The organism is Kinneretia sp. DJ1R-11 (assembly GCF_025717595.1).
Lineage (GTDB): Bacteria > Pseudomonadota > Gammaproteobacteria > Burkholderiales > Burkholderiaceae_C > Paucibacter_A.
Map to the genome: position 1 here is coordinate 739,201 of NZ_JAJIRR010000001.1, position 229,911 is coordinate 969,111.

Annotated in this window: 182 protein-coding genes, 2 pseudogenes and 1 riboswitch (1 of these 185 only partly in view); of the genes and pseudogenes, 97 read left to right on the plus strand and 87 right to left on the minus strand. The window is 66.0% G+C overall.

The window, feature by feature from the left end; genetic code table 11:
* From LNV23_RS03105 to LNV23_RS03115, 3 genes are all read right to left on the minus strand, one after another.
* Window positions 1–554: the 5' portion of a hypothetical protein gene (locus LNV23_RS03105; protein ID WP_263561602.1), read on the minus strand. 163 nt of this gene lie to the left of the window's left edge; only the first 554 of its 717 coding nucleotides appear in the window; the start codon lies at window positions 552–554; its stop codon lies beyond the left edge, outside the window.
* A gap of 23 nt (window positions 555–577) precedes the next feature.
* Entirely contained in the window at window positions 578–1,273 is a 696-nt protein-coding gene (gene pyrE, locus LNV23_RS03110; RefSeq protein ID WP_263561603.1) for an orotate phosphoribosyltransferase, read from the minus strand.
* Between the two features lie 117 nt (window positions 1,274–1,390).
* Entirely contained in the window at window positions 1,391–3,664 is a 2,274-nt protein-coding gene (locus tag LNV23_RS03115; RefSeq protein WP_263561604.1) for a TonB-dependent receptor, read from the minus strand.
* Window positions 3,665–3,970: 306 nt separating this feature from the next.
* Here LNV23_RS03115 and LNV23_RS03120 point away from each other — a divergent pair, with 306 nt between their 5' ends.
* The 5 genes from LNV23_RS03120 to LNV23_RS03140 all read left to right on the plus strand — a co-directional run bounded on the left by LNV23_RS03120 (window position 3,971) and on the right by LNV23_RS03140 (window position 10,543).
* Window positions 3,971–4,771, plus strand: coding sequence for an exodeoxyribonuclease III (locus tag LNV23_RS03120; protein WP_263561605.1), 801 nt, complete (start codon window positions 3,971–3,973; stop codon window positions 4,769–4,771).
* 84 nt (window positions 4,772–4,855) lie between these two features.
* A complete protein-coding gene (gene ampC, locus LNV23_RS03125) occupies window positions 4,856–5,998 on the plus strand; it encodes a class C beta-lactamase (RefSeq protein WP_263561606.1) in 1,143 nt (380 codons plus the stop codon).
* A 105-nt stretch (window positions 5,999–6,103) separates the two neighbouring features.
* Window positions 6,104–7,201 carry a serine hydrolase domain-containing protein gene (locus tag LNV23_RS03130; protein WP_263561607.1) on the plus strand — a complete coding sequence of 366 codons (1,098 nt, stop codon included), beginning with the start codon at window positions 6,104–6,106 and terminating at the stop codon, window positions 7,199–7,201.
* A gap of 198 nt (window positions 7,202–7,399) precedes the next feature.
* Entirely contained in the window at window positions 7,400–8,449 is a 1,050-nt protein-coding gene (locus LNV23_RS03135) for a ligand-binding sensor domain-containing protein (RefSeq protein WP_263561608.1), read from the plus strand.
* Window positions 8,450–10,543: a ligand-binding sensor domain-containing diguanylate cyclase gene (locus tag LNV23_RS03140; protein WP_263561609.1), complete on the plus strand. Its 2,094-nt coding sequence runs from the start codon at window positions 8,450–8,452 to the stop codon at window positions 10,541–10,543. It begins immediately after the preceding gene.
* Window positions 10,544–10,576: 33 nt separating this feature from the next.
* On the opposite strand, the gene LNV23_RS03145 is transcribed toward LNV23_RS03140, so the two are convergent.
* From LNV23_RS03145 to LNV23_RS03180, 8 genes are all read right to left on the minus strand, one after another.
* The gene (locus tag LNV23_RS03145) at window positions 10,577–10,978 is read right to left on the minus strand and encodes a hypothetical protein (RefSeq protein ID WP_263561610.1); all 402 of its coding nucleotides are present in this window, start codon (window positions 10,976–10,978) and stop codon (window positions 10,577–10,579) included.
* A gap of 76 nt (window positions 10,979–11,054) precedes the next feature.
* On the minus strand, window positions 11,055–12,446 hold the full coding sequence (locus LNV23_RS03150) for a TolC family protein (protein ID WP_263561611.1): 1,392 nt from the start codon (window positions 12,444–12,446) through the stop codon (window positions 11,055–11,057).
* 11 nt (window positions 12,447–12,457) lie between these two features.
* Entirely contained in the window at window positions 12,458–14,482 is a 2,025-nt protein-coding gene (locus LNV23_RS03155; protein ID WP_263561612.1) for an ATP-binding cassette domain-containing protein, read from the minus strand.
* 12 nt (window positions 14,483–14,494) lie between these two features.
* A complete protein-coding gene (locus LNV23_RS03160; protein WP_263561613.1) occupies window positions 14,495–15,661 on the minus strand; it encodes an efflux RND transporter periplasmic adaptor subunit in 1,167 nt (388 codons plus the stop codon).
* A 158-nt stretch (window positions 15,662–15,819) separates the two neighbouring features.
* A complete protein-coding gene (locus LNV23_RS03165; protein WP_263561614.1) occupies window positions 15,820–16,473 on the minus strand; it encodes a hypothetical protein in 654 nt (217 codons plus the stop codon).
* An 11-nt stretch (window positions 16,474–16,484) separates the two neighbouring features.
* Window positions 16,485–17,450 carry a 5'/3'-nucleotidase SurE gene (locus LNV23_RS03170; protein WP_263516199.1) on the minus strand — a complete coding sequence of 322 codons (966 nt, stop codon included), beginning with the start codon at window positions 17,448–17,450 and terminating at the stop codon, window positions 16,485–16,487.
* A 179-nt stretch (window positions 17,451–17,629) separates the two neighbouring features.
* A complete protein-coding gene (locus tag LNV23_RS03175) occupies window positions 17,630–18,301 on the minus strand; it encodes a PEP-CTERM sorting domain-containing protein (protein WP_263561615.1) in 672 nt (223 codons plus the stop codon).
* A 169-nt stretch (window positions 18,302–18,470) separates the two neighbouring features.
* Window positions 18,471–18,929 carry an Lrp/AsnC family transcriptional regulator gene (locus LNV23_RS03180; protein WP_263516197.1) on the minus strand — a complete coding sequence of 153 codons (459 nt, stop codon included), beginning with the start codon at window positions 18,927–18,929 and terminating at the stop codon, window positions 18,471–18,473.
* A gap of 138 nt (window positions 18,930–19,067) precedes the next feature.
* Here LNV23_RS03180 and LNV23_RS03185 point away from each other — a divergent pair, with 138 nt between their 5' ends.
* The 6 genes from LNV23_RS03185 to LNV23_RS03210 all read left to right on the plus strand — a co-directional run bounded on the left by LNV23_RS03185 (window position 19,068) and on the right by LNV23_RS03210 (window position 30,343).
* Window positions 19,068–20,021, plus strand: a complete 954-nt coding sequence (locus LNV23_RS03185) for a DMT family transporter (protein ID WP_263561616.1) — start codon at window positions 19,068–19,070, stop codon at window positions 20,019–20,021.
* Window positions 20,022–20,151: 130 nt separating this feature from the next.
* On the plus strand, window positions 20,152–22,311 hold the full coding sequence (locus LNV23_RS03190; RefSeq protein ID WP_263561617.1) for a prolyl oligopeptidase family serine peptidase: 2,160 nt from the start codon (window positions 20,152–20,154) through the stop codon (window positions 22,309–22,311).
* Window positions 22,312–22,359: 48 nt separating this feature from the next.
* Window positions 22,360–23,751 carry a M16 family metallopeptidase gene (locus LNV23_RS03195; protein ID WP_263561618.1) on the plus strand — a complete coding sequence of 464 codons (1,392 nt, stop codon included), beginning with the start codon at window positions 22,360–22,362 and terminating at the stop codon, window positions 23,749–23,751.
* A 23-nt stretch (window positions 23,752–23,774) separates the two neighbouring features.
* On the plus strand, window positions 23,775–25,193 hold the full coding sequence (locus LNV23_RS03200; protein WP_263561619.1) for a M16 family metallopeptidase: 1,419 nt from the start codon (window positions 23,775–23,777) through the stop codon (window positions 25,191–25,193).
* A gap of 192 nt (window positions 25,194–25,385) precedes the next feature.
* A complete protein-coding gene (locus tag LNV23_RS03205) occupies window positions 25,386–28,208 on the plus strand; it encodes a TonB-dependent receptor plug domain-containing protein (RefSeq protein WP_263561620.1) in 2,823 nt (940 codons plus the stop codon).
* Entirely contained in the window at window positions 28,208–30,343 is a 2,136-nt protein-coding gene (locus LNV23_RS03210) for a prolyl oligopeptidase family serine peptidase (protein ID WP_263561621.1), read from the plus strand. Before LNV23_RS03205 ends, LNV23_RS03210 begins: the two co-directional genes overlap by 1 nt.
* A 23-nt stretch (window positions 30,344–30,366) precedes the next feature.
* Here LNV23_RS03210 and LNV23_RS03215 read toward each other — a convergent pair whose 3' ends face one another.
* The 3 genes from LNV23_RS03215 to LNV23_RS03225 form a co-directional block, all read right to left on the minus strand.
* Window positions 30,367–31,146 carry an AraC family transcriptional regulator gene (locus LNV23_RS03215; protein ID WP_263561622.1) on the minus strand — a complete coding sequence of 260 codons (780 nt, stop codon included), beginning with the start codon at window positions 31,144–31,146 and terminating at the stop codon, window positions 30,367–30,369.
* A gap of 322 nt (window positions 31,147–31,468) precedes the next feature.
* The gene (locus tag LNV23_RS03220; protein ID WP_263561623.1) at window positions 31,469–32,026 is read right to left on the minus strand and encodes a hypothetical protein; all 558 of its coding nucleotides are present in this window, start codon (window positions 32,024–32,026) and stop codon (window positions 31,469–31,471) included.
* Window positions 32,023–32,481: a Cd(II)/Pb(II)-responsive transcriptional regulator gene (locus tag LNV23_RS03225; RefSeq protein WP_263561624.1), complete on the minus strand. Its 459-nt coding sequence runs from the start codon at window positions 32,479–32,481 to the stop codon at window positions 32,023–32,025. The genes LNV23_RS03220 and LNV23_RS03225 overlap by 4 nt, the downstream gene beginning before the upstream one ends.
* A 260-nt stretch (window positions 32,482–32,741) precedes the next feature.
* Between LNV23_RS03225 and LNV23_RS03230 the strand changes: the two genes are divergently transcribed.
* The 3 genes from LNV23_RS03230 to LNV23_RS03240 all read left to right on the plus strand — a co-directional run bounded on the left by LNV23_RS03230 (window position 32,742) and on the right by LNV23_RS03240 (window position 35,927).
* Window positions 32,742–34,277 (plus strand): peptide MFS transporter, encoded by a 1,536-nt coding sequence (locus LNV23_RS03230; RefSeq protein ID WP_263561625.1) that lies wholly within the window; start codon window positions 32,742–32,744, stop codon window positions 34,275–34,277.
* A gap of 197 nt (window positions 34,278–34,474) precedes the next feature.
* Complete coding sequence (locus tag LNV23_RS03235; protein ID WP_263561626.1) at window positions 34,475–35,158, plus strand: helix-turn-helix transcriptional regulator; 684 nt, start codon at window positions 34,475–34,477, stop codon at window positions 35,156–35,158.
* 127 nt (window positions 35,159–35,285) lie between these two features.
* Window positions 35,286–35,927 (plus strand): Crp/Fnr family transcriptional regulator, encoded by a 642-nt coding sequence (locus LNV23_RS03240; protein WP_263561627.1) that lies wholly within the window; start codon window positions 35,286–35,288, stop codon window positions 35,925–35,927.
* A 19-nt stretch (window positions 35,928–35,946) separates the two neighbouring features.
* On the opposite strand, the gene LNV23_RS03245 is transcribed toward LNV23_RS03240, so the two are convergent.
* Entirely contained in the window at window positions 35,947–36,927 is a 981-nt protein-coding gene (locus LNV23_RS03245; RefSeq protein ID WP_263561628.1) for a M48 family metallopeptidase, read from the minus strand.
* Window positions 36,928–37,046: 119 nt separating this feature from the next.
* Between LNV23_RS03245 and LNV23_RS03250 the strand changes: the two genes are divergently transcribed.
* Window positions 37,047–37,568: a flavin reductase family protein gene (locus LNV23_RS03250; protein WP_263516183.1), complete on the plus strand. Its 522-nt coding sequence runs from the start codon at window positions 37,047–37,049 to the stop codon at window positions 37,566–37,568.
* Here the strand turns inward: LNV23_RS03250 and LNV23_RS03255 are convergent.
* The gene (locus LNV23_RS03255) at window positions 37,547–39,028 is read right to left on the minus strand and encodes an aminotransferase-like domain-containing protein (protein WP_263561629.1); all 1,482 of its coding nucleotides are present in this window, start codon (window positions 39,026–39,028) and stop codon (window positions 37,547–37,549) included. The genes LNV23_RS03250 and LNV23_RS03255 overlap by 22 nt on opposite strands.
* 9 nt (window positions 39,029–39,037) lie before the next feature.
* Entirely contained in the window at window positions 39,038–39,637 is a 600-nt protein-coding gene (locus tag LNV23_RS03260; protein ID WP_263561630.1) for a LysE family translocator, read from the minus strand.
* 183 nt (window positions 39,638–39,820) lie between these two features.
* Here LNV23_RS03260 and trxC point away from each other — a divergent pair, with 183 nt between their 5' ends.
* Window positions 39,821–40,240, plus strand: coding sequence for a thioredoxin TrxC (gene trxC, locus LNV23_RS03265; protein ID WP_263561631.1), 420 nt, complete (start codon window positions 39,821–39,823; stop codon window positions 40,238–40,240).
* A 21-nt stretch (window positions 40,241–40,261) separates the two neighbouring features.
* Here the strand turns inward: trxC and LNV23_RS03270 are convergent, their stop codons facing one another.
* The 8 genes from LNV23_RS03270 to LNV23_RS03305 all read right to left on the minus strand — a co-directional run bounded on the left by LNV23_RS03270 (window position 40,262) and on the right by LNV23_RS03305 (window position 49,569).
* Window positions 40,262–41,734, minus strand: a complete 1,473-nt coding sequence (locus tag LNV23_RS03270; protein WP_263561632.1) for a hypothetical protein — start codon at window positions 41,732–41,734, stop codon at window positions 40,262–40,264.
* Between the two features lie 2 nt (window positions 41,735–41,736).
* Window positions 41,737–42,660 (minus strand): ABC transporter ATP-binding protein, encoded by a 924-nt coding sequence (locus LNV23_RS03275; protein WP_263561633.1) that lies wholly within the window; start codon window positions 42,658–42,660, stop codon window positions 41,737–41,739.
* On the minus strand, window positions 42,657–43,070 hold the full coding sequence (locus LNV23_RS03280) for a GntR family transcriptional regulator (protein ID WP_263516175.1): 414 nt from the start codon (window positions 43,068–43,070) through the stop codon (window positions 42,657–42,659). The genes LNV23_RS03275 and LNV23_RS03280 overlap by 4 nt, the downstream gene beginning before the upstream one ends.
* A 262-nt stretch (window positions 43,071–43,332) precedes the next feature.
* Window positions 43,333–43,977, minus strand: coding sequence for a DUF2971 domain-containing protein (locus tag LNV23_RS03285; protein WP_263561634.1), 645 nt, complete (start codon window positions 43,975–43,977; stop codon window positions 43,333–43,335).
* Window positions 43,978–44,351: 374 nt separating this feature from the next.
* Window positions 44,352–46,184 (minus strand): cupin-like domain-containing protein, encoded by a 1,833-nt coding sequence (locus LNV23_RS03290; RefSeq protein ID WP_263561635.1) that lies wholly within the window; start codon window positions 46,182–46,184, stop codon window positions 44,352–44,354.
* 754 nt (window positions 46,185–46,938) lie between these two features.
* Entirely contained in the window at window positions 46,939–47,526 is a 588-nt protein-coding gene (locus LNV23_RS03295) for a GNAT family N-acetyltransferase (protein WP_263561636.1), read from the minus strand.
* Between the two features lie 64 nt (window positions 47,527–47,590).
* Window positions 47,591–48,433, minus strand: a complete 843-nt coding sequence (locus tag LNV23_RS03300) for a DUF817 domain-containing protein (protein WP_411910525.1) — start codon at window positions 48,431–48,433, stop codon at window positions 47,591–47,593.
* Window positions 48,430–49,569 carry a threonine aldolase family protein gene (locus LNV23_RS03305; RefSeq protein ID WP_263561637.1) on the minus strand — a complete coding sequence of 380 codons (1,140 nt, stop codon included), beginning with the start codon at window positions 49,567–49,569 and terminating at the stop codon, window positions 48,430–48,432. Before LNV23_RS03305 ends, LNV23_RS03300 begins: the two co-directional genes overlap by 4 nt.
* 176 nt (window positions 49,570–49,745) lie before the next feature.
* Here LNV23_RS03305 and LNV23_RS24145 point away from each other — a divergent pair.
* The 3 genes and pseudogenes from LNV23_RS24145 to LNV23_RS03315 all read left to right on the plus strand — a co-directional run.
* Window positions 49,746–50,141 (plus strand): annotated as a pseudogene (locus LNV23_RS24145) (hypothetical protein); the annotation flags it as partial.
* A complete protein-coding gene (locus tag LNV23_RS03310) occupies window positions 50,057–50,680 on the plus strand; it encodes a DUF3885 domain-containing protein (RefSeq protein ID WP_263561638.1) in 624 nt (207 codons plus the stop codon). The pseudogene LNV23_RS24145 and the gene LNV23_RS03310, both read left to right, overlap by 85 nt.
* Before the next feature lie 58 nt (window positions 50,681–50,738).
* On the plus strand, window positions 50,739–51,032 hold the full coding sequence (locus LNV23_RS03315) for a hypothetical protein (RefSeq protein WP_263561639.1): 294 nt from the start codon (window positions 50,739–50,741) through the stop codon (window positions 51,030–51,032).
* A gap of 69 nt (window positions 51,033–51,101) precedes the next feature.
* Here LNV23_RS03315 and LNV23_RS03320 read toward each other — a convergent pair whose 3' ends face one another.
* The 3 genes from LNV23_RS03320 to LNV23_RS03330 all read right to left on the minus strand — a co-directional run bounded on the left by LNV23_RS03320 (window position 51,102) and on the right by LNV23_RS03330 (window position 53,354).
* A complete protein-coding gene (locus LNV23_RS03320) occupies window positions 51,102–52,193 on the minus strand; it encodes a rhodanese-like domain-containing protein (protein WP_263561640.1) in 1,092 nt (363 codons plus the stop codon).
* A gap of 230 nt (window positions 52,194–52,423) precedes the next feature.
* The gene (locus LNV23_RS03325; RefSeq protein WP_263561641.1) at window positions 52,424–52,855 is read right to left on the minus strand and encodes a DUF6691 family protein; all 432 of its coding nucleotides are present in this window, start codon (window positions 52,853–52,855) and stop codon (window positions 52,424–52,426) included.
* Window positions 52,856–52,895: 40 nt separating this feature from the next.
* Window positions 52,896–53,354, minus strand: coding sequence for a YeeE/YedE family protein (locus tag LNV23_RS03330; protein WP_263561642.1), 459 nt, complete (start codon window positions 53,352–53,354; stop codon window positions 52,896–52,898).
* Between the two features lie 100 nt (window positions 53,355–53,454).
* On the opposite strand from LNV23_RS03330, the gene LNV23_RS03335 reads away from it, so the two are divergent.
* Window positions 53,455–55,245 carry a PglL family O-oligosaccharyltransferase gene (locus tag LNV23_RS03335; RefSeq protein ID WP_263561643.1) on the plus strand — a complete coding sequence of 597 codons (1,791 nt, stop codon included), beginning with the start codon at window positions 53,455–53,457 and terminating at the stop codon, window positions 55,243–55,245.
* 15 nt (window positions 55,246–55,260) lie between these two features.
* Here the strand turns inward: LNV23_RS03335 and LNV23_RS03340 are convergent, their stop codons facing one another.
* Both LNV23_RS03340 and LNV23_RS03345 read right to left on the minus strand, forming a co-directional pair.
* Window positions 55,261–55,683, minus strand: coding sequence for a DUF4844 domain-containing protein (locus LNV23_RS03340; RefSeq protein ID WP_263561644.1), 423 nt, complete (start codon window positions 55,681–55,683; stop codon window positions 55,261–55,263).
* Window positions 55,684–55,797: 114 nt separating this feature from the next.
* Window positions 55,798–55,935: pseudogene (locus LNV23_RS03345) on the minus strand (cyclic pyranopterin monophosphate synthase MoaC); the annotation flags it as partial.
* 513 nt (window positions 55,936–56,448) lie between these two features.
* On the opposite strand from LNV23_RS03345, the gene LNV23_RS24040 reads away from it, so the two are divergent.
* The 7 genes from LNV23_RS24040 to LNV23_RS03375 all read left to right on the plus strand — a co-directional run bounded on the left by LNV23_RS24040 (window position 56,449) and on the right by LNV23_RS03375 (window position 66,534).
* The gene (locus tag LNV23_RS24040) at window positions 56,449–56,664 is read left to right on the plus strand and encodes a helix-turn-helix transcriptional regulator (RefSeq protein WP_411910526.1); all 216 of its coding nucleotides are present in this window, start codon (window positions 56,449–56,451) and stop codon (window positions 56,662–56,664) included.
* Complete coding sequence (locus tag LNV23_RS03350; RefSeq protein WP_263561645.1) at window positions 56,661–57,503, plus strand: phage antirepressor KilAC domain-containing protein; 843 nt, start codon at window positions 56,661–56,663, stop codon at window positions 57,501–57,503. The genes LNV23_RS24040 and LNV23_RS03350 overlap by 4 nt, the downstream gene beginning before the upstream one ends.
* A gap of 262 nt (window positions 57,504–57,765) precedes the next feature.
* Complete coding sequence (locus LNV23_RS03355; RefSeq protein WP_263561646.1) at window positions 57,766–58,641, plus strand: helix-turn-helix domain-containing protein; 876 nt, start codon at window positions 57,766–57,768, stop codon at window positions 58,639–58,641.
* A gap of 402 nt (window positions 58,642–59,043) precedes the next feature.
* Window positions 59,044–60,978, plus strand: coding sequence for a type I restriction-modification system subunit M (locus LNV23_RS03360; RefSeq protein WP_263561647.1), 1,935 nt, complete (start codon window positions 59,044–59,046; stop codon window positions 60,976–60,978).
* Window positions 60,975–62,273: a restriction endonuclease subunit S gene (locus LNV23_RS03365; RefSeq protein WP_263561648.1), complete on the plus strand. Its 1,299-nt coding sequence runs from the start codon at window positions 60,975–60,977 to the stop codon at window positions 62,271–62,273. Before LNV23_RS03360 ends, LNV23_RS03365 begins: the two co-directional genes overlap by 4 nt.
* A gap of 37 nt (window positions 62,274–62,310) precedes the next feature.
* On the plus strand, window positions 62,311–63,318 hold the full coding sequence (locus LNV23_RS03370; RefSeq protein ID WP_263561649.1) for a GIY-YIG nuclease family protein: 1,008 nt from the start codon (window positions 62,311–62,313) through the stop codon (window positions 63,316–63,318).
* 6 nt (window positions 63,319–63,324) lie between these two features.
* On the plus strand, window positions 63,325–66,534 hold the full coding sequence (locus LNV23_RS03375; protein WP_263561650.1) for a type I restriction endonuclease subunit R: 3,210 nt from the start codon (window positions 63,325–63,327) through the stop codon (window positions 66,532–66,534).
* A 70-nt stretch (window positions 66,535–66,604) separates the two neighbouring features.
* On the opposite strand, the gene LNV23_RS03380 is transcribed toward LNV23_RS03375, so the two are convergent.
* Both LNV23_RS03380 and moaC read right to left on the minus strand, forming a co-directional pair.
* Window positions 66,605–67,588 (minus strand): tyrosine-type recombinase/integrase, encoded by a 984-nt coding sequence (locus LNV23_RS03380; protein WP_263561651.1) that lies wholly within the window; start codon window positions 67,586–67,588, stop codon window positions 66,605–66,607.
* Between the two features lie 121 nt (window positions 67,589–67,709).
* On the minus strand, window positions 67,710–68,189 hold the full coding sequence (gene moaC / locus LNV23_RS03385) for a cyclic pyranopterin monophosphate synthase MoaC (protein ID WP_263561652.1): 480 nt from the start codon (window positions 68,187–68,189) through the stop codon (window positions 67,710–67,712).
* A 146-nt stretch (window positions 68,190–68,335) separates the two neighbouring features.
* On the opposite strand from moaC, the gene LNV23_RS03390 reads away from it, so the two are divergent.
* Window positions 68,336–69,949 (plus strand): M48 family metalloprotease, encoded by a 1,614-nt coding sequence (locus LNV23_RS03390; protein ID WP_263561782.1) that lies wholly within the window; start codon window positions 68,336–68,338, stop codon window positions 69,947–69,949.
* Window positions 69,950–70,092: 143 nt separating this feature from the next.
* Here the strand turns inward: LNV23_RS03390 and LNV23_RS03395 are convergent, their stop codons facing one another.
* Window positions 70,093–70,452, minus strand: coding sequence for a phage holin family protein (locus tag LNV23_RS03395; RefSeq protein ID WP_263516160.1), 360 nt, complete (start codon window positions 70,450–70,452; stop codon window positions 70,093–70,095).
* Window positions 70,453–70,842: 390 nt separating this feature from the next.
* Between LNV23_RS03395 and LNV23_RS03400 the strand changes: the two genes are divergently transcribed.
* The 6 genes from LNV23_RS03400 (at window position 70,843) to LNV23_RS03425 (ending at window position 77,809) form a co-directional block, all read left to right on the plus strand.
* Window positions 70,843–71,808 carry a TerC family protein gene (locus LNV23_RS03400; protein WP_263516159.1) on the plus strand — a complete coding sequence of 322 codons (966 nt, stop codon included), beginning with the start codon at window positions 70,843–70,845 and terminating at the stop codon, window positions 71,806–71,808.
* A 332-nt stretch (window positions 71,809–72,140) separates the two neighbouring features.
* Window positions 72,141–72,833 carry an energy transducer TonB gene (locus LNV23_RS03405; RefSeq protein WP_263561653.1) on the plus strand — a complete coding sequence of 231 codons (693 nt, stop codon included), beginning with the start codon at window positions 72,141–72,143 and terminating at the stop codon, window positions 72,831–72,833.
* Window positions 72,834–73,032: 199 nt separating this feature from the next.
* Complete coding sequence (locus LNV23_RS03410) at window positions 73,033–75,255, plus strand: TonB-dependent receptor (protein WP_263561654.1); 2,223 nt, start codon at window positions 73,033–73,035, stop codon at window positions 75,253–75,255.
* Window positions 75,256–75,324: 69 nt separating this feature from the next.
* Entirely contained in the window at window positions 75,325–76,008 is a 684-nt protein-coding gene (locus tag LNV23_RS03415) for a Fe2+-dependent dioxygenase (RefSeq protein ID WP_263561655.1), read from the plus strand.
* On the plus strand, window positions 76,005–77,165 hold the full coding sequence (locus LNV23_RS03420) for an alpha-hydroxy acid oxidase (protein ID WP_263561656.1): 1,161 nt from the start codon (window positions 76,005–76,007) through the stop codon (window positions 77,163–77,165). The genes LNV23_RS03415 and LNV23_RS03420 overlap by 4 nt, the downstream gene beginning before the upstream one ends.
* Before the next feature lie 197 nt (window positions 77,166–77,362).
* Window positions 77,363–77,809: an SWIB/MDM2 domain-containing protein gene (locus tag LNV23_RS03425; protein ID WP_263516154.1), complete on the plus strand. Its 447-nt coding sequence runs from the start codon at window positions 77,363–77,365 to the stop codon at window positions 77,807–77,809.
* Window positions 77,810–77,917: 108 nt separating this feature from the next.
* On the opposite strand, the gene LNV23_RS03430 is transcribed toward LNV23_RS03425, so the two are convergent.
* Entirely contained in the window at window positions 77,918–78,322 is a 405-nt protein-coding gene (locus LNV23_RS03430; RefSeq protein ID WP_263561657.1) for a response regulator, read from the minus strand.
* A 311-nt stretch (window positions 78,323–78,633) separates the two neighbouring features.
* Here LNV23_RS03430 and LNV23_RS03435 point away from each other — a divergent pair, with 311 nt between their 5' ends.
* The gene (locus LNV23_RS03435; protein WP_263561658.1) at window positions 78,634–79,440 is read left to right on the plus strand and encodes an MHFG family PEP-CTERM protein; all 807 of its coding nucleotides are present in this window, start codon (window positions 78,634–78,636) and stop codon (window positions 79,438–79,440) included.
* A gap of 59 nt (window positions 79,441–79,499) precedes the next feature.
* Here LNV23_RS03435 and uvrA read toward each other — a convergent pair whose 3' ends face one another.
* A complete protein-coding gene (gene uvrA, locus LNV23_RS03440) occupies window positions 79,500–82,508 on the minus strand; it encodes an excinuclease ABC subunit UvrA (protein WP_505191012.1) in 3,009 nt (1,002 codons plus the stop codon).
* A gap of 240 nt (window positions 82,509–82,748) precedes the next feature.
* On the opposite strand from uvrA, the gene LNV23_RS03445 reads away from it, so the two are divergent.
* The 3 genes from LNV23_RS03445 to LNV23_RS03455 all read left to right on the plus strand — a co-directional run bounded on the left by LNV23_RS03445 (window position 82,749) and on the right by LNV23_RS03455 (window position 87,573).
* Window positions 82,749–83,018, plus strand: coding sequence for a hypothetical protein (locus LNV23_RS03445; protein ID WP_263561660.1), 270 nt, complete (start codon window positions 82,749–82,751; stop codon window positions 83,016–83,018).
* Window positions 83,019–83,227: 209 nt separating this feature from the next.
* On the plus strand, window positions 83,228–84,451 hold the full coding sequence (locus LNV23_RS03450; protein ID WP_263561661.1) for a hypothetical protein: 1,224 nt from the start codon (window positions 83,228–83,230) through the stop codon (window positions 84,449–84,451).
* Window positions 84,452–84,513: 62 nt separating this feature from the next.
* Entirely contained in the window at window positions 84,514–87,573 is a 3,060-nt protein-coding gene (locus LNV23_RS03455; RefSeq protein WP_263561662.1) for an ATP-binding protein, read from the plus strand.
* A gap of 56 nt (window positions 87,574–87,629) precedes the next feature.
* Here LNV23_RS03455 and LNV23_RS03460 read toward each other — a convergent pair whose 3' ends face one another.
* Complete coding sequence (locus LNV23_RS03460; RefSeq protein ID WP_263561663.1) at window positions 87,630–91,223, minus strand: Dyp-type peroxidase; 3,594 nt, start codon at window positions 91,221–91,223, stop codon at window positions 87,630–87,632.
* A gap of 264 nt (window positions 91,224–91,487) precedes the next feature.
* Between LNV23_RS03460 and LNV23_RS03465 the strand changes: the two genes are divergently transcribed.
* Entirely contained in the window at window positions 91,488–91,691 is a 204-nt protein-coding gene (locus tag LNV23_RS03465; protein ID WP_263561664.1) for a hypothetical protein, read from the plus strand.
* A gap of 2 nt (window positions 91,692–91,693) precedes the next feature.
* Here LNV23_RS03465 and LNV23_RS03470 read toward each other — a convergent pair whose 3' ends face one another.
* Window positions 91,694–92,968, minus strand: coding sequence for an MFS transporter (locus LNV23_RS03470; RefSeq protein ID WP_263561665.1), 1,275 nt, complete (start codon window positions 92,966–92,968; stop codon window positions 91,694–91,696).
* A gap of 90 nt (window positions 92,969–93,058) precedes the next feature.
* Here LNV23_RS03470 and LNV23_RS03475 point away from each other — a divergent pair, with 90 nt between their 5' ends.
* Window positions 93,059–95,053, plus strand: coding sequence for a hypothetical protein (locus LNV23_RS03475; RefSeq protein WP_263561666.1), 1,995 nt, complete (start codon window positions 93,059–93,061; stop codon window positions 95,051–95,053).
* A 9-nt stretch (window positions 95,054–95,062) separates the two neighbouring features.
* Here the strand turns inward: LNV23_RS03475 and LNV23_RS03480 are convergent, their stop codons facing one another.
* Window positions 95,063–95,887, minus strand: a complete 825-nt coding sequence (locus LNV23_RS03480; protein ID WP_263561667.1) for a MipA/OmpV family protein — start codon at window positions 95,885–95,887, stop codon at window positions 95,063–95,065.
* 309 nt (window positions 95,888–96,196) lie between these two features.
* Between LNV23_RS03480 and LNV23_RS03485 the strand changes: the two genes are divergently transcribed.
* From LNV23_RS03485 to LNV23_RS03515, 7 genes are all read left to right on the plus strand, one after another.
* Window positions 96,197–96,937 carry a TetR/AcrR family transcriptional regulator gene (locus LNV23_RS03485; RefSeq protein ID WP_263561668.1) on the plus strand — a complete coding sequence of 247 codons (741 nt, stop codon included), beginning with the start codon at window positions 96,197–96,199 and terminating at the stop codon, window positions 96,935–96,937.
* On the plus strand, window positions 96,934–97,380 hold the full coding sequence (locus tag LNV23_RS03490; protein ID WP_263561669.1) for a hypothetical protein: 447 nt from the start codon (window positions 96,934–96,936) through the stop codon (window positions 97,378–97,380). Before LNV23_RS03485 ends, LNV23_RS03490 begins: the two co-directional genes overlap by 4 nt.
* On the plus strand, window positions 97,377–97,886 hold the full coding sequence (locus LNV23_RS03495; protein WP_263561670.1) for a DUF2867 domain-containing protein: 510 nt from the start codon (window positions 97,377–97,379) through the stop codon (window positions 97,884–97,886). The genes LNV23_RS03490 and LNV23_RS03495 overlap by 4 nt, the downstream gene beginning before the upstream one ends.
* Window positions 97,883–99,217 carry an ABC1 kinase family protein gene (locus LNV23_RS03500; RefSeq protein WP_263561671.1) on the plus strand — a complete coding sequence of 445 codons (1,335 nt, stop codon included), beginning with the start codon at window positions 97,883–97,885 and terminating at the stop codon, window positions 99,215–99,217. The genes LNV23_RS03495 and LNV23_RS03500 overlap by 4 nt, the downstream gene beginning before the upstream one ends.
* 32 nt (window positions 99,218–99,249) lie before the next feature.
* Entirely contained in the window at window positions 99,250–99,654 is a 405-nt protein-coding gene (locus LNV23_RS03505) for a DUF6463 family protein (RefSeq protein WP_263561672.1), read from the plus strand.
* 84 nt (window positions 99,655–99,738) lie between these two features.
* Window positions 99,739–100,587 carry an alpha/beta hydrolase family protein gene (locus LNV23_RS03510; protein WP_263561673.1) on the plus strand — a complete coding sequence of 283 codons (849 nt, stop codon included), beginning with the start codon at window positions 99,739–99,741 and terminating at the stop codon, window positions 100,585–100,587.
* Between the two features lie 7 nt (window positions 100,588–100,594).
* Window positions 100,595–101,785: an SMP-30/gluconolactonase/LRE family protein gene (locus tag LNV23_RS03515; protein ID WP_263561674.1), complete on the plus strand. Its 1,191-nt coding sequence runs from the start codon at window positions 100,595–100,597 to the stop codon at window positions 101,783–101,785.
* Between the two features lie 89 nt (window positions 101,786–101,874).
* On the opposite strand, the gene LNV23_RS03520 is transcribed toward LNV23_RS03515, so the two are convergent.
* From LNV23_RS03520 to LNV23_RS03535, 4 genes are all read right to left on the minus strand, one after another.
* Window positions 101,875–102,765 carry a DUF3667 domain-containing protein gene (locus LNV23_RS03520; protein WP_263561675.1) on the minus strand — a complete coding sequence of 297 codons (891 nt, stop codon included), beginning with the start codon at window positions 102,763–102,765 and terminating at the stop codon, window positions 101,875–101,877.
* Window positions 102,766–102,842: 77 nt separating this feature from the next.
* Entirely contained in the window at window positions 102,843–104,561 is a 1,719-nt protein-coding gene (locus LNV23_RS03525) for an ABC transporter ATP-binding protein (protein ID WP_263561676.1), read from the minus strand.
* Between the two features lie 102 nt (window positions 104,562–104,663).
* On the minus strand, window positions 104,664–105,713 hold the full coding sequence (locus tag LNV23_RS03530; protein WP_263561677.1) for an ABC transporter permease: 1,050 nt from the start codon (window positions 105,711–105,713) through the stop codon (window positions 104,664–104,666).
* Window positions 105,714–105,768: 55 nt separating this feature from the next.
* Complete coding sequence (locus LNV23_RS03535; RefSeq protein ID WP_263561678.1) at window positions 105,769–106,707, minus strand: ABC transporter permease; 939 nt, start codon at window positions 106,705–106,707, stop codon at window positions 105,769–105,771.
* A 360-nt stretch (window positions 106,708–107,067) separates the two neighbouring features.
* Here LNV23_RS03535 and LNV23_RS03540 point away from each other — a divergent pair, with 360 nt between their 5' ends.
* From LNV23_RS03540 to LNV23_RS03565, 6 genes are all read left to right on the plus strand, one after another.
* Entirely contained in the window at window positions 107,068–108,948 is a 1,881-nt protein-coding gene (locus tag LNV23_RS03540; RefSeq protein WP_263561679.1) for an ABC transporter substrate-binding protein, read from the plus strand.
* A gap of 183 nt (window positions 108,949–109,131) precedes the next feature.
* Complete coding sequence (locus LNV23_RS03545) at window positions 109,132–110,997, plus strand: ABC transporter substrate-binding protein (protein WP_263561680.1); 1,866 nt, start codon at window positions 109,132–109,134, stop codon at window positions 110,995–110,997.
* 30 nt (window positions 110,998–111,027) lie between these two features.
* Entirely contained in the window at window positions 111,028–112,866 is a 1,839-nt protein-coding gene (locus LNV23_RS03550) for an ABC transporter substrate-binding protein (protein WP_263561681.1), read from the plus strand.
* A 14-nt stretch (window positions 112,867–112,880) separates the two neighbouring features.
* On the plus strand, window positions 112,881–114,752 hold the full coding sequence (locus LNV23_RS03555) for an ABC transporter substrate-binding protein (protein ID WP_263561682.1): 1,872 nt from the start codon (window positions 112,881–112,883) through the stop codon (window positions 114,750–114,752).
* Complete coding sequence (locus LNV23_RS03560) at window positions 114,752–116,599, plus strand: ABC transporter substrate-binding protein (protein ID WP_263561683.1); 1,848 nt, start codon at window positions 114,752–114,754, stop codon at window positions 116,597–116,599. The genes LNV23_RS03555 and LNV23_RS03560 overlap by 1 nt, the downstream gene beginning before the upstream one ends.
* 236 nt (window positions 116,600–116,835) lie before the next feature.
* Window positions 116,836–118,632: an ABC transporter substrate-binding protein gene (locus LNV23_RS03565; protein ID WP_263561684.1), complete on the plus strand. Its 1,797-nt coding sequence runs from the start codon at window positions 116,836–116,838 to the stop codon at window positions 118,630–118,632.
* 21 nt (window positions 118,633–118,653) lie between these two features.
* On the opposite strand, the gene LNV23_RS03570 is transcribed toward LNV23_RS03565, so the two are convergent.
* The 3 genes from LNV23_RS03570 to LNV23_RS03580 form a co-directional block, all read right to left on the minus strand.
* A complete protein-coding gene (locus LNV23_RS03570; protein WP_263561685.1) occupies window positions 118,654–120,180 on the minus strand; it encodes a PglL family O-oligosaccharyltransferase in 1,527 nt (508 codons plus the stop codon).
* 350 nt (window positions 120,181–120,530) lie between these two features.
* Window positions 120,531–120,959: a pilin gene (locus LNV23_RS23945; protein ID WP_318023203.1), complete on the minus strand. Its 429-nt coding sequence runs from the start codon at window positions 120,957–120,959 to the stop codon at window positions 120,531–120,533.
* A gap of 314 nt (window positions 120,960–121,273) precedes the next feature.
* On the minus strand, window positions 121,274–122,065 hold the full coding sequence (locus tag LNV23_RS03580; protein WP_263561686.1) for an MBL fold metallo-hydrolase: 792 nt from the start codon (window positions 122,063–122,065) through the stop codon (window positions 121,274–121,276).
* Window positions 122,066–122,466: 401 nt separating this feature from the next.
* Between LNV23_RS03580 and LNV23_RS03585 the strand changes: the two genes are divergently transcribed.
* Window positions 122,467–126,792 carry a DEAD/DEAH box helicase gene (locus LNV23_RS03585; RefSeq protein ID WP_263561687.1) on the plus strand — a complete coding sequence of 1,442 codons (4,326 nt, stop codon included), beginning with the start codon at window positions 122,467–122,469 and terminating at the stop codon, window positions 126,790–126,792.
* A gap of 21 nt (window positions 126,793–126,813) precedes the next feature.
* Here LNV23_RS03585 and LNV23_RS03590 read toward each other — a convergent pair whose 3' ends face one another.
* A complete protein-coding gene (locus LNV23_RS03590) occupies window positions 126,814–128,814 on the minus strand; it encodes a monovalent cation:proton antiporter family protein (RefSeq protein WP_263561688.1) in 2,001 nt (666 codons plus the stop codon).
* Between the two features lie 68 nt (window positions 128,815–128,882).
* On the opposite strand from LNV23_RS03590, the gene LNV23_RS03595 reads away from it, so the two are divergent.
* A complete protein-coding gene (locus LNV23_RS03595; RefSeq protein WP_263561689.1) occupies window positions 128,883–129,623 on the plus strand; it encodes a hypothetical protein in 741 nt (246 codons plus the stop codon).
* A 9-nt stretch (window positions 129,624–129,632) separates the two neighbouring features.
* On the opposite strand, the gene LNV23_RS03600 is transcribed toward LNV23_RS03595, so the two are convergent.
* From LNV23_RS03600 to LNV23_RS03630, 7 genes are all read right to left on the minus strand, one after another.
* A complete protein-coding gene (locus LNV23_RS03600; protein WP_263561690.1) occupies window positions 129,633–130,562 on the minus strand; it encodes a pseudouridine synthase in 930 nt (309 codons plus the stop codon).
* Between the two features lie 24 nt (window positions 130,563–130,586).
* Window positions 130,587–131,492: a hypothetical protein gene (locus LNV23_RS03605; protein ID WP_263561691.1), complete on the minus strand. Its 906-nt coding sequence runs from the start codon at window positions 131,490–131,492 to the stop codon at window positions 130,587–130,589.
* 56 nt (window positions 131,493–131,548) lie between these two features.
* The gene (locus LNV23_RS03610; protein ID WP_263561692.1) at window positions 131,549–132,850 is read right to left on the minus strand and encodes a UDP-N-acetylglucosamine 1-carboxyvinyltransferase; all 1,302 of its coding nucleotides are present in this window, start codon (window positions 132,848–132,850) and stop codon (window positions 131,549–131,551) included.
* A gap of 77 nt (window positions 132,851–132,927) precedes the next feature.
* Window positions 132,928–133,770, minus strand: coding sequence for an SPFH domain-containing protein (locus tag LNV23_RS03615; RefSeq protein ID WP_263561693.1), 843 nt, complete (start codon window positions 133,768–133,770; stop codon window positions 132,928–132,930).
* Between the two features lie 9 nt (window positions 133,771–133,779).
* The gene (locus LNV23_RS03620) at window positions 133,780–133,971 is read right to left on the minus strand and encodes a hypothetical protein (RefSeq protein ID WP_263561694.1); all 192 of its coding nucleotides are present in this window, start codon (window positions 133,969–133,971) and stop codon (window positions 133,780–133,782) included.
* An 18-nt stretch (window positions 133,972–133,989) separates the two neighbouring features.
* The gene (gene trhO / locus LNV23_RS03625; protein ID WP_263561695.1) at window positions 133,990–134,832 is read right to left on the minus strand and encodes an oxygen-dependent tRNA uridine(34) hydroxylase TrhO; all 843 of its coding nucleotides are present in this window, start codon (window positions 134,830–134,832) and stop codon (window positions 133,990–133,992) included.
* Window positions 134,833–134,844: 12 nt separating this feature from the next.
* Entirely contained in the window at window positions 134,845–136,923 is a 2,079-nt protein-coding gene (locus tag LNV23_RS03630) for an aminotransferase class V-fold PLP-dependent enzyme (RefSeq protein WP_263561696.1), read from the minus strand.
* Window positions 136,924–137,252: 329 nt separating this feature from the next.
* Here LNV23_RS03630 and LNV23_RS03635 point away from each other — a divergent pair, with 329 nt between their 5' ends.
* On the plus strand, window positions 137,253–137,900 hold the full coding sequence (locus LNV23_RS03635; protein ID WP_263561697.1) for a DUF2087 domain-containing protein: 648 nt from the start codon (window positions 137,253–137,255) through the stop codon (window positions 137,898–137,900).
* On the opposite strand, the gene map is transcribed toward LNV23_RS03635, so the two are convergent.
* Both map and LNV23_RS03645 read right to left on the minus strand, forming a co-directional pair.
* Window positions 137,882–138,676 (minus strand): type I methionyl aminopeptidase, encoded by a 795-nt coding sequence (gene map / locus LNV23_RS03640; RefSeq protein WP_263561698.1) that lies wholly within the window; start codon window positions 138,674–138,676, stop codon window positions 137,882–137,884. The genes LNV23_RS03635 and map overlap by 19 nt on opposite strands.
* Window positions 138,673–138,960, minus strand: a complete 288-nt coding sequence (locus tag LNV23_RS03645) for a ParD-like family protein (protein WP_263561699.1) — start codon at window positions 138,958–138,960, stop codon at window positions 138,673–138,675. Before LNV23_RS03645 ends, map begins: the two co-directional genes overlap by 4 nt.
* Before the next feature lie 125 nt (window positions 138,961–139,085).
* Here LNV23_RS03645 and asd point away from each other — a divergent pair, with 125 nt between their 5' ends.
* Both asd and LNV23_RS03655 read left to right on the plus strand, forming a co-directional pair.
* A complete protein-coding gene (gene asd, locus LNV23_RS03650; RefSeq protein WP_263561783.1) occupies window positions 139,086–139,946 on the plus strand; it encodes an archaetidylserine decarboxylase in 861 nt (286 codons plus the stop codon).
* Between the two features lie 178 nt (window positions 139,947–140,124).
* The gene (locus LNV23_RS03655) at window positions 140,125–141,318 is read left to right on the plus strand and encodes a hypothetical protein (protein ID WP_263561700.1); all 1,194 of its coding nucleotides are present in this window, start codon (window positions 140,125–140,127) and stop codon (window positions 141,316–141,318) included.
* Here LNV23_RS03655 and LNV23_RS03660 read toward each other — a convergent pair.
* Entirely contained in the window at window positions 141,299–142,279 is a 981-nt protein-coding gene (locus LNV23_RS03660) for a LysR family transcriptional regulator (RefSeq protein ID WP_263561701.1), read from the minus strand. The genes LNV23_RS03655 and LNV23_RS03660 overlap by 20 nt on opposite strands.
* Before the next feature lie 272 nt (window positions 142,280–142,551).
* Between LNV23_RS03660 and LNV23_RS03665 the strand changes: the two genes are divergently transcribed.
* Complete coding sequence (locus LNV23_RS03665; protein ID WP_263561702.1) at window positions 142,552–143,574, plus strand: aldo/keto reductase; 1,023 nt, start codon at window positions 142,552–142,554, stop codon at window positions 143,572–143,574.
* 30 nt (window positions 143,575–143,604) lie between these two features.
* Here LNV23_RS03665 and LNV23_RS03670 read toward each other — a convergent pair whose 3' ends face one another.
* Window positions 143,605–144,129: a 6,7-dimethyl-8-ribityllumazine synthase gene (locus tag LNV23_RS03670; RefSeq protein ID WP_263561703.1), complete on the minus strand. Its 525-nt coding sequence runs from the start codon at window positions 144,127–144,129 to the stop codon at window positions 143,605–143,607.
* 137 nt (window positions 144,130–144,266) lie between these two features.
* Window positions 144,267–144,443: riboswitch (FMN riboswitch) on the minus strand.
* Window positions 144,444–144,522: 79 nt separating this feature from the next.
* Window positions 144,523–146,802 (minus strand): putative bifunctional diguanylate cyclase/phosphodiesterase, encoded by a 2,280-nt coding sequence (locus LNV23_RS03675; RefSeq protein ID WP_263561704.1) that lies wholly within the window; start codon window positions 146,800–146,802, stop codon window positions 144,523–144,525.
* A gap of 159 nt (window positions 146,803–146,961) precedes the next feature.
* On the opposite strand from LNV23_RS03675, the gene LNV23_RS03680 reads away from it, so the two are divergent.
* From LNV23_RS03680 to LNV23_RS03705, 6 genes are all read left to right on the plus strand, one after another.
* A complete protein-coding gene (locus LNV23_RS03680; protein WP_263561705.1) occupies window positions 146,962–148,272 on the plus strand; it encodes a tryptophan--tRNA ligase in 1,311 nt (436 codons plus the stop codon).
* Between the two features lie 160 nt (window positions 148,273–148,432).
* Window positions 148,433–150,133, plus strand: a complete 1,701-nt coding sequence (locus tag LNV23_RS03685; protein WP_263561706.1) for an AMP-binding protein — start codon at window positions 148,433–148,435, stop codon at window positions 150,131–150,133.
* Between the two features lie 3 nt (window positions 150,134–150,136).
* Complete coding sequence (locus LNV23_RS03690; protein ID WP_263561707.1) at window positions 150,137–151,237, plus strand: patatin-like phospholipase family protein; 1,101 nt, start codon at window positions 150,137–150,139, stop codon at window positions 151,235–151,237.
* A 172-nt stretch (window positions 151,238–151,409) separates the two neighbouring features.
* Window positions 151,410–152,360, plus strand: coding sequence for a fatty acid desaturase family protein (locus tag LNV23_RS03695; protein WP_263561708.1), 951 nt, complete (start codon window positions 151,410–151,412; stop codon window positions 152,358–152,360).
* A gap of 400 nt (window positions 152,361–152,760) precedes the next feature.
* Window positions 152,761–154,158: a bifunctional enoyl-CoA hydratase/phosphate acetyltransferase gene (locus LNV23_RS03700; RefSeq protein ID WP_263561709.1), complete on the plus strand. Its 1,398-nt coding sequence runs from the start codon at window positions 152,761–152,763 to the stop codon at window positions 154,156–154,158.
* A 166-nt stretch (window positions 154,159–154,324) separates the two neighbouring features.
* Window positions 154,325–154,771 (plus strand): VOC family protein, encoded by a 447-nt coding sequence (locus tag LNV23_RS03705; protein ID WP_263561784.1) that lies wholly within the window; start codon window positions 154,325–154,327, stop codon window positions 154,769–154,771.
* Window positions 154,772–154,868: 97 nt separating this feature from the next.
* Here the strand turns inward: LNV23_RS03705 and LNV23_RS03710 are convergent, their stop codons facing one another.
* The 3 genes from LNV23_RS03710 to LNV23_RS03720 all read right to left on the minus strand — a co-directional run bounded on the left by LNV23_RS03710 (window position 154,869) and on the right by LNV23_RS03720 (window position 156,314).
* Window positions 154,869–155,279: a hypothetical protein gene (locus LNV23_RS03710; protein ID WP_263561710.1), complete on the minus strand. Its 411-nt coding sequence runs from the start codon at window positions 155,277–155,279 to the stop codon at window positions 154,869–154,871.
* 89 nt (window positions 155,280–155,368) lie between these two features.
* Window positions 155,369–155,914: an SLOG cluster 4 domain-containing protein gene (locus tag LNV23_RS03715; RefSeq protein WP_263561711.1), complete on the minus strand. Its 546-nt coding sequence runs from the start codon at window positions 155,912–155,914 to the stop codon at window positions 155,369–155,371.
* Window positions 155,915–156,044: 130 nt separating this feature from the next.
* Window positions 156,045–156,314 carry a hypothetical protein gene (locus LNV23_RS03720; protein WP_263561712.1) on the minus strand — a complete coding sequence of 90 codons (270 nt, stop codon included), beginning with the start codon at window positions 156,312–156,314 and terminating at the stop codon, window positions 156,045–156,047.
* Window positions 156,315–156,517: 203 nt separating this feature from the next.
* Between LNV23_RS03720 and LNV23_RS03725 the strand changes: the two genes are divergently transcribed.
* The gene (locus LNV23_RS03725; RefSeq protein ID WP_263561713.1) at window positions 156,518–157,030 is read left to right on the plus strand and encodes a hypothetical protein; all 513 of its coding nucleotides are present in this window, start codon (window positions 156,518–156,520) and stop codon (window positions 157,028–157,030) included.
* Window positions 157,031–157,069: 39 nt separating this feature from the next.
* Window positions 157,070–158,581 (plus strand): S8 family serine peptidase, encoded by a 1,512-nt coding sequence (locus LNV23_RS03730; protein ID WP_263561714.1) that lies wholly within the window; start codon window positions 157,070–157,072, stop codon window positions 158,579–158,581.
* Between the two features lie 105 nt (window positions 158,582–158,686).
* Here the strand turns inward: LNV23_RS03730 and fabI are convergent, their stop codons facing one another.
* The 5 genes from fabI to LNV23_RS03755 form a co-directional block, all read right to left on the minus strand.
* Window positions 158,687–159,445, minus strand: coding sequence for an enoyl-ACP reductase FabI (gene fabI / locus LNV23_RS03735; protein ID WP_263561785.1), 759 nt, complete (start codon window positions 159,443–159,445; stop codon window positions 158,687–158,689).
* Window positions 159,446–159,518: 73 nt separating this feature from the next.
* On the minus strand, window positions 159,519–161,867 hold the full coding sequence (locus LNV23_RS03740) for an alpha/beta fold hydrolase (RefSeq protein ID WP_263561715.1): 2,349 nt from the start codon (window positions 161,865–161,867) through the stop codon (window positions 159,519–159,521).
* Between the two features lie 36 nt (window positions 161,868–161,903).
* The gene (locus tag LNV23_RS03745) at window positions 161,904–163,088 is read right to left on the minus strand and encodes an acetate/propionate family kinase (RefSeq protein WP_263561716.1); all 1,185 of its coding nucleotides are present in this window, start codon (window positions 163,086–163,088) and stop codon (window positions 161,904–161,906) included.
* A gap of 129 nt (window positions 163,089–163,217) precedes the next feature.
* The gene (locus tag LNV23_RS03750; RefSeq protein WP_263561717.1) at window positions 163,218–163,538 is read right to left on the minus strand and encodes a 2TM domain-containing protein; all 321 of its coding nucleotides are present in this window, start codon (window positions 163,536–163,538) and stop codon (window positions 163,218–163,220) included.
* 134 nt (window positions 163,539–163,672) lie between these two features.
* On the minus strand, window positions 163,673–164,629 hold the full coding sequence (locus LNV23_RS03755) for a LysR family transcriptional regulator (protein WP_263561718.1): 957 nt from the start codon (window positions 164,627–164,629) through the stop codon (window positions 163,673–163,675).
* A gap of 102 nt (window positions 164,630–164,731) precedes the next feature.
* Between LNV23_RS03755 and LNV23_RS03760 the strand changes: the two genes are divergently transcribed.
* From LNV23_RS03760 to LNV23_RS03770, 3 genes are all read left to right on the plus strand, one after another.
* Entirely contained in the window at window positions 164,732–165,769 is a 1,038-nt protein-coding gene (locus LNV23_RS03760) for a zinc-binding alcohol dehydrogenase family protein (RefSeq protein ID WP_263561719.1), read from the plus strand.
* Between the two features lie 78 nt (window positions 165,770–165,847).
* Window positions 165,848–166,999: a helix-turn-helix domain-containing protein gene (locus tag LNV23_RS03765; protein WP_263561720.1), complete on the plus strand. Its 1,152-nt coding sequence runs from the start codon at window positions 165,848–165,850 to the stop codon at window positions 166,997–166,999.
* Between the two features lie 126 nt (window positions 167,000–167,125).
* Complete coding sequence (locus tag LNV23_RS03770; RefSeq protein WP_411910536.1) at window positions 167,126–168,187, plus strand: alpha/beta hydrolase family protein; 1,062 nt, start codon at window positions 167,126–167,128, stop codon at window positions 168,185–168,187.
* Window positions 168,188–168,287: 100 nt separating this feature from the next.
* Here the strand turns inward: LNV23_RS03770 and LNV23_RS03775 are convergent, their stop codons facing one another.
* On the minus strand, window positions 168,288–170,903 hold the full coding sequence (locus LNV23_RS03775; protein ID WP_263561722.1) for a zinc-dependent metalloprotease: 2,616 nt from the start codon (window positions 170,901–170,903) through the stop codon (window positions 168,288–168,290).
* Window positions 170,904–171,167: 264 nt separating this feature from the next.
* Between LNV23_RS03775 and LNV23_RS03780 the strand changes: the two genes are divergently transcribed.
* Genes LNV23_RS03780 through LNV23_RS03790 form a run of 3 tightly spaced genes read left to right on the plus strand, consistent with a single transcriptional unit; the run spans window position 171,168 to window position 174,345 of the window.
* Window positions 171,168–172,418, plus strand: coding sequence for an efflux RND transporter periplasmic adaptor subunit (locus LNV23_RS03780; protein WP_263561723.1), 1,251 nt, complete (start codon window positions 171,168–171,170; stop codon window positions 172,416–172,418).
* A complete protein-coding gene (locus LNV23_RS03785; RefSeq protein ID WP_102768698.1) occupies window positions 172,415–173,131 on the plus strand; it encodes an ABC transporter ATP-binding protein in 717 nt (238 codons plus the stop codon). Before LNV23_RS03780 ends, LNV23_RS03785 begins: the two co-directional genes overlap by 4 nt.
* The gene (locus tag LNV23_RS03790; protein ID WP_263561724.1) at window positions 173,128–174,345 is read left to right on the plus strand and encodes an ABC transporter permease; all 1,218 of its coding nucleotides are present in this window, start codon (window positions 173,128–173,130) and stop codon (window positions 174,343–174,345) included. The genes LNV23_RS03785 and LNV23_RS03790 overlap by 4 nt, the downstream gene beginning before the upstream one ends.
* A 19-nt stretch (window positions 174,346–174,364) precedes the next feature.
* On the opposite strand, the gene LNV23_RS03795 is transcribed toward LNV23_RS03790, so the two are convergent.
* The 3 genes from LNV23_RS03795 to LNV23_RS03805 all read right to left on the minus strand — a co-directional run bounded on the left by LNV23_RS03795 (window position 174,365) and on the right by LNV23_RS03805 (window position 179,994).
* Window positions 174,365–175,273, minus strand: a complete 909-nt coding sequence (locus LNV23_RS03795) for a hypothetical protein (RefSeq protein WP_263561725.1) — start codon at window positions 175,271–175,273, stop codon at window positions 174,365–174,367.
* A 54-nt stretch (window positions 175,274–175,327) separates the two neighbouring features.
* Complete coding sequence (locus LNV23_RS03800; RefSeq protein WP_263561726.1) at window positions 175,328–179,098, minus strand: hydantoinase B/oxoprolinase family protein; 3,771 nt, start codon at window positions 179,096–179,098, stop codon at window positions 175,328–175,330.
* A gap of 182 nt (window positions 179,099–179,280) precedes the next feature.
* On the minus strand, window positions 179,281–179,994 hold the full coding sequence (locus LNV23_RS03805; RefSeq protein ID WP_263561727.1) for an autoinducer binding domain-containing protein: 714 nt from the start codon (window positions 179,992–179,994) through the stop codon (window positions 179,281–179,283).
* 361 nt (window positions 179,995–180,355) lie between these two features.
* On the opposite strand from LNV23_RS03805, the gene LNV23_RS03810 reads away from it, so the two are divergent.
* Entirely contained in the window at window positions 180,356–181,183 is an 828-nt protein-coding gene (locus LNV23_RS03810) for a hypothetical protein (RefSeq protein WP_263561728.1), read from the plus strand.
* 222 nt (window positions 181,184–181,405) lie between these two features.
* Here LNV23_RS03810 and LNV23_RS03815 read toward each other — a convergent pair whose 3' ends face one another.
* Window positions 181,406–181,978: a single-stranded DNA-binding protein gene (locus LNV23_RS03815; protein ID WP_263561729.1), complete on the minus strand. Its 573-nt coding sequence runs from the start codon at window positions 181,976–181,978 to the stop codon at window positions 181,406–181,408.
* A 126-nt stretch (window positions 181,979–182,104) separates the two neighbouring features.
* On the opposite strand from LNV23_RS03815, the gene LNV23_RS03820 reads away from it, so the two are divergent.
* The 5 genes from LNV23_RS03820 to dgt all read left to right on the plus strand — a co-directional run bounded on the left by LNV23_RS03820 (window position 182,105) and on the right by dgt (window position 187,276).
* Entirely contained in the window at window positions 182,105–182,821 is a 717-nt protein-coding gene (locus LNV23_RS03820; RefSeq protein WP_263561730.1) for a transglutaminase-like domain-containing protein, read from the plus strand.
* A 104-nt stretch (window positions 182,822–182,925) separates the two neighbouring features.
* The gene (locus LNV23_RS03825; RefSeq protein WP_263516069.1) at window positions 182,926–184,101 is read left to right on the plus strand and encodes a sensor histidine kinase; all 1,176 of its coding nucleotides are present in this window, start codon (window positions 182,926–182,928) and stop codon (window positions 184,099–184,101) included.
* 5 nt (window positions 184,102–184,106) lie between these two features.
* Entirely contained in the window at window positions 184,107–184,886 is a 780-nt protein-coding gene (locus tag LNV23_RS03830) for a LytR/AlgR family response regulator transcription factor (RefSeq protein ID WP_263561731.1), read from the plus strand.
* Complete coding sequence (locus LNV23_RS03835) at window positions 184,883–185,755, plus strand: head GIN domain-containing protein (RefSeq protein WP_263561732.1); 873 nt, start codon at window positions 184,883–184,885, stop codon at window positions 185,753–185,755. The genes LNV23_RS03830 and LNV23_RS03835 overlap by 4 nt, the downstream gene beginning before the upstream one ends.
* A gap of 159 nt (window positions 185,756–185,914) precedes the next feature.
* Entirely contained in the window at window positions 185,915–187,276 is a 1,362-nt protein-coding gene (dgt, locus tag LNV23_RS03840) for a dGTP triphosphohydrolase (RefSeq protein ID WP_263561733.1), read from the plus strand.
* Between the two features lie 36 nt (window positions 187,277–187,312).
* Here dgt and LNV23_RS03845 read toward each other — a convergent pair whose 3' ends face one another.
* A complete protein-coding gene (locus LNV23_RS03845) occupies window positions 187,313–187,813 on the minus strand; it encodes a cupin domain-containing protein (protein ID WP_263516065.1) in 501 nt (166 codons plus the stop codon).
* A gap of 29 nt (window positions 187,814–187,842) precedes the next feature.
* On the opposite strand from LNV23_RS03845, the gene LNV23_RS03850 reads away from it, so the two are divergent.
* The 4 genes from LNV23_RS03850 (at window position 187,843) to LNV23_RS03865 (ending at window position 193,856) form a co-directional block, all read left to right on the plus strand.
* Complete coding sequence (locus LNV23_RS03850; protein WP_263561734.1) at window positions 187,843–189,792, plus strand: RecQ family ATP-dependent DNA helicase; 1,950 nt, start codon at window positions 187,843–187,845, stop codon at window positions 189,790–189,792.
* Window positions 189,793–189,843: 51 nt separating this feature from the next.
* A complete protein-coding gene (locus LNV23_RS03855) occupies window positions 189,844–190,938 on the plus strand; it encodes an ABC transporter substrate-binding protein (RefSeq protein ID WP_263561735.1) in 1,095 nt (364 codons plus the stop codon).
* 77 nt (window positions 190,939–191,015) lie between these two features.
* Window positions 191,016–193,133, plus strand: coding sequence for a M13 family metallopeptidase (locus LNV23_RS03860; protein ID WP_263561736.1), 2,118 nt, complete (start codon window positions 191,016–191,018; stop codon window positions 193,131–193,133).
* 183 nt (window positions 193,134–193,316) lie between these two features.
* Window positions 193,317–193,856 carry a hypothetical protein gene (locus LNV23_RS03865; RefSeq protein ID WP_263561737.1) on the plus strand — a complete coding sequence of 180 codons (540 nt, stop codon included), beginning with the start codon at window positions 193,317–193,319 and terminating at the stop codon, window positions 193,854–193,856.
* 304 nt (window positions 193,857–194,160) lie between these two features.
* Here the strand turns inward: LNV23_RS03865 and LNV23_RS03870 are convergent, their stop codons facing one another.
* Window positions 194,161–195,048, minus strand: a complete 888-nt coding sequence (locus LNV23_RS03870) for a LysR family transcriptional regulator (protein ID WP_263561738.1) — start codon at window positions 195,046–195,048, stop codon at window positions 194,161–194,163.
* Window positions 195,049–195,176: 128 nt separating this feature from the next.
* Between LNV23_RS03870 and hppD the strand changes: the two genes are divergently transcribed.
* Together hppD and LNV23_RS03880 are read left to right on the plus strand one after the other, a co-directional pair.
* Window positions 195,177–196,220 (plus strand): 4-hydroxyphenylpyruvate dioxygenase, encoded by a 1,044-nt coding sequence (gene hppD, locus LNV23_RS03875; RefSeq protein ID WP_263561739.1) that lies wholly within the window; start codon window positions 195,177–195,179, stop codon window positions 196,218–196,220.
* A 253-nt stretch (window positions 196,221–196,473) separates the two neighbouring features.
* Window positions 196,474–197,013, plus strand: a complete 540-nt coding sequence (locus LNV23_RS03880) for a VOC family protein (RefSeq protein ID WP_263561740.1) — start codon at window positions 196,474–196,476, stop codon at window positions 197,011–197,013.
* Between the two features lie 39 nt (window positions 197,014–197,052).
* On the opposite strand, the gene LNV23_RS03885 is transcribed toward LNV23_RS03880, so the two are convergent.
* Window positions 197,053–198,255 (minus strand): MFS transporter, encoded by a 1,203-nt coding sequence (locus LNV23_RS03885; RefSeq protein ID WP_263561741.1) that lies wholly within the window; start codon window positions 198,253–198,255, stop codon window positions 197,053–197,055.
* Between the two features lie 182 nt (window positions 198,256–198,437).
* Between LNV23_RS03885 and LNV23_RS03890 the strand changes: the two genes are divergently transcribed.
* Window positions 198,438–199,247 carry an AraC family transcriptional regulator gene (locus LNV23_RS03890; protein WP_263561742.1) on the plus strand — a complete coding sequence of 270 codons (810 nt, stop codon included), beginning with the start codon at window positions 198,438–198,440 and terminating at the stop codon, window positions 199,245–199,247.
* Window positions 199,248–199,254: 7 nt separating this feature from the next.
* On the opposite strand, the gene LNV23_RS03895 is transcribed toward LNV23_RS03890, so the two are convergent.
* The gene (locus tag LNV23_RS03895) at window positions 199,255–200,937 is read right to left on the minus strand and encodes a M64 family metallopeptidase (protein WP_263561743.1); all 1,683 of its coding nucleotides are present in this window, start codon (window positions 200,935–200,937) and stop codon (window positions 199,255–199,257) included.
* Between the two features lie 198 nt (window positions 200,938–201,135).
* Here LNV23_RS03895 and LNV23_RS03900 point away from each other — a divergent pair, with 198 nt between their 5' ends.
* Window positions 201,136–202,287, plus strand: coding sequence for an ABC transporter substrate-binding protein (locus LNV23_RS03900; protein WP_263561786.1), 1,152 nt, complete (start codon window positions 201,136–201,138; stop codon window positions 202,285–202,287).
* A gap of 10 nt (window positions 202,288–202,297) precedes the next feature.
* Here the strand turns inward: LNV23_RS03900 and LNV23_RS03905 are convergent, their stop codons facing one another.
* Complete coding sequence (locus LNV23_RS03905) at window positions 202,298–203,158, minus strand: S1/P1 nuclease (RefSeq protein WP_263561744.1); 861 nt, start codon at window positions 203,156–203,158, stop codon at window positions 202,298–202,300.
* Window positions 203,159–203,613: 455 nt separating this feature from the next.
* Between LNV23_RS03905 and LNV23_RS03910 the strand changes: the two genes are divergently transcribed.
* Entirely contained in the window at window positions 203,614–204,090 is a 477-nt protein-coding gene (locus LNV23_RS03910) for an Lrp/AsnC family transcriptional regulator (protein WP_263516053.1), read from the plus strand.
* Window positions 204,091–204,100: 10 nt separating this feature from the next.
* On the opposite strand, the gene LNV23_RS03915 is transcribed toward LNV23_RS03910, so the two are convergent.
* Window positions 204,101–204,682, minus strand: a complete 582-nt coding sequence (locus tag LNV23_RS03915) for a 4'-phosphopantetheinyl transferase family protein (RefSeq protein WP_263561745.1) — start codon at window positions 204,680–204,682, stop codon at window positions 204,101–204,103.
* Window positions 204,679–208,785 carry a Pls/PosA family non-ribosomal peptide synthetase gene (locus LNV23_RS03920; RefSeq protein WP_411910527.1) on the minus strand — a complete coding sequence of 1,369 codons (4,107 nt, stop codon included), beginning with the start codon at window positions 208,783–208,785 and terminating at the stop codon, window positions 204,679–204,681. The genes LNV23_RS03915 and LNV23_RS03920 overlap by 4 nt, the downstream gene beginning before the upstream one ends.
* Before the next feature lie 406 nt (window positions 208,786–209,191).
* On the opposite strand from LNV23_RS03920, the gene LNV23_RS03925 reads away from it, so the two are divergent.
* Window positions 209,192–209,383, plus strand: coding sequence for a hypothetical protein (locus LNV23_RS03925; protein WP_263516051.1), 192 nt, complete (start codon window positions 209,192–209,194; stop codon window positions 209,381–209,383).
* A gap of 108 nt (window positions 209,384–209,491) precedes the next feature.
* Here LNV23_RS03925 and LNV23_RS03930 read toward each other — a convergent pair whose 3' ends face one another.
* The 4 genes from LNV23_RS03930 to LNV23_RS03945 form a co-directional block, all read right to left on the minus strand.
* Window positions 209,492–209,758: a hypothetical protein gene (locus LNV23_RS03930; RefSeq protein ID WP_263561746.1), complete on the minus strand. Its 267-nt coding sequence runs from the start codon at window positions 209,756–209,758 to the stop codon at window positions 209,492–209,494.
* A 54-nt stretch (window positions 209,759–209,812) separates the two neighbouring features.
* The gene (locus LNV23_RS03935; protein WP_263561747.1) at window positions 209,813–210,175 is read right to left on the minus strand and encodes a hypothetical protein; all 363 of its coding nucleotides are present in this window, start codon (window positions 210,173–210,175) and stop codon (window positions 209,813–209,815) included.
* A gap of 103 nt (window positions 210,176–210,278) precedes the next feature.
* Window positions 210,279–210,521, minus strand: coding sequence for a hypothetical protein (locus tag LNV23_RS03940; RefSeq protein WP_263561748.1), 243 nt, complete (start codon window positions 210,519–210,521; stop codon window positions 210,279–210,281).
* Window positions 210,522–210,544: 23 nt separating this feature from the next.
* Window positions 210,545–210,802: a hypothetical protein gene (locus LNV23_RS03945; protein WP_263561749.1), complete on the minus strand. Its 258-nt coding sequence runs from the start codon at window positions 210,800–210,802 to the stop codon at window positions 210,545–210,547.
* A 141-nt stretch (window positions 210,803–210,943) separates the two neighbouring features.
* Here LNV23_RS03945 and LNV23_RS03950 point away from each other — a divergent pair, with 141 nt between their 5' ends.
* The 6 genes from LNV23_RS03950 (at window position 210,944) to LNV23_RS03975 (ending at window position 218,924) form a co-directional block, all read left to right on the plus strand.
* Window positions 210,944–211,312, plus strand: a complete 369-nt coding sequence (locus LNV23_RS03950) for a hypothetical protein (RefSeq protein WP_263561750.1) — start codon at window positions 210,944–210,946, stop codon at window positions 211,310–211,312.
* A gap of 13 nt (window positions 211,313–211,325) precedes the next feature.
* Entirely contained in the window at window positions 211,326–213,041 is a 1,716-nt protein-coding gene (locus LNV23_RS03955; RefSeq protein ID WP_263561751.1) for a DNA phosphorothioation-associated putative methyltransferase, read from the plus strand.
* A 1,179-nt stretch (window positions 213,042–214,220) separates the two neighbouring features.
* The gene (locus LNV23_RS03960; RefSeq protein WP_263561752.1) at window positions 214,221–215,783 is read left to right on the plus strand and encodes a recombinase family protein; all 1,563 of its coding nucleotides are present in this window, start codon (window positions 214,221–214,223) and stop codon (window positions 215,781–215,783) included.
* Complete coding sequence (locus LNV23_RS03965; RefSeq protein WP_263561753.1) at window positions 215,780–216,679, plus strand: plasmid partitioning protein RepB C-terminal domain-containing protein; 900 nt, start codon at window positions 215,780–215,782, stop codon at window positions 216,677–216,679. Before LNV23_RS03960 ends, LNV23_RS03965 begins: the two co-directional genes overlap by 4 nt.
* Entirely contained in the window at window positions 216,676–217,557 is an 882-nt protein-coding gene (locus LNV23_RS03970) for a plasmid partitioning protein RepB C-terminal domain-containing protein (protein ID WP_263516039.1), read from the plus strand. Before LNV23_RS03965 ends, LNV23_RS03970 begins: the two co-directional genes overlap by 4 nt.
* A complete protein-coding gene (locus LNV23_RS03975; RefSeq protein WP_263561754.1) occupies window positions 217,557–218,924 on the plus strand; it encodes a YfjI family protein in 1,368 nt (455 codons plus the stop codon). Before LNV23_RS03970 ends, LNV23_RS03975 begins: the two co-directional genes overlap by 1 nt.
* Before the next feature lie 528 nt (window positions 218,925–219,452).
* Here LNV23_RS03975 and LNV23_RS03980 read toward each other — a convergent pair.
* Complete coding sequence (locus LNV23_RS03980) at window positions 219,453–219,929, minus strand: hypothetical protein (protein WP_263561755.1); 477 nt, start codon at window positions 219,927–219,929, stop codon at window positions 219,453–219,455.
* A gap of 21 nt (window positions 219,930–219,950) precedes the next feature.
* Window positions 219,951–220,376 carry a hypothetical protein gene (locus LNV23_RS03985; RefSeq protein ID WP_263561756.1) on the minus strand — a complete coding sequence of 142 codons (426 nt, stop codon included), beginning with the start codon at window positions 220,374–220,376 and terminating at the stop codon, window positions 219,951–219,953.
* A gap of 989 nt (window positions 220,377–221,365) precedes the next feature.
* On the opposite strand from LNV23_RS03985, the gene LNV23_RS03990 reads away from it, so the two are divergent.
* Together LNV23_RS03990 and LNV23_RS03995 are read left to right on the plus strand one after the other, a co-directional pair.
* A complete protein-coding gene (locus LNV23_RS03990; RefSeq protein ID WP_263561757.1) occupies window positions 221,366–224,188 on the plus strand; it encodes a caspase family protein in 2,823 nt (940 codons plus the stop codon).
* Window positions 224,185–226,092 carry a gluzincin family metallopeptidase gene (locus LNV23_RS03995; RefSeq protein WP_263561758.1) on the plus strand — a complete coding sequence of 636 codons (1,908 nt, stop codon included), beginning with the start codon at window positions 224,185–224,187 and terminating at the stop codon, window positions 226,090–226,092. The genes LNV23_RS03990 and LNV23_RS03995 overlap by 4 nt, the downstream gene beginning before the upstream one ends.
* 236 nt (window positions 226,093–226,328) lie before the next feature.
* Here LNV23_RS03995 and LNV23_RS04000 read toward each other — a convergent pair whose 3' ends face one another.
* The 3 genes from LNV23_RS04000 to LNV23_RS04010 form a co-directional block, all read right to left on the minus strand.
* The gene (locus LNV23_RS04000; protein ID WP_263561759.1) at window positions 226,329–227,561 is read right to left on the minus strand and encodes a hypothetical protein; all 1,233 of its coding nucleotides are present in this window, start codon (window positions 227,559–227,561) and stop codon (window positions 226,329–226,331) included.
* A 12-nt stretch (window positions 227,562–227,573) separates the two neighbouring features.
* Window positions 227,574–229,256: a hypothetical protein gene (locus LNV23_RS04005; protein ID WP_263561760.1), complete on the minus strand. Its 1,683-nt coding sequence runs from the start codon at window positions 229,254–229,256 to the stop codon at window positions 227,574–227,576.
* Window positions 229,257–229,674: 418 nt separating this feature from the next.
* The coding region (locus tag LNV23_RS04010; protein WP_263561761.1) for an RtcB family protein at window positions 229,675–229,911 on the minus strand (237 nt) is incomplete at its 5' end.

The following is a 229,911-nucleotide window of genomic DNA, read 5'->3' on the forward strand; positions in this document are numbered from 1 at the left end:
GCCAGGGCCGCCGCGTCATTGCGGTCGAGCTGCTGCTTGAGCTTGGGCGGCAAGGGCTTGCCCTTGTAGAACTCGGTCTCGTCGAGCAGGGGCTTGCGCTCTTCGGCCAGTTCCTTGATGCGGCGCTCCGAGATCTCGATGCCTTTCTTGACGTCGTCCAAAGCCAGCGTGCGCGCTTGCTGATGAACCTGGGCGTTCGGGAATCGCAGCATCAGATTGCGGTCTCGACGCACGGCATCGTTCCGGGCAGCCTGCTCCGAAGCCAGGCGGCGCTCTTTGGCTTCCTGCGCGGCACGCTCCTCCGGCGAAAGGAAGGGCGGCAAGACGGCCCGCTGCGAACCGTCGGCATTCAAGATGCGCTGCTCACGCGCGGTGCATTCGGCAATCGGCCGGTCCGAGGTCAGGCGGCGGCCGTCCGGCAAAGCACAGCTGTAGATGCCACTCGTTCCCGTGCTGGGTGCTTGCGCCACGGCCTGTGCCGTGGCGGCGCAAGCCAGCGCCAGCACAGTGGCCGTGCCCACGGTCCAGTTCATGCGAATGAAGCAATGGGCCATAGCAGTGGCGGGAGCAGCAATCATCAGACTCCGTAACGATCCCGATAGGCCTGGACAGCGGCGGCGTGGGCCGTGACTTCGCTGTCGCTGGTGGTGCGCAAGTATTCCAGCAAGTCGGCCAGACCGGCAATCGCTATCACCGGCAGTTGCAATTCTTCACTGACGTACTGCACCGCGGACTTGGGACTCTCGACGCCGTTCTCGACCGCCTTCTCCTGGCGGTCCAGGGCGATGGTGACGCCGCAAGGCGTGGCGCCTGCCGCGGCGATCATGGCGATGGATTCGCGCACCGAGGTGCCGGCGGAGATCACATCGTCAATGATCAAGACCCGACCCCGCACCGGCGCACCGACCAAGCTGCCGCCTTCACCGTGATCCTTGGCTTCCTTGCGGTTGTAGGCGTAGGGCTTGTTGTGGCCCAGACGCGCCAGTTCCACGGACAGAGCGGCGGCCAGGGTGATGCCCTTGTAGGCGGGGCCGAAGATCATGTCGAACTGCAGGCCCGAGGCGATCAGGCGCTGAGCATAGAACTGCACCAAACGGCCAAGCTTGGCGCCGTCATCGAACAAGCCGGCATTGAAAAAGTAGGGGCTCAGCCGCCCTGCTTTCGTTTTGAACTCCCCGAAACGCAAGACACCAGCCTGCACGGCGAAGGCGACGAATTCCTGGGCAAGCAGGTCGGGTGCGGCGGGCGTGGAAGTCGTGGACGAGGCGTTCATGGCGGGTTCATGCGAGAAGTTGCAACACATTGTAGGGGCGCAAAAAAGCCCGTCCCCCCAAAGAGGGACGGGCTTCGGGCCGTGAGAAATACCGGCGCGGGCCGCCGGAAACAGGGCTTAGAACAAGGCCTTGAACTGCAGACCGTAGGTGCGCGGGTCGTTGATGAAACCGGTCAGGTTGTTGAAGGCGATCGCGCCGTTGACCACCACCTTGTTGGTGATGTTGCGGCCAAAACCGGCGACTTCGTACTTGCCGTTGTCCCAGGTGTAGCCGACGCGAATGCCGCCTTCCAGCAGCGACTTGCCGGTGAACTCCACCGAAGGCAGCAAGAAGAAGTTGATCTTCGAACGGTAGGCCCAGTCGGTGTAGACAAACACTTCGCTGCCATCAGCCAGCGGGATGCCGTAGCGTGCGGTCACGTTGGCAATCCACTTCGGTGCGTTGGGCAGGGGGTTGTTGTACAGGCTGTAGCGACCCTTGCCATCGGGCGTACCGATGGGGATGGCACCGCTGCCGGGGCGCACGTCGAACAGGCTCGAGTCCTTGATCTTGGTGTCGTTGTAGCTGGCACCCAAAGTCAGCATCAGGTTCTCGGTGGGCAGCAGATCAAGGTTGATCTCGAAGCCCTGGCCGGTGGCTTTGCTGGCATTGAGCAAGGTGTTGGTGTTGCTGGTCGAGCCCACGGCGGTCAGCTGCTGGTCCTTGACCTTGTAGGAGAAGACATTGGCCGACAAGCGGGCGCGACGCTCCCAGAAGTCGCTCTTGATGCCCAACTCGTAGGAGGTGACGTTCTCCGGGCGGGCCTTGCTCTGCGCACCGAAACCATCGGCCGGATAGATCGAGGCAGCACGGAAGCCGGTCGCGACCCGCGCGTAGAGGTTGGTCTCGCGGCTCAGGCTGTAGGTGCCGGACAGGTCCCAGTTGACCTTGTTGTTGTCGGTCTCGGCGCTGGTGCCCGCGGTGTCGATGACCTTGCCGGTGGTGGCCAGGGTCTTCTTGTCGTTGGTGTAGCGCAGGCCGGCACGCAACTTCAGCTCGGGCGAGACTTCATAGTTGATTGAACCGAACAGGGCCCAAGCCTTGTTGGTCTGACGGGTGCTGATCAGCGGCGGCACGGCAGCCGTGTAGTCGTACGACTCCATGGTGTAGCGCTCGTCGAAGAAGTAAGCGCCACCCTGCCAGCGCAGCGGGCCGGCCGCGTTCGACTCCAGGCGCAGTTCCTGGCTCAGCTGGCGGTGGTCACGCAAAGCGTCCGAAGTTTCGACCGGGAAGAACACCTCGCCTTCCTTGTCGTATGGCGGCAGCTTGAAGTTGCTGGGGATGACTCGCAGGATGTAGCCGCCGTCCACATCGGCGCGGCTGAAGGGCTGCACGGTTTCGATGGCCGTGATCGAGTGCAGGGTCATGCCATCCAGCGCCCACTTGAGCTTGGCGCTGCCGCCGGTGGCGTGCAGGCGCTGCTCATTCTTGCCGTCGATGTACATCTTGGCCGGGTCGAAACCCGCCACCAGTTCGTTCGTGCCCGGCTTGATGATGCTAGAGCGGAACATGCGCGGCGAGCCGTCCAACTCGCGGTTGTGCACATTGAACAGGGCGCTGAAGGCCTTGCTCGGCTCATAGAGCGCCTGAATGCGCACGGCGCGGTCGTCATAGCCTTCGGTGGCCGGCGTCTGCGCATTGGGCACCTGGTTCTTGACCCAATCGTCGCGGTGCTGGACCTGGGCCGAGATGCGCGCCGCCCACTCGCCGCTCAAGGGCAGGTTGAAGGCGCCTTCGAGGTTGCTGGTGCCATAGGTGCCGTAGGAGAAGCTCGCATAGCCCTCCTGCTTCTTGCCCGGCTTGACCGAATCGAACTTGACCACGCCGGCCGGCGTGTTGCGGCCGAACAGCGTGCCTTGCGGGCCGGCGATCACTTCCACGTTCTTGACGTCGAAGACCGGGAAGCCCTTCAAGATGGGGTTTTCCTGCACCACGTCGTCATAGATCAAGGAGACGGGCTGCGAGGCATTGAGGCGGAAATCGGTGTTGCCGTAACCGCGGATGTAGAAGCGGGGGAAGGCGCGGCCGAAGGAGGATTCGATGTTCAGGCTGGGCACGCGGCCGGACAGGAAGCGCACGTCCTGGCCGCTGGAGTTCAGCACATCGAGCTTCTCGCCGCTGATGGCGGAGACGGCATTGGGCACGTCCTTGATGTTCTCGGTGCGGCGCTCGGCGGTGATGACCACCGTCTCCAGCTTGCTCTTGTCGGCCTTGGCGGCCGAGGCTTCGTCCGAAGTCTGCGCCAGCGCGGAGCTCAGCGGCCAGGCGGCCAGCACCAGGCTGAGCGCCAGAGTCAGGGGGCGAGGCGAAGTCAGGGGGGCGGGGGAATGATCGGGGTACTGCGCTTTCATGCGGGGAACTCCATGGATGAACTGATGAGGGCTGCCAAAGGCTGAATCAACCAGGCGGCCCGGGCGGCCGCACCGTTCTGGCGCGACCAATTCAATAAACGTTGCAATCTAGCAAGCGGCGTGCCCGAAACCGACTTCAGGGCCCGAAGAAGCGCGATGTGTCGCCAAAACCCAGCAGACCAATCAAGATACCAATTTCTCTCAATCCGGCAGCAGCCTGCTGACACGAGCCGGCAAGCCATTTGCGATACTGCCGCGCGCGCACCACCCCACCCCATCCGCACCCAGCCAGCGAGACTCTGTCCCATGCGTTTCATCACCGCCAATCTGAACGGCATCCGCTCCGCCGCCACCAAAGGCTTCTTCGACTGGCTGCTGGCACAAGGCGCCGATGCCCTGGGCGTGCAGGAGGTGAAGGCCCAGGACGAACATGTGGCCGGCGTGTTCTGCAGCTCGGGCGAACTTCAGGGCCATTTCCACTACGCTGAGAAGAAAGGTTACTCAGGCGTCGGCCTCTACACCCGCGAGGAACCGAGCGAGGTCTTGATCGGTTTCGGCATCCCGGAGTTCGACGCCGAAGGCCGCTACATCGAAAAGCGTTTCGACAAGCCCGGCCGCAAGCTCAGCCTGATCAGCTGCTACTTCCCCAGCGGCAGCAGCGGCCCCGAGCGGCAAGAAGCCAAGTACCGCTTCCTCGACGCCATGCGCCCGCATCTGGCCGCGCTGAAGGCCGAGCGCGAATTCATCCTGGTCGCCGATGTCAACATCGCACACAAGGAGGCCGACCTGAAGAACTGGAAGGGCAACCTGAAGAATTCCGGCTTCCTGCCCGAGGAACGCGCCTGGCTGGACCAGCTCTTCGGCAGCGGCAAGGGCCAGGGCGGCCTGGTCGACGTCTACCGCCAGCTGCACCCTGACACCACCGACGAGTGCTACACATGGTGGAGCAACCGGGGCCAGGCCTACGCCAAGAACGTGGGCTGGCGCCTGGACTATCACTTCGCCACGCCGAAGCTGGCGGCCTTGGCCAAGCGCGCCGCCATCTACAAAGACCAGAAGTTCAGCGACCATGCGCCGCTGACGGTGGATTACGACTTCAGCCTTTGAAGTGCAGCGATAGCCTCGGCTCTAGAAGCCGCTCCATCACCATCACGCTGAATGACGCCCGTGCTTTCTCTCCACTCCCGCCTCATGCTGCGACTCTGCGGCGCAGCGCTTGCCGCAGGGCTCCTTCCACGCGCCCATGCTGACGATGCTGCGCGTATTCGCCCAGCCGTCGAAGCCGCGATTGCCCCACTGATGAGCCAATATGCCGTGCCCGGCATGGCGCTTGGGGTGTCGCTGAACGGCCGTGCATATCTCTTCAATTTCGGAGTGGCCTCCAAAGCCTCAGGCCAGGCCGTGACCGACGCCACCCTGTTCGAAATCGGCTCCATCAGCAAGGTCCTGACTGCGACGCTGGGCGCCTATGCCGAAGCGAGCGGGAAGCTCTCGCTGGCCGATCACCCTGGAAAGTACATTCCCGAGCTGCGCGGCAAGGCCATCGACCGAGCGACCCTGCTGCATTTCGGCACCTACACGGCGGGTGGTCTGCCCTTGCAGTTTCCTGAAACAGTTCATGGCCAAAAAGCCATGTTGTCCTACTACGCAGGCTGGAAGCCTGCGGCGCCGCCGGCCCGCATTCGCGAGTACTCCAACCCCAGCCTGGGTCTGTTCGGGCTGGCGGCCAGCAATGCCTTGGGCATGAGCTTTGCCAGCGCGATGGAGACGACGCTGTTCCCGGCATTTGGCATGACGAGCACCTACATCCAGGTGCCTGAACGGGCAGCGATCAACTACGCCTGGGGATATCGAGGCGAGCAGGCAGTTCGTGTCAACCCAGGCCCCATGGATGAGCAAACCTATGGGGTGAAGACCACGGCCGCAGATTTGCTGCGCTTTGTCCAGGCCAATTTGGACCCCTCCACCCTCAGTGGGCCGATGAAGCGCGCCGTGCTGGCCACCCAGATCGGACGGTTCCGGGCCGGCCCCATGGTGCAAGGCTTGGGCTGGGAGCAATACGGCTATCCCATCAGCCGTGAGTGGCTCTTGGGCGGCAACGCTGAAGAAGTCATCTTCGACCCTCTGCCAGTGCAAAAAGTCTTGGCGGGCCAGGACCCGGGGCCGCGCTTGTTCAACAAGACCGGATCGACCGGGGGTTTTGGCGCCTATGCGCTGTTTGTCCCCAAGGAACAGTTCGGCCTGGTGATCCTGGCGAACAAGAACTACCCGATCCCAGCGCGTGTCCAGGCCGCCTATGCCATCTTGACGGCACTGGTCGGGGATCGTCCCTGATCGAGAGCTTCGCAGACATGGCGAGCGTAGATCGCCAACCGGCCCATCAACACATCGCTGCGCCCAAGCTCGTGGCCCCGCCTCGGCAAGCCTGCACGTGGCGAGGTGGGCGGAGTGGCGGAGTGGCCAGGCCCGTATGCTGCCGCCATGAGTCTTGATATCCCTCTTCTCCTGGGTCGCTTCGACACCGCCATCGCCACGCTGCGAGAAACGTACGATCCCTTTGGCCCGGGCTTTTGTATCGGCCTTGCCATCGAAGGCCGGACCGTCCGCACCGCGCATCATGGCTTGGCGCATCTGGAATGGCCGCAGCCGCTCGCGGGTGACACCCGCTTCTACCTTGCATCGGAGTCCAAGTTTTGGGTCGGGGCACTGGTGATGCAGGCCGTTGCGGCCGGCCGGATCGCGCTGGACGCCGATATGCGTGCGCTCTTGCCTGCGCTCGCAAGCTACGAGCATCCTGTGCTCCTGGGCCACTTGCTGCGCCACACCAGCGGTGTCGATGACTATCTGTACCTGTGGCAGATGCAACTCGGGCGGGACGAAAGTGATCTCGTCACTCAGGCGCAAGCGCTGGAGTTGATCCGCAAGACCGAAGACGGAGATTTCGAGCCCGGCAGCCGCTTTGATTACAGCAACAGCAACTACGTGCTCTTGGCCGACTGCTTGGAGCGCGATGCCGGCTTGCCGCTGGACGAGATTGCTCGACAGCGCCTCTTCGCGCCTTGGCAACTGCACAACACCGGTTTCGAGAACGACCCGCATCGCGTATTGCCGCGCCGTGCTCGCAGCTACCAAGCCCTTGCGGCCGGTGGCTGGCGCGAATTGCCGGTGAACCTGGGCAGCTGGGGCGATGGTGGCATGTGGTCGACGCTGGACGATTTGCTGCGCGCCGAGGCCTGCTTGCTGGACGATTGGCGTCGCCATGGCAGCCAGTCGCTGCTCGCTCGGTGCAGCGCTGACGACCTGCGCTTCGCCTCAGCCGGTCAGCCCTATCGCTTCGGCACCGAGATCCTTCGCAAAGATCAGCGGCAGATCTTGTTTCACGGCGGCAGCTTCGCCGCCTTCTCTTCGCTGGCGCTGCGTAGCCTCGAAGAGGGATGCGCGCTGGTCGTGCTGGCCAATGCCGAGGGATTCGATGCAACCGCCGAAACATGGGCGAACCACCTGTGGCCGGGGGCCGAACTGGATTTGGCACCGTGAGCGATCTTGGAGCACCGGCAGAGTGACAGGACTTCTGATGCGCGTGAGCGCTTCGGCTGTCCTGCCAGTTGGCACTGAGCACGGCAGCGCGGGCAGTGCCCCAGGTCACGGCGCGCCGAGGCAGCGTGCAGAGGCGCCCAGGCGCCTTGCCGTAGACTGGCCCTCAAGATGCCCGCCCACCCTGCATCCCCACGCCTCATGTCGCACGCCTGGCGGGCGGCCGGCCTGTTCTTGCTTTCTTGGGCTGTTCTGCTGCTGCAGCCGAGCTGGATTGGCTCGGCACAGGCGGCCGCACCGCCGACGCGCTGGGCCGAGCTGGCTGACGCGACCTTTCACAACCGCGCGCAAGACGCCGGCCTGCCCAACTCGCTGACCACAGCCATCGCCGAAGATGGCGACGGCTTTCTCTGGGTCGGCACGCAAAGTGGTCTGGCGCGCTGGGACGGCCATCGCTTTCGCCACTACAAGCCGCAACAAGGCGATGCGCGCAGCCTGCCCGACCACTGGGTCACCAGCCTGCACCGGGACCGCCAAGGGCGGCTCTGGGTCGGCACCAGCGCCGGGGGACTGGCGCGTTATGAGCGCCAGAGCGACGACTTCCAACGCTTTGCGCCCGGGCCTGGCGGCCTGCGAAGCGCGGCCATCCACGCCCTGGCCGAGGACGGCCGGGGCGGCCTGCTGATCGGCGGCGCGACGGGCCTGGACCGGCTGGATCTGGCGAACGACACCATCCAGGCTCAAGCCGCGGTATTTGACCGCCCTGGGAAGGACCAGCCACCGGCCGAGCAAATCCAGGCCCTGTTGCTGGACCGCAGCGGCGGCCTGTGGGTCGGCGGCACGCTCGGCCTGCGCCTGCGTCCAGCCGGCGCCACGGCCTTCCAAAGCGTGGACTTGCCGACCGGCAAGGCAGAAGCTGTGCAGGTCTGGAGCCTGTACCAGGACGAGCAAGCGCAGGTCTGGGTGGGCAGCCGCACCCACGGCGCCTTCCGCGTGCCGGCCAGTGGCCAGGGCGCCGAGCGCATCGGCGGCGAGGCCCGAGGGCTTGCAGCTCTGCAGCAAAGCTGGGTCCATGCCATCGGTGGCGGCGCGCCGGGCGAGGTCTGGCTCGGCTGCTACGGCCAGGGCCTGGTGGCCGTGGAAAGCGCCAGCGGCCGACTCAGCCGCATCCGCCACGACCCCGGCCTCAGCAACAGCTTGGCCGGCGACATCATCTTCGCCATCTACCGCGACGGCCGCGGCAACAGCTAGGTGGGCAGCCAGCGCGGCCTGAGCCGCAGCACGACCCGGCCCGGCGTGCAGACCCTGTTCGGTGGCAGCCATCGCCCGGTCCTGCGCGGCAGCGATGTGTTCGCCCTGCTGGCCACGCGCGACGGCCGCATCTGGCTGGGCCTGCAAGGTGAAGGGGTGGACATCATCGACCCCGTGCGTGCCCGGACGCAGGCTTTGCGCGCTGACCCGGAGCGGCCCGAGCAGGCCCTGCCGAGCGACCACATCTTCGGCCTGGCGCAGGGCGAGGATGGCAGTGTCTACCTGGCCACCGGGCGCGGGCTATACCAAGCCAGCGAAGACGGTCAACAGCTGCGCCGCCTGGAGCTGCCCGGCCGCGCACACAGCCTCAGCAGCTACCGCCTGTTGGCCCAGCCCGGCCGGCTCTGGCTGGGCGGGCGCGATGATGGCCTCTGGCTGCTGCCCCTGCCGGTCAAGCCGGGCCAGGCCGCCGAGCAAATCCCACCGGCGGCGCTGAGCGACGGCCGCATCACCGTGCTGCGCCAGGGCCGCGACGGCGAGGTCTGGGTCGGCACTCGCAACGGCCTCAACCGCATCAGCTCCGACCGCAAGATCACCCGCATCAGCGCCGACCCGTCCGACCCGCAGGCCCTGGGCGCGGGCCTGATCGCCAGCCTGCTGCTGGACCGACAGCAGCGCCTCTGGGTGGCCACCCTGGGCGGCGGCCTGCATCTGCTGACCCATTGGGAAGGCGAGCGCCCGCGCTTTCGCCGCCTCGGCACGGCGCAAGGGCTGCCCAGCGCCAACGTCGACGGCTTGCTGGAGGACGCAGGCGGTCAGATCTGGGCCAGCACCGCCGATGGCATCGCCAAGATCGACCCCGAGCGCCTGAGCGTGCAGACCCTGCGCGCAGCCGAGGGCGTGTTCATCCGTGGCTACTGGATCGACGCCGCTGCCGTGGCGGCCGACGGCAGCCTGCTGTTCGGCGGCGAGGGTGGTCTGACCGTGCTGCAGCCCGGGCGCATCCAAAGTTCGGTCAACAAGCAGGAGCTGGTCCTGACCGAGGGCTGGGTCGGCGACCGAGCGGTGCCGCTGGGCCGCTTCAACGGTGCGTCCTCGGCCAACACCGAGCCCCTGCGCCTGGCGCCCAACACGCGCGGCCTCAGCATCGAGTTCTCGGCCCTGGACTTTGTTGCGCCCGAGCGCCGCCGCTACCGATACCAACTCGACGGCTTTGACAAAGACTGGATCGAGACCGACGCCAGCCGCCGCCTGGCCGCCTACACCCATCTGCCGCCCGGCAGCTACCGCCTGCGCCTGGCCAGCAGCGACGGCCAAGGCGACTGGGCCGAAAGCAGCCTGAGCGTACCGATCGAGATCCAGGCCGCCTGGTACCAGACCCGCGGCTTCCAGCTCCTGCTTGGCCTGCTGCTGCTGGGCGGTGTGCTGGCCCTGGTTCAGATGCGCACGGCCTGGTTGAAGCGGCGCCAGCGCCGGTTAGAGGGCCAGGTGGCCGAACGCACCGCCCAGCTGGAGCAAAGCACGGAAGAGTTGCGCCTAGCCAACGAGCGCCTGTTCCTGCTCGCCACCAGCGACGCCCTGACCGGCTGCAGCAACCGCCGCTATTTCATGGAACAAGCCCAACGCCAGCTGGCCGCCGCCCGACGCAGCGGCCAGGCCCTGTGCCTGCTGATGCTGGACCTCGACAACTTCAAGCGCGTCAACGACCAGCATGGCCACCCGGCCGGCGACGAGGTGCTGCGCCAGACCGCCGAGCTGGCCCGTGCCCAGGTGCGCAGCGCCGACCTGCTGGGCCGCCTCGGCGGCGAGGAGTTCGCGCTGCTGCTCCCCGACACCGACCGCGCCGGCGCCCGCCTGCTGGGCGAGCGCCTGTTGCAGGCGATCCGCGAGCGCGAGTTCGCCTACGAACAGCACCGGCTGCATGTCAGCGCCAGCCTGGGCCTGGCCCAACTGCGCCCGCACGAATCCCTGGATTCGCTGTATGCCCGCGCCGACCTGGCGCTCTATGCGGCCAAGGCGGCGGGGCGCGACCGGATCAGCGATGACGAGGATGACGTGGATGGCGCCGAGACTGACAGTCATTCAGCAACGTGAACGTCGGCCCTAGGCCGCAGCGTCACATGGCGGCTAGCGTTGAGCGCGGCGCTTCTTCTCGCGCAAAGCAAACCACAAGAAGCCCCAGTTCACCAAGCCGAGAATGAAGGTGATGACCGTGATCACCGTCATCGCCACGCCACCGCCGCTCGACCCCATGAGACCCGGGATCAAGCCGACAAAGCCCATCAGCAAACTCGGCGCAATCAAAGCCACCACCGCCGCAAACAGCCAGTCCGCCCGGTTCCATTTCCAGAACAGATAGCAGGCATAGAGCATGCCCAGGATGCCCAGGCGCAAGATGCCGCCGGCGCCAACCAACAGGCCGAACACCGGGGCCATATCGCCATGAATCGAGGCCTGCGCCGAAGCGGGAATTCCTGCGGCCAGCAGGCCTAGAACGCGAATTGAACGGGGCAATGACTGGATCAGCATGTGCAAAAGAGGCGCCAGTTCTGGCGACGGTTTGAAGAAAGAAAAGAGTAACGAGGGCGGGTTTCAGCCCTCCCCTTCAGGCGCTCGCCAAGGCCTTCTGCAAGGCTGCCTGATTCAACCACTGGCGCAGGCGCAGCTGAATGGCCTCCTGCTCCGCGGCCAGGCGGGCATTGCGGGCCTGCAGCCAGTCGGCGCGAGCGATCACGCCGACCTCATAACGCAGCGCCGCCAGTTTTTCCGTCTGCTGGGCCTCGCCCAAACGGGCGGCGTTGGCCAGGGCCTGCTGGCGCAGCTCGCGGCGTTCGGCCGCCAGCTGCTCCACCTCGACCAGGGCCTTGTGCACCGTGTCGCGCAGGCTCAGGGCCGCGCTTTCCACATCGTTGACCGACTGACCGCGCTGCAGGTCCAGGCGGCGCCAGTCGACCAGAGGCACGATCAGGCTGGAGGACAAAGTGGCCAGGGGCCGCTCCAGCCAGTCGCGCCACTGAGCGCCGCCCGTGCCGACACCCAGGCTCAGGCTCAGGCTGGGATAACGCGCTGCCTCGGTGGCACGCCACTGCGCCAGGGCGCTGTCCACCTGAGCGCGGGCGCGCTGCACATCGGGGCGGCGCTCCAGGGCCTCGGCCGGCGCACCGACTTGCCAGTCACCGGGCTGGCCCTGCGGCAAGCTCGGGCTTGCGGGCAAGGCGGGGGCGCTCTCGTCCAAGAGCAAGCCCAGGCTCAGTCCTTGTTGCACGCGCTCGCGCTGCAGCTGCGCCAGACGCGAGCGCAAGCCCTGCAGGCTGCTGGCCGCCTTGTCCACCTCGATGGGCAGCAGCTTGCCTTCGCGCACGCGCAGCCGGGTCAGGGCCAGCACCGCCTCGGCGCCGTGCAGCTGCTCGGCGATCAAGGGCTCTTCCAGCGCCAGCGCGGCCAGGCTCCAGTAGCTCTCGGCCACACGGTTGCGGATCAGCAGCCGGGCCGCGGCCCAATCGGCGCGCTGGCCGGCGACCTGGGCGGCCTGAGCAGACTCGCCATGGGCCAGGCGCTGCCAGAGGTCCACCTCGTAGCTGACGCTGGCATTGAGCGAGTAGCTGCGCGACAGCGGCCCTTGCTCCAGCGCGCGGCTGCCGGAAGCGCCGCCGCTCAAGCTGGGCTTGAGGCCACGCTCCAGCTCGCTCTGGCCAAGCTGCAGCCGGGCCCGCTCCCAGCGCTTGAGCGCCAGCGCGATGTCGCGGTTGGCACGCAGCGCCTGCTCTTGCAGGGCGGCCAGCTGTGCATCGGTTTGCATGGCGCCTTCGCCAGACGCAGCAACGCTCAGCTGCTGCCACTGTGCCGGCAGACTCGGAGTCACGGCCAAATTTGCCGGCACGCCAGCGACCGGGCCACTGGCACAGCCGGCCAGCAGCAGGCTCAGAGCGGCCGCGGCAGCGGCGAGCGCCGAGACACCCCGGATCCGCTCATTTTTGGAGTTTGTTTTCTTGTTCATGACTCTCACCTTCATTCGCGGGCCAGGGCATCGACCGGGCTCAGGGCCGCCGCGCGGCGCGCCGGCAGGGTTCCGAAGACCAGGCCGACAAAGCTGGACACGGCAAACGCCACCCCCAGGGCCGCCCAGCTGACCTCGACCTTCAGCGACTGCTGCGCGGCATTGATGCCCTGCGCACCGAGCCAACTCAGGAACACCCCAACCAGGCCGCCCAGGCAGCACAGCACCACCGCCTCGACCAGGAACTGCAGGCGCACATCGCCTTGGCGCGCACCAACCGCCATGCGGATGCCGATCTCACGCGTCCGCTCGCTGACCGAGACCAGCATGATGTTCATCACCCCCACGCCGCCGACCAGCAAGGAGATCGCCCCCACGCCGGCGAACAGCAAGGCCATGGCGCCGGTGATCTGCTGGAACTTGCGGAACTCCTCGTCGGCATTCCAGGAGTCGAAGTCCTCGATGCCGTGCAAGGCCTTGAGCCGGTAGGTCAGCTGCTTGCGCACCTCTTCGGGTGGCACGGTGAAATCGAGCAGCACATTGAACTGGTCGGAGTCCGCGCGCACATCGAGCTTGCGCCCGAAGGTGGTGTGCGGCATCAGGACCTGGCCCAACCAAGACCCGAAGTTGACCGCGCCCCCGGTGTCGGGTGCGACCACGCCGACGATGGTCAAGGGCAGGGCCACGCCGATCGGCACGGCGGCGGCTCCGGCGCCAGCACCCGCGCCATCGGCCGGCATGCCTTGCGGCGCCACCAGCAGGGTACGACCGAGCGGCGATTCACCCGGCTTGAACAGCGATTTGCGCGCCTTCTCATCGATCACCGCCACCTGCGTGGAACCGGCGTAGTCCATGGCATTGAGGTAGCGGCCCTCGACCAGCTTGAGCTTGCGCGCAGCCAGGGTCTGCTTCTCGGCGCCGAGCACGCTGACCATGGCGTCGCGCGCACCGTAGCGTGCGGTCAGCTGAGTCTCTCGGTCAACGGTCACCGCCTTGACGCCGGGCAGGGCGCGGATGGCCTCGATCTCGCTGGGCCGAAAGGCCTGGGCCTGGGTTCCCGGCGGCAGATTGGGGTTGCCGCGGAACACCGGGATGCGGCCGGACAGGAAACTGCCCACATCTTTCTCGATGCTGCCGCGCGCCGCGCTGGTCAAGGCCAGGATGGACACGACCGCGGCAATGCCGATGCTGATGCCCAGCATGGACAGCGCCGTGCGCAGGCGATTGCCCTGCAGCGACTGCACCGCCGATTGCAAGGCCTCACGCCACTGCATCTGCTGCCGGCCCCACCAACTGCCCCGCGCCAGGCCAGCGGTCTCGCCAGCCAGAGGGCCGGGCAGGCGGTGGTCGGCCGGCGTGCCGCTGTCCTTCAGGACCTTGCCGTCTTTGAGCTCGATGATGCGGCGCGCGTGGCCGGCGACATGGGCGTCGTGGGTGACCAGGATGATGGTGTGGCCGCGCTCGTTGAGCTCGCGCAGCAGGGCCAGCATTTCGGTGCCGCTCTGCGAATCGAGCGCACCGGTTGGCTCGTCGGCAAGGATGATCTGGCCGCCGTTCATCAGCGAGCGAGCGATGGATACGCGCTGCTGCTGGCCGCCCGACAACTCATTGGGCTTGTGGTGCATGCGCTCGCCCAAGCCCAGGCGAGTCAACAAAGCCTCGGCGCGCTCGCGCCGGGCGCTGCCGCTGGCGCCGGCATACACAGCCGGCAGGGCGGCGTTGCCACGCGCATCCATATGCGGCAACAGGTGGTAGCGCTGGAAGATGAAGCCGAAGCGCTCGCGGCGCAGGCCGGCCAGCTCGTCGGGGCCCAGCTGGCTGGCGTCCTGGCCGTCGATCAGGAACTGGCCGACGGTCGGGTTGTCCAGGCAACCCAGCACATTCATCAGCGTGCTCTTGCCCGAACCCGACTGGCCAATCACGGCGACAAACTCGCCGGCCTGGATGTTCAGGCTGACATCATCGAGCGCCGGCACATCGATGGCGCCCAGGCGGTAGTGGCGGCCGACGCCGCGCAGTTCGATCAGGGGATGCATGGCGGTGCCGGCTTACTTCGATGCAGCCGACGCAGCCTGCTCGGCCGCCGAAGGCGGCGCCAGCAAGACCTTCTCGCCGGCCTTCAGGCCATCGAGCACCTGCACGCGGGCGCCGTCCTGCAGGCCGGTGCGCACCTGGCGCGGGTGCTGCTTGTTCTGCGCATCGAGCACCTGCACGGCAAAGCGGCCGTCCTCGCCCCGCTCGCCGAGCGCGACCATGGGCAGAGTCAGGGTCTTCTTGGCCGAACCGGTCTCGACATTGACCTGCACCGTCATCTCGGGCAGCAGCTTGCGTGCCTTGTTGTCCACCTCGAACAGCACGTTGTAGAAGACCGCATTGCCGGCCCGCTCGGGCACCGGCTGGATCACGCGGACCTTGCCTTCATAACGCTGAGCCTCGCCGGCCAGGGTCACGAAGCGGGCGTTCTGACCCATCTTGATCTGGGCGATGTCGGCCTCGGGAACCCGGGCACGCACGGTGATCTCGTCGAGGTTGGCCAGGGTCACCATGACCGGGGTGATCTGCGCGGCGATCACGGTCTGGCCTTCCTGCACCGGCAGGTTGACCACGGTGCCGTCCATGGGCGCGGTGATCGAGGCATAGCCCAGGGACAGCTTGCGCTTGTCCAGCTCGGCCTGCAGGCGTTTCAGATTGGCGCTCTGGCCGCGCAGATCGGCTTCCAGCTTGGCCAGCTCGGTGTCCGCACGCTCGGCCTCGGTGGCCGCGGTGGCATCGCCGGCGAGCAGGCGACGCTGGCGCTCGACCTCGCGGCGGGCCGTCTTCAGGTCGGCCTGGCGCACTTCGATCAAGGCCACTTGCTGGGCTGCGGCCGCCTCGGCCTGGGCCACTTCGCTGCGTGCCAACTCGGGATCCAGACTGACCAGCAGTTCGCCCTTCTTGACCTGCTGGCCCAGCTGCACATGGAGCTGGCGCACCTGGCCGCTGACCTGGGCACCGACATCGACCTTGAGCCGCGGTTGCAGCACACCTGCCGCCTGTACCGTCTGCGTGATGTCGGCCAGATTCACCTCGCCGGTCGGCGGCGGGGGCGGTGGCGGCGTCGGGCTCAGATAGCGATAGGCGCCATACGCAGCGCCGATCACGAGCAGCACGGCCAGGCGCACGCGCCAGGATTTCAACCAGCGCCCACGGGCACCTTGAGTCTTGTTTTTCTGCACAGCGTCTCCCCGCGTCGGCGTATGTCTTGAGCGGGGGCCAATGTAGCAGCGGCCTCCGGAGAGGCCAGCGGCGCTGCGACAGACTGCCGAAAGGCGCGACTGAGGCGCACCAGGAGAGGACCGGTCCAGCCAGCCGGCCTCAGACCGGCTGGTTCAGCTCATTCGCTGAAGGCGCGCAGGTCCAGCATCGTGCGGCCGTCGTCGGCCAGCAAGCGCATGCGTGCCGGCAGCTCATCGACATCGGCCAGCGCAAAACCACTGCTGGAGGCCGGTACCGCGTTGCCGCAGCCGCTGGCCATCAGGCTCAGGGCCAGGCCACCGGCGCCACCTTGGCTGTCCAGACGCCCGCTGAGCTTGCAGCTGCTGGCCGCGCCGGCGCTGATGCTGCCATCGGCCGCCACAGTGAACTGCGCCCAGACACCCGGGCCGAGCTGGGTGACATAGCGACCGACCAGCTGGCCGACCGTCAGCGCGGACAGTGCCGCTTGCTTGTGGCTCGCTTGCAGGCTGATGTTGACATCGGCTGTGGCGGCGGGCACCGCCACCCACTCAGCACTGCTGGACGCGCGGCGGTAGATGCGCTCGGCTTGCTCGGCCGCATTGTTCAAGACCAGCACGCGGCTGCCGTCGCTGCCGGAAAAATAGCGGCCCGGCACCGGCGCGTCGGCCGTGCCCGCGTTGACGACATAGCTGCCCGGCGCCAGATCCGGCACGCTGACGGACGGGCCGGCATCGCCGCCGTTGCAGGCGACCAAGGCCAGCGAGGCCATCAGAGGCAGGAGACGGGCGCGAAACAAAGGTGAGGCTCTCATGGTGACCGCCCTCACTGGCTCAGCAGATCACGCAGGCGCAGACGCAGCCATTGCTGGCCGGCGCTGCGGTGGTCGTAAGCGACTTGCATGGCCGTGACCGCGATGTCTTTCTTGTAGACGATGGACTCGTCCTCGGCCTGCGCCTCGGTGGCCGGGGCGCTGTTCATCTCCAGCGTGATGCCGGGCAGGTGCACCTGGCCCAGGCCATAGCCCGCGGCCACCGGGTCGGCGCCCAGATCTTTGACGAACTTGACCTTGTAGGCGTTGTAGCTGCCGATGCGGGCGAACTTCCACTTGGCACCGTCCAGCACCTGCGGGAAGTTGACGTTCAGCGCCAGGCCGGCCGGCAAGAGCGGGCCGGTGCCGGCCTTGGCCTGCAGGGCGGCGATCAGGTCCACGCTGAGCTTGGCCACGGTGGCCGACTTCGGTGCGGCCAGATTGACGTTGTCGGTGGTGTCGGCGTCGGCGCTCAGGGCGATCGAGGGGATGCCGCGCGAGGCCGAGTTCTGGGCATTGCCGATGGTGCCCGAGCTGTTGACGATGTGGCCGACGTTCTGGCCTTCGTTGGGGCCGGAGAGCACCAGATCCGGGGCCTTGCCCCAGCGGGCTTGCGCCTGCACATCGAGGCCGTAGAGCAGGGCCATGATGGGCGTGCCGTTGACGTAGTGGTAGTCGCCGTTGGTAAAGCCGGCCTTGCTCATGGGGCCGGCGCCCGGCGCGCCCACCGCGGCGGCGCCGTTCAGGCAGGCGGCCGTCAGCGGCGTCAACGGGCTCAGGAACTTGACCGCGCCGCCCATGCCGCTCTGGCCGGTGCAAGGCACCGAGACGATCACATCATGGCCCTTGGCTTTGAGCGCCTCGTACAGCGCTTTGACATTGCTGGTCAGGCCGTCGTCATTGCTCAGGACGATATTGAGGGCCAGTGCTGGCTGGGCCAAGGCAGCCAGGGCCAGCAGGGGAAGCAGACGTACGCGCATGAATGAAGACTCTCCGAGACCGTTGGGGGCGCAAGCGCACTCGGCCTCTCGGGATGCCTCGAAGGCATCGGCGCAGACCGGGCGGGTGCCAGGGCTGGCCAGTGTCGGCAGTCTTGATGGCGGGGGCATGGCGGCGCTGTGACAGCGCCGTGGCAGGCCCGGCACGCAACAGCGGCCGCTCAGGCGCGCCGGCGCTGCAGGCCCAGGCCCAGCAGGGCGAGCAGGGCCAGGGCAGCGCTGCCGGGCTCGGGCACGCCTTGCACCGGACCGCCGGGGCTGCCCTCGAAGACCACCTCGCCGAGCGCCAACCAGCGCTGTTCGGGGCCGTTGTGCAGGCGCAGCTCGACATAGCGGCCGGCCGCCTGACTGCCGTTCAGCAGCTCGAACACACCGTCGCTGTTGTCGGCGCCGGGCAGGCGCTCGGCCGCGCTCAGGGTGCGCAGCTGACTGCTGCCGAAATGCAGGCCATCGCTCGAGAAGCGCAGGCTCATGGCGCCGGGCATGTAGACGGCCGCCTGGGCGTAGTACTTGAAGTAGCTGGTGATGCGGCTCAGGCGGTAGCTCTCGCCCAGGTCGAACAGGATCACGGGCGACTGAGCGTCCCACATCACATAGGGTGCCCAAGCGCCATAGCCGGCCGCCACCGAGGCGCTGGTCACGCCGTCGGTGAGGTCGCCGGTGCCGCCCGACAACCAGCCATCAGGCCCGTGGTTGCCGTTGTAGAGGTTGTCGTAATAGGCCCCATGCAGGGGCGCGCCGTCCATCATGCTGTAAGAGCTGACGACGATGCCGGCCGCAGCCGTTTGGGCCAGGGTGAGGGCACTGAGACCGGTGAACAGGCTGCGCAACATGGGTGAACCTCGGCGTTGACCTTGAATCAAACAAGAAGGCCCCGTGCCTTCCGAAGCCTGGACTGTCGGCCCTTGTCGGCCCCCTGTCATCCTCCAGCCCGGGGGAGTGCGGCTGAGCTGTTTCGAGCGCTTTTCCTGCGTCACGCGGGCGCGCCCGCAAGCCCTCGCTTCAAGCCGATTTCAAGGGCAGCGGCGCGCCGCTCTTGACGCAGCGGATGGCGAAATTGCTGGTGATGTCCTGCACCATGGCCAGGGCCTGCAGGCGCCGCACGATTTGCTCGTAAGCACTCAGCTCGCCGACCACCACCTCGAGCAGGTAGTCATGCGCACCGCTGACCACATGGCAGGCCACCACCTCGGCCATGGCCTCCATGGCGGCCTCGAACTGCTGCACCGCGTCCTCGCGGTGGTGCATCAAGCGCACATTGACGAAGACCGTGGTGGCCAGCTGCACCGCCTTGCGGTCCAGCACCGCGCGATAGCCCGAGATGAATCCCTCGTCCTCCAAGCGCTTGAGTCGGCGCGCACAGGGGCTGGCCGACAAGGCCACCCGCTCGGCCAACTCGGCAATGCTGAGGCGGCCGTCACGCTGCAGCAGCTCGAGCAACTGGAGGTCGATTCTGTCCATGGCTTGTTTCCATCAAAGTTTCAATGATTATTGGCGAAAGCCCCCTCAAGCAGACCAGTTTTCACGCCAGATTGCGGGGTTTCACTCAGGGAAGCGCTTGAAAATTCCTCTCGTTGTAGCCCTTGCCTTGCCCGCCCCATGCACCCCAATTCCCGCCCTTCCCTGGCCGCCGCCGGCCTGCCCTCGCAATCTTTTGGCGGGCGCCGCCCGCAGCAGGCCTGGCACCAAAGCGAGGCCCTGGGCTGGGCCGCGCTGGCATTGACCCTGGCGATCTGGGCCGCTTTCTTCATCTCCTTGCGTGCCGGCGCGCGTGTCGCCCTGCCGCCGGTGGAGTTGGCCCTGCTGCGCTTCGGCCCGGCCGGCCTGCTGTTCGCGCCCCTGCTCTGGAAGCGCCGCACCCGCTTTGCCGCCGTACCGGCGCGCTTGTGGCTGCTGATCGTCGCCGGTGCCGGCCTGCCCTACTTCCTGATCGCAGGCTGGGGCATGCGCCATGCGCCGGTGGCCGACGGCGCCACCCTGATCCCCGGCACCCTGCCCCTGTTCACCGCCTTGCTGGCCGCAGCCCTGCACGGCCGCGCGGCATTGGCGCGCTGGCCGGCCCTGCTGTGCATCGCCAGCGGCGTGGCGACGATGCTGGCGCTCAAGGCCGGCCAGGCCGATCTGGCCCAGGGCTATGCCTTCTTCCTGCTGGGCAGCCTGATGTGGTCGGCCTACACCCTGGCCCTGCGCGAGGCGAAGCTGGCGCCGCTGGAGGCCGCGGCCCTGATCTCCACCGTCTCCCTGGGCCTGCTCCTGCCCCTGCTGGCCTGGCAGGCCGGCACGCAAGGCCTGGCGCTGCCCAGCTTGAGCGGCTCGCAACTCTTGCTGCAACTGGCCATCCAGAGCGTGGGCGTGGGCCTGATCTCGACCCTGAGCTACAGCTATGCCGTCGCCCGCCTGGGCGCCCAGCGCAGCGCCACCGCGGGCGCCCTGACCCCGGTGCTGGCCACGCTGCTGGCCATCCCGCTGTTCGGCGAGCAGCCCGACGGCGCCACCTTGATCGGCATGAGCCTGATCGCCGCCGGCGTGCTCTGGAGCCAGAAAGCGCGCTAGGGCCTGTTCCCACCCCCGGGTTTCCCCGCAGGCCAAATCGGGGAATGCCTTTCGTCATGGTTTTCAATCCTTGCCAGAATGCCGCAGCCTCGCGCCACCCGCGCCGAGCCCTGAGTTCTGGAAAGAGACGATGACCGCCATGACGAACAAGATCCGGCCAGCCCACAAGGCATTGGTGATGGCCTGCCTGGCCCTGCTGAGCAGCAGCGCCAGCTTCGCGCAAACGAGCACACCGAGCTACCCCGCGACCGCCAAGGTCGAGCAGACCGACAACTACCACGGCACGGCCGTGGCCGACCCCTACCGCTGGCTGGAGGACGACAACAGCCCGCAGACCAAGGACTGGGTCAAAGCCCAGAACCTGGTCACCGACGCCTTCCTCGCGGCCATGCCGCAGCGCCTGCCGGTGCGCAAGCTCTACACCGAGCTCTACAACTTCGAGAAGTTCGGCGTGCCCTTCAAGGAAGGCGGCCGCTACTTCTGGACCCGCAACAACGGCCTGCAGCAGCAATCGGTGCTCTACACCGCCAAGTCGCTGAAGGAACAGCCCAGCATCGCCCTGGACCCGAACACCCTGAGCCAGGATGGCACCGTGGCGATCAGCGGTTATGCACCTTCGCCCAATGGCAAGCTGCTGGCCTACGGCAGCTCCAAAGCCGGCTCCGACTGGCAGACCTGGAAGGTGCGCGATCTCGCCACCGGCCACGACCTGCCCGATGCCATCGAATGGGTGAAGTTCTCCAGCGCCACCTGGACGCCGGACGGCAAGGGCTTCTTCTACTCGCGCTACGACGCCCCAGCCGAGGGCGCGGCCCTGACCGGCGCGAACTATTTCCAGAAACACTTCTACCACCGCCTGGGCACGCCGCAGTCGGCCGATGTGCTGGTAGCCGCCAACCCTCAGGAAAAGGAATGGGGCTTCGGCAGCAGCGTTTCCGATGACGGCAAACTGCTGATCATCAATGTTTGGAAGGGCGGCTCCAAGAACGGCCTGATGGTGCTGCCCTTGGTCAAAGGTGGTTTTGCCGGCGGCGAGCCCAAGGCCATCAGCCTGGCTTTCGATGCGCAATACCAGGCCGTGGGCTTGAACGGCAACAGCCTGATCGTCAAGACCGACAAGGACGCGCCGCGCGGCCGCCTGATCGCCGTCGACCTCAAGGCTTCGGGCAAGGAAGCCTGGAAGACCCTGGTGGCCGAGGGCCCCGACGCCATGACCGGCGCCTCTGCCGTGAGCGGCCGCCTGCTGCTGAGCTATCTGCGCGACGCCTCCACCCTGGTGCGCCGCCACGGCCTGGACGGCAAGCTGCAGGGCGAGGTGCAGCTGCCCGGCGTGGGCACCGCCAGCGGCTTCGGCGGCCGCGTGCAGGACCGCGAGACCTTCTTCAACTACACCAGCCTGACGACGCCCAGCGCCGTCTACCGCTATGACGTGGCCGCCAACAAGGTCAGCCTGTTCAAGCGCCCGCAGACTGCCTTCGATGCCGATCAGTTCGAGACCCACCGCGAATTCGTCACCAGCAAGGACGGCACCCGCTTCCCCATTTTCCTGGCCCACAAAAAGGGCCTGAAGCTGGACGGCACGAACCCGACCCTGCTCTACGGCTACGGCGGCTTCAACGCCTCGATGACGCCCAGCTATGGCATCACATCGGCGGCCTGGATGAAGATGGGCGGCGTCTACGTGTTGGCCTCCATCCGTGGCGGTGGCGAGTACGGCTCGGCCTGGCACGAAGCCGGCACCAAGCTGAAGAAGCAGAACGTGTTCGACGACTTCATCGCCGCCGGCGAATGGCTGGTGGCGCAGAAGTACACGCAGCCGGCCAAGCTGGCCATCAACGGCGGCTCCAACGGCGGCCTGCTGGTCGGCGCGGTGCTCAACCAGCGGCCCGAGCTGTTCGGCGCGGCCGTGCCCCAGGTCGGCGTGATGGACATGCTGCGCTTCCACAAATTCACCATCGGCTGGGCCTGGGTGCCGGACTACGGTTCGTCCGAGAACGCCGAGGAGTTCAAGGCCCTGGCTGCCTACTCGCCCCTGCACACCATCAAGTCGGGCGTGAAGTACCCGGCCATCATGGTCACCACCGGCGACCACGACGACCGCGTCGTGCCGGCGCACAGCTTCAAGTACACCGCCGCCCTGCAGGCCGCCGACACCGGCCCGGCGCCCAAGCTGATCCGCATCGAGACGCAGGCCGGCCATGGCGCCGGCAAGCCGACCTCCAAGATCATCGAGGAGCGTGCCGACATGCTGGCCTTCTTCGCCCACACCTTCCAGATGAGCGCGCCCTGAGCGACCCCTGCGAACTTTGACCTAACCCCTGATTTCAACGAGGTGCATATGCGCAAGCATTCCCTGATCGCCCTGTTCGCAGGGCTGGCCCTGTCGGTGGCGGCGCAAGCCGCTGACCGCTGGCAGGTGCCTGTCGCCAGCAAGAAGCTGGCCAATGGCCTGACCGTGCTGGTCAGCGAAGACCACAGCTCCCCCACGGTCGGCGTCAGCGTCGTCTATCACGTGGGCATGCGGCTGGAGCCCAAGAACCGCACCGGCTTCGCTCACCTGTTCGAACACCTGATGTTCCAGGGCACGCCCAACGCGCCCAAGGGCGTGTTCGACAAGGTGATCACCGGCGGCGGCGGCAACAACAACGGCTCCACCCGCCCCGACTTCACCAACTACATCGAAACCGCCCCGGTCTCGGCCCTGGAGTCCATCCTCTGGCTGGAAGCCGACCGGATGAAGACACTGGACTTCAATGCCGCGACGCTGAAGAACCAGCAGGATGTGGTCAAGGAAGAGATTCGCGTCAATGTGCAGAACCAGCCTTACGGCGGTTTCATGTGGATCGATATCGGCGGCCTGGCCTTCGACAAGTGGGAAAACAAGCACGACGGCTACGGCAGTTTCAAGGACCTGGAAAACGCCAGCCTCGACGATGTGCGCGCCTTCCACCGCGATTACTACGGTCCGAACAACGCCGTGCTGTCCATCGCCGGCGACATCACCCCGGCCAAGGCCTTCGCCCTGGCGGAAAAGTATTTCGCCGCCATCCCCAAGCGCCCGACGCCCGCCCCAAGCGATTTCAGCGAAGGCCTGAACACCGCCGAGCGCCGCCTGGTGCAGAGCGACAAGCTGGCCCAGGTGCCGGCCGTGGCCGTGGCCTGGAAGCTGCCCCAGCGTGGCAGCAAGGACCAGCCGGCCTTCGCCGTGCTGGGCGAGCTGCTGGCCGGCGGCGACGCATCGCGCTTCTACCAAAGCCTGGTCAAGGGCCGCGAGCTGGCGCTCAACCTCGACTCGCTCTACGGCCTGACCAGCGTCTGGGAATACGACGGCCCGAGCATCTACACCGTGTTCGCGCTCTACAAGCCCAACAGCAGCGCCGATGCCCTGCTGGCGGCCATGGATGAAGAGATCGCCAAGGTCGTCAAGGACGGCGTCGACGAGGCCACGCTCAAGCGCCTCAAGACCCGCCTGCTGGCCGACTGGTACACCGGCCTGGAAAGCTTCCTGAGCCGCGCCGACAAGCTGGCCAAGCTGCAGACCCTGTGGGGCGATGCCAAGGTGGTGAACCAGGTGCCGGGCTGGATCGAAGGCGTGAGCTCCGCCGATGTGCAGCGCGTCGCCAAGACCTACCTGACCGTGGCCAACCGCTCGGTGATCGACCGCAAGCCAGCCGCCATGCTGGCCGCCCCGGCCGCTGCCGCTGCTGGCGCCAGCGCTGCCCAACCTTGATCGCGAGACCGGAGTCCAAGCCCATGAAAGCCCTCAAGCTCAACACCGTCCTGCTCGCCGCCCTGCTGGCCCTGCCCGTGGCCGCCAGCGCCGCCGAAGCCGTCAAGATGCCGGCCGACCTGCCCAAGTACGGCCAGGACAAGCCCATCCCCGTGCCCCACATCAGCAAGAAGACCCTGGCCAATGGCCTGGAGGTCTGGGTGCTGCCGCGCCAAGGCTTGCCGCGCGTCGACTATGTGCTGGCCCTGCGCGGCGCCGGCTACAGCGCCGATGCCGCCACCAGCCCCGGCCAGGCCAAGCTGCTGGCCGGCCTGCTCAGCGAAGGCACGGCCAAACGCGATTCGCGCGCGATTGCCGAAGCGGCCCAAGGCATGGGCGGCGAGATCGGCGCCGCCGCCTCAAACGACGGCATCACGCTGAACGCCAACGCCCTGACCTCGCATGCCGACGGCATGCTCAAGCTGCTGGCCGAGGTGGCCCGCCAGCCCGCCTTCCCCGAGGGCGAGGTGGCCCTGGCCAAGGCCAATGCCTTGCAGGCCCTGAAGGTGGCCAGCGCCCAGCCCGGCTTCCGCGCCGAGAAGGCGTTGAGCCAGGCCATCTACGGCGAGCACCCCTACGGCCGCAGCCAGCAGACCGCCGAATCCATCGAAGCCACCACGGCTGCCGCCCTGCGCGCCGCCCATGACCAGCGCTTCCGCCCCGACCGCGCCCTGCTGGTGATCACCGGCCGCATCGCGCCGGCCCAGGCCCTGAAGCAGGCCGAGGCTGCGTTCGGTGACTGGAAGGCCCGGGGACCGGCCCCGGCCGAGGTGGCCGCACCGGCCGCCACAGCCACGCCGCAGCGCCTGCTGCTGGAGCGCCCCGGCAGCGTGCAGAGCACGGTGCGCCTGGGTCGTCCTGGCATCGCCGCCAGCAGCGCCGAGCAGGTGCCGCTGCGCCTGACCAGCACCATCCTGGGCAGCGGTTTTTCCAGCCGCGTGAACCAGAACCTGCGTGAAGAAAAGGGCTACACCTACGGCGCCAGCGCCGGCGGCCGCTCCTTCCGCGTCGGCGGAGCCATCACCGGCGGCGCCGATGTGCGCAACGAGGTGACCGGCGCCTCCCTGCAGGAGTTCATCAAGGAGTACCGCCGCATCGGCACCGATCTGGTGCCCGCGGACGAGATGGAAATGAGCAAGCGCTATGTGGCCGGTACCTACCTGCTGACCACCCAGCTGCAAGCCGCCGTGGCCCAGACCCTGGCCAACAACTGGCTGGTCGGCCTGCCGGCCGAGTACCTGGGCCAGTATGTGCCGCTGATCCAGAAGGTCACGGCCGAGCAGGTGCGCGAGATCGGCAAGAAGTACTTCTCGTCCGAGACGCAAAGCCTGATCGTGGTCGGTGACCCAAGCGCGGTGACCGAGCAGCTGAAGGAATTCGGCGAGTTCAAAGTGAGCCGCTGATCGCCACAGCGCCCCATTGGCGTTGGACATGTGGGCAGGGCCGCAAGGCCTTGCCCTTTTTTTTCTTCTTCTGCCCCGTGGGCCGGCGCACTTTGTGCCGATTTCGGTCGGCCCGCTGCCGTTTGGCATCAAGACGATGGAGGGCGGTTTTTCTATTCTGAGCGGATCCCCAAAGAGCCCACGAGGAGACGCATGAACACGAAAAAACCCAGCCCCAAGCTCAGCACCATCGCGCTGGCCACCGCAACGGCCTGCATGGCATTGAGCAGCAGCCCTGCTGTCTACGCCCAAAGCAAGAACGCTGCAAGCGAAACGCAAACCCTGAACCGCGTGACGGTCACCGGGTCCAACATCAAGCGCACGGATCTGGAAACTTCGCAGCCCCTGCTGGTCTTGAACAAGGACGAGATCAAGGCCTCCGGCGCGCTGACGGTGGGCGATGTGCTGGCCAATCTGAGCAGCAATGACCGCAGCGCCATCAGCGACCTGGGCGGCGCCAACTCCTGGGCCAGCGGTGCCTCGGGCGTGTCCTTGCGCAATCTGGGCACTGGCGGCACCTTGACGCTCTTGAACGGACGCCGCTTGGCCAGCTATGGCTTTGCCGATGGCTTGCAGCTGAACTTCACCAATATCGACGCCATTCCCGCCAACATCATCGAACGCGTCGAAGTGCTGAAGGACGGTGCCTCGGCCATCTACGGCTCGGACGCCATCGGTGGCGTCATCAACGTCATCACCGTCAAGGACTTCACCGGCGTCGGCCTGCAGCTGAGCGCGCAGCGCAATTTGAAGAAGAGCTTTCTGGACGCCGACCAGCAAGCCTCGGTCACGGTGGGCCATGGCAATCTGGCAAGCGATGGCTACAACGCCTATGCGCACTTGGAGGTCTACAAGCGCGGCAGCTACAAGGACAGCGCGGTGCGCGACTTGCTGCCCGACTGGTATCTGGAGCAGAACCCCTCGCGCGGTCAGCGTTCGGCCGGATCCTTCCCCGGCAACTACACCGGCAGCTACCCGGCAGACTACAAAGACCCGGCCCTGGCCGGCACGCGCATCAACACGCCGGCTCCAGGCTGCGCGCCCGAGAACCTGATCGGCGGCGTCTGCCAGTACGACTACTGGAAGGACAGCGATGCCCGCCCGGCCACCAAACGGGTGACCTTGCTGGCCGGCGCCCGCATGACCATCAACAAAGACCTGAGCGCCTTTGCTGAGTTTCAAGGCGCTGACATCCAGGCGGATTACTACACCAACATCCCGCGCAGCAACCCCGGCAGCGTCTCGACCTGGTACGACAGCCTGAAGGGCGAGCTGCAAAGCTTCACCGACCCCCGGCTGCCGGCCAATCACCCGAACAACCCCTATGGCTTCCCCATCGGTTTGAACTACCGTTTTGTGGACCACCCGGACATGTTCAAGAACATCGGCGCCTCGCGCGACTTCCGCCTGCTGGCCGGTATTGAGGGCTCGGCCTGGGGCTGGGACTTTGATGGCGCGGTGGGCCTGATGCGTTCGCACGCGTCCCAGCGTCAGCACCTCTACAAAGACCGCTTCGGCTATGAAGAAGCCATCACCAGCGGTGCCTACAAATTCGGCCAGACCAACCCGCGCGAACTGCTGGAAAAGATGTTCCCCGAGATGGGCTCCTCAGGCACCTACACCCAGCAGTTCGCCGATGCCAAGGGCTCGCGCGAGATCGGCCGTCTCACCGGCGGCCCCATCATGCTGGCGCTCGGAAGCGAACTGCGCCACGAGACCTTCGAGCACCGCAGCATGGACAACATCTTGCAGGCGCGCATCGTCGGCTTCTCGGGTGTGGACATCTCCGGCAAGCGCGATGTGGCTGCGCTGTTTGGCGAAGTGAACCTGCCCTTCACCAAGCAGATCGAAGCCACGCTCGCCCTGCGCGGCGACAAGGTCTTCGATGGCTTCGGCGCGGTCACGCCCAAGATGCAGCTGGCCTGGCGGCCGATGCGCGAGCTGATGCTGCGCGGCACGGTCACCCAAGGCTTCCGAGCCCCCAGCCTGCCGGAGACCGGCAATGGCGGCGCCTCCTGGTTCAACAATGGCTATGTGGACCCGAAGCGCTGCGACACCGCCAAGTCCATGCAGGCCGTGCTCAAGACCGGCAATGCCAGCGACAAGCTCGACGCCACCGAGGTCTACAACTCGGGTTGCTCGGTCAGCTTCCCGTCCGCCATCACACCGAACTCGAACTTGAAGCCCGAGTCGTCCAACAACTTCTCCTTCGGTATCGTGACCCAGCCGATGGACAACGTCAGTTTCACGCTGGACTACTACAGCATCAAGCGCCGCGACGAGATCGGCACGCGTGACGTCAACGAGGTGCTGGCCAATGAAGACGCCAACCCCAGCTTGCTGCCGCGTGATGCCGTCTCGGCTCGCGACAAAGACCTGGCCAAGCGGGTCAAGGAGCTGTCGGGCAAGGACATAGCCTTTGCTGTCGGCTCGGTGCGTTCGCTGGGCCTGCAGTACCAGAACATGAACAAGACCAAGGTCTCGGGCCTGGACCTGGACCTGCGCAGCCGCTGGAAGCTGGGCGCTTGGGGCCAGCTGGACGCCGGCATCGAAGCCAACTACCAGATCGAAGCGCGTTACTGGGACACCACCGCGCAGGACTACACCGAGAACCGCGTCGGCTACCGCGGCACGCCGCGCCTGCATGCAATCTACAAGATCAACTGGAGCATGGCCGATTGGAAGCTGGGCGCGCGCCTCAACCAATACTCCGGCACCCGCTTGAGTGCTGCGGACTGGGACAGCAACAACAGCATCGAAGGCTGCGCCGAGCGCGATGTGGCCGAGGCCGACTGCCGCATCAAGCCCTGGCTGAGCACCGATCTGTGGCTGCAGTACAGCGGCTTCAAGAACTTCATCCTGTCCGCCAATCTGCTGAACGCTTTTGACCAGAAGCCTCTGGTGGAGCTGCGCCCGGGTTCCTCGCTGCCGCTGGGCGGCCGGGTCCTGAAGCTGAATTTGGAGGCGCGCTTCTGATGCGCGGCGCCAAGCCGGTGCTGCGTGCGCTTGCTGCGGCTTTGTTGCTGCTGCAGTCAGGCCTGGGCTTGGCGCAGCCGGACGCCGAGGACCCCTACCTTTGGTTGGAAGAGGTGCAGGGCGAGCGCGCGCTGCGCTGGGTGCAGGGCCAGAACGAGGCAAGCCTGGCGGCGTTGCAGAGCGGCCCTCAGTCTGCTGCATGGGTCCAGAGCTTTGCCGAGGTCTTGGCCTCGCCCAAGCGCCTGACCCATGCGCAGCAGATGGGCGGCTATCTCTACAACTTCTGGCGCGATGCGGAGCACCCGCGCGGCCTGTGGCGGCGCACGAGCTTGGCCTCCTACCGCAGCGACACACCGCACTGGGAGACGGTGCTGGATGTGGACCAGTTGAGTCGGGAGGAGGGTGCACCCTGGGTCTGGGGTGGGGCAACTTGCCTCGTACCCCAGACCCAGCGCTGCTTGCTGACCCTGAGCCGTGGCGGCGGTGACGCCCATGTGCTGCGTGAGTTCGACCTCGGCACGCGCCGCTTTGTGGCGGCGGCGGCGGGCGGCTTCAGCCTGCCCGAGGCCAAGGGCAATGCCGCCTGGGTGGATCGCGACACGCTCAGCGTGGCCACCGACTTCGGCCCCAGCAGCATGACGGAGTCGGGCTACCCGCGCCAGGTCAAACTCTGGAAGCGCGGCCAGCCCCTGGTGCAGGCGCGGCTGGTGTTCGAGGCGGCGCCGCAGGACGTCAGCGTTTGGACCTGGGCCGAGCAGATTGGCAGAGAACGTGTGCATGTGATCGAGCGTCGCACCAGCTTCTTTGCCGGCGAGCAGCATGTTCTGCAGAATGATGGCCGCCTGCTGACTCTGAGCAAGCCGGCCGATGCCAGCATGAACGCCTTCGCCGATCAGTGGCTCATCGAGTTGCGCTCGGATTGGACGCTAGGCGGCAAGACCCATGCGGCCGGTTCGCTCTTGGCGATCTCGCGCACCGACTGGGCGGCCGGCAAGCGCCAGTTCCACACCTTGTTCAGGCCCACGCCACGCAGCTCGCTGCAAAGCCATGTGGCGACGCGCAGCGCGGTGCTGGGCGTGCGCATGGATGAAGCGCGCCAGCAGTTGGTGCAGTGGCGCTATCAAAAAGGCCTGTGGCAAGAGACGCTGTTGCCGGCCGGTGACTTGGGCAGCTTGAGCGTCAGCGCCCTGGCCGGCCAGGACTCCGATCGTTACCAGCTGACCCGCAGCGACTTCCTGACCCCGGCGCGGCTGGAGCTGGGCGAAGTGGGCCGGGCCGAGCGCCAGCTTTTGCAGGCCATGCCCGAGTTCTTTGATGCCAGCAGGCATGAGGTGCAGCAGCTGCAGGCGCGCTCCAAGGACGGCACGGCTGTGCCTTACTTCATCGTCAAGCCGCGCGGCGACTTGCCAAAAGACGGCGCGCCCACGCTGCTCTACGGCTACGGCGGCTTCGAGATCTCGATGAAGCCCAGCTACAGCGGCATCTTGGGGCGCGGCTGGCTGTCGCAGGGCGGGGTGTATGTGCTGGCCAATCTGCGCGGCGGCGGCGAGTTCGGCCCGCGCTGGCATCAGTCCGCCCAGCGCGAGCATCGCCAGCGCAGCTTTGATGACTTCATCGCAGTGGCCGAAGACCTGATCCAGCGTGGCATCACCCGTCCGGCGCGTCTGGGCATCATGGGTGGCAGCCTGGGCGGCTTGCTGACCTCGGTGGCCATGGTGCAGCGGCCCGAGCTGTTTGGCGCGGTGGTCAGCCAGGTGCCGCTGACCGATATGCGGCGCTATCACCGCATGCTGGCCGGGGCATCTTGGATCGAGGAATACGGCAACCCCGACATTCCCGAGCAATGGGACTACATCTCGCGCTACTCACCGTACCAGAACGCCCGCGCGGGCCAGCCCTACCCCAAGGTGCTCTACACCAGCTCCACCCTGGACGACCGGGTGCACCCGGGCCACGCCCGCAAGATGGTGGCGCGGCTGCAGGAGTTGGGCCAGCCGGCGCTGTACTGGGAGAACCGCGAAGGCGGCCATGCGGGGGCTTCCACGCCAGCGCAGCAGGCGCAACTCTGGGCGCTCAGCTATGGCTTTTTGCGTGAGCAGCTGATGGGCCCCAAGCCCGCCATGACATCACCGTAAATGCAAGGTTATGGCGTCTGGCATCAGGCCGCGGCGCGCCAGGGCTCGCCGCTGGGTTGATGCCCTTGCTGGAGCCGCCGATATTGCGAGGGCGTCAGGCTGGTGGTGGCCTTGAACTGGCGGGTGAAAGCGCTTTGGTCGCTGTAGCCGCACTGCATGGCAATGGCCGCCACGCTCAAGTCGGGTGACTCGACCAAGAAGCGGCGCGCCGCGTCCAGGCGTGCTTGCAGCAGCATCTCGCGTGGGCTGAGGTGGAAGATGCGTTGGAACAGGTGCTCGACCCGGTCCAGCGTCAATCCGACCGCGCGTGCCCAGTCGCCCAGATGCAGGGGCTGGTCGTAGTGGCTGCGTATCTGCTGGGCCAGCTCGGCGATCTGGCCATAGACCGGGTGGCTCTGGTCGGGTCGCCCCAAGTCGCGCGAAATGCCGGCCACGCCGAGCACCGCGCCGGGCCGCTCGCCTTGGGGCTCGTCGCGCAGCGGCAGCTTGTGGGTCAGGCACCAGCCGGCGCCGCCGTCGGCATAGAGGTGCAGTTCCAGATGGCGCTGCATGGCCGCGCCACTGCTGATGACGCTGCGGTCTTGCACCCAGAAGGCCTCGCCCATGGCGCCGGGAAAAATCTCTTTGGAGGTGCGCCCCAGCAAGGCTTGCTTGGAGCGCTGCGCGCTGCGCCGTACCAGGGTCTGGTTGACGCGCAAGTAGCGGCCGTCGCGGTCTTTGACGAAGAACACCACGTCGGGCAGCGGGTCGAACAAAGCCTCGACCACGCTCAGCTCGCACAGGCGCAGGGCATCGGTTTGCATGGCGACTTCACCTTTGGGGCTGGGGACAGGACGGCACCTCATCAGCGGCAGTGACTGATGAGCTGGGGTCCGTTGCAGAGGCTGGGGTCGCCGACTCTGCAATTCCGACACGACCTCATGAGGCGGCTCAGACTGGCACCCAAATGAAGTATATGTTTAATATATCAACACAGAATTCGGGTATTCCAGAGTTCTGGGCGGGCTCAGGCCGAGCGGCTGAAAGCGTAGGGCGAGGTCAGCAGCTGCAAAGAAACAGGCAAAGCAGCGATACCGGCATGGCCGCAAGCTCATGCCCTTTGTGTTCGCGGCCTGGCGATGAGGCTCAGCGGCTTGAAACCGCCGGGGATGATGCCCCTGCAGCCAGCGGCTCCGGGCTCGTCTGCGCGGCGCGCGCTGCCGCCGCCTTGTGCATGGCCTCGGCGCGCTGCCGGGCTTCGACCTCGACACCCGGGCGGAACTGATCAGCCTGGGCCTGACGGCTGAGCGCCCAATCGGACGCCGAGTAGCGGACCCGGCCCTGGCGGCATTGACGGGCGCGGGCGATCTCCCCTTTGAAGAATCGCTGCTCGGCGGGACCCAGGCTGCTGGCTGTGGCCCGGCTTTCCATGGCAGCGATTTCGACCTCCTCCGGGCAGACATTGCCGGCCAGTCGAGTGCCTGGGCTCGCCGCGTCCGAGACGCCCCGCTCGGCGGCCACCACATTGGGCTGCAGGGCGCGGGCCGGCAAGGTGTCGCCCTGGGCCGGGCAAGGCTGGTCGGAGTAGCGGACCTGACTGCCCTGCTGGCATTTCCAGATCTCGCCGGCCTGCGCCGCGGTCAACGCCAAAGTCAGCCCCAGGCAGACCAGGCGGCGTGGCATCGATCGTGCACGGCACTTCATGGCTTCAAGGCCTCATGACAGGCACAAGCCTCGCCATGAGCCGCTGCGACCAGCTCCTGCAGCACGCCACAAGCCTGGCTGCCGGCTGCATGCGGATGCAGATGGTGGCGCCCGTCGCAGCGCGCCTTCAGCGCCAGCAGTTGCTGCTCCAGCGCCTGCATGGAAGCCAGGCGGGCGCGCACGCGGGCGAGTTGCGCATCGACCAGATGGTCGACCCGCGCCAGCTGAGCGCCGTCCTGGGTGTCCAAGCTGGCCAGCAGCTGAGCCACATCGGCCAGGGACATGTCCAGCGCCCGGCAATGGCGAATGAAGGCCAGGCGCTCCAGGTGCGCGTGGGCGTAGTCGCGATAGCCGTTGTCGCTACGCGCCGGGCCGGGCAGCAAGCCGCTCTTCTCGTAGAAGCGGATGGTTTCGATGTCCACGCCGGTGGCTTTGCTGAGTTCGCCGATGCGCATAGTGCTGAGAGGCCAGGCTGAAAACAGCCAGCATAAGGCAAATGCCTGGAGTTACTACAGACAATCCATGCCAAATGGCACCCCCCGGTTCACCGACCCCTGGTGGGAACCCGGACAAGAGGCCAGCGCAGCCGCGGCGACAATACGCGCCGCAGCCGCCGTGAGCACCCTCCCGGCGGTTTGTCCTTTGTAGCGCCGCTCAAGAGGGATCGGGGCCGGCCAAGGATTTCTCATCCATCAGACCAAGAACGGAGAGTCGTTTGAACACCAAAATTCAAACCGCGGGGCCCAACACCATCCTCGGCCACCCCAACAGCCTGTTTGTCTTGTTCTTCACAGAAATGTGGGAACGCTTCTCCTACTACGGCATGCGCGCCCTGCTGGTGCTGTTTCTGATCTCGGAAACCACCAAGGGAGGCTGGGGCTGGAGCCGCGCTGAAGCCACATCGCTGTATGGCTGGTACACCATGCTGGTGTACTTCACCCCCATCCTGGGCGGCTACCTGGCCGACCGTTACCTGGGCACACGCCGCGCCGTGGTGCTGGGCGGCTTCATCATCGCCGCCGGCCACGTCTCGCTGTTCTTTGAAACCATTCCGTCCTTCTACCTGGGCCTGGGCCTGGTGATTGCGGGCACGGGCCTGTTCAAACCGAACATCTCGGCCATCGTCGGCCAGCTCTACAACAAGGACAACGAAGGCAGCCGTGACGGCGGCTACACCTTGTTCTATATGGGCGTGAACGCCGGTGCCTTCTTCGGCATCTCGCTGTGCGGCTATATCGGTGAGAAGGTGTCCTGGAACCTGGGCTTCGGTCTGGCCGGTGTCTTCATGATCCTGGGCGCCCTGCAGTTCTTCTTCAGCCAGAAGGTATTCGGCGACATCGGCACCGCGCCGAGCAAGGAAAAGACTGCCGCCGCCCAAGCCGTCGACGACACGCCCGCCCATGTGGTGGCTGATCGCCTGAAGGCTGTCTTTGTGTTCGCCTTCTTCACCATCTTCTTCTGGTTTGCTTTCGAGCAAGCTGGCGGCTCCATGACCATCTTCGCGGCCGACTACACCGACCGCACCCTGGTCGGCACCAGCGGCCTGATCTTCAAGATCGTCAACACGCTGATGACGGTGATCCCGGCGGCCGTCCTGACCTGGCTGCTGTTGCAGTTGCATCTGGCCACCGGCAAGAGCCAATGGTTGGGCAATCTGCTGCTGGTCGCGGCCTTCGCCATGATCTGGGGCTTGGTGATCTGGATGCTGGGCCGCGAGTTCGCCATGGACCAAAGCGAAGTGCCGGCCACCTGGTTCGGCGTGCTGAACTCCTTCTTCATCGTGATCCTGGCGCCTGCGTTCTCCAAGCTGTGGGAGAAGCACTGGAACCCGAGTGGTCCGGTCAAGTTCGGCGTCGGCCTCGTGCTGTTGGGCCTGGGCTTTGCCGCCCTGGCCTATGGCGCTTCGGGCATCCCCTCGGGCGCCAAGACCGCGCAAATCAGCATGCTCTTCCTGTGCCTGGCCTATCTGCTGCACACCATGGGTGAGCTGTGCGTGTCGCCGGTGGGCCTGTCCTACATCTCCAAGCTGGCCCCCGCGCGCCTGCTGGGCCTGATGTTCGGCGTCTGGTTCCTGAACTCGGCCATCGCCAACTTCATCGCCGGCAAGACCGGTGCCTACATCGACTACATCTCCTCAACCTACTCGATGTCCACCTTCTTCCTGATCTTCACCGTGATCCCGGCCGCCGCCGGCCTGGTGCTGATGGCCCTGGCGCCCTGGATGAAGAAGAAGATGCACGGCGTGCACTGAGCCCCTGCGGCTGTATTGCCCCCTGCCCAAGGCCCTGCTCTGCAGGGCCTTTTTTCATGGCCCATGACAAGCGGCCGTGAATCTTTCACAAACGCACCGACCACGATTCACAGCCCGCTCTCCTGCAATCTGCCTACCCTCTGTCTTCAGCGTGTCGGCGCCTCAGCCATGGGCACGCAGCCCACCAGGAGAATGGCATGTGGACCCTCAACACGCTCCCCGCCTTGGCCGTGACCGCGCCGCTAGAAGCCGCGCCACGCAGTCAGGCCACCGAACGCCGCCAGGCCGAATCCTTGAGCAGCCATTGGCTGAGCCTGGTACTTGAAGAGTTGGACTACGGTGTGGTGCTGCTGAACGCCGCCGGCCGGGTGCTCCATTGCAACCTCGCTGCCAAGCGCAGCCTGGACGACGCCCACCCCTTGCAGATCTGCGGCAACCAGCTGCGCTGCCGCGAAATCAAAGACAGCGGCCCGCTCAGCGACGCCCTCGCCGCCGCCGAACAGGAAGGCCGGCGCTGCCTGCTGCGCCTGGGCTCGGAGGAGCAGAGCAGCAATGTCGTGGTGGTGCCGCTGAACCGCAACGTCAGCCAGGCGGCCGTGCTGCTGGTGCTGGAGCGGCGCCAGCTCTGTGGTGAGCTGGCCACCCAGTGGTTCGCCCTGCGCTATGGCCTCACGCCGACCGAGACCGAGGTGCTCAAGGCCCTGAGCGCCGGCGCGCGCCCGGGCTCGGTGGCCGAACAGCAAGGTGTGGCCATCTCGACAGTGCGCACACAGATCCAGAGCATCCGCGCCAAGTCAGGCGCCGACAGCATCAGCGAACTGCTGCGCCAGCTGGCCGTGCTGCCGCCCCTGATTTCGGCGCTGCGCATGGACATCAATTGACGGCGCCAGACTGAACCAGGAAAAATCTCACCGGCGCAATCCCCTAGCGGGGGGTCATGCTCAAAGACCAGCGGCTCTCGTAACATCCGGCCCTGCTGGCGGCACCTTTGCCGCTCGACGAGCCCGCATGGACAGCATCGAAGCGCCCACCACCGAATCCTCGACCGCCGACCTTCCCCCGAGCCTGCGCCTCTTGGCCGCACGCGGCACGGCGCGCAGCTACCGGCGCGGCACCGTGCTGATCGAGGAAGGCTCGCATGGCGACAGCCTCTACCTCATCCTCAGCGGCAGCCTGCGCGCCTATGGTTGCGATGCACGCGGCCGTGAAGTGACTTACGGCGTCTACGGCCCGGGCGAGTATGTCGGCGAGATGAGCCTGGACGGCGGCCAGCGTTCGGCCAGCGTCATCACCGAGCAGGCCTCACGCTGCGTCTTGCTGACCCGCGCCAGCCTGCATGCCCATATCGCCGAACACCCCGAATTCGCCTTCGAGCTGCTGACCAAGGTGATTCGCCGCGCCCGCGCGGCCACGCTGTCGACCAAGCAGCTGGCGCTCAACGATGTCTATGGCCGACTCAAGGCCTTGCTGGAGCACACCACCGCCAGCTCGGACGAGATCCTGCTGACCCACCAGGCCATGGCGCAGCGCCTGGGCTGCTCGCGCGAGATGGTGTCCAAGCTGGTCAAGGACCTGGAGCTGGGCGGTTATCTCGAGCGCATCGCCAACGGCCGCTACCGGCAGCTCAAGTCGCTGCCGGCCCGCTGGTAAGCCGGACTGCGGCGCCGCTTCAGGACGCCGGACGCGTCTGCAGCGGCGGCGCCACCTCGAAGCGCTGCGCCGGCTTGTCGGCCCGGGCGTAGAGGCCCTCGACCTTGGGCAGATTGGCCTGAATGTCGCGGATGCGTGTCGGCCCGGCCGGGTGGGTGGACAACCACTGCGGCGGCGCGCCTTTGGACACCTGGCCCATTTTTTCCCACAGGCTGACGCCGGCGCTGGGCTTGTAGCCGGCACGCGCGGCCAGCTCCATGCCGACCAGATCGGCCTCGCTCTCGTCTTCGCGGCTGAAGGTCAGGGTCAGCAACTGGCTGCCCATATTGAGCAAGGTGTCACCGACATTGCCCAGGCCCAGCAGGCTGGACAGCACATTGGCGCCCAGCCGGGTGGCGGCCGTCTTGGCCATGCGCTCGCGCGCATGCTCACGCAGGGCGTGCGCCACCTCATGGCCCATGATGGAGGCGACCTCGTCATCGTCGAGCTTGAGCTTTTCCAGAATGCCGTAATAGAAGGCAATCTTGCCGCCCGGCATGCAGAAGGCATTGAGCTGCGGGCTGACAAGCACATTGACCTCCCATCGCCACTGCTTGGCGCGCGCGTTCCAGGGCTCGGATTGCGGAATGATGCGCTTGGCGATCTCGCGCAAACGGATCAGCTGGGGGTGGTTGTTGGGCAGCAGGGCGCGCTGGTTGGCGGCCTCGCGCATCATCTGCTGGTATTGCTGGGCGCCGGCCTGCTCAACCTGCTCGGCCGGCACCAGCTTGCTGATCTTGCTCGGGCCGCCGACCTCCACGCCCTCGCGCGCCCAGGTCGGCGTCAGCGCGGGCGACAGCGCCGCCGCACCGAGCAAGCCGGTGAACAAACGGCGCGAACCCTGGCTGGGCCGGCAGCGGCCGGCCGCGCAGTCAGGGCAACGGCCGAAACCATAGCGGGGCGCACTGGGCAGATGGGGGTCAGCGGCGGGGTCGAAACCGAGGTCGTGGGCGTGAGACATGGTGATCAAGTAGGTGCAGCAGTCGAATTTGCAAGCGGCGCAGACGGCTATTCTGAGGCCGGGCGACGAGGAATGACCCCGCAAGCGCTGCCAAGTGGCCGCTTGGCAGACAATGCGCCATGCCCGTGACGCCCATCCCTCCCCAGGCCCCCAGCGGCCCCGGCTTTGACAGCCCGCAGTTCCGCTCCGCCCTGGGCATGTTCGCCACCGGCGTGACCATCGTCACCGCCCGCGCGCCCGACGGCAGCTTGGTCGGCCTGACCGCCAATTCCTTCAATTCCGTCTCGCTCAGCCCGCCCCTGGTGCTGTGGAGTCTGGGCCAGAAGGCGGGCTCCATGCCCGTGTTCAGCCGCGGCTCGCACTACGCCATCAACATCCTGGCGGCCGAGCAAAAAGACCTGGCCCAACGTTTTGCCACCCGCGATATCGACCGTTTCGCCGGCGTGGCCTGGCGCGAAGGTGCCGGTGGCGCGCCGGTGCTGGACGGTGTGGCCGCCGTGTTTGAGTGCGCCAACCGCAGCCAGTACGAGGAAGGCGACCATGTCATCTTCGTCGGCGAGGTGGAAAGCTGCAGCTGGCGCGAAGGCGCCCAGCCCCTGATCTTCCACGGCGGCCGCTACTACACCGAACTGCCGCTCTGAAGCGGCTTTGCTGAGCCGCCTGGCAGGCGCCGCAAGAGCGCGCTGCTGTCGGCCACGGCCTGCAGGCGTTCGCGCAGATAGTCGGCCAACCTCGGCTGCTGGCTGAACACCACATTGAAACGCAAATGGCGCGGCGCCTGGCCGGTGCTGGAGAAGGTGGGGCCGCCGACCAGCAGGATCTTGTTGCGGTAGGCGTCCTGCAGCAGCAGGGTCATGTCCACGCCCTCGGGCACCTGGCCCCAAAGAAAGAGGCCACCCTCGCCGGGGTGGTCCATGGCGATGCCGGCCTCGCCAAGCTGGCGCGCGCTCAGCGTGCGGGCCTGGAGCAGGCGGCCCTGCAAACGCTCCAGATGCTTGCGCAGGCGGCCGGCCAGCAGGATCTCCAGCATCACCCATTCATTGAGCGCCGCCCCGGTCAGCACCGCATAAATCTTCTCGCGCAGCAAGGCCTTCAGCAGGACCGGGTCGGCCGCCACATAACCGGTTCGCAGAGCGGGGCTCAGGGCCTTGCAGAAGCTGGAGTAGTAGATGACGCCGTCCAGGCCCGAGAGGGCGGCCAGGCGGGTGGCATGGCCGGGGTGGAAATGGCCTTGCACATCGTCCTCAGCGATCAACACACCATGCTCGCGCGCCAGCACCAGCACCTGGTGCAGATTGGCGGCGCTGCTGCTCCAGCCTGTCGGGTTGTGCAGCACCGTCTGGATGAAGAGCAGACGCGGCCGGTGCAGGCGGCAGGCGGTTTCCAACTCGGCCAGGTCCAGCCCGTCAGGCCGGCGGGCGATGGGCACGACCCGCAAGCCCTCCTGGCGCAGGCGCTCGAACATCAGGAAGTAGCCGGGGTCCTCGACCAACACCGTGTCGCCCGGCCGCAAGAAAGCGCGGCAAATCAGGTCGATGGCATGCGTGCCGCCGTAGGTGGTGAGGATGCGGCCGGCATCCACAACCAGGCCCTGGCCGCGCATCAAGAGCGCGATCTGCTCGCGCAGCTCCGGCAGGCCTTGCGGCGGGCAGCGCGAGGCCAGGCCAGCCGTACTGCGGGCCAAGGCGCGTTGCACCACCGAGGCCGGCAAGGCATCGGCCAGCCAGCTCGGCGGCAAGGCGCCACTGCTGGCCAGCAGCACGCCGCTGCGCTGGTCATTGGCTTGCTGAGCCAGCCAGACGCCCTCCTGCTCATCTCCGGCCTCCAGCGCCGCCGCATCGGGCAGATGGCTCATGCCGGCGCGCGGCTCGCTGACGTAGTAGCCGGACGTGCCGCGCGCATCGATCAGGCCCGAGGCCACCAGACGGTCGTAGGCAGCGACCACGGTATTGGGGCTGACGGCCAGGCTGCTGGCCAGCTGGCGGATCGACAAGAGCCGAGCGCCCGGCGGCAGCTGGCGCGCGGCGATCAACTCGCGCAGGCGCAGCTCGATCTGGTCACCCAGGGCGATGGGGGAGTTCCGATCCAGAGGAATCAACATCACCTGAGCTTAGCGCAGCAGGCTCAAGGCCAGCACCACCAAAGAGCCCGCCATGAAGAGGTTGAACACGCGGCGCTTGACCGGGTCCTGCAGGAGCTGACGGATCGCCAAGCCGAACAAGGCCCACATCGTCGAGCTGGGCAGGCCGACCAGCACGCCCACCACCGCCACCAGGCTGGCGCCGACCCAGGTCTCCACGCCGCTGGGCATGAAAACCGTGGCCAGGGTGATGGCCTTGACCCAGCTCTTCGGATTGATGGCCTGGAACAGCGCCGCCTGGGCAAAGCTCAAGGGCCGCGCATCCTGCTGCGCCGCGCCGATGCGCAGGCCGCTGAGCTGCCAGGCCAGATAGACCAGGTAGAGCGTGCCCAGCACGCGCAGCACCTGGTGCAGCACCGGGTAGGCCAGGAAGAGGCTGCCCAGGCCCAGACAGGTCAGCCAGGTCTGCACCCCGACGCCGGTATTGCTGCCCAGCATCTGCGGCAGGGTGCGGCGGTAGCCGGCATTGGCCGCCGCAGTGGCCAGCATCAGATTGTTGGGCCCGGGCGTGCTGGACATGAGGAAGCAGTAGCTGGCCAGGGGCAGCAGCTCGGTGGGGGACAACAACATGGCGGGGGCTTCGCTTTCTTACGTTTCGGGCCAGGCTCAAAGGCCTGGCGCCAGCGTAGGGGGCGAGCCGTGCGCGGCCAAGACACAGCGCCGCCACGGCGGCATGCGCTGTATCAGTGCCGGCAAAGGTACAGCTGCCCCAGGGCTTGAAAGCCTCACCCTCGTCCTCAGCTTGAAAGCATCATGCTGATCACCTGCCCCCACTGCCTGAGCAAGAACCGTGTGCCCGACGAGCGCGCGGCCCAAGACCCGGTCTGCGGACGCTGCGGCCAAGCCCTGCTCAGCGGCGAAGTGCTGGCGCTGACCGAGGCGAACTTCGACCGCGTCGTCAGCGGCAGCGAGCTGCCGGTGCTGGTCGACTTCTGGGCGCCTTGGTGCGGGCCTTGCCGGCAGATGGCGCCGCAGTTCGCCGAAGCAGCCCGCCAGCTCAAAGGCCGCGCCTTGTTTGTGAAAGTCAACAGCGACGAGGCGCCGCAGCTCTCGCAGCGTTACGCGATCCGCAGCATTCCGACCCTGATCCAGCTGCAAGGCGGGCGTGAAGTGCAGCGCATCAGCGGGGCGCTGTCGGCCGCGCAGATCCTGGGCTGGATCCAGCGCGGCTGAAGCGACTGAGGCCTCGCCGCATCAAGCCCAGCGTCCCACCGGCATGGCCGTTGGCGCCTGCAAGACCAGGCGCTGCCAGCGCCAGGCCACCAGGCCGACAAAGAGCAAGGCCATGAGCAGGAACTGAGCCAGGATGGGCAGGCCCAGCCACTGCAGGCCCTGCAGGCTTCCCACCAAGACCAGCGCCAGCAAAAGGGGCAGCACACTGCCATTGCTATTGGGCATGCTCTGGCGCGACCAGTCGCGCAGCAACACAAAGGCGCCGAGGATCAGATAGGCCAGACACAGGTGCACGCCCAGCCAGTTCAAGGCGCGCGGCCCCGGCAGGAGCTGCAGGCCCAGGCACAGCAGCGTGGCCACACCGACGCCGCAAAGCAACTGGCTCAGCAGACGGCGACCCAGCAGCTGGTTCAGCGGCCGGCCGCGCGGCGCACCGGGCAGCAGCATCAGCAAGGCCTGCTCACGCCGGCTGCGGTAGAGATTGGCAGGCACCGTCAGCAAAACGCCCAGGCAGATGCTGGCCAGCCCGAAGGACAGGCCCATGGAGCCATGCTTGAGAAATTCCCCCCAGAATTCGCCGCGGTTCCAGCCGAGCGCCAGGAACACCAGAAACAGCAGGGGCAGCACCACCGAGACCGAGCTGAGCTGGCAGCTCCAATGCGCCTGGCCCAGAGTCACCAGATCCAGACGGGCCATCACGCTGGCCGGCGTCGGCTGGGCCTGGCGCAGCACATGGCGCATCCAGCGCGGCTGCATCCAGCGGAACAGATGGGCCACGCGCTCGGCCGGGCCGCTCAGCTCGACAAAGGCCGCGTGCCCTTGCGACTGCGCCTTGAGCAGCCGACGCAGCTTCTGTTGCGCCTGGTAGTGGGCCAGATGCTCGCTGCCGCCGGTCTGGATCAAACGCGTCAAGCCCCAAGGCAGCAGCAGGAACAACACCAGGCTCAGGCTCCAGGGCTGGCTGTTCTGCCAGCTGAGCAAGGCGCTCCAAACGAACAGCACGGGCATGAACTGACTCCACCAGGGGATCGAAAACAGGACCAGGCTGGCCACGACCCAAAGTCGGTACCAGCGCGCCAGCAAGGCCATGCCGAAGAGCAGCAGGGCCACGCCATGCAGCCAGGCCAGGCCGCCACCGAACTGGCTCGCCAACACCGCAGCGGCCAGCACCGTAGTCAGGCCATAACTGAGCAACGCCGCGTGCCGCAAACGCGCCACATGGCCGGGCACGAGGCGGGCGGCATGGGGATGGTTCTGGGCCAGCAGGCCGGCAAAGCTGGTGATCCAGGGCAACACGAAGGCTGAGGACAGCAAAACGGCGGCCAGCTTGGCGGCGCTGGCGGCATCGGCAAACCAGGCCGTCAGGACCAGGGCGACGCTGTAGCCGAGCAGGCAGAAGCCCCAGCCGAGATAGAAGCCCCAGGGCGAGGCATTGCGCTGCATCTGCCAGGGGGCGGCCAGCAAAGGCCGATAGAGCAACCAGAGCGAGGCCATGATCAGGTCAACTCCACGAACAGGTCTTCGAGATTGAGCTCGGCCACGCTGAGCTCGCCATGGAGCAGCGGCACCTGGCCGGGAGCAAAGCGCAGCACGCAGCGCTCACGCCCGGCGGCCTCGGGCTGGCGGCGCAGCAGCTCGGCGCCGCTACCGGCCAGCAAGGCCTGGATCGCCGCGCTGGGGCCGCTGACCAGGCGCACCTCTTCGATCAAGCTGTCCAGCGGCGCCTGCACGGCGATGCGGCCGTTCTGCAGAAAGGCCAGGTTGAAGGCGACCCGCTCCAGATCGGACAGGATGTGGGTGGAGAAGACCACGGTCGTGCCGCGGTCCAGCACCTGGTCCACCAGCTCGCGCAGAAAGTCGCGCCGACCGACCGGGTCGAGGCTGGCGACCGGCTCGTCCAGCACCAGCAGATCGGGTTCGTGCGCCAGCGCGCGGATGATGGACAGGCGCTGCTGCTGGCCGCCCGACAGGCGCGAGATCATCTGATCGCGTGGGATGTCCCAGCGTGACAGCAGGCCCTCGACCTTGGCCTCGTTCCAGCGCGGGTAGAAGCTCTTGAAATAGGCGAGCAACTGGCGCGCCGTGAAGCCCTCGAACAGATCGCTGTGCTGCGGCACATAGCCGATGCGGGCGCGGGCGGCGTCGTCGAGCGCCGTGGCCGCCTGGCCGAACAGCTGCACCTGGCCGGCCTGCGGCTCGCGCAGGCCCAGCAAGGCTTCCAGCAGCGTGGTCTTGCCCGCGCCGTTGCGGCCCAGCAGACCGACCACCTGGCCCGGCAGCAGCTGCCAGCTCAGCGCTTGCAGCACCGGCTTGCTGCCGTAGCTCAGAGACACATCGTCGAGTCGGGCCGTGGCGCTAGGCAGGTCCGCGGCCAGGCTGGTGGCGCCGGGCAGGGCCTGGGAAGAAAGGACTGCGCTCATTGGGACTCTCCCTCTTTGAGAATGGTTTCAAACAAATGCAAGGCGGCGCTGGCGGGCAGCTCCAGCTGACGCGCCTGATCGGCCGCCTGGCCCAGCACGGGGCGCAGGAGTTCGATGCGCTCGGCCCGCGGCTGGGCCCGCTGGTGCTGGGCCGCCACCCGCATGGCCAGGCCGCGGCGGCGCTCCAGCAAGCCCTCGGCCTCAAGCAGGCTGTAGGCCTTGGAGACCGTCATCGGATGGACGGCCAGCTGCAAGGCCACCTCGCGCACCGAGGGGATCTCCTGGCCGGCCACGAGCTGCCCGCTGGCCACGCAGCGACGCAGCTGCTCGACCATCTGGCGATAGATGGGTTCGGTCGATCCGGTGTTGATGCGGAACGCGAACGGGCCGTGATTCTGGGACTGCGACAAGTGACCTCCGCTGCTGGTGCTGCTGCAAGCACGCCGGCAGGCCCTGCCTGTCAACGTGTACTAGTATCGTAGTACACATAGACGGAGGGGCGCAAGCGGATTTGTTGCGGGCGGCATGGCGCGCTCATTGCCGCGAGGTCTGGGGCCAGACAGAAAATGGGTTCAGCGTGCAGTTTCAATGTCACTCTGACCTCAGTTTCTCCAGACTTGTGCGCGGACAGGAGGCGCAAGACGAGGAGGCGCCGTGCGCTGCGCTCCGGGACTAGGAAAAGTCCGGATTTTTGTACTTAGCCGCGAACTCTCGCCATCCTTTCGCGTCGATGAGCGCTGAGCGGGAGACCTTGAAGTTCGCATCGCCTCGGAGAAGTTGGATGGTTTCGCGTACTGAATCCGCGACCGGCTTCGGCATCCATGGATTGAGACGCACGACCTCGATGAGGTCTAAACTGATTCCCACACGCTTCAACCCCTTCTCGAGAGCCTTCTTGCCATAGACGGCACGAACCTCACCCTCATCCTGGAACGCAGCCCGCTTCAGGAACGGCAGCTGTAGGACGGGATATTTGTCGATATCGAGCTCGTCCAGCTTCAGATAGTTCATGGTGTTGACCTCCACGCCGGCTTCGGTCATCACACGCGTGAATGCTTCGCGGCGAAATACCACACAGACGCCGTTGCTGCGATCGGTGAAGACGCGCCAGTGGTGATAGGTTTCCTCGCGGCTGGTCAGGCACAGGGCCAGCAGCGTGTTTAGCCCTCGACATTCCTTGTAGGTCGACATCATCAAACGGTCGTTCCCGTCGTCCCACGTGCTGGGCGGCAGGAGCGTGATGGCTCGTCGCTGCAGCAGGTCGAGTAGCGATGCAAGGTCCGTGTATCGGCGGAGAACCGAAGTTGATTCAGTCATGCTCCCCTCCCGAAAGCTAGAAGAGGATAGGCTGGCCGCGCGGCCGCTTCAGGCGCTGGAGTCCACAACACAAGGTGACACACGCAAAGCGTGTCTCCTACAGAACGGAAGTTAGCCACGCGTGCCTTGACGAACTTCATAGGTCCCTCCTTGGAACGCTTGTTTTGAACGCGTCTACGGGTGTTGTTGACGCATGGCCGGCTGTCGATACTGGACAGGCAAGCAGAAACTGGGGTCAGCAGAAACTGGGGTCAGAGTGCATTTTTAATGGCACCCTGACCCCGACTTCCCCCACCTAGACGGAGGGGCGCAAGCGGAATCTTTGCGGGCAGCTTGGCGCGCTCAGCGAGCCGGGTAACTTGGATCAGCAATCTTCATCGACGCCCTGAGCCGCTGATGGGCATTGAGTAAGTGAACTCGTTCTCGAAATCGAATGCCGTCAGCGACAGCGACATACATGTGTCGAGCGTCAAAACGTCGTGCCACCACCCGAGCGGAATGAACAAGGCGTCACCCGGCTCCACGACGGTTTCCAGCACCTTAACGCCTGACCTCAGCGGGTAGAGCGGATGTTCCGGCACATCGAGGTCAATGCGGCTGTAGACCCCTTCTGCGTTGTAGAGCCATGGCGTGTACATCGGCGATATGAAGCGCCAGCGCTTGCGGCCGACTGCGTGCATATGCATGAGCATTCGGGTGTCATGATGCAGCGGCGTCACGGTACCGGCTGGCCCATACCAGAACTTCGATGCGTCAGGCAGGCCTTCGCGGCGGCAGTACGGTGGCAAGGAACCGACGTCAGCCAGCAAGGCATCTAGAGGCGCGCGGCGCAAGTCTCCGTTGCTGGTTGTGATGTAGTGGTCCTTGCAAGATCCCGCCTCTACAAAGTCGACGTAGTTGCTCAGCGTCATCTCGCAAGGGTAGGCCTCAGCATTCTGTTCACAGCGCGGATTGCTAACGCGCCCCCGCTGAACCTGAACTTCGGCCCCGGCGAAGCGATGCTTCAGGTACTGTGGTGACCACAGTCGCAAGGCAGGCCAGTCTTCCATTGCCCGGGTCAGCACCAAGGGGCGGCTGGCAGAAACGTAACGTTCAAGGAACTCGTCGCGGCCGACGTGGCTTCGGCGTTCGATACCTCGTTCAGCATCAGCGATCTCCCGAGCACGCTGATGGTTGAACATCACCGACTCGTACTTTCTAGTCACCGAGACAAAGGCATGCGCTGCTCGAAAGGCAGGATCACGCTCAAGTTCAGCGATTGCCGAGCGCGCCGTGATGGGCGCAATGCCCCCTTTGATCATCGCCTCCACCATCTGCTCTGGACTACTGCCTAGCAGGCGATTCTCAACAATCCACTGAGCCCAGCCCTCGTCGACCGCCGGCGATGCAGGTCGGTGAATGATGGCCGGATCCACGTCGAACAGATCCTGTAGAAGTACCGCGTCGATTTCGCGCGCGACCCGCAAGTGTTCGACCACCGCATGGCCGGATTTGGGGTGCAAATCCACGCGCGTACTAGGCAGTGCCGCAAAGCGCCGAGCATGAAAAAGATCGAGGTTCTCCGAGCCCTCTTCGTCGATGTCCGGGCGCATGCCGTAGTGCATCCTCATTTCGAGGCCCGGCTGGCGCGACAAGGACAGGGCGAGGTCACTCTGCTCGCTGAGCAGGCCGTCGTCGGCAGGGGCCTGCATCGTGCTAAGCCAGCGCTTGTCCCCGAGCTTCCTTGCCGAAATGGGGCTCATCGTCGACAACGCACCAAACGCCACTGCCCGTTCAGCTCCAAGCAAATGACCGTACAGCACGGCCGCATAGCCGCCCATTGACTGACCTAGGGTGATGACGCGCGAAGGTTTGAGCGCTGCAATCACCTGCGTCAGGGCCGCAACGGTGGTCGCCACGTCAACGCCTAGGCCGGGAACTCCACGCAGGTACCAAGACAACTGTGGGTCGCGCAAATACAGGCGGTGGAATCGCTGGCCAAGAATACCCTCCAGCTTGCGCAATCGCCCGACAAAGTCAAAATCTACCGGATGCTGCCATTGTGCAAAGCCGAAGGTGATGACCAGTGCATCACCAGGCTCTCCGATATCGATGAAAACATGCTCCGACATCGCGCGCAAAGCAGCTGAATCAGCGGGCGCGGGAGGGGGGAGCACCCCAAGGGGTGTCGAACGAGGCGCAGGTAGTATTGCAACTGAATCGATCATGGTGTGCTGTCAACGATGATCCCGAGCCCGAGTCTTGCTAGCATGCGCACGACGGCTAAAGCGGCGGCCCCCTTGACGGCCTGTATCACGGCACTCCAGCCACGGCCGACAACAACACTTGCGCGACTCGAATGCGTCGTGACGTGTGCGGCGAAGAGCTAGGCCGAAGCACTGGCATCTCGGGTATGACCCAACAAAAGCTCGCACCCGAACTGCGGTGGTACTTCAGGGATAAGGCGGCAAGAGCAGTACGTTCACCATCTTGGCGCTGCTCAAGCTGCTCTCGCATCACAACCCTCCATTGAGCGGGCTGCAACCTGACCGGCGCAAACGGCGCAAGCGTTGTCGGTACTTCCCGCGTTGTAGAAACTGAGTTTGTGGGGACGATATCGACCGTGCGTGACGCTGCGGAGTCAGGTGTTGGCGCGCCGCTGATCCGAAGTGCTCAGCCCGTCCTGCGATAACCGAAGGCGCTCAATTGCGGACAGCCGCTTGGCGGCCTTCGAAAAAGACTGTTAGTCCCCACCGCACATTCAGGCATTCATCAGTCGGCCAGCCATGAGCGGCGCCTGGCCGTTTGCACCGATAGAAGCACTTTCGTTGGCAGATGCGCCATTCGAATCAAGCAAAAGCAGCTGGCCCCATGCCTGAGGTGGGCAAGGCTAGGGTAGCGAGAGGGACCTGAGCTCAAACTGAATGTTCAATGACACTCTCACCCCAAAAGCTCTGCGCCACTTCGGCTGAAAGCCGCCCTTCAGCGCCAATGCTCCAGATACGCCGCTTGAGGCCCATAACTGGCCAGCTTGACGCGCAGCGCCGGGGTCTGCGGCGCGGACTGAAAGCCCCAGCGGCCCCAGAACTCGGCCGAGTTCTGCACCGCAATCAAGCAGGCCCGGTCCAGGCCGCTGGCGGCCAGCCCATCCAGAAAGCGCTGCACCAGGGCTTGCGCCAGGCCACGGCCGCGCGCTTGCGGGTCGACCGACAGATCATGCAGGTAGAGGCAATCCGGCTGCTCGGGCAGCACGCAATCGGCAGCGTCCAAGGCAGGCGGTGACTCGGCGCGCCAAGGCAGGGCGAAGAGGTAGGCGGCGAGCGTGAGGCCGGGCTCAGCCGTGGCTGCCGCCACCCAGCAGTGCGAGGGCGCTGCCTGCAGCTTGGCCGCCAGGGAGGCCTCGGACTCCGGCAGCAGCTCGGTGAAACAGGCCGCCTGGATGCGCAGCACCTCGGCCAGGTCGGCGGGCTGCATGGGGCGGATCAGGTACTTGGGCGCGGACAACATCGAACAGGGCAAGGCATCGAAAGCGCCGCTGGGAATGCGCAGGCGCCGGGCAGGGGCCAGCATTGTCGATGACTGCGAAGGCAGCGAGCTGACCAGCGGCAGCGCCACCCGCCCATCTATCATTCAATCAATCCGGCACCTGCACCCGCTCGCGAATGTGCTTGAGCTGCACCACCAGGGTGAAGCTGATCAGCACCAGCAGGCTCCAGGAGCTCCACTTGCTCATGTGCACACGAGCCCAGGCGCCCAGCTGGTGCGGGTAGGACCACAGCCCGAAGAAGGTGCCCAGGTTCTCGGCCAGCCAGATGAAGAAGGCCACCAGCACCAGGCCCAGCCACAGCGGCATGCTCAACTCACGCTGCTGCGGCCGAAACAAGATCTGGCTGCGGGCATACAGCCCCATGGCGCCCGCGGCCAGGTACCAGCGCACATCGCCCCAGACATGCTGGGTGAAGAAGTTCAGGTAGATCGCCAGGGCCATCAAGCCGGCCATCCAATACGGCGGGTGGTGGATGACACGCAGCTGTAGCAAGCGCCAGGCCTGGATGATGTAGCTGCCCACCGCCGCGTACATGAAGCCGGCGAACAGCGGCACGCCGAACAGCTTGGTGTAGGCGAAGTCGGGGTAAGACCAGGACTGCACCGCGGCCGAGGTCTTGAACACCTCGAGGGCAAAGCCGAGCAGGTGGAACAGGCCGATGGCTTTGAGCTCGTCGCGGGACTCGCGCCCGCTGAGCACCATGCCGGCCTGGATCAGCAAGGCAATCAGCAAAAGCACGTCATAGCGCGGCAGGCCCCACCAGCCGGCGCGCGGCACGCAGAACACCGCCGCGAAAAACAGGCCCGCGAACAGACAGGCCTGCGCCTCCTTGCTGACAAAGCCCCAGAACTCCCAGGCCCACAGGCCCCAGGGTCGGCCTGGCGCCGCCCGCGATGAGCCACCCGCCGCCGCGGGAGCCGGGCGATTCAAGGCTGGCGCCCTTGGGCATCTGCCAACACCGCCTCGAACCCGGCGCGCACCCGCGCGTTGTCCAAGGCCAGCAGATGCTCGCCCACGGTCAGCTCGGCATAGCTCCAGCCGGGCACCTCGCTGGGCCGGGCGTTGCCGAACAGCCAAATTCCCTCGGCCTGGGCCAGCGCGTCGCGCGCGTCGTTGATGGCTTCGGCCGGAGCGTCGAAATGAAGGTGCAGCATATTGGTGTGCGGGCGTGCCGGGTTCAGGCGCAGGCCACGGACGCCAGCCAAACCGGCCTGCCCTTCCGCCAACAGCAGGGTGCGCTGATAGCAGGCATCCTGCACGGCCAGGCGCTGCTCAAAGCGCATCCAGGCCGAGGCTGCCGGCGCCGTCTGCTGCACCAGATTGCCTCCCATGCGGCGCAGCCAGAGTCGGGCCTGGGCGATGAAATCGGCCTCACCCGCTAGCATTGCGCCCGAGAGGCCACCAATGTCCTTGTAGAAGGAGACATACACCGAGGCAAAGCCGGCCACGATCTCGGCAAAGCTGCGCTGCTCGTAAAAGCTGCGGCATTGCCAGAGCCGGGCACCGTCCAGATGCAAAGGCAGGCCACGCTCGGCCGCCAGGGCCTGCAGCTGGCTCAGCTCGTCCCAGCTGGGCAGCTGGCCACCGATCTCGCGCATGGGCAGCTCCACGAGCAGGCAAGCCAGAGGCTGGGCCACAGCCTGCAGATCCGCTGCCACGATGGGGCGCAGGCGCGAGCCCACCGGCACACCGTGCAAACCCCACAAGCTCTCGAAGGCCTGCTCTTCATGCAAGGCCAGATGGGAATTGGGCGAAAGGCCGAAGCGGCCCAGGCGCGCGCGCTCGGTGTGCAGGCGCACGGCGATGAGCTGGGCCATCACGCCGCTGGGCATGAAGCAGGCGGCCGGCTTGCCCAGCAGGGTGGCGATCTGCTGCTCAAACTCGGCCAGCAAGCCGCCCTGGCCATAGCTGTCGCCCTGCACCTCGCGGGCGCGGCACCAGTCGGCCAGGGCGGCAAATTCCTCGGCGGCATTCAGGCTTGGATAGCCCGGCACCACGGTCGTGCAGCGGCGGCGCAGTTCGGCTCTTTGCAAGGCGGTGAGGCTCATGGGCGGCGGGGCTTTCATGGTGGTGAGTCCGCAGCTTAGCTGCCTCGGCGGTATCAGAGGCAAGACCGGATACATGGAGAAGGCACAAAGAGGCTCTGAACGGAACCGAGGTCTGAGTTGGTCTCCACTCGGAGGAATTGCCCCCGACCTCAGATCCCTACTGCTGGCGTATCGGGAAGTAGGAACGGTTCTTCGCCAATCCGCGGCACAGCAGGCGGCTGACTCGCTTGAACCATCGTGGCCAAGCCAAGGGCAGAATGCAGTGGGGCCTGTACTGCATGGTGCGCAACATCGAGAAGCTCTCGATAGCGGGATTCGGACAATCGGAGTGCAGTGGGTACCGGGGGCCGCAGGAGACACAATCGCGATCTGACGCCGAGAATGCGGCTTCCAGACACCAGTTCACCGATGAACCCAGGTATTCTTCATTGCAGACTGTCACACGCCCTGAGTGCTGCGGGTGGTTGTGGATTTCAGGTTACTGGACCGCTTCGTTTGAGGGCTCATGCGACTTCGCGTTGAAATCGAAAGATTGTTTGGCGGCCACGCGTTTTCCAGACCGCTCTTCTATGCCTATCCGGGTGGCTTGAGATTTGAGCTATCCGAAGGCGGAACTTCCATCGACCAGTTCCTACTTGCAATCGTGAAAGCTCGCGAGATTTGCGATGCCATCTTTGAGATGGAGCAGCCTTACGTTGCATGCTTGCGTATGCGAGCTCGGGCCTCTGTCCCTTCTCATCGCGACGTGATTCGCGAACTCCGATCTGCTGGTGTCACAGTTTCGCGTGATAGGTGCATTTGGTTAGAGCCGGTGCCTCTCGACGATCGGTTCGACGAAGAACTTGAAGAATTCTGGGTCAATGTTGCATTCGAAACTTCTGTTGCGGCACTTCAAGGCCTCCTATGGTGCGCCTTCGCAGCCGACTTCGGTTCAATACGACCGCGACCCGCTTGCGACATCTATCTATTTGAGCTGACCAAAGGCCTCATGGTTTGGCCCTACGACGATCGTGGAATGGATGTTGTCGGCCCGAATCATGATTTCCTGGCGACGCTGTACAAACGCTTCAATCACTATTTGCTTGAGTACGATCTAACTTCAATGAAAGACACATTTGAAGCCCTCTAACCCAACGCTGAATCGGACAGACCCGCCACCCGCTGAACTCGAGCGTTAAGCATCACAGATGCTTTTCACCGTCACGGGCACATTTTCAGATTTCGCGGCCGCGTACGAGCAATACGATTGCGTGGCACCGTCCGACGCATTGGCCGCGTTTCTATTGGGCGCTGAGTCACTCAATGCCTACGATCAAGCTGCGCGTGCTGCCGCAGCCGAGGCTGATGGCCACAGGATCATCTACGTAGAAGGCGGCATGCAAGGCCTATGGGTCTGGCATTTGTTGGTTCGGATTGAACATGACGAGGTCGCACTTTATGGAGGATGCATTGTTCAAACTGATTCGGCCGGTCCTGCATGAGATCAGGGTCGGTTTCTCTATTGAGAAATCGTTTGTGAACGCAATTCCTTAGCGAGGCACCCGATCGACTCAATCCACCCCACCCTCCACCGGCAAGCGCTCCGCCCGCCACCGCAGCATCCCACCCGCCAGATTCGCCACACGCTTGCAGCCCGATTTCTGCAGCAGCACCGTGGCCTGAGCAGAGCGGGTGCCGGAGCGGCAGACAGCGACGACGGGGCGCGTGGGGTCGATCGCGGCGGCCATGCGGGCGCTCAGCTCGGACAGGGGCAGCAGGCGGGCGCCGGGGATGTGGCCGAGGGCATCGGTGAATTCCGGCGCTTCGCGCACATCGATCAGCTGCAGCTCGCCGCTGCGGGCCTCTGCCAGGCGCTCGGCCAGGCTGGCGGCCTGGATTTCCCAGATGCCGCTGAAACTGAAGGTCAGTGGTGCCCAGCTGCTGTCCTGGCCTTCGGCGCCATGCGCGCCGGGCTGGCCGCAGCGCAGATTGGCGGGCACGGCGATGTCCATCTGCTTGGGGTGGGGCAGACCCAGGTGGTTCATATAGCCGGCGAAGTCGCCCTCGTTGGCATCGCCGCCCAGGCGCGGGTTGTAGCGCAGCTCTTCGGCCACGCTGGTGACCGTGAGGCCGCGGTAGTCATGGCCAGGGTAGAGCAGGCAGGTCTGGGGCAGGCTCAGGATCTGCTCGCGCACCGAGTGAAAAAGCTGGCCGGGGCTGCCTTGCTGGAAATCCGTGCGGCCGCAGCCGCGGATCAAGAGGCTGTCGCCGGTGAAGGCCATGCTCAAGTCATCCAGCACATAGCTCAGGCAACCGTTGGTGTGACCGGGCGTGGCGCGCACCTCCAGGTGGCGGCGGCCAAAGGAAACGCGGTCGCCATGGCGCAGCGGACGGTCCACCGGGCTGGCGCCGGCATGCTCGGACAACAGGATCTGGCTGCCGCAGCTTTGCTTCATCAACCAAGCGCCGGTGACATGGTCGGCATGGACATGCGTGTCCAGCGTGGCCAACAGGCGCAGGCCCAGCTCGCGCAGCAAGGCACTGTCGCGGCGGTGGTGCTCGAACACCGGGTCGATCAAGACCGCCTCGCCGGCCTCGGCATCGCCGAGCAGGTAGGTGTAGGTCGACGAGACAGGGTCAAAGAGCTGACGGAAGACAAGCATGGAAACACCCCCGGGTGTGGGTTGGTGGAAAGCGCGATTTGAAACTGGATGGATCGGATCAAGCGACGACTGTGCGCTTGTGAGTTTTCGTAGCGAGCGGCTGCCAGGCTAGACTGAGTCCGGACTGCTCCAGTCCTGAGGACTGGATCTGCCTGACGAAGGACTCGGCCTCTGGCCGAGGCGGACGGAGCACCGGACCAAGGACTGCTGGCAGTCGCGCAGTAGAAAACTCACAAGCTCTCTGGCGTGAGAAAACGGTCATGAAACCACATGCCGGCAAGCATGGAGGCGACAAAGATCAAGGCGGATTCACTGCCGGCCCCCAGGGCGACCAGGGCCGGCCCCGGGCAAAAGCCCGCGATACCCCAGCCCACGCCGAAGAGCAATCCGCCCAGCAGCAGCTGGCCATCGATACGGCCGGGCGGCGGCAGCTCCATGGCCTCGCCGGTCCAAGCGCGCTCGCGCCGCGCGGCGCGGGCAAAGGCGATCAGGCCCACGGCCACAGCGCCGCCCATGACCAGGGCCAGGCTGGGGTCCCAGGCGCCGAAGAGGTCGAGAAAGCCTTTGACCTTGGCCGGGTCGCTCATGCCGCCGACGATCAGACCCAGGCCGAAGAGCAAGCCGCTGGCCAAAGCCAGGAGGTGGCGAATCAATGCAGACATACGCGTCGCTCCGAGAACAGCCGATCCATCAATCAGTCAATCACGCCAAGCCATGGCGCATCAGCCACACGGTGGCGAAACCCGCGGCCATGAAGACCAGGACATTGGCCAGCGAGCGCAGCGACAGCCGGCTCAGCCCGCAGACTCCATGCCCGCTGGTGCAGCCATTGCCCATGCGCACGCCCACACCCACCAGCAAGCCGGCCAGCACCAGGCCCAGCGGGCCCACATCGACCGTCTGGCCCGGCCAAGGCGCGAACAAACGCCAGGCCCAGGGCGCCAGCAGCAGGCCGGCCAGAAACATCAGGCGCGAGCGCTCGGCCGCGCCGCTGAAGCCCGCCCAGCCGCGCTGCCGCAGCGCCCGCCAGGGGCTGGCCAGAATGCCGGCAATGCCAGCGATGCGGCCATTGCCCAGCAAGAACAAGGCCGCGGCCAGGCCGATCAGCAGGCCGCCGAGCAGGGCATGGAAGGGAGTGAAGGAGGGCCAGTCGATGTGCATGAGGGCTTGCAGTACGAGGAACAGGCGCCGAAACGAGGCACCCGCCGAAAGCGCCATCTTAGCCAGGGCACTGCAGCGACTCATGTGATGATTCGGCCCCATGTCGTCCGCCCACTCAACTCCACAAGCCGCCGCGCTGGCGGCGCCAATCGGCCCGCTCTGCGTGATCGCCCTGCTGCTGGCCAATGCCGTGCCGCCCTTGGTGGCCTTCAGCCTGACGCCGTCCGCCACCTTGTTCAACCAGCTGGCCGCACTCGGCGCCTGGGGCCTTGTGTTGCTGGCCCTGCGCAGCGAACTCGGGGCTGGCGCGCTGCAGCGCCAGCACGGGCCGGCCGTCTGGGCCTTGCTGCTGCTGCTGGCAGCGCCCTGGCAGGCTTGGGCCTGGGCCGGCCTGCCGCTGTCCCTTGCCCTGGCCAACAGCGGCATGATCGCCGCGGCCCTGGCCCTGCTCTGGGTCGGCCAGGGCTTCCGCGAGCGCCAGCGCGCGGTCTGGTTCGAGGCCTTGTGCTGGGGCCTTTTGATGGCCGGCCTGCTGAGCCTGCTGGTCAGCGTGGTGCAGGTGTTCGCGCCCAGCCTGGCCGATGGCACGCTGATCGCCCGCTCGGGTGTGCCCGGCCGCGCCGTCGGCAATATGCGCCAGCCCAACCACCTCGCCAGCCTCTTGATGTGGGCCAGCGTGGCGGCGGTGTTCCTCGGCAACCAGCGGCGCTTCGCCTTTGCTGGCGGCCGCCTGGCCTTGCCTCTACTGCTCTTCGGTTTCGTCTTTGCGGTGGTGCTGACGGCGTCTCGCACCGGCATGATCGGCGTGCTGATCCTGGCGCTCTGGGGCATCCTGGACCGCAAGCTGGAGCGCGACGCCCGCCTCAGCCTGCTGGCCACGCCGCTGATGCTGGTGCTGAGCTGGTGGCTGATGTCGATCTGGGCCAGCCACGGCGCCCATGCTTTCGGCGCCGAGTCTCGCCTCAGCGAGGGCGCGGGCTCGCCCTCGCGCATCGCCATCCTGCTCAATGCCTGGGAGCTGCTCAAGCTCAACCCCTTGAGCGGCGTGGGCTGGGGTGAATTCAACCTGGCCTGGAGCATGAGCGAGTTCCCCAAACGCCCGGTGGCCTTTTTCGACCACACCCACAACATCGCCATGCAGCTGGCCGTCGAGCTGGGCTTGCCGCTGGCCGGCCTGATCCTGGCGCTGCTGGGCTGGTCGCTGTGGCAGGCTCTGCGTCTGAGCCGCGCGGCCAGTGGCGAGGACGGCGTGGCGCGCCGCTGCGCCTTCATGCTGGTGCTGATGATCGGCCTGCACAGCCTGCTCGAGTACCCGCTCTGGTACGCCTACTTTCTGCTGCCCACCGCCTTCATGCTCGGCCTGGCCCTGGGCCGCGCACCGGCGCCGGCAACAACGCAATCAACAACGCCAGACGGTGCCGGCCCAGGCAAAGCCCTGCCGGCGGTCGGCTTGGTCGGTGCCTTGCTGCTGGGCGGCAGCCTGCTGGCGGGCTGGGACTATCTGCGTGTGGTTGCCATCTACCTGCCGGGCGCCGACGCGCGGCCGCTGAGCACGCGCATCGAAGAAGGCCGGCGCTCGATCTTCTTTGCCACCCAGGCCGACTACGCCGCCGCCACCAGCGGCCCTCCGGGCGCAGCGGCCCTGGCCGCCACACGCAGCACCGCGCACAACCTGATCGATGTGCGCCTGATGATGGCCTGGGCCAAGTCCCTGCACGCGGTCGGAGACGACGAGCGCGCGCGCCATGTGGTGCAGCGCCTGCGCGAGTTCCACTACGCGGTATCCGAGGAGTGGCTGGCTGAATGCCAGCAGGCCGGGCTCAGCGAAGCCGAACAGCCCTTCCAGTGCCAGGCGCCGAGCCGGGTGGTGGATTGGCGGGAGATGCGCTGAAGAGCCCTGCCGCCTTCACCAGAAGATCAGAAATTTACGAAACGCGCCGCGATCATCGGGAATGGCGAAAATCTTGAACACTGCCTCGATATAGCCCAGGCAACGTTCACGGGCCTCGGTGTCCTCGAGGTGAAAGGCTTCAACCGTCGGCTCCATCTGCTTGATCACCCAGGCATCGCTGGGGTTCGCTTGCAGGCCAGCGATCAGGCGGTCCAGCAACTCATTGATCAAGGGTTCGAGCCGGCGCCGCTCCTCGGCCGCAGGCGCCCCTGGCAGATCGAGGAATTTCGGCTTGGCCCGCAACGCCTTGAGCTGGCCAAGCCGACCTTCATCCACCTGCAAGCGCAACTCGGGGCGCAAGTGGGGGCCGAGAACGGCATAACTGATTCCTGCGGCGGCAAGAAGAATGGTGGAAAGAAAGAAGCGGCGACGGCTCATGGGGAAGGCGGAGACAAGTTCCGATTCACTCAAACCCGGCCGGCGTCGGCAGGCCCGGCATGAACATGTGGCGCGACTGGTCGGGCACCCAGTTGAACATTCACCCGTGCTCCGTCAAGCCTTTTGCTCACCTGCCACCCAATCCCCACTCTTCCCCCCCTGCTTCTCCAGCACCCGGATCTGCCCCATGACCATGCCGCGGTCGGCGGCTTTGCACATGTCGTAGATGGTCAGCAGGCCGATCTGGACGGCCATTCAAATCAACAACTTACAGAGCCGCGGAAGAGCCCTTGTCTTCGTCCTGCGGGGTTGTAGTTGGACAGCGATTGGACCGTGAAAGGCCTTTGCCTGCAAGCATTCAGAGCCGAGTCGGTTGGCTCACTTGGACACAGCCGCCCAAATCTCCTTCGCTCCATTCGGCTGGCGCATCTCTTTCGTCATGCATCCGGCTATGGCCATGGAGCGGGAACAGCTTGCATGTGAGGGTGATGGAATGGCATTACATGCCGAGCCAGCGCCATACGCACCCCGGGGGGGGTGGTGTGCAACCCGCCGCTGACTTCACCTGAGCAGGTCACTTAGGCCCTCGGAAAAATTCGGCAGTGGGTGAAACGCTTGAGCGGTTCCCTCGTTGCCCTATCGCGGCCACGCTTCCGCAATTGGAGAGCCCACGAATCTGCGTTCCTTCGCATACGGGTTGCGGATCTGCGTTGTGATGAGACTGTCCGGGCCTTCTTTCGCCTGGGCCGCTCAAAGAAGGACAGCATGCCAAACCAACGCAAAGCCACCGACGCGCCTGCCGCAGACCGGTTTCTCCGCCTGCCTGATGTACTCAGCAGAGTTCCCGTAGCCCGCTCCAGCCTGTACCGACTGATTGCTGCCGGCAAGTTCCCAGGGCCGACCAAGCTCGGCCCCAAGACCTCCGCATGGCGCGAGAGCCAGGTGATTGCATGGATGAACGAACAAGGAGCCCAAGCATGAACCCGTCCACCATGCAAGGCGACCTCAGCGCCTATGCCAAAGTGTTGCCAACCAACAGATACGGCGAGCGATGCGCTGCCGCCGGGCACCTCGTCATTGCGGACCATGTCATCCGTCAAGACGCTGCCGGCCGCTACTGCCTGAACGATCTGCACCATGCGGCCGGCGGGCTCCAACACCACCAACCTGGCAAGTTTTTCGCCAACAAGGCAGCGCGGGCGCTGGTCGCTGAGGTGAAGAGGGCCTCTCCAAATTCGGAGAGCCCCGTCCTGACGGTCAACGACGGCAGGAACAACGGCACCTACGTCGCCAAAGAGCTTGTCTACGCCTATGCCATGTGGATCAGCGCAACCTTCCACCTGCAGGTGATCCGCGCCTATGACTCCTTGGTCAGCGGTGCGGCCAAACCGGTGGAGCTGTCGCGCATTGAACTGCTGCGTTTGGCCACGCAAGCAGAAGAAGAGCGACTGGCCTTGGCGAACGAAGTCAAGCAACTGGCACCCAAAGCCGCCGCGCTCGACCGCTTAGCCACAGCAACCGAAGGAAGCTACAGCCTCCGTGATGCTGCAAAGTCTCTACAAATTCCGGAGCGCAAGCTGACTCAATGGCTGCATCAGAAGCATGTGATCTACCCACAGGCCGGCTCCGGCTGGCGCGCCTACGCCGAGGGCATTAAGCGCGGCTTTGTAGAGGTCAAGATAAGGACGGGCACGCATGTCAACGGCTCGACCTGGACAAATGCCCAGGTTCGCGTAACTCCGCTTGGCATGGCCCGGATCTCCAAGGCCCTCACCGAAGAAGGCCTCGCCAGCTGTGATGTGGCGGCTGAGCACGCCTGAGTCGCTGCGGCCACTGCCGTCTTTGGGGCTGCGTCGCAGCGCTGCATCTGACCTCCTGACTGCAGTTGCTGAGGGGTAGAACTCTCGCATTCACAAAAAGAACAAGGCCGCGTGCGAGGCGGCCTTGATTCCTGTTGGCAGTGAGCGGTCTGGGTCGTCTCGGTCGCTGCCTTTTTTATTCATGACGAGATACGAAAGTTTCGAGTATGGACGCCATTGCGTACCGGCTTGCGCGGTTCTGCCTCACAAATGAGGGAAGCACATGAACGAGCAGAACCTGAAGCCCATGGAATGGGCACGGAGGCAGCCATTGCGGGCGCCCGAGAAGGGCGTTTTGAGGGCATTGGCATGGCGAGGCGGACTGACCGGTGTCTTTCCGAGCGTCAAACAGATAGCGGCCGACGAGGGTCTGAGTGAGCGCAGCGTTAGCGATTGCCTCACTCGGCTTGAGGCAGCTGGCTTGGTCGATATCACACGAAGGATATTGCCTACAGGCAAGCGCGGCTTGAACAACTACCGACTTCGCTTCGACAGGATGGCGACGGCAGAAGATGCCAAGCGGGTCCATTTGCTGAAGAGCGGCAGTGGAGCAAAGGCGCCCTCGGTTGCGCGCCAGGCGCCACCATATGCGAGCGGTGCATCTGGTGAAGGTGCTTCCGTTGGACCCCGCCAGCTGCACACAGCGCTGGAGCCAGGTGCACCAGGTGCAGGCACCACATGCGCCACGTTCCAAAATCCAGATGCACTGGGTGCAGATAAAAGAAAGGAAAAAAGAAACGGCAAAGACCAATGCAAAGACGGCGCAAAGCTTTCGCCTGCGCCTAAGTTCGGCCGGGAAGGCTCAGAGCTTGGCGAGGCAGGTTTGAGCGAACAGCGCCGAGCCAAAAGCATGGCCGCTAGTGAAGCCGAACAAGCTGAAATTGCGCGACAGTACGTGGACATGATCAATGCCGTATTCGGCACGCAAAACACCCGGGTAGGCGCGCAAGCCGATGAGCCTCCTTGGAAAACTTGGACCGAGCAGCAGTGGCGTGACTGCCAGCAGTGGCCCGTTGATGAAGCAGGCCAACTTGTGGTTCCTCCCTCCGGCTGTTCCGACCATGTGTTTGAGCGCTACTCATGGGTCGCCAGCCTATGAGGTGCCTTATCTGTGGCAACTGCGTCGCAGGCAGCGCGTCTTTCCAGGGCAATGCCTCATTGGGCAGCAGTCCGAGTGCAGCAAGCTGGCGCGATCCATATGTTGGCCGTTTTGGCGCGACCTTGGCCGAATGCCGCAGGCCAGGGCGCCTACCGATCTCCAGCTTGTGGCGCTAAGGGCAAACGCGCCCGAGGTCCAGCTGCATGACCCTTATGATTCGGCGCATCTCTCAATAGAACAAATCAAAATCACCCGAGAGGCCGCATGTGGGAGCGTCGGCAGCCCGTTTGAGCTCAGCACAGCCTGACGCTCACCCAACGGCATGCTTGAAGTGCTGAACCTTGGTCTGATGAGCTGCTCGTCACCCCTTGCTCAGCCCCATGCGCCTGGCGGGCCACACGCATGAACCAACAAAACCTCGCCGATTTCATCTGGAACGTGGCCGACACCCTGCGGGGCCCGTTCAAGCCCTCGCTCTACGGCCGCATCATCCTGCCCTTCACCGTGCTCCGGCGCTTGGAGTGCGTGCTGGAACCCACCCGCGATGCGGTGCAAAAGCAGCATGCCGCGCTGCAGGGCTCGGCTGTCAATCTGGATCTGGTGCTGCCGGAGATCGCTGGCACCTCGTTCTATAACACCTCCAAGTTCGAACTCAAGTCACTGGGCTCCACCAGCACGCGAGCCAACTTAGAAGACTACATTGGCCACTTCTCAGCCAATGCGCGGCAGATCTTCGAGCACTTCGGCTTTGGTGGGTGGCTGGTCAAGCTGGAGGAGGCCAACCTGCTGTACGAGGTGAGCAAGAAGTTCGCTGCCATAGACCTGCACCCCAATGTGATCTCGAACCATGAGATGGGCCTGGTCTTCGAGCACCTGATCCGCAAGTTCGCCGAAGCAGCCAACGACGATGCCGGGGAGTACTTCACGCCCAGGGACGTGGTGCGCCTGGTCACCACCCTGGTGTTTGCGCCAGACCACGAGCTGCTCGCCGGCAAAGGCGTCGTCCGCACCGTGTACGACTGCGCGGCGGGCACGGGTGGTTTCCTCAGCTCAGCCATCGAGCAGGTCAAGGAGTGGAACGCCGACGCCAGCCTGATCCCCTATGCGCAGGAGCTGAACCCCGAAACCTATGCCATCTGCGTGGCCGACAAGCTGATCCAGGGCTACGACGTGGCCAACCTCAAGCTTGGCAACACGCTCTCCAACGACCTGCTCCCGCGCGAGCGCTTTGACTACTGCCTGGCCAACCCGCCTTTTGGCGTGAAGTGGGAGACCGTGCAAAAGGCCGTGGCCGCCGAGCACAATGAGTACCGCCTGGCCGGTCGCTTCGGCCCCGGCCTGCCGCGCGTGGGCGATGGTTCCTTGCTTTTCTTGATGCACTTGCTCAGCAAACGCAAGCCGGTGGAGCTGGGAGGCAGCCGCATCGGTATCGTGCTCTCCGGCTCGCCGCTGTTCAACGGCGGCGCGGGCTCCGGCGAATCAGAGATCCGCCGTTGGTTGCTGGAGCGAGACTGGGTGGAGTCCATCGTCTCCCTGCCCGGCGATTTGTTCTACAACACCGGCATCGGCACCTACGTCTGGGTGCTCTCCAACAAGAAGGCGCCCGAGCGCGCTGGCAAGGTACAGCTGATCGACGCCAGCGGCATGCACAGCGCCATGCGCAAGAGCCTGGGCTCCAAGCGCAAGCTGCTGTCGCAAGACCAGATCGACGAAATCGCCCGCCTGGCTGAGGCCTTTGAGGACGGCCCGCACAGCAAGATTTTTGATACCACTGACTTCGGCTACCGCCGAATCACAGTGGAGCGTCCGCTGCGCATGCGCTTTGCGGTGACGCAGGAACGCTTGACGACATTTGCCAATGCCAAAAGCTCGGACCAGGTGGACCGCTTTGTGGCGCTGAAGGACGACCGCGAAGGCAAGTGCTTTGACTCGCTCGATGCTTTCCTGAAAGCAGCCGGCATCAAAAAGCTCGGCAAGGCCACCCGCAAGGCGGTGCTCGATGCCTTTGGTGAGCGCGACGCCGCGGCGCAGCCGGTGATGCAGGACGACGGCAAGCCGCAGGCTGACCCCGATCTGCGCGAGTTCGAGAACGTGCCACTCAAGGAAAAGATCGAGGCCTACTTCGCCCGGGAAGTGCTGCCCCATGTGCCGGACGCCTGGATCGACCTCAGCAAGGCCGATGAGAAGGACGGCAAGACCGGCATCGTGGGCTACGAAATCAATTTCAACCGCTACTTCTATGTGTACCAGCCGCCCCGACCGCTGGCGGACATTGACGCAGAGTTGAAGGCGGTCGAGGCGGAGATTGCGGCATTGTTGGGCGAGGTGACGTCATGACCATGCGACCGCATCGTGGGGATTGGCCCCATGTTCGACTGCGACACCATGCGGCCTTGAATCCAGCGCCGCCGAGGGATCTTGACGACACGGATGCGGTGTCATTCTTGCCAATGGAGGCCATCGGTGAGGACGGGTCACTGGAGCACAGCAGACTCAAACCTGTCGCTGAAGTTCAGTCTGGCTACTCGTTCTTCGCCGATGGAGATGTCGCCTTTGCCAAAGTCACCCCATGCTTTGAAAACGGCAAAGGCGCGTTGATGCGAGGCTTAGCCGGTGGTGTCGGTTTCGGCACTACTGAGCTGACGGTGCTTCGTCCGATGCCGACGCTGGACGCGCGGTTCCTGCATTACATCGTCAGCAGCGAGGCGTTTCGTAGGCCAGGGGCTGGGGCGATGACCGGTGCAGGAGGGCTCAAGCGAGTTCCAGATGAGTTCACGCGCAACTTCCGCATCCCATTGCCGCCCAAGGCAGAACAGGCGGAGGTGGCGCAATTCCTCGACCGCGAAACCGCCAGCATCGACTCGCTGATCGAGAAGAAGACCCGCTTCATCGAACTGCTGCGTGAAAAACGCCAGGCGCTGATCACGCAGGCCGTTACACAGGGCCTGGACCAGTCGGTGCCGATGAAGGACTCCGGCGTGGAGTGGTTGGGGCGGGTGCCAGCGCATTGGACTATCCGGCGGCTGGTCCATATCGCGCGAATCGTTCGTGGAGCCTCGCCTCGGCCAGCGGGGGATCCAAGGTACTTCTCCAAGGAAAATGAGCTTGGGACAAACATACCCTGGGTGACAGTTGCTGAGATAACTAAGGACGCCAGCCCATTTCTCACCTCGACTGCAAGCTACCTGACGCCAGAAGGAGCGCTGAACAGCCAGGGCTTTGTCAGTGGAACACTTCTGTTTTCTAACAGTGGAGCCACGCTAGGTGTACCGAAGATTTTGGAACTCGATTGCTGTGCAAACGACGGCGTACTCGCGTTTCGTGGGCTAAGCCGTAGCGTCAACATCTACTTTGTCTATCTGTACTTGTGCACTACGACTGAACGACTACGAGAAGAAATGCAAAAGGGCGGTCAGCCGAACCTCAATACCGACACTGTGAAATCGATCCCAATCCCAATACCGGACATTGAAGAGCAGGCGAGCCTGGTCGCATATGTGAAGGAGGCTTGTGAACGCATAGGTGCCTTGAGTACTGCGACCGAATCGAGTATTTGCCTCCTCCGTGAGCGCCGTTCCGCCCTCATCACCGCCGCCGTCACCGGCCAGATAGACCTCCGCGAAACCGCCTGAGAGCGGCCGCTGCTAGTCAAACAGGGAGAACCACCACATGAGCGCCAGCAAAGGCCGAACCCTCAAGCTTTTCCTCGTCGATGGCGCGCCCAATGGGCTGCTGACGGCCGAGATCATGAACTGGACCGGGCACCTCATCACCGGGCCGCGCAGCCGCCTGGGGGAGTTGATCCAGCGGCCGGAGGCCAAACGCACGGGTGTGTACTTCCTGGTGGGTGCAGAGTCAGAGGCCGGGCTGGGCACGCAGATCTACATCGGTGAGACCGACGACGTGGCCCAGCGCCTGACCGCACACAACCGGCCCGAGGACAAGGGCGGCAAGGATTTCTGGGAGCAGGTCTGCGTGGTCACCAGCAAGGACGCCAACCTGACCAAGGGCCATGTGAAGTACCTGGAGAGCCGGCTGATTCAGATCGCCGCGCAGGCCAAGCGCTGCACCTTGGTCAACAGCACCGACCCCGGTTACTGCAACCTGCCGGAGGCCGACTGTTCCGACATGGAGTACTTCCTTGACCAGATCCAGACCTTGCTGCCGGTGCTGGGCATGGAGTTCCTGCGCGAGCAGCCTCGCAGCGCGCAGCGAACGGGGAGCCCGGCAACGGCAGCATTGCCCGCTGTGGAGCAGGCTCTGCGCGCAAACGAGGAGTCGCCTGTCTTTGTGTGTGAGATCAAGCGGCACGGCTTCTTTGCCCGTGCGCAAGAATTGGACGGAGAGTTCGTAGTTCTGGAGGGATCGACCACGCGGCCTGAATGGGAAGGCACGGAAGTGGGTGGATACAAGGCCTTGTTCTATGAACTGGTGCAACAAGGCCTTTTGGCACCGAGCCCAGATGGCAAGCTGCGGTACTTCACCCGCAGCCAGCCCTTCCGCAGCCCCAGCGCCGCCGCCGCCGTGGTCACGGGGCGCAGTGCCAACGGGCGGATTGAATGGGTGACTGAGGATGGCAGGCTGACCTACGGGGCCTGGGCCGAACAGCGTGTCAATCAAGCTGCAGAGCGCCTGCTGGCCCAGTTGGACAACAGCCCTTCCGGCAACACACGGTAAGCCGCCATGAGCAGCAAGATTCATCACGAATGCGAGTTGGAACGCCACATCGTCGAACAGCTTGAAGCTGCCGGCTGGCTGATTGGCAACTCTGCAAGCTACGACCGTGCCCGCGCGCTCTACCCGGAAGATGTGCTCGTCTGGGTGCAAGAAAGCCAACCGGAAGCCTGGGGCAAGCTGCTGCGCCTGCATGGCGCTGCGGCGGAGCCTGCAGGAGCCGCGCTGCTGGATCGTTTGGTCAAGACGCTGGAGTCAGCGGAGGGCGGCACGGTCGGTGTGCTCCGGCGTGGCTTTGCGCTGGCAGGTGCCGGGCAGTTGGCGATGAGCCAGGCGCTGCCAGAGGACGGGCGCAATGAGACCGTCATCAAGCGCTACGCGGCCAACCGCCTGCGTGTGGTGCCGCAGTTGGTCTACTCACTCGACACCGCAGATCGGATCGACCTGACGCTGTTCATCAACGGCCTGCCGGTGGCAACCATCGAGTTGAAAACCGACTTCACCCAGTCGGTGGAGGCCGCGATGGAACAGTACCGCGCCGACCGCCCGCCGCGCAGCAAAGCGAGCGGCAAGCCGGAGCCACTGCTGACCTTCAAGCGCGGTGCGGTGGTGCACTTTGCGATGAGTGACAGTGACATCCGCATGGCGACCCGGCTGGCAGGCCCAAGCACGTTCTTCTTGCCGTTCAATCGCGGCAACGATGGCGCCGCAGGCAACCCGCCCGGCGACAAGGGAAGCTACCCCGTGGCCTATCTGTGGCAGCAGGTGCTGCAACGCGAGGCCTGGCTGCGCGTGTTCCATCGCTTCGTGCTGCTGGAGCGCAAGGAGGTGCAGGACGCCTCCGGCAAGAGTTCGTTCAAGGAGGCGCTGATCTTCCCGCGCTTCCACCAATGGGAGGGTGTGACGGCCCTGGTGGAGGCGGTGCGTGCGGAAGGGCCTGGCCAGCCCTATCTGATCCAGCACAGCGCGGGCTCGGGCAAGACCAACACCATCTCCTGGACGGCGCACGAATTGATCCGCATCCGCCAGGCCAATGGCGAGCCCTACTTCCACAGCGTCATCGTTGTGACCGACCGCACCGTGCTGGACAAGCAGCTGCAGGACGCCATCTCGCAGATCGAACATCAGACCGGCGTGGTGAAGGCGGTGGACCGCGAGACCTCGGCCTTGCCCAAGAGCCAACAACTGGCTGCCGCCATGCTCGACGGCACACCCATCATCGTGTGCACGCTGCAAACCTTTCCGTTTGCGCAGAAGGCCATCCTCTCGGAGCAGAGCCTGCGTGAGCGCCGCTTTGCTGTGATCATTGACGAAGCGCACTCCAGCACCAGCGGCAGCACTGCTGACGATCTGCGCTATGTGCTGACCGGCCAGAGTGAGGAGGAATGGGAGAAGCTCTCCGCAGCGGAGAGGCTCTCCGTGTGGCAGGCCTCGCGGCAGCGGCCCGGCAATGCGAGCTACTTCGCGTTCACGGCCACGCCCAAGCACAGCACCTTGTCGCTGTTCGGCCGGCCGCGCGACCGCAGCCAGCCGGTGAGCAAGGACAACCCGCCGGCACCCTTCCACACGTACACGATGCAACAGGCCATCGAGGAGGGCTTCATCCTTGACGTGCTGCGCAACTACACCAACTACAAGGTGGCGTTCCGCATCGGCTCCGAGTTCACCGAGGGCGCGGACAAGCGGGTGGACAGCAAGGCCGCCCGGCGCAAGCTGGCCAAGTGGCTGGCCTTGCACCCAACCAGCATTGCGCAGAAGGTGTCACTGATCGTCGAGCATTTCCGCGCCAATGTGGCCCACCTCCTCGGCGGCCAAGCCAAGGCCATGGTGGTGACTGGCTCGCGCGCTGCGGCGGTGAAGTACCAGCTGGCTCTGCAAGCCTACTGCGCCAAGCTTGGTTATGACGATGTGCACGCGATGGTGGCCTTCTCGGGGGAGGTGCCGAACAAGGATGTCGCAGATACGGGCTATGCGCTCGAGCACCAATTCAACGAAACCAATCTGAACCCGGAGCTGAAGGGCCGCGAGATGCGCAAGGCCTTCGATACCCGGGAGTACCAGGTGATGATCGTCGCCAACAAGTTCCAGACGGGCTTTGATCAGCCCAAGCTGGTGGCGATGTACCTGGACAAGAAGATCTCGGGGGTGGAGGCGGTGCAGACGCTTTCGCGCCTGAACCGGACCTTTCCAGGCAAGAGCAAGACCTACGTCCTCGATTTCGCCAATGAGCCGAAGGAGATCGAGGCCGCATTCAGAACCTTCTACCGGGATGCCCAGGTCTCGGGCATTCAAGACGCGAATGTGGTGTACGACCTCAAGGCCAGGCTCGACGCAAGCCTGCTGTACGAAACGGCGGAAGTCCAGCGTTTCGCGGAGGCGATTGTTGACTCGGGCGTCACGCACCAAAAGCTCTACAGCCTGACGCAAGCACCAACCGACCGATTCAACACGCAGCTCAAATCTCTCACGGAAGCCATTGGCCAGTGGGAGGCTGCATGGCGTGCAGCCAACGAAGCCGGTGACCAGGCAGCGATGACGCGCGCCGATGCTCAGCGGGCGGAACTGAGCACAGAGCGTGACAAGCTGATCGTCTTCAGGGAGGGCCTGAACAAGTTCGTGCGGACCTACGAGTACGTGGCACAGTTGGTGGACTTCGGTGATCCGGTGCTGGAGGGCTATGCCAGCTTCGTGCGCCTGCTCGGCAAGCGGCTCGATGGTGTGCCCACGGAGCATGTGGACCTGGGCGATCTGACCTTGACCCACTACCGGATCACGAAGGACGGAGAACTGAACGGAGTCAGCAAGGCCGGCGCCACGCCCTACCTTGACCCCATCACGGACAACGGCCTGCGCGAAGCGCGGGACCGAGACAAAGCCTACCTTTCTGAGTTGATTGAGCGGCTCAACCAGGCCTTCGGCAAGGACGTGAGCGATGCCGACCAAGTCGCGCTGGCGGTGCACGTGTCGGAGAAGCTCCGAGCAAACGCATCGGTCATGGACCAGGTCCACAACAACCCGCGCGACCAAGCCATGAAAGCCAAGTTACCAAGCGCGGCGGTGCAGGCCATCGTGGGGGCGATGAACTCGCACAGCACGTTGGCGACGCGCTTGCTCTCGGACGAAGAGGGGCGCAAGGCTTTCCTGGACGTGGTCTACGAGTTGTTGGTCAGCGAGCGGGCAAGTAGCTTGACCCAGGCAGCGAGGCCGCCACGGCCTTGATGAAACAGGCGGCCGCCTGGGGCGGCGTACCGTTCAGAGAGACACCAAGAATGCCTACACACCGGGTCGCTCACCCCAGCTTCTTGGCAAGCTCCGCTGCGCTCACGTGGTAATACCTCTTGAGCATCGCCAGGCTCTTGTGCCCGGAGACGGCGGACAACTCGATGATGTTGGGCAGCCTCTCGGCCATGTTGGAGATGGCCGTGTGTCGGAGATCATGGAATCGCAGGTCAGTGAGGCCGGCCCGGGCAACTGCGCGTTTGAACGCGGCGTCAGCGCTGAAGTACTTCAGCGGGAATACCTGACCCGTGATGCTTCGAGGCAGTGCGCGGAGGGTCGCTATGGCGTTGGAGGACAGCGGCACTGTGCGAGCCGTGCCGTTCTTGGTGTCCGGCAGAAAGGCCGTGCGTTGCTCCAGGTTGATGTGCTCCCATCGCAGTGCCAAGAGTTCTCCGCGCCGCATCGCAGTTTCCAGCGCGAGCACGACCAAGGGCTTGGTCCACGAACTCCGCCGACCGATGGGCTCCAGCGCAGCCAGCAGCTTTTGGCGCTCCTCGGCTGTCAGCACCCGATTGCGACCGGGCGGAGTAGCCGGCTTGCGGACCAGTTGCACCGGGTTCGGCAAGCCAATGCCCCACTCCCGCCTTGCATGATTGAAGATGGAAGAGAGGTATGCAAGCTCTCGAATGACCGTGCCAGCGCTGACCTCCTTCAGTCGCTCATCGCGGAAGGCGGCGATGCGGGATGACGTTAGGTTTGCGAGGCTCCAGGATGCGATGCGTTTGCGGGCCAAGGCATTGAGGCGAAGGGTGTCCTCGGGCGCCGACTTCATCGTTGGCGTCACCTCTCGGACATAGCGCTTGATGATGTCAGCGAGCGTGGTCCGCTGCACCTCCGCCAGGCTGACGAAGTGCCCCTTGTCCATCTCCGCCTCGACAGCCCGAGCCCAGCGTTCAGCCTCCGACTTGGAGCCAAAGGTCTTGACCTGATCCGGGTGACCTTCTCTCGTGATGCGAGCTTGCCAGCGGCCCTGACGTTGTCTGATGGAAGCCATTTCCTGTCCTCAGTTGGACAGAACTTGGACAAGGGCGGCCTTCGCAGCTCTACATGGTTGTCGATTTGATGGCCGCGTCGGCTCGATAAGCTAGAAACGCAGAGGCGAAATTCCAAGTGAATCAGGTACTTACCCAATCCCCACTCTTCCCCCCTTGCTTCTCCAGCACCCGGATCTGCCCCATGACCATGCCGCGGTCGGCGGCCTTGCACATGTCGTAAATGGTTAGCAGGCCGATCTGGACGGCGGTCAGGGCTTCCATTTCGACGCCGGTGCGGCCCAGGGTTTCGACCTGGGCGCTGCAGTGCACGGCGTTCTCTGCCGTGTCGATTTCAAATTCGACAGCCACGCGAGTCAGGGGCAGGGGGTGGCACAAGGGGATCAGGTCGGCGGTGCGCTTGGCGGCCTGGATGGCGGCGATACGGGCAATACCGAGCACATCACCTTTCTTGGCCGTGCCGCCCGTGATCAGGGCCAGGGTGGCGGCCTGCATGACGATGCGGCCGCTGGCGCGGGCGATGCGGTGGGTCACGTCCTTGGCCGCGACATCGACCATATGGGCTTGGCCTTGGGCGTCGAAATGGGTCAGTGGAGAGCTCATGGCAGCGGATTCGGTAGAGGCGAGGGAAAGACCAGATGGGCGCAGGCCGCAGCACCGGCAACAATGCGGCAACGTGGTGCGGCGATAAAGCGGCATCATAGTGAGCCGCTTCCTGCAACGCGGCCCGGAGACTTCTGTTGTTGAACATGCGCATCCGCACCGACTTTCGCTCGCCCCGTGGCTCCGGCCTGCGGCGCAGCCTGCTTGCCATCGCCACCAGCTGCCTGCTGTGCAGCAGCCCTGCCGGCCAAGCCCAGGTGGCGCTGCCTTCGCTGGGCGACTCGGTGTCGCAAGACCTTGATGTCGGCAGCGAACGCCATCTGGGTGACCAGGTGATGCGGCAGATCCGGCCGGACCCCGATTTCCTCGATGACCCGCTGTTGCAGGAATACCTGCTCGGCATCTGGGACCCCTTGGTCGTCTCGGCCAAGCTGCTCGGCAATATCAGCGACGAAACCATCGACCGTTTCGCCTGGGAAATTTTTCTGGTGCGCGACCGTTCGGTCAATGCCTTCGCCCTGCCCGGCGGCTTTGTTGGCGTGCACCTGGGGCTGATCGCCATGACCAGCTCGCGCGATGAGCTGGCCTCGGTGCTGGCCCATGAGCTCTCGCATGTGACCCAGCGCCACATCGCCCGCCGGATTGCCGGCGACTCGCGCAACAGCATGCTGGCCATGGCGGCCATGCTGGCCGGCCTGATCGCGGCCTCGCGCAGCGGCAGCATCGATGCGGCCAATGCCGCCATCGTCGGCCCGCAAGCCCTGGCTGCCCAGGCCTCGCTCAACTTCTCGCGCGATATGGAACGCGAGGCAGACCGCGTCGGCTTCCAGGTGCTCAGCTCGGCCGGATACACACCCTCGGGCATGTTCAGCATGTTCGAGAAGATGGAGCAGGCCCACCACCTGATGGATTCGGGCAGCTACCCCTATCTGCGCACCCACCCTCTGACCAGCGAACGCATCGGCGATGCGCGCACCCGCTTGGGGGCGGGCGATTTTCAACGCCCGATCAACCTGGCCGAGCATGCGCTGATGGCCGCGCGCTCTCGCGTACTGATGGATCCACGCGCCGAGGTGTGGGCGCAGCTGCAAAACCTCGACGCTGGTGCGCGCGAGCAGCGCGGCCCGACCGTGGGCCGTGGCTTCGAGCAGCTCAGCGCGCGCTACACCAGCTGCCTGGCCTCGATCAAGATGCGTGATTTCCCGCGCGCCGCGCGCGCCCTGGAGAGCGCCGAACAACAGCTACAGCTGCTGGGCAATGACCCGAAAGCGCTGCGCCTGCTGCGCTATCTGCGGGCCGAACTGGCCCAAGCCCAGGCGCGCACGGGCGAAGGCTTTGCGGCGCTGGACACGCTGCCCCGGGAAAAAAGCCGGCCGCTGCTGATGGAGCGCAGCCGCCTGGCCCTGGTGGACCCGCGCGGGCCCGATTCAGCCCGCGAAGTGGCCGATGCGCTGCAAACCTGGGTCAGCCTCAACCCCAAGGATGTGCTGGCCTGGAGCCAGCTGGGCCTCTTGTGGGAAAAGCTGGAGCAGCCCCTGCGCGCCGTGCGAGCTCAGGGCGAAGCACGCTATGCCATGGGCGACTTGGGCGGCGCCATCGACCGCATGCGCTCGGGTTTGCGCCAATCACGCGGCCGCGACGCCGACCCGGTGGAGGCCTCCGTCATCGATGCGCGCCTGCGCACCATGTTGTACGAACGGCGGCAAATACTCAGCGATATGTACCCGCGCGGCATCCCGCCCGGCGCCGAACTGCCCTGACAGAGGGTGAGAACTTTTGTAGCGAGCGGCAGTCAGACTAGGCGGGCGGAGCGCAGGAACCGGAACGTACTCTGTGTACGTGAGGATTCCGAGCATTCGGCCAACGACGTATGGCGGCCGCGCAGCAAAAAGTTCTCTCCCTCTCAATCTTGGGGCGGGAAGATGCGCTCCATCAGAACATCAATACCCATGCCGCAGAGGCTGTAGATCAAGGAGCCGACCAGGGCGGCGAAGAAGCTCTCAACCGCCAGCCCTTCCAGCAGATGCGCGGCCGCCCAGAACATCAGGGCATTGATGACGAAGAGGAACAGCCCCAGGCTGATGACCGTGACCGGCAAGGTCAGCAGCACCAGAATCGGCCGCAACAAGGTGTTGAGCAAGCCCAACACCAAAGCCGCGATCAGGGCGGAGCTGAAGCTCTTGACCACAACACCTGGGTAGAGATGCGCGACCAGCAAGAGGGCAGCAGCGAGCAGGAGCCAGCGAATCAGGGTTTTGAACATGGTCTGGGTGCGAGGGTGAGGCCGGGGCAGGCAAGCTGCGATGCCCGCGAGATTAAACCCATTGCCACGCAAGAATCATGACTTTGTACAGTCATTGACCACATGACGGGGTCAGACCTTGCCCAACCCTGGCACAATGCATCCATCCGCAAGGGGAGTAGCTACACGGCACCGCGCCGTGGCGACGGTCCGTCAGTACGGTGCTTCTGCCAAGAACACCCGGGCCCCGCAGCTGGAAGGTGAGACCGCCCTGGTCCAACATACACCTCCCGTCCCGCAAGACCTTTCGGTGCAACACGCGCTGTTCCCGCCTTGGTTTGGCTCTATTCTTGGGCCCCACCGAAGCGGTGAGCAGTTGAGTTCAACATTTCTTGCGGGAGTCTCTTCTTCATGAGCACGATTGCGCCCCTGTGGCTATGGTTTTTCTTTGGCGGCTCCGTCCTGGTCGCCCTCTTTGTCGACTTCGTGGTGCTGCGCAAGCAGGGCGCGCATGAGGTGTCGGTCAAGGAGGCCATCAACTGGTCTCTGGTCTGGGTGGCCTTGAGCATGGCCTTCAACGGCCTGTTCTGGTGGGCCGTCAAAGACACCTCCGGTGATGTCGCCCTGGCCAATACCAAGGCGCTGGAGTTCCTGACCGGCTATCTGATCGAGAAGTCGCTGGCGGTGGACAACATCTTTGTCTTCCTGATGATCTTCACCTACTTCTCGGTGCCGCCGGCGTATCAGAAGCGGGTGCTGATGTACGGCATCATCGGCGCCATCGTGCTGCGCACGGTCATGATTCTGGTGGGCGGCTGGCTGATTGCCGAGTTCCACTGGGTGCTCTATCTGTTCGGCGCCTTCTTGCTGATCACTGGCATCAAGATGTGGTGGGCCGCCGGCCAAGAACCGGATCTGGAAGCCAACCCGGCACTGAAGCTGCTGCGCCGCACCATGCCGGTCAGCGACCGCTTTGACGGCGAGCGCTTCTTCACCGTGCAGAACGGCAAGCGCATGGCCACGCCGCTGCTGCTGGTGATCGCCCTGGTCGGTATGACGGATGTGATCTTCGCGGTCGACTCGATCCCGGCCATCTTCGCCATCACCAACGACCCCTTCATCGTCCTGACCTCCAACATCTTCGCCATCCTGGGCCTGCGCGCCATGTACTTCCTGCTGGCGGCCATGGCAACGAAGTTCCACCTGCTGAGCTACGGCCTGGCGGTGGTGCTGGCCTTCATCGGCACCAAGATGATGCTGATCGACGTGATCAAGATCCCGGTGCTGCTGTCGCTCGGCGTGGTGGTGGCCATCCTGGCCGTGACCATGGTCTGGAGCCTGCGCACCGCGCCACGCATCAGCCCCAAGGCCGAGTAATCCCCGGCCCGAGCGCCCGCGCCACCCCTGCGGTGGCCGGCCTCAAAAAAACCCCGGCCGCCGCCCGCGCCCGGGGTTTTTTCATGTCCACCCAATCCATTCAATCAATAAAATCAAATAAGAATTGTTCTCATTAGTGTTAAGATCTTCATCAGTTTGATTGATCTGCCGCAGCCTCGCGCGGCCTCCACCTTGTGACCTCCGCACTCCTCAGCCCCATCTCCCTCGGCGTCCCGGCGTCGGCCGGTCAGGCCGGCTTTGTGGCGGGTCACAAGTCGAGCAATTCAGCCAGCAAGCCCACAAAGCCGGCCGGCCCACCCATGCTGCAGTCCATGGGTTTGCCCGTCGACCCGCAAGCCGCTCGCCGCAAGCGCGGCTTTCTGCTGGCGGTGCTGGGCCTGCATCTGCTGTTCGGCGCCGGGCTGATGGTGCGCCGGGCCCTGCCCGCGCCGGAAAAACCGGCGCCGATTCAGGTCAGCTTGATCGCCAACACCTCCAAGCCCGCGGCCCCGGCACCGCTGCCCACGCCGCCGGCCCCCCATCTGCCCAAGCTGGCGCCCATGCCGGCCCCGGTGATTCCGCCCCTGGTGACGACGCCCGTCACCGCCCCGGCACCGCTGGCGGCCCAGGTCATCAGCAGCGAGCCGCCGGCCGCCCGCGCCCCGGCGCAAACGGCCGCTGCCGCGCCGAACCCCGCACCGATGTTGGCCGTGGTGACGCCGCCGGCGCCACCCGCCGTGCACCAGATTCCAGCCCATGCCGTGCGCTATCTTGCTGAACCTCGGCTGAACATGCCCCTGCTCTCACGCCGCTCCGGCGAGCAAGGCCTGGTGCAACTGCGCATCCTGGTCGACGCCCAAGGGCGCCTCAAGGAAGCCTCGGTCAAGAAGAGTTCCGGCTACGAACGTCTGGACAAGGCGGCACTAGAAGACATCAAGAGCGCACGCTTCTCGCCCTATCTGCTGCAAGGCCAGCCCGTCGAGTGGGAGACCACCGCCCAGCTGTCCTACGAGTTGGAGCGTTAGCCCTCAGCAGCTCAGCTCGACCGGCCCGCAGCCTGCGGCGCCCCCCCCTTTGCTTTCTTTTCTGCAGCCAGCCAGCTCGCGCCTGCGAGCCAGCCCGCCACATCTCACGGATTCGCAGCTCGCCCGAGGCCGCCAAGCCTCGGGTCCGGGCTGCGCCATGTTCCACATTGATTGATTGAATGTTTCAGGAGTACCTCCCATGACCCGCCTCAAGTCCCGTCAAGCGCTGCTGCCCCTGGGTGCCCTGGCCGCCGGCTTCGGCCTGGCCAGCGCCAGCCTGGCCCAGACCGTCACGCCGCCGGCCGAGCCGGCCAAGGCCGAGAACGCCCTGCCCATCGTGCGCACCAAGGCCAGCGCCGAACCCACGGGCAAGGACGCCTACCAAGCCACCGAAACCCGCATCGGCAAGGGCAAGCAAGAACTGCGTGACATCCCCCAGTCCATCACCGTCGTGACCGAAAAGCTGATGGATGACCGCAAGTTGGACAACGTCAAGGAAGTGCTGAAGAACACCTCGGGCATCACCTTCCAGGCGGCCGAGGGCGGCGAAGAAGACATCAAGCTGCGCGGCATCTCGCTGCAAAGCACGGGCGACATCTTCATCGACGGCATGCGCGACCCGGCCTTCTACGAGCGCGACACCTTCTTCCTGGATCGCATCGAAGTGCTGCGCGGTTCGGCGTCCATGCTGTTCGGCCGTGGCTCGACAGGCGGCGCCGTGAACCAGGTGACCAAACAAGCGCGTCTGCTGAATGAAAACCAGATCGACGTGTCGATGGGCAGCCATGGCGCCCTGCGCACTCTGGGTGACTTCAATCTGCGCACCGGCGACTCCTCGGCCCTGCGCATGGACGCCATGGTCACGCGCGCCGACAGCAACGGCGCTGGCTCGGCCATCAACAAGGCCGGCCTGGCCGGCAACTACCGCTGGGGCATTGGCGAGCAGGACGAGTTCAGCGTCACCGTCTCTGCCCTGGACAACCAGAACGGCGTCAATTACGGCCTGCCCTGGGTGCGCCCGACACTGACTTCGCCCACCAGCGCCAGCACCCTGGTGCCGGTGGACCCGGACAGCTACTACGGCATGAGCAGCGACCAGAACAAGGGTTCGGCCAAGTTCGCCATGGTTTCGCACACCCACCGCTTCAGTAGCACCGTGGAACTGCTGACCAAGCTGCGCTACGCCAACTACACCCGCGACATGCGCGCCAGCCTGATCCGCTTCGGCGGCGCCGCCGTACAGCCGGACCGCACGGCCATGTCTCTGGCCACGCTCAGCCCCAGCACCGTGCTGACGCGCAGCCTGATGCTCAAGAAGCAGGACATGCAAACCGTCACCGCTCAGACCGATCTGAGCGCCAAGCTCATCACCTTGGGCTTCAAGCATTACTTGCAGGCCGGCGTTGACTACGCCGACGAGAAGAAGCAGGTCTTCGCCGCACTGGGCACACAGCCGAGCAAGCCGAGCACCAGCTTCGGCACACCCACGGACGGCGCCTCCTACGACGAGTCGCAGCGCAACTTCCGCACCGGCAGCGACTATGTCTCCAAGGGCTATGGCGGCTATGTGCAAGACATGGTCACGCTGGCGCCGACCTGGAAGCTGCTGGCGGGCCTGCGCTACGACCATCTGAAGGGCGACTACAACAGCTACTCGGCCACTGCCCCGATCGTCACCACCAACTATGTGATGAAGGTGTCGGAGTGGAGCCAGCGCGCCGCCGTGCTGTTCCAGCCGAACGCACAGCTGTCTTTCCACCTGATGGGTGCCACCTCCTTCAACACCTCGGGTGACGCCTACTCGCTGGGCGCGCAGAACAAAGACGTGCCGCCCGAAAAGTCGGTCAACGTCGAGCTGGGCGCCAACTACGACAGCGCCGACGGCAAGCTGAGCACCCGCGTGGGCATCTTCCGCGCCACCAAGCTGCACGAGCGCAACACCGACCCGCTGAACAACAATGTGATCATCCTCTCGGGCAAGCGCCATGCCGCCGGCATCGACGTGGATGTGGCCGGCCGCATCACGCCGGAATGGGAGGTCTTCGGCAACTTCACCTGGATGCCGGTGGCCAAGATCGACATCGGCGCACAAGGCGCGGAAGGCCAGGGCACCCGCCCCTCGCTGACCCCGCGCTACTCGGGCAGCCTGTGGACGACCTACCAACTGACGCCGCAGCTGCGCGTCGGTGGTGGCCTGAACGGCCGCAGCGGCCAACAGCCCAACCGCAACCCGGGCTTCTACGCGCCCAAGTTCGTCACCGCCGACCTGATGGCCGAGTACGCCGTGATTCGCGACACCCTGCTGTTCAAGCTCAACGTCAGCAATGTGAGCAACAAGCACTATGCTGACCAGCTGTACACGGCCTTCTACGTGCCTGGCACCGGCCGGGTCGCGAACCTGACGGGCACCTACAAGTTCTGAGCCAGGGTCGGCGTCGGTTCTGACAGGCCCGGCTGCGCTCGGGCCTTTTTCTTTTTGACCCCGATCACCATGCTGTTGAAAATCTCCGAGCTCCTCAGCCCCGCTGAATTGAATCAGGCCCGCGATCTGCTGGGCCAGGCCGACTGGCAGGACGGCCGCCTCACGGCCGGCGCGCAGGCCGCCCAGGTCAAGAACAATCAGCAGCTGCCGCTCGGCAGCGAGCCGGCGCGCGCGCTGCAAGCCCTGCTGCTGAAGGCGCTGGAGGGCCACGCGACCTTCTTCTCCGCGGCCCTGCCCAAGCGCCTGCTGCCGCCCATGTTCAACCGCTATGCCGGCGAGGCCAACACCTACGGCAACCACATCGACCAGGCGATCCGCTATGTGCCCGGCACGGGCCAGCGGGTGCGCACCGACATCTCCTGCACCGTCTTCCTCAGCGAGCCCGAGGACTACGAGGGCGGCGAGCTGGTGATCGCCGACACCTACGGCGAGCAGCGCATCAAGCTGGCCGCCGGCGACGCTGTGCTTTACCCCGGCACCAGTGTGCACCGGGTCGAGCCGGTCACGCGCGGTGCGCGACTGGCCAGCTTCTTCTGGATCGAGAGCATGGTGCGCAGCGACGAACAGCGCCGCCTGTTGTTCGAGATGGACCAGGCCTTGATGCAGCTGCGCAGCGAACATGGCGATGGTGACGCCGCCGTCCAGCTGACCGGCACGTACCACAACCTCTTGCGCATGTGGGCCGACACATGAGCGACGCCAAGCCGAACCTCTCGCCGCTGCAGGACATTCCCGCAGGCATCGCCAACCTCGCGGATTTCGAAGCCCATGGCCAGGCCGCCGTCGCGCCCGAGCACTGGGCTTATCTGAACGGCGGCGCCGGCGACGAGATCACGCTGCGCGCCAACCGCAGCGCCTGGGATGCCATCCAGCTGCAGCCGCGCGTGCTGCGCGATCTGGCCGGCGGCCACACGCGCAGTGAGTTGCTGGGCCGGACCCTGGCCCACCCCATCCTGCTGGCCCCCATCGCCTACCAGCGCCTGGCCCATGCCGATGGCGAGCTGGCCAGCGCCTACGCCGCCGCCGCTCAACAAGCGGGCATGGTGCTGAGCGCTCAGTCCAGCATACCGATGGAGGCGATGGCCCAGGCCTTTCACGACGAGCCCAGCAGCGGCCCGCTGTGGTTCCAGCTCTACTGGCGCGATGACCGCGACTTCATGCTGCAGCTGCTGCGCCGTGTCGAGGCGGCCGGTTTCCAAGCCTTGGTGCTGACCGTCGATGCGCCTGTGCATGGTGCGCGCGACCGCGAGCGCCGCGCCGGCTTTCAGCTGCCGGCCGGGATCCGAGCGGTCAACCTCGGCGGCATCAAGAAGCCCCTGAACTTGCAGCCGGGCCAGAGCGAATTGTTCGATGGCCTGATGCCGCGCGCCGCCACCTGGGCCGAGATCGACTGGCTGCGCACGCACAGCGCCCTGCCCCTGCTGCTCAAGGGCGCCAACCACCCCGAGGACGCACGTGAAGCGGTGGCTCGCGGCGTGGCCGGCCTGATCGTCTCCAACCACGGCGGCCGCACGCTGGACACCTTGCCGCCCACCGCCGCGCTGCTGCCGCGCGTGCGCGCTGCGGTCGGGCCCGAGCTGCCGCTGCTGGTCGACGGTGGCATCCGCCGAGGCAGCGATGTGCTGAAAGCCCTGGCCCTGGGGGCCGATGCGGTGCTGCTGGGCCGGCCCTACATCCATGCCTTGGCCACCGCCGGCGCGCTTGGCGTGGCCCGCGCGCTGCGTCTGCTGCGCGACGAATTCGAGATCGCCATGGCCTTGTGCGGTTGCAAAACCCTCGCAGACATCGGCCCTGCGCAGCTCTGGAGCGACGAGTCCGACGCCGGGTTTACACGCAGTGGCGGGCCCTGAATGACGCAAGCCCGCGACACCAAGGGTAAACAAGCGTCATTTCCGCGTGAGAACCGAGTGCCAGCCCCTGGCAAAGCCTTCTCAATGCCATAGGTGCGCAGTACCATCATCCCTGCTCGGTGCTAGAGAGAATTGAAGGCTTATGCGGCCTTCACCCGGACCCGGCACATCAACAACTTTTGATGGAGAGAATTGAAATGGCAACTGCGAAGAAGGCCGCACCCGCAAAGAAGGCGGCTCCGGCAACCAAGGCCGCTCCGGCAAAGAAAGTAGCCGCGGCGCCTGCCGCCAAGAAGGCTGCTGCGCCGGCCAAGAAGGCAGCTCCTGCAAAGAAGACTGCACCGGCGGCCAAGAAGGCACCTGCGGCCAAGAAGGCTGCAGCCCCCGCCAAGAAGCGCACGCCCAATGCGGCCTTCATGAAAGCCCTGACCCCCAGCGCGGCCCTGGCCGCCATCGTCGGCGCAGCACCGCTGCCGCGCACCGATGTGACCAAGAAGGTCTGGGAATACATCAAGGCCAACAAGCTGCAGGACGAAGTGCAAAAACGCATCATCGTCGCCGATGCCAAGCTGAAGGAAATCTTCGGCAAGGCCAAGGCCGATATGTTCGAGATGACCAAGCTGATCAACAGCCACCTGAAGTGATGCGGCTTCGGTGGCGGCCGGCCAGCTCGGCCTCCGCCGCTGCACTGCAGACAATGACAAAGCCCGGCATGCCGGGCTTTTTTTCGTCCCTCCGACGGAGGCCGCGTTTCAGCGCGCCATGCGCGCGGCCGTGGCCTGCAAGGCCTCGCTCAGACGCAGCACATCGATGGGCTTGACCCAGTAATCGCTGAAACCAGCGGCACGTGCGGCCTCGACCTGGCTGGCATGGTCATCGGCTGACAAGGCCACACAGGGCAGGAGCGCCAGCCGCGGGTCGGCGCGCAAGGCCTCGATCAGGCTCAGGCCGCTCATATCGGGCAGATTCATGTCGATCAACAGCAGGTCGGGCAAGCCTGCCTCAGCTCGCTCGGCCAGCAGGGTCAGGGCTTGCTCGCCATCCTCGGCGCAGTGCAGCTGCCAGCCGGGCAGGCGCCGAAACACCTCTTCCATCAAGACGATGTTGATGCGGTCGTCTTCGACGTAGAGCACCTGGAGGGCGGGGGCTGGAGACATGGGAAAGGCTGGGAAGGCAAGAAACTGCGTTGCTGTCGCGAACGATAGCAGCGAAACCGGCCACCACCGGCAGCGGGCCTGCGCCGCTGCAAAAAATCCAGGCCGGCGCCGGGCGGCCGTGGAAGCGAGCCCACAAGCCGGCACGGTTCGTGAAATCCGCATCAGCCGTCCCCAGCACATGAGGGGGCCGCAGGGCCGCTATGGGTTCCTAGGGTTACTACACTCTTGACATGGAGATCAGCTCTCACTCCAGAGAGCAGATTCCCGGGCGACGACCGAACGCCCGCAGCCCTTCAGACGGACCACGTTTCATGCCCCTTCTTGCTGCTCTCGCTCTTGCTGCCTCCGGCGCAACGCTGCCCCATTGCTCATGGGACCGGCCGGGCGTGAACCCCTTCATGGGTGATGTGGTCGCAGCGGTGGACCGCTACCAGGACATCCCGGCGGCGGTGCGTGCCACGCTCAAGGCGCGCATGCAAAAGCGTGACTACGACGAAATCGTCACCATCCAGCGCGACGAGATCAAGGGCAGCAAGGCCATGTATGGCAGCACGATCAGCGAGATGCATTTCGGCGCCAACAATGTCTGCAAGACGGTCAGCCGCGCCAAATGGACGCAGAAATACGAAGAACGCGGTCTGGTCTATTGCGAAGAGGGCCAGTGCATTCTGGTGCCCACGGTCTGCCGCAACGTCAGCCGCATCCAGCGCCTGACACCGCGCGCCTCGGCACCGGCCGCGGCGGTCAACGTCGCTTCGGCAGCCCAGGAAATTGACGACCCGCAAAGCCAGCTCGAGATGGACCCGCCTTCGGCCGGTGCGCTCGGCGGCGGTGGGCCCGACAGCGGCCGCAACAGCTTCTCCCAGCTGGCCAGCGGCGCCAACAGCGGCCTCGACGGCGGCAGCGGCGCCACCCCGGGCAGCGTGATGCCGAGCAACCCACCCACCTTCAGCGGCAACAATCCCGGCCCCTCGCCGAGCGGCTTCAGCGTGCCCTCGCTGCCGCCCAGCGTGGTGATCAACAACCCGCCGGCCATTCCCGAGCCCAGCAGCTGGGCCATGTTCGGCGCTGGACTGCTGGCCCTGATGTTCGTCGCCGCGCGCCGCCGCCGCCGCTGATCACGAAAGCCGAATCCAGGAAGGCCGGCCCAGCGATGGACCGGCTTTTTTGTTTCAGCTCAGCCGCGCTTGGGCAGCAAATGCTTCAGATAGCGCCCAGTGTGGCTGCCCTCGTGTGCAGCCAGCTGCTCGGGCGTGCCCGCCAGCAGCAGCTGCCCACCGCCTGAGCCGCCCTCGGGGCCCATGTCCACCAGCCAGTCGGCCGTCTTGATGACGTCGAGGTTGTGCTCGATGACGACGATGGTGTTGCCCGCGTCGCGCAGCTGATGCAGCACCTTGAGCAAGAGCGCGATGTCAGCGAAATGCAGACCGGTGGTCGGCTCGTCGAGGATGTAGAGCGTGCGGCCGGTGTCGCGCTTGGACAGCTCCAGCGCCAGCTTGACCCGCTGTGCCTCGCCGCCCGAGAGCGTGGTCGCACTCTGACCCAGCTTGACATAGCCCAGGCCCACATCGAGCAGGGTCTGCAGCTTGCGCGACAGCGAGGGCACGGCGCTGAAGAAGGGGTGGGCGTCCTCCACCGTCATGGCCAGCACTTCGGTGATGTTCTTGCCCTTGTAGAGCACATCCAGGGTTTCGCGGTTGTAACGCTTGCCGTGGCAGGTGTCACAGGGCACGTAAACGTCGGGCAGAAAGTGCATCTCGACCTTGAGCACGCCGTCGCCCTGGCAGGCCTCGCAGCGGCCGCCGGCCACATTGAAGCTGAAGCGGCCCGGACCGTAACCACGTTCCTTGGCGGTGTTCATCTCAGCGAAGAGCTCGCGGATGGGCGTGAACAGGCCGGTGTAGGTGGCCGGGTTGGAGCGCGGCGTACGGCCGATGGGCGACTGGTCGACGTTGATGACCTTGTCGAAGGCATCGAGGCCTTCGATCTCGTCATGCGGCGCCGGGTCGGCATGGCTTTGGTAGAGCTTCTTGGCCACGGCCGTGTAGAGCGTGTCATTGACCAAGGTGCTCTTGCCCGAGCCGGAGACACCGGTCACGCAGGTCAGCAGTCCGACCGGAATCTCCACCGTCACGCCCTTGAGGTTGTTGCCCCGCGCATTGACGATCTTGAGACTCTTATGAACTGCCGTCGCCGGCACACGGTGGCGCTCGCGCGGCACCTCGATGCAGGCGGTGCCCGAGAGATAGCGCCCCGTCAGCGAGGCCGGATCGGCCGCCACCTGGTCGGGCGTGCCCTGGGACATGATGCGGCCGCCATGCACGCCGGCGCCAGGGCCGAGGTCCAGCACGTAGTCGGCGGCACGGATGGCGTCTTCGTCGTGTTCGACCACGATCACCGTGTTGCCCAGGTCGCGCAGACGGCGCAGGGTGGCGATCAGGCGGTCGTTGTCGCGTTGGTGCAGGCCGATGCTGGGCTCGTCCAGCACATACATCACACCGGTCAGGCCGGAGCCGATCTGGCTGGCCAGGCGGATGCGCTGGGCCTCGCCGCCCGAGAGCGTATCGGCGCTGCGGTCCAGGCTCAGGTAGTTGAGGCCCACATCATTGAGAAAGCGCAGACGCGAGCTGATCTCGCGAATCACCTTGTCGCCGATCTCGGCCTTGGCGCCCTTGAGCTTCAGGCCTTCGAAATAGTCCAAGCAGTCGCGCAGGGTGGAATGCTCCACCTCGTAAATGGGGCGGCCCTTGGCGCCGGGCGCGGCGTCATGCGGCTGCAGCACCACATGGCGGGCCTCACGGCGCAGGCGTGAACCCTCGCAATGCGGGCAGGAGCGCGGCGCCATATAGCGGGCCAAGTCCTCACGCACCGCGCTCGAGTCGGTCTCCTTAAAGCGGCGCTGCAGATTGGGCAGGATGCCTTCGAACGGATGCGAGCGTTTGACCGAACGCTTCTTGGTGCCGCCGGCCGCCGCGGCGCTTTCGGCCTGGTAGACAAACTGGATCTCGTCCGCGCCCGAGCCATGGAGCAGCACCTGGCGGGCGGTCTCGGGCAGCTCTTCAAAAGGCAGGTCGATGTCGAATTTGTAATGCGCGGCCACCGCCTCCAGCATGGAGAAGGTGTAGGCATTGCGCCGGTCCCAGCCCTTGACGGCACCGCTGGCCAGGCTCAGCGTCGGGAAGGTGACCACGCGCTCGGGGTCGAACACCGTCATCTGTCCCAGGCCTTCGCAAGACGGGCAGGCACCCACCGGCGAGTTGAAGGAGAACAGGCGCGGCTCCAACTCGGGCAGCGAGTAGCTGCAGATCGGGCAGGCGAACTTGCTGGAGAAGATCTGCTCAACACCGCTGTCCATATTGACGACCAGGGCGCGGCCCTCAGCCAGGCGCAGGGCGGCCTCGAAGCTCTCGGCCAGGCGCTGGCGCAGCTGGTCGGCGTTGTCGGCGCGGATCTTGATGCGGTCGATCACGACATCGATGTCGTGCTTCTCGGCCTTCTTGAGCGCCGGGAAGTCGGGCGCGTCGATGGTCGCGCCATCGACCCGGAAGCGGATATAGCCCTGGGCCTGCATGGCCTCGAAGAGATCCAGGAACTCTCCCTTGCGGTCGCGCACCACCGGCGCCAGCAGCATCAGCTTGCTGTCTTCCGGCATGGCCAGCACCGCGTCCACCATCTGGCCGATGCTTTGCGCTTCCAGCGGCAGGTCGTGGTCGGGGCAAAACGGCGTGCCGGCACGGGCGTAGAGCAGGCGCAGGTAATCGTGGATCTCGGTCACCGTGCCCACGGTCGAGCGCGGGTTGTGGCTGGTCGCCTTCTGTTCGATGGAAATCGCCGGCGACAGACCTTCGATGACATCGACATCGGGCTTGTCCATCAGTTGCAGAAACTGCCGGGCATAGGCCGACAGGCTTTCCACATAGCGGCGCTGGCCTTCCGCATACAAGGTGTCAAAAGCCAGGCTGGACTTGCCCGAGCCGCTCAAGCCGGTGATGACCACCAGCTTGTTGCGCGGCAGGTCGACATCGATGTTCTTCAGATTGTGGGTGCGGGCGCCGCGCACGCGGATCAGCGGCCCGTCCAGCACGCCGCCGGCCTCGGCCGGGGCTTCGGCAGCCAGGCGTTGCGTCTCGGCGGGGTCGTGTGCGTGGGTCATGGTGGGCGGCAGCTGTACGGGAAAACCCACCATCATAGGTCGGGCGGGTCAAAACAGCCCCTTTGCGCTCTGGGCGGGCGACTCCAGGCCGGAAATTGCCCGATTGCGTTCGCCTTTCACGCCTAGGGTTAACCCCTTGTCGGCGCCGGCGGCGATTCAATCGCTCGCGCCCGCAGTTCGTCGCACTGCCATGGCCGATGGCCCCCGGGTTTTCGATACTGAGTCCAACGAAGCAGCAATGGGCCGCTTCGCAAACCGCAAGGAAGCCACATCATGAAGACCACCACCACCCTGATTCGCATCGCTGGCGCCGCCCTGGCCACCAGCCTGCTGTTCGCCGCCACGGCCGCCTCCGCTGCCGACAGCGCCGTCAAGACCGAACTGCCGCGCGTCGTCGTAACCGGTAAGTCCGCCGGCCCCGCCCCGGTCGTGCAGCAACTGCCGCGCGTCGTCGTCTCGGGCCTGAGCATCAACACCCAGATGCAACAGCTGATGCTGGCCGCCGCCAAGAGCGATGGCAAGGCCGCACGCCGCAACAGCTGAGACGGTAGCTCGTGATGCAGAAGCGATGCCCCGCCAGAGGCAGCTGCCCCACCGCCCGCTCTGAAACCAGCCGAGCCGAGCCATAGACGCATGGAACGCCGCCGTCCCCCCTGAATGGACGTCCGCGAACCGTGTTTCTCTGCCTCGGCTTGGCGTTTTGCCGAGCCACTTCTCCGACAATGCCGCCAACAATCGTTGGAGGTGATGGAGTGAGCGAAGAATCCCGCAAGCGCAGATCATGGCTTGACGGCTTCATGGCCTATGCCCTGCCCACAGGGCTGGCCGAAGCCCAGGTGCGCGACAACATCGTCGTGCTCGACCAGCTGCTCTACGCCCTGTGGAATCTGGGCGAAAACTTGGTGTTCGCCTGGACCCCACAGCCACAAGGCCTGAGCCTGCTGGTCGCACCTCACCCCCTGCTGACCGAATTCACGCAGGCCGCCGGCACGGCCGCCGCCGAGGTGCAGCGCCGGGCCCAGCTGCTGGACGAGTTGCTGGCCCACCAAAACCACCTCAGTGCCGAGCAGTTCGCGCAGACCGCGACCGAGCTGGGCATCACGCCCCAGCACATCAGCCTGCCGTTCGCTCCCGACGCTGGCCTGGGCCTGGATTTGGTGGCGGCCATCATTGCCCGCTACGGCATTCGCCTGGTGGAAGACCGGGCGGTGATCCTGTTCGATGCGGTCGGCTTTTCCCTGCTCAGCCCGCTGCAGCAGGTGGTGCAGCTGAACAGCCTGTCCTGCTCGGTCAATGCGGCCTATGCCAAGCTGCTGGACCGCGAGATCAACATCAACTTCGCCCGCACTACCACCGGCGACGGCTTCTACATCTGGAACCGCATGCGCGGCATCGAGGCCAATGTCGAGCTCTACCAGCTGCTGCAGTTCATCCTCGCCGACAACGCCCTGGCCCGCGAGCGCGCCAGCCGGCCCGACTCGGTGCCCCTGCTGCGCGCGGCCTTCCATGTCGGCTCGCACTATGAGTTCTACCAATCCGAGGGCCTGAACCCGACTTCCTTCAGCTATTTGGTCGGCCAGGTCACGATCGAACTGGCGCGCATGATCGACCGCGCCCTGCCGGGCCAGATCCTGCTCGGCAAGTTCAGCACCTTGATGCGCGACGAGCACAGCGGCGAAGAACAGCGCATCGCCAGCATCGACTTCGTCGAACGCACCCGCCGCCCGCTCAAGGCCTTGAACGGCCTGAGCCTGGCCGGCGCCGAGATCGACGAAATCGCCTGCTACCTGACCGGCCGCCGCAACGCCCAAGGCGAGTTCGGCATCAGCGAGTTCGAGATCCTCGACAAGCATGGCCGGGCCCATCGCGTCTACAACGCCAAGATCAACATCCACCGGCGCGCCGGGGAGCCGATTTACCTGGGCCTGCGCGAGGAAGACCTGCCCGCATTCCCTGCACCTGTTACTGTTTGTTAACTACGGATCATCCTCAAGCGGTAGGATGGCCTGAACCCGCGACGTCGAAGAGCGCCCAGGCCATGACCGACACCCTCGATCGCGCGCCCGCGCCACCAGCGCTGGGCCTGCGACGCCATCTCACCATCTTGTTTTCGGACCTGTCGGAATCCACCCGGCTGTCCGATGCCATGGAGGCAGAGCATTACGCCGCCATGCTGGCCGAGGTGCGCGGCCTCTACCAGAACTTGATCGCCAAACATGGCGGCACGGTGGTGCGCATCCAGGGTGACGGTGTGCTGGCCATCTTCGGCCACCCGCAGGCACGCGAAGACGATGGCCGGCGCGCCACTGAGGCTGCCCTGGAACTGCACAAGGCGGTTCGCCTGATGCAACCCCAGTCGGCCGCGGCCGCCTGGCCTGGCGCGCAGAGCCTGAGCCTGCATTCCGGCATCCATGCCGGCATGGTGCTCATCGAAGAGGGTGACGCCATGCGCGGCCGCTTCGAGCTGCTCGGCAACACGCCCAATGTCGCCGCCCGACTGGCCGACGAGGCCTGCGCCGACGAGATCCTGGTCAGCGCCGAAACCCTGGGCCCACTGCACCCCTTTTTCCAGACCAGCGAGCGCCGCCTGGTGCCGCTCAAAGGCCGCGCCACGCCGCTGGCGGTCTACAGCATCCTGGGCCAGGTCAGCATCGGGCGGCGCTTCGAGGCCAGCAAGCGCCGCGGCCTGGCACCCTTTGTCGGCCGCGCCGCCGAGCTGGCCTTGATGGAGCAGCGCCTCGATCAGGCTTGCGCCGGCCAGCCGCAATGGCTGAGCTTGCGCGCCAACGCGGGCGTCGGCAAGACCCGGCTGACCGAAGAGTTCCTGCGCCGCGCCGCCGACCGCGACTGCCGCGTGCTGCGCGGCTACTGCGAAAGCTACCTCAGCGCCGAGCCCTTGCAGCCCTATCTGCAAATGCTGCGCACCCTGCAAAGCCAGGGCTCGGCCGAGGCCGACGCGGTGCTGCGCGGCCCGGCCAAGGATCGCCAGGAGGCCGTGCTGCAACTGCTGCTCCAGCTGGCCAGCAAGGGGCCGCTGCTCTTGCTGATCGACGACCTGCAATGGGCCGACGACGCCAGCCTGGCCCTGCTGCACCGCCTGCGTGCCGAGGCCGAGCGCCGCAGCCTGCCTCTGATGCTGCTGAGCGCCACCCGGCCCGCGGTGGTCACGGAAACCCCGGCCCTGCTGCTGCCCATCCACCACGGCCACGAGGCCGCCGAGGCCCTGCACCACCACGAGCTGCTGCCCCTCAGCGAGGAGGAAGCCGGTCTGGCCATCGCCCAGCTGCTGCCCGGCACCGACCCTTTCATCAGTGCCGAGGTGCAGCGCCATGCCGGCGGCAACCCGCTGTTCATCGAAGAGCTCTGCCACGCCCTGGCCCACCAGCGCGGCCATGCCGGCCTGCGTGCCGCCGAGGAACAAGCGCCGTCGACCCTGAGTCCGGCCAGTGGCGGCCATGCCTGGCTGGCCGCGCTGATCGAATCGCGGGTGGCACGCCTGCCTCCGGCCCAGGCTCAGCTGCTGCGCGTGGCGGCGGTGATCGGCTCGGTCATTCCAACCTGGCTGTTCGAGCGCATCAGCGGCTGCTGCGAGAAAGACCCGGTGGTGCTGGAGCTGGCCGAGCTGGACTTCATATTCCCGGCCGAGCAACCGGGCCTGCTGCGCTTCAAGCACGGCATCACCCGGGACGTCATCTACGACAGCACCGGCCTGCACGAGCGCCAGGCTCTGCACCGCCACATCACCGCCGAGCTGCGCGCCCAGCTGGTCCTGGGCGGCCAGGAGCCCGCGCACGAGCTGCTGGCCTACCACGGCGGCGCTGCCGGCCAGTGGCAAGAGGCCGCCCACCATGCCGAGCAAGCGGGCGACCAGGCCCTGGCCAGCTCGGCCCTGGACCGAGCCAAAAAGCAATACCGCGCCGCACTGGCCGCCCTGGAGCACCTGCCACCCAGCGAGGAGGTGCACCAGCGCTGGATTGCCATCGCCCAGCGCTTCGGCATGGCCTGCGTGTTCGACGCTTCAAGAGCCGACCTGCGCGTGCTGCAGCACGCCACCGGCCTGGCCGCCCTCAGTGGCGACCCCGCGGCCATGGCACGCGCCCAGTACTGGCTCGGCTATGTGCGCTACGCCCTGGGCGAGGCCAGGGCCGGTCTGCAGCTCTGCATTCGCAGCGTCGATGTGGCGCTGAGCGCCCGCGACCAGAGCTTGCTGGCCCAGATGCCAGGAACCTTGGGCCAGATCCGCGCCGCCACGGCCGAGTACGGGCCGGCCCTTCAATTGCTCGACCAGGCCATCGCGCAGCTGCGCCCGCGCCCAAGCGGCCACGTCTCGCGCCGCCCGCCCGTCGGCCTGGCCTACTCCCTGGCCTGCCGCGCCTATGTGTTGGGCGACCAGGGCCATTTCCGCGCCGCCGAAGCGGCCTTCGACGAAGCGCTGAGTCTGATGCAAGGCAGCAACCATGCCGTCGAGGCTTCCATCCAGGGCTGGCGCGCCGCCGTGCTGCTCTGGCAGGGCCGCTGGGCCGAGGCTCAAGTCTGCGCGGCCGAGACCCACCGCATCGGCGCCCAGGTGCGCAGCCTCTTCACCTTTGCCATGGGCCACGCCGCCGGGGCCTACGGCGCCTGGATGGGCGGCGGCTGCCCCCTGGCGCGCCAGGCCCTGGAGGAAGCCGTAGCCTGGCTGGCCCCGCGCGGCGGCGGCCTGTTCAGCTCACTCAATCACGGCTGGCTGACCGAAATTATGGTGCAGCAAGGCGAGTCGGGCCTGGCCCGACAACACATGGCCCTGGCCCTACGCCGTGGCCGGCAAAGCGACTGGATCGGCGTGGCCATGGCCTACCGCGCCGCCGCACGCCTGGCGCAAGGCCATGGGCAACCTGAGCGAGTGACGCATTACCTCGCCGCCGCCCAAGCCGTGGCACAACGTCGAGGCTCCATGCACGAACGCGCCGTCACCGAACTCTGCGCTGCCGAGCTGGCCATGCAGCGCGGGGAATCTGGGCAGGCCCGAGGCCTGCTGGACGAGGCGGAAGCAGCCTTCTTCACCATGGGCATGGATTGGCATTTGGCAAAGGCGCGGGGCTTGCGGCAGCAGCTTTGAAGGGCTGGACGCTGAGGGAGTGAGCTCAGAGTTTGCTGCACCCCATCCGCGCGATCTCACCCCAGCTGCACCGCCAACACCGTCGGCGACGGCGTCGCCCGCAGCACGCCCGCTTCCAGCAGGCCGGCAGCGACACCCAGCATCACGCCCACGGCCATGGCGTAGCCGGGGCAGGCGTGCAGGGGCGCAGGGTCGACAGCGTCATAGCGGTCGCCGCCAAACATGATGGTGTGGTCACCCGGGTTCTGGGCGGCGCAAGAGACGATGCCGACGATGATCTTGTCGCCCTCCTGCACCTCGACACCGCGTAGACGGTGCGTCACGCGGGCGCGGCGCCAGACGGCGGCCGGCACCGGCTGGCGCATCATGGTGGCAAGCAGGGTGGGCCGCAGGGTGGCCACGGCGCGCGCGTACACCTGATCGGCGGCCACGGGCGCACCGCCCAGCCAATCCTGCTGCAGATCCCAGAGTTTCTTGCTCACCACCCAGGCAGCCAGGCTGGAGACCTGATTGCCATGCACGGTGGGCGGGAAGCCGAGCATGATGCCGGCCAGGGTGCGCGGGATGATGTCGGGGTCGAGCTTGGCGGCTTCGCTCAGCGAGTCCTTGATGGCCTGGCTGATGGCCGGCAGGGCGGGGTTGGTCTCCAACCACTCGCGCACGGCGCGCTGCAGGCCCTGGCCCTTGGCGCTGGCCACCTGCTCGACCACCGGGCCGGGCTGCGGGCCAAAAACATAGCGCGACACGGCGAAGAAATCGCGCGGGCAGCGCGGCGCGCTGTGGGCGGCGCCGGGCACATAGGCGGTGCCCAGCATCTGCTGATCGTTGGGCAGGCCGAACCAGACGGTGCAGAGCTTGTCCAGCACGACTTCGGAGAGCTTCTCGATGTCCAGCAAGGCTTCGCGCTGGCCCAGCTTCTGGTTGCCTTCTTTCAGGGCCGCCAGGTAGGCGCGCGCCTCACGGTAGCTGGCGGCAAAGGCCTCGGGCTCGCTGATGCTCTCAATCGCCGTGTTGATGGCTGGCGCCTGTTCGCGGTGGCCGCCGTCCTCGTCCATGCCAAGGTAGCCCAGGCCGATGGAGCGCTGCATGCGCTCGCCGTAGCCGCGCACCGAGTAGCGCTGCTGGGTGTCGCGGAAGACCTCGAGCACGGCCGCGGCCTCGCCGACCAACACGCCGTAGGCGGTGCGCAGCACGCCGCCCGGTTGAGCCCGCACATAAGCCCAGGCGGCGTCGCGGCTGCTGGAATCTTCCAGCCATTGCTGCCAGGCGCTCGCGATGTCCAGGGCCGGCGCACGCTGCGGCGCCGGCGTGGCGGCCGGCAGGGGCTGCTCGACCAGGGCCGGCAAATGGCGCAGGGCGGGCAGGGAGGGCACGAAGAAGTAAGCGCCCCATTGCAGCTCGACAAAGGGCTGGTCGCCCAGATCCAGATGGACGCTGCGCGGGCCGGCTTCGGTCTGCTCCTCAAAGCGGTAGACCCGGGGCTTGCCCTGGGTGGCCACGGCCAGGAAGGGGTCGGCCTGCTCGGCCAGGCCGCCGCTGGCATTGCCGCCGGCGATCCAGCGCTGCAGGGTCTCGAACTGCTCGGCCAGATGGGCGTTGTAGGCCATGAAGATCAGACCGCGGTCCTGGTCCTTCTCATCTTCCTCGCGGGCGGGCTGCGCCAGGCTGCCGGTATAGGCCGGGCCGGAAGACATGCCCCTGCGCAGCACGCGCGGAACCACGCCCTCACGCGGATTGACGCGGCGAATGTGGGCATGGAAAGGGCAGGCGCTGCCCGCTGAATCCTGCTGGTAGGTGAAGGCATTGCTGGGGCCGCTGCCGGGCGCTGCCAGGGGCTCGCCGTCCAGGCTGCGGCCCATCATTTTGGCCAGTACGCGCTGCGGGTCCAGGCCGTGGATCTGGGCCTGCTCCTGCACGCGGCGCTGCAGGCGGCCGACATGCTGGCGCAGCTTGCGCACGACCAAAAAGCTGCCCAGGTCGAGCAGGGCATCGGCCTTCTCGGGCACGGCGTGGCGGTCGCGCGAGGTCGGGAAGCCCAGCACCACCTCGCCGCGCGGCACCGCGTCGGACCAGGGCTTGCCCGGGGCCGTGGGCGGGTTGGCCGGCGGGCCGCCGGCGCGCTGCGGGTCGACATGGGGTTGGCTGATGCCGTCGACGAAACCGAAGTTCTCGCGCGTGGCGCCGCTGCTCGGGTCGAAATTGCGGCGCATGTCCTGCACGGCCAGCACCTGCAGGCCGCTGTCGCGCTCCAGGCTGGCAATTTCGGCATCCACCGTGGCTGCATTCACACCGACACCGAAGCGCAGCTGGATGATCAGGTGCACCGCGTTGAGGTCCACACGCGCCGACGGTGTGGCGTGCTCGGCCGCGCCGCGCGGCCAGTTGCGTTCGGGCAGCTTCCAGTAGCGCGGGTGGTTGTGCCGCAAGTCACCGAGCAGGCCGGCGCGCGCCTCCATGCCCTCCTGAAAGGCCTGGGGGAAACGCGCCAGGCGCGAGGCCGGCACGCCCAAGGCGCGCAGGCCGGCCAGGCTCAGGGCCAGATTGCGGTAGAAGCCTCCCGCCGGAGCCTGGCCCAGCAAGGTGTCAGCCTCGCTGCTGGGCTTGAACTGCTGGCTGAGCCAGGCCACCGCCTGGCTGCGATTGGCCACGCGCAGCAGCACCAGGGCACCGCCGACCTGATCGGGGTAGGCGCTGAGCATGCCGCCCTGGATGTCGGCATCACGGTAAGCCAGGGCGCGCGGTTGGACCTCGGGCTGGGGCGGCACGGTCTCGAACCAGGCCAGCATCTTGTAATGCGTGGCACGCAGGGCATAGCCGGCGGCCAGCAGAGGGTTGGCCTGGGCCTGCTCAGGCGTGGGCGGCAGCAGGGGGAAGCGCTTGAGGGTGTCCAGGCCGCGCAGCTCGAACAGCACATCGCGGCTGGCGCGCAGCAGGCAATACCCATCCGGCGCGCTGGGCAGGAAGTAGCGCTCCAGCGAATACAGCGCCGCCAGCGCCGGCAGGCCGCGCACCGCCATGTCGAAGGCCGCACGCGGGTCGCTGGGAAGGGGCTTGCTCTCGCCCGGCAGGGGGCGGCGCAGCCGGGTCAACGCCAGGTCGCCGCCCTCGGTATGCAGGCGGCTTTGGCGCTCCAGCTCGGCCAGGTAGTCGTGGTCGCCGCAGCTGCGGCCCGATTCCAGGTAGAGGAAGTCGGCCGAGAACTCGTTGGCGCGCACCCACTCGATGTAGCGCTCAAACGAAGTTTCGCGCGAGAGACGGTAGCCCTCGCAGTGGCAGAGCATCAGATCCAGCATGCTGCCCAGGTCATCCCAGATGACGCGCATATAGGGTTCCCAGCCGCCGTCGAAACAGACATTGAGCAGGAATTTGTGCGGCGTGCCTTCGGCGTCGATGCCCGGGCGCGGCTCGACGATGGCCCAGCGGAAGGAATGGACGATGCGGAAACGGCTGACCACATCGGTGAACAGCTCGGGCGTCTCGCTCGACTCGCGCGCCGACTGGCGCAGGGCGTTCAGTGTCTTGAGCACGCGGCGCAGGCGCTCGAGGTGGGTGATGGTCTCGAAGGCGTTGACGAAACCGGGCTTGATCGGCGTGAGCAGGCACAGATCGGTGATGCCCTGCAACTGGGTGTCCTGGCGACTGGTTGGCATGCGCGCTCCCTGAAAAATCTGCGAGGTTGGTGGCTGCGCACGACAGGCCGATGACAAGCCCCGGGCGCGCCGCAGACCATAGGGTCTGGCCGCGCTTCTGTCCTCGGGATTTCTAAGGAGGAGGCCACCTTTCGTCGCGGCCGCCGGCGATTCGCGCGGCCAATGCCGCAACTCATCGCCTGACGCTGGCGAGCCCGGGTCGCAATGCCGACACTTCAATCATCGAAACAGAGGAGCCCCCTCACACCCAAGGAGTTATGCATCATGGACACCCGCAACATCAGCCTTCTGACCACCTTGTTGACCGCCCTGGGCGCCGTCGCCGCTTCCGCCGTGCTGGCCTTGAGCCAGGCCGAACCGGCCGCGCTGCAGCAGCCTCATCAACAACAGGATCAGCAGTTGCTGCGTGTCAGCGATAACAGCAGCAGCGAGCTCATCCTGAGCATGCTGCCGGCGTCCAAGAGCTGACCTCAGCGGAAAAGCTGAGGGTGCTGCCGGGCATACAAGCCCTCGGCCTGCTCATGGGGCAGGTTGAGGAAGGTCCGGTAGCCCGGCACGCGCAAATAGCCCAGACCGACCAGAAACAGGCCCAGGCCAAAAACGGCGTAAATCCAGTCGACGCCGATCTGCAGCAGGGCCACACCGGCAAGACCTGGCCCCAGAACGCCGGAAACCTGCATCACCATCATGTTCACCGCCGTCATGCGTGAGCGGTAGGCCTGCGGGATGGCCAGCATGCGATGGGTGTGCCCGACCATCTGCACAGTGGCTATGCAGGCGCCGAACACGGCAAAGCCGAACACGATCAGCAGCGGCTGATGCGTCAGGCCGATACCGAGCATGCTGATGCCTTCGATCAAGATGGCCCAGAGGCTGGCATTGAAGCGCCCGATGCGCTGCGCCACCCAGACCGAGCCACCCAACGAGCCCAGCAACATGCCGGCCGACAGCCCCGCTTCACACGCACCCAGCCAGGCACCGGACAAGCCCAGGGACTGAACTTTCAAAGGCACCAGCATGCCGATGCCCGGGCTGAAGAAAATCATCACCAGGAAAGAGACGAAGGTCCAGCCGCGCTCCAGCGGCATCTTCCATTTGGCCGCCAGGCCGGCACGCAGGTCCTGCAGCCAATGGCGCTCGCTGGCACCTGGCGCAGGCGTGGCTGCCTTGATGCGCAAGGCCAGGGCCGCCGCCAGCGCCAGCAAGACCGCATGCAGCCAGAGCGCCGCTGCCGTGCCGGCCAGAGCCAGCACCGCGCCACCCAGAGCCGGCCCCATCAAGCGGCCGATGGCCTGCGCGCTTTTCTGCAAGCCCAGGCCTTCGGTCAGCTGGCTGGCGGGCAAAAGCTCGGCGACGATGCTGAAGGAGGCCGGCATGATGGCCGCCATGGCCACCACCGCGCACAGCTCCAGCGCCATGATCCAGCCCAGGTGATAGATGCCGGCCTGGGCCAGCCCAGCCAGCACCAAGCCTTCAATCGCCATCAAGGCCAGGCCGCCCGAGATCAAAAGTTTCTTGTCCACCCGGTCGCCCAAGGGCGAGAGCAGGGGCAAGGCAATGAAGGAGGCCCCGGCCATGCTGGCGGCGAACAAGGCCAGATGGGCGGCGCCGCCCTCGCTGGCCACCCACCAGGGCACGGCGACATGGCCGACCATCAGCGACAGCAGCATCAGGGAATCACTGATCAGCAAGAGGCGGAAGGGCCCGCTGAAGGCGCCCAGGCGGCGGGCAGTCGCTTGTAACATCGCGCCAGTTTGACATGGGGGGCCGGCCAAGCGGCGCGAGCAGCGCACGGCCGCGACTTCCCAGCATTTCCAACAGGGAGCCACTACGCCATGAACACCTTCAAGATCCGCCGTCGCCTTGTTTGCAGCGCCGTTTGGTCCAGTCTCGTCTTGCTCAGCGCCTGCGGTGGCGGGGGGGGTGGCAGCGACAGCCCGGTGACGCCGCCCCCGCCCTCGGCCGAGGTGCCGGCGTTGAGCAGCCAGTGCCAGAGCAATTCGGTGGCGCGTCTGGTGCAACCGGCCGCGCTGCAGGCGGGCCGCAACCAGGAACTCAGCCTGCTCGCCTGCGCCGGCCACCGCCTGAGCCAGCTGCGCTGGGAACAAAAGGAAGGCACGGCCTTGAGCGCCCTGTCGGCGCGCTCCCAGTCCATCACTCTGGAACCGGCCGCGGCCGGCAGCCATCGCTTTGAGCTGAGCTACCAGGATGAGCTGGGCCGCAGCTACAGCGCCAGCCTGCCGCTGACGGTCGCCGCCGACACCAACCCCGCGGCCCTGCGTGCGGTCCTACGCGGTGAACCCAGCGTGCATGCGGGCGGCAAGTTCTCGCTGCGCGCCTGGCTGCCAGGCCTGAACGAGACGGACCTGGCCAAGGCCACATGGCGCTGGGAACAGCTGGAAGGGCCGAGTCTGGACTTGGCTGGCGCCAGCGGCGCTCGCTTGCTGGCCACCGCGCCGGCCAGCAGCAGCGACAGCCTGCTGCGCCTGCGCGCCAGCGCTGACCTTGGCGACGGCCGCAGCGCCAGCGGCGAATTCAGCCTGCTGGTGCAAGCCCTGCCGCCCCTGCCTGCCAATCCGCTGTTTGGCAGCGACGAGACGCCTAGCCGCGTCTACCCCTATAAGGCCAGCAGCACCCGGGCCGCGGCCTTGAGCGAGTGCATCTACCACCCGGGCCTGAGCTCCAGCAACCCCAACAACCTCTGCACCCTGGGCAAGCTGCCCTTGCTGGGCAGCGCCAGCAGCATCGGCACGCCGACGGTGGATGAGATCATGGACCGCGTGCTGGTGTCCAACGACTGGATGGGCGCGAACTTCGAGCGCTTTCTGCGCGAGCAGGATGTTCACGGCGACTTCCGCCGCATGCTGGCCTCGGTGACAGCGGTGGTGATCGGCGGTCGGGTGCGGCCGGCTTTCTACTGGAGCGCCACCGGTGCCATCTACCTGGACGCCGCCAACCTCTGGCTGACGCCCGAGCAGCGCGACACGGTCAGCGAAACCCCAGACCCGCGCAGCGACAACGGCAGCGCACTCAACTTCGCCAGCCCCTGGCGTTATGTGAAGGACAACCGCCACGCCATCACCAGCCTGGCCGTGGCCAAGCGCGCCTCGCGCAGCCTGGAAGATGTGCAGAACGCGCTGGGCTCCCTGCTCTACCACGAGCTCAGCCACGCGGCCGACTTCTTGCCCCCGCGCGTCCACGCCAGCTTGCTGGGCAGCAGCAGCCGGGTCTATGAGGCCGTGCCGGCCCAGACCGCCTCGGAGCAGTTGAACCAGCGCTACCCCTTCTTCTCACTGGAGATGCGCGGTCTGGCGCGGGTGCTGTCCTATGGCGACACGCCCACGGCCACCCAGATCGCCTACCAGCCCGAGGACGTGGTGCGCTTCTTCAGCCAGGACCGCGTCAACGACGACTACAGCTACTCCATCGCCAGCGGCAACAGCTTCTCGCGTGAGGACACGGCCATGCTGATCGAGGAGGCCCTGATACAGCTTCGCCTGGGCGTCTGGCGGGATTACGCCATCACCAACAAGCTGAGCTCCGGCGGCAACAGCGCCGACCTGTTGGTCAGCTGGGGCCAGCGCGGCCGCATCGGCGAGGCGGCCATCCGGCCGCGGCTCGATCTGGTGCTGAAAGAACTCATGCCCTGGCTGCCCGCCAACTTCAGCGCCGGCCTGGCCGCACCGCAGGCGCTGCGCGCTGGCGCCAGCTGGGGTGCCAACCTTGACCAGGCTGCCTTGCAAGCGGGCAAGATCAAGCCGCTGAGCGCGCAGCAGCGCTACAACGAGCAGGAGCAGACCACCCGCGCCCTGCTGCGTGGCAGCCGCTGATCCTCAGGCTTAGAAGGTGTAGCCCAGGCCCAGCAGCAGGGTGGGCGCGCCCTTGCGCTCGACCAGCGGGCTCTTGGCCGCATCGCCGAGCACGCGGTGGTAGCCGGCATGAGCCATCAGGCTCAGGGAATCGCTGAGCTTGTAGCGCCCGGTGAGACCCAGGTCGGCACCGTAGAGACCGGCCTTGGGGTGGAACTCCTTGAACGAGGTGGCTGCGGCCTGAGCCGCGGTGACGCCGTAGTAAGACTGCAGGTAGCGCTTGTCGCCAAAGCCCAGCGAGGCCTCGGCGCCCAGTTCCAGCGGGCCGCTGGCCAGCAGAGGCAGGCTGCTGCCCAAGCTGGCCAGAGTGCCCCCATGGCCCTGCTTGCCCAGCGCCGTCTTCAACTCGAAGTTCAGAGGCAGGCCCAGGCCGCTCCAGCTTCCGGCCACGCCGACTTCGGCGCTGCCTTTGAGCTTGCCCATGCCGCGCAGGCGATCGCTGCCGCTCTGGCCTAGAAAGCCCTTGACCTTGTGGTCCTCGCGGCCGGCATCTCCGCTCAGGGTCAGTGCGAATTGAAAGTCAGGCCGCTCGACCGCCCAGTAGCGCAGCCCGCCCATGGTCGAGGCCTCGAAAGCGCCCTTGCGGTAGCGAAGATCGGGCAGCAAGACGGCATGGCTGCGGCTCTCCTTGGCGCCGACGTAGGTCGGGCTGTAGACGGCGCCGAAGCCGATCAAACCATGCAAACCCTCGCTAGGTGAAGGCTCGGCGGCCTGAGCCCCGAAGCCGGCCGCAGCCAGCATGGCGAAGACCCAGGCAGTCTTGGGTTTGAGGAGATGCGTGCGTGCGAATTTCATAGCGGGATTCAGCTTGGATGAGGTTGAACAGATGCCTGTCGGCCTGGCGGGTTAGGGCGTGCCGTGTGGCTGGCCGCACTGTGCGCATTCGCAGCGAGAGGCGCCAGGGAACTCCGCGAAGCGCCGCCGCACGCACCGCGACGGCGCGAGCCTCAGGCTGGCGCGCCAAAACACCCATGACCAGCGGCACATGGCGGGGCGGGCGCCGCAGTGACAGAGACACCCAAGGTGCCGCTCAGCCGAAATTTGTTGCACTACACAATAAATAGCGATAAATTTCCAACAAACGATAGTTGGTATTCATTAAACATGCGCATCAGCAAAACCCAGCAAGACAAAACCCGGCGCCTGCTCTTGCGCGTGGCCGTAGACCTGATGAGTCGCCAGGGCTTTGAAGGCACGACCATGAAAGAGATCGCCCGGGCCGCTGAGCTCGGCGACGCGACCATCTACAAATACTTCCCCAGCAAAGAAAAGCTGGTGCTGGCCTATTTCGAGCAGCAGGCCGGTGACGCGATCGCCCTGATGCAGAAGACCCGGGGCCAGCAAGATTTCGGCCTGCATGAACGCCTGCAGCTGCTGCTGGACAGCCTGCTGGAGCTGCTTCTGGCCGACCGCGAGTTCGTGGCCATCGCCCACCGCCTGATCCAGGGCGCGCCCATGCTGCTGCTCAGCCAGACCTTGCCGGGCAAGGAGCTGCTGCGCCAGGCTTTCATCGCCATGCTGGAGCAGGCCGAGGCGGCCGGCGAGATCGCACCCTGTGCCTTCAAACCCAGTCTGGGCGGCCTGCTGGCCGATGCCGTCTACGGCCTCGTCGCCTACTGGCTGCGCGACGATTCGGAAGAGTTCGGCAACACCAGCCAGCTGATCGACCTGAGCCTGGGCGTGCTGGTCCTTGCCCTGCAGAGCGGCGTGATCAACAAGCTGCTCGATCTGGGCGGCTTCATGCTGCGCAGCCAGCTGGCGCGCCTGCTGCAGCCGCAGGGCGGCGGCCTGCTGGAGTTGTTGGCACTGGCGAAACGCGGCCTGAGCGCAGGAGCCGGGCGATGAGAAGCATGCTCGGCGATCTCAATGTCTGGCTGCTGCTGGCCGCTAGCCTCAGCGGTGTCGCGGCCCTGCTCCATGTGCTGATCGTGTTCGGCGGCGCACCTTGGTACCGCTTCTTCGGTGCCGGCGAACACATGGCGCGCCTGAGCGAAGCGAGGCATTGGTGGCCGCCGCTCTTGACCAGCGGCATCGCCATGGTGCTGGGCCTGTGGGCGCTCTACGCGCTCGCGGCCAGTGGCGCGCTGAGCCTGCAGCTGCCCTGGCCCAAGCTGGCACTGTGCCTGATCACGGCCATCTACTGCCTGCGCGGCCTCGCCATCCTGCCTCTGCAGGCCCTCGCGCCGGAGCGCGTGACGCCGTTTCTGCTCTGGAGTTCTGTGGTCTGCCTCGGCTACGGCATCGTCCATCTGATCGGCCTGAAGCAAGTCTGGGAGCATCTGCAATGAGACCGCGCATACAGGCCACGGCGCTGCCGGCCGCAAGCCGGATCGCCCAAACACTGGCAGGCGCCGACTTTGCCGACAGCTACTGCCTGGTCGACCCCCACCCCGAGCTCAGCCCCATGCAAAGCTATTTGGCCCTGGTGGCGCACACGCCGGGCTGGATGCACGGCTTGATGGCGCTGCGCAACCGCGCGGTCCGCCTGGTGGGCCTGAAGGACCTGGGCAGCCTCAACCCGCATGAGCTGAGCAAGCCGGCCGAGGCCTACCGGGTGGGCGACCGGGTCGGCATCTTCCGTCTGAACGAATTGCACGCCAAGGAGTTGATCCTTGGCGACGACGACCGCCACCTGCGCGTCCAGGTCTCGCTGTACAAGGCCGAGGCCCGGCTCTGGCTCAGCACCGTGGTCCATGAGAAGCTGGCACTGGGGCGGCTGTACATGAGCGTGGTAGGGCCGGTGCATCGGCTGATCGTGCCGCGCCTGCTGGCTCAGGCGCCGCGCCGCGCATGAACAACAAAGCACCGCGCACCGGCCGGCTGGCGCGCACGGCAATTGCCGGCAAGGCGGTGGCGCGCGCCGGCATGGCGCAGCTGAGCCGCCGACTGCAGTCCCGGGGGCAAGACCTGGCCCCCGGCAGTGAATCTGCCCAGCTGGCCCAGCACGCACATGAGGCCCAGCTGGGGCGCATCCTGTTCGGCGCCCTGAATCAGCTCAAAGGCACGGCGCTGAAAGCCGCCCAGCTGCTGAGCATGGAGCTGGACCTGCTGCCCGAGGGCTTGCGCCTGGAGCTGGCCAAGGCGCAGTACCAGGTCACGCCGCTGAACCGGGCCCTGGTGATCAAGCTCTTGCGCCAGGAGTTTGGCGCCGGGCCCGAGACCTTGTTCGCCAGCTTTGAAACACAGGCTTTCGCGGCCGCCAGCCTGGGTCAGGTGCATGGGGCGACGCTGGCCGACGGCCGCGAGCTGGCCGTCAAGCTCCAGTACCCGGGCATGGCCGCATCCATCCACAGCGATATGCAGCTCTTGCGCCTGCTGCTGAGCACGCTAGGGCCGAGCCAGGCCTTGCCGCGAGCGGCGGTGCTGGACAGCTTGCTGAAGGACATCGAGGCCACGCTCGCCGAGGAGCTGGACTATCTGCACGAGGCCGAGCAGCTACGCTGGTTTGGCGAGCAGCTGGCAGGGCAGCCGGCGCTGCGCCTGCCTCAGCCGGTGGCGGCGCTGAGCAGCCGACGCGTGCTGACCATGGAGCGTTTGCCGGGCCTGCATCTGAAGGAGTGGCTGGCCACCGGGCCCAGCCAGGCCGAGCGTGACCGCTACGGGCAGCTGCTATTCGATCTTTTCCTGCGCAGCGTCTTTGAACTGCAGCGCCTGCAGGCCGACCCGCATCCGGGCAATAGCCTCTTCATGCCGAACGGGCAGCTGGGCTTGCTGGACTTCGGCTGCACCCGCCGCCTGAGCCCTGCCTTCTGCCAGCACTTGCGTGCGGCCTGGTGCGCCCTGCTGCGCCGGCCCTGCGACACGGCGGCTCTGCATCAAGCCTATCTGGGCCTGGGCCTGCTCCAGCCCGAGCTCAGCCACGCGGCCTTTTGCCAGGAGCTGCTGCCGGCGCTGCAAGGGATTCTCGACTGGCAGCTGCGGCCCTTCACACAAGAGCTGTTCGACTTCGGCCTTCACCCGCCGCCGCCTCGAACCGGTGCCGAGCACCAACGCACGGCGGTCGGTCACTTGCACACCATGGCCGCCGAGCTGCCGTATTTCGACCGGGCCTATCTCGGCCTGCTGCAAATGCTGCGCGACCTGGGCGCGCGCGTGCGCACGCAGAACGCCTGGATTCAAGCCTGAGCGGTCCCCCTGCTTCTTGAAAGGAAACCCCCATGAATCCCGCGTCTTCTGCTTCTGCACTTACCGCAGCCACCAAGCGCGCCTGGGTCGGCCATTGGCTGATGGCCGTGGCCGCGCTGCACACCGGCGTCGCTTTCCTGCTGCTGCACAAACCCTTGTTCGCCTTGGTGGAGCGCGGCGTCTTCAACAGCGTGGGCCAGGACCCGGTGGCAGCAGCCACGGCATGGTTCCTGCTGTTCGGCCTGCTGCTGGCGCTGCTGGCCCTGGCCATCACGCCCTTGGAGCGCCTGGGCGACGCGGCAGCTTTGACTCGCCTGGGCTGGGGCGTGCTGCTGCTCAGCGTCTTGGGCGTTCTGCTGATGCCGGCCTCAGGTTTCTGGCTGGCCCTACCCGCCGGCTGGACCCTGATTCGACGCGGCCACGGTCCTCAACGCTGAACTCCTCAATTGGGGTCAGAGTCATTTTCTCAAGGGCTCGCTGGCCCCGCTCCCCATGCTCACTTCAAGCTCCAAGCCACCGCCATGCTGACTCGTCTGCTCCTCATCCTCGCCGCCTGCATCGCCTTCTGCAGCCCCAGCCGGGCCCAGCCCTTCGACTATGAAGTCAGGCCGGTTCAGTACAAGAACCTCGCCGCCCGCCTGTATCTGCCCAAGACCAGCGGCAAAGTGCCGGTGGTGATCGGCTTCGGCGGCTCCGATCCCAGCTGGGGCTTTGCCGATGCCAATGGCGCGATGATGGCCACGCGGGGCATTGCCGTCATCGGGCTCGTGTATTTCAAGACCGAACCGGGCTTGCCACCCAGCCTGGACCAGATTCCCATGGAGTACTTCATCTCAGCGCTGGACTATGCCGAGACCGTGCCCGAGCTCGACGCCAGTCGCATGGGCGTGGTCAGCGGTTCGCGGGGCTCGGAGGCGGGCTTCCTGCTCGCCATCCTGGACGCGCGCATCAAGTCGGTGGCCATCACCACGCCCAGCAAGGTGGCCTGGGCCGGCATGACCTCGCCGCGCTCGGCCTGGACTTACCAAGGCCAGGACATCCCCGCCCTCAACCTGCCCGAAATGCCGGGCAGTACGCAAATTCAGCGCTTTGAAGCCGCCTTGGCGGAGACGGAGAAAGTCAAAGCCGCCACCTTTGCCTTCGAGAAAATCCGCGGGCCGATTCTGCTGATTTCGGCCGAGAACGATCAAATCTGGCCCGGCACGGCCATGAGCCGAGATATTCTTGATTATCTAAAGACCCATGGTTTTGCCTATTCGGCCGTGCACAAATCCTATCCAACCGGGCATGCCTTCAGCCAGGCGACGGCACCAGAAATCAAAAACATGATCGTGGAGCATTTTTTGGCGACCTTGAAAAATCAACCTTGAACACACCATGTTGACTCATTGGCGCGCCCATTCCGAGCGGGGATTCCCAAGGTTTCAGGCCTGGATGTTGGCACCGGCTCTCGTGGCTCTGGCCGGCTGCGGCAGCCCAGCCGTCGGTCCCTGCCAATCGGCCCCGGGTATCGAGGCCATCTGCGGTTTCAAAAATCCGGAAGATATGCGGCTGCTGCCCGATTCCAAAACCCTGCTCATCAGCCAGGTCGGCGCCTTGGGCCGCACAGTTTCGGGATCGTTGGTGTTTTTCGACACCCAGTCGCAACAAATCTCCGCGGCTTTTCCTCCTTCCCATCCGTCGGCTGACGCGAATTTCATGCGTGACCCGCTGCCGAAAGACAGCAGTTGGGGAGCCAGCAACTGCCCCGGCCCGCCAGGCGCCGAGTTTTCGCCGCTGGGTATCTCGATCCAGCAGCGCCAGGACGGGCGTTGGCAGGTCGCCGCCGTCAACCACGGCCAGCGCATGAGCGTCGAGATGTTTGAATGGCTTCAAGTTGGTGCCCACTACCGTCTTGAGTGGCGTGGCTGCGTGCCAACTCCGGCCGAAGTCTCCATGAACAGTGTGGCCCTGCTGCGCCATGGTGGCTTTGTGGCCAGCCATATGTTTGATCGCACGGCGCCGAGTGTTCTGGGCTTCAGCACCGGCCTGTGGAAATCGCAGCTGGGCATTGATACCGGCTATGCCTTCGAATGGCAGCCTGCTCAGGAGGACGTGTTTCGAGTGCTGAGCGACAGCCTCGGACCATTTCTGAACGGCATCGAATTGAGTGCCGATGAGCGCGAGGTATTTGTCAGCGTCACCTCAGGAAATCAAATTCGCAAACTCGATCGCGCCAGCGGAAAGCTATTGGCCACGCTTGCCTTAGAGCGACCGGACAATCTGTCCTGGGACGCGCAGGGATATGTGCTGGCCGCTTCGCTGACCGGCTCGCGCTTGCAGAATCTCTTCTGCATTCAAAACACCGGCGAGAGTTGCGGCATGGCATTTGAAATTGTGCGCATCGACCCGGTAGATATGAGTTCGGAACTGGTTTTCAAACATGAAGGCGCACCGATGGGCGCGGCCACAGTGGCGCAGCAGGTCGGTGATTTTCTGTATCTGGGCTCATTCACCGGGGACAGGATTTTGAAAATCCCTTATGCAAGAAAGAAAAAAACGCCGAGCGCGGATTTGAAACAGCGCTGAGGCAGGATTCCCACATCGGGCCAGATCCAACTCACCGAGAGCATGAGATTATCTGGCAGCAGGGCGGCGCTGCGGCAAGCACCAGACTCTCAGGCCGCCGCCAATATGGCGCCGTACAGCATCAAAAACACCGCCACGAGCAGGCAGACGCTGTAACTCAGGCCCACAAACAGGCTGCGCAGGGTGCGCGAGATCAGCGTGCCGCCATACACCCGGTGCTCGGCGCGGGCGCCCAGCCAGGCCAGAGGCAGCAGCACCAGCAGCGAGCCGCCGCCGCTGGGCATCAGCAAGGCCAGGGGCACGAACAGGAAGACGCTGCAGTGCACATGGGTGGCATAGACCAGATGGGCGATATAGCCTTGCGGCCGGCCAGCCATGGGCACGCGGTAATGGCGGTGCGCCAGCTGCAACAGGCCGGCGTACAGCGGCAGCAGGGCGACCAGGGCGTAGGAGCCATAACGCAACAGGCCATCGCTCAAGATGCGAGCGCGCTGGGCCTGAGGCAGGGCCCGGAAATGCTGCAGGCGTTCGAGCGCCGGACCGCGGAAGCGGCCATCGAGGCTTTGCTGCAGCCGGGGCTCGACCTGCTGGACCAGGCTCAGCGTCCAGTCCGTTTCCGCGCTCCCTGCGGCCTGGGCCTGCGGTGCTGCGGGAGCCGCCGGCGCGCTGAGGAACAAGGGCTCGGCGCCCAACTTCAACGCAGCGAACATCAGCACCGAGAGCGCAAAGAACAGGCGGGCCGGGCGCACATAGTGCTTGCGCCGGCCGTTCAGGTATTCGACCGTCAGCTGGCCCGGACGAAAGACCAGCAAGAACAAGGTGCGCCACAGCCGGCCATCCACGGCCAGCAGCCGGCCGGTGGCCTCGCCGACGAACTCGCGCAGGGTGGGCAGCTCGACCCGGGTTTCCTGGCCGCACTGGGCGCAAAAAAGCCCGCTGACCTCGGCGCCACAATTGCGGCAAAGGGTGAGCGGGCTCATGTCGGCGGCGGGGGCATCGCGAGAGGCCGCCCCACTGCCGGTGTCGGCAGACGGGGCGGTGCCCGACGTCTTCATCCTCAGGCGGCAGCCACCGTGGCCACAGGCTCGCCCTGGTAGCCGCGCGGCACCGCACCGAGCAGCTTGCGGGTGTATTCCTGCTTGGGGGAGGCCAGCAGCGCCTGGGTCTCGCTCTGCTCGACCACATCGCCGTTCTGCATCACCAGCACCTCGTCGGAGATGAACTTCACCACGGCCAGGTCATGGCTGATGAAGACATAGCTGAGGCCAAACTCGTCCTGCAGATCCTTGAGCAGATTGAGCACCTGAGCCTGCACCGACACGTCCAGCGCCGACACGGCTTCGTCCAGCACCAGCACCTCGGGGTTGAGGGTCAGGCAGCGGGCAATGGCAATGCGCTGACGCTGGCCGCCCGAAAACTCGTGCGGGTACTTGTTCAGCACCGTGTCGTCCAGGCCCACCTTCTTGAGCAGGGCGCTGGCGCGGGCCAGGCGGTCCTCATGGTCTTTGCCGATCTTGTGAATCTCCATCGGCTCGACCAAGGTCTGGCCGATGGTGAAGCGCGGGTTCAGCGAGGCGTACGGGTTCTGGAACACAACCTGGATGCGGCGGCGCATCTTCTGCCAGTCGTTGCCGCTCATCTTGAGCAGGTCCTTGCCCTCGAACAGCACCTCGCCGCCGCTGGGCTCATGCAAGCGCAGCAGGGTCAGGCCCATGGTGGTCTTGCCCGAACCGGACTCGCCCACCACGCCCAGGGTGTAGCCCTTGCGCAGCTTGAAGCTGACGTTCTTGACCGCCTTGAACTCTTTCTTGCTGAACAGGCCGGCCTTGAAGAAGAAGCTCTTCTGCAGGCCGCGCGCTTCCAGGATGACCGGTGCGTTCGGATCCTTGGCCTTGCCAATGGCGGCCACCCGGGCCTCGCCCTTCTGGGCGGCGATGTGGTCGTCGATGACCATCAGGCGCGCCGGGTTCTCGGTCAAGGACGGGCGGCAGGCCAGCAAGGCCTTGGTGTAGCTGTCCTTGGGGGCGCTGAAGATCTCGGCCACAGGCGCCTTCTCGCGGATCTCGCCATGGCGCATCACCACCACCTGGTCAGAGATCTCACCCACCACGCCCAGGTCGTGCGAGATGAACAAGAGGCTCATCTTGTGCGTCTCTTTGAGCTTGGCCATCAGCTCCATGACCTGGCGCTGGATGGTCACGTCCAGGGCCGTGGTCGGCTCGTCGGCGATCAGCAGCTTGGGGCTGCAGGCCAGGGCCACGGCGATCATCACACGCTGCTGCTGGCCGCCGGACATCTCGTGCGGGTAGGCCTTGAGACGGCGCTTGGGCTCGGGGATGCCCACTTCGTTGAGCAGCTCTTCGGCGCGCACCAGGGCCTGCTTCTTGCTCATGCCCATGTGCTTGATCAGGGGCTCCATGATCTGGTCGGCCACGGTGAAGACCGGGTTCAGCGAGGTCATGGGGTCCTGGAACACGCAGGCGATGTCGCGGCCACGGATGGCTTGCAGCTCGGGCAGCGAGGTCTGCAGCAGGTCACGGCCCTGGAACAGGATCTTGCCCTGGCGCTCGGCATTGCTGGGCAGCAGGTTGAGGATGGACATGGCCGTGACCGACTTGCCTGAGCCCGACTCACCCACCAGGGCGACGGTCGAGTTCTCGGGAATGTCGAAGCTGATGCCCTTGACGGCCAGCGCGCGTTGCATCTGGCCGTTCACCTTGCCCATGCGGAAGGCGACCTTGAGGTCTTGAATGCTCAGCAACATAAATGCTTTCATGGTGGATCGGTGTTCACTTCGTTCACACCGACCGACAAATACCTAACAGCTACAGTCACTTGGGGTCGGAGCTTGCCGAGTACGGCAAGGTCCAACCCACAATTACTCCAGCCCTCGCAATTTCGGATCCAGCGCATCGCGCAAGGCATCGGTGAACAGCGCAAACGCCGTCACGAACACCGCCATCAAGGCGGTCACGGAAACCAGCTGCCACCAGTAGCCGAGGATCAGCTCGCTCTGCGATTCGCTCAACATGGTGCCCCAGGAGACCTGGTCCACGCCCACACCCAGGCCCAGATAGGACAGGATGACCTCGCTCTTGATGAAGCTCACCACATGCAGGCTCAGCTGCACCAGGGCCACATGCGAGACATTGGGCAGGATGTGCTTGAACATGCGCGAGTAGCGCGAGGCGCCAATCGCCTCGGCCGAGCGCACATATTCGCGCACCGAGTGCTTCATGAACTCGGCACGGATCAGGCGGTAGATGCCGGGCCAGCCGGCCAGGCCCAGAATCATCACCACCGAGAGCACGCCCTTGCCGAAGATCACGGCGAAGGCAAAGATCAGGAGGATGCTGGGAATGGCCGTGAAGACGTTGTAGAGCCACTCGAGGAAGTCGCCGATCTTGCCCCCGAAGAAGCCCGAGATCGCACCCAGCACGGTGCCGATGATGGTGGCCACCACGGCCGCCAGCACGCCCACCAGGATGGACACTTCCGCGCCCTTGATCACCTTGGCCAGCACATCGCGGCCCAGGCGGTCGCCGCCCAGAGGCAGGGTCTCGGCCTTGACCACATCCTCGGTCTTGAACTTGCTGGCGCGTTCTTCCCATTCCTTGTACTTGGGCGCCAGCGGGTCGATGTCGCTGAGGTCGACATTGGGGCCTTTGGGCTGGGCGATCACGCCCGTGGCCTCGGCCGGGGCCGGGCCCATGAAGGTCGGCGGCGCATTGGGCACGCCCACTTCCTTCTGCCAGTTCTTGGCCAGCAGGCCGCTGGCCGAGGCGATCACCATCAGCAGGAAGAACGCGACGATGGCCATGGACACCATGCCCACCTTGTCGGCCTTCATGCGGCGCCAAGAAGCGGCCCACACGCCTTCAGATTTCTGCGCCTTGGGGTTGCCGGCGGAGGGGCTCGGAGAAGACATGACTGCACTCATTTCGCATCTCCGAAGCGGAATGAAACTGGAGAATTCTTGATTTTCATTTCAGCACCACGCGCGGGTCGACCAGCTTGTAGAGCACGTCGGTGATCAGGTTCACCACCATGGTCAGGAAGGCGATGTAGATGGCGAAAGCCTGGATGACGGGATAGTCGCTGCGGTTCACCGCCAGCAGGATCTCGCGGCCCAGGCCCGGGATGGAGAAGAACACCTCGAGCAGGAAGCTGCCGACGAAGACGCCCGGCAGAGCCACCGAGATGTTGGTCATGATGGGAATCATGGCGTTGCGCAGCACATGCTTGAGCAAGATGGTGCGCTCGGTCATGCCCTTGGCGCGCGCGGTGCGCACATAGTCATGGCCGATCTCGTCGAGGAAGAAGGTGCGGTAAAGGCGCGTGTAGGGCGCAATCGCCACCGCCACGGCCACCATGATGGGCAGGGGCGCGTAGGTGGTGAGATTGGTCCAGACACTGTCGGTCCAGCCCTGCACCGGGAACCAGCCCAGGCGGAATGCGAACACATACTGACCCACGATCACATAGACCAGCAGCGAAATCGACACCGCCACTGTGCTCAGGATCATGACCGTGCGGTCGGTCAGGCTGCCGCGCACGGCAGCCACGGCCAGGGCGAAGGGAATCGCCAGCGAGACTTCCAAAATCAGGATGGGCAGCATCACCGTCAGCGTCGCCGGCAGGCGGCTGGCAAACAGATTTGCGACCGATTCATTGGTCGCCCAGCTCTTGCCCCAGTCGAAGGTGACGATCTGCTTGATGAAGATCCAGAGCTGCTCCCAGACCGGCTTGTTCAGACCCAGCTGTTCGCGGATCGCATTGATCTGCTCGGGGCTGGCGTTCAGGCCACCCATGATTTCGGCAGGGTCGCCACCGAAGTACTTGAAGAGGAAAAACACCAGCAGCACGACGCCGAGCAGAGTCGGAATCATTTGCCACAGGCGTCTGAGCAGGTATGCCGCCATTGCTGTCGGGCTCCAGTTAACGCGTCGTCGGTTCGACAAATAGAAACCCCGCACGCGGATGGCGGACGGGGTTTGCGGGAAAAGTTGCGCGAGTCTAAGCGAAGCCAGCACGGGTTTTCACGGCGTTTGCCCTGAGCGACCCATGGCCAGGGGGCGCTAGCCGGACTGGTTTGCCTTCACTTCATTGAAAATTGCAGGACCTGATGCACGATCTGCATGACCCCAAGCCGCCCCAAGCTAACAGCCAGGCCCTAGACTGCGCGGTTTTGCGCGCCGGGGCAGCCACTCGGCAGGCGCCAGCCTCAGGCCGCCTTCTTGGGCTCTGAGCCCCGCGAACTTCATTCATCACCGAGCATGACCATGAGCAATCCGCAAGGACCGACCCCCACGCACCATGCCCGCAGCGGCGCCGTCCGGCGCGCCCTGGCCTGGTTGACCCTGGCGGCCGCCTGCGCTCCGGCCTGGTCGGCCGGCGACACCAAGACCTCGGCCGAAACCGCCAAGTCCGCGCCCAAGGTTCTTCGCTATGCCTTCCGCGTGGCCGAAACCGGCTTCGACCCGGCGCAGATCTCGGACACCTATTCCAAGACCGTGGCCGCCGGCATCTTCGATGCGCCGCTGAAGTTCGAGTACCTGGCCTCACCGGCCAAGCTGGTGCCCAACACCTTGGTGGCCATGCCCGAGATCGCGGCCGACTTCAAGACTCTGACCTTCGAAGTGAAGCCCGGCATCTACTTCAACGATGACCCGGCCTTCAAGGGGAACAAGCGCGAGCTGACCGCCGCCGACTACATCTATTCGATCAAGCGCCACTACGACCCGCAGTGGAAGAGCCCCAACCTCTATCTGCTGGAGAACGTCAAGATTCTGGGCCTCTCGGAGCTGCGCAAGGAGCTGATGGCGGCCAAGAAGCCCTTTGACTACGAGCGCCCGGTCGACGGCCTGCAGCAGCTCAGCCGCTACAAATTCCAGATCAAGCTGGGCGTGAGCGACCCGCGCTTCATCAACCAGTTCGCCGATTCCGGCTTCCTGGGCGCCGTGGCGCGAGAGGTGGTCGACGCCTACCACGACAAGATCATGGAACACCCGGTCGGCACCGGCGCATGGCGCCTGGCCGAGTGGCGCCGCAGCTCGCGCATCGTGCTCGAGAAGAACCCAAACTACCGCGAGGAGTTCTACAAAGAGCAGCCCCCGGCCGACAAGCCCGAGCTGGCCGCCCAGGTCAAGGCCTTGCAGGGCCGCCGCCTGCCCATGATCGACCGGGTGGAGATCGCCATCATCGAAGAGACCCAGCCGCGCTGGCTGTCCTTCCTCGGCAACGAGGCCGAAGTCCTGCCCGAGCTGCCCTTTGAGTTTGCCGGCATCGCCATCCCCAACAACAAGCTCGCGCCCAGTCTGGCCAAGAAGGGCGTGCAGATGACGCGCTTCGTCTACCCCGAGATCGCCTTCTCCTACTTCAATATGGAAGACGCGACCGTGGGCGGCTACACGCCGGAGAAGATCGCGCTGCGCCGCGCCATCTCCCTGGCCATGGACGTGAACAAGCAGATCCGCCTGGCCCGCCGCGGCCAGGGCATTCCCGCGCAAGGCCCGTCCATTCCCGGCGTGTTCGGCTATGACCCGAGCTTCAAATCGGAGATGAGCGAATTCAACCTGGCCAAGGCCAAGGGCTTGCTCGACCTGTACGGTTATGTCGACAAGAACGGTGACGGCTGGCGCGACATGCCCGACGGCTCGCCCCTGCGCATCGAGTACGCCACCCAGCCCACCACCGACAGCCGCCAGCTGGTCGAGCTCTGGCACAAAGGCATGGACGCACTGCAAGTCAAGATGGTTTTCAAGACGGCCAAATGGCCCGAAAACCTGAAGTCGGCCAATGCCGGCAAGCTGCAGATGTGGGGGGTCAGCTGGGTCGCCTCGACCCCGGACAACGACACCTTCCTGGCCCTGGGTGACGGCCGCGCCAAGGGCAAAGCCAACAAGGCGCGCTTCGACCTGCCGGCCTTCAACGAGCTTTACCAGAAGCAGAAAGCCCTGCCCGACGGCCCTGAGCGCCAGGCCGTGATGCGCGAAGCCCAGCGCTTGATGATTGCCTACATGCCCTACAAGATGGACATCCACCGCATCTTCACCGACCTGGCCCAGCCCTGGGTGATCGGCTACGAGCGCAATGTCTTCGTTCGCACCTTCTGGAATTATGTGGACATCGACCAGGAGCGCTTCCAGCGCGAATCCAAGTAAAGCGCACTCAGCCTGACCCGCTTGGGGTTCGACTGCATGGTCGGCCCCGAGCAATCGCACTAGACTCCAGCCCTGTTCAGGAACTGGCCGCTCGCTCGGGCGCTGCCACCGGTTCCGGCTCCACCGAACGCGCCGCGGCCCCAGGCCTGCCGGCGCGTTTGTTTGCCAAGGATGCGTTTGATCGTGCTGCGAAACCGGGTGCTGTGCCTCTTGCTCGCTGGGCTGGCCGGACTGGCTGGGCTGACGGCCGCCCCCTGCCTGGCCCAAGGCGCCGCCACGGAACCGCCGGCCAAGGTGCTGCGCTACGCCTTTCGCATTGCCGAAACCGGCTTTGACCCGGCCCAGATCTCGGATCTGTACTCACGCATCGTTGCGGCCGGCATCTTTGAAGCGCCGCTGCAGTACGAATACCTGGCAAGGCCGCTGCGCCTGCGCACCGCCACCGCCGCCGAGCTGCCCGAGATTGCGGCCGACTTCAAGACCCTGACCTTCCGCATCAAGCCCGGCATCTACTTCAATGACGACCCGGCCTTCGAAGGCCTGAAGCCGGGGGAAAAACGCGAGCTGACGGCGGCCGACTACATCTATTCCATCAAGCGCCATTTCGACCCGCGCTGGAAAAGCCCCAACCTCTACCTGCTGGAAAACGCCCGCCTGCCCGGCCTGAGCGAGCTGCGCCGCGAGGCCTTGGAACAGAGAAAGCCCTTCGACTATGAACGCCCGGTGGCCGGGCTGCGCCAGCTCGATCGCTACACCTTCCAGGTGCGCACCGAGGCGGCCGACCCGCGCTTTGTGCACCAGTTCGCCGACCCCTCGGTGATGGGCGCCGTGGCCCGCGAGGTGGTGGAACGCTACGGCGACAAGATCATGGAGCACCCGGTGGGCACGGGCGCCTTCGCGCTGACCGAATGGCGGCGCAGCTCGCGCATGGTGCTGGAGAAGAACCCCAATTTCCGCGAGCTGCGCTATGACGAGCAGCCGCCGGCCGACAGCGAGGCCCGCCTGAAAGCTCAGGCCGCACGCCTGCAAGGCCGGCGCCTGCCCATGATTGACCGGGTGGAAATCGCCATCATCGAAGAGAACCAGCCACGCTGGCTGTCCTTTCTGCGCGGCGAGTTCGACCTGGTGGACGAGGTGCCGGCCGAGTACGCACCGATCGCCTTCCCCAACAACAAGCTGGCGCCCAATCTGGCCAAGCTGGGCATGCAGATGGTGCGTTACCCGCGCGCCGATGTCGCCATCTCCTACTTCAATATGGAGGACCCGGTGGTGGGCGGCTACACGCCGGACAAGGTGGCATTGCGTCGCGCGATCTCGCTGGCCATCGACATCGACAAGGAAATTCGCCTGCCCCGGCGCGGCCAAGCCATGGCCGCGCAAGGCCCAATCAGCCCGGGCGTGTTCGGCTACGAGCCGACGCTCAAGACCACCATGAGCGAGCACGATCTGGCCCGCGCGCGCGCCTTGCTCGACCTCTACGGCTATGTCGACCGCGACGGTGACGGCTGGCGCGAACAGCCGGACGGCAGCGCCCTGACGATCGAGTACGCCACCGAACAGGACGGCGAAAAGCGCGCCCTGGCCGAACTCTGGCAAAAGGCCATGGATGCGATCCAGATCCGCATCAAATTTCGCCACGCCAAATGGCCCGAGAATCTCAAAGCCTCCACGGCCGGCAAACTGATGATGTGGGGCGTGGGCTGGAGCGCCGCCGCGCCTGACGGCGACACGTTTCTGTCCCTGGGTTACGGGCCCAACAAAAGCCAGTCCAACAAGGCCCGCTTCGACCTGCCGGCCTACAACGCGCTCTACGAACAACAGAAGGCCTTGGCCAACGGGCCTGAACGCCTGGCGCTGATGACGGAGGCGCAGAAGCTGATCGTGGCCTATATGCCGATCAAAATGCATGTGCACCGCGTCTACACCGATTTGGCCCAGCCCTGGGTCAGCGGTTACAAGCGCAATGTGTTTGTGCGAGATTTCTGGAAGTACATCGACATCGACGCCGAGGCCGCGCAAGCGAGCCCCAAGGCCGATGGAAAAAAATAGTCCGCCCCCGTGGCAGGAGGAGATGAGATCGTGAGGACCCCCTGGAACGCCGGCGCCACGCTACTGGCCGGCCTGCTCTTGTGTGCCAGCGCCGCTGTCGAGGCCGCACATGCGGCACCCGCTGCCGAAGCCAAAGGCCCCGCCCATGTCTTGCGCATGGCCTTCCCCATCGCCGAGACCAGCCTGGACCCCGCCCGCATCAACGACGAATACTCGGTCGAGATCGTCTCGAACATCTTCGAGTCGCCCCTGGCCTATGACTATCTGGCCCGGCCGGTCAAGCTCAAGCCGCTGACGGCCGCGGCCCTGCCCGAGGTGAGCCCCGATTTCAAGCAATTCACGGTGCGCATCAAGCCGGGCATCTTCTTTGCGGACGACCCGGCCTTCAAGGGCCTGAAACCGGGAGAAAAGCGCGAGCTGGTCGCGGCCGACTATGCCTATGCGCTGAAGCGCCACTTCGACCCGCAGCTGCGCAGCCCCCACTACGCCAATCTGGAGAACGAGAAGATCCTCGGCCTGGAAGCGATACGCCAGCGCAGCCTCAAGAACGGCAAACCCTTCGACTACGACGCTCCGGTCGAGGGCCTGCAAACACCCGACCGCTACACCCTGGTCATCAAGCTGGACCGTGCCAGCCCGCGCTTCGCCCACCAGCTGACGCAACCGCTGTCCCTGGCGGTGGCACGCGAGGTGGTCGAAGCTTATGGCGACGCGGTCAGCGAACACCCGGTCGGCACCGGGCCTTTTGTGCTCAAGAACTGGCGCCGGGCCTCGCGCCTGGTGCTGGAGCGCAACCCGAGCTTCCGCGAGACCTATTTCGACGAGGAGGCGGCGGCCGACGACACCGCGGCGCAGGCGGTGGCGCGGCAGCTCAAGGGCCGACGCCTGCCCCTAGTGGACCGGGTGGAGGTGTCCATCGTCACCGAGAACCAGCCGCGCTGGCTGGCCTTCCTTGGCAATGAGTTCGATTTCGTCATCGTGCCCAATGAATACGCCAATATCGCCGCGCCGCGGGGGCAGCTGGCGCCCAACCTGGCCAAGCGCGGCATGGCCTTGCACCGCAATCTGCTGTCCGATGTGATCTTCAGTTATTTCAATATGGAGGATCCTGTGGTGGGCGGCTACACACCGGACAAGGTGGCCCTGCGCCGCGCCATCGGCCTGGCCTATGACAACGCCGAGGAAGCACGCCAACTGCGCCGGCGCCTGGCGGTTCCGGCCCAAGGCATCGTCACGCCCAACACCTTCGGCTACCAGGCGGACTTCAAGACCGAGATGAGCGAATACAGCCCGGCCAAGGCGCGCGCCCTGCTGGACATGTATGGCTATGTGGACCGCGACGGCGATGGCTGGCGCGACCTTCCCGATGGCAGCCCGCTGCGTCTGCAGTACCACACGCAAGCGGACAGCAATTCGCGCGCCTTCAACGAACTCTGGCGCAAGCACATGGCCGCGCTGCAAGTGCGCATCGAATTCAAGTCCGCCAACTGGCCGGACAATATGAAAGCAGCCCGCGCGGGTCGGCTGATGATGTGGATGCTGAGTTGGACCTCCGGCATTCCGGATGCGGATTCCATGTTGAGCACCGGCTTCAGCTCAGCCAAAGGTGAAGACAATCTGAGCCGCTTTTCCTTGCCCGAGTACGACCGTGTGGTTCAGCGCATTCAGGTGCTGGCCGATGGCCCCGAGCGCCTGGCCCTGATCCAGGAAGCCGAACGCCTGCTGACCGCCTACATGCCCATGAAAGCCCATGTGCACCGCATTCGCCTGCGCGTGGCCCAGCCCTGGCTGCAGGGCTACCTGCCCCATCCCTTCATGACCGGTTACTGGCGCTTCGTCGACAGCCAGCCGCCCGGGCACAAGCCTTGAGCGGGGCCCGACACATGTTGGCCCTGGCTCTCCTGCCGGCGACGGGCGCGCGGCGGCACAAGCGGCCTGCATGCCGAAGCTCAAGCCTGCGTGCCGCCCTGCTGCTCCTGGCCGGCTTCGGCATCGGGCCCGCCGTCCAGGCCGCGGACGAGGCGCTGCCCGCACCCAAGGTCTTGCGCTACGCCTTTCGGATCGCTGAGACCGGCTTCGACCCGGCCAAAGTGCAGGACATCTATTCACGCACCATCACCCCGCACATCTTCGAGTCCCTGCTGACCTACGACCATCTGGCGCGGCCGGCCCGGATCAAGCCCTTGACCGCGGCGGCCCTGCCCGAGGTCAGCGCTGATTTCAAGATCTGGACCCTGCGCATCCAGCCGGGCATCTATTTCGCCGACGACCCGGCCTTCAAGGGTCAAAGGCGCGAGCTGACCGCGGCCGACTATGTCTACAGCTTCAAGCGTTTCGCCGACCCCGCCACCAACAGCCCGGCCTGGGACTCGCTGGAAGAAAACCACCTGCTCGGGCTCAACGAATACCGCGCCGAGCTGGCCCGCAGCAAGCAGGCTTTCGACTACGAACGCCGGATCGAGGGCCTGCAAGCCCTGGACCGTTACACCTTGCAGATCAAGCTGGGCCGGAGCCGGCCACGCTTCGACCAGCTGCTGGCTGACGCCAGCCTGTTCGGCGCCGTGGCGCGCGAGGTGGTCGAGGCCTACCCACAGCGCTCCATGGAACACCCGGTGGGTACGGGGCCCTTCCGCCTGGCCAGCTGGCGGCGCAGTTCCTTGATCGTGCTGGAACGCAACCCCGACTACCGAGAACGCTTCTACGACGCCCAGCCGCGCGTCGATGACGGCGAGGGTCAGGCCTTGCTGACCCGGTTCAAGGGTCGCCGGATTCCCATGCTGGACCGGGTGGAGATCTCCATCATCGAGGAGAACCAGCCGCGTTGGCTGTCCTTCCTGAACGGCCAGTTCGACCTGATCGACCGGGTGCCGGAAGACTTCATCAACCAGGCCATGCCCGGCGGCCGGCTGGCACCGGGCCTGGCCAAACGCGGCATCCAGGGCTACCGCGTGCTGACCTCGGACGTGCTGTTCACCGTCTTCAACACCGAAGACCCGGTGATAGGCGGCAATCAGCCCGAGCGCGTGGCCCTGCGCCGCGCCATGGCCTTGGGCACGGACAGCGAACGCGAGATCCGCATCGTGCGGCGCGGCCAGGCCATCGTCGCGCAGTCCATCCTGATGCCGCACACCACCGGCTATGACCCGCAGTTCAAGAGCGAGGGTGGCGACTATGACCCGGTGCGCGCCCGCGCGCTGCTGGACCTCTTTGGCTACATCGACCGCGACGGCGACGGTTTCCGCGAGCAGCCCGATGGCAGCCCCCTGCGCCTGGAAAGCCTGAGCACGCCGGAGAGCTTCCAGCGCCAGATCGACCAGATCTGGCAGAAAGCCATGGCCCAGATCGGCCTGCGCATCGAATTCAAGACCGCCAAGTGGCCGGAGAACCTCAAGGCCATGCGGGCCGGCAAGTTCCAGATCTGGTCCTTGGCCAGCTCGGCCGCCGCACCCGACGGGCAGGACGCCCTGGGCCTGTTCTACAGCCCACGTATCGGCGGCAGCAATTACGCACGTTTCAAGCTGCCGCTGATGGACCAGCTCTACGAACAGGCCAATGGCCTGCCTGACGGCCCCGAGCGGGCGGCCGTGTTTGCCGAGGCCAAGCGGGTGGCCGCAGCCTATGCGCCCTACCGCGCACGCGGCCATCGCCTGCTGACCGATTTGGCCCAACCCCGGCTGATCGGCTACCGCCGCCCGCCCTTCTGGCTGAACTGGTGGGAGTATGTGGACATTGAAACCGAAAAGGCACCGCACTGATGAGGCTGTACATCCTGGCCATGAAATGGCCCCTGAAACTGGCCAGCGCCGCGTGCCTGGCCTTGAGCCTCGCTGCCGTCGCGAGCCCCTTGCCGCAATCCGGCCAGGCGGCCGAACCCACCAAGGTTTTGCGTTACGCCTTCCTGGTGGCCGAGACCGGTTTTGACCCGGCTCAGATCAGCGACACCTACTCGCTGACGGTGACGCCCCATATCTTCGAGGCGCTCTACACCTACGACTTTCTGGCCCGCCCGGTCAAGGTCAAGCCCCTGACAGCGGCTGCCATGCCCGAGGTCTCGGCCGACTTCCGCACCTGGACGATCAAGATCCAGCCCGGCATCTACTTCACCGATCACCCTGCCTTCAAAGGCCAGAAGCGCGAGTTGGTGGCCGCCGATTACGTCTACAGCTTCAAACGCTTCGCTGACCCGGCGCTGAAGAGCCCCATGTGGAACACGGTGGATGAATGGGGCGTCAGCGGCCTGGCCGCCTTGCGCCAGAGGGCGCTGAGCAGCAAGAAGCCCTTCGAAAGCCAGCGCCCCATCGAGGGCCTGCAGGCGCTCGACCGCTACACCTTGCAGATCAAGCTGGACCAGGCGCGCCCGCGCCTGCTCGAGCAATTGGCGCGCAGCGACTTGTTTGGCGCGGTCGCCTGGGAAGTGGCCGAGCAGTACGGCCGCGACACCATGGAGCACCCCGTCGGCACAGGCCCCTATCTGCTCAAGGAATGGCGGCGCAGTTCGCGCATGGTGCTGGAGAAGAACCCCGGCTACCGCGAACGTTTCTACGATGCCGAACCCAATGCCGACGATGCCGAGGGCCAGGCCTTGGCCGCCCGCTTCAAGGGCCGGCGCATCCCCATGATCGACCGGGTGGAGATTGCCATCATCGAGGAGAGCCAGCCACGCTGGCTCTCCTTCCTGAACCGCGAGCATGATTTTCTTGAGCGCTTGCCTGCGGACTTTGTGAACGTTGCGATTCCCCATGGCAAGCTGGCCCCGAACCTGGCCAAGCAAGGCATGAAGCTGAGCCGGGTGCTGGCGGCGGACAGCGCCTTCACCTTCTTCAATATGGAAGACCCCACGGTGGGTGGCTACAGCGCCGAGAAGGTGGCGCTGCGGCGTGCGATTTCCCTGTCCATCGATGTCGAAGGCGAGATTCGGCGCGTACGGCGCGGCCAAGCCATCGTGGCCCAGTCCATGGTGCTGCCCCACACCAGTGGCTACTCCGAGACCTTCAAGAGCAGCAACGGCGACTACAGCACCGCGCACGCCAATGCCCTCCTGGACCTGTATGGCTATGTCGACCGCGACGGCGATGGTTGGCGCGACATGCCGGACGGCAGCCCGCTGGAGATTGAGGTGGCCAACCAGCCCGACGCCCTCTCGCGCCAGTACGACGAGCTGTGGCAACGCAACCTCAAGGCCGTTCACATCAAGGTGCGCTTCATGCACGGCAAATGGCCGGAACAGCTGAAGATGGCACGGGCGGGCAAGCTCATGCTCTGGTACCTGGGCACGGTGGCCGCCGCGCCCGACGGCTTGCCGGCGCTGCAGCGCCTGTATGGGCCGCAGACGGGCAACCAGAATCTGGCGCGTTTCAAGAACAGCGAGTTCGACGCCCTCTATGACCGACTGCAGCTGATGCCTGATGGCCCCGAGCGGGAAGCTTTGTTCCTGCAGGCCAAGCGCATTCAGGCGGCCTATATGCCCATGAAGACCCATGTCCATCGCCTGGTCTCCGACATCTCCCAGCCCTGGTTGATCGGCTACCGCCGGCCCCTGTTCCGCTACGACTTCTGGCAGTACCTGGACATCGACACCACACTCCTGCCCGCGGGCCGCTGAGAGGGTGAGAACTTTTTACTGCGCGGCCGCCATACGTCGTTGGCCGAATGCTCGGAATCCTCACGTACATAGCGTACGTTCCGGTTCCTGCGCTCCGCCCGACTCGGCCAGAGGCCGAGTCCTTCGCCAGGCAGATCCAGTCCTCAGGACTGGATCAGTCCGGGCTCAGCCTGGTCTGACTGCCGCTCGCTACAAAATTTCTCACCCTCAGAACCCTCAGAAGAGACTGAACCACGATGCAAAGACGTGAGCTGATGGCCGCCGCCGGCCTGCTGGTGGCCAGCCCTTGGGCCCAAGCCTTGCCCGCAAGCACCGCCACGCCGAAGCGCAAAGTGCTGCGCACCGCCTTCAACTCCGCCGAAGTCGGCTTCGACCCCGCCCAGGTGTCCGACCGCACCTCGGTCGCGGTCAACGCCCATATCTTTGAATCACCGCTGACCTATGACCTGCTGGCGCGGCCGGTGCAGTTGCGGCCGCAGACCGCAGCCGGCCTGCCCGAGGTGTCCGCTGATTTCAAGCGTTTTGTCTTCACCATCCAGCCCGGCATCTTCTTTGCCGATGACCCTGTCTTCAAGGGCCGGCCGCGCGAGCTGGTGGCACAGGACTACGTCTACACGGTCAAACGCTTCTACGACCCGCTGCTCAAGACCGAGCATCTCTACCAGTTCGAGAACGCCAAGATCCTGGGCCTGAGCGAGCTGCGCGAACAGGCCATCCAGCGCAGAACGCCCTTCGACTACGACCGCGAGGTGCCGGGCTTGCGGGCGCTGGACCGCTACCGCTTCGAGGTGCGCCTGGCCGAGCCCGACCCGCGCTTCGTCCACCTGTTCGCCAATGCCGGCTACACCGGCGCCATGGCGCGCGAGGTGGTGGAGGCCTATGCGGCCGATCTGCTGGCCCACCCGGTCGGCACAGGGCCATTCCGGCTGAAGAGCTGGCGGCGCAGCTCGCAGATCGTACTGGAGCGCAACCCGGGCTTTCGCGAGCAGGTCTACGAGCCCGGCGAGGTGCCGCCCGACGCCCAGAGCCAGGCCATTGCCCGCCTGCTGAAAGGGCGGCGCCTGCCCATGCTGGACGAGGTCCAGATCAGCATCATCGTCGAGACGCAACCGCGCTGGCTGGCCTTCAATGGCTGCGAGCTCGACCTGCTGGAGATGCCCACCGAGGTGGCTCCGCTGGCCCTGCCGGGCGGACAGCTGGCACCGAATCTGCGCAAGCGAGGCGTGCAGGTTTTCCGGAGCTATGGTGCCGACATCGGTTTCAGCTTTTTCAATATGGAGGACCCGGTGGTCGGCGGCCTGTCTGCCGAGCGTGTGGCCCTGCGCCGCGCCATCACGCTGGGCTATGACAACGAAGCGGAGATCCGCATCGTCTACAAAGGGCAGGCCGTGCCGGCCCAGTCCATGCTGCCGCCCCTGGTCTATGGTCACGACCCCGCCTTGCACAGCGAGGCCGGCCACCACGACAGGGCGCGCGCTCGCGCCTTGCTGGACCTCTACGGCTACGACAAGCGCGATGCCGAGGGATACCGCCTGCAGCCCGACGGCAGCCGCCTGACCCTGCGCCGCGCCGGCACGGCCGGCAGCTCACGCCAGCGCCTGATCGACGAGCTGTGGAAAAAGCAGATGGACGCACTGGGCCTGCGCATCGAGTTCGAGTCGGCCACCTTTGGCGAGCTGATCAAGAAGGCCCTGGCCAGCCAGCTGATGATCTGGGGCTATGTCTGGGACCTTGGGGCGCCCGATGCAGACTTCCTGCTGGGCATGGGCTACGGCCCCAATGCCGGCCAGAGCAACGACGCCCGCTTCAAGCTCCCCGCCTATGACAAGCTCTATGCCCAGCAGCGACTTCTAGCCGATGGTCCAGAACGTTATGCCATGATGCAGCAGTTGAACCGCCTGCTGCTGAGCTATATGCCCTACCAACCGCAGCTTCATCTGCTACGGGTAGATTTGTGCCAAACCGAGGTCAAGGGCTTCATCCGGCATCCGTTCACGAGGGATGCGTGGCGGTTTGTGGACAGAATTGTTTGATGGACAGGTCTCTTCGCAGACTCAACGGAAGTCTCGATAGCTGTAAGTTTTTGCTGGCGGCTGGCACTGAAACGGCCCAGGGTCGCCCGGCCTGACATTTTGGCAATGCGCCATCCAGGCCTTGACTCGTTCGCTCTTGAACTCCCGAGCTCGCTGTGCCAAATAGCGTGCTTTGTCCATCTGTCCGGTCATGACCAGTGAATTGGCCCACGAGATCAAGATCATGTCGTCGGTCATGACATGTGCCGTTCGTCGGGCAGCATCCAACGCCTCAGGGCCAGGTGGCAACAAGCCCGCAGCGGCATAGTCGGCCTGGAGCGAAAACAAGCGCGACTTCTGCTGAGCGCGCAGCACACGCTGCAGCACAGGCTCACCGTCTGCCGATTCGTTGACGATGGCGACCACCCGCGTGAAATCCGCCAGTGCCGAAAAGCTGATTGCCACAATCAAGAGACCGAGCAATTGCACGGCATGGGTGGCTCGATCCGGACCCTTGGCCATGCTGGTGATCGAACTGCTCCGAACACCATGCCAAGCCAGACCTATTGCAAACGTGGCCGGGAACAGAAAGTAGGCATACCAAAGCTGGAACTCCACCATGGCCTGCGCCAGGATCAGAAGAACCAGCACCAAGGCGCTTCGCTCCAGAAGGCTGCTAGACGGCTGCCCCGAATGGCAGGACTTGAACATCTGCCAGACCCCACGTCCTAGCAGGCAAAGAATCAAACCGCCCAGGGGCCAGCCAAGTTCCACGAGCAGTTGGGCGATCAAGTTGTGGGTGTGATCGAAGGCAGGCAGCGCCCGGTCGGGCAAACTCATCATGGTCCAGGCGAAATTGAACTCCCCCCAACCCACGCCAGTCCAGGGATATTGCTTGAGCAGCTCCCATGCGTTGGCCAGTATCAACAAGCGTTTGGGTGAACCCGCACCCTCAGCCAGCCGCGATTCGGCTCCGAAGGCAGGACCGCCAGCCTGGGACCAGATCGTGAGCAAGGCCCAGCCCAGCAGTAGATACATGGGCAAAAGCATGAGCTGACGGCGAGCCCCCGGGCTCAGTTGGCGGTCGACACAAGCCCAAATCGCCATCGCCAGCAGGCAGGCCTGACCCGAGCGCGAGGCTGTCAGAACAAGGCTGAAACTCAGCACAAACAGCAAGATCGGCAAAGTCCAGCGTGCAGTGAAAAGGCGCCAAGCCCCGCGCTCGCTGAGGTGCACAGCCGCCAAGGAAGCCCAGACCAGCAGACTGGCCAGATGGTTGGGCTGGCGCATATTCCCAACCGCTCGGCCTGCAATGCTGGAGTGTGCAATCCATCCATCATTGGCCCAATCGGGCAGAAAAACCTGGACAAAGGCTACCAAGGCACACATGAAACCCGTCAGTAACAAGGCCCAGCACAGCGCATCAAACCAGGCCTCTCTTTCGTCCCTGCCCATGTTCTGTCCCAGCAGCAAAAGCAGCAGGGCACCAGCCAGAAAGACCTCATAAGACAGCACCAAGGACAATGGCAACCCTGCCCACCACAAGGACAGCCAGGGTGCCAGCAGCAAGAGCAGCAAAGCCCAGGCAGCCGCTCCGCCTTGCCATTGAAGCTGCACGCCTTTCATCGTCAACAAAACCAGACCCCAGGCGGCCAGCGTCAGCAGTTGGTTCAGAGTCGCAGAGCTGGAAACCGGGTTGTATGCCAGCAAGGGCGCAGCCCCGCAAGCCAGGCACAAGGCCAGCCAAGCTGGCGGGGAAAGCGCACTTGTTTTCGACATAGGCGATCAGATGAACTCGGGAGCTCCCGTCCGGGGGCAAACAAAGGACGAGCAGATTGAACATGAAAAAAGCGCCCAAACAAGTGGGCGCTTTTCTTGAATCCGGCGAGCCGATGAATCGACCCACCCGAACTCAGGGCTTACTGCTTGGGCATGTACTTGGTGGCCAAGGTGCCAGTGATCGTAAACTTCATGCCTGCCGAGCTGCAATCACCGGTGTAGACGATGGTCGCACCATCGGCGACATCAGCGAACGCTTTCAAGGCGATCGTGACCGAACCTGCAGTGGCCGAGGCGCCAGCAGCAGTCACCGATTTGGTGTACTTACCCGTGATCGAGGTAGCTGCGGGCAAACCCAGTTTGTCGTTGTCCGCACCGTTCAAGGTGCCGTCGCTGCAAGCCACGCCAAGTGCATTGATTGCTGGCGAGGCAAGATTCATGGGCTCGGATATCTTCGACTTGGTCGTGTAATCTTGGTAAGCCGGCAGCGCCACGGCTGCCAAGATGCCGATGATGGCCACGACGATCATCAGTTCAATCAGTGTGAAACCTTGTTGGACGCGCTTCATGGTGGGTACTCCTGCGAAAAAGTGAACGGGGGGTAGGGACACACCCCCTGAATGCAGGGGTCGTGCCAGGGCTGGCCGAGCCATATCGCGTGAGAAAGCGCACGAATGGCGGCACCTGTCGGGTTTCAACTGACAATTTTTGTCAGCCCCGCCCTCAATCCGGCTGACACAAAGCGCCATGTGACAGTTCTTGTCAGTTCGTCCCAAGGTCGCTCCAGGTCCAGGGCGCCAAATGCAAAACGGCAGCCGGGGGCGGCTGCCGTCGTTTCATCCGGGGCTGGCAGCCTTGATGCTGCCCTTCCCATGCTCTGAGCTCAAGCCAGCGACGCGGCACCCAGCTCCATCACCATCCCAGCCGCCAAGGCGCTGATCCGGTGGCCGCTCGCCAAGGCGGCGACCTCAGCCATCACGGCCCGGCCCTCACCTGGCTTGATATGGGTGATCTGCACCTGCACCGAGCCACTCAGCTGGGCCAGTTCGGCGCCCAGGCGGGCGGGACTCAGATGCCGGCTCAGGTCGGCCAGCTCCTGTTCTTCGTTGCTGAAGGCGGTCTCGATCACCAAGTGGCTGACCTGCAACTGAGCCAGGCGGGCCCAGAGCGCCGGGTTGGGGCCGGTGTCGCCAGTGAAGACCCAGTGACCCTCGGCGCCGGCCACGGCGAAGCCGCAGGCCGGCACGGTGTGGGCGGCGCTGAGCACCTCGATGCGCCGCCCGCCCAAGTCCAGCACTTCGCCCACTTCGAAGGCGTGCAGGCTCAGCACCGGCCGAGCCGCACTGGGCAAGCGAGTGAAATCAGGCCAGATCACTCCATTGAAAATGTGCCGGCGCAGTGCTTCCAGCGTGGCTGGCAGGCCATGGACTTGAATCGGTGGCCGGCCCGCCTCGGCGCGCATGCGCAGCACCGAATCGGCCAACAGCGGAATTGACAGCACATGATCAAGATGGGAATGACTGACCAAGATGTGGTCGATGCGCGCCAGGTCCTCCAGCGCCAGATCGGCCACGCCCGTGCCGGCGTCGATCAGCACATCGTCGTCGAGCAGGAAGGCGGTGGTCTTGTAACCGGACGCAATGGCGCCGGAACAGCCGAGGACGCGAATTTTCATGAGGGGCATCAAAAGGGGCGGATGGCTGTCGCAGCGCCGCTCAGAACCGACGCCATGTGACAAGGCCCTCCAATGTACTGAGCCCCAGCGCCGAAACAAGGGAGCATTACCGGCTTTGTCGGCACAAAGGCGCAGACAGGGGCCGCGCATCAGACCGGCGTGATTTGCAGCACATCGGCCTCGCCGCCAGCGCGCTTGGGAAGCTCTGCATGAATCGGGGCGAGACCATGCAGTGCGGATCGGGATGGGTTGCAAGGTGCAGTTTGAAGCCAATAGCCGTAGCTATTGGCGAGAAGTGCAAGGCCGCAGACCGCCCGAGGCCGCGCTAGCAGGGGCCGGGCTGATTCATGCAGAGCTTCCCTTGGCATACTCCCGCCTCCAAGAGAGAGAAGTGTGCGCCCATGGCCAAGAAACCTGCTCCACCCGAAAGCCCGCCCATCACTTCCCTGACCGGCAAGGCGGCCCTCAGCCGTGAACAGCTGCAGGACATCGTGGCGCAGGCCAGGGCCAGACAGACCGGTGCATCGGAGCCAGCCCCGCGCGGGGCAGCGGCCGAAGGCGGAGAGCCGGACATCAGCCGGGCCGACGAGCAGGCCGTGCTGGACGCCCTGCTGCTCAGCGGCGGCGGGCGCGGCGCGGCCGGCTTGCTGCAATGGCTGCAGGCGGTGGACGCCAGCCGCCAGCCTTCCGGCCGGCCCTTCGGCGCCAGCCACGTCAACGAAGCTCTGCAGTCGCTGCGCCGTCAGGGCCTGGTGGAGCTGGTGCCCGGCCTGGGCCATGCCGCCGACCTGAGCACCCACCGGGAACGCCTGGAAACCCTGCTGCTGGACAAGGAAGCCCGCAAGAGCTACTGGAAACGCCTGGCCTGGGTCTACGGCGGCGGCTATGGCGAGGTGACACGCAAGATCAACTGGATCAGCTTTCGCAACGAGGCCGAGAAGCTGCAGATGCTGCGCCTTTTCATCCATTCAGGCCTCACCCAGTCCGATTTCCACGCCCATATGGACGCGGAACTGGCCGAGCTGCGCGACCCCGTGCTCATGCTCAGCGCCATCACCGAGCCCTGGTCGCCCGCCTTGCTGGAGGCCATGGCACCGGATCTGCGCAGCGAGCTGCTGAGCCTGTGCATCGACCTGCTCCATGTCGGCGACAGCCGCGCCCAGCGCATCAAGCAATGGCTGCAGCAAGGCTTCGCGACAGCGCCGGCACAAATCACGCCGGCCTTGCGCGCTCGTCTGGCCGAAGCGCGACTGCTGGCGCTTGATTTCAGCGGCATGCGCCAGCTGCTAAGCGGCCTCGCCGGCCCCAGCCTGCCGCAGTACGAAGCGGCGGCGCTGGCTGCGCAAGGCCAGTGGCAGGCCGCCATCGCCCAGTTCGACACGGCCATCAAGGACATCCGCAAAATCTCCGGCGCACGCCGTGCGCCGCTGAGCGCGGACCTGACCCGCATCTATGTGCTTTGCCACCTGGCTCAGGACGACGCGCTGGCCTGGGCCGCCGCACGCAAGTTCTGCATCGGCGAGTCAGGCTCGCGCAAGCCCTCGCCGCAAGAGCTCTGGGGCCGCTGGGCCCATGTCATCGGCAGCCGCCTGGGCGAAGACAGCCTGGACCCCGAGGCCCTGGCCCATCTGCCCGGCCTGGAGTCGCGCGAGCACAGCCTGGGCCATGCGGCCGACCGCCTGCTGCTGGCCGCCTGGCTGAACAAGCCCGCACCCGGCTGGACCGGCGCCGCGGTGCAAGGCCTGCTGGACCGCCTGCAGGCCAGCGGCCAAGCCTGGCTGGCCGCCGCCGTCGCCCAGGCCGCCGAACGACTGGAGCTGGGCCAATTCAAGGTAGAGCTGGGCGGCATGAGCGCGCCGGCCAGTTTTCTGAGTGCACCGCGCGAGCCCTGGCGCGATGCCCTGGCCGCCATCGCCACCTTGGGCGATGAGAAGAAGAGCAGTGCCAGCAGTGAGGGGCCCGAGCTGGCCTGGGCCATGAGCCTGGACAAGGAAGGCCGGGTGCAGGATGTCGAGCCCTTCGAGCGCAGCCTCAGCGCACGCGGCCTGATCAAGCTGAAAGAGGTCAGCCTGGGCAAGCTGAAGAAGAACGGCGCCGCCCATGCGCGCGACAACGCGGTGCTGCGCCATATCGAACGCAGCCTTTACGGCGGGGCCAACAGCTGGCAGCTCGATGTCGCGCAAGCCGCCATCGCCCTGATCGGCCACCCGGCCCTGATGTTTGCCGATGCGCCGGGCCAGTGGGTCGAGCTGGTCGAGGCCCAGCCCGAGCTTGAAGTACGCAAGCGCAAGCATGCACAGACCGGCGCCGAGCAGTTCGAGTTCCACATCCACCCGCCCCTGATCGCCAGCGAGCCGCCACGCCTGTTCGGCTGGCTGGGCAACAGCCACGACACCGAGAGCGCCAAGCGAGACGCCTTGCGCGTGCTGCGCGACGGCCCGCAGAACGCCCGCCTGATCCGCATCAGCAATGCCCAGCGCCGCGTCGCGGAGCTGGTGTCCCAGGGTTGGGCGGTTCCAGTCACAGCGAATGCCGAGTTAGGCGCCGCACTGCAGGTGCTGAGCGCTCATTTCCAGCTGCACAGCGATGCCGCCGCAGGCCAGCTGGTGGCCGGCGACAGCCGCCTGCACGCCCGCCTGCTGCCCTTGGGCGAGGGCCTGCAGCTGCAGCTGGTGGCCCAACCCTTTGGCAACTTCGGGCCGGCCGTCACGCCGGGCCAGGGCCGGGCGCGTTTGATGTGCATGCATGAAGGCGTGAGCCTGGCCACCGAGCGCGATCTGCTGGCCGAGCGCACGGCCCGGGCCGCCGTGCTGGAGGCCCTGCCTTTCCTGGACCCCGAACTGGCGCCTGAGTCACCCTGGCAGCTGATCGACGCCGAGGAGGCGCTGCGCGCGGTCGAGGTGCTGCCGGGTCTGCCCGGCATCGCCGCACTCGACTGGCCCAAGGGCAAGCCGCTGCGCGTGACTCCGCTGGCCAGCACGTCCATGACGGTGGGAGTCAGCAGCGGTCGCGACTGGCTGGGCCTGAGCGGCGAGGCGCAGCTGGATGAATCACGTGTACTCGGCCTGCAGGAGCTGATGAAGCTGGCGCGCGAGTCGCGCAGCCGCTTTGTGCGCCTGGGCGAGGGCGAGTACCTGGCCCTGAGCGAACAGCTGCGCCAGCAGCTGCGCGACCTCGATGCCCTGGCCCAGGCCAAGAAAGACCAGCTGCAGCTGCCGCAGGCGGCTGCCTCCTGGCTGGAAGAAACGCTCGATGGCATGAGCGTCGCCGGCGATTCACCCTGGCAGGCACGCATGGACGCCCTCGGCCACGCCGCACGCAGCGAACCGGCCCTGCCCAAGGGCTTGCGCGCCGAGCTGCGCGGCTACCAGCTGCAGGGCTTCCAGTGGATGAGCCGCCTGGCCGCGGCCGGCCTGGGCGCCTGCCTGGCCGATGACATGGGCCTGGGCAAGACGGTGCAGACCCTGGCCCTGCTGCTGCAGCGCGCCGAGCTGGGCCCGGCCCTGGTGCTGGCGCCGACTTCCGTCTGCGGCAACTGGCTGGCCGAGACGGCGCAGTTCGCGCCGGGGCTGCGCTGCAGCATCTACGGTGAAGACGCCGACCGCGCCGGCCTGATCGCCGCCGCCGGCCCCGGTGACGTGGTGGTGATCAGTTATGCCCTGGCCCAGATCGACGCCGAAAGCCTGGCGGAAAAAGCCTGGGCCACCCTGGTGATGGACGAGGCGCAGGCGCTCAAGAACGCGGCCACCAAGCGGGCGAAATCGGTGGCCGAGTTCCAGGCCGGCTTCCGCCTGGCGCTTTCGGGCACACCGGTGGAGAACCGCCTGGCCGACCTCTGGTCCATCATGAACCTGATCAACCCCGGCCTGCTGGGCAGCGCCAGCCAGTTCAACGAGCGCTTTGCCGGGCCGATCGAGAAGCAGCAGGACAACGCCGCCCGCCAGCGCCTGCGCCGCCTGGTCTCGCCCTTCCTCTTGCGGCGGACCAAGCAGCAGGTCTTGCAAGACCTGCCGCCGCGCACCGAGATCGTCCATCTGGTGCAGCCCAGCAGCGAGGAGAAAGCATTCCTGGAGGCGCTGCGCCGCAATGCCCAGGACGCCGTGTCCAGCGCCGCCAAGGCCGGCCAGCCGGCACCGATGCAGGTGCTGGCCGAGCTGATGCGCTTGCGCCGCGCCGCCTGCGACCCGCGCCTGGTTGCGCCTGAGCTGGGTCTGGTGGGCGCCAAGTTGGGCGAGTTCGAACGCATCGTGCGCGAGCTGGTCGAGGGCTCGCACAAAGCTCTGGTGTTCAGCCAGTTCACCGACTACCTTGCCCTGCTGGCCGAGCGTCTGCAGGCCATGGGCGTGCCCTTCCAGTACTTGGACGGCAGCACGCCGGCGGCCGAGCGGACCAAGCGCGTGGCCGCCTTCCAGCGCGGTGAGGGCGAGGTCTTCCTGATCAGCCTCAAGGCCGGCGGCTTCGGCCTCAACCTGACCATGGCCGACTATGTGCTGATCGTCGACCCCTGGTGGAACCCGGCCGCCGAAGACCAGGCCACCGGCCGCGCCCACCGCATGGGCCAGCAGCGCCCGGTGACCGTCTACCGCCTGGTGACCGCTGGCTCGGTCGAGGAGCGCATCATCGACCTGCACCGCGACAAGCGAGGCCTGGCCGATGGGATTCTGGAAGGGCAAGAAGAGGCGACGGTGCTCGACGCGCAGGCGCTGGCGGCACTGCTGCGCGGCTGAACGAGGCCTCGCCGGCCCGCTTCAATCGCTGCGCAGCAGCTTTTCCTCGGCCAGGGCCAGGGCCTCGGGCACGCCCGAGAGCACCAGGGTGTCGCCGCCCTCCAGCAGCATCTGCTCATCGGCCGCCACCACGGCGCCGTTGGCGCGCCGCACCGAAACCACCGACACGCCGGTGGCATGCAGGGCGAGCAAGCCCAGGGCGGTGTGCATGTAAGGGCTGGCCACGGGCAGGGTGACAGAGCGCAGGCGCGCATGCTGGCGCTCCTCGCCGGTGTCATCGTCGGCGCCGTGGAAGTAGCCGCGCAACAAGCCATAACGCGCATCGCGCGCGTCACGGGTCAGGCGGATCACGCGGCGCATGGGCACGCCGACCAGGGCCAGGGCATGGCTGGCCAGCATCAGCGAGCCCTCGATGGCCTCGGGCACCACCTCAGTGGCACCGGCGGCGCGCAAGCGCTCCAGGTCGCTGTCGTCGATGGTGCGCACCACCACCGGAACCTGCGGCGCGTGGGAGTGCACCAGATGCAGAATCTTAAGCGCCGAGGCCGTGTCCGGGTAACTGACCACCACGGCGCTGGCGCGCGCCAGGCCGGCCGCCATCAGGCTTTGCAGGCGGGCGGCGTCACCGAAGACCACACTCTGGCCGGCCGCAGCCGCCTGGCGCACCCGGTCGGGGTCCAGATCCAGGGCCATATAGGGGATGTTCTCGCCGTCCAGCAGGCGGGCCAGGTTCTGGCCGCTGCGGCCGTAGCCGCAGATGATCACATGGGCTTGCGCCTTGATGGACTTCTTGGCAATGGTGGTCAGCTGCAGGGACTGCATCATCCAGTCGCTGCTGGACAGCTTCATGACGATGCGGTTGCTGTACATGATCAAGAAAGGCGTGGCCAGCATCGACAGCACCATGCTGGCCAGCACCGCGCTGACCCATTGCGGCGCGATCAGCTGGTGCTGGGCGCCCAGGGTCAGCAGCACGAAGCCGAACTCGCCGGCCTGCGCCAGGTAAAGGCCGGTGCGCAAGGCCACGCCGGCCGGCGCCTGGAACAGCCGCGCCAAGCCGGCGATCAGCACGAATTTGGCCAGCACCGGCAGGACGCTCAGCGCAATCACCAGTGGCCATTGCTGAGCCAGGGTGCTCCAGTCCAGCTTCATGCCGATGGTGATGAAGAACAGGCCCAGCAGCACATCGTGGAAGGGCCGGATGTCGGTCTCCACCTGGTGCTTGTATTCGGTCTCGGCGATCAACATGCCGGCAACAAATGCACCCAGGGCCAGGGACAGGCCGGCATGCTCGGTCAACCAGGCCAGGCCCAGGGTCACCAGCAGCAGATTGAGCATGAAGAGCTCGTCGCTCTTGCGCCGTGCCACCAGGGTCAGCCACCAACGCATCACCTTCTGACCGCCGACCAGCAGAATCGTCAGCAAGACGCCGGCCTTGAGCGTAGCCCAGGCCAAGGACTGGGCCATGGCTGAGCCGTCGCTGTTCAAGGCCGGAATCAGCACCAGAAGGGGCACCACAGCCAGATCTTGGAACAGCAGCACGCCCACGACACGCCGGCCATGCTCGCTCTCCAGCTCCAAGCGCTCGCTCATCATCTTGACGACGATGGCGGTGCTGCTCATGGCCATGGCCGCACCGAGCACCAGGGAGCCTTGCCAGTTCAGATCCCAGGGCAGGCCCAGCATCTCCAGCCCGGACTTGAGCAGGAAATGTCCGGCGATGGTCGAAACGATGGTGATCAGCACCTGCAGCAAGCCCAAGCCAAAGACCAGATTGCGCATGCTGCGCAGCTTGGGCAGGTTGAACTCCAGGCCGATCACGAACATCAAAAAGACCACGCCGAACTCGGCCAGGTAGCGAATGCCCCCCGTGTCGCCGGCCAGCGCCAGCGCATTCGGGCCGATCAGCACGCCCACGGCCAGATAGCCCAGCATGGGCGGCAAACGCAGGAATCGGCAGGCGACCACACCGGCCACGGCGGCAAGCAGGTAAATAAGGGCCAGGTCGAGCGAGGTGATCATGGGCCGATATTAGCGGGCGAGGGTCGCCGCCGATCTGTGGAAACAAGCGGCTATGCTCATCGCTCACCATGGCAAACGCAGCCCGACTCCGCTTCGCGTCCCTGAGCTTGCTCCTGCTCGCGGGGCTGAGCCTGTGCGCGACAGCCCAGGCCGACCCGGGCTATTACCTCGTTCGACCCTATGCGGCGGCCGGCCAGACCTCGCTGGATCTGCGCTACTGGACTGTGCAGGCGCCCGGTGAACCAGCCGTGCTCTGGCCCGAACTGGGCCTGCGCCACGGTTTCAACGAACGCTGGACCAGCGAACTCCTGCTCAGCTGGATCGGCCCGAGCTGGCTGGCACAGAAGCTCAGCTCGCTCAACTGGATGAATCAGTGGCTGCTCACCGATGCCAACAGCGAGTTCGACTTGGCCCTGCACAGCCAGCTGATCCATAACCGCGGTCGTCACAGCGGCTCGTCGCTAGAAATCGGCCCAAGCTGGCAAGGCGACTGGGGTTTGCACCGGCTCAACTTCAATCTGCTGCTCGAGCACGACTGGGCACGCCGTGACGGCAGCCAGCTCAAGCTGCAATGGCAATGGTCCCGGCCCGTGCAGCCGGGCCTGCGCTTGGGCCTGCAGGGCTTTGGCGAGCTGGGGCGCTGGAACCATTGGCTGCCCGCCGACCAGCAATCGCACCGCGCCGGGCCGGTGCTGCACTGGGTGCCCGAGGGCCAGCGCAGCCTGAACCTCAACTTGGCCTACCTCCGGGGCCGCACCTACGGCCAGCGCGGCGATATGTTCAGCGCCCAGCTGCTGCTGGACTTCTAAAGCCCCGGCTCAAAAAGCCATCAGCTGCAGCGCGCTCTCGAAGCGGCGCTGCTGGCCGCTGATGGGGTCCTGAAAGCTCAGGCTCTGCGCCAGCAGCTGCAAGGGCTGCCGGTAGTCGGGCGCATCGGCCGGCTCGGGCGGCAGCAGCTGCGGGTAGATGCGGTCGCCCAGCAAGGGCAGACCGAGCGCGTTCATGTGTGCCCGCAGCTGGTGTTTCTGGCCGGTGCTCGGGCTCAAGCGATAGCGCGCCAAGGGCAGGCTCGGGTGGCGCTGCAACAGCTCGATCTGGGTCTCGGCATTGGGCTCGCCCGGCACTTCTTGCATCTGCATGAAGGCCTCGCTGCGCTCCATCAAGCGGCTGCACCGGGTCAGCGGCAGGCTCAGGCCCAGGGGCTCCGGCAAGCCGGCCACGGCCTCGTAGACCTTGGCCACGGCACGCTCGCGGAACAAGGCCTGGTAGGCACCGCGTGTGGCCGGCTGCAGGCTGAAGACGACCAGGCCGGCGGTTTCGCGGTCGATGCGGTGGATGGGGCTCAGCTCGGCCAGGCCGGTGGCCAGGCGCAGACGGGTCAGCAGGGTCTCGCGGACATAACGGCCACTGGGCAGCACGGGCAGGAAATGCGGCTTGTCAGCCACCAGCAGCAGCTCGTCCTGGAACAGGATGCGAGCCTCGAAAGGCACACGCGGCTCCTGGGCCAGGCTGCGCCAGTAATAGACCCGGCTGCCGGGGCGGTAGGGCGCGTCCAGGGGCAAAACCTGACCCTGCTCATCGAGCACCTCACCCTGCTGGAGGCGCTGCTGCCAGACTTCAGGCGCCACGCCGGGCAGGCGCTCAACCAGGTAATCAAGCAGGCCGGGCCAGGCGCCGGGCGGGCAGGCCAGCACGCTGGCGGCCACGCCATCGCGCAAGGGCAGAGCCAGTTTGGGCGGCCGACTCATGGTGGCAAGCGTGCGGCGGCAGGCTCAGTCGATCTGCGGGCCGCCACGCGCGCGCTCGTCCAGATAGCGCTTGAGGCGCTGTCGCTCCGAGTCATCCTGCGCGGCGCCGCGCCAGGTCTGGATCCAGGCCTCGCGCTGTGGGTCGGCCGCCAATTTGCGTGCGGCCTGGTCGATGGCCTCGATCTGCTTGCGCCCTTCCGGCGTGCGGCTGCAGGCATAGGTGGCCACAGCGGTGCTCACGCCTTCGAGCAAAGGCAGCTTGAGCAGTTCGCCCGGCGCCAGGGCGACGCTCTTCAGGTACTCGTCCACGGCACTGGCGTAGTCCAGGGTGTAGTCCATGCGCTGGGCCAGCAGCATGGCCAGCAGATGGGACTGACGGCCGGTGACCACCGTCTTGGGCGCCCGCGGCCCGGCGCCCTGCAAGGCGGCATCGGCCTTGGGGCCATATGAACGGTCACGTGGCAACAGGCCGACCAGCTCGCTCTGCAGCAGCTCGCCCAGCGCCACTTGGCGGCCGAACCTTTCAAAGCGCGGGGCCAGCTCGCGCCGCGTCACCACGACCAGCTGGCGCGAGATCAGGGCCGGGTGCACATGGGTGAAGTAGAGCCAGCTCTGCCGCTCCGGCGTGTTGACATGCAAGGGCGAGCACAGGGTCTGGCCCTGGCGCACCAGGGCCTCGAAGCGCGGAAAGCCAGCATCGAGAAACTCATGGCGGTACTGGGGCAGATGCTGGATCAGCAGGCGCAGATAGCCATCGATCTCGCCATTGCCAAGATCGGAGGCGCGTTGGGGCGGCCGGCCGGCCGGATAGGTGAGGTGGGGCGGCACATCGCGCACCATCCAGCGGATCACGCCCGGCTCGGGGCCCTGGTCGGCGGCGGGCGAGGAGGCCTGGGCGAGCACGGCCATGGGCAGCAAGCCCAACAGCACCAGCCCACTCAAACGGCGCCAGCCATGCCGGCCGGCCCTGAGCCGCACGCCTGGATTCACTCGCTGTCGACCCACTCGATGCGAGCGCCCAGGGAGCAAATGTTCTCGACGAATTGCGGGTGGGCGCGTCGGATCGGCGTGGCATTGCGGATCACCGACTTGCCCGGAATGCTGGCCGCCACCATCAGCAGAGCGATGGCCACACGGATGATGTAAGGGCTCTCCACTTCGGCCGCGTGCAAGGGCTTGCCGCCGAAGGTGACCATGCGGTGCGGGTCGGACAGGAAGGCGTGGGCGCCGAACTTGCTCAGCTCCGAAGTCCAGCCCATGGCGCCGTCATAGATCTTGTTCCAGAACATCACGCTGCCCTCGGCCTTGACGCCCAGGGCCACGAAGATGGGCAGCAGGTCGACCGGCAGGTAAGGCCAGGGCGCCGCCTCGACCTTCTGCAGGATGTTGCGGGTGAACGGTTCCTTGACCTTGAGCGGCCCATTCGTGACCGAACGCGACCAGCCGTTCTCATGAATGATCTGCACGCCGAACTTGGCAAAGGTACGGTCGATCAGCGGGAACTGCTCGGGCGTGGAGTTCTTCACCTCGACCCGGCCGCCGGTGATGGCGCCCAGGGCCAGGAAGGTGACGATCTCGTGGAAGTCTTCGGCGAAAGTGAATTCACCGCCGCCTAAGCGCTCGACGCCGTGGATGGTCAGGCGCGAGGTGCCCAGGCCTTCGATCTGCGCGCCCAAAAGCTTCAGAAACGCGCAGAACTCCTGCACATGGGGCTCGGAGGCCGCGTTCATCAGCGTCGAACGGCCGCTGGCCAGGGCGGCGCAGAGCACGAAGTTCTCGGTCGTGGTGACCGAGGCGTAGTCGGTCCAGTGGTCATTGGCCTGCAGGCGCGCGGGCACGGCCAGGACCAGGCCGTCGGGCTGGCGCTCGACGCTGGCGCCGAAGCGTTGGAACACCTCGACATGGGGGTCGATCTCGCGCACGCCCAGGGTGCAGCCGGTGACATCGTCCTCGATGCGGGCCGAGCAGAAGCGCGCCAGCAGGCCGGGCACCAGCATGATGGAGCTGCGCATCTCTTCGGGCAGGCGGTCGCGGGCGGCGTCGAAGTGGGTGTCGCGGTGGTGCAGGTTCAGCACCCGGCTCTTGACGTCCATCTCGACCGAGCTGCCCAGGCTGCGGAAGACATCGAGGATCTTCTTCACGTCCGTGATGTCGGGCACCCCGTGCAGGCGCACCGGCTCGCGCGTCAGCAGGGTCGCGCAGAGGATGGGCAGGACGGCGTTCTTGTTGGCCGAGGGGACGATGCGGCCGGCAAGAGGCGTGCCGCCGTGGACGATGAGATTGGACATGGACGAAGAAAGGATCGCAGGGGCACCGAAGCGGCGTGCCCGATTATCGTTGGCCTTGCGAAAAACCCTGGTCGGGCTCAGCGCACCGGGATCAAAGGCTGGGCGCCCGGGCTCATCAGCACCGTGTTGCCGGCCTTGCCGGCGATGGCAATCGCGGTGTCGCGGTGGATCTCGGCCAGCTTGATCTCCTTCAGGGCCGGGGTCAGCGATTCGCTGACGATGCGGTTGGCGCGCGCCTCACCTTCAGCCTGCACGATCAGGCGCTCGGCTTCGGCCTTGGCCAGTTCGATCTCCTTGCGCTTCTTCTCGATCGCCTGGTCGGTTTCGGCGCGCTGGCGGATGGCCGCCTCGATGGCCGGGTCGGTCAGCAGATTGCGCACATTGACCGCGGTGATGACGAAGGCGCCCTTGTCATTGGCGTCCAGCTCCTGCTGCAGGCCGACGCGCACCATTTCCGCCAGCTCGGTGCGCTTGGTGTGCATGGTGGTCGCATCGAGCTGAGCGATGGCCTTGTAGACCGCCTCACGCGCCTCGCGCGAGACCCGGCTGAAGGCGATCACCAGATCCTTGGTGCCGCCCTTGACGATGTCGCCATGCTGGACCACATCGCCCTGGTACTTCACATACAAGCCGGGCACCGCACCGGGTGTGGTCTTGAAGTAAATGTCCAGGTCCACGTCCTTCATGGTCAGGTTGTCGCGGCTCTTGGGCGTCATGTCATTGAGCGAGAAGCTGACCTCCTTGGTCGTGAATTCATCCACCGACTTGAACAGCGTGAAGTAGACGCCGGGCGGCAGTGACTCGGCACCGACCTTGCCTAGTGTGCGCTCGACGCCGACATTGCCGGTGTCGATCTGGCTGCAAGCGCTCAGCAGGGCGCACAGGCCAAGCAGGGCCAGGGTGGCGGGGCTTCGTTTCATATCAGGCCTTCAGAGCAGGTGGATGGGCGGGAAGAAATAGGCCAGCAGCAAGAGCCCAAGCAAGAGCGCCACCAGCAAGGCCAGGCGCCAGGCATGGCGCCGCAGCAGGCGGCCCAGCTCGGCGCGGCGCCGCTCGCCCAGCAGCTGCCAGGCCAGGTAGAGCAGCAGACTCAGCAGCAGGACGGCAAGAAACTGGCGCATGGCAGTAAGGGCTCCGCTTCAGCTGCTTGGATCAAGGCGACGGGCCCGCGCCAAGCGCCAAGCTTCCTTGGGGTCGTCGCCATAGACCTGCTCGGCCGTGGTGGCGGTTTCCTGCAGCCGGGTGTCCAGGGCCATGCGTTTGTCGAAGACAAAGCACTCGCCCTGCCAGTCGGCCGCCGCATCGGGCATCTGCTCGAAATAGCTGACGATCCCGCCGTCGAGCTGGTAGACATCGAGGCCCTGGCTCTGCATCCAGGCACTGGTCTTCTCGCAGCGGATGCCGCCGGTGCAGTACATGGCGATGCGCTTGCCCTCGGCCTTCCAGGCCTCGGCATGGGCCTCCACATAGGCCGGAAAGTCGCGGAAATGCGCAACCTCAGGGTCGATCGCATTCTTGAAGCGACCCAGCCGGTATTCAAAGCTGTTGCGGTTGTCCAGCACCAGCACATCGGGCTCGCTGATCAGCTCACGCCAGCGCTGCGGCGAGACATGGGTGTCGGGCAGACCGGGGGCCGGCAGACCGCTGACACCGGGCACGCCGAAGGCGACGATCTCGGGCTTGCAATGGACCTTGATCAGCGTGAAGGGCCGGGTCGCGCAAGCGCTGTGCTTGAACACCAGGCCTTGGAAGGCGCCGCCAAAGACTGGGTCTTCGTGCAGTGCGCGCTCGAAGGCGGCCAGCGCGCCGGCCGGCGCGGCGATGGCGCCGCTGATGCCTTCGCCGGCGACCAAGATATTGCCACCGATGCCGGTCTCAGGTGTGCTCAGCTCGCGCAGCCGAGCCGCCACCACCTCGGGCTCGGCCAGGGCGACAAAACGGTAGAAGGAGGAATGGACATGGGGCTCGCTCATCACGCTCATGAATGTCCGCCCTCAGACCAGCAAGGCCGGGTCGGCCGCAGGCGCCACGAGGGGCGCATCGGGCAGCAGGGCCAGGCCACCGGCCAGAGTCCAGGCCTGGCCATGGCCCAGGCGGGCCAGGGCTTGCGCGGCCTGGCGGCTGCGGTTGCCGCTGCGGCAGAAGAACAGCAGCGGCTGTTGCTCGGCCAGCCAGCCCGGAATGGCATTGAGAAAGCGCGACAGCGGCATGGCTTGCAAGGCCACGCCGGCCAGCTCGGGCGCCTGGCTCAGGAACTGCTCGTAGGGCTCGCGCACATCGATCAGCAAGGCGTCGGGGTGGGCGTCGACAAAGCGCTGCAGCTGCTCGCCCGAAAGCTGCAAAAGGGGTGCGGCCACGGCCTCGCCACGCTCCAGCGCCACGGTGCTGGCCAGCAGCTGGGCCAGGTCGCTCGGCGGTGCGATCAAGGCCTGCGGGCCGATCTGCTCGGCCAGCGCCAGCGCCTGCTGCGGGTCGACAAAAGCCAGGCAGCAGGCCTGCGCCGGCCCGCCTTCGCTGAGCAGCAAGGCCTGGCCGCCACCGTCCAAAAGCACGCGGCGCAAGCGCCTGCTGCCCAGGTCCAATTCGGTCTGCGTCAGCGGCCAGCCGAGCGCATCGATCTCGGCCGCGGCGTCGAGCAGGTCGGGCAGCTCGGCGGCCAGCAAGGCGCGCGCCTCACCATGGGCGGGCTCGCCGCTGCTGCTGAGCACGGCGGCAATGGGATAGTTTTGACAGCGCAAGACCTGGGCCAGGCGGCTGAGTTGCTCGGGCAGGGGGTCGATCAGCACACAGCGCTGCGCGGCCGCATCGGCCAGCACATAGCAGCAGGCGCCTTCCAGCATGAAGCGGCTCAAGCCCTCGCCGACGGTGGGCAGGTTGTCGGTCGGGCTCATGCAATTGCGGCGCAGCGACTCACCGCAGGCCTGGATGCGGGCACAGGCTTCGGCGATGAAAGCCTCGTCCACGGCCGGGCCGATGGACAGGCGCACGGCGCCGGCCGCCTGCCAGTCGGGCAAGCCCATGGCCTGCAGCACAAAGCTCGGTGCGGCCTTGGCCGCGCTGCAGGCCGAGCCGCCGCTGACGCGCACATCGGCGGCGTCGAACAGGTCCTGCAGCAGGCGCGAGCTCAGGCCCGGCACCGAGAAATTGAGGGTGGTGGGCAGGCTCTGCGCCAGCGGCGCGTTGTAGACCAGGCCCGGAAAGGCCTGCTCCAGCGCGGCCGCCAGTCGGGCGCGGAAGCCGCTCATCTCGGCATGGCTGCGGAAGGTCTTGCCCTCCGGGTCTTCCAGCGCCTCCAACACCGCGCCCAGGGCAGCGATGCCGGACATGTTCTCGGTGCCCGAGCGCAGCGCGCCTTCCTGGCCCCCGCCGGCCATCAGCGGGGTGAAGGGCGCGCCATTGCGCACATAGAGCAGACCGATGCCCTTGGGCGCGTAGAGCTTGTGGCCGGAGAAGGGCGCGTAATCGATGCGACTCTGGCTCAGGCGCAGCTGGATCTTGCCCAGGGCCTGCACGCCGTCCACCATCCAGAAGGCGGCGCTGCCGCTGGCCTCGAGCGCCGCCTCGATGCCGGCCAGGTCGCTGACCACGCCGGTCTCGTTGTTGGCGGCCATGGTGCAGACCAGGCCGGCCTGGGGCGCTTCACGGCGCAGGAAATCCAGGTCGTGCTGGCCCTGGAGGTTGACCGGGATCGCCCGGATCGCCAGGTTCAGGCCCAGCACCGCATTCCAATGCTTGAGCGCCTCGGGCACGGCCTTGTGCTCGGTGGCGCCGTAGAGCAGCTGGCTGCCAATGGCCTCGCCGGCCTCACGACGCTCGCGCAGCGCATGCAGGGCCGAGAGCACGGCCGTCTGTATGCCTTCGGTGGCGCCGCTGACGAAGAGCAGCTGGCCGCGGCCCGTGTCCAGCAGGCGCTGGGCGCGAGCGCGAACGCCGTCGATCAGGGCGCGCGCCTTGAGCCCGGTGCTGTGCACGCTGCTGGGGTTGCCGTAGTCCTCCACCATGGCCTGGATGGCCGCCGCCTTGGCCTGCGGCAGCACGGGCGTGGTGGCATTGGCGTCGAGATAGATTTCCATGGCGATCAGTGGGTATGGGAGACAAAGCAGCCCAGGCAGACCTGCATGAGCAGGCACAAATCAGGGCAAGATGGGGAAAAAAGGCAGAGCCGCCATGGTACCCGGCCGCCCGCGCCGCACCTATACTGCGGCCCCGGGTCGGCAGCACACCCAGGCCTTGCCGCGCGGCGCTGCCGCGAGCTAAACCTGCCATTGGCACCAGAAGTACAGACCCAGGCCCGTGATCATCCTCACCCCTGCGTGCGCTCGTCTGGAAGTCGGCAAGCACCAGCACTGTTCAGCTTGGAGCCGAGCAGCCCATGCGCGCGCGCTGTGGAGACTTTCACGCCATGACCCGTCTTGCCATTCCTTTCCATGCCGAGGACCTCTCGGCCCTGGCCAAATCCCTGCGCCAACAGCTGGACAGCCATCTGGCCAGCACGCCACAGGCACCCTCGCACCTGAGCCTGCTCAATATGCTGGCGCGCGCTGCCGGCCATCGCAATTTGCAGGCCTTGCGTGCGCAGGCCAGCTTGAAGCCGGCAGCCAGCTCGGTGCAGCCCATGCCATCGGCGCCGATCGCACCGGCACGCGGCCCACGCCATCCGGGCTTGAGCGAGCTGGCCGACCGCGCGCTGCGCCAGTTCGACGAGCAAGGGCGCCTGGCCCGCTGGCCCAGCCGGCACCAAGTCCAGCGCCTGGCCATCTGGGGTTTGTGGCTGCATTTCGACAGCCGCCGCATCTACACCGAGGGCGAGGTCAACGCCTTGCTCCAGGCCCAGCACTGCTTCGGTGACCACTGCACTCTGCGCCGCGAACTGGTGGAGATGAAGCTGCTGAGCCGCGAAGACGGCGGGCGCCGCTACCAGCGCCAGAACCCGCAGCCCAGCGAAGAGCTGCTGCCCTTGCTGCAGGAACTGCGCCGCCGGCACCGGCTCCATGCGGGCCGACGCAGCCCGCCCGCGGAGGCGGCGGACGCTCAGGCAATCGCCGGGTAGTCGCCCGTGCCCTCGGGCCAGGCGGTCAGCAGATCGAAGCCGGTCTCGGTGACCAGCACCATATGCTCCCACTGTGCCGACAGCGAGCGGTCTTGCGTGACCACGGTCCAGCCGTCCGAGAGCTCCTTCACGCCGCGCTTGCCGGCGTTGATCATGGGCTCGATGGTGAAGATCATGCCGGCCTGCAGCGTCAAGCCCTCGCCGGGCTTGCCGAAGTGGTTGACGTGAGGCTGGTCGTGATAGATGTCGCCGATGCCATGGCCGCCATACTCGCGCACCACGCTGTAGCCGGCCTGATGGGCCACGCTCTGGATGGCGTGGCCGATATCGCCCAGGGTGGCGCCGGGCCGCACCTTGCGGATGCCAGCGCGCAGGGCTTCGTAGGTCACCTGCACCAGGCGGCGCGCGGCCGGCTTGGGGTGGCCGACGAAATACATGCGGCTGGTGTCGCCGAACCAGCCGTCCTTGATCAGGGCCACGTCGAGATTGACGATGTCGCCCTCTTTGAGGATCTTGGTCGGCGAAGGGATGCCGTGGCAGACCACCTCGTTGACCGAGCTGCACAGGGTCTTGGGGTAGCCGTGATAGCCGATATTGGCCGGGGTGACACCGAGCTCATCGACGATGTACTCGCGGCAGATGCGGTCCAGTTCGTCCGTGCTGACGCCGGGCTGCACATGGGGCGTGATCATCTGCAGCACCTGGGCGGCCAGGCGGCCCGACTCGCGCGCCTTGGCAATCTCTTCCGCCGTGCGGATCTTGACGCGGCCGTTCATTGCATGCCCTTGCTGTGATGGCCGGTCGATCGTGCCGGGCGGGGCGGGGCCGTCGGTGCGGCCTCCAACTGGCCGGCGGCGGCGCTGGCCAGGTCCAGGCCACCGGCCTGCTCGGCACGGATCAGCAGGCGGCAGATCTCGCGGTGGTCGAGGTCCGGGTAGAGCTCGGACAGCAGGCCGATGCGCATCCAATGCTCGGCCTGGGCGTTGATGGAGCGCGACAAGGCCTGGCTGGCAATGCGCAGGCTCTCATGCATCGGATCTGAAATTTTGACGATTCCCATGCGGACAGTTTATGCGAAACGTATACGTTTTGTATAGACCATCTCACCCAGCTCCGACCCGCTTCGCAGCAGACCCGCTCGCTACAATCGGCCGCCTTTCTTTCTCACCGGAATCCTTGATGGCCCTGTCCGAACGCCACGCCGTGATGCTGCAACACCTGCTGCCCAAGCAGGCACTGACACGCTTTGCCGGCTGGGTCGCCGGCGCGCGCATGGGCGGGCTGACCACGGCCATCATCCGGCGCTTCGTGGCCCGCTACCAGGTCAATATGGCCGAAGCCGCCAACCCCGACATCGCCGCCTACCCGAGCTTCAACGAGTTCTTCACCCGGGCGCTCAAGTCCGGCGCCCGCCCCTTGGCCGATGCGCCCCTGATCTGCCCGGTGGACGGCGCGATCAGCCAGTTCGGCCGTATCCAAGGTGAGCAGATCTTCCAGGCCAAGGGCCACGACTTCAGCTGCACCGCCCTGGTCGGCGGCGACGCCAGCCTGGCCGCCCAGTTCCGTGACGGCCACTTCGCCAACATCTACCTCAGCCCCAAGGACTACCACCGCATCCACATGCCCTGCGATGGCCGCCTGACGCGCATGATCCATGTGCCCGGCGATCTGTTCTCGGTCAACCCGGTCACAGCCCGCGGCGTGCCGGGCCTGTTCGCCCGCAACGAGCGCGTGGTCTGCGTCTTCGAAGGCGAGCAAGGCCCCTGGGTCATGGTGCTGGTCGGCGCCACCATCGTCGGCAGCATGGCCACCAGCTGGCATGGCGTGGTCAACCCGCCGCGCCCGGGCACCGTGCGCGAATGGAGTTATGCCCCCGGCCAGGTCAGCCTCAACAAAGGCGATGAACTGGGCCGCTTCCTGCTCGGCTCCACCGTGGTGATGCTCTTCCCCGCCAGCCAGGGCCTGCAGTTCAACCCGGCCTGGCAGGGCGAAAGCCTGGGCCAGCGCGGCAGCGCGGTGCGGCTGGGTGAGGTGATGGCGCGCTGATCAGCTCCCGGCCCCCTCAAATCGGGGGGAGTTGGCACGCAACACGCAGGGATAGCCCGTAGCGACGCTGCGCCCGGTGCTGCTAAAAATCCTGCCCATCGCCAATTCAACCCTGGCGTAGGCCCTTCCCCGCCAGCAGCAGTCCGCCGGTCCGGTCGCTGGTCTGCGCCTGCTGTTCATGCAATCACTGTCTTCGGCTCAGCCCACCCGTGCCCTGTCGCGCCTGCGTCGCGCCCTGCCCTTGATCACCTTGCTCGCCCTCGGTGCCGGCCTGCTCTGCAGCGGCCAGGCCCAGGCACAGAGCTACCAAGTGCAGTCCCTCAGCCAGAACGGCGCCTTCACTTTCGCGCTGAACGCACGCGGCCAGGTCAGCGGCAGCCTGTTGGACAACAACGGCACTTACCAGGCCTTCCTCAGCGGCCCCGATGGCCAAAGCCTGGTGGCCATGACCCAGCTGCCCGGTGACGCCACCGGCAATGCGATCAACTTCTCCGGCCAAATCGCCGGGGATGTGATCACAGGCCGCAATCCGACCCGGGTTGAAGCCTTCGTCACCGGTGCCCAGGGTCAGAACGCTATCCTGCTCGGCGGCATTGGCGGCAATCTGACGACGGCCCGCGGCATCAATGACAGCGGCACCGTGATCGGCATGGGCCGCGACGGCAGCGGCAGCACCAAATTCCATGCCTTGCGCTGGCAAGCCAACAGCACCGAAGCAGAGCGCCTACTCACCCTGGGCGGCAACACCAGCAGTGCCCAAGCCATCAATGGCAGTGGCCTGATCGTCGGCAACTCGGGCCTCAGCGATGGCAGCCTCCATGCCGTGATCTGGGGCCTGAACGGCGCCGCCATCACCGATCTGGGCACCTTGGGTGGCTTGAACAGCTCGGCCCTGGCCATCAATCAGAGCGCCCAGGTGGCGGGCACATCGCGCGTGGCGGATGGCAGCCTGCGTGCCTTCATCACCGGCGCTGGCGCCCAGGGCATGAGCGACCTCGGTACCCTGGGCTGGGTACACAGCCAGGCCAGCTTCATCAACAACGCCGGTGTCGTGGTGGGCAATCTGTTCAACGGCAGCGACGGCGACTCCTACTTCGCGGGCCACGCCTTCATCACCGGCGCCAACGGCCAGGGCATGGTGGACCTGAACAGCCTGGTCAGCTTGGGCGAAGGCCTGTACCTGAACGATGTGTGGGGCTTGAACGACGCCGGCCAAGTCTTGGTCAGCGACCAGAACGGCTTGGCCTACCTGCTCACTCCCGTTCCCGAAGCCAGCACATCGGCCATGCTGCTGGCGGGTCTGCTGGTGCTGGCCCTGCTCACGCATCAGCGTCGCCGCTCAGCGGCATCGCTCAAACCCGCCCTGGCTTGAGCGACGAGGGCAAGGAGAGCTGCGGCGCCTGGATCAGTTCGATCAAGGCCCGCAAGGCCGGGCTGGTCTGAAGCCGGCCCGGGTAGTACAGCGCGAAGCCGGTGCCCGGCGGGCACCAGTCGGCCAGCAGCTCGATCAGCTGGCCGCTTTGCAGCAAGGGCGCCGCCGCCAGTTGGTAAACGTAGGCCACACCCGCCCCATCCAGCGCCGCTTGCAAGGCCACGGCCTGATCGTCCACCGTCAAGGGGCCCGGCACGTCGAGATCGGTCGTCAGGCCCGCTCGCGCGCACGCTAGGCCTGCGCAGCGACAGCCGACCGCGTGTTCAAGAAAGCTCCAGCGGAACAAGCCGCCGCTGGCGAAGCGCTGGCGCACACAGGGCAGGCTGAGCAGGTCCTGCGGCTGCTGCGGCGCCGGGTGGCGCTGCAGGAACACCGGTGACGCTACCGCGACAAAACGCTGCGCGCCACCGAGCGGCACCGCCACCATATCGGCCTGCAGGCGTTCGGCGAAGCGCACGCCGGCATCGAAGCCCTGCTCGACGATGTCGACCAGGCCGTCCTGCGTGCACAGCTCCACCTGCACCTGGGGGTGAGCGGCGACATAACGCGCCAACAAGGGGGTCATCAAGAGTCGAGCCGCACTGCGCGGCACGCTCAGGCGCAGGCTGCCCGAGACCCGCCCGCCCAGCTCGATCACGCCGGCCAAAGCCCGCTCCAGACTTAGCATGGCCGGCAAGGCCCCGGCCAGTAGTCGCTCACCCGCAGCTGTCAGCGCCACGCTGCGGGTGCTGCGGTTCAACAAGGCCACGCCCAGCTGCGCCTCCAGCCGGCGCATGGCCTGGCTGACGGCCGATGGCGACAGGCCCAGATGCTGGGCCGCCCGGCGGTAGCTGCGCGCTTCGGCCACGGCGGCAAAGACACGCAGGGTTTGGAGTTCGGTTTCGCGAGGGAAGCTCTTCATCAATCGGGGCGAGGCCATGTGGTGCGGATCGGGATGGGCTGCAAGTCGCAGTTTGAAGCCAATAGCCCTAGCTATTGGCGAGAAGTGCAACACCGCAGGCCGCCCGAGACCGCGCTCTCAGGGGCCGGGCCAATGGATGCAGAGCTTCGCCAGACACCCGGCGATTGTGAAGCAGGGCTGCACAGCCCGTGCGGCCGGCGGCGGCTTGTGAAGGCCTGGGCCGGACGTCACCATGCAGACCTCGATCCACCGCCCACTGTGAGTACCACCGCATGAACAAGCCTTCCACACCTCCCCTGCACCGCCGCCTGGCCGGCCGCGACATCCCCGCCATCGGCCTCGGCCTGATGGGCATGAGCGAGTTTTACGGCGCCGTCGACGACGCCGAGTCGCTGGCCACCTTGCATGCCGCCCGCGAGCTCGGCGTGCGCCATCTCGACACCGCCGACACCTACGGCTCCGGCCACAACGAGCGCCTGCTCGGCCGTTTCCTGGCCGAACTGAGCCCGGCGCAGCGGGCGGACATGCTGGTGGCCAGCAAGTTCGGCATCAAGCGCCCGCCGGGCACCTACGAGCGCCATATCGACAATTCATCCACCTATGCCCGCGCCGCTTGCGAAGCCTCGCTTCAGCGCCTGGGTCTGGAGCGCATCGAGCTGTTCTATGTGCACCGCCGCGACCCGGCCGTGCCGATCGAGGAGCTGATGCTGACCCTGGCCGACCTGAAGGCCGAGGGCAAGATCGGCGCCGTGGGTCTGTCCGAAGTCAGCGAAGACACGCTGCGCCGTGCCCATGCGGTGCTGCCGGTGGCGGCACTGCAGAACGAATACTCGCTCTGGGAGCGCAGCGCCGAGCAGGCCATGCTGAGCGTGACTGCCGAGTTGGGCGTGGCCTTTGTCGCCTACAGCCCGCTGGGCCGCGCCTTGCTCAGCGCCCAGCTGCCGGCCACGCAAGACCTGGCCCCCGATGATTTCCGCCGCGCCCTGCCGCGCTTCAATGGCGAGGCCGGGGAGCACAACCGCGCCCTGGCCGAGCGCCTGGCCGGACTGGCGACAGACTGGGGTCACAGCGCTGCCCAGCTGGCCTTGGCCTGGGTGATCCACCAGCAGCCGCACACCCTGGTCATCCCCGGTACGCGGCGCCAGACGCATCTGCGCGGCAACTGGGCGGCCGGGCAGATCCGCTTCGACGCCGCCCAGCTGGACACCCTCAACCGCCTGTTCGCACCAGGCAGCGTGGCCGGGCCGCGCTACACCGAGCTCGGTTGGGTGGGCATCGAATCGGCGCGCAGCTGAGACACCTGGCCGAAGCTCGCCGGCAGCCCGTCAGCGAGGCGAGGGCAGGCGCCGCAAAGACGCCAGCGTCTGCGCACAGGCCTGCGCAGCTTCCTGCCCCTTCTTGATGAAATGCGTCGCGAAGTAGCGCTGATGCTCCTCGTGCTCGTGGAAGTGGTGCGGCGTCAGCACCACGGAGAACACCGGCACACCGCTGTCCAGCTGCACCCGCATCAAGCCATCAATGACCGCACTGGCGACGAAGTCATGGCGGTAGATGCCGCCATCGACCACCAAGGCGCAAGCCACCACCGCCTGGTAATGCCCGGAGCGGGCAAGACGCTGGGCATGCAGGGGGATTTCGAAAGCCCCGGGCACCTCGAACTCGTCGACTCCACTCTCGGGCAGCCCCAGGCGCTGCAGTTCGGCTTTGAAGGAGTGGCAGGCCTGTTGGACGATGCCGCGGTGCCAGCAGGCGCTGACCCAGGCGACGCGGGGAGCGGCGCCCTTGGCTGCTGCAGTCGAAGAAGAAGAGGAAGGAATAGAAAAAATGGAAGTCTGATCAGTCTGATTCATGTCATTGCTTTCGCGACGGTGAACACAAATCAGGGCAAGCACGCAAACGCACGGCGGCGCCGGCGCGCCGACCCGCCGCAGCCGCTCCGAAAAAAAGCAGACGCGCACGAGCCGACCCACCTGCGTCGGCCGCAAATTCACGTTCTCTTTCATCCGGACTGTGACCGTCGGCTCTGGCATCGCACCAGATCTGCTGACCCCGTCGGTCCACACCTCGGACCGTCGGGCGCTCGCGGGCTCCCAGCCACCTTTTGCAAAACATCGGGTGCCTGGATACCGCCGGTGGGGAATTTCGCCCCGCCCTGAGAACGCTGCTGAAGCCGGCCCCTGGCGGAGCAGGCTTCAGCGGCCGGGATTGTAGGCAGGTCTGCGAAACGCTCAGGCGCCTTGCCCTCAGCCCAGGCTGCGCCCCAGAAGCTCGCCGGCCGCCCCTGCGGCCAGCGGCCGGCTCAGGTGATAACCCTGCAACTGCGTGCACCCAAGATCGCGTGCCGCCAGGGCCTGGGCCTCGTTCTCGACCCCCTCGGCCACCACCTCCAGGCTCAGGGAGCGCCCCAGCGCGCAGGTGGCCTTGACGATGGCGCTGGCCTGGGGCTCGGGCAGCGGCTCGATCATGCTGCGGTCCAGCTTCATGCAGCTGATGGGCAGCTGGCGCAACATGGTGAGCGAACTCTGGCCGGTGCCGAAGTCGTCCATGCTGCAGAGCACGCCGGCCTGGCGCAGCTGCTGCAGCTGGGGCAAAACCCGGCCCAGATGGCCGATGGCGGCGGACTCGGTGATTTCGATCTCCAAGCTCTGGTGGGGCAGCTGCAGCGCATCGAGCCGGTCCAGCAAGCGCTGGGCAAAGCTTGGGTCGTCGAACTGCAGCGGCGAGACATTGACGGCCACTGGCACCAGCAAGCCCCAGCGGTCCAACCAGTCGCGCAACTGCTGGCTGGCGATCTCGACGATCAGCTGGCCCAGCGAATTGATCTGGCCGGTGCGCTCGGCCGCCGGCACGAAATCGGCCGGGCTGACCCGGCCCAGGCCCGGCCGCTCCCAGCGCACCAAGGCCTCGAAGCCGCAGAGCTTGCGGCTGTCGGCGCGGAACTTGGGCTGGTATTCGAGGATGAACTCGCGCTCGACGATGGCCCGACCCAAGGACTGCTCGGCTTCCAGGCGGGCGCGCGAGCGCACATTCATGCGCGGCTCGAAGAACTCGCAGGCGCTGCCGGCCCGCTGCTTGGCCCGGTGCATGGCCGAGTCGGCCGCGCGCAAGAGGCTGTCGACGTCCTCGCCGTCCTGCGGGAAGCGTGCCACCCCCAGGGACAGATGGACGAACAAGGCTTCGCCATCGACCTCAAAAGGCTGCTCCAGCAGCTGCAGGATCTGCGCCACCACCGGCTCCACCTCGCTGCGCTCGGCCATACCCTCGAGCAGCACCAGGAACTGGTCCTCGCCCAGACGCGTCAGCATGGCCTGCACGGGCAGGTGGCGGCACAAGCGGCGCGCCACCGCGTGCAGCAAGGCGTCACCGACGGCATGGCCCAAGCTTTCATTGACCAGCTGGAAACGGTCGACATCGGCCGAGATCAGCGCGAAGGGCGCGCCGCCGGTGAGGGTCAACTCGCGCAGGCGGGCGACCGCGAAGTTGCGATTGGGCAGATCGGTCAGCTCGTCATGCAGGGCCTGGCGGCGCAGCGCGTCGACGGCCCGCTGGCGCGAACTGTCGTCGATCATCACCAGCAGCTCGGCCGGCGCGCCGTCCCACTCCAGATGGCTGGACAGGCCGCGCACATAGAGGGCACGGCCTTCGCGCGTCAGCCGCGTGGCCTCCCATTCGATGCGCGCATCGGGGTCGGCCAGCACCAGGGCATGGCGCTCGCTCGCCGAGCGCTGCTGGTCCATGGGCACCAGGGTCGAGAGCAGATCAAACGATTGATCCTGGGACACGGTCTGGTCGCCGGGCGGGAAGCCGAACATCTCGCGCGCCGCCGGGTTGGCATAAGCGGCACGGTGCTGCTGCAGCACCACCAGACCTTGCAGGGAATGCTGGGTCAGCTGTTCAAAGCGGTTGCTCTGGCGCCGGGTGTCGGCATGGGCGCGCGCCACCGACAGCAGGATCAGGCCCAGGGACAAGGTCGTCTGCACGAACAGGCCCAGGGTGTGGGTGATGGGCGAGCGGCCCAAGGGGTCGAGCAAAGGGCTGCTGGCATGGACCAGGCCGACAGCCACGAAGCAGGCCGCCACGAAGCGCTCGCCGGCATGGCCGCCTTGGCCCATCCACCAGGCGCAAGCCCAGGAGCCGGCCACCAGATAGACCGTGGCCGCGATCACGGCCAGGCTGTGGTCCAGGCGCGCCAGCACGACGATGCTCGCCATCATCAGCAAGAAGGCCGGCAGCCACAGGGCCTGGCGAAAGGGCAGTTGGCGGTAGCTGCGCGCGCCGGCGATCAAGAGCATCAGCGAACCCATGATGCTGGCCGAGGCCGCCAGGGCCTGCAAGTCGTGCTGCCAGCTGGGTTCCTGTTCGGGCGCCAGCGCAATGCCCAGGGTCAGGCCCAGGGACAGCAGAATCCAGCTGTAGCCCCATTGCCGAACCTGGGGGAAGCGCGGATCCTGGCGCCAGAGCAGCAGCAGGGCGATGCCCAGCATCGCATTCAACCCGGCACCCATCAACATCAGCGCAGTCATGGCAGGCAGACATGGCCTCTGGACCCGGCAGAGGCGGCGGTGGCGACACGAGCCCCCATGCTAGCGGCTGCGGCGCCGCTTGCAGTGACAATAAGCGCTCACAAAGAATGGCGCGAAGCCCTTTTTCTTCCTTCGCTCACCGATATTCCCGCACACACCATGAACCAGCGCGTCCTGACCGGCATCACCACCACCGGCACCCTGCACCTCGGCAATTTCGTCGGCGCCATCCGCCCGGCCATCGCCGCCAGCCGCGAGGCGGGTGTGGAGAGCTTCTTCTTCATGGCGGACTATCACGCCCTGATCAAGTGCGACGAGCCCGAGCGCATCAACCGCTCGCGCCTGGAGATTGCCGCCGTCTGGCTGGCCGCCGGCTTGGACACCTCTCGCGTCACCTTCTACCGCCAGAGCGACATCCCCGAGATCCCCGAGCTGACCTGGCTGCTGACCTGCATCACCTCCAAGGGTCAGATGAACCGCGCCCATGCCTACAAGGGCGCGGTGGACGCCAACCTGGCCGCCGGCGAGGACCCGGACGCCGGCATCACCATGGGCCTGTACAGCTACCCCATCCTGATGGCGGCCGACATCCTGATCTTCAACGCCCACCGCGTGCCGGTCGGCAAGGACCAGGTGCAGCACATCGAGATGGCGCGCGATGTGGCGCAGCGCTTCAACCACCAATTTGGCAAGGGCGAGGAGTTCTTCGTCCTGCCCGAAGCGAATGTCGAAGAGGACGTGGCCCTTTTGCCCGGCCTGGACGGCCGCAAGATGAGCAAGAGCTACGACAACAGCATCCCGCTGTTCGAAGGCGGCAGCAAAGGCCTGAAGGAGGCGATCGCCCGCATCGTCACCGACAGCCGCCTGCCCGGCGAGCCCAAGGAGCCGGAAGGCCAGGCCCTGGTGACGATTTACGATGCCTTCGCCACGCCGCAGCAGCGCGCCGATTTCCGCGCCGCCCTGCGCGCCGGCCTGGCCTGGGGCGAGGCCAAGCAGCAGCTGTTCGAGCTGATCGAGGCCGAGATCGCCCCCATGCGCGCGCGCTACGAGGCCCTGATGGCTCACCCCGAGCGGATCGAAGAGATCCTGCAGCATGGCGCTGAAAAAGCCCGCGCCATCGCGGGCCCGCTGCTGGCCCGGGCCCGCGAGGCCGTGGGCCTGCGCCGCTTCACCGCCGTGGCTGCGCCCGCAGTCGACACCGCCAAGGCCGCCAAGGCCGCCCTGCCGATGTTCAAGCAGTACCGCGAGGCCGATGGCCAGTTCTACTTCAAGCTGGTCAGCGCCGAGGGTCAAGTCTTGCTGCAAAGTGCCGCCTTTGCTGGCGGACGCGACGCCGGCCAGTGGGTCAGCCGGCTCAAGCGCGAAGGCACAGCCGCGCTGGCAGAGGCGCCGGTGCAGCGGGGCGAGGGGGTCGATGAGGCCAGCCTCGCTGCCGCGCTGCAGGCCCTGGTGGAAGCCGAGGCCGGCTAAGTGCAGCTGAGGGCGGGCGCTTTTTCGCGCTGCGGCTCTAGAGAGCTGCCCCTGATCAGCACAAGGCCAGCAAAAACCCGCTAGGCTGCTCCTGACGCCATGGTTAGCCTAGGCGTACAAACGCGCCTGCTTTCATGCAGTCCACACAAGGAGACAGCCCATGCCCGCAATCCCGACCGACAACCTGGCCCTGCAACGCTTCTACCTGCTGGAACGCACCCAGGCCGAGCGGATGTCCCTGACCCAGCCCATGGGCCAGGGCCAGACCCAGGAGTTCACCTGGGCCCAGGTCGGCGACCAAGTGCGGCGCATGGCCGCCCACCTTCAGGCCATGGGCCAGGAACAGGGCTGGGAGCCGGGCGCCAAGGTCGCCATCCTGTCCAAAAACTGCGCCTGGTGGCTGTTCAGCGATCTGGCCATCTGGATGGCAGGTTACGTCTCGGTGCCGCTCTACCCGACCCTGGCCTCGGACACCATCCGCCAGATCCTCGAGCACAGCGAGGCACGCGCCTGCTTCGTCGGCAAGCTCGACGGCTGGGAGGGCATGAAGCCCGGCGTGCCCGCTGGCCTGCCCTGCATCAGCTACCCGCTCTCGCCTGACGACGCCAAAAAGTCCTATGAGGGCTGGGACGCCATTTGCGCCCGCACCGCGCCGCTGCAAGGCGAACCGGTGCGCGCGGCCGAGGACCTGGCCACCCTGATCTACACCTCAGGCACCACCGGCGCGCCCAAGGGCGTGATGCACAGCTTCGGCAACTTCGCCTGGGCCATGAGCGCCGCGCTCAAGCGCATTCCCATGGGCGCCGATGACCGCCTGCTCTCCTACCTGCCTCTGGCTCATGTGGTGGAACGCGTGCTGATCGAGCATGGCTGGCTGCGCACCGGCTTCTCGGTCTATTTTGCGGAAAGCCTGGACACCTTCACGCTCGACCTGCAGCGTGCCCGGCCCACCATCTTCTTCTCGGTGCCGCGCCTGTGGGTGAAGTTCCAGCAAGGCATCCAGTCCAAGATGCCGCAGAAGAAGCTCAATCTGCTGCTCAGTCTGCCCCTGATCGGCGGCTTGGTGCGGCGCAAGATCCTCAAGGCTCTGGGCCTGGACCAGGCGCGTGTCTGCGCCGGCGGTGCCGCGCCCATGCCCGTGCCCCTGCTCGAGTGGTACCGCAAGCTCGGCCTGCACATCAATGAGGGCTATGGCATGACCGAGAACCTGGCCATCTCGCACATCACCGTGCCGGGCGAGAACCAGATCGGCACCGTGGGCCCGGCCTACGAGGGCGTGGAAGCGCGCCTGGACCCGCAGACGAGCGAGCTGCTGGTGCGCACCCCCGCCACCATGAGCGGCTACTACAAAGAGCCCGAGATGAGCCGCGCGGCCTTCACCGAAGACGGCTGGCTGCGCACCGGCGACAAGGGCCAGTTCGACAGCCGCAACTGCCTGCGCATCACCGGCCGCGTCAAGGACCTGTTCAAGACCAGCAAGGGCAAGTACGTGGCCCCGGCGCCCATCGAAGACCGCCTGGGCGACCACCCGGCCGTGGAAGCCTGCGTGGTGACCGGCGCCAATATGGGCCAGCCGGTCGGCGTGGTGATGCTGTCGCAGAACGCCATCGAGCACAGCGGCAACGAAGCCGACCGCGCCGCCCTGGTGCAGACCTTGACCGCACACTTGGCCGAGGTCAACAGCCGCCTCGACCCGCATGAGCAGCTGGACTGCCTGGTGGCCGTCAAGACGCCCTGGACGGTGGACAACGGCTTCATCACCCCGACCTTCAAGGTCAAACGCAATCGCGTGGACGAGGTCTATGGCCCGCAGCTGGAGACCTGGGTGGCCAAGAAGAAGAAGGTTGTCTTTGGCGATTGAGCGATGACCCGCCCCAGCAGCGCGCCACCGCCGCCCATCAACCTGGCCCTGCAGGGGGGCGGCTCACATGGCGCCTTCACCTGGGGCGTGCTGGACGCGCTGCTGGAAGACGGGCGGCTCGAGATCGAGGGCCTCAGCGGCACCAGCGCTGGTGCCATGAATGCCGTGGCTTTGGCCCATGGCTTTGCCCAGGCCCTGGACAAGGCACGACCTGACCCCCGGGAAGCAGCACGCGAATCGTTGGCTGCGTTTTGGAATGGTGTGATCGCCATGGGCGCGCTGGGCGAGGCACAGCGCGCACCCTTCGGCTTTCTGTTCGGCCACGCGGCCGACGAGAACTCGGCCGCCGCGCCCTGGCTCAGCGCCATGAGCGCACTCTGGACCAGCACGGTCTCGCCGTATCAGTCCAACCCCTTCGACATCAACCCCCTGCGCAGCTTTGTCGCCGGCCAGATCGATTTCGAGGCCCTGGCCCGCCAGGCCGGCAAGATCCCCAAAGTCTTCGTGGTCGCCACCCGGGTCAGCACCGGCAAGGCCGAAATCTTCTCGGGCGAGCGCCTCAGCGTCGATGCCGTCATGGCCTCAGCCTGCCTGCCGACCCTGTTCAAAGCCGTGGAGATTGACGGTCAGCACTACTGGGACGGCGGCTACTCCGGCAACCCCGCCATCCATCCGCTGATCTACCAATGCACGGGCCGCGACATCGTGCTGGTGCAGATCAACCCGATCGAACGCGAGGCCTTGCCGACCAGCAGCGCGCAGATCCTGGATCGCCTCAACGAGATCAGCTTCAACGCCGCCCTGATCGCCGAGATGCGCGCCATCGACTTCGTCAAACGCCTGCTGGCCGAGGGCAAGCTGGACCCGGCGCATTACAAAGATGTGCTGATGCACCGCATCGACGGCGGCGAAGCGCTGGAGGCCTTCAGCGCCGCCAGCAAGAGCTCCACCAGTGCCGCGCTGATTCACCAGCTGCGTGACCTGGGCCGCAACCATGCCCAGAACTGGCTGCAACACCACTTCAAAGACCTGGGCCAGCGCAGCAGCGTCAACATCAAACGCGACTATCTGGACGATTTGCGCCTGCCGGTGCGCGGCGCTTGAGTTCACTCCTGGGGCCTGGCGCTAGCAAGGCAGAGGCCCGCCTGCGGGCCCAGCACCGTGCGCGGCGGGCGGCCGCCGGCGCGGCCAGTGATGCCCTTACACTGCCCGCCGCCACTTGGTTTCATGAACAGGGCCACCTCGTCGTCGGTCCTCAGCAAGGATCTTCGCCGCCATGCCCAACGACCTGCCCGTCGCCATCCTGGGAGACAAGAACTCCTTGAGTCCGAACGCACGCGAGGCGATTCAGAAACTCAATGGTGCCGCGCCTTGGGCCTTCACCCTGGAGCTCATCTGGGCATGGGCGGTGGTGATCGGGTTCATCACCCTGGCGCTTCATCTCAACACCTGGTGGATGTCGCTGCTGACCGTTCTGGTGGTGGCCACTAGGCAGAACGTGCTGGGCCTGCTGGTCCATGATCAGGCCCATCTGCTCGGCTACCGCGGTCGTTTCGGCGACCTGGGGGTCAATCTCTTGGCCGCCTACCCACTGCTGGTTTTGACGGTGGAGGGCTATGCCCAGGTGCACCTGGCCCACCACCGCGACTACTTCGGCCCCAGCGATCCGGACTTCAAACGCAAGAGTGGGCCGGACTGGACGTTCCCCATGCCTCCCGGCCGCTTGGCCCGTTTATTCCTGAGAGATCTGCTGGGCATCAACACCATCGCCCTGATGCGGGGCAAGAAGCCGGCCGAAGCGAACCCCGTGTTCGCGCGCCGGAACGCCGTGCCCAAGTGGTTGCGGCCACTCTTTTTCTTGGTCTTGATTGGCTTGTTGAGCTGGGCCGGTCTGTGGACGGCCTTCCTGCTGTACTGGCTGCTGCCCTTGTTGACCGTGACCCAGGTCATCATTCGCTGGGGCGCCATTTGCGAGCATGAATACGGCGCGCCCAAGGCCACAGTGGCCGAAACCACACCCTTGATCGTGCTGAGTTGGTGGGAGCGCCTGTTGCTGCCCAACCTCAACTTCGCCATGCACCCTTATCACCATTATTTCCCCGGTGTGCCCTTCTCGCGCCTGCCCGCTTTGCACCGCATTTACGAGCACGACGGGCTGATCGAAGAGAAGCACGTGTTCCACGGCTACGGATCCTACTTGCGCTTCATCACCCGCAAGCCGGCCTGAATTCGTCCGACGCTCCTCCGCAGCGCCGCCCTGATCCACCAACTGCGCGCCCTTGGCCAACGCAGCAGCGTGAACATCAAGCGCGACTATCTGGACGATTTGCGCATGCCGATCCGCTGCGGCTGAGGGGCAGGTTCCGGCACAGAACCGTCGTTCGCTGAGATTTGGATACGAACGCAGAGTGCGCGGAGGTTCGCAGAGGTCGCAGAGGTCGCAGAGAGAGAAGAAGAGCGAGGATTGTGTTCTCAGCGTCCTCTGCGGTCCTCTGCGAACTCTGCGAACTCTGCGTGCTGAAACTTCTCCGCGAACGACGGCTCAGTGCCGACTGCCGCCCCTGTCATGGCCCTGCCATCCGCATCGCAGACCATGGGCGCTTCCCTTCTAGTTGCCCGGGCCCGCCATGAACAACGTCGACTCCGACTTGGTCGAAAATCTGACCTTTGACGAACTGCAGATCGGCCAGGGTGCCCGCCTGGTGCGCACCCTGAACGCCCAGGACATCGCCGCCTTTGCCGCCGTCTCCGGCGACAGCAATCCCGCCCACCTGGACAGCGGCGACGGCACAGCACCGCTGATGCACGAGGTGGTCGGCCACGGCATGTGGAGCGGCGCCCTGGTCTCGGCCTTGCTGGGCACCCAGTTCCCCGGCGCCGGCACCCGCTATCTGGACCAGAGCCTGCATTTCATCGCCCCGGTGCGCATCGGCGACACGCTGACCGTCAGCGTCACGGTCACGGCCAAGGAAGCCGCGCGGGGCTCCGTCGAGCTGGCCTGCGAGCTGATCAACCAGAAGGGCGAACGCGTCGCAAGCGGCATCGCCCGCGTACTGGCGCCGACGCAGAAAGTCCGCCTGCCGCGCAGCAGCCGGCCCGAGATCCACCTCTTCGACCCGCAAGCGCGTTTCAATGCCTTGCTGGCCCTGGGCCGAGCGCTGCCGGCCGTGCGCTGCGCCGTGGTCCACCCCTGCGACGAAGCCTCGCTGACTGGCGCCGTCGATGCTGCGCGTTTGGGTCTGCTGGACCCGGTCTTGATCGGCCCGGAGGCTCGCCTGCGCGCGGTCGCCGAGGCCTGCGGCCTGGATCTGGGCGGCCTGGACATCATCGCCATGCCACACAGCCACGCGGCGGCCGAACATGCGGCCGAGCTGGCCGCCAGCGGCGCCGTGGCCAGCCTGATGAAGGGCAGCCTGCACACCGACGAGCTGGTTCGCGCCGTGCTGGCGCGCAAGGAGCTGCGCACCGGCCGGCGCATGTCCCATGTGTTCCGCTTCGATGTGCCGCTTTACAGCAAGCCTTTGCTGATCACCGACGCCGCGCTCAACATCCGGCCGACACTGGACGAGAAGCGCGACATCGTGCAGAACGCCATCGACTTCGCGCGCATCCTCGGCGTCGATCGGCCCCATGTGGCCCTGCTGTCGGCGGTCGAGACCGTCAACGCCAACATCCCCTCGACCCTGGACGCGGCCGCGCTGTGCAAGATGGCCGACCGCGGCCAGATCAGCGGCGGCGTGCTCGACGGCCCCCTGGCCTTTGACAACGCCATCTCGGCGGAGGCGGCTCGCATCAAGGGCATTGCCTCGCCGGTGGCCGGCCAGGCCGATGTCCTGGCCGTGCCCGACCTGGAGAGCGGCAATATGCTGGCCAAGCAGCTCGAATACCTGGCCGGCGCCACCGGCGCTGGCATCGTGCTCGGCGCCCGCGTGCCCATCGCTTTGACCAGCCGGGCCGACGGGCCCATGGCGCGGGCGTCCTCGGCACTGCTGGTACAGCTGGCGGCGCAGGCAGCGGCCCGCTGAAGAGCCGCTCTTGTGGGGTTTGAATCACAAGCCCTCTCGATGCTTGTCGATTCGGCCCATGCTCGAACGTCGTAGGGCTGATGAGCGCCGTATCGTTCATTCAAGCATTCATTCAGTCAGCAAGCCCACCGACCTCACCCACAGGAGCGCCCCAACCATGGCCAGCATCCAGAAGATGATCTTCATCAGCCTGCCCGTGCAGGACCTCCCGGCTTCGACCGCCTTCTACCAAGCCCTGGGCTTTGAGCCCAACCCGCAGTTCAGCGACGAGGCCGGCACGGCCATGGTCTGGAGCGAGGCCATCCATGTGATGCTGCTCACGCACGCCAAATGGCGCAGCTTCACCGACCGCCCCTTCCCGCCCGCCGGCACAGCCGGCTCGATGCTGAACCTGTCACTGGACAGCCGCGAGGCCGTCGACGCCATGAACACCGCTGCCGCCGCCCACGGCGGCAAGGCCGATGTGAACCCGGTGCAGGACTTGGGTTTCATGTACGCCCGTGATCTGTCCGACCCGGACGGGCATCTGTGGGGCGCGTTCTGGATGGACCCGGCGGCAATTCCAGGTGCGGGGGCGGGGGCGGGGGCGGGAGCGGGGCAGCACGGCGAGTGAGGGGGTCAGGTCCCGCCTGGTTCAGACCCAGTGGCGGGTGCGAGCCCGGGGCCAGTCGAGCTGCCCACGCCCCCTGCCTATACGGTGCGTGGCTTTGCTAGAAGAACAAGCTGCGCAGGAACTCCGCCGTTTCCGGGGACAGCCCCACGATCTTGTTGGTGGCCTGCCGGTAGAGCTTGAAGTTCAACTCGGTCTCAGGGCGGCCATCATCCCAGTCGGAGAAAGGCTTCAACTCGGTCCTGCCGAGACTGCGCTTGGCCTGAGCCATCCGACGGACGGTGATGCTGACCCTTGGCGTCTGGCGCTCGATGTCAGCTCTTCTCGGAGTGGGCTCGGCTGCCACGACCGTTCCCAAGGCGATCAGGCCAGCACCGCCTTCGTTCTCGCTGGCGAAAACGAAGACCTCATCACCTGCTTCAATGTGCTTGCCGCCATACATCGTCTTCTGAGCCGCAAAGATCCAGGACGCTGCGCGTGCATCGGTGATCTCGGTCTTGATGGCGTACATGGAAAGATTCTCTGATGAGACGGTCTCAGCGGTTTTTCTATGCCGCCAAAGCTTCGATCCCAACCGTGGATATCCGCTTGCAAAATCGCTTATGCCGAACCCGCAGCGGGCGGTATCAGCCCCAGACTTCGAAGCTGCTCCTCAAGTTCTGCTGCGCTGCCCCATGGCAGTATGGGTGAGTTTCTTCTTTCGTCGGGCGGGTTCTCAAGCAAGCCGTCAGACCAGCCACCACAGCCAACAAGAGGCAAGAGCGGGCGCTTGTGCAACCAGGCCAGGCAGACTTCGGAGATAGTTCCAGCTCGACCGCCGATGACGATGCAGGCGTCGCCCGCCAGCGCCATGAGCAGGTTCCTTGCGTCGCCCATTCCACAGGGAACCACAACGGTGGCTGGCCAGTCGGCGGGAGGCATCTGGTCCGGCGGCACGATGCTGAGGACGGTGCCTCCAGCCGCCACAGCCCGCTCTGCGGCCACCCGAGTGGCTGGACTGCCGCAGCCGCTGACCACGGTGATGCCGAGACTTGCCATCAATGCGCCGGCTTCGCCAGCGAGTTGGTAGGCGTCGGAGCCGGGCTCGGCGCTGCCGAGGACACTGACTTGTGGACGGCGGATGAAAGGAGGAGGAAGTGGAGGCATGGCGTTCCTTGGTACGGCACAAGCTTGAACCTAGGCGGCCCGCGACGGCGAACCCTTGTGGGCCAGGGCCAGAGCCAGCGCGATGGGCAGCAACAGATGCATGCTCTTGGGGCCCAGCATGACACAGAAGCTATCCACCAGCGATTGAACGTGCGCGCCGCTGCCAATACCACCCGGTGATACAGCAGACCAAGGCATACGTCAGCCACCACGGCTCATACACGTACGGAAAACCAGGCTCTGTAGCAGTGATGAGCAGGAAGAGTGCAAGATTCAGAAGCGCCCCGAGAAAGACGAAACCAAAGCCAAAGTTGCCAAGGTTCTTCTGCCATCTTGGACGCCCTTGCTCGCGAGCCACGCTCGCTTTCACCCACTTGTCCAAGCCGTGTTCGGTGCCCATACCCTAGCTCCTACCCGCAGTGGTGAAGTTGACGAGGCTCGTCCAACTTCAAAAGGCACTTTGCGCTCTCTGGGCTGGACGTACACCCCCAATTCGGTGAGATGGGCCACCGCCGTGCAGTCGAGGAGTCAGGTCTTGCCTTGAAACTTGTGGCCTGGCCCCACTGTCGCAATAGCTTCATTTGGGCGCCTCATAGTTGGCCTGTGCAGACGTTCAAGATGCTTCACCGTTGCCTGCCATTGATTTTTGCAACTGCGCTGGCTGCAGCATGCGGCGGCGGCGGTGGCGATCACTCACCAGAGGCAAAGCTCTACCCACTGTCGGTCGAAGTACAAGGAGCGAAGCTGTCTGGCAAGGCTGGCGCTCTGATCTATCAGCAGTCCTGGCCGCGCCCAGACGGATCACCCGCTTGCGACAGCGGTGCGTGGCGCGTCGACTTGTCTATTGAGCCGAACCTGAGCCCGGTGACGATCACGGCATTGATCGAAGGAGTCACGCTGTGGAACGGCGACCAAGAGGTCGCGCAAGCGGACCTTTCTGACCCGAATGTCGATGTCACCCAGCAAGGACAACAGATGGTTCTGCGCTTCGGCAAGGAATGCCTTGGAACATCGCTCAGACATGGCCCTACGGTGTGGGCAGTGATCCGCTTCAAAGGACAGGCGGAGCCAACTTTTCTAAGAACCCTCGAGGGCACGATCGAGTACATGCGGTAACCGCGCCCATTGCCTGCCACCGTCAACCTGGGGAGCTACATGAAAACAAGGACTCACACATCATGCGCTGCGCTGGCAATTGTCAGCTTACTCTGTGGATTCTCCGAGAGAGCCAGCGCGCAAATCACTCAGAGCGATCTACCGCATGTCGATGCGCTCATCGTCAAGTACCGCCAGCCAGCAGCAGAAAATGCTAGCAAAGGAACTGAAGCAGTTGAAGCTGCAAGGCTGCAAGCAGAAACGGACCGTCTGCTTCAAGCAGTTCCTCTGGCACGGCAAGTCGGGTTCACCTTAGAACTGCGTAGACGCACGAACTTCTCGGCCATGGTCGTGGGGCTTGGGCGCGTGACCTCTCAGTACGAGGCGGCAGCCTTGGCAAAGGCGTTGCAGCAAAGTGACTTGGAAATCGAGTACGCAGTACCGGATAGACCGCTGGCACTGGCCTACATCCCCAACGATCCGGACTGGTCACAACAATGGTGGCTTGGCACGGATGTCGGCGGTGTGCGAGCACCTGGCGGGTATGACATAGCCGTCACGCGTTCGCTGAGCGATCCCGATCGCCCTTTCGTTGGCATCGTTGACACGGGCTACCGACCGCATGTGGACATGGCTGCACCTGTCGATGGCCTGGATCTGGTGAATCGGACCTCCTCCGCCATGGATACGGGTGATGCGCGCGCGGCAGGACAGTGCCCACTTTTTCCGTCAGCTCAGGCCGTCCCGACTTGGCACGGCACGAAAATCCAGAGTGTGATCGCCTCCCACGTCAACAACAGCATTGGCGGCGCCAGCGTTGGCGGCCATGCGATTGGCATTTGGCATGCACGTTGGTGGGGGCCGTGTGGTGGAACCACGTCCACTTATGCGGAAGGCATCAACTCGGCGGTTCAATACCGAGGTCCACAGGGACAACGCGTACGCGTACTCGTGCTAACAGCCGGTGGTGTTGACTATCCTTGCGATGCGCCGATGCGTGACTCTATCAACAGTGCAACAGCAAATGGCGTCTTGGTGGTTGCATCTGCCGGCAACGGCCAAACGGTCGGTTACCACAACGAAGGCATCGACGTGAGTCGATCAGCGCCCGCCAACTGCCCTGGGGTTATGGCCATCGCGGCAACAGATCGCTATGGAGCCCGTGCGGTCTATTCCAACTACGGTTCAGGCATCGCAGTGTCGGCACCAGGCGGCGACAAGGAGTCTGTCCTGAGCAACCAGATGCGGATGGCTTCCTATCAGTCCACGGCCAACGACTTCTCTGCAACTGTTTCGAACACCTATGCCTGGGATGCAGGCACATCGTTCTCAGCGCCAGTGGCAGCAGCGGTAGCCGCCATGGTTTTCAATCAGAAACCTACTCTGACTGCGGCTGAAGTGCGCAGCGTCTTGACGCAAACCGCCAGGCCGTTTCCGGGCGTTTGTACCGGCTGCGGCGCCGGCATTGTCGATATGGAGGCTGCGATTCGGTTTGTCACCCGGCGCCCTGGCACCAATCCGCCGAACTGCCAGGTCAATCCACGCCTTTGCGCGCGCACACCCGGGCCATAAGGCCTGACATGAATAGCTAAGGAAGGGCAGCATTGAATTGAGCATGAAGCAAGACTTAGCTCGGTCTTGCTCCCGAAATAGCTAGGTTTCGACCCTTGCTTTCCCTCACGCCATATGGTGCAGCCCCCCATCCACATACAGCGTATCCCCCGTCATCCCCGACGCCCCGCCTCCAACCAAAAAGGCGACCAGGCGGCCGACTTCGGCGATGTCGACCAGGCGGTGGGCGGGCGCGCGGCTGACGGCCATGTCGATCAGCGCGTCGAAGTGGTCAATGCCGGAGGCTGCGCGGGTGCGCAGGGGTCCGGGTGAAACGGCGAAGACGCGAACCTGGCGCTCGGCCAGCTCGCTGGCTAGGTAGCGCACGCTGGACTGCAGCGCGGCCTTGACCGGGCCCATCAGGTTGTAGTGGTCCACGACCTTGTCGGCGCCGTGATAGCTCATGGTGATCAGCGCGCCGCCGGGGTTCATCAAGGGCTCGGCATAACGCGCCATTTCGATGAAGGAATGGCAGGACACCTGCATGGCTTGCAGAAAGCCGGCCTGCGAGCAATCGATCACGCGACCGTGCAGGTCCTCGCGCGGCGCAAAGGCGATTGAGTGGATGACGAAGTCCAGCGTTCCCCAGGTCTCGCGCAGCTGTTCGAACACGGCCTGCATCTGGCCCGGCTGGCTCACGTCCAGGGGCAGCAGCAGGCGCGCAGCTAGCGCCTCGGCCAGGGGCGCGACATGAGGCTTTGCTTTGTCATTGAGGTAGGTGAGCGCAATCTCGGCGCCAAACGCACGCAGCTTGGCGGCGCAGCCGAAGGCGATGCTGTCGCCATTGGCCACACCGACCACCAGGCCGCGCTTGCCCTTGAGCATGTCGCCGATGCGGGTGTCCTCGTCCCAGATCTTGGGCAGGGGGTCACGAGCGGTGTATTCGTGGTTCATGGCTTCAGGCCTCCTCTGGGCGGGTGAGCGTTTGCGGCGCGGGCGTCGCAGCTGGTGCGGCGAGTTCAAACAACTCGCGCATGCGCTGCAACAGGGCGACGGTGCGGGGTTCCATCTCGCTGACGTCGCCGAGGATGTACTCGACCACCTGCAGGGCCGCCACGCGCTCCTCGCGCTGCGGCAGCAAGCGCGGCAGGGCGGCCAGGGCGGCCTCGGGCTCGAACTCGATGATGACCGACTGCTCGCGGATCATGGCCGCGCGCCGCTCGGGCTTCAGCGAGGCAAAGGGCTCGCGCTGGGTCAGCACCTCGGCGGAGCGCTCCAGGCGGTCGCGCCGCACCGAGCCGCGGGATTCGGCCAGCAGGATCAGCATGCGGATCACCGTGCTGCGGTAGCCGCCGTTGTCCAGGCCCAGCAGCATGGCTTGCACCTCGGGCAGGTAGCGCAGCTCGGCCGGGTCCTTGTGGACACGTTCGCGGGCCAGGGGCTTGCCCAGCCACTGCATGAAGGGCGTGCCGTAGATCGCCAGAAAGCTGTTCTCGTAGGCGGCGTCGCGCAAGTCGCGCATCAGGTCCATGCCCTGCATCAGGCCCTGGGCCGAGAGCTGCTCCAGCGCCAGCCAGGGGTTGTCCGGCGCGGCCGGCTGACGCTGGGCCTGCACCTGCGGCACCAGACCGCCCAGCCACTTCATCGCAGGGTTGTGGTCATCGGCAAACGCGCGCCGGCTGGTGCGTGCAGGATGGGCGTCACGGATCAGCTGTGCCAGCTGCGGTGTGACCAGGGCTTGCACCATGGGGCGCAGGGCCAGCTCGTAGGCATCGGTACCCAAAGCGGACAGGCGGGCCACGGCGGCGAAGTCGTGTTCCTGCTCGCGGTCTTGAAGCTCCGAGCCGCTGATGTCGCTGAGCTTGCGCTCGTGAAAGCTGACGACGAAATGCTCGGCATGGCCTTCGCCATGGACCGCGTCGATGGTCATCTCGTACAGGCCCGGCGGCAAGGTCTCGATGGTCTTCAGCGTCGAGGCCATCTCGGCATGCTCTTTGTTCGCGATCGAGGAGGAGACAAAGATGCCCAGATGTCCGACCTTGTCGTGGACCATATAGAGGATGCGCTGGCCGCGGATGCGGATCTCATGCTCATCGGCATAAGTGTCGACGATCCAGTTCAGCGCCTGCTGCGGCGGCGTGATGTTGTCGCCGCGGCTGGCGAACACGATGATGGGCGAGCGGATCGCCTTCAGGTCCAGGTGGCGGCCCGGCTCCAGCTGGGCCTCGCCGCGCGACAGGCGGTTGCCGACGAAGAGTTGCTCGACGATCCAGCGGATCTCGGCCTCGTTGGAGAAATGAAAGCCCCCCCACCAGCGCTCGAAATCAAGAAAGCTCTGGCGCCGCGTGTCGACCTCACGGTAGAGGTCAAAGTACTTGCCGAAGAAATTGCGGCTGGGGTTGAGCTGTTCGAAGTTAGAGACCAGATGGGCGCCGTCGAACTCGCCATGGCCCAGGTCCGACATCAGCAGCGCCGGCAGGGCGCCGCCGAGCAGGCCGCCGTTGTAGCGCATGGGGTTCTCGCCGAGCTTGCCCGACCAGGTGGCCACCGGGGCGCCATTGATGACCAGGGGGCCCGAGATCTCGGGGTTGGCCGCCGCCAGCACCAGGGTGGCCCAGCCGCCCTGGCAGTTGCCCACCACCACCGGCTTGGGCGCCTCGGGGTGCAGGCGGCGGATCTCCTGGATGAAGCCGGCCTCGGCGTGCATCACATCGGCCAGGGTCTGGCCCGGCTCGGGGTGCTGGCGGAAGACGACGAAATAGACCGGGTGGCCGGCCCGCAGGGCGACTCCCACCTGGCTGTCATGCTTGAAGCCGCCGATGCCGGCGCCATGGCCGGCGCGCGGGTCGATGATCATGTAGGGCCGCTTCCAGTCCATCACCTCGACGCCGGCCGGCGGCGTGATGCGCAAGAGACGGTAGTTCACCGGGCGCGGCAGCTGGCGGCCGTCGACAACTTCCTCGTAGGCGTAGTCCAGCACCGGCGGCGTGCCAGCGGCCTCGTGGTCCAGGTCCTGCTGGCCGCGTTCGCGCAAGGTGTCCAGGGTCAAGAGCAGGCGCTGGGCCGCGTCGACCCCATAGGCCGCCGCGTCACGCGCCCCATGGCCGCGCCAGGCCGCGAGGGTCAGGTCTTGCCCGAGGCGCAGCCAGTCGGCCCAGAGCTGCTGGACGCGTTCGCCGTGGCTGTGCTGGATGCGCTCGGCATGCTGCCGCAGGGCCGTGCTCAGGCGCTCGGCCTGGCGCGACCAGATGTCGGCATCCTCGCGCTGGCGTTGGCCCAGATTGCTGACGCTGAAATTGGGAGTCATGGGGTTTCGCCTTGCAGTGATTTGGGTGCTGGGAGCTCAGGCCCACAGCAGCTCGGCCGCGTGCTCGGCCAGCATGCGTTCCTCGTCGGTCTTGATGACGCGGATGTGGACCTTGGAGTCGGGGTGGCTGATCAGGGCCCGGCCTTCCTGATTGGCATTGGGGTCCAGCCGCAGGCCCATCCATTCCATGTCGGCGAGCAGATCGGCTCGCAGATCGGCGGCGTTCTCGCCGATGCCGCCGGTCAGCACCAAGGCATCCAGCCCGCCCAGGCAAGCAGCCAGGCCGGCCAGCTCGCGCCGGCCACGGTCGACGAAGTAGGCCAGCGCCTCGCGCGCCGCGGCGCTGCCCGAGGCCTGCAGCACGCGCACATCGTGCGACTCGCCGGACAAGCCCTTCAGGCCCGCGTTCTTGTAGAGCAAGTCGCTGAGGGCGGCCGGGTCCATGCGGTGTTCGCTCATCAGGTAGAGCAACACGCCGGGGTCGAGCTGGCCGCAGCGGGTGCCCATGGGCAGACCGTCGAGCGCCGTGAAACCCATGGTGGACGCGACCGAGCGTCCGCCACGCAAGGCGCACATGGAAGCGCCATTGCCCAGATGCGCGATCACCACGCGACCGAGTGCGCGCTCGGGCTCGAGCTCGCGCAAGCGGCGGGCGATGAACTCGTAAGACAGGCCGTGAAAGCCATAGCGCCGTATGCCTTGTTCGTAATAGCGGCGCGGCAGGGCGAAGGTGTCGGCGACGAAGGGATGGCTGCGATGGAAGGCGGTGTCGAAGCAGGCGACCTGGTGGGCTTCTGGGAAGGCGGCGCGTGCGTCGCGGATGCCGGCCAGGTTGTGCGGCTGGTGCAGCGGCGCCAGCGGGCAGAAGCGCTCGAGCTGGGCCACCAGGGCGGCGTCGATCCGCTGCGGCGCAGCGAACTCCGGGCCGCCATGCACAACCCGGTGGCTGACGGCGCTGAGCACCTCACCGTGGAAATGGTGGGTCAGCAGGTCGAGGATGGCTTGCAAGGCCAGCTCATGGTCGCCCACAGCGGCGTCATGGCCCAGGGCCTGCTGCAGGTGGGTGCCTGCCCCGAGCTCGGCCTGCAGGCGCGGGCTGTCCCCCAGGCCCTCGACGTGGCCGTGGGCCAGCAAGCTGAGCTCGGGCCGGGCTTGGTAAAGCGAGAACTTCAGCGAAGAAGAGCCGGCGTTCAGGGTCAGCAGCAGACGGTTCGCAGCCATGGTCGGGCATCCTGGACGGCCCGGGGGCCGCTTCCGTTCGGAGAGATGCCTAGAAGCTAACGAGCGCTGATGACCCACCCGTGACGCGCAGGCCGCGCTTTCATGACAGGCCCGAGCCGCCTGCTCGCTTCAGCGCGCGGCGGCGTCGCGCAGACGCGCCAGCTCGCGCGCCATCAGATGCTGGCGCAGGCGCGGGCCGCGCAGCTTGGCCAGGGTGGCCAGGCCGTGGATGGCCAGGCCCAGACCCCAGCCCCAGAGCGGGAAGGCCGTCCAGTAGCTCTGGTGCAGCCCGCTGAGCAGGTAGAGGCCCAGGTTGACGGCCACAAAGACCATCAGGTGGCCGAGAAAACCCATCAGGGCGTCGACGCGTTGCTGGGCTTCTTGCAGCAAGGCGGCTTCGGGTTCCGTGCCCTTGATGGCGGGATCGCTGGGGTGCAGGCAGTGGCTCATGCTTCGGTGCTCCTGGGCTGTGTGATGGCTGCATCTTGGCGTCGCAGCGCAGCGCAAGCCAAGGCCATGCGACGGCTTGTCAGCGACGGGCGCGAATCGACGCCCCGAGCGATGAAGCGAACGGCCGCCGCTGCTCAGCCTGCGGACAAGCCCTGTGCCAGATGGTCCACCAGCGCCCGCACCCGCTGCGGCAGAAAGCGCTGGCTGGGCATGAGGGCGTGCAAGGGCAGGTCATCGCCCTGCCAGTCGGGGAAGAGGTCGACCAGGGCGCCGCTGGCCAGGCTCAGGCGCACATCGAGCTCGCTTTTGTAGATCACGCCGAAACCTTGCACGGCCCATTGATGGGCGATCGAGGCGTCGTCACAGCTGCGCCGGCCTTGCACCGCGACGCTCAGAAGCGCGCCGCCCTCTGGCCCGCGCGGGCGAAAGCGCCAGCTGCGCTCGATGCGGTTGCGGATCTTGAAGCACAGGCAGTTGTGCGCGCCCAGCTCGCTGGGGTGAGCAGGCCGCCCATGCTCTTGCAGATAGCCTGGGCTGGCGACGGCCATGCGGCGGGCTTCGGCGAGCCGGCGCGCCACCAGGCCTGAATCGGCCAACTGACCGTAACGCAGCGCCAGGTCCACCTCGTCCTTGACGATGTCCAACAAGGAATCGCTGACGTTGAGTTGCAACTCAAGCGCCGGATGGAGGGCCAGAAAGCTGTCAAACAAGGGCAGAAGCAACTGGCGGGTCAGATCGCTGGGGGCCGAGACGCGGATGCGGCCGCGCAGGCGCGGCATTGCGTCGGCGCCGGCCCCGCGCTTGCCCGCAGCGGCAGCCACCGGGTCGGCCTCCAGCGCCAGCGCCAGGCCTTCGTCCAGCAACTCCAGCGCGCGCTGGCCATGTTCACGCAGTTGCTCGCCGGCCTGGGTCAGGCGCAGGGCGCGGGTGCTGCGCTCGACCAGGCGCAGGCCCAGGCGTGCTTCCAGCTTTTTGAGCATGGCGCTGGCCGCCGCCGGCGTGATGTCCATGACCTTGGAAGCGGCCGTCAGGCTGCCGCCGCGGGCGCATTCCAGCAGCAGGCGCAGCTCGTCGGTGTTTTCAATTTTCATTTGAAACAGATGCTGTGATTCATGGCTTTTTCGGAAAGCCGTGGGCAGCGAGGATAGCGCCTGTCGCCGGGGCTGTCCCGGCCCCACCGGAGCCTGTAAGCCATGAAAGCCGTTGCCTATTTCCAGAACCTGCCCCTGAGCGCCCCCGAGTCCTTGCTGGACCTGGAGCTGCCCCGCCCGACACCCGGACCGCGCGACCTGTTGGTCGAGGTGCGCGCCATTGCCGTCAACCCGGTTGATGTGAAGGTGCGCATGAGCCGGCCCGCGACCGATGCGCAGACCCCGGTCGTGCTGGGCTGGGATGCGGTGGGCATCGTCCGCGAAGTCGGGCCCGAGGTGCATGGCTTCCAGCCGGGCGACCGGGTCTGGTACGCGGGCGAGATCAACCGCCCGGGCAGCTATGCCCAGTTCCAGGCCGTGGACCACCGCCTGGCCGCGCGGGCGCCGGCCTCGCTCAGCGACGCCGAGGCGGCCGCCCTTCCGCTGACCGCCATCACCGCCTGGGAGTTGCTGTTCGACCGCCTGCAGGTGCAACACCAGCCCGAGCGCCCGGTCAGCCTGCTGGTCACGGCGGCCAATGGCGGGGTGGGCTCCATCCTCTTGCAACTGGCGAGAGAGCTGCCCCATCTGACCTTGATCGCCAGCACCAGCCGGCCCGAAACCGCCGCCCGCCTGCAAGCCTTGGGCGCCCATCACGTGGTGGACCACCGCCAGCCCCTGTCGCCACAGCTGAAGGATCTGGTGAGCCAGCACCAACTTCCGCCGATCCGCTACGCCGCCAGCCTGAGCCACACCGGCCAGCATTTCGCGGACCTGGTCGAGGCGCTGGAGGTGCAAGGCCGACTGGGCCTGATCGACGATTTCCCGCCCGAGGCCGTCAATGTGATGGCGCTCAAGGGCAAGGCCCTGTCCCTGCACTGGGAGCTGATGTTCGCCCGCGCCCTGCACGCCAGCCACGACGTGGCGGAGGTCGGAGCCCTGCTGGCCGAGGTGGCGCGGCGGGTCGACGCCGGCGTGCTGCGCAGCACGCTGGCCGAAGTCCTGGGGCCGATTTCGGCCACCACGCTCAAACAGGCGCATCAACGCCTGGAAGGTCAGCACACTGAGGGCAAGCTGGTGCTCGAGGGCTGGCCGCGCTGAGTCCCCAGCAAGCCGGGAAGGGGAACGGGCGCGGCTGCTATGGTCGCGCCTGCGTGTTTTCTTCCTTCCGCTTGATTGATGCCCGACTTGCCTCCCATCTTGCCGCTGCTGGACGCCGCCTTGCGCGGCGCCTTGCTGGCCATGCTCCTGCTGCTGGGCTGGGCCTTGTGGCGCGACGGCTCGGCTCGGCCGCGCCCGGCCGGGGCGCAGCTGGGCATGATGCTGGCGGCCGGCTTGATGGTGCAGGTGATCAGCTCCATGCCCGCCTTCGAGGGCGGCCTGCCCCTGGCCTGGCAGGCGCCGGCCATCGCCATCTCGGTGGCCAATGCGCCGCTGTTCGCCCTGTTTGCCCGGGCCTTGTTCGTGGACGAATTCCAGCTGCGGCCGCGTCACGCCCTGATTTGGCTGGCGGCTGTCGGGCTGAGCCTGCTCAACTGCATCTGGCTGGTGCCCCTATCGCAAGGGTCGCAGCCCTGGAGGCTGGCCCAGGCCGCGGTCGGCTTGCAGCGCAGCCTGCCCTTGCTCTGCGGCTTGGTCGTGGCCGGCGCCGCCCTGCAGCACTGGCGGGTGGACCTGGTCGAGCGCCGCCGGCGACTGCGCCTGTTTGTGGTGCTGGGCGGCTCGGCCTATATGTGCGTCATGGTCTGGGCCCGCGCAAGCAGCCCCCACAACCAGCTCAGCCCCGGTCTGGCCCTGGCCGATATGAGTGGCCTGCTGCTGATCCTGACCGTGCTCGCGCTGGGCTTGCTGAGACTGCCGGCCCAAGGCCTGTTTGGAGGCCTGACGGTGGCCAGCTGCTCGCAGCCGCTGACGCCCGACCCCAAACCAGACCCGATCCCTGACACCGACCCGGCCGACTTGCAGCGCCTGCTGCAGCTGGTGCACCAGCATGCCTTCCACCGCAGTGAGGAACCCAGCCTGGGAGCCCTGGCCGCGCTCGCTGATCTGCCCGAGTACCGCCTGCGCCGCCTGATCCATCAAGGCCTGGGCCATCGCAACTTCAACGCCTTCATCAACAGCTTCCGCCTGGCCGAGGCCCGGGCGGCTCTGGCCGACCCGGCTCGGCGCGGCGTGCCCATCCTGAGCCTGGCGCTGGAGGCGGGCTTTCAATCCATCGGCCCCTTCAACCGCGCCTTCAAGGCCGAGACCGGCCTGACCCCGAGCGAGTACCGCCAACAAGGCCTGGGCGCAGGCAGCACGGGCGGCGCTATTTCTCTGGCCGAAAACTGAAATTGCCGCTTTCGGCAAGACCGGCCGGCTTGCGAGCGGCAAGGTGTGGGCTTCTTTTCTGTCCCCCCACACCTTCACCGGATCGGAGCGATCACCGTGCCTCATCAAGCCCCAGCGCGCAGCCTGCTGCGCACCTACCTTTTGAACCTGACTGCCCTGCTGCTGAGCGCGCTGCTGGCCAGCGCTGCCCAAGCCAACGTCGCCTGGCGCGAGCTGCCGGCGCGGGGCGAAGACGGCCCGGTCACGGTTTTCTACCCCAGCGAGACGGCCGAGCAGGCGCGGCGTTTCGGCCCCTTTGGCGAACTGAGCCTGGCGGCTGAGGGCGAGCCGGCGCCGGCCCATGGCAACGGCCGCCTGGTGCTGATCTCGCACGGCTCGGGCGGCGGGCCCTGGGGCCATGCCCAGCTGGCCCAGGCCCTGGTGCGGGCCGGCTTTGTGGTCGCCGTGCCCTGGCACCGGGCCGACAACTTTCGCGACCCCAGCCGGCCCGGCCCCGACAGCTGGAAGCTGCGCCCGGCCGAGATGTCGCGCGCCATCGACGTAGTGGCTGCCGATGTGCCCCTGGCCCGCTTTGCGCTAGACCTGAAGCGCGTCGGCGCCTACGGCATGTCGGCCGGCGGCCACACCGTACTCAGCCTGGCCGGCGGGCGCTGGTCACCGGCCGGTTTCAAGCGCCATTGCGACATGCACCTGGCCGAAGACTTCCAGTTCTGCGTCGGCCTGATCACGCGCCTGAACGGCGGCGGGCTCGATGGGCTCAAGCAATGGCTGGCCCGGCGCGTGCACGCCTGGCGCTTCGCAGACGACACAGCGCAAGCGCATGAGGACCCGCGCATCCGCGCCGTGGTGGCGGCGGTGCCGGCCGCGGCCGATTTCGAGCTCGACTCACTGGCGCAGCCACGCATCCCCCTGGCCCTGCTGACGGCGCGGCAAGACACCTGGCTGCACCCGCAATGGCACAGCGACGCCGTGCTGCAACGCTGCCGCCAGGCCCCACGCCAGCCCTGCGAGCAGCTGGCCGATCTACCCCAGGGCGGCCATGGCGCCTACCTCGCGCCCCTGCCGGCCGGTCTGGACGGACTGCTGGGGGACTTGCTGAACGATCCGCCAGGCTTCGACCGGGCCCAGTTGACCGAGATCGACGCACGCGTGCTGCGGTTTTTCCAGAAGCATCTGCTGCAGCCCTGAACCCGGTGAGGGCGGCCACGTCCAAAGAAAAAAGGCGAGCCTCGCGGCCCGCCTCTTTCATGGAAACCCGCCGCAAGGCGGGCTGATCAAGCCCGATCGCTCAGGGCGCCAGCTGCGGCCAGCAGGCCTCGCTGTGCTGGTGGCCCAGACGGCCTTCTTCGTCGATACCAGGGCGCGCCGCGGGCATGGCAGCCGCGCTGGCCGTGGCGGCGGCACGCGGGTCCAGGGCCTTGCCGGCCAGATCGGCCAGCTCGTCCAGATGGGCCTTGAGCACGCGGTCGCCGGCGGAGGCGGCCTTGGCGCTGAACAGGGACTTCAGACCCTTGAGCTCGGCACGCACGGCCGGGCGGCCTTCTTCCGCACCCGAAGCACCGGGCACCGCCAGGCGCTCGGCCAGCAGCTCCACATAAGCGCGCTGCAGATTGCGACGCGGCACGCTGACCTTGGCGGCACCGGTGTTCAGCTCGCTGAAGACACCACCGCGCAGATCGGCCAGCAGCTCGTCCAGGCGGTAGGCCTTGCCCTCGGGGGCTGCGGCTTCCTGGGCCAGCAGACGGGCGCTGCGGCTGCGGTCCAGCAAGGCACGCAGGACATTGCGCTGGGAGGTCAGCAGCATGGCGCCCGGCTCGGCCGGCTTGACCCGCTCCAGGATGGCGGGTTCGAACAACCAGCTCGGGGTCTTGAACAGCTGCTCGTTCAGGAAAGCCACGGCCTGGGCCTGCTTGGCCTTGGTGGCTGGCGCGTGCACGGCACCGGCCTGGCCGCCATGCTTGTTGTGGAAGTTGTAGCCGCCGACGATGGCGGTCACATGGCCGAGTTCACGGCCCCACTGACCCCAAGTGGCGCGGTAGAGGTCTTCCAACGTCTTGTCGCTCTCGCCGTCCTTCAAAGCCATCTTGGGCAGCTGCTTGACGATGCGCTGCAGGTTCTTGATGCCCAGGCCGGTGGAATACACGGCATCGGCGTCGCCCACGGCTTCGGTGGTGTCACCGTACTCGCCCTCACCCTTGGGCGAGGTGAAGCGCAGCCAGGGCTTGCTGTCCTGCTCGCGGATCCAGCGGTCCAGCACCGGCTTTTCGGCCGCCGCGGTCTTGGCCTCGGGGATGGGCGTGTAGCCCCATTGGGTGGCGAAGATGTCGTAGGGGCCAATCTTGGGGATCAAGAGCGCCGGGTCGATCTTGTCCTCGGGCTGTACCACGTAGTTGATGCGGCTGTAGTCCATCAAGGTGGGCACATGGCCCATTTCCTTGAGCCATTTGGCATCGCGCAGCTTGTCGACCGGGTAGGTCGAGCTGGCCTTCATATTGTGCGGAAAGCCCAGCGAGTGGCCGACCTCATGGGTCACCACATAGCCGACCAGTTCGCCCATCAAATCGTCCGGCAGCGGCAGCTGCTGGGCGCGCGGATCGACGGCACCGGCTTGTGTGACATACCAGTCGCGCTGCAGCTGCATGATGTTGTGATACATCACGATGTTGGCGTTCAGGATCTCGCCGCTGCGCGGGTCGCTGAGGTGGGGGCCGTAGGCGTTGGCGATCGGGCTCGGCACCCAACGGATGATGCTGTAGCGCACATCGGCGGGGTCGAACTCGGGATCTTCTTCCTTGCTCGGGAAGGTGCGCGCCTGCACCGCGTTCTTGAAGCCGGCGGCCTCAAACGCCACATTCCAGGCCTCGATGCCCTTCTTCACATAGGGCACCAAGTTGCTGGGCGTGGAGCTGTCGATGTACCAGACGATGGGCTTGACCGGCTCGCTCAGCGCAGCGCTCGGGTCCTTCTTTTCGAGGCGCCAGCGGGTGATCAGGCGCTCGCGCTTGCTCTCCTGGGCATCGCTGCCGAAGTCGACGCGGGCGATGCTGAAAAAGCCGACGCGGTCGTCCATGATGCGCGGCTGCATCGGCACTTCGGGCAGCTGCACCAGGTTGTAAGCCACATTGACGCTGGCGAACTTGGGCGGCTGCGGCGGCAGCTGGAAGCCCGGTGGCAGGCCCGGCGGCAGGATCACGGGCGGCGGCGTCACGCCGTAGGTGTGCACCGCGTCGATGCGCAGGCTGCCGGCGAAGGCCTTGGTGGAGTCGATATAGCTGCGGCTCGGATCCACCGAATTGCCGCGCAGGATGCCGCGGGCCGAGAAGTCACCGACCTCGCTGTTGAACAGGCGGGTCACCTCGATCACCGGCGCGCCGCTCTTGGCAAAGGCCTCGACCGGGAAGCTCAGCACGATGGTGTCGCGCTGCGAGGCCTCGACCGAGGGGGCAATCGGCCGGCTCGGGTCGGCCACGAAATCATGCGAGACCACTTGCAAATAGACCCGGTTGCCTTGCAGGCTGAAGCGCACCACCTCGGTGTTCAGCTCCTTGCCGACATGGTCCACATTGGCCGGCACGGCGGTGGCCGTGGCCACCATCAGCAGGGGTTTGGAGAGCAGATCCTTGGGGATTTCGAAGTAAGTCTTGCCCTTGAGGCTGTGGATGTTGAACAGGCCGGTCTGGGTCTTGGCTTCGGCAGTGATGACCTTGTCGAAGGGCTTGGGCTCGCTGGCATCAGGTGCGGCCGGCGGCGTGGCCGGCTTGGCTGCCGCGGCAGCTGCGGAGGCAGCGCCGGCTGGCGCCTCGGGCGCCTGCTTGGGATCTGCGGCATGCGCGGACAGTGCGGCCAGGCTGGAAATGGCCAAGGCCATGGCGGTGGCCACAGGGCCGGTGAGTTTCAAGGACATGGGTGGTTTTCCTTTGCGGGGGCGGTGGCCCCGGGTCTGCTCAGGGCCCCGAGCACCGGCAGCGGCTGTCGATCGGCTCGGCCTGGGGTGATTCCTGATTTCGGAATTGTGTCGTGCGAGCGCGCGCGCGCTGAAAGTCAGCCCCCCGGGGAAACCCTGGAGGCTGTGCGCTACCACCGCCATTCAGACATCGCCAACGTCGATTGGTCGCAAATTCCAGCCCCATCGCTTCTCCACCACGCACTTCGCGGTTAGAAAGCCGGCATGGCACTTTCCACCTCGCTCAAAAAATTCTTCGCCCGGCGCAGCGTCGTCGCCCTCGTGGTCCTCGGTCTGGCCGGCGCTGGCTGGGTCGCCTTCAACCGCGGAGAGCACAAGCCGCCGCCGGAGCGCTTTCGCAGCACCGCCATCGACGAGGGCGCCATCACCCAGGTGGTGATGGCCAATGGCAATCTGCAGCCGGTGACCACCGTGGTGGTCGGCGCGGCGGTCAGCGGCACAGTGGCCGAACGCCTGGTGGATTTCAACGACGTGGTCAAAAAGGGTCAGGTCTTGCTGCGCATCGACCCGGCCAATTTCCAGGCCCGGGTGCGCCAGGCCAAGGCCCAGCTGGCCTCGGCCGAGGCACAGGTGGCGTTTGCCCGCGGCAATCTGGAGCGCAACGAGGCGCTCAAGGCCCAGGGCTATATCGCCGCGCCGCAGCGCGACCAGAGCCAGCGTGAGCTGGAGGTGGCCCGCGGCAACCTGGGCATCGCCCGCGCCCAGCTCGATGCGGCCGAGACCGACCTCGGCAATACCGTGATCCGCGCCCCGGTGGACGGGGTGGTGATCAAGCGCAGCGTCGATGTCGGCCAGACCGTGGCCGCCAGCTTCCAGACGCCCGAGCTCTTCCTGATCGCCAAGGACTTGCGCGAGATGGTCATCCAGACCAATGTCAGCGAGGCCGATGCCGGCCTGATCCAGAACGGCCAGGTGGTGCGCTTCGTGGTCGATGCCCACCCCAACCGCGAGTTCGAGGGCAAGGTCGAACAGTTCCGCCTGAACGCCACCAACACCCAGGGCGTGGTCACCTACACCGTGATCGTCAATGTGCCCAACCCCGACGGCATCCTCAAGCCCGGCATGACGGCGCAGACCCGCATCGTGGTGGCCAGCAAGAGCAAGACCCTGCGCCTGCCCACCGCTGCCCTGCGCTTCAAGCCCGACGAAGACGAGCTCAAGCCGCAGGGCAAGGCCGCCAAAGCTGCAGCCTCGGCCTCATCCGCTGCTTCCGCCGCCTCGGCCCCCAAGACTGAAGTCGCCCGCCCTGACGACGACGGCGTGCTCAGCAATCTGCGCGGCAACGCCCGTGTCTACAAGGTCTACACCGTGGACGCCGAGCAAAACCTCAAGGCGCACGAGATCACGGTCGGCATCTCCAACACCCGCTTCACCGAGCTGCTCAGCGGCGACCTGAAGCGCGGCGATGCCGTGGTGACCCGGCGCGCATCCAAGGACAAGAAGGAGGAGCTGTGAGCCTCGGCGCCGCCCCGGTGCTGGAGCTGCGCGGCATCACCAAGAGCTACCTCAGCGGCGATGTGCGAACGCCGGTTTTGCACGGCATCGACCTGACCGTGCAGCGCGGCGACTACCTGGCCTTGATGGGCTCCAGCGGCTCGGGCAAGAGCACGCTGATGAACCTGATGGGTCTGCTCGACCGCTGCGACAGCGGCCAGCTGCTGCTGCAGGGCCGCGACGTCAGCCAGCTGAGCGCCACCGAGCACGCCACCCTGCGCAACCGCGAGATCGGCTTTGTGTTCCAGAGCTTCAACCTGCTCAAGCGCATGAGCGTGCTCGAAAACGTGGCCCTGCCCCTGATCTACGGCGGGCGCAGCCGCAGCGAGGCCAAGGCGCGGGCGCAGACCTTGCTGGAAGCCGTGGGCCTGGGCGCACTGGCCAAGCGCATGCCCAACCAGCTCAGCGGCGGCCAGCAGCAGCGGGTGGCCATCGCCCGCAGCCTGGCCAATGAAGCGCCCCTGCTGCTGGCCGACGAGCCCACCGGCAACCTCGATACCCAGACCACGGTGGAAGTGCTGGCCGTGCTGGAAAAACTCAACCGTGAACAAGGCCTGACCATCGTGCTGGTGACCCATGAACCCGATGTGGCCCTGCATGCCAAACGCTTGGTGCGTCTGAAAGACGGCCGCGTCGCCTTCGATGGCCTGCCTTCCGAACAGGCGCACGCATGAACCCGATGCAGATTTTTCTCGAGGCCCTGCGTTCCCTGAACGCCAACCGCCTGCGCAGCGCCCTGACCATGCTGGGCGTGGTGATCGGCATCGCCTCGGTGCTGTTGATGCTCAGCGTCGGCGATGCCGTGCGCGCCTTCATCGACAAGGAGCTGGCCGTGCTGGGCAGCAACCAGCTGATCGTTCAGAACGGCACGCCGGTGGACGGCGGCGGCGTCAAGCGCCGCACCGGCGAGGTGCCGGCCCTGACCGTGGCCGATGCCCGTGCCCTGGCCGAGCTGCCCAGCCTCAAGGGCGCGGCGCCGGCGCTGCAGGGATTTTTCCAGGTGCAGTATGGCGAAAGCAACAGCAACCAGACGGTGCTGGGCACCACGCCGGCCATGCTGGCCCTGCGCAGCTGGCAGGTGGAGCAGGGCGTGCCCCTGGACGAGCGCGATGTGCAGTCCGCCGCCCGGGTGGCGGTGATCGGCTCCAAGCTGGCAGCCGACCATTTCAGCAACCGCAACCCCCTGGGCCAAACCGTGCGCCTGGACGGACAGCCCTTCACCGTCATCGGCGTGCTGGGCGGCAGCGGCCGCACCCTGGACGGCACCGAGCTGGGCGAGCTGATCCTGGTGCCCATCAGCGCCATGCCCATGCGCTTGCAACGCCCGGGCAGCGTGCACTACATCAGCGTGCAGTCCCACAGCGCCGCCGGCCTGGCCGAGGCGCAGCTCGATGTGGAAGAACTGCTGCGCGACCGCCACCGCATCACCGGCGAGAAGCTCGATGATTTCGTCGTCACCAACCTGGCCAGCATCGCCAAATCGGGCGCGGCCATCGCCGGCGGCCTGTCCATTGGCCTGGGCCTGATCGGCGCGGTCTCGCTGCTGGTGGGCGGCATCGGCATCATGAACATCATGCTGGTCAGCGTGTCCGAGCGGGTGCGCGAGATCGGCATCCGCATGGCCATCGGCGCCAAGCCGCGCGATGTGCTCTGGCAATTCCTCGGTGAAGCGGTGGTGCTGTGCCTGCTGGGCGGCCTGATCGGCCTGAGCATCGCCGCCCTGGGCGCTTGGGGTGTCAATGCCAACACCTCGTTCGCCATGAGCCTGGCGCCCAAGCACATCATGGTGGCCATCGGCTTTGCCAGCGGCGTGGGCCTGTTCTTTGGCTACTACCCGGCGCGGCGGGCTTCACGCCTGCTGCCGATTGAGTGCTTGCGTCAGGATTGAAGCGCTCGCGGCCCGTGGGTCAGAGCTGTGAGGCGCTGCGGCGGCCGGCCGGCCGGGCGCTGCTCTTGCTGCGACGCTGCACCTGCTTTTGCATGCGCCAGTAGCCCCAGGCACCGCGGCCCAATGCCAAGGTCAGGACCAGGCCGATGACCCAGGGCGTGAGCTCGTCGACGAGCTGCTTCAGCATCACCGAAACCAGAATCGAATCGCGCCGGATCTCGGCATCACTGCGTGGGCGGGCGCCGGGGTCGGCACCGCCACCACCGTGGCCGAAGCCCCCCGAGCTTGACAGCTCGGAGCGCTGCCGGCTGCTGCGACGCCGCTCCATTTCCTCTTCGCTGGGCTCTTCAAACAGCAGACCGCCACGGAACTGGCTCAGCTCGGCCCGGGCGTCACGCCAGAAGTCCTTGAAGTCGCGCAGCTCGCTGCTGTCGCGCAGTTCGCGCAAGGCGTCGTTGATCAGTAGCTGATCACCGGCATGCATGGCATCGCGTGTCGGCTGCCCCGCCGCCGAAGCGTCAGGGCGAGTGCGCGCGGCACCGGGGCCGCTGCTGCCAGGCTCGGTCTGGGGCCGCGCCGGCTTGCCATCGGCAGACGGAGCGACCAGCACCTGGGCTGCCGCCGCCTGCCAGTCGGCCTCACCCGGCGCCGCCTGACCCACACCGAAATTGGACTTGAACGGCAGCGACAGCTCGAGACGCCGGCCAAAGCCTTGGCTTTCCACCGGGGCCGAGGCCGCGTATGGGTTCTGCAAAAGCTTGCTGATATCCAGCGGCGCCATGGCCGGCTGGATGACCGGCTCAGCGCCAACCGAGGCCGCGCCGCAGAGCAGCAAGGCGCAAGCAGCGGGCCGCACCAGAGCCGCAGCCCATGCGGCGGCGCAAGCGGTGACCCGCTTGTTTGCGCCTGCTTGCTGAACCGATTTCATGCCCGACACTCGTTTTCTCTTCCGCACCCGCGCCCAATGCGGGCGCGGTCTTATTTACATTTTGCCCGGCTCGCGAGGCATTTCTGCCGTGCTGGCGCTCGGTTCGGTGTCCTTTTCACCATCTGCGGCGCCAAACCCCCCGGCTCCGGGGGTGCGAATCACAAACACATCGCCGGCCTGCATCTCGGCCTGGCCGATGTGGGGCAGGTCCTCGCGACGGCCATCGGCGCGCTCCACCCAGTTGGCCCCCGGCGCCCCGGCGCCGCCACCGGCCAGGCCGAAGGCGCCGCGCAGCCGGCCATTGCTCAGAATGCCCGCCGTCATGGGCTCCAGGAAGCGGATCCGGCGCTCGCCGCCATTACCGCCACGCCAGCGCCCGGCGCCGCCACTGCCGGGCACGATCTCGTAGCCGTCCAGGCGCACCGGGAAGCGGAACTCCAGCACCTCGGGGTCGGTCAGGCGCGAGTTGGTCATATGGGTCTGCACCACGCTGGTCCCGTCAAAGCCCGGGCCGGCGCCCGAGCCGCCGGAAATCGTCTCGTAGTACTGGTGGCTTGCGTTGCCGAAGGTGAAATTATTCATGGTGCACTGGCTGGCTGCCAGCACGCCCAGGGCGCCGTAGAGCGCGTTGGTGACGCAGCTGGAGGTCTCGACATTGCCGGCCACCACGGCCGCCGGCGCGCGCGGGTTGAGCATGCAGCCCTCGGGCACGATCACCTGCAGCGGCTTCAGGCAGCCCGCATTGAGCGGGATCTGGTCGTCCACCAGGGTTCGGAACACATAGAGCACCGCCGCCATGGTGATGGCCTTGGGTGCGTTGAAGTTGTTCGTCAGCTGCTGGGCGCTGCTGCCGCTGAAGTCGATGCAGGCGCTGCGCTCAGCGCTATTGACGCGCACCGCCACCTGGATCTGTGCGCCGTTGTCCAGGCTCAGTGTGAACTGGCCGTCATGCAAGGCCGTGATGACGCGACGCACCGATTCCTCGGCGTTGTCCTGCACATGCTGCATGTACGCTGCCACGGTGGCGCGGCCGTACTGGGCCACCATGGCCTGCAACTCCTGCACGCCCTTCTCGTTGGCGGCGATCTGGGCGCGCAAATCCGCCAGGTTTTGCTGCGGGTTGCGCGAAGGATGGGGCCCACTAGCCAACAGCGCCAGCAGCTCGTCCTCGCGCAAGCGGCCCGCCTCCACCAGCTTGAAGTTGTCGATCAGTACCCCTTCCTGCTCGATGGACGTCGAGAACGGCGGCATGGAGCCGGGGCTGATGCCGCCGATGTCGGCATGGTGGCCGCGCGAGGCGACGTAGAAGTCAGGCCTTGCATCCGGCTCAGCGCTGTCCAAATAGACCGGTGTTACCACTGTGATGTCCGGCAGGTGGGTGCCGCCGTGATACGGGTCGTTGAGCACGTAGACATCACCGGGCTTCATGTCCGGGTTGCGCTCGATCACGGTCTTGATCGACTCACTCATCGAGCCCAGATGCACGGGCATGTGGGGCGCGTTGGCGATCAACTCGCCAGCAGTGCTGAACAGGGCGCAGGAGAAATCGAGCCGCTCCTTGATGTTCACCGAGTAGGCCGTGTTCTGCAGGCGCAGACCCATCTGCTCGGCGATGTTCATGAACAGATTGTTGAAGACCTCCAGCATCACCGGGTCGGCCTCGGTGCCGATGGCATGGGCGCTCACACGCGGCCGCACACGGCGCAGCACGAGCAAGCCGTCGGCCTGCAGATCGGCCTGCCAGCCGGGGTCGACCACGGTGGTGGCATTGCGTTCGGCCAGGATGGCCGGGCCGGCGATGCGGGCGCCGGGCTGCAGCTGCTCGCGTTGGTACAGCCGCGCCGGGCGCCAGCCGGCCGGCTGCTCGTCGGCCGGGCAGTACATGGCCAGCTCGGCGGTCGCCCGTGGCTCATGTGGGGCCAGGTCTTGCGCCGCTGCCGCAGCGGGCAAGGCGGCGCCGGGTGCATTGCACTCCACCGCCACAGCCTCGATCACCAGGGCCCGGCCCGGCATCAGGAAGGCAAAGCGCTGGCGATAGGCGGCCTCGAATGCCGCCTGCAAGCTGGCCAGCGTGGCGTCGTCATTCAACACGCAGCTGAGCGCCGTGTCCGTGCCCTGGTAACGCAGCTGCAGCTTGGTTTGCTGCAGCAGCTGATCGCCGGCCAGGCCCTGGGCCAGAAGTTCGGCGCGGGCCGCCTCGTGCAAGCGCTCGGCCAGGGCGCGCGCGGCGGCCAGACCGGCCGGGTCCAGCGGCAGCTCCAGCGAGGCCTCGCGCAGGGCGATCTGCTCGGCCAGGCCCATGCCGTAGGCGCTCAGCACGCCGGCCAGCGGGTGGGCCAGCACCACGCTCATGCCCAGGGCATCGGCCACGCGGCAGGCGGCCTGGCCGCCGGCTCCGCCAAAGCATTGCAGGCTGTAGTCGCTGACGTCGTAGCCGCGCGCCACCGAGATCTTCTTGACCGCATTGGCCATGGCGCCGACGGCAATCTCCAGCGCCCCACTGGCCACCTCTTCGGCGCTGAGCCTGCGGCCACTGGCTGCGCTCATCTGCGCCGCCAGGGCCTCAAATCCCGCACGAGACGCGGCCAGATCCAGCGCCTGGTCCGCCTGCGGACCGAACAAGCGCGGGAAGTACTCAGGCTGGATGCGGCCCAGCAGCAGCTGTGCGTCGGTGGTGCTCAAGGGGCCGCCGCGCCGGTAGCAGGCCGGGCCAGGGTTCGCCCCGGCCGACTCGGGCCCGACGCGCAGGCGTGCGCCATCGAAACGCACGATGCTGCCGCCACCGGCGGCCACCGTGTGGATGCTCATCATCGGCGCGCGCATGCGGACGCCGGCCACCTCGGTGTCAAAGGCGCGCTCGTAGGCCGGCGCGGCATCGTGTGCGGCACTGGCGGCGTAATGGCTGACATCGGTGGAAGTTCCGCCCATGTCAAAGCCAATCAGCTGGCGATGGCCAGCGGCCAGGGCCGTGCGCACCATGCCGACGATGCCGCCGGCCGGGCCAGACAAGATGGCGTCCTTGCCCTGGAAGCGCCGCGCCTCGGTCAGGCCGCCCGAGCTCTGCATGAAGAACAGCGGCACGCCCGGCATCTGTGAAGCCACCTGCTCGACATAACGCTTCAAAATGGGTGACAGATAGGCATCGACCACCGTGGTGTCGCCGCGCGGCACCAGCTTCATCAGCGGGCTGACTTCGTGTGAAACCGAGACCTGGCTGAAGCCGATCTCGCGCGCCAGTGCTGCGGCGCGCTGCTCGTGCGCCGGGTAGCGGTAGCTGTGCATGAAGACGATGGCACAAGCGCGCAGGCCGGCCTCGAAGGCCGCCAACAACTGCACGCGCAGATCGGCCTCGTCCAGGGCCTGCACTGGCTCGCCATCGGCGCCCATGCGCTCTTGCGCCTCGACCACGCGGCTGTAGAGCAGCTCGGGCAGCACGATTTGGCGCGCGAACAGCTGCGGCCGCGCCTGGGTGGCGATGCGCAGCGCATCGCGAAAACCGCGCGTGGTGACCAGCAGTGTGGGGTCGCCCTTGCGCTCCAACAAGGCATTGGTGGCCACCGTCGTGCCCATCTTCACGCACTCCACCTGCGCCGGCGTGATCGCCTCACCGGGCTGCAGGCCCAGCAGGCGGCGTATGCCTTCGACCGCGGCATCGCGGTATTGCTCGGGGTTCTCGGACAGCAGCTTGAGCGTGTGCAGCTGGCCATCGGGCGCACGGCCGACCAGGTCGGTGAAGGTGCCGCCGCGGTCAATCCAGACTTGCCAGAGCGCCGGAGCGCCGGCCGAGGTGCCGTCGGGTGCAGGAAGTCGTTCAGCAGCGGACATGGAGCAAGGTGAGCGAGCACAAAAGCGCGATTGGAACAGAGTGCACGCGGATGCAGCCTTGCCGGACGGCGAGGGCCAGCGTTCGGCTTCCATAACGGAGGCCAGGCTAGCGAACGATCTTGGCTGGCGTCGAGGTCGGGATCACGCGCCGACCGACGCGCGTCTTGTGCCGCGCTCCTCACTCACCACAGCAAACCCAGCAAGGCGGCACGCACGGCCGCGGCGGTGCGGTTGCTGGTGCCCAGCTTGGCGCAGGCATTGCGGCTGTGGAAATTCACCGTCGCCTCCGAGATGGTCATGATCTGCGCGATGTCGCTGGAGGTCTTTCCCTCGCAGGCCCAGCGCAGCACATCGAGCTCGCGGCTGCTCAGGGTGGCCTCAGCATCGTCCCGCAACAAATCGCCCCAGACCTTGAGCATGCCGTCATGGCACATCACCGACAACCAGTACATACGCTCACGCTTGGTGGCCAGCTCCTCGGCGCCGATGTCCCCCTCCGGCCGAACAAAACTCAGCAGGCTGTTCATGCCGCGCGCATCGCGCCGCGGCACGCCCACCCCATAACGAAGACCATGTGCGGCTGCATCGGCCATGAACTCCGGTGCCTTGGCACGGTTTTCCTCGTCCCAGACGAACATCTCGTCTGAGGTGATGGCCTGCTGAACCGATGGGTCGATGCGAATGTAGTCCCGCTCGCTGTAGCGTCGCTGCCAATCGATCGGGTAATTGCTGCACCAGACCACCCGCGGTGCCACCAGCGGCACCGGCCCTTTCATCCCGAAAGAGCAATACTCAAAGCCCAAGCGCTGCCCCTCGGCCCGGATCAGATCAAAGGCTTCCTGCGACGAAGAGGCGCTTCCTACCAGACGAAGCTGATCGCTCTGCCAGCATTTCATGGGCTCGTAGCGCCAGGGCGGCACTGATGGAATAGGGCCCGAAATTTACATGGGCTGTTGGTGCGCACCCGCTAGGGCAAGTACCAAAGGCGGCCCTTCTTGACGTTTCAAGTTCGGCAAGGGATTCCAAGTGCCGAGAGCTCAGCTGCTTCAGCTGTTCACGAGTCAGCCGCAGGTGCTTGTCGGCAGACAGGGCAAGAGCCATTGGCACATACGATCACCCGGCGCCCCAAAAGGCGCACCTCACAAATCTGTCAGTTGTCAGGCCCAGCCCGGCCGGATTCAATCTGCTCAGGCGAAACCTCATACCGCCGCACCATCCAAGAGCCGAAACACCCTGAACCCGACTGGAGCGACCGCCATGCGCCACACCTCTCTGATGTTCCCGAGCCCCAGCCCCGCAAGCCGAGTGCACCCCAGGTCGCACCTGAGTCTGAGCCTCGCCCTGGTCTGCATCGCGCTGCCGGTCAGCGCCCAGGCGCCAGAACCCATCACCGAAGCCCCGCACGAGCTCACCACTACGAGCGAGGCCACGCTGGAGCGGGTGGTGGTCGGTGGCTCGCGCAGCGTGGTCATGCCCTACCAAAACTGGATCAAGGCCGCTGCCCCGATCCACGAGATCAGCCACGGCCTGCTGCGCTTTGGCACACGCCTGTACAGCCAGGACAGCAGCCGCCCGCTGCGGGTATCCGTCCTGGACGAAGACAAAGACCTGCCCATTGCCCCCGTGATCGGCCAGCTCTATGTGGTGCCGCACGACCTGCCGGTTCAGGCACAGCACGCCGACTTCAGCATCAACCGCGCCGAGGGCCAATGGGGCGTGGGCAACTTCGCGCTGGTGCCTCAACTCACGGCACAGACCCCCGACATGGCCAGCGTTCGCCAGGTCTTGCAGGCCTACCAGGCGCTGTACCGCAAGCAATTCCCGCTGAGCTGGCGCCTGCTTTCACGCTCCGAGGCCAGCTTCGACGTTTGCACACCGCGCGAAGGTGAGACCCTGCAAGCCAGCCAGGCCGACGGCACCGAACTGGTCCGTCTGCGCATGGACCAGAAGGTCAAAGACCATGGTCGCTCCACCGGCCGCGTGCTGTACTGCGCCAGCATCAAGGCCAATGCCGACTGGGGCGACCAGGTGCGCCTCAAGCTGCCGGCGCAGGCCATTGCCCTGCTGGGCTTCAGGCTGATCTGAGCCCAGGGCAGGCGCCCGCGCATGTCGCTGGGCAGGACCGGTCGAGCGCGAGCGAATTGAAAGCTCGCGCTTGAATCGGCACCCGATGGCATCTGACAACCATGGCTTGATGCAGAAAAAAGGCCCGCGTCCTCTAGGAGCGCGGGCCTTCTCACAAGGAAGTTTCGTAAGTGCGGAATCAAAAAGGGATGTCGTCATCCATATCGTCTTCCGCAGGGACGATCAGAAAGGGATGTCGTCATCCATATCGTCAAAACCGGTTGCCGGGCGCGGCGCCGGGGCGGGCGCGGGGCGGGCTGCCGGGGGGCGAGCGGCCGGGCGGGCCGGGGCACGGGCTGCCGGGGCGTCGCCGTAGTCGTCGCCACCACCGTAGGAGGCGCCGCCGCCGGCCGCAGCGCCTGCGCCACGCCCTTCGCGGGCACCGTAGCCGCCACCACCACCGCCGCCTTCATCGCCGGAGTCACGGCCGCCGAGCAGCTGCATCTCATTGGCGATGATTTCGGTGGTGTAGACCTCCTTGCCTTCCTTGTCGGTCCATTTGCGTGTGCGCAGACGGCCTTCGACGTAGAGCGGGCGGCCTTTCTTGCAGTACTGGCCGACGATCTCAGCGAGCTTGTCGTTGAACACCACACGGTGCCATTCGGTCTCTTCCTGCTTCTCGCCGGATTCGCGGTTCTTCCAGTTGCGCGTGGTCGCCAGGCTGATGGTGCAGAACGCGACGCCGCTGGGGTTGTAGCGCAGCTCGGGGTCGCGCCCCAGGTTGCCGATGAGAATGACTTTGTTGACCGAGGCCATATTGCGCTCCGCTGGCGATAAACGCGAGATTATGCCGCCGCCCCCGCTGCCCTGCCCAAACTTGACCCCGTACTGGCTCCAGGCTTCCCAATGCGGGCATCGCCCACAAGAGCTCAGGAGCCCGAGATGCCCGACACACCCCAGCCCGCCCTGCTGCAAAGCAGCCCTATCCTGGACTATGGACATCCGCGCATCCAGGCCTTGCTGAGCGAGCGCGGCTGGTCGCTCTTGCCGGAGGCCGAGCGCATCGGCGCCATCTATGACTTCGTGCGCAAGGACATCGCCTTCGGCTACAACAGCGGCGACGAGATCCCGGCCTCCCAGGTGCTGGCCGACGGACTGGGCCAGTGCAACACCAAGGGCAGCCTGCTGATGGCCTTGCTGAGGGCCAGCGGCATCCCCTGCCGCTTCCACGGTTTCACCATCGACAAGCGCTTGCAGAAGGGTGCCATCACCGGCCTGGCTTACTGGCTGGCGCCGCGCAGCATCGTGCACAGCTGGGTCGAGGTCTGGCTGGACGGACGCTGGCTGGAGCTGGAAGGCTTCATCCTCGATGCCGCCTACCTGAGCGCCCTGCAGCGCCGCTTCCCCCAAGCCCGGGCCTTCTGCGGCTACGGCGCAGCCACGCCGAATCTGCAGGCGCCCGGGGTGGAATGGTGTGGCCGCAGCACATACATCCAGAAGGATGGAATCAATCACGACTTCGGCCGCTTTGACACGCCCGATGGCTTTTATGCCCGGCACGGCAGCAATCTCAGCGGCCTCAAACGCTGGCTGTTCGTGCACGCCATCCGCCACGCCATGAACCGCCGGGTGCGCGCGATCCGGCAGTTCCCGGCCTGAAGCCACAAGAGCCCAGACCCCGGGCGGCCGCAGTTCGCGCCCTGCATCCCGCACTTAGTCAGGCCGGCGCCAGGCTCGGCGCAGGCTTTGCCTAAGATGCCGACATGGACAGCAGCACGCCCCTGAACCCGAGCCAGAGCTGGAACACCGGCAGCCGCCGGCGTTTCTGGCTGGCCTATGGCGGTGCCTGCCTGCTGACCTGGCTGCTCTATGTGGTGGCCGGGCTCGATTACCAACGCGGCCAGCAGGGCGTGTGGCAGCTCTGGTCCGCCGTCTACGAGGCCACGCTGACGCTCTGGGCACCGATGCTGATGGGCGTGCTGGTCTACCCCTGGGTGCGCTGGCTGCATGAGCGCGACTTCGGCCTGTTCAGCCTGGCCGCCCTGCACGCTGCCGCCGCCCTGCTGTTCAGCACGGTCTGGCTGGCCAGTGATTTCGTACTCGCCAGCCTGCTCTTTGGCCCCGAGCATGCCGAGGCCACGCTGATGCAGACGGCGCTCTGGCGCGCCATCACCGGGGTGTTCGTCTACGTGCCGGTGTCCACCGGTTTTGCGGCCGTGCTGAATGCCCGGCGCGCCCGCCGCAATGCGGTGGCCGCGGCCCAAGCCGAGAGCGCGCTGGCCCGCGCCGAGCTGGCCGCCATCAGCGGCAAGCTGAACCCGCATTTCCTCTTCAACACCCTGAATTCTCTGATCGCCCTGACCCGCAAAGACGCCAAGGCGGCCGAAACCGCCCTGCTGCGCTTCTCCGACATGCTGCGCTATGTGCTGGACAGCAAGCGCGGTGTGGCCGACCGCGTGACCCTGGAGGAAGAGCTGGGCTTTGTGCGCGACTACCTGGCCCTGGAGTCCCTGCGCCTGGGGCAGCGCCTCAGCGTGGAATGGGCGCTGGACCCGCAGACTCTGCAGGACGAGATCCCGCCGCTGACCCTGCAACCCCTGGTGGAGAACTCCATCATCCACGGCATCTCGCCCAGCGTGAAGGGCGGCTGCATCAGCATCAGCGCGCGCCGCGATGCCTTGACGCAAGGCCTGGCCCTGACCGTCAAAGACGACGGCGCTGGCTGCGACCCGGCCCGGCTGAACGCACAGGACGCAGTGGCCTCGCCCAGCGACGCCGCCCATGTCGGCGGCGGCCACCGCGGTGGCGGCATCGGCCTGGGCGCCCTGCGCCGCCGCTTTGCGCTGGACTTCGATGGCCGCGCCCGCATGCACATCCACACCGCACCCGGCGCAGGATTCCGCGTCGACCTGTGGATTCCACAGGCCCTCACTGCATGAACGCCATGAACACCACCACCACAGCCCGCATACGCACCCTGATCGCCGAGGACGAACCCCTGGCCAGCGAAGCCCTGGCCGACTGGGTCGCGCAGCTGCCGCAGCTGGAGCTGCTCGCCAGCTGCGCCGACGGCCTGAGCGCGCTGGAGCAGATCCGCAGCCTGCGGCCCGAGCTGGTCTTCATGGACATCAATATGCCGGGGCTGAGCGGCCTGCAGGTCTTGCGCGCCCTGGCCGAGGACGGCGCCGGCGGCCCGGCACCGCGCGTCATCTTCACCACCGCCTACAACGAGCACGCCATCACCGCCTTTGAACTGCACGCGGCCGACTACCTGCTCAAGCCCTTCTCGCAGGAGCGCTTCAACGAAGCCGTCGGCCATGCGCTGCAGCGCGGCACCGCCGCTGAGACGGGCGGCAGCACCCAGGCCCTGGAGGCCGCGGCCAAGCCCGACAGCTCGCCCATGACCCGGCTGCTGGTGCGCGACCAGGGCAAGATCTTCCCAATCCAAGTGGACACCGTCGAATATCTGCGTTCGGACATCAAGTACACAGCCGTGGCCAGCGGTGGCCGCCAGTACCTGGTCAACCTGCCGATCACCGCCTTCGAGCAGCGCCTGGACCCGAGCCGCTTCATCAAGCTGCAGCGCAGCTGCATCGTCAATCTCGACTTCGTGGTGTCGATGACGCCTGATGAAAACTCGCAACTGATCGTGCAGATGCAGGACGGCAGCCGCTTCACGGCCAACCGCGATGTGTCCAAGAAACTGAGGGAGCAATCGATATGAGCTGGAAGCTGCTGTCCACCGGCCTGCTGGCCTGTCTGATGAGCGAGTTGGTGGCCGCTCAACCCGGCGGGGCGCCCGCCGCAGCGGCGCCTCCTGCGGCCCCAGCGGCACCCACAGCCCCAGCTGCCGTGGCGCCACCGGCCGCACCGGCGGCCGAGGGCAAGCTCTACGTCGGTCGCCCGTTTGAGCGCCTGGAGCTGTCAGGCACCGCCAATGTACGACTGATCCAAGGCGAGCGCGACCAGGTCTTTGTGGTCGGTGATGCCGAGGCCCAAAAGCAGATCGAGCTCGACTACAGCGGCGACAAGCTGCAGATCCGCTCGGTCGATGGCTGGAAGATGTGGCGCAACCAAAGGCCGCAGATTGACGTCACCCTGCGCCGGCTCAACCAAGTGATCCTGTCGGGCGCCGGCGACTTGCATGCGCCAGGTGCCTTCCGCTGCGTCCAGCTGACGGTCAGCATCTCGGGCGCTGGCTCGGCACGCTTCGACGAGCTCAGCGCCGAGCGCTTGAACTTCGGCATCTCCGGTGCCGGCACCGGCCGCATCAGCGGCCAAGTGAACGAACTGTCACTGCGCATCTCCGGCAAGGGCCGCCTGCAGGCCGAGAGCCTGCAGGCCAATCGCGCGGCCCTCAGCATCAGCGGCATCGGTGAGGCCGAGATCTGGGCCACCGAACAGCTGGCGATTTCAGTCTCGGGCTTCGGCCAAGTCGATTACTGGGGCCGGCCCGAGGTGCAACGCCAGTCCTCCGGCATCTCGCGCATCAACGCCCGCGGCGACAAGGCCAGCAACGCCCGCGCGGCACCCAGCAATGGCGGCGGCAGCAGTGAAGCCCGCGCGCCGCTGGAGGAGCTTGCGAGGCGCTGACTGCCGCAGCCCTGCCGGAAACCGTTCAAAGTCCACGGCGCCGCCCTCGCGGGCACTGTGCAAAGCTGAGCGTGCAAGCCTATCGTGTGCAGACGAGCACCCGGCACCGCTTGCCGCCGCAATCGCTGGCGGACCGATGGCCGGGCGGAAGGAGATGCCATGAGCTCCACGCCCGAAACCTCCACACTGAGTGAACAGCTCAGCCAACTGCGCGGCAGCATGCAATGGCTGGTTCGGCGCTCCGGCTCGGAGCTTCAACGGGCCCGCGGCAGCTACCGCAACCCCTTCGCCCGTGACCGTGCCCGTGTGCTGCATTGCAGCTCCTTCCGGCGCCTGCAGGGCAAGCTCAGTTGGCCCAGTCTCGACGAGGGCGAAGTCATGCGCTCGCGACTGACCCATGCGCTGGAGACCGCGCAATTGGCGCGAGGTTTGTTGCGCGCCTTGGAGGGCTTGCACTCCCGCTCGGAGCCCTGGGTGGCCTTGCTGCCGGACCCGAATTTGTTGGAGTCCATTGCCTTTGCACGCGAGCTGGGCGCGGCCCCCTTCGGGCGCGGCGGGGAGATCATGCTCAACTGCCTGATGCACGAGCACGGCGGCTTCGAGACCCGCGCGCAGAGCATCCGCCTGCTGGCACGCCAGGAGCCCTATGCCGAAGGCTTCGGCCTCGACCCCTCGCGCCGCCTCTTGCTCGGCATGCTGGACCGGCCCTGCCCCTGGTCGCGGTTGCTGTCGCCCCGCCCGCGACAGCAGCCCGGGCCCGGCATGGTGCCGTTGCGCGAACACTGGTCACCGCCCCAGGGCTTTTACGACGAAGACCAGGATCTGGTGGATTGGGTCCTCATGCCCCTGGAAGGCCCGGAAGCCGATCGCCTGCTCATGCCCCGGCGCTTGGCGACGGCCCAGCAGCATGGCCACGCCGGCCCTGGCAGCCTGGATGCCAGCCTGGTTCAGCTGGCCGCGGGGATTGCTCAGGGCGTGCATGAATTCGAGGATGGCCTGACCCTTGGCGAGATCGCGCGCGAGGACTGGGAGGCGATCGAACTCGATCGCGGCTGGGCCGAGGCAGTGGACCTGGGCGATATCGACGGCATCGGCCAGGCCTTGTTCGGCAGCTCAACACCGGCACGCAAGCGCGCCATCGGCACGCTGGTGAACGCCCTGGTGGTGTCTGCCGAAGTGGAGCCCCTGCCCGGCCACGAGGAGGCCTTGCTCGCTTGGCAAGTGCAGTTGCTGCCTCAAGCTCAGGTCTTTCTGGATGGCTTGCAAGCCTTGGTGCAGCGCCGCCTCTACGACCGTGCCCAGGTCCAGATGCAAGAGCACCGCGGCCAAATCGTCTTGCGCGAGCTCTTCGAGGCCTGCGTCACCACACCCAAGCGCTTGTTGCGCGACGAAGCGCTGGCGGCCTATGCGGGGGCAGAGAGCGAGACCGCAAAATTGAGGGTCATTGCGGACCAGCTGGCAGGGCTGTCTGACGCCCACGCCACCCGTTTGCACGACAAACTGGTGAACGGGGTCGGCTGAGTTGCTGAAACAGTCACACTCGGGTCGGGCCTGCCCTCAGGGCTCGCCGTCCCAGTAATCGAGGCCGTGCTCGCGCCGGTGGATGAAGGCCGGGCCTTTTGAGAACACGGCGATCTTGCCCGAGTCGGGGTATTCGCAGACCTCGGGCCGGTCCTGGGTGCTGATGCTCAGGTACTTGAGCTCGGCGTCCGAGGTGTTGAGGATGTGGTGCGGGTATTCGGGCCCGCAGGGAATGAAGATGACATCGCCGGCCTTGATGGGCAGCAGTTCATCGGCCACCCGCAAAGTGCCCTGGCCCTCGAGGACGATGAACATCTCCTCTTGCGTGTGGTGAAAGTGGTAGGGGCAGCTCTGCTGGCCGGGCGCCACGGTGTCCACGCCACAGCCGAGTTTGCGCGCCAGCGTGCCCTCGGAGACAGCCCCGACCAGGCTGTCGTAGCGCGGCGCGCGCAGATAGCGCTCGCGCGGCACTTCCAGAAAATTGCGGATCAGTTTGCTGCGCAAATCGGCGGCCTTGTCCTGCGCGTTGTTCGACATTCCGGGTTCTCCTCGACAATGGCGGGCTCATGACCCGTGCTGACCATCTTCCCGCCCCCACCCAGATCCTGCAAGAGGTGTTCGGCTACAGCGCCTTCCGTGGCGCGCAGGCCGACATCGTGGGCCATGTGGTGGCCGGCGGCGACGCCCTGGTGCTGATGCCCACCGGCGGTGGCAAAAGCCTCTGCTACCAGATCCCCGCCATAGCCCGCCACCGCAGCCAGCAAGGCGTGACGGTGGTGGTCAGCCCGCTGATCGCCCTGATGCACGACCAGGTCGGCGCGCTGGAAGAGGCCGGCGTGCACGCCGCCTTCCTGAACAGCAGCCTGAGCGGCGAACAAGCCGCCCATGTCGAACGCGAGATGATGAGTGGCCGCCTGGTCATGCTCTACGCCGCGCCCGAGCGCATCACCAACCCGCGCTTTCTGGCCCAGCTCGATTCCCTGCAGGAGCGCGGCCTGCTGAGCCTGTTCGCCATCGACGAGGCGCATTGCGTCAGCCAGTGGGGCCATGATTTCCGCAGCGAGTACCTGGCGCTCAGTCTGCTGCACGAGCGCTACCCCGAGGTGCCGCGCATCGCGCTGACGGCCACCGCCGACGATCTGACTCGCGCCGACATCATCGAGCGCCTGCGCCTGGAAGAAGCGCGCGTCTTCATCAGCAGCTTCGACCGGCCCAATATTCGCTACACCATCGTCGAGAAGGACAGCAAGCCGCGCGATCAGCTGCTGCGCTTCATCCAGGATGAGCACCACGAAGACGCCGGCGTCGTCTACTGCCAGAGCCGCAAAAAGGTGGACGAGACGGCCGACTGGCTGGTCAGCGCCGGCATCAAGGCCCTGCCGTATCACGCCGGTCTGGACGCCGCCGTGCGTCAGCGCCACCAGGACCGCTTTTTGCGCGAAGACAGCATCGTCATGGTGGCCACCATCGCCTTCGGCATGGGCATCGACAAACCCGATGTGCGCTTCGTCGCCCACCTGGACCTGCCCAAGAACATCGAGAGCTATTACCAGGAGACCGGCCGCGCCGGCCGCGACGGCGCGGCGGCCGATGCCTGGATGACCTACGGCCTGGCCGATGTGGTGAACCAGCGCCGCATGATCGACGAGAGCCCAGCCGGCGAGGAGTTCAAGAAAGGCCAGCGCGGCAAGCTCGATGCCTTGCTGGCCCTGGCCGAAGCAACCGACTGCCGGCGCGCTCGTTTGCTCGGTTATTTCGGGGAGACGAGTCTGCCCACCGCCGGGCCGCCCCAAGGTGGGCAGAGCCCCCTCGGGGGGCAGGAGCGAAGCGACGTGGGGGTCCGCTACTTTTGTGGCAACTGCGACAACTGCCTCGTGCCGCCGGCCACCTGGGACGGCACCGACTCGGCGCGCAAGCTGCTCAGCTGCATCTACCGCTTTCACCAGAACGGCGGCCAGCGCTTCGGTGCCGGCCACCTGATCGATGTGCTGCGCGGCAAGGTCACCGACAAGGTCACGCAGTACGGCCACCAAAGCCTGTCCACCTGGGGCATTGGCGCCGACCTGCCCGAAACCCAGTGGCGCGCCGTGCTGCGCCAGCTGATCGCCTTGGGCCATGTCTTCACCGAAGGCGAGTACATGACCCTGGCCCTGGCCGACAGCGCCCGCGCCGTGCTCAAGGGCGAGGTGCAACTGCTGCTGCGTGTGCCCACCGCGGCCCCCAAGCGCGGCCGGCTGACGCGCGGCGCCAAACCTGGCACTGGCAGCAGTGGCAAGAGCAGCGCGCCGATCGAGCTTGACGACGAAGCCCTGGCGCGCTTCGAACTGCTCAAGGCCTGGCGCGCCGAGGTGGCCAAGGAACACGGCCTGCCCGCCTACGTGATCTTCCAGAACGTCACCCTGGCCGAGATGGCCCGGCAAAACCCGCAAAGCCTGGACGAGCTGGTCGGCATCAGCGGGGTGGGGGCGAAGAAGTTGGAAGCATATGGCGCGGAAATCCTGCGCGTTCTCGGCTGATCCGTGCGCTGTGCCCTGGGTGAGGCGGGCACAAACTGTAACAATCCGGCCATGAAACGCCGCCTGCTGCTCAGCGCCCTGAGCCTGCCCTCCGGGCAGGTAGCGGCGCAGCTGGCGGCTTCCGCACCGCTCGCACCCGGCTTACCGGCACTGAGCGCCGAGCGCCAGCTGGAAGCCGCGGCCCGTGCCGAGGGCCAGCTCCACACCCTGGGCATGCCCGACAGCTGGGCGAACTGGGCCGGCATCTGGGCCGACCTGAAGCGGCTCTACGGCATTGAGCACAGCGACGAGAACATGAACAGCGCCGACGAGATCGCGCGCATGGAACGCGACGGCAGTCGCGGCACCGTGGACCTGGGCGATGTCGGCTTCGAATATGGGGCCGTGGCGCGCGGGCGTGGCATCAGCCGGCCGCACAAGCCCAAGTATTGGGAGCAGATTCCCGCCTGGGCGCGCGACGAAGACGGCTATTGGGCTCTGGCCTACACCGGCACGATTGCCTTTGCCGTCAACAAGAAACGCAAGGGCGGGCGTGTGCCGCGCAGCTGGCAGGAGTTGTTTGATGGCCCCTATACGGTGCAGGTCGGCAGCGTGGGCAGCTCGGCCCAGGCCAGCGCCAATGTGCTGGCCGCGGCCATCGCCCTGGGCGGCGATGAAGTGCGCCTGCAGCCAGCGCTGGAAGCCTTTGCCAAGCTGGCCCGGCAGGGCCGGCTGATTCACAGCAATGCCACGGTGGCCGACTTGCAGCGCGGCAGGGCCGATGTCTTCCTGCTCTGGGACTTCGTCGCCCTGGGCCATCGCAGCCGCTTGGCCCGAGCCAGCGACTACGAGGTGCTGATTCCCGCCGACGGCTCGGTCACCAGCGGCTACACCACCCTCATCAACCGCCACGCACCGCACCCCAATGCCGCGCAGCTGGCACGCGAGTACATCTTCAGCGACGCCGGCCAGCTGCAGCTGGCGCGGGGCTATGCCCGACCGATTCGCCTCGCTCACCTGGACCTGCCGCCCGAGCTGCACCAAAGGCTGCTGGACCCGGCCCAGTACAGCAAGGCTCGCGCCCTGCGCCCCTTTGTCTGGGCCTGGGAGATGAAGAAGCTGCGCCAGACCTGGCAAGACGAAGTGCTCAAGCAGACTGCGCGCTGAAGTATGCCGGCGCGCGTCGCGCTTGGCGGAGAATCCGAGGCTTCGACCCATGACGGTCGCCAACGATGCCGCCCCCCATGCCCAAGATCTCCAAACCCATGCGCCGCAGTGCGCCCTTCAAAGCCCTGTTGAGCGCCCTGAGCCTGGGGACACTGAGCCTGATGGCTCAAGCCCAGCCCAGCGACGGCAGCAATGCCGCCAAGGAACAGCCCCTGGCCAGCCTGCCCTACACGCCCAGCCTGGACCTGCAGGCCATGGACCGCAGCGTCGACCCCTGCGAAGACTTTTACCAGTACGTCTGCGGCGGCTGGATGGACAAGAACCCGGTGCCGGCCGACCAGTCGCGCTGGTCGGTGTACGCCAAGATGGCCGATGAAAACCAGCGTTATCTCTGGGGCATCCTGGATCGCCTGGCAAGCAGCCCGGCCGCGCAGCTGAACGCCAGCCAGGCTCAGATGGCCGACTACTACGCTGCCTGCATGGACGAAGGCGCGGCCGAGCGCCGTGGCCTGCAAGCCTTGCAACCGCTGCTGAGCCGCATCGACGGCCTGAGCAGCAAGCAGGAGCTGCCGGCCCTGCTGGCCGCCCTGCAGCTGGCCAGCAACAACGAACGCCTGTTCTTTGCCTTCACATCGAGCCAGGACCTGGCCGACTCCAGCCAGCTGATCGCTTTCGCCATGGCCGGTGGCATCAGCCTGCCGGACCGCGACTACTACCTGAAGGGCGATGCGAAATCGCTCAAGATGCGGAAAGCGTTCAGCGCCCACATCGCCCGCATGTTCGAGCTTGGCGGTAGCAGCGCAAGCCAGGCTCAGGCGGCCGCGGCCCGCGTGCTGGCCATGGAAACCACTCTGGCCCGCGCCACCCTGAGCCGCGTGGACAAGCGTGACCCCTACAAGACCTTCCACAAGTTCGATGCCCGCGGCCTGCAAGCCCTGACCCCCGGCTTCGACTGGACGGCCTACCAGCAGGCCCTGGGCGTGCCAGCCTCCACCCGGGTTTTCAACGTCACCGAACCGGCCTTCTTCAAGGCCCTGGCCGGCCTGCTCAAGAAGAGCAGCCTGGACGACATCAAGACCTACCTGCGCTGGCAGACCCTCAGCAGCCAGGCGCCGCATCTGAACCAAGCCCTGGTGCAGGCCAACTTCGACTTCTTCGGCCAGACACTCAATGGTGTGCCCCAGCTCAAGGCACGCTGGAAGCGCTGTGTCGAGCTGGTGGACAACCAGATCGGCGAAGCCCTGGGCCAGGAGTTTGTGGCACGCAATTTCAGCCCCGAGCTGAAGGCCAAGACCCAGCAGATGACCGAACAGATCGAGCGCGCCATGGCCCAGCGCGTGCAGGCGCTCGAGTGGATGAGCCCGGCCACCAAGACCCGCGCGATCGAAAAGCTGCACAGCATCGTCAACAAGATCGGCTACCCCGATGTCTGGCGCGACTACAGCGCGCTGGAGATCAAGCGCGATGACTTCCTGGGCAATGTGCAGCGCGGCAATGCCTTCGAAGCGCGGCGCCAGCTGAACAAGATCGGCAAGCCGCTGGACCGCGGAGAGTGGGGCATGACGCCGCAGACGGTGAACGCCTATTACAACCCGCAGATGAACGACATCAACTTCCCCGCCGGCGTGCTGCAACCGCCGCTGTTCGACACCAAGCTCGACGACGCACCCAGCTACGGCAACACCGGCGGCACCATCGGCCATGAGCTGATCCACGGCTTCGACGACGAAGGCCGCCAGTTCGATGCCAAGGGCAATCTCAAGGACTGGTGGGCCAAGAAGGACGGCCGCGCGTTTGAGAAGCGCGCTGCCTGCGTGGTCGAGCAGTACGCGCAGTACACCATCGTCGATGACATCAAGATCAACAGCCGCCTGACCCTGGGCGAAGACCTGGCCGACCTGGGCGGCATGGTGCTGGCCCTGGCCGCCTGGCGCGAACAGACCGCCACGCAGAAGCTGGCACCCATCGACGGTCTGACGCCCGAGCAGCGTTTCTTCATCGGCTTCGGCCAGTGGGACTGCAACACCGCCCGCCCCGAGGCGCTGCGCGTGCAAGCCCTGACCAACCCGCATTCGCCGGGCCGCTACCGCATCAACGGCGTGGCTGTGAACATGCCGGAGTTTGCCCAGGCTTTCGCATGCAAGCCGGGCCAGAAGATGGTCAAGGAAGAGAGCAAGCGCTGCAAGATCTGGTGATCACCGCCGCGGCGGCCAACACCCACAAGGGGCGCGTTTCGCGCCCCTTTTTATTTGCACCAAGCGATCGAAGTACCGACTTGTGACACGTGTAACGCTTTGCAAGGGTGAGGAAACAGGGTCAACGACGACTCATCGGGCGTCGTTGTGCAGGTACCTTTCGCAACCCTTGGAGAAATCCTGATGAACACCAAGTCCAACGCTCTGAAGACCGCTCTGATCCCCGCGCTGCTGGCTCTGTCCTTGGGTAGCGCCATGGCCGCCGAAGCCACCAAGCCGGTCAGCGCCAAGCCCACCACCACCGCACCGGCTGCCACCGCAACGACCGCGGCGCCTGCCACCAAGGAGGCTAACGCAAAAACCGAGCAGCACACCAACGCTGCAAAAGTGGAGCACAAAGCTGAACACAAGGCAGAACACAAGAAGGCCCATGCTCACAAGGCTGCAGCTACCGCAGCTCCTGTGACCACGGCTGCAGCGCCTGCCGCCCCGGCCACGCCAGCTGTGCCCGCCGCCCCTGCAGCCAAGCCGGCCACCACCGCTGCCGCTACGCCCGCCGCAACCGCCACCCCAATGGCGGCCACGGCCAGCCCGGTGAACAAGACCGATGGTGCCGGCCCGGCCACGCCGAAGAAGCCTGCCACTGAGGCAGCTGCTGCGGTGACCACACCCAGCGCCACCCCAGCTGCGGCCAAGACCGAAGCCACGCCGGCCAAGTCCTGATCCGCTTCACAGAACTCCAACCCAGGTTTCCCTGGCCTGGGCGGGCCGGGCTCCGGCCCGACTCCTCACCTGCCCGGTTTTACAAGGCGCAAGCAGCTTCAGGCGGCTTGCGCCTCTTTTTTTGGGCGGCGCGAGTGGCAGGTCGCGGCACAAAGCAGCCGAATACAAAAGGCAACCACAGAGGCGCAGAGGTACAGAGAAATACAAAGCTGAATTGGTTTTAGCTCTGTGCCTCCGTGCCTCTGTGGTTGCATTTGAATTTCAGCAATGTGCCGCTTCCAGTCGCCAGGGGCTAACGCGCCAATCAAGCAGCCCGGCTGAGCAGCTCGATCAGACGCTGACCAGCGCGGCCGGGTGGGCGGTCGAGGCGCTGGACCAGCCAGGGGGTGAAGCGAAATCGAGAGCCGCCCTGGTAGGGCAGCTCGACCAGCTGGCCAGCGGCCAAGGGCTCGTCGACCAGGTAGCGAGGCATCCAGCCAAAGCCCATGCCCATCAGCAAGGCCTGGCGCTTGGCAACAAAGCCAGACAGGTAGAAGACCCGCTCGCCGCCGAACATCTGGCGGTCGCTGCCCTGGTCGCTGCTGTCCTGCACGCTGAGCTCGACATGGTCTTGCAACTCCTCCAGGCGCAAGGGCCGCCCGGCTTCCGCAGCCAGTTGTGCCAGCCCATGCTCAGGTGCCACACAGAGCACGCATTCCACTTCGGCCTGGGCCTGGGCTTGCAGTTGGGCCGAGGGCTGGTACTCCTTGACCAACATCAGATCGGCCTGCTCCTTTTCAAAGCGGTGCTGCACGCCACCCAGAAACTCGATCTTCAGCTGCACCCGGGTCGGCACGCCTTCGTCAACCAGTTGCTTGAGCGCCCGCAAGGTGTCGGCCAAGGGCAGGATGCCGTCCACCACCACCAGCAGGCGCGCCTCCCAGCCCGAGGCCAGCTGCTGGGCCAGGGCCTCAACCTGGTAGGCCTGGCGCAGCAGGCGGCGGCCCTCGGCGAGCACGGCCTCACCTTCTGCAGTCAGGCGCACGCGGTAGGCGCTGCGATCGACCAAGGTCAGGTTCAGCTGCTCTTCCAACTTCTTGACCTGGTAGCTGACGGCCGACGTGACCTTGTGCAGGGCTTCGGCGGCGCGCGCAAAGCTGCCATGGCGCACCACCGCGTCCAGTGCCGACAGGGCTTCGAGATCCAATTTCATGTTCGAAATTATTGATCAAGAGCGGCAAAGAAATTCGCTTTCTTCGATTTAGAGGCCGACGAAGAATGCGCTCCATCGCCACGAGGGGCGAAGCCACAAGCCAACACCAACACCTGGAGACCCGCGTCATGAGCATCATCAGCCCCAGCAACCCCGTCGGCCTGACCGGCATCGAATTCACCGAATTCTGCGGCCCGACTCTGGAGCAGCTGGACGCGCTCTTCCTGTCTTTTGGTTTCTCCAAGCTGCGCCGCCACCCGAGCAAGGCCATCAGCTACTACCGCCAGAACGACATCCACTTCCTGCTCAACGGCGAACGCGCGGGCCACTCGGCCCAGTTCGCGCGCCGCCACGGCCCCTCAATCAGCGCCATGGGCTGGCGCGTCGAGAACGCTGCGGCTGCCCTGGCCGCCGCCGTGTCCCGCGGCGCCTTGGCCGTGCCCGCAGCCATGAAAGACCATGCCTACCCAGCGGTCTGGGGCATCGGCGATTCCATCATCTACTTCATCGAGGCCCACCCGGCCGGCGCCAGCATCTACGAGCGCGATTTCGTGGCACTCGATGCCCCGGTGATCCAGCCGGACAAGGGCTTCCTGACCGTGGACCACCTGACCAACAACGTGCCACCGGGCGAGCAGGACAAGTGGGCCGCCTTCTACAAAGGCATCTTCGGCTTCACGGAAGTGCGCTACTTCGACATCCAGGGCGCCAAGACCGGCCTGACCAGCTTCGCCCTGCGCTCGCCCGACGGCAGCTTCTGTATCCCCATCAACCAGCCCAAGGACGACAAGGACCAGATCGCCGAGTACCTGCGCGAGTACAAGGGCCCGGGCGTTCAGCATCTGGCCTTCCTGACGAACGACATCCTCGGATCGCTCGACCAACTGCAAGGCAGTGGCATCGAGACCCTGGAGATCGACGAGGACTACTACGCCGAGGTCTTCGACCGCGTGCAGGGTGTGCGCGAAGACCCTGCCCGCATCCAGCAGCACCAGGTGCTGGTCGATGGCGACGAGCAGGGCTATTTGCTGCAGATCTTCACCAAGAACATCATCGGCCCGATCTTTATCGAGATCATCCAGCGCAGCAACAACCTCGGGTTCGGCGAAGGCAACTTCGGCGCCTTGTTCCGGTCACTCGAAAAAGACCAGGAACGCCGCGGCGTCATCTGAGGCAGCGATCTTTCTACTGCGCGACTGCCATGCGTCGTTGGCCGAATGCTCGGAATCCTCACGTACAGGAAGTACGTTCCGGTTCCTGCGCTCCGTCCGCCTAGGCCTGAGGCCGAGGCCTTCGCTAGGCAGATTCAGTCCTCAGGACTGAATCTGTCCGAACTCAGCCTAGCCTGGCAGCCGCTCGCGACGAAATCTCCCAGCCTCAGAGCGCGTACGACTCGACATCTCTAACTCGCAGGAGACAAACATCATGTTGACCCAAGGCATTCACCACGTCGCCTACCGCTGCCGCGATGTGCAGGAAACCATCCGCTTCTACAAAGAGGCGCTGGACATGGACCTGCTGCTGGCCATCTCCGAGGACCGCGTGCCCTCGACCAAGGAGGCCAACCCCTACATGCACATCTTCCTCGACGCCGGCCGCGGCAATGTGCTGGCCTTTTTCGAGCTTCCCGAATCGCCACCGCAGGGCCGCGACGAGAACACCCCGGCCTGGGTGCAGCACCTGGCTTTTCAGGTCGAGGACGTGGCCACGCTGGAGCGCACCAAGGCCAAGCTCGTGGCCCTGGGCATCGACGTGGTGGGCCCGACCAACCACGAGATCTTCCAGTCCATCTACCTGCACGACCCCAACGGCCACCGCATCGAGCTGGCGGCCAACACGGTCAAGCCGGGCCAGCTGGAGCGCTTGCGCGAGCTGGCTCCGGCCATGATCGAAGAGTGGAGCCGCACCCGCCGCACCGTCAAGCATGCCGCCTGGCTGCACGAGCAGGAGTTCGCAGCGCCGTGATGCTGTGACGCTGTGACGCTGTGACAGCGGGCCGGCCGCTCAGGCCCTGCCAGGCGCTGGCTTGGGCAGGGCCAACAAGGCCAGAAAGGCCAGCAGCCCCAATCCGCAGGACAGCCACAGCGATTGCGCGCCCCAACGGTCCAGACACAGACCGAACAACCAGGGCGCCAAGGCCTGGGCCAGACGCGCCGGCACCATCATCCAGCCCTGGCGCTGGCCATAGCCCTGTGGGCCAAACAAGACCAGCGGCAAGGTGCCCTTGGCGATGGTGAGGATGCCGTTGCCCGCCCCATGCAGCAGCGCAAACGCCGAGGCCAGCGGCGCCCCCAGCAGCGCCAGCAAGGCCGCTGCCACCGGGTGCATCAGCGTGGCCAGGCGCGCCGACAAGAGCGGGTGGACATGGCGCAGCACGCCAAACTCCAGCAGCCGGGCGGCCACCTGGGCCGGCCCGATCAAGGCGCCCACGGCCACCGCCGCCGCCAGGCTGACTCCCCCCGCCATCAGCAAGCGGGGCAAGTGCGCGGCCATGGCGGTGCTGATGAACCATGTCACCGCGAACACCCAGGACAAGATCAGCACCGATCGCCAGGCAGGTGCGGCCGCCGGTACTTCGGCCTCCACCGGCTCGGCTGAAGCGCCCGCCAGCTCCGGTGCAGCCACCACCAGCCTCTGAGCCCGGGGCACGCTGAAATTGAGCGGCAGCGCCAGCAGCAGATGCAGTCCCGCCCAGGCCATGCAGGCGGCGCGCCAGCCCCAGTGGGCCTCCAGCCAGCCGGTCAGGGGCCAGCCCACGGTCGAGGCAAAGCCGGCGATCAAGGTGATGCCGGTGATGGCATTGCGCGCCTCACGGCCGTACAGGCGCACCAGGGTGGCAAAGGCCGCTTCGTACAAGCCTGCGCCCATGGCCAGGCCCATGATCAACCAGGCCAGGAACAAGCTGAGCAAACCTTGCGCCTGGCTCAAGGCCAACAGTCCCAGGGCAAACACGAGATTGCTGAGCATGAGCACCGGCCGCCCGCCCCAGCGGTCGATGCAGCGGCCGGCATAGGGCCCGACCACGGCCGAAGCCAGCAACGCCGCCGAGAAGGCCGCAAAGATGGTCGCCGAGGCCAGGCCCAGTTCGCGCGCCATGGCTGAAGCCAGCAAAGCCGGCAGGTAGTAGCTGGAAGCCCAGGCCAGGGTTTGGGCCACGCCCAGGGCGGCCACGGTGCGGTGGCGAGCATCGAGAGAAGGAAGCGGCATGGCGAGGTTCTACCACCCGCAGGTTTCAGCCCAAGCCGCTGCGGCAGATCGAAGTGAAGGCTCGGCCGCCCGCGCACTTTCGAAGCAGGGAAATCGACATCGGGACTTGCCCTGCAAGGGCGGCGTTATCCAGGCCTTTTCGGCGACGATGCGCCCATCGAAAGAATTCGAGGCGTGTTTCCATGCCTACCCTTCCTCGCAGCGCGGCGGTGCCGGTCGCCGCGCCACCTTCTGCCGCTGAGCAAGCCTTGCTGTTTGGCGCCGCCCAGACCGCCCTGCTGTTCGATGGCGTGCCGGGCTATCTCTTCGTGGTCAAGGACCGCGCCGGCCGCTATGTGTCCTTCAACCAATCCTTGCAGCAGCGTCTGGGCCTGAACCCGGACGAGAAGCTGCACGGGCGGCGCGCGGCCGAGCTCTGGCCGGCCGATCTGGCCGTGCGCTACCGCGAACAGGACGACTGGGTGCTCGCGCGCCAGCAGCCGCTGCTCTACCAGCTCGACCCCATCTTGCTGCCCGACCGCCAGGCCGGCTGGTGCGTCACGCACAAATACCCGCTGTGCAGCCGCGAGGGCGAACTGGCCGGCCTGCTCTGCCTCTCGCGCGATGTGCCCGGCGTGCCACGTGGCGAGGCAGAAGCCGGCCTGGTGCAGGCCGTGGACCGCATGACCAAGCACAGCGAACGGCGCGTGCTGCTGTCCGAGCTGGCCGAGGAAGCCGGCCTCAGCCCGGAGCGTCTGTCGGCCCTGGTCAAGCGCATCTACGGCCTCAGCCCCATGGCCTTCATCCTGCGCAGCCGCGTGCGCGCGGCCTGCGCCTTGCTGCGTGGCAGCCAGGAGCCCCTGCTCGACGTGGCCCTGGCCTGCGGCTTCTACGACCAGGCGCAGTTCAGCCGCCAGTTCAAGTCCATCGTCGGCATGGCGCCGTCCAGCTACCGTCAGCAGGCGGCCCAGGCGGCCAGCGGCGCCTGGTTCTGGGAGCCGCCGGGTCTTTGAGGTCCGCTTACTTCGGGAAGGTGTAGCTCAGGCTGTAGCTGCCCGAGCCCGCCGCCGAGCTGACTTGGGCGTAGTAGTAGCCGGCCGTACCGGCATAACTGATGTTTTCGGTGGATCCTGCCAGCTCCGACTTCGCCACCACGGCCCAGGCCGAGCCGTTCCATTTGTACAGGCTCAGGTTGAAATTGGCAGTGGCAGGCCCACTGAGCTTGAGCGTGAAGTTGCCGCCCGACAGGCTCTGCACATAGCCCGGAGAGCCGCCGGGGTGCGAGGCGGTCGCGCCGGCCGCGGCCAAGCTGCCATTGACCGTGACCGCGCCACCGGTGTCGGGCGGGGTGCTGCCCGTGTAGGACGCAAACACCGCGCCCGCACGGTTCTCGTTGACCTTGTGCCAGGGCTGGCCCAGAGTGCGCATGCGTGAATTTTCAGTCGGGCGGTAGACGCCGCTGGTGCAGTACTTGGCACCGACAAACAGACCCAGGGTGCCGTTGGCATAACTGCCCGGCTGGGTGGGCACGGCCGTGCCGCTGGCGATCAAGCTGCCCCATTTGGCCGTGCTGCGGCTGCTGCCGCGGGTGACGTTGACTTCGCTCGGCTCGCTGTTGGTGGCGCAGCTGCCGTAGTCGTACTCGTCGGCCAGCTTGAAGGCGGTGTGGCCGATCTCATGCAGGGCGATCTCGATCGAGGACGGATGCATGGTCATGGTGCCGATATTGCCGCCGGCGCCGCCGTAGGTCGTGCTGTTGGCCACGACGATGATGACGTCGCGCGCATCGGCCGCCGTCACGCTGCCCACCGCGGCCAGCACCTTGGCCTCGTCAGCGCAAACCAGGCGCGCCAGGCCGTAGCAGCCGATCACCGTGCCCAGCGCCGGCTGGCGCGTCACGCCACCTTCGCTGACGCCCGACTGCGGGCTGGCGATGTCGACCCGACGGACATTGAAGGAGTTCTTGTAGGCCGCAAACAGCGGGTCGGCCAGGATGCCGCTGCTGATCTTCTGCGCATCCGTTTGCCACTTGCCCAGCTCTGCGCTGCTGTAGCCGTCGCCGATCAGCACGATGTCCATGCGCTGGCCGCTGGCGCCGCTGTTCCAAAGCAGGGCGCTGCCGCTGGGCACCGCCGTGGCCTCCAAGCCGCGAGCCGCTGCGGGCGCCTGGCTCTGTGCCACCAACTCGCTGAGCTCTTGCCGGTTCAGGCGCAGCAAGGCATTGCTGGCACTGAGCGGCTCCAGCTGCCCGGGCCTGCTCTTGCTGCCGTGCGCCGCGCGCTGGTCCTGCAGCTCCAGCGTCGCCACCTCGGCCGGGTGCGGCAGGCGCAGCTCCACCACGCCGTCGCGCTGGATCGCGCGCGCCTCGACAATCTGGCCGGTCTTGGGGTCGAAGACTTCGGCCATGTGCTGGCCCGGGTGGCGCAGCGTGCGGCGGAACAGCTCCTGGCCGGCGGCGTTGCGGGCCAGGACGATCAGGTCGCTGTCGCGCGCATCGGGCAGCTCGGGCTGGCCGGCGAAGCGGCCCTCTTGGGCATGGGTCAGCTGGTAGCGCTGGCTGGCCGCGTCGAAGCGGATGCGCAGCATCAGGTCCTGCGCCATGGCGCCGGTCGACAGCGCCAGCAGCAGGGCGGCCAGCGCCGCGCAACGGCGGGAGCGAGGGCGGCGGGAGCGAGAGCTGCGCGAGGGATGCAAGGGCTTCATATCAGGGCTCCTCCGAAAGCGGGGTTCGAGATGGCCGCGATCTTGCGCTGGGAGCCGGCAGCCGGCCTTGTACGCATTCGGCGGCCGGGGCGCGAATCGATGCAAGCCTCAGGGACGATCCCATTGGGGCAAGCCCTGGGTCAGCGCGTAGACTGACACCCGTCGCCTCCTGTCTGGCCTTTCCATCGCCCACGCTTGATGCCGCAACTCCCGACCCCGCTCAGCCACCCTGATGCCTTGCGGAGGCGCTGGCTCGCCGATCTGGCGGCCTTGTCGGCCTGCGTGGCCACAGGGCCGGTGGCTGCGGTGGCCGCTGGCGGTGAAATCCATCTCGGGGCCTCGGCGGCGCTCAGCGGCCCGGCCGGCAGCCTGGGCCGGCGCTTCCATGCCGGCGCGCAAGCCGCGTTCGCCCACATCAAGCACCAGGGCGGCATCCACGGTGCCAGCATCGTGCTCCATGTGCAGGACGATGCCTACGAACCCGAGCGTGCCGAAGCCAACACCCGCATGCTGCTGGACGACCCGCGTGTGCTGGCCCTGTTCGGTTATGTCGGCACGCCCACCTCCATGGCGGTGCAGCCGCTGGTCAAGCGCGCCGGCATCGCCTTTGTCGGCCCTTACACCGGGGCCGACTTTCTGCGCGAACCCCAGCAAACCTTGGTCTTCAATGTGCGCGCCAGCTACAGCCAGGAAGGCCTGGCCCTGGCTCGGGCCATGAAGGCCGATGGCGTGAAAACCGTGGACTTGCTCTACCAGGCCGATCTGTTCGGCCGCGCCGGGCTTGAATCGATGCGCGGCGCGGCCACCCAGATGGGCCTCAGCCTGGGCCTGGCGAGCTCGCACAAGCGCAACAGCGAGGACATGGAGCAAGCCATCGGCCGCTTGCTGGCCCATGGCCGGGGCGAGGCCATCTTCATGGTCAGCACCTATGGCAGCTGTGCCGCCGCCGTGAAGCTGGCGCGCGCCAAGGGCTACCGTGGCCGCTTCTACACCTTGTCTTTCACCGGCCTGGAGCCGCTGCGCCAGGCCCTGGGCCCGGCCATGAAGGGCCTGACCATGGCCCAGGTGGTGCCCGATGCCGAGAACCGCCAGCTGCCCGTGGTGGCCGACTACCAGCAGGCCATGCGCGCCCATGGCGACAGCAGCTTCGACGCCATCAGCCTGGAGGGCTATATCGCCGCCCGGGTGATGGCCGAGGGCCTGCGCCACGCCCGCCTGCCGCTGAGCCGAGCCAGCGTCGCCGAGGGCCTGGGCGCCATCGGCAGCCTCGACCTCGGCGGCTTCCGCTTGACCCTGGGCCCGCAGCAGCGCCAGGGCTCGGACTGGGTCGAGTTGCGCGTCGGCAAATAGGCGGCCTTACTTACTGCAGGCTGCTGTTCAAGACTCCGGCCAGGCGGCGCGCGGCCTCGCTCAGGCGTTGGCGCAGGGCCGGCTCATGGGCATCGGCATAGCTCTGGTCGACCTTGTGGCCGTCCGGGTAAAAGCCCGGCGCGGCCACCAGGCGGCAGGACTCGCCCGCCCACAGCGCCGCCGCGCGACTCTCGGCGGCTGGCATGCGCTGGCTGCCCTGACCGGCACTCAGCTCCTGCTGCAAGGCCTCGGCGCCACCGGCGCGGTTGCGCATCAAGCCCGAATCCCAGAGCGAATGCAGGTTCGAGCCGCGGCCGAAGCCTTGCACCTGGTAGCTGTTGCCGCCGCGGTCGTCGGCAAAGCCGGCGTGCAGGGGCTGGTGCACATCGGCCACCAGATGGACCACGTACTTGAGCGCCTTGAGGCGCGCCTCGTCCGTGGCGCGGGCGTTCTTCAGCACCTCGACCTGACGCTCGATCGCGCCAACCACGCAAGCGCCGTCCTCGCAGTCACGCGCCGGCCCAAAACTGCAGTCGCCGTCACGCGGGAAGTTCACGTAGTGCCAGGGCCCGGTCTGCGGCGAGCGGTGCTCGTCAGCCCAGGTGGAGATGGAGGCCAGGGTGCTGCCGGGCTCCAGCGCCAGCAAGCGCTGCACCTCGGCGCGGGCGGCGGGGCTCAGGCCCTGCTCGGCCACGCTGGCCACCAGGCGGTGGCCCTCGGCGCCCCAGGCTTGGGCCGGCGCGCTGCTCAGCAGCAGCGGCGCGGCAATGGCCAAGCCGGCCAGCAGCGCCAGCGGGCGAAAGCGCGAGAGGGGGGAGGCGGAGGGAGCTGAAGAAGCGAGGGAGGCGTGGGGGCGGAATGCGATCTGCAAGAGGAATCCAGCTCAAAGAAACGGAGAACAACGGAGGGCCGGGATGCACGGCCCGAAGCAGCTCGCCATCCACGCGCAAACGGTTGCGCACTCGCCATTGTGCCCAGCTTCCCGGTCTTGCCCGGCGCTGCGGCCGTGTCGATCTGCGCAAAGCGCACGCGCCGGGCCAAAAGATGAAGCGGCCGAGAAAAAACCCCAAGCGCTTGTGGTGCTCGGGGTTCTCGGGGCTGCAGGGGCTGAAGTTGCGGCGCTCTTGGCGCCGGCCCTGCGCCGCGCGGGGGTGCCGCGGGGCTGCATGTCCGCCGGGCCGGGGTCTGGCTTGGCGGTGGTCAGTTGCGATCTCTCGCAGTGCTTTCAGTGTAGGCCGCGGGCTCGGGCAGAAAATTGCGAAGATGGCAGACTTCTGTCTTTGTTTGGCAGAAAATTGCGCCATCAATAGATTCAAAGGCATCACCATGGAATTGGACCGCATTGACCGCCAGATTCTCGATGTGCTGCAGGAAGACGGCCGCATCGCCAACCAAGATCTGGCCGAGCGCGTGGGCCTCTCGCCCTCGCCCTGCTTGCGCCGGGTGCGGGCGCTGGAAGAAAGCGGCCTGATCACCGGCTACCGCGCCCTGCTGGACGCCAAAAAGCTGGGCCTGGCGCTGATGGCCCTGGTGCACATCTCCATGGACCAGCACACGCCCGAGCGCTTTGCCAATTTCGAGGCCTCGGTGCGGGTGCTGCCCGAGGTGCTGGAATGCCTGCTCATCACCGGCCAAGCGGCCGACTACCAGCTCAAGATCATTGTTCGCGACATGGACCATTTCCAAAGCCTGCTGCTGGGCAAACTGACCCGCATCCAGGGCGTCACCGGCGTGCACTCGAGCTTTGTGCTGCAGCAGGTGATTGCGCGCACCAGCGTGCCGGTCACGGCCAGCGCGCCATAGCCTCGCGGCATCAGGACCTGGGCACCGCCAGCGCGGCAACAAACCCAGGCCAAGCCGACGGCAGCTGAAGGCCCCTGCTGCGGCAAGCTGCCGACAAGAGAGCGTCCCGCTCGGGCAACCACTCGGTCAGCGCTTGGCCACAGCACTTGAGCTGGGCCTCCAGCGCCACCCAGGCCGGGGCGAACCCGGCGGCGCCCAAAGCCACAGCCTGCGGGCCGAGGTAATCACGTGCCACGGCGGCCCAATCAGGCGGCGCTTCTGCGCAGGCCACATCCACCCCCACCGGCCCGTCCAGGTTCACCGCCACCAAGCTCAAACCCGCTTCATGGCTGAAAGACAAGCCGATGTCCGGCCGGCCCAGGACCTGGGGCGGCTGGCCGGGCGGAGCGTGGAGCTGCACGGCGTCCAGCGGCTGGCCCAGCTGTGCGGCCAGGGCTTGGCGCGCGGCCAGGCGGGCGGCAGTTCGGGCCTCCGGGCGGTTGGAGGCAGCCCCACCGAGCGCCAGCACGAACACGCGCTGATCGGGCGCGGGCTTGCACGCCGGCCACAGGCAGACCGAGAACGGAGCGCCCCGTTCGGCCATCTCGCTCAAGCGCCCTGCGGTGCGGCCGGGCAGCCACTCCAGGAGGAGCCGGCCGGGATGTTCTCGCCCTTCATCACCAGGGTCATGGGGCCTAGGCGCGCGCCGTCACCGACGCTGGCGCCGTAGAGCACGGTGCTGCGCGCGCCGATGGTGACGCGTTCGCCGATGTGCACATGGTCGATCTTCATGACCCGGTCTTCGAACAGGTGGGTCTGCGGGCAGCTCAGGGCGTTGAGCTCGCTGTGGGCGCCGATGTGCACGCAGTCAAACTCGGTGATGTCGGTGGTGTCCAGGTAAACACCGCGGCCGATCTTGCAGCCCAGCAGGCGGAAGGCCAAGGGCAGCCAAGGCGTGCCGCGCAGAAAGCGCATGAAGTTGGGTACGGCAATGCCCTCGTAGAGATTGGTGGCCGCCTCGGAGACCCAGACAAAAGGCGTCCACATGGGCACGGCGCGCGGTCGGTAGCGGCCCAGCAGCAGCCACTTGAACAAGGCCACGAAGACAAAGCAGGCCAGGCCGAAGAGCAGGCCCGATTCGGTCAGCTCCCAGGCCACCAGGCCCCAGCGGCCATCGCTGGCGTCGGGCATGACATCGAGCACGATGGTGTAGCCGGTGGCGATGACGATGGCATGCGGCGCGACGATGCGGAAGGTCTCGATCAGGCCGCGGCCCAGGCGGCGCAGCGGCGAGGGCCGGAAGGTCAGGTGCTCGGGGTAGCCCTGCACCGTCTCGCGCGCCGGCAGGTTGATGGGCGGCGTGCCCAGCCAGGTGTCGCCGCTCTTCATCTGCCCGCCCTCGGGTGCCCGTGAGAGCACGCCGATCAACACGTTCTCGGGGATGGTTGTGCCATCGGGCACATAGGCGCCGTTGCCGACAAAGCTGCGCCGCGACACCACCGTGGGCCGCACCGTCATCCAGCCGCCGTCGATCTCTTCATCGCCCAGCAGCACCGCGTCGGCGATGAAGGTCTCGTCACCCAGGGTCAGCATGTCCGGCACCACGCCCAGGGCGGTGGAAATCTCGGCATCGCGGCCCACGCGGGCGCCCAGCAGGCGGTACCACCAGGGCGCGAACACGGTGGCGTAGACCCCGTGCAGGCCTTGCAGGCTCGATTCCTGGATCTGGTTGACCAGCCACTTGCTGCAGTAGACCCAGCTGTGCACCGGCCAGGTGCCCTTCATCAGGCGCGGCAGCACGCCCCAGCGGATGGCCGCCGAGAGCAGGGCGGTGATGACGATCAGCACCGCGCTGGCCGGCAGGGCGAACAGGAAGTAACGCAGCAGCTGCAGCCACAGCACCTCGCCCTGCAGCCAGTTCAGGGAAGGCCAGTCGTCCAAATTGTCCAGGTTGTCCAAGCTGTCGATCAGCATGAAGGTCGGGAAGACCGGCAGGAAGAACAGCGTGGCGATCAGCAAGGCGCCGGCCACGAAGAAGGCCGCTTCGCCCCAGCGCTGCAGCTGGCCCACCACGGGCCGCGGGCGCAGGCTGCTCGGGTCGAAGGCGCGCAGATCGCGCGCCGGCGAGCCGCCCCAGACGCGACGCTCCGGCACCCGCGTGCCATCGGCCAGGGCCGACTGGCCCTCGACATGGCCCCAGTCGGCCACGGCCGTATTGCCCTCCAGCACCGAGTAGGAGCCAACGTAAGCATTCGCGCCGATGTCGACGCGGCCCAGCACCAGCTCGCCCTGCTGCACGCGAGCGTTTTCCAGATTGACGGCATTGCCGATGCTGGCGCCGTCGCCAATGCTCAGCAGCTCGGGCGCGCGCACGGTCATGGAGCCGATCAGCACCTCGCGGCCGATCTTGGCGCCCAGCAGGCGCAGCCAGCCCACATAGAGCGAAGAGCCGCCCAGGAAGTAGACCGGCGCGTTCTCCAGCAAGCGGTCAGCCAGCCACCAGCGGTAGTAGGTGAAGCCCCAAAGCGGGTAGCGCCCCGGCTTCAGGCCCGCCGCCAGCAGCCATTTGCCGGCCAGAGCGACCACGAACTCCAGCACCGTGGCGCCCAGGAACACGGCCACCGACATCCACACCGCCGTGACGACCGAATCCGACGGGTCGCCGGTGAAGAAGTGAAAGGTGAAGAAGGGTGCCAGCCAGCTGGCCATGCGCAGCGCCACCAAAAAGGGCACGGCCAGGGCCTGGGCCGCACCGCAGCGCCAGCGCCGCCAGGCCGAGGGCGGCTGCCAGGGCGGGGCGGTGTCAGCGCCGCTGGTGGGTGCGGCCTCACGCATGGCCTCCATGGCCTCGGCGATCGCGCCAATGCGGCGGCCCTGGTAGATGTGGCGCACGGTCAGGCCGGCAAAGCGGGGCTGGGCGCGCAGGGCCGAGGCCAGGCGCGCCGCCATCAGCGAATGGCCGCCCAGGTCGCTGAAAAAGTCGGCCTCGCGGCGCAGGGGCTGGCCGGGGAAGAGTCGGCGCAGGGCCGCGAACAGCGCGGCCTCGGCCTCGCTGCGCGGGGGGTCGGAGCCGTCTTCGGCTTCCACGGGTGCCGTGTCCACGAGCAAGGGCCGGGCCTTGAGCGTGTTGCGGTCGATCTTGCCCGAGCTCAGGCGCGGCATGGCCGGCAGCCACTCGAAGCGGCTGGGCACCATATAGGGCGGCAGGCTGTGGGCCAGCGCGGCGCGCAGGGCTGCGGCGCTGGGCAGCGCGCTTGATGCCGTCGCTGCTGCCGCATCGGCCACCAGGTAGGCCATCAACAGCTCCTGGTCATCACCATCGCGGCGCAGCAGCACGGCCACCGTGCCCACGCCGGGCTGGTGGGCCAGGGCCGCCTCGATCTCGCCCAGCTCGACACGGAAGCCGCGGATCTTCACCTGGTCGTCCACCCGGCCCAGGCAATGGATCTGGCCGGCCTCGTCGATGCGGGCCAGGTCGCCCGTGCGGTAGAGCCGGCCATCGGCGCCACCGGGCGTTTCGGCCCAGGGGTTGAGCAAAAACTTCTCAGCCGTCAGCTCGGGCCGGCCCAAGTACCCGGCCGCCACACCGGGGCCGCTGATGCACAGCTCGCCGGTCTCGCCCTGCGGCTGCAATCGCAAACCGTTCTCGACATCGGCGGCAATCACCATCAACTGGTAGTTGGGCAGGGGCCGGCCGATGGTGACCGGCGCGCCCGCCTGCAGCTCGGCCAGGCTGGCCGAGACCGTGGCCTCGGTCGGCCCGTAGGTGTTGAAGACCTGGCGGCCGGGCCGCGCCCAGCGCGCCACCAGGGCCTCGGGGCACATCTCGCCGCCCAAGTTGATGATGCGCAGGCCCGGCACCTCCTGGTTGAACAGGGCCAGCAGGGTGGGCACCGCGTGCAGCACGGTCACGCCTTGCGCGTTCAGGGCTTGCGGCAGGGCATCAGGGTCAGCAGCGATCTCGCGCGGCGCCAGCCAGAGCGTTGCGCCGACGAGGTAGCTGATCCAGATCTCCTCGAAAGACATGTCAAAGGCGACCGAGAAGCCTTGGTAGACCGTGTCGCTGGCGCGCACGCCCAGCACCTCGTTCTCGCTGCGCAAGAAATGGCAGATGCTGCCCTGGCTGATGGCAATGCCCTTGGGCTTGCCCGTCGAGCCTGAGGTGTAGATCACATAGGCCGTGTGCTCGGGCAAGGCGCCCTCGCGGCGGCGTAGCGGGCCTTCGTCCACACCTTCATCAACACCTGCCTGCGGCGGCGCCAGCAAGGCCTCAGCGCTCCAGACCGGCCGGCCCAGGCTGGCAGGGCCAGCCAAGCGCTCGGCCGCCCAGGCGGCAGGGGTCAGCAAGCCGGCCGCGTCGGCATCCTCCAGGCACACGGCCACCCGCTCGGCCGGCGTGTCGGCGTCGCTGGGCAACCAGGCCGCGCCGGTCTTGGCAATGGCCAGCTGCAAGATCAGCAGCTCCATGCCGCGCGGCATCCACAGGCCGACGATCTGCCCCGGCCGCACACCGGCCGCGATCAGGCGCGAAGCCGCAAGGTCAGCGGCTGCATCCAGCGCCGCATAGCTCAGCGAACGCTCGCCCTGGCGCAGGGCGATCTGCTCGGGCAGGCGCCGCGCCGTGGCTTCGAACAGATCGGCCAGCAGCTCGCGGCGCAGCAGGTCGGGGCGGTCAGGGCCGCGAAGAATCGGGGGCGGGGTTGCGGCAGGGGTCAAGGAGATCGGACCAGTCGGAGCAAAGCAGTGCGTCGCAGCACCGCGAAAAATGGAGGACAAGCAAGCCAAGCAGGTGGCTACAGCTGCCCTCTATCGTAGAGCCTGGGGCGGCGGCCGGGCTCTGGCGCAGCAGCGGCAAGAGGCCTGGGGCATTTCACCCAAGCTCGCCCCCACACCCAGCCCCAAACCCCCAGATCTTGGGGCCCGTGCCCCAGAGGCCCCAGGGCCGCAGCGCCAAGCCCTTGATTCATAAGGCACGGCCGAGCTGGCACGGCTTTCGCGTTAGTCCTGATGAGGAGAGGGGAAAGAACTGGCGCCAAGTGCTTCCTTTCTTTCCTTCTTTCTTCTTTTCTTCACTCCGAGCTTGACCCTTGAGCTCCTCACCCACCCTGGAGACCTACTCATCATGCGCAAGACCTTGATCACCCGCAGCCTTCGTGTCCTGACCCTGCTGGCCGTGGCCGCCCCCCTGGCCCTGCCGCCCACCCTGGCCCAGGCCCGCGAAGGCGCCACCAGCACCGGCCACGGCATCAAGTGCTACACCTGGTTCAACCCGGTCAAGCTGGCTTGGGAACAGGTTTGCTACAAGGGCGTGTGAACGCCTGAAGCGGCCCGGCGGCCTGGCAGCGTTGTGCCAGCCGCCCCGATTTTGTTTTCTCTAACGCCCTGGTTCAACGGCTGCCCGCCTCGCGCCAAGCAGCGCGGTCTAGCCCTGCAGCTGCAGCATCAAGCTGCGGATGCGCTCAACCGTCGCCTCCACCGGCGCCTCGCGCGACACCTCCAGCCCCAGCGCCCGGGCGATCTGGTTGACCTTGCCCGGGTACAGCGGAATGCCGCCGGCGTCGATGGCGGCGATCAAAGCACGAGCCTGCGCCAACTCAGGAGCCAGCTCCGGCGCCGCGGGGGCAGCTCCGGGTGCGGCGGCGGGGGCAGCCCGCTGGGCGAGCAGGCGGCGCAGGGGTGAAGGTTTCATCGTCAGTCCTGCAGCAGTGGAATGAACAAGCACGCCCTCAGCGCTTCAAGCGCCTCAAGCGCCGGGCGAGAGCTTGTCCGCAAACGCAGCGCCCTGTTCTGCGGCGCTGATGGCGCTGCAGTCGGAGTCCTCATCTTCATAAATCACCAAGAACCAGAACCGCTGCTCGGGCGCACCGAACACCGGGCTCAAGGCTGACGCCGGCCGAGCGAGCTTCAGCTTGACCTCCAGCGACAGCTCCTCGGCCTCGGCCAGCGCCTGGCGCGGCACGGCCTCCAGCTCCGGCGTCTCGGCTCTGAAGTCCAGCAGCACCACCAAGTCATTGGTCTTGAAGTGCCGCTGCGCCGCCTGCGCAAAGTTGAACACGCGCTCATCCAGCAGCGCGTGCAGGCGTTCGGGGAGTGGGGATTCGCTCATGGGGGGCTTGGGGCGGCTGGGGTGGGACGGTGGATGGATGGCCGGTTTGCGTGATTATCCTGAGATGGCGCTTGGGGCTCGTCGCGGGGCTCACTGGCAGGCTTCACCAGGGTTCAACCGGCTCACCGGGCTCCTCCGGCTTGCCCCATTCAAACTCGCAATTCAGACAGCGATAGTTCACCGGCTCCCAAGGCATGCAGCAGCCCCCGAGCGCGATCTCGCCGCGCTCTGCGGCCGCCATCGCCTCCCCAGACGGCATGCCGAACAGGAGCTCCACGCCCTCGATCTGCCCACAGGCCGGGCAGCGCAGCTTCAGGGTTAGCGTATTCGTATTCATTGATTTCAAGGCGCTTGCTCCACCGCTCATGTTCAATGCGAGGCCCGATCACCTGCTTCCTTGCGCGCCCATTCCGCCAGAAAGTCAAAGGTCTTGGCCAAGAACCGCATCTTCTCGGGCTTTTCTTCCTCGGTGTACATGTGCTGGACGGACATGCCATTGCCCTTGTTTCCGCCCAGCACATAGAGCAGGCTGAACTGGGCCTCCACGCGATCGGCCAGTTCGATGGCGACGTCGTCGTACTTGCCGCGGGGGGTGGTGGTTTCGTTGGGGTCGTTCTGGTGGCTCATTGGATATCCCTTCATGACTCTGGTTTGGCTGAGGTGTGGCGAAGTTTCCGCGACAGCTGGCTCACCAGATGAGCCAGTTGCGCCTTTTTGGACCTCCGCACGCAAGCGCTAGAGTTCAGCCTTTCGACGCACTGCACCACCATGCCCAGCACCATTCGAGTGAGATTCGACCCGGCTGATAAATTGGTCTTTGACATTGAAGTCGAGGCAGGCCAGGCATGCGTCCGCAGCGCGCAGTTTCGAAGCATTTGCCGCCTGGAGTCAGCGCTGGGCATCTTGCATCGACTGTCCGCTAGCTCCGCTGCGCCGGGCGTGTTTCGCAAACTTGAGGCAACCGGGCTGTCCGAAGCTGGAAGGCGCGCCCAGGTGACCTTGCAAGCCACGCTTTCTGCCGAGCAAGTGGCGGCCCTTCTGGCCCAGCTCAGTTCAGCACGCGTGGTGGATGAACGACCCGAAACGCGGCGGCGTAGCGATGTATCCGGCCCGCTGAGCCAGTTCCACGGCCACTGATTGGCGCGGCACCATGGTGGGCAAGAGAGTTTTCGACGAGCTCTATGTGCACCTCAGCGCGCTGCCTGAGTGCGAGGCCATCCAGGCAGTAACGCCGAACCTGGAATCCGCGCTTCCGGCACTGAGTCTGGAGGGCAAGCCCCCCAATGTCATCAAGTTCAACTTGCTGACACGCCGCTTTTCTCTGCTGCTCTATCGGGACTTTGATGAGGTCCCATTTCCGGAGCTGGCTGCCAGCTGGATGTTCAGTGGGTCAAGTGCCGAGGTCGAACCCGGCTTGCGCCGCTATGACGGCTCGCTGAACCCGCCCATCTTGCACCGCAAGGAGCTGCTGGTCTCACCCCAGCATCCGGGCCGCGAAGCATGGTGCGCGTTGACCACTCAGGCCGAAGCGCTGGGCCTGTTCGACGACACCAGCACCATTGGCTTCAAGCAGAACTGGCAACGTTTGATCGCCGCCAAGGGCTATCAACTGGTCCAAGGGCAGTTGATTCCTTTGGGCAACGAGCTGGCAGACCCCGAGCTGGCCGTCTCGACGCGCGAGGAGGCCGCCGTTGCCACAGGTCGGGTGCAAAGGCACCTCACCGCCTTACAGCGCAATGCGCTGTCCGCGCCAGTCCAGCTGCTTTTGCGCCACCAGCTGCTGGCTCCCGGTGTGAGCTTCTTCGACTACGGCTGCGGGCGTGGCGGCGATGTCGCAGGCCTCAGTGCCGAAGGCTTTGCCGCACAAGGGTGGGACCCTTTCTACGCGCCGGAGAACGCGCGCGTGGCGGCCGATGTGGTGAACCTGGGCTTCGTGATCAATGTCATTGAAGACCCTACCGAGCGCGCCGAAGCCTTGCACAAGGCATTCAAGCTTGCACGCCGTGTCTTGATCGTGGCGGTCATGCTTTACAACCACGATGCGGGTGGGCTGCCGTTTGCCGACGGCGTGCTGACCTCGCGCAACACCTTCCAAAAGTACTTTGCCCAAAGTGAACTCAAAGAGTACATCGAGCAGGCCCTGGGCCAGGCTGCAACGATGGTCGGCCCCGGTATTGCGCTTGTGTTTGCCGACCCTGAATGGGAACAGCGCTTCAACGCCGGCCGCTACCGGCGCCAGGGGCTGGTCGGCCGGCTCTTGGCTCAGAGCCGCCAACGCCCCCCGCGCCCACCGAAGCCGACACGCCCCGTGTTCGCCGGGCCGCCGCGCCCGAATGCACAACAAGCCCAGCTCGCACAGCAAAGGCCAGCGCTGGACATGCTCTGGTCTCGCGCGCTGGACCTGGGCCGTTGGCCGGAACACGAGGAGGCGACAGATCTGCAAGAAGCACTGCACCTTCTGGGCAGCTGGGCACGCGCCAAGCGCCTCCTCGCTGTGCACTACGACATGGGGGCGCTGGCGGCGGCCGCTGCTCAACGCACCGACGACCTAACGCTCTACATCGCCGCGCAACTCTTCAGCAAGCGCCGAAACTACCGCGAGCTGGAGCCACGCTTGCAGCGCGACGTGAAAGCCTTTTTCGGCGACTACCGCAGCGCCCAATCCGCAGCGCTCCGCCTGCTGCAAGAGGCAGCCACGCCCAGCCTGTTGTTTGAGGCCTGCAAGCAAGCGGCAGAGCAAGGCTTGGGCTACCTAGACGGGCAACACTCATTGCAGCTGCACATCGGGCTGCTCGACCGACTGCCTGCCTTGCTGCGCACGTATGTGAACTGCGGCCTGATCTTGTGGGACGCCACCCACTATTGATTCTGTTCACCTAGATGCGGGGGGCTAAAGACACGAAGCTAACGGTCTGGTAGCTCACCAGATGAGCTACATCCCGCCAAAGGGCGTTTTGCGCCCAACAAAAGAAAAGCCCCATAAGGTGGTTCACCTTATGGGGCTGAAGAGATACGAGACGCGAGGTCTCAGCCGTAGGGCGCCAAAGTAATTGCTCTGGCGCGCTAGGCGAATCAAGGGCTTAGCGGGTCTCGCGACACAGCCCTTCCCAGGGTGGCGCACTAGTTCTTGCGACTGACCTACGGTCGCGCCAAAGTTCTTGCACGATTCTCTTTGGCGGTTCTTCAAGCACGGTTCTCGGACCGGCTCCCGGAGTCCAGCGAGCTCTCGAACTCCCCTTCGTTGAACCTTTTTGGTCCCCTTGAGGCTCGGAACCGGCCCGCAGACGGGTCAACCTGGCAGCCCCATTCGAGCAGCCAAGAACTCGCGGACATTAGACTGAACGGGGTGGCGGTTGGTCCGAGTCGAACCGAGGAACCGCGGCTTCGAGGCGGGCCGAGAAGGACCAGGTGCGCCGCGAACTCGTCCATGCGTGGGTCGGCTCGACCAAGCGCCCGGCCTTGCCTTAAGCCTGGGAGCTGCCATGACTCGTTCAGTCTGTGCCTCGTGCGGCCAAGAATTCCTGGTCCGCCCCCAATCGCCGAATCAAACGTACTGCCCCGACCTCGATTGCCAACGTGAGCGGCGCCGACGCTGGACCCAAGCCAAGCTCAAGGCCGACCCCGACTACCGAGCCAACCAGCTGGCAGCCCAGCGCGCCTGGCACGCCCGGCATCCAGACTACTGGCAAACCTATCGCCGGCGACAGTCCGCTGAGCCGCCAAACCGATCGGCATCTGCGGCAAGTGCAACTATCGACGCGTCAATTTGCGGCGCTGAACCGCACGCCGGTAGATGGTGGATGGAGATCCGGACCTCCGGCCCAAACGGCTTGCCCCAATCAGTCCGGGTGGAGTTGACCCTGACGCGGCCACCGATTTGCAAAGATTGACGCGTGCAAACAGAGGACTCGTGGCCGAATTCAGCGTCGCCGCCTAATGTCCCTAAGCACGGCTTTGTGCCCTGGTGAGCTTTCGGCGGGAGCCTGAGCTGCCTCACCAAGCCCAAAGATCGTGCGTCCAAGTCGCCGAATGAGCGGAGCCGGTCATGCAGCAAGAAGACCAACAACCAGCAGAAGAGCGTAGCAGCACGTTTCGGGCTGCAGAGTACGTTCGCATGTCCACCGAGCATCAGCAGTACTCGACCGAAAACCAGGCCGACAAGATCCGCGAGTACGCCGCCAAGCGAGGCATCCAGATCATTCGCACCTACGCCGATGAAGGCAAGAGTGGCCTGCGCATTGATGGCCGTGAAGCCCTGCAGCGGCTGCTGCGCGATGTCGAGACGGGCCAGGCGGACTTCAACACCATCCTGGTCTACGACGTCAGTCGCTGGGGCCGCTTTCAGGATGCCGACGAAAGCGCGTACTACGAGTACATCTGCCGGCGGGCCGGCATTCAGGTCTGCTACTGCGCGGAACAGTTCGAAAACGACGGCTCGCCGGTCTCGACTATCGTCAAGGGCGTCAAGCGGGCCATGGCTGGAGAGTACAGCCGTGAGTTGTCGGCGAAGGTCTTCGCAGGCCAGTGCCGACTCATCGAGCTGGGATTTCGACAGGGCGGTCCTGCAGGCTTCGGGCTTCGCCGCATCCTGGTGGATCAGGCCGGGAATGTGAGAGGCGAGCTCTCGCGAGGAGAGCACAAGAGCCTTCAGACGGACCGCGTCATCCTCACACCAGGGCCAGACGCAGAAGTCCGCGTGGTGCGGGACATGTACCGCTGGTTCACCGACGAAGGCCTGCACGAACTAGAAATCGCCATGCGACTCAATGAGCGCGGCATCCTGACCGACCTCGGACGCAACTGGACCCGAGCCACCGTACGCGAGGTTCTGACCAACGAAAAGTACATCGGCAATAACGTCTACAACCGGGTTTCGTACAAGCTCAAGAAGCTGCGTGTGATCAATGGCCCGGACATGTGGATCCGCAAAGACTGTGCGTTCGAGTCTGTCGTTTCCCAAGAGACCTTTTACACCGCCCAGGGAATCATTCGTGCACGAGCACGGAGGTTCAGTGACGATGAGCTCATTGAGAAGTTGCGCGGCCTGTACGAACGCCGCGGCTTCCTGTCGAGTCTGATCATTGACGAGGCCGAAGGCATGCCTTCAGCAGCGGCCTACATCCATCGCTTCGGCAGCCTGATTCGCGCCTACAAAACTGTCGGCTTCACACCCGACCGCGACTACCAGTTCCTAGAGGTCAACAAGTTCCTGCGCCGCATGCATCCGGAGGTCGTGGCGAACACGGAGCGCGAGATCTTGAACTTAGGGGGCACGCTCAAGCGTGATCCCGCCACGGACCTCCTCGAAGTGAACCGTGAATTCAGTGTGTCCATCGTGCTGGCGCGATGCCAGAGCCAGGAAGACGGGCGCCGACGCTGGAAGGTCAGATTCGACACGAGCTTGGCACCAGACATCACAGTGGCCGTGCGTCTCGCCCCGGGCAACCAGGCGATCCACGACTACTTCCTGTTGCCCAGGCTGGACTTTGGCCTACCGCGGATCAGCTTGGCTGAACACAACGGCATTGAGTTCGAGAGCTACCGCTTCGACACACTGGACTACCTGCACCGCATGGCGGCCAGGGCCCGCCTCAGGAGGGTGGCATGAACCGCGAGCACACACCCGGCGAATTGCAGATGGTGTCCATTGACCGCATCCGCGTGCTCAATCCGAGGGATCGCAACAGCCTGGTCTTCGAAGAAATCGTCGCCAACATCAAATCACTTGGCCTCAAAAAGCCGGTGACCGTCACGCCGCGCACCGATGCCAGCGGCCCGTATTTCCTGCTGATCTGCGGTGAGGGCCGACTCAAGGCATTCAAGGCGCTGGGGCAGACCGAGATCCCTGCCATGGTGGTTCATGTCGGCGACGAAGACGCCTTCATCATGAGCCTCGCGGAAAACATTGCCAGGCGCCAGGGTCGCCCACTGGAGTTGCTGGCTGGCATCGACCAACTCAAGAAGCAGGGCTACGACCGGCGTGAGATTGCGAAGAAGACGGGACTGAGCCACGACTACGTCCACGGCATTCTGCAGTTGCTCGAGCACGGGGAAGAACGCTTGCTCGTTGCAGTCGAGCGCGGGCAAATCCCCTTGAACGCCGCGCTCACGATTGCCGGCGCAGGCTCCAATGACAAGGACATCCAGGCTGCGCTGCAGGAGGCCTATGAAACCGGCAACCTGCGCGGCAGCCAATTGCTGCACGCGCGCAGGATCATCGAGCGACGCCGAACGCTCGGGAGGTCGGTGGCCAAGAATGCGCCGCGCAAGGCGACCAACGTCACATCGGCCAGCTTGATTCGGACCTACCAGCAAGAAGTTGAACGCCAGAGACTCATGGTGCGCAAGGCCGAACTCGTCCAACAACGCTTGCTCTTCGTGACCGAGGCACTTCGCCAACTGCTGACGGACGAGGACTTCACCAATCTGCTGCGGGCAGAGGGCCTGGATACCTTGCCCAAGTACTTGAACGACCGGGTCTGGCCGCTCGGGAGAGCCGCGTGAGCAACCCGCTGCTGGGCTTCATCCCAGAACCACTGGCGCTGCCTTTCGACAAGCTGCTGCCTTCGCGCAAGCTGCCCGTTGGGCTCGAAACCTCGCAGAAGTACTTGCAGATCAAAGCGTCCATCGAAGCGATCGGGCTCATTGAGCCTTTGAACATCGGCGCCCTCGACAAAGCCACAGGCATGCATGTACTCCGCGATGGTCACATCCGTGTCCATGCGATGAAGGAACTCGGCTTTCTAGACGCCCCCTGCCTGGTGGCACTGGATGATGAGAGCTACACCTACAACAACCGGGTCAACCGCCTGTCGACCATCCAGGAACATCTGATGATTCGGCGGGCGGTCGAGCGCGGGGTCACGCCGGAGCGCATCGCACGGGACTTGAAGGTCGACGTCAGTCACATCAACAAGAAGCTCAATTTGCTGGAAGGCATCTGTGCCGAAGCAGCCGGCCTGCTCAAGGACCAGCGGTTTTCTCCCAACCTCGGCGCCGTGATCCGCAAAATGAAACCCACGCGCCAAATCGAGTGCGTGGAGTTGATGGTGGCCGCCAACAACGTGACCACGGCCTATGCCAACGCCCTGCTGGCCGCAACGCCTGCTGAAATGCTGGTCGCTGAGCGCAAGCCCAGAAAGCTCTCCGGCATCAGCGCTGAGCAGATGGCCAAGATGGAAAAGGAGATGGGCAATCTGCAAGGGCAGTACAAGTCCATCGAACACACCTACGGCCAGGATGTCTTGAACTTGGTCTTGGCCAAGGGCTACCTGAAGAACCTGCTCGACAACCAGGCGGTGTTTCGGTTCCTGTCCATGCGCCAGCCCGATGTGTTGCGCGAGTTCTCAAGCCTTGTTGAGGTCGATGCGCTGGACAAGTGATGGACGAGTCCAACCGCAGGTCGATGGATGCGACGCAAGCCGATGCGCTGCGTCGATGGTCCGGGGGTGGATCAGAGTTTGATCGGCCGCCACCGGTGCCGGATCCCGCTTGCCTCTACGGGCTCGTGGGTGAGGTGGCCCGGCTGGGTAGTGAAGGTACCGAGACCCACCCCATCGCCATCGCTGGCAACTTCATCGCCTACTTGTCTTGTGCCATTGGGCGCACGCCCTACTTCGCCGTGGGCAACACCAGCCACCATGCGCGGCTCTTCTTTCTGCATGTGGGCCGATCGGGTCGGGGCAGGAAGGGAGATGCGCTTTCGCTGGTCTCCCGGATCGACGAGGCGGTACGAGTTCAACGTCCTGACCTGGCCCCGCAGATCCATCGGGGCGGCCTGTCGACCCGAGAAGGGTTGGCGGCTCTCATCCACGACGGCTATCAGGTTGGGCAGCAGGAAGTTCCAGCCATCAAGGACAAGCGGCTTTGGGTCGTCGAGTCCGAGTTCGCGAATGTGCTCCAGCAGAGCAAGCGCGGAGGCAACACACTTTCTGCGGCTCTGCGCGATTGCTGGGATGGTGTTGACCTGAAGCCCGCGACCAAGACGAACCGGGTGCACGCGAGTGACCCCCATGTGTGTCTCAGCGGTGCCATCTCACCGGTGGAGTTGCTGGCCCTTGTCCAGCGGCGCGATCTACTCAACGGCTTCGTGAACCGATTCTTGCTGGCTTGGGGCGAACGAACTCGCGTGGAGGCGTTTCCGCGAAGGGCTCCTCAGAAGCACGTCGACGCCATAGCAGCGAAGGTGATCGACGTTCTCGACTTCACCAGGCCCAAGACCAAGGAGCCTGAAGCTGTATGCATGACGCTGTCAGTCAGTGCTCGCAGGTGTTACGCGGAACTCTATGGGGCGGAGCTCAACCGGGACTTCGGCAGCACGCTGATCGACGGCCTGTTGGAGAGACGTGCCCCGATGTTGCTTAGGGTCGCCATGGTTTTTGCGCTCACGGATCAGCAGTGGCTGATTGAAGAGCGGCATCTTGAGGCCGCCAAGCTCTGGATTCGCTACGCCACGGACTCGGTGAGCTTTGTTTTCTCGGGCAGTGCTGAAAGTCCCTCAGCAACCAAAGTCCGGTGGGCTGCAGAACGGATCGCTGACTTCCTAGCGGCTCGCGGTTCCGCGTCGCGGAAGGATCTTGTGGTGGACTGCTTTGGTAGGCATCAGCCAGCGACAGTGGTCGATGCTGCGATTGCTCATCTGATTCAGAGCAGCGCGGGACGGGTCAGCGTGGAGACGCGTCCGAGGGCAACAAGTGGGCCGGGCAGGCCAGCGACGATCTACCGGCTCGTTCCAGGCCATCGCAATTAGTTCGCACCATTCAACTGGACCTAAGCCATTGCTGAGCAACTACATTCGCTAAGTTCGCATGTTGCAAATGCTTGTCAAACAAAACCGCCACGATCTCAGCCTTCGGACCGAAATGAGTTGGCACGCCACTTTGAATGCTCAACCGACAAACTTCCGAACGACTACTTCGCAGCGGTTGCAGTCGCGCCCAAGCGAAGTGGCGACTGACCGCTTCGCCACCTGAAGCTGACGTCACCTCTTCAGCTGCCGTTGCCGCACGGTCGCCCCGTCTTGCACGGCAATGCGCTGCTTCTGTTCTTGGAGCTATCCACGTAGGTACTTTCGTGCATGTTCACCTGCCTTCGGCTGCAGGATCGGCCTACTTTGCGCGCACGCTTGCGATCGCCGAGTCCGTGGGCGACATGTCTCGTGTCAAAGTGAACGTTTGCAACCCAGTCGCCTCGGCGAAGGTGGTAGTCGCAGCCTGATACGCCGATTTGCTTGGCGCTGGGTAGATGCGCGATCAATCCAGAAACTGTGCTTCTATTGTCATTCGCTCAGATTCATCGTTATTTTTCGGGGATCCATCATCTGCACCTCCCGTAGGCGCCTTGATTCGAAGATCCCTGGGTCTCGTACGCTGTCAGTAATCGTTATTGACGGGCGGCGATCCTTCTTCGACACGAAGCCGGTGTCACAGTTGGCGGCAAGGCCATTGCCGCCGTTAAACACGAGCACCGCAAGTGGCATGCTATCGGTAGCGCTTAGCTTGAAGCGCACCAACTCGCCAGCGAGCTTCTTGACAAATTGGCATTTCGAGGCGTACTTGTAGACGTCCCAAAAGGCGAGCTTGTAGCGGTGGGCGTCTGCGATATCTTCAGCGGCCATCGCGCCTCGAATGCGCTCGTAGGAACTAGTGGCCAACGGGTCAGCCACTTCGCATGGCATGTCCATCGCGTGAGCATCCTGGGCGCCGAGCACGACGAACGCGACGCTTGCACTGAGCAGCGGCTTGACGAATGACATGACGTACGACTCCTTGGGTCATTAACGGTGGGGGCTTGACAGTTCTTCTGGTGACTTCATGTCGGTGAGTCCGGCGGCCTCGGATGCGGCTGGCTCGCGGGACAGAGCCCGATTCTGCTGGGCGCTGCTGCCTTGACCGTTGTAGGAGTACTCGGTCTTGGCGTAGAGCGAGCACACAATGATGGCAGCGCCTACGACCAGCCCGACCAGCCCAGGTGAGTACGTTGCTAGGGTGCCTTTTGCAAAGCTTGTGTCGCCAGCGTCATGCGAGAACTTAAGCGACGTGGCCTTTTCATGCGCGAAAAATGACACCGCGAGTCCGCCAAAGCCGATGGCTGCGCCAATCAGCAAAGCGACCATGCGCAACAGCGTCGCATTGACATGAGTGATTGAGGCGAAGGTGAACACCAGGTCCTGCGCCGCATTGCGCTCGATGATTGTGGTCACGCGATAGATCGAATGGGCAGAAAAGCCCAGTAATGTCGCGATTGTGCAGAGCAAGCCCACGCCCACTCCGCACCAGATGGCAACCTGCCACCTATGAGACTTCGATGACGTTTCTGACACGCTCTCTTCCCTGTAAAAGGCGCAACTGTAGTCATCGAATCGGTCAAACGATCCAGGCCTAACGGCGTACGTCGACAAGATTGATGACGCCGAGGGCCGGAGGTGGCCCTAGCGGATTCGGTCAGGGTGTGCACTTGCACGTTCACGCTGTCATTTTGTGGCGGGTCATGACCGAAGCTGTCGATCAAGCCGGCGACCGCGAACTACTCTGTTCCGCCTGAAGGCTACAAAGTGTTCTGGGCGGCTGCTCTTCAGCAAGAGGATCCGTTCAACCTCTCGTGCAACAGCACTCAATTCTGCTGTTCAATCTACGCCGCTACATAGTCACACAAGTCGGGCAGGAGCATCCCAGCTTCCAAGTTCCAGTCCCTCCTGTTCTCGTCCAATGTCTAGGTATTGACCTTCAGCGCCAGGATGTCTTCGACACGAGAGTCCTGGAACCTGCGAATCGCCTTCGGCACGTAGGCTTGCAGATCTTCAGCCTCAGCATCACCTCGCCGACTCACTGCGTGGTGCGCTGTGGAAACGGAAAGAGGCCGTCGAATTCGACTCGCTCGAATGAGTATCGTGTCTCAACCACCACCAACTGCTGGAGCCCATCAGCAACACCTTGACTGCTGAGGTCGAGGCAATGGACTACCAGCAGTTCATCGAGTTTCACGCCGCCAAGGTCTTGTTCGCACCCACGTATCTGCACGAAATTCGATGTGATTCAGGAACCGCGGATCAAGAGTTCATGAGAGCAAATAGGGCAGGCGCAGCGCAGGTAGTCATCCTGGTTGATGAGGCGCACAGCTGGACGTTCACGTACCTTGCGGAGCCTAAAAGGGAGACATCTAGTGCCAACACCCACATTCCAGCGGCTGGACTTGGCCCAATTCGAGGTTCTGCTGCAGCAGTTCCCATTCACCCGCAAGGTCAACGCCGTCCACATGCACCATACTTGGCGGCCACGGCGAGAAGACTTCCGCGGGCACGAAACAATTGTCAGCATGTGGCGCCACCACACGCAAGTGAACGGCTGGAGCGACATCGCCCAGCACATCACCATCGACCCGCAGGGCTTCATCTGGCTGGGCCGCAACTGGAACGCGCCGCCGGCCAGTGCGGGTGGGCACAACGGCAACAGCGTCGCCGGGCCCTTCATGTTCGAGATGATTGGCGACTTCGACACCGGCCGCGAGCCCTTCGACGGCGGCCAGAAGAACACTGCGCTACGCGTCGTCGCCCTCGTTCAGCGGCACTTTGGCCTGCGCGCGGCGACGCTGCGCTTCCACAACATGATGTCGACCAAAACCTGCCCCGGCTCGGGCATCAACTACGACACGACACTCGCCGAGGTCGAGCAGTTGCATGACGAGTTGGAAGCCGTAGGTCCCGCACAGGGCGGCGCGCGCGCAGCCGTTGCACTGCAGGCGTTCCCGGACGAGCAGGACCAAGTGACCCGCCAAGCCATCCAGGCGCTCACGCGCGTCGCAGGGCCCACTGGAGAGAGCGGCGACGTGGAGGACGATCACGGCGAGGAGGGCTGCCTGGATTGCGGCGACCAGCACGAGCCGGCCACTACTGCCCGCGGTGACTCAGGGCTGGACCCGGCCACGCTGGCTGCGATGCGCCCACATCTGGTGAACCTGCGCTCCGGCATGTTCTCCGACGATGGCGAGTTCAAGTCCACGCCTGGGGACGTGGATGCCATCTTCGAGGAGCACCTGCCGCGCGCGCTCGCCGCACTGCCGGCCGGGCAGCGGCTACAACTGCTGTTCTATGCGCACGGCGGCCTAGTGTCCGAGTCCAGCGGGCTGCAGGGCGCGCATCGGCACATCGGCTGGTGGAAGCGCAACGGCGTCTATCCCATTTACTTCATCTGGGAGACCGGCTTCTTTGAGACCATTGGCCAGTTACTGCTCCGCACGCGCGCCGGCACCCGGGACCTAGCCGACTATACGACCGACCCGCTGATAGAGACTGCAGCGCGTGTGCTGCAAGGCCCGCGCATCTGGGGCGGCATGAAGTGGAGCGCCGAGCGAGCTGCACAACCCGGCGGCGCTTCGGCCTATGTGGCGCAGAAGCTCCATGAATTCCTGGCGCAGCATGCCGAACGCGCAACGCTTCACGCCATTGGCCATAGCGCCGGCTCCATCTTCCATGCGCACTTCCTGCCCGCCTGCCGCGCCCTGGGTGTGCCGGCCTTCAAAACGCTGCAACTGCTGGCTCCGGCCATCCGCGTGGACACCTTTAAGCAGCGGCTGCTGCCCGGCCTGCTAAACGGCGAACTGGCAGAGAGCACCAGCCTCTTCACGATGAGCCGCGACTTCGAGCGCGACGACCACTGCGCTCACGTCTACAGAAAATCGCTGCTTTACCTCATCCACCACGCGCTAGAGGACGACCGCCGCACGCCCATCCTGGGCCTGGAGGAGAGTCTACGCAGCGACGCCGAGTTGAAAGCCTTCTTTGGCCTCACCGGCGCTGCGGGCCGGAGCGAGGTGATCTGGTCGAAGAGCCCATCAGACACCGGCCGCTCGGCAAGCCAGTCCACGAAGCATGGCGGATTTGATGACGACGCGCCGACGATGAACAGCGTCGCCCGCCGGCTGCTGGATGTGCCCGATGCCCATCCCATCGATGACTTCCCCGTCGCGCGGGGCCTAGAGCGCGCCTGGACGGACGAGGTGGACTTGCCCGCTGACTGGCCAGTTAAGCCGGCGGCAGCGCCAGCAGTGCCTGCACCGCTTCCCCTGCCTTTGTCCGATATACGGCCTGCCAAGCCCGAGGGCGGCGGTCGGCGCCTCGCGCTGTGCATGGGCGTGGACGCATACCCCAACCCGCAGCACCGACTCGCAGGCTGCATCAACGACGCTAGAGCCTGGGCCAGCGCGCTGCAACAACTGGGCTTCGAGGCCCGCCTTCTGCTGGATGGGCAGGTCACGCGCGCCGCGATGGACACAGAACTCCGCAGGCTGGTGAAGCAAGCTCGCGCAGGCGACGTCATCGTCGTGCAGTATTCCGGCCATGGCACTCACGTGAACGACTTGGACGGGGACGAGGACGACGGCCAGGACGAAGCCCTCTGCCCCGTGGACTTCGCCAGCGGTGCCCTGTACATCGACGACGACATCGCCAACGTGCTCGCCGACCTACCTTCGGGCGTGAACTTCACTCTATTCATGGACTGCTGCCACTCCGGCACCAACACCCGCTTTGCCGGCCTGAACCCGGGCGCCGGCCTGCTCCCCGGCACGTTGGCGCGCTACGTGGCGCCAACCGAGGAACTGCAACAAGCACACGCCCGCTTCCGGTCCGACGTCGGCAGCCGTGCCACGGCCAATCGCACTCAGCAGCAGATCAGACACGTCAAGTTTGCCGCCTGCCAAGACCACGAGGTCGCGCTGGAAAGCGGCGGCAACGGCGAATTCACGCGCCGCGCGCTGCGCGTGCTGCAACGTCAGAGGCTCAGCAACGAAGCCTTCCTGCAGGCCGTACTGGCCGAGTTCGGTGCCAGCGCGCGGCAGAAGCCACTGCTGGACTGCGCCCGGGCCGCCCGCGCCCAGGGCCTACTGCAGCCGCTGGGCCGCACGATCGACGCGGTGGATGCCGGGCCTGCGCTGACTTCGTCCGAGGGGAGCCTTGTGCCCGTAGTCGTCGCACTGGCCGAGAGTGTGCAACTGCTGAGCCGGAAACTCGCTTCGTGAGCGAAGCCAGCACGCAGAAGGCCGTCGCCGCTGACACCGCTTGGCGCGACGTGCCCTATGACCTCAGCCCCTGCGTACAAGGCAACTGGGTGCAGCCGCACGAACGCCAAGGCGACGAGCCCATCTACCGGCCGCTGCGCATCTTCACGGTCGACCCGTCGCACCGGCGACTCGAAGGAGCAGTGGCAACCATCAACGTCGCCTACGAACCGCTCGCACCCGGCCCAATGGGTTCGCTGCTAGAGGTCGTGGACGTCGACCCCGCCACCGACCGGCCCAACCGCCAGGCTAACCTTGACGATCCGTTCGTGCTGATGACCTGCGGCTACGAGCCCTCTCCGTCAGACCCGCGCTTCCACCAGCAGATGGTCTACGCAGTCTGCAGCAATGTGTACTCCTCCTTCCGCACGGCGCTGGGCCGCACGCCGGGCTGGAGCTTCGGTGGACCTGGCGGCCAGGCGCGCCTGCTAATCCGCCCGCATGCAGCAGAGGAAGCAAATGCATATTACGAGCGCATCGGCAACCGCGGCGAGCTGCGCTTCGGCTACTTCAAGGCTTCCGAGCACCCGACAGCGACCAACCTACCCGGCGGAATCGTCTTCACCTGCCTGTCGCACGACATCGTCGTGCACGAGATGACTCATGCGCTCCTGGACGGCCTGCGGGCCCACTTCATGGTGCCTACCAACCCAGACGTCATCGCCTTCCACGAAGCCTTCGCCGACATCGTGGCCGTGTTCCATCACTTCAGCTATCCGGAGGTCGTACGCGCAGCTATCCAACAGTGCCGCGGCGCGCTCAACCAATCGGCCCTGCTGGGCGACATCGCGCGCCAGTTTGGCCACACCATCGGAGCCGGCGGCCCGCTGCGCAGCGCCATCGACACCGGCGCTCCGCGCCGCTACCGCGCAACGCTTGAGCCGCACGAGTTGGGCAGCGTGCTAGTCAGCGCCGTCTTCGAAGCCTTCACCGCAGTGTTCGACCGCAAGACTCAGGCCCTGGTGCGCCTTGCCACCGGTGGCACCGGCGTGCTGCCCAAAGGCGAACTGCCGCACGATCTGCAGCAGCTTCTGGCTGCCCGCGCCAGCAAGCTTGCCAGCCAGTTCCTGGCCATCTGCATCCGCGCTACCGACTACTGCCCACCTACTGGAATGATGTTCGGCGATTACCTGCGCGCCCTCATCACCGCCGACCACGATCTCGTGCCCGACGACCCTTGGGACTACAGAGGCGCGCTGATCGACGCATTCTGGCGGCGGGGCATCTACCCGCGCAATGCAGGCCACCTGTCGCAGGACGCGCTGCTCTGGCGCGGTCCGCGCATGCTGCTGGACAAGGTGCCGGACTTGGATTTCGCTACGCTGCGTTTTCGAGGCGACCCAGGACAACCGGCAGACGGCGACGAGTTGGCCCGTCAGGCTAGGGCGCTGGGCGACTTCGTCACCCATCCAAGTCGTCTGCAGGAGTTCGGCCTCGTCGCCGTGGATGACGAGCGACTGGCCCCGGGTGACAGCGTCGACAAGCCCGTCGTGCAGTCCATCCGCTCGGCCCGTCGCGCCGGTCCAAGCGGCCAGGTCGTGTTCGACCTCGTTGCAGAGGTCACCCAGACCATGCACGTAGCACAAAGCACCGACGGTCCGGGATTTGTTCACCATGGGGGCTGCACTGTCATTTTGTCGCCGCACGGAGAGGTGCGCTTAGTCGTGCTGAAAAGCCTACTGGCCGAAGGGCGCGTCGACCGCAGGCGGGAGTTTTTGCTGAGCGACCAGGGGCAGAGGCACTGGCGGCTGTTGCGCGGGAAGCTCGTGCCTCGCGAAGGTATGTTCCGCCTCACGCACGCCTGTGGAGGCAGGCTCTACGAGCCCCGAGAGGGCGAACACGAGGAAGGAGCGACGGACAATTGACCTGTCACCGCAGTATTCAGCGTCAGGCAATGCCGGCGCAATTCAAGGCTTAGTCGCCGCGTTGATTGGACTCTTCAACCACAGAAGATGCGGACTAGCCTTAAACCTACGGCCGCTTCGCAGCGATTGCCGCCTACCGTGTGTGCACCGTGACCGGGAAGTCACGGCCACCTAGCCGTCATTCGGCGCTGCCAAGTTAAGTAGTTTTTTGATGGGCTTGAGCTTTACGTATCCCGTCAAGGATTGACCGGCGTGATGCGGGTTCCGGCAGCCAGTCCGAAATAGTTGCTGGCTGCAAATAGTTGCCAGCTCGGAATGGCATAGGACATCGCTTGTCCCTTGATAGCCGCGATGTGCATGCCCACAAGGGTGCAGGTCCCATTGCTGTTCCAGGCCACAATCGGCGACCCACTGTCGCCAGGTAGCGTCGTGCGGTTCGCCGAGATCTTGAACCTCAGCAATTCCCAATGACTCACACGCAAAGTACGACTCGCTCCATTAACGCGGACCAGGTAGGGAAAGCTGAATACCTTGTCCAGATAGACGTCGAAGGTCGCCACATAAGTGGGCCGCGGCTTCATGCTTGCATCGGGATGGTTGTCTGGCACAAGAATCTCGAAGTTGCTTGAAGCTCGCAGTTCATCGAACTCATCCACACTGAATACATAGGGAGCACTCGGCGACAGCGGCATCTCCTTCAGCAGCGTGCGCAGCAGAGGGAGCGCACTTTTGTCGACGCTGCCGAACTGCGCATCGAAACTGATGTCCGGGCTGGCCTGCAGCGGACCTGCAATGGCCTCGCTGATTCCGATGTCGGGACCTCCAGGCGGTGAAGCCGGTGAAAGCAGCTGAGCAAACCGTTTTCCCGAGGCGATGCTCGTGACCTCGGGCTTCGGGCTCAGTACGTGGCGGCAGCTCAGGACAAGCCGACGCTGCCCAACGCGCACCATGCAGGTCAGCGTGCCGAACTCGTCCGTTGGATCGCTAGGATCGCCGCCGCAAGGGTAGACCGCACGTGCAGACTGCGGCGTAACGCCGTAGAAATCGCGCTCATCCTGGACGTCAGTAGGAACCGCGCACAGCACGCGACGATCGCCGATCGTCGCAAAGGCGAGCAAATGCGTCGGCAGCAGTTGATGACCTGCCCGCGCATCGCGGGACTTGTCCCATTTGTCGCGCACGACAAAAACAACGCAGGCCTTCTTCGTTAACTGCTCGCGCCCACGGCTGTCCGTCCGCTTCTTGTGCCCTGCCGTGACCATCACGAGATTCCGGTACGCCAGTGTCAGTTCGGAGGCGCGAGTGGCCACCAGTTCGCGCACGAGGCGCATCTGCAACTCCGGCGTGAGGTCCGATTTGAAGCTGCGAACAGCCTCCGGCGGAAACCCGTCGCGTCTTCCCAGCGATGCCGCCTCGAGACTGCGCGACCATGCGCGCCGGCTCTCGCCTCGAGACTTGGCCGCTTTCATTGCCAGTACCGATCAGGGCGCGCAGACGCAGGAGGCTGTGGGCGCGATTCTGAGCAGTTTGGCCATGCCGGACGCCGCCACCGTATCCGCCACCGTCTGCGCCACCTCCGCGGCAGGCAGGCACTTCCCGTTCTTGGGCAACGGCTTGCAACGCAGGCCGAGATCGACCTGGGTGTCGGACTTGCGCGTTGCCGGGTTGGCCACGCTGAGCTCCACGCCATCCTTGTGCTTGAACACTGCGGCGGCATTGATCCTCTGAGCGAGATCCGTGGCCGTCTTCGGCGCCCGCAGCTTGCCCGACTCCGGTGACGGCGTCTCCTCGTCCTTGGCGCCGCCCTCGGCAGCCAGGATCTCAACCGAAACCACCATCGACTTGGTTGGCCTGCTGGCGTCCATGACCACCACCGGGACCGTGCCGGCCACAGCCTCGGTGGTGATGTCGAAGACCACCGTACGGTCAAACGGCGCCGGTGTGATCAGGTTCACCCCCTTGACCGGCGTCACCTGCAGTTGCACGGTGTACGGCGGTGTGCCGCCAGAGACTACGAACGGAGTCTTGCGATTGGCGCCGGCCGTGATAGTCGGGGCCGATGGCACCACACTGAGCGCGAAACTCACGTCGCCCAGGCCGCACTCCTTAGCCGACTGCAGGCCCCGGAGTGTCTCCTCTGTGGGCAGTCGGCCGTTGACCTGAGCCAACGCGAGCTTCACGGCATCGGTCGCCGCGATCAAGCCTGCGACGGCGTTGTACAGCGCATAGCCTTCGTTAGCGTTCACGACACCTTTCGTGTTCAGATTTCCGGATTGCGGTGCCGCCTCCGGCTTGAACGACGCACTGCTCTTTGCGAGGGCAGCCGTGAACGCCGCATCGCTGCCTGGCACGATGCCGGCCGCAAACCCCGGCAGGCCTGAAATGACCTTGAACACCGAAGACGGGTCGGGCAAGGTTGCCGTGACGGCCTTGTTGACCGCACCATCAATGCGTTCGACAGCGGAGATCAAGGCGTCACCCGCACCGTCGGAGCGACGGATCAGCTGGCGGCCGCTGGTGACGCTTGCCGTGCCGGCATCGATGGCTTGCCCGCTCGCCGTGATCGCCGCCTTTGCACTCTTCTCGAGTTCGCTGTCCTCGGGGTCAGTTCTCCTCCACGTCGCCAGCGCAACGGTGGCCACGGCCCGTGCGGACGAAGCCTTCGCCAACGCAGCATCAAGCACAGGCATGGCAATCTCAAGCCCCTGGCGGTCGGAAATCGACATCGCTAAGGGCTGTATCGCATCCTTGGCGCAGCCGATCGCATCGATGCCGGCCTCGTACACAAGACGATGCTGCACATTCAGGTTCTGCTGGCCAAACGCATAGGCCGTGGCCCCCAGGAAAGCGGTGCCGAGCAGGGCATCCTTGTGCGACTTGGCAACAGCCAGTCCGGTCCCGAGCACGCCGAGACTGAGCAGGCCGCTATTGAGCCCAGTCACCGCTTGCACATGCTTGTCGCGCGCATCACGATAGGCCTTGCGCGCCTCATCCGCGTAGCGCTGAGCGTCCACCAATGGCACAGGACTGGCCTTGGCTTCGGGGCGCTGCCATGACACCAGCGGATTGACCGCGCAGCCGGTCAGCCCGAAGGCAATGGCCACAGCCAGCAATACAAGCGGAAGATGCAACGTACCTTTTACACACCCAATGCTCTTTGACATGGTTGATCCCTCGAATGCAAGCCCACCAGTCTAGGCAGCCCCTCCATGGCCCGACATCGTCAACAATAAGGAAGGCGCTACAAGGGCCAGCCATCAGCGCAGTGCTCAATACAGCCGAGTTCGCAGCTCAAGCAGTAGCTTCCATTGACCCGTCTGGAGCCATGGGCCAATGTCGTTCCAAGAAGAGGATCTGCTCGACGTCCGTCGTCGCTAGCGCAGCGCTCGCCCCCCAACCCGCGAGCAGTCGAATGACCGGTGCCGACGGCGGCGGTCATCAAGTTGCCAAAATTGGAGAACAACAACCAGCCTAAGGCCGACTTGCGGCCTGCACCGATTCCTCGACGCATGCCCGACTTCGGCCTAGCGCGGGTAGACCGCCCTTTACGTCAGCATGGTGGTATCGATCAACCCAAGAAGCTCAGCCCTTCACACAAACCACCTGCTTCAGCTTGTGCACCACGTCGACCAGGTCCGCTTGCGAGGCCATGACCGCGTCGATGTCCTTGTAGGCCGCAGGCGTCTCGTCGAGAACGTCTTTGTCCTTGCGGCACTCCACACCTTCAGTGGCGGCACGATGGTCGGCCAGCGTGAAGCTGCGTTTGGCATCGCCACGGCTCATGACACGGCCGGCGCCATGCGAGCAGGATTCGAAAGA

Coding starts and splice junctions, on each gene's coding strand:
- LNV23_RS03275 (WP_263561633.1), bottom strand. CDS start 42,660: ATGAGCGCAGTCCTTTCTTCCCAGGCCCTGCCCGGCGCCACCAGCCTG.
- LNV23_RS03655 (WP_263561700.1), top strand. CDS start 140,125: ATGCAATCACTGTCTTCGGCTCAGCCCACCCGTGCCCTGTCGCGCCTG.
- LNV23_RS03340 (WP_263561644.1), bottom strand. CDS start 55,683: ATGAGCCGTCGCCGCTTCTTTCTTTCCACCATTCTTCTTGCCGCCGCA.
- LNV23_RS03720 (WP_263561712.1), bottom strand. CDS start 156,314: ATGGGCACCGAACACGGCTTGGACAAGTGGGTGAAAGCGAGCGTGGCT.
- LNV23_RS03820 (WP_263561730.1), top strand. CDS start 182,105: ATGCCCGACACACCCCAGCCCGCCCTGCTGCAAAGCAGCCCTATCCTG.
- LNV23_RS03860 (WP_263561736.1), top strand. CDS start 191,016: ATGCCCAAGATCTCCAAACCCATGCGCCGCAGTGCGCCCTTCAAAGCC.
- LNV23_RS03335 (WP_263561643.1), top strand. CDS start 53,455: ATGTCGTCCGCCCACTCAACTCCACAAGCCGCCGCGCTGGCGGCGCCA.
- LNV23_RS03585 (WP_263561687.1), top strand. CDS start 122,467: ATGGCCAAGAAACCTGCTCCACCCGAAAGCCCGCCCATCACTTCCCTG.
- LNV23_RS03795 (WP_263561725.1), bottom strand. CDS start 175,273: ATGAAATCGGTTCAGCAAGCAGGCGCAAACAAGCGGGTCACCGCTTGC.
- LNV23_RS03950 (WP_263561750.1), top strand. CDS start 210,944: ATGCCCAGCACCATTCGAGTGAGATTCGACCCGGCTGATAAATTGGTC.
- LNV23_RS03760 (WP_263561719.1), top strand. CDS start 164,732: ATGAAAGCCGTTGCCTATTTCCAGAACCTGCCCCTGAGCGCCCCCGAG.
- LNV23_RS03900 (WP_263561786.1), top strand. CDS start 201,136: ATGCCGCAACTCCCGACCCCGCTCAGCCACCCTGATGCCTTGCGGAGG.
- LNV23_RS03220 (WP_263561623.1), bottom strand. CDS start 32,026: ATGAAGTGCCGTGCACGATCGATGCCACGCCGCCTGGTCTGCCTGGGG.
- LNV23_RS03765 (WP_263561720.1), top strand. CDS start 165,848: ATGCCCGACTTGCCTCCCATCTTGCCGCTGCTGGACGCCGCCTTGCGC.
- LNV23_RS03240 (WP_263561627.1), top strand. CDS start 35,286: ATGGACAGCATCGAAGCGCCCACCACCGAATCCTCGACCGCCGACCTT.
- LNV23_RS03935 (WP_263561747.1), bottom strand. CDS start 210,175: ATGAGCGAATCCCCACTCCCCGAACGCCTGCACGCGCTGCTGGATGAG.
- LNV23_RS03815 (WP_263561729.1), bottom strand. CDS start 181,978: ATGGCCTCGGTCAACAAAGTCATTCTCATCGGCAACCTGGGGCGCGAC.
- LNV23_RS03910 (WP_263516053.1), top strand. CDS start 203,614: ATGGAATTGGACCGCATTGACCGCCAGATTCTCGATGTGCTGCAGGAA.
- LNV23_RS03365 (WP_263561648.1), top strand. CDS start 60,975: ATGACCATGCGACCGCATCGTGGGGATTGGCCCCATGTTCGACTGCGA.
- LNV23_RS03255 (WP_263561629.1), bottom strand. CDS start 39,028: ATGTTGATTCCTCTGGATCGGAACTCCCCCATCGCCCTGGGTGACCAG.
- LNV23_RS03195 (WP_263561618.1), top strand. CDS start 22,360: ATGCGCAAGCATTCCCTGATCGCCCTGTTCGCAGGGCTGGCCCTGTCG.
- LNV23_RS03845 (WP_263516065.1), bottom strand. CDS start 187,813: ATGTCGAACAACGCGCAGGACAAGGCCGCCGATTTGCGCAGCAAACTG.
- LNV23_RS03470 (WP_263561665.1), bottom strand. CDS start 92,968: ATGTTACAAGCGACTGCCCGCCGCCTGGGCGCCTTCAGCGGGCCCTTC.
- LNV23_RS03525 (WP_263561676.1), bottom strand. CDS start 104,561: ATGAAAGCATTTATGTTGCTGAGCATTCAAGACCTCAAGGTCGCCTTC.
- LNV23_RS03710 (WP_263561710.1), bottom strand. CDS start 155,279: ATGTACGCCATCAAGACCGAGATCACCGATGCACGCGCAGCGTCCTGG.
- LNV23_RS03480 (WP_263561667.1), bottom strand. CDS start 95,887: ATGAAATTCGCACGCACGCATCTCCTCAAACCCAAGACTGCCTGGGTC.
- LNV23_RS03315 (WP_263561639.1), top strand. CDS start 50,739: ATGCTTTTCACCGTCACGGGCACATTTTCAGATTTCGCGGCCGCGTAC.
- LNV23_RS03215 (WP_263561622.1), bottom strand. CDS start 31,146: ATGCAAACCGATGCCCTGCGCCTGTGCGAGCTGAGCGTGGTCGAGGCT.
- LNV23_RS03435 (WP_263561658.1), top strand. CDS start 78,634: ATGCCCCTTCTTGCTGCTCTCGCTCTTGCTGCCTCCGGCGCAACGCTG.
- LNV23_RS03245 (WP_263561628.1), bottom strand. CDS start 36,927: ATGTCTCACGCCCACGACCTCGGTTTCGACCCCGCCGCTGACCCCCAT.
- hppD (WP_263561739.1), top strand. CDS start 195,177: ATGAGCATCATCAGCCCCAGCAACCCCGTCGGCCTGACCGGCATCGAA.
- LNV23_RS03535 (WP_263561678.1), bottom strand. CDS start 106,707: ATGGCGGCATACCTGCTCAGACGCCTGTGGCAAATGATTCCGACTCTG.
- LNV23_RS03390 (WP_263561782.1), top strand. CDS start 68,336: ATGCGCATCCGCACCGACTTTCGCTCGCCCCGTGGCTCCGGCCTGCGG.
- LNV23_RS03370 (WP_263561649.1), top strand. CDS start 62,311: ATGAGCGCCAGCAAAGGCCGAACCCTCAAGCTTTTCCTCGTCGATGGC.
- LNV23_RS24040 (WP_411910526.1), top strand. CDS start 56,449: ATGCCAAACCAACGCAAAGCCACCGACGCGCCTGCCGCAGACCGGTTT.
- LNV23_RS03835 (WP_263561732.1), top strand. CDS start 184,883: ATGAGCTGGAAGCTGCTGTCCACCGGCCTGCTGGCCTGTCTGATGAGC.
- LNV23_RS03485 (WP_263561668.1), top strand. CDS start 96,197: ATGCGCATCAGCAAAACCCAGCAAGACAAAACCCGGCGCCTGCTCTTG.
- LNV23_RS03895 (WP_263561743.1), bottom strand. CDS start 200,937: ATGAAGCCCTTGCATCCCTCGCGCAGCTCTCGCTCCCGCCGCCCTCGC.
- LNV23_RS03790 (WP_263561724.1), top strand. CDS start 173,128: ATGAACCCGATGCAGATTTTTCTCGAGGCCCTGCGTTCCCTGAACGCC.
- moaC (WP_263561652.1), bottom strand. CDS start 68,189: ATGAGCTCTCCACTGACCCATTTCGACGCCCAAGGCCAAGCCCATATG.
- LNV23_RS03880 (WP_263561740.1), top strand. CDS start 196,474: ATGTTGACCCAAGGCATTCACCACGTCGCCTACCGCTGCCGCGATGTG.
- LNV23_RS03665 (WP_263561702.1), top strand. CDS start 142,552: ATGAACAAGCCTTCCACACCTCCCCTGCACCGCCGCCTGGCCGGCCGC.
- LNV23_RS03530 (WP_263561677.1), bottom strand. CDS start 105,713: ATGTCTTCTCCGAGCCCCTCCGCCGGCAACCCCAAGGCGCAGAAATCT.
- LNV23_RS03520 (WP_263561675.1), bottom strand. CDS start 102,765: ATGAGCCCGCTCACCCTTTGCCGCAATTGTGGCGCCGAGGTCAGCGGG.
- LNV23_RS03425 (WP_263516154.1), top strand. CDS start 77,363: ATGGCAACTGCGAAGAAGGCCGCACCCGCAAAGAAGGCGGCTCCGGCA.
- LNV23_RS03495 (WP_263561670.1), top strand. CDS start 97,377: ATGAGACCGCGCATACAGGCCACGGCGCTGCCGGCCGCAAGCCGGATC.
- LNV23_RS03775 (WP_263561722.1), bottom strand. CDS start 170,903: ATGTCCTTGAAACTCACCGGCCCTGTGGCCACCGCCATGGCCTTGGCC.
- LNV23_RS03700 (WP_263561709.1), top strand. CDS start 152,761: ATGAACAACGTCGACTCCGACTTGGTCGAAAATCTGACCTTTGACGAA.
- LNV23_RS03885 (WP_263561741.1), bottom strand. CDS start 198,255: ATGCCGCTTCCTTCTCTCGATGCTCGCCACCGCACCGTGGCCGCCCTG.
- LNV23_RS03635 (WP_263561697.1), top strand. CDS start 137,253: ATGACCCGTCTTGCCATTCCTTTCCATGCCGAGGACCTCTCGGCCCTG.
- LNV23_RS03190 (WP_263561617.1), top strand. CDS start 20,152: ATGACCGCCATGACGAACAAGATCCGGCCAGCCCACAAGGCATTGGTG.
- LNV23_RS03225 (WP_263561624.1), bottom strand. CDS start 32,481: ATGCGCATCGGCGAACTCAGCAAAGCCACCGGCGTGGACATCGAAACC.
- LNV23_RS03400 (WP_263516159.1), top strand. CDS start 70,843: ATGAGCACGATTGCGCCCCTGTGGCTATGGTTTTTCTTTGGCGGCTCC.
- LNV23_RS03660 (WP_263561701.1), bottom strand. CDS start 142,279: ATGAAGAGCTTCCCTCGCGAAACCGAACTCCAAACCCTGCGTGTCTTT.
- LNV23_RS03730 (WP_263561714.1), top strand. CDS start 157,070: ATGAAAACAAGGACTCACACATCATGCGCTGCGCTGGCAATTGTCAGC.
- LNV23_RS03830 (WP_263561731.1), top strand. CDS start 184,107: ATGAACACCACCACCACAGCCCGCATACGCACCCTGATCGCCGAGGAC.
- LNV23_RS03250 (WP_263516183.1), top strand. CDS start 37,047: ATGCCCGTGACGCCCATCCCTCCCCAGGCCCCCAGCGGCCCCGGCTTT.
- LNV23_RS03360 (WP_263561647.1), top strand. CDS start 59,044: ATGAACCAACAAAACCTCGCCGATTTCATCTGGAACGTGGCCGACACC.
- LNV23_RS03305 (WP_263561637.1), bottom strand. CDS start 49,569: ATGAAAGCCCCGCCGCCCATGAGCCTCACCGCCTTGCAAAGAGCCGAA.
- LNV23_RS03780 (WP_263561723.1), top strand. CDS start 171,168: ATGGCACTTTCCACCTCGCTCAAAAAATTCTTCGCCCGGCGCAGCGTC.
- LNV23_RS03690 (WP_263561707.1), top strand. CDS start 150,137: ATGACCCGCCCCAGCAGCGCGCCACCGCCGCCCATCAACCTGGCCCTG.
- LNV23_RS03865 (WP_263561737.1), top strand. CDS start 193,317: ATGAACACCAAGTCCAACGCTCTGAAGACCGCTCTGATCCCCGCGCTG.
- trxC (WP_263561631.1), top strand. CDS start 39,821: ATGCTGATCACCTGCCCCCACTGCCTGAGCAAGAACCGTGTGCCCGAC.
- LNV23_RS03500 (WP_263561671.1), top strand. CDS start 97,883: ATGAACAACAAAGCACCGCGCACCGGCCGGCTGGCGCGCACGGCAATT.
- LNV23_RS03165 (WP_263561614.1), bottom strand. CDS start 16,473: ATGAGAGCCTCACCTTTGTTTCGCGCCCGTCTCCTGCCTCTGATGGCC.
- LNV23_RS03645 (WP_263561699.1), bottom strand. CDS start 138,960: ATGGGAATCGTCAAAATTTCAGATCCGATGCATGAGAGCCTGCGCATT.
- LNV23_RS03810 (WP_263561728.1), top strand. CDS start 180,356: ATGCGCCACACCTCTCTGATGTTCCCGAGCCCCAGCCCCGCAAGCCGA.
- LNV23_RS03325 (WP_263561641.1), bottom strand. CDS start 52,855: ATGTCTGCATTGATTCGCCACCTCCTGGCTTTGGCCAGCGGCTTGCTC.
- LNV23_RS03680 (WP_263561705.1), top strand. CDS start 146,962: ATGAACCAGCGCGTCCTGACCGGCATCACCACCACCGGCACCCTGCAC.
- LNV23_RS03405 (WP_263561653.1), top strand. CDS start 72,141: ATGGGTTTGCCCGTCGACCCGCAAGCCGCTCGCCGCAAGCGCGGCTTT.
- LNV23_RS03610 (WP_263561692.1), bottom strand. CDS start 132,850: ATGTCCAATCTCATCGTCCACGGCGGCACGCCTCTTGCCGGCCGCATC.
- LNV23_RS03870 (WP_263561738.1), bottom strand. CDS start 195,048: ATGAAATTGGATCTCGAAGCCCTGTCGGCACTGGACGCGGTGGTGCGC.
- LNV23_RS03960 (WP_263561752.1), top strand. CDS start 214,221: ATGCAGCAAGAAGACCAACAACCAGCAGAAGAGCGTAGCAGCACGTTT.
- LNV23_RS03685 (WP_263561706.1), top strand. CDS start 148,433: ATGCCCGCAATCCCGACCGACAACCTGGCCCTGCAACGCTTCTACCTG.
- LNV23_RS03270 (WP_263561632.1), bottom strand. CDS start 41,734: ATGGCCTCGCTCTGGTTGCTCTATCGGCCTTTGCTGGCCGCCCCCTGG.
- LNV23_RS03850 (WP_263561734.1), top strand. CDS start 187,843: ATGACCCGTGCTGACCATCTTCCCGCCCCCACCCAGATCCTGCAAGAG.
- LNV23_RS03175 (WP_263561615.1), bottom strand. CDS start 18,301: ATGTTGCGCAGCCTGTTCACCGGTCTCAGTGCCCTCACCCTGGCCCAA.
- LNV23_RS03715 (WP_263561711.1), bottom strand. CDS start 155,914: ATGCCTCCACTTCCTCCTCCTTTCATCCGCCGTCCACAAGTCAGTGTC.
- LNV23_RS03375 (WP_263561650.1), top strand. CDS start 63,325: ATGAGCAGCAAGATTCATCACGAATGCGAGTTGGAACGCCACATCGTC.
- LNV23_RS03740 (WP_263561715.1), bottom strand. CDS start 161,867: ATGACTCCCAATTTCAGCGTCAGCAATCTGGGCCAACGCCAGCGCGAG.
- fabI (WP_263561785.1), bottom strand. CDS start 159,445: ATGCTCAAGGGCAAGCGCGGCCTGGTGGTCGGTGTGGCCAATGGCGAC.
- LNV23_RS03430 (WP_263561657.1), bottom strand. CDS start 78,322: ATGTCTCCAGCCCCCGCCCTCCAGGTGCTCTACGTCGAAGACGACCGC.
- LNV23_RS03540 (WP_263561679.1), top strand. CDS start 107,068: ATGAGCAATCCGCAAGGACCGACCCCCACGCACCATGCCCGCAGCGGC.
- LNV23_RS03630 (WP_263561696.1), bottom strand. CDS start 136,923: ATGGAAATCTATCTCGACGCCAATGCCACCACGCCCGTGCTGCCGCAG.
- LNV23_RS03890 (WP_263561742.1), top strand. CDS start 198,438: ATGCCTACCCTTCCTCGCAGCGCGGCGGTGCCGGTCGCCGCGCCACCT.
- LNV23_RS03925 (WP_263516051.1), top strand. CDS start 209,192: ATGCGCAAGACCTTGATCACCCGCAGCCTTCGTGTCCTGACCCTGCTG.
- LNV23_RS03465 (WP_263561664.1), top strand. CDS start 91,488: ATGGACACCCGCAACATCAGCCTTCTGACCACCTTGTTGACCGCCCTG.
- LNV23_RS03285 (WP_263561634.1), bottom strand. CDS start 43,977: ATGACTGAATCAACTTCGGTTCTCCGCCGATACACGGACCTTGCATCG.
- LNV23_RS03825 (WP_263516069.1), top strand. CDS start 182,926: ATGGACAGCAGCACGCCCCTGAACCCGAGCCAGAGCTGGAACACCGGC.
- LNV23_RS03150 (WP_263561611.1), bottom strand. CDS start 12,446: ATGAACAAGAAAACAAACTCCAAAAATGAGCGGATCCGGGGTGTCTCG.
- LNV23_RS03590 (WP_263561688.1), bottom strand. CDS start 128,814: ATGATCACCTCGCTCGACCTGGCCCTTATTTACCTGCTTGCCGCCGTG.
- LNV23_RS03320 (WP_263561640.1), bottom strand. CDS start 52,193: ATGCTTGTCTTCCGTCAGCTCTTTGACCCTGTCTCGTCGACCTACACC.
- LNV23_RS03620 (WP_263561694.1), bottom strand. CDS start 133,971: ATGCGCCAGTTTCTTGCCGTCCTGCTGCTGAGTCTGCTGCTCTACCTG.
- LNV23_RS03615 (WP_263561693.1), bottom strand. CDS start 133,770: ATGAAACGAAGCCCCGCCACCCTGGCCCTGCTTGGCCTGTGCGCCCTG.
- ampC (WP_263561606.1), top strand. CDS start 4,856: ATGCTGCGACTCTGCGGCGCAGCGCTTGCCGCAGGGCTCCTTCCACGC.
- LNV23_RS03205 (WP_263561620.1), top strand. CDS start 25,386: ATGAACACGAAAAAACCCAGCCCCAAGCTCAGCACCATCGCGCTGGCC.
- trhO (WP_263561695.1), bottom strand. CDS start 134,832: ATGAGCGTGATGAGCGAGCCCCATGTCCATTCCTCCTTCTACCGTTTT.
- LNV23_RS03675 (WP_263561704.1), bottom strand. CDS start 146,802: ATGACTGCGCTGATGTTGATGGGTGCCGGGTTGAATGCGATGCTGGGC.
- LNV23_RS04000 (WP_263561759.1), bottom strand. CDS start 227,561: ATGAAAGCGGCCAAGTCTCGAGGCGAGAGCCGGCGCGCATGGTCGCGC.
- LNV23_RS03330 (WP_263561642.1), bottom strand. CDS start 53,354: ATGCACATCGACTGGCCCTCCTTCACTCCCTTCCATGCCCTGCTCGGC.
- LNV23_RS04005 (WP_263561760.1), bottom strand. CDS start 229,256: ATGTCAAAGAGCATTGGGTGTGTAAAAGGTACGTTGCATCTTCCGCTT.
- LNV23_RS03295 (WP_263561636.1), bottom strand. CDS start 47,526: ATGCTGGCCCCTGCCCGGCGCCTGCGCATTCCCAGCGGCGCTTTCGAT.
- LNV23_RS03145 (WP_263561610.1), bottom strand. CDS start 10,978: ATGCTGATCCAGTCATTGCCCCGTTCAATTCGCGTTCTAGGCCTGCTG.
- LNV23_RS03965 (WP_263561753.1), top strand. CDS start 215,780: ATGAACCGCGAGCACACACCCGGCGAATTGCAGATGGTGTCCATTGAC.
- LNV23_RS03975 (WP_263561754.1), top strand. CDS start 217,557: ATGGACGAGTCCAACCGCAGGTCGATGGATGCGACGCAAGCCGATGCG.
- LNV23_RS03750 (WP_263561717.1), bottom strand. CDS start 163,538: ATGAGCCACTGCCTGCACCCCAGCGATCCCGCCATCAAGGGCACGGAA.
- LNV23_RS03955 (WP_263561751.1), top strand. CDS start 211,326: ATGGTGGGCAAGAGAGTTTTCGACGAGCTCTATGTGCACCTCAGCGCG.
- LNV23_RS03260 (WP_263561630.1), bottom strand. CDS start 39,637: ATGTTGTTGTCCCCCACCGAGCTGCTGCCCCTGGCCAGCTACTGCTTC.
- LNV23_RS03475 (WP_263561666.1), top strand. CDS start 93,059: ATGAACACCTTCAAGATCCGCCGTCGCCTTGTTTGCAGCGCCGTTTGG.
- LNV23_RS03310 (WP_263561638.1), top strand. CDS start 50,057: ATGCGACTTCGCGTTGAAATCGAAAGATTGTTTGGCGGCCACGCGTTT.
- LNV23_RS03380 (WP_263561651.1), bottom strand. CDS start 67,588: ATGGCTTCCATCAGACAACGTCAGGGCCGCTGGCAAGCTCGCATCACG.
- LNV23_RS03560 (WP_263561683.1), top strand. CDS start 114,752: ATGAGGCTGTACATCCTGGCCATGAAATGGCCCCTGAAACTGGCCAGC.
- LNV23_RS03120 (WP_263561605.1), top strand. CDS start 3,971: ATGCGTTTCATCACCGCCAATCTGAACGGCATCCGCTCCGCCGCCACC.
- LNV23_RS03395 (WP_263516160.1), bottom strand. CDS start 70,452: ATGTTCAAAACCCTGATTCGCTGGCTCCTGCTCGCTGCTGCCCTCTTG.
- pyrE (WP_263561603.1), bottom strand. CDS start 1,273: ATGAACGCCTCGTCCACGACTTCCACGCCCGCCGCACCCGACCTGCTT.
- LNV23_RS23945 (WP_318023203.1), bottom strand. CDS start 120,959: ATGAAGCGCGTCCAACAAGGTTTCACACTGATTGAACTGATGATCGTC.
- LNV23_RS03290 (WP_263561635.1), bottom strand. CDS start 46,184: ATGATCGATTCAGTTGCAATACTACCTGCGCCTCGTTCGACACCCCTT.
- LNV23_RS03855 (WP_263561735.1), top strand. CDS start 189,844: ATGAAACGCCGCCTGCTGCTCAGCGCCCTGAGCCTGCCCTCCGGGCAG.
- uvrA (WP_505191012.1), bottom strand. CDS start 82,508: ATGGTGGGTTTTCCCGTACAGCTGCCGCCCACCATGACCCACGCACAC.
- LNV23_RS03505 (WP_263561672.1), top strand. CDS start 99,250: ATGAATCCCGCGTCTTCTGCTTCTGCACTTACCGCAGCCACCAAGCGC.
- LNV23_RS03355 (WP_263561646.1), top strand. CDS start 57,766: ATGAACGAGCAGAACCTGAAGCCCATGGAATGGGCACGGAGGCAGCCA.
- LNV23_RS03155 (WP_263561612.1), bottom strand. CDS start 14,482: ATGCATCCCCTGATCGAACTGCGCGGCGTCGGCCGCCACTACCGCCTG.
- LNV23_RS03180 (WP_263516197.1), bottom strand. CDS start 18,929: ATGGACAGAATCGACCTCCAGTTGCTCGAGCTGCTGCAGCGTGACGGC.
- map (WP_263561698.1), bottom strand. CDS start 138,676: ATGAACGGCCGCGTCAAGATCCGCACGGCGGAAGAGATTGCCAAGGCG.
- LNV23_RS03135 (WP_263561608.1), top strand. CDS start 7,400: ATGTCGCACGCCTGGCGGGCGGCCGGCCTGTTCTTGCTTTCTTGGGCT.
- LNV23_RS03930 (WP_263561746.1), bottom strand. CDS start 209,758: ATGAAACCTTCACCCCTGCGCCGCCTGCTCGCCCAGCGGGCTGCCCCC.
- LNV23_RS03755 (WP_263561718.1), bottom strand. CDS start 164,629: ATGAAAATTGAAAACACCGACGAGCTGCGCCTGCTGCTGGAATGCGCC.
- LNV23_RS03945 (WP_263561749.1), bottom strand. CDS start 210,802: ATGAGCCACCAGAACGACCCCAACGAAACCACCACCCCCCGCGGCAAG.
- LNV23_RS03805 (WP_263561727.1), bottom strand. CDS start 179,994: ATGAAATGCTGGCAGAGCGATCAGCTTCGTCTGGTAGGAAGCGCCTCT.
- LNV23_RS03555 (WP_263561682.1), top strand. CDS start 112,881: ATGTTGGCCCTGGCTCTCCTGCCGGCGACGGGCGCGCGGCGGCACAAG.
- LNV23_RS03210 (WP_263561621.1), top strand. CDS start 28,208: ATGCGCGGCGCCAAGCCGGTGCTGCGTGCGCTTGCTGCGGCTTTGTTG.
- dgt (WP_263561733.1), top strand. CDS start 185,915: ATGAGCTCCACGCCCGAAACCTCCACACTGAGTGAACAGCTCAGCCAA.
- LNV23_RS03420 (WP_263561656.1), top strand. CDS start 76,005: ATGAGCGACGCCAAGCCGAACCTCTCGCCGCTGCAGGACATTCCCGCA.
- LNV23_RS03800 (WP_263561726.1), bottom strand. CDS start 179,098: ATGTCCGCTGCTGAACGACTTCCTGCACCCGACGGCACCTCGGCCGGC.
- LNV23_RS03980 (WP_263561755.1), bottom strand. CDS start 219,929: ATGTCATTCGTCAAGCCGCTGCTCAGTGCAAGCGTCGCGTTCGTCGTG.
- LNV23_RS03745 (WP_263561716.1), bottom strand. CDS start 163,088: ATGGCTGCGAACCGTCTGCTGCTGACCCTGAACGCCGGCTCTTCTTCG.
- LNV23_RS03490 (WP_263561669.1), top strand. CDS start 96,934: ATGAGAAGCATGCTCGGCGATCTCAATGTCTGGCTGCTGCTGGCCGCT.
- LNV23_RS03410 (WP_263561654.1), top strand. CDS start 73,033: ATGACCCGCCTCAAGTCCCGTCAAGCGCTGCTGCCCCTGGGTGCCCTG.
- LNV23_RS03235 (WP_263561626.1), top strand. CDS start 34,475: ATGTGGACCCTCAACACGCTCCCCGCCTTGGCCGTGACCGCGCCGCTA.
- LNV23_RS03455 (WP_263561662.1), top strand. CDS start 84,514: ATGACCGACACCCTCGATCGCGCGCCCGCGCCACCAGCGCTGGGCCTG.
- LNV23_RS03445 (WP_263561660.1), top strand. CDS start 82,749: ATGAAGACCACCACCACCCTGATTCGCATCGCTGGCGCCGCCCTGGCC.
- LNV23_RS03200 (WP_263561619.1), top strand. CDS start 23,775: ATGAAAGCCCTCAAGCTCAACACCGTCCTGCTCGCCGCCCTGCTGGCC.
- LNV23_RS03695 (WP_263561708.1), top strand. CDS start 151,410: ATGCCCAACGACCTGCCCGTCGCCATCCTGGGAGACAAGAACTCCTTG.
- LNV23_RS03510 (WP_263561673.1), top strand. CDS start 99,739: ATGCTGACTCGTCTGCTCCTCATCCTCGCCGCCTGCATCGCCTTCTGC.
- LNV23_RS03595 (WP_263561689.1), top strand. CDS start 128,883: ATGGCAAACGCAGCCCGACTCCGCTTCGCGTCCCTGAGCTTGCTCCTG.
- LNV23_RS03415 (WP_263561655.1), top strand. CDS start 75,325: ATGCTGTTGAAAATCTCCGAGCTCCTCAGCCCCGCTGAATTGAATCAG.
- LNV23_RS03115 (WP_263561604.1), bottom strand. CDS start 3,664: ATGAAAGCGCAGTACCCCGATCATTCCCCCGCCCCCCTGACTTCGCCT.
- LNV23_RS03515 (WP_263561674.1), top strand. CDS start 100,595: ATGTTGACTCATTGGCGCGCCCATTCCGAGCGGGGATTCCCAAGGTTT.
- LNV23_RS03670 (WP_263561703.1), bottom strand. CDS start 144,129: ATGAATCAGACTGATCAGACTTCCATTTTTTCTATTCCTTCCTCTTCT.
- LNV23_RS03565 (WP_263561684.1), top strand. CDS start 116,836: ATGCAAAGACGTGAGCTGATGGCCGCCGCCGGCCTGCTGGTGGCCAGC.
- LNV23_RS03185 (WP_263561616.1), top strand. CDS start 19,068: ATGCACCCCAATTCCCGCCCTTCCCTGGCCGCCGCCGGCCTGCCCTCG.
- LNV23_RS03170 (WP_263516199.1), bottom strand. CDS start 17,450: ATGCGCGTACGTCTGCTTCCCCTGCTGGCCCTGGCTGCCTTGGCCCAG.
- LNV23_RS03460 (WP_263561663.1), bottom strand. CDS start 91,223: ATGCCAACCAGTCGCCAGGACACCCAGTTGCAGGGCATCACCGATCTG.
- LNV23_RS03580 (WP_263561686.1), bottom strand. CDS start 122,065: ATGAAAATTCGCGTCCTCGGCTGTTCCGGCGCCATTGCGTCCGGTTAC.
- LNV23_RS03600 (WP_263561690.1), bottom strand. CDS start 130,562: ATGAGTCGGCCGCCCAAACTGGCTCTGCCCTTGCGCGATGGCGTGGCC.
- LNV23_RS03350 (WP_263561645.1), top strand. CDS start 56,661: ATGAACCCGTCCACCATGCAAGGCGACCTCAGCGCCTATGCCAAAGTG.